This is a genomic window from Bacteroides sp. D22, from assembly GCF_000163675.1.
GTDB lineage: Bacteria > Bacteroidota > Bacteroidia > Bacteroidales > Bacteroidaceae > Bacteroides > Bacteroides xylanisolvens.
The window spans coordinates 27,581-212,219 of sequence record NZ_GG774805.1; the positions used below are offsets into that span (position 1 = coordinate 27,581).

A 184,639-nucleotide genomic window follows, 5' to 3' on the forward strand; every position below is an offset into this window, starting at 1 on the left:
GGAGTTTTTTTATCTCCTTTTCTCCCGAAAAAAACAAATCTTTTTCTTCTTCTTTTTCATCTTCAGAAGAAGAAGTTTTTTTATTTATTTCTTTGTTTATAATGGGGGATGAATTTTTCTGTATATTTTACGTATTTTCTGTGAATTTTTCTGTATATTTTACAGATTCAAATGTTAAAATCACTCATAATAAGCTGACCATAGGACTATTATAAGCACACATATAAAAACGGCAAAAATGCAAAAAGAAAAAAAACAAAAAGGCGTTTCTCCAAAAGCAGAACGCACACAAAAAAGTATGGGTCAATGGAGCAAAAAAAACGATAAACAGCATCTTGAAAATGTATGGAGGAAGCAGGCAAAGTTTATGGATAATCCAGCCAAAAGCTATGGAGGTTTTCAGAAAAATGATCGCAGACAAACGATGATTTTTTATTCTGATTTATATTTCAAAACAATATTAGGATATACCACTCCATCTGCACAGGCAAACTGAACAAAGAGGGTGAAATGACGGAAGAAGTCGGCGTTGCGCAGAAAGAAATCCGGTACAAAACGAACGTGATTTTCTGATTGTTGGAATATGTGGTCGAAATCCGCCATCAGCATAAAATGGTAGGAATCGGACAAATGATCCATGCCTGTCTGATAGACCATCGCTCCATTGAGCACCTCACCTTTATCCAGTTGGCGAATATAATGCGCGAGAGCATCCGCATCAGGAGCGAGCAACAAGCGCCCGCCATAGAAGGCTGCATATACATCCAAAGTTGGTTCCGCAAAACTGGTTAGTTGTTCAAACAATGTTGTTTGAGGTAACCGATAGATAGGATATGCTTTATTTACAGTATAACAAAAAGTTATACGCGGATTTCTTCTTCCTTCGTCCGCCGAAGCGGCATTAACAAGAGCACGAAGCATTCGCTCGGCTTCCGTTACATCTGCCACCGACAGGCTCAAGACTGCCGCTGCACCCTGCAAAGTATCTTCACGCTGAAAGAGACAGGCAACCAAATCCTGCCCGGCATTTTCCATCAGATAGCGTGAAAACTCTTTATCCCTATTTTGCACTTCACTCGTGCGGGCAGGCACGCTCTGTCCCTGGGCATTTCCATAAGAAAGTAGAGACACCCAGTCCGTAATCCCTTGCCTGCTGAAATAGAAAGCAGTAGATGGCAACACTTCTCCCGGAAATCCCTTGACGGATTGCTGCTGGCGAAGCTGGTTTATAAACGCAAAGCAAGTGTCTGCATCGTGAGTGATGCCGGAGAAATAGATGAAATCATCTTTCATTTTCATGTCAAATTCCGTCCATCCCATCATCCCTTGCATACGGGTATAGATGGTAGCGGCCGCCGCACTTTTTTTCGGAGCACGTATTCCTGTAAAGGTAGAATCATCAGCCAATGATTTTCCACTTTTATACGCATCAATAACGTTTTCAATCAGTTTTTTCTGAAAGCTCAATGCCATAAAATCGGATGTCAGATAGCAGGCAAGAAAATCACCGTCCGCCATTGGATAAATAATTATCTCTTCTCCTTTGTAAATAAATGTTTTCGGCGGATAAAGTGAGGATATATATTTGCGTACAAATCTGTTTACCAACTCCTTATCCCCATTTCCCAATCTACAATAGAGCACTTGATTACGTTCGTTATCCGGCTCGTGGAAACTAATCAACATTTGATTCATTTGCCGGCTTAAACCGTGGGGAGTATCTTCTGAAAGGGCGTAAAGACTCTGTTTCAGATAAGAAAAGAGTTTGGATACATAAAGATATTGCTGATTTTTACTGCAAGTCAGCTCATCGACTTCTGCTACAAATTCGAGCACGTCATCAGTAACGAATACTGCTGAAGTTGTGGATGGCACCAGTTCATAAAGATTAAAGTCTTTCTGCCCTTCAGCTGCTGACAGTCTAAAAAAAGAGTACAATGCGAAACCTGAGCACAAAAGTACAACAGAAGATGTGATCGCTATTTTCACTATCGTACGAAGTTTCATAATATTCGCTGTTTATCGGCTAGGTGCAAAAATAATAATTTCTACAAAGAAAACAAAACTTTTGCTAAAAATTTCACCGATAATCAAACATAGATATCCAATCCGTCGAACGCCAGGTGAATATTTTCCGGAAGGTTCTTTTCAACCTCCGCATGCAAGCCCATATCATGACTCATGTGTATAAAGTATGTCTTCTTTGCCTGAATACGTCGGGCCACCGCCAATGCTTCTTCCAAATTTTGGTGAGTAGGATGCGAGGCGATCCGAAGCGCATTCATTACCAAAACATCTATTCCTGCCAATTGTTCATAGGATTCTTCGGGCATGGTCAACATATCAGTGATATACCCCAACTGCCCGATACGATACCCCAGAATCGGCAGTCGGCCATGCATCACACGCAGAGGAAGCACTTCCGTGTGATTTATAGAAAAGGATTGCCCCGCCGAAATTTCCTGTAAAGGAATATCGGGAACACCCGGATAACGATGGTCGACAAAGCAATAGGGCATACGCAAACGCAATCCCTGCGCTACATAATCTTCCGCATAAATAGGCACGGAACCGAACCGGCAAAACGGACGTAAATCATCCAGTCCGCCTACATGGTCATAATGTTCGTGCGTAATGAGCACACCATCTATCCTCTCAAAAGGGAGATGTAATACCTGTGTCCGGAAATCGGGACCACAATCTATCAGAATCCGCGCGTCATCTGTCTCCACAATAGCAGAGGCACGCAATCGATTATCTTTCAGATCGGAAGAAGTACAAACCGGACATGTACAGCCGATTTGAGGTACTCCCGTCGATGTTCCACTTCCTATAATTCTTACTTTCACTTGTTTATTCTCAATTTATAAAGTTGACTTCCGGATGGATATCAATACCGAACTTCTCACGAACAGAAGCCCGAACTGCATCTGAAAGTGCAATAATATCACTACCTTTTGCTCCGCCACGATTCACCAGCACCAGTGCTTGTTTATCATGCACGGCAGCCGGTCCCAAGGCTTTTCCTTTCCAACCGCATTGGTCAATCATCCATCCTGCCGGAATTTTTACGCGGCCGTCGGCCAGCTCATAGTAGGGTATGCGGGGATATTCCTGTTGCAAGGCTTCCAGTTCTTCTTTCGGCACAATGGGGTTCATAAAGAAACTACCGGCATTACCCATCACTTTCGGATCGGGCAGCTTGCTCTCGCGAATAGCAATAATCACTTTCCGAACAACAGAAAGTGTCAACGACGGATATTTTTCAAGCTCCTGACGAATGGTGCCATAGTCTAATGTATAATGCTCTTCTTTACTCAATCGGAAACGAACATAAGTGACAAAGGTCGCTTTGTTTTCCGGACGTTTAAAGATACTGTTGCGATAGGTATATCCACATTCCTCTACTAAATAAACGCGTTCTTCAGCTTGAATGTTCACTGTTTCCACAGCCGTTATCAGATCTTTCACCTCAACGCCATAGGCTCCGATATTCTGCACTGCACTTGCCCCCACCTCACCGGGAATCAGCGACAGGTTCTCTGCTCCATACCATCCATGCTCTACACAATAGGCTACAAAGTCATCCCATACTACCCCTGCTCCCACTCGCACTGATACAAAGCGGTCATCTTCTTCCGTCACTTCGATTCCTTCAATGCGGGAATGCAATATCAACCCGTCGTAATCTTTGGTAAACAACAGGTTACTGCCACCACCAATATGCAAAAAAGGTGTCGTAACGGCACCTTGCACAATCAGCTTCTTCAGTTCTTCAACCGAAGTGTACTCTAAAAAACGAGCGGCACTGACATCAATACCGAATGTATTGTAGGGTAAAAGAGAATACATATATTTTTAATTATAAGTTATATCATTATTCGTTATAAGCCGGCAAATACTGTTATATCATTAACAGCAAGGCTATTTCTTGTAGCGTATTACTACCTGCATCAAATGCTTGTATCTTCAAACTTATACAATTCCCATTCCCCGGCTTTGCGACGGAAATAGAGGATATTGGAAAAACCATTACCGATACCTTTCAACGCCAGAATTTTCGTTGGCGAATCATCGTCATTCCGCTGCCCGTAATTGATATTAGAAAGACGATCGGCAGGAAGTCCCGGTTTAAAAGCGAACCACTGATTAAGATCGAGGGTGGTCTCCAGAATAGAGAAATCATCGTCCGGATCGGTGGTTACAAAAGCCAGAGGCTCACACACACGCTTACTCTGAAAAAGACTATCTGCGGCAAAGTGTCCGAAAAACTCCACGAAATTTTCATTATCATTTTGCTTAATGGGACGCAGATTAATTGCCTCTAGCATCCATGCACCTTTGATACGCTCAAAATAGTATTTCTTTACCATTCGTGTTTTCACAAACACCCATTCTACCTGTACGGAAGTGAGGGAGGTATCTCCTACTAAATCCATATCTTCTTCTCTATCAAACAGAAGCGTATAATAATGCTGTTTGGTAAACAAGTCATCATGCTTCCAGTTATGCTCCTCGATATTCGTTTTTTTATCTCCATTGTAGTAAGGCAACGGAAATTTCACACGCTGACGCTGCAACACGTCATCGGAAGCAAAATTGTAGATAAAATCATCGAAAGATTCATCTGCCTGTATAGGTTGCGGATCTTCCGGCGATTCATCACAGTGAATAGAATCGGCTACCCGCCGGATAGAATCCACTTCTTTTGTGATAGATGCGAAGGGGTCAATGTTTGTTTTCTTGTTTCCACAAGCACCCAGTATACCGAGCAACATGACCCCTACAATTAGTTTTTTCATTATTTTAGTTTCTCTCTTAACTTTTCAAGCATATCTACCGTCATGCTTTCCAAATCGTAGGCCGGCTTCCAGCCCCACTCTTCACGAGCGCAGGTGTCATCCAGACTATCGGGCCAGCTATCGGCAATGCGCTGTTTCAAAGGATCTATATCATAGATCATCTCAAACTGCGGCACATGCTTCCTGATAGCCTGATAAATCGTCTCCGGGTCGAAACTCATCGAGGCGATATTGAAAGCATTTCGGTGTATCAATTTTGTCGGATCAGCTTCCATCAGCGTAATTGCTGCGTTCAGCGCATCCGGCATGTACATCATATCCATCAAAGTGCCTTGCTTAATGGGGCACACAAATTTTTCTCCTTTCACCGCCGAGTAATAAATATCGACAGCATAATCGGTCGTACCTCCTCCCGGAGGGGTCACATTCGAAATAATGCCCGGAAAACGGACAGCACGTGTATCGACACCATATTTATTAAAATAGTAGTCACTTAGCAGCTCGGTCGTTACCTTGGTGACTCCATACATGGTGCGCGGACGCTGAATAGTGTCCTGCGGTGTTTTCGTATGAGGCGTACTAGCGCCAAACGAACCGATAGAACTCGGAGTAAACACTGCACATCCTTGTTCGCGTGCCACTTCCAATACATTCCATAATCCATCGATACCTATTTTCCAGGCCAGCTTGGGCTTCGACTCGGCAACTACGGACAGCAGAGCAGCCAAATTATAAATTGTATCGATGTGATACTCTTTTACCACAGATGCAATCGCCTCTCCATCCGTTACATCAGCAATTGCTGACGGTCCGGACTCCTTTAATTCCCCTTTAGGCTCTGCACCCGGAATATAACCTGCTACTACATTTGCATTTCCGTAACGTTTACGTAGCTCCATCGTTAGCTCCGACCCTATCTGTCCGGTAGCTCCAATAATCAAAATGTGTTCCATTTTTTCTTCTGACTTAGAATATCAAGCTTAAATAGTGCGCAAAGTAAGCACTTTTTTTTCAGATTTTAATCAAAAAGACATTGTTATTCCAAGAAAAATTGTGTCCTTTGCAATATAACTTAATCACCCAAACACTATGTACGGTAAAATGCAAGAATATCTCTGCCAAACATTGGCTGAAATCAAGGAAGCCGGACTTTATAAAGAAGAACGACTGATTGAAAGTGCGCAGCAAGCTGCCATCACTGTAAAAGGTAAGGAAGTGCTGAACTTCTGTGCAAATAATTACTTAGGATTATCCAATCACCCGCGATTGATTAAGGCTTCGCAGGAAATGATGAACAACCGTGGCTACGGAATGTCGTCCGTCCGCTTCATTTGTGGAACGCAAGATATACACAAAGAACTGGAAGCTGCCATCTCGGAGTATTTCCAAACGGAAGACACGATCTTGTATGCTGCTTGTTTCGACGCCAACGGCGGCGTATTCGAACCGCTTTTCTCTGAAGAGGATGCCATCATCTCGGATTCTCTGAACCATGCTTCTATCATTGACGGAGTACGTCTTTGCAAGGCAAAGCGCTACCGTTATGCCAACGCTGACATGAAGGACTTGGAAAGATGTCTGCAAGAAGCGCAGGCACAACGTTTCCGTATTGTTGTGACGGACGGTGTGTTCTCTATGGACGGAAATGTAGCTCCGATGGATCAGATTTGCGATCTTGCCGAGAAATACGATGCGCTGGTAATGGTGGACGAGTCACACTCTGCCGGTGTGGTAGGTGCCACAGGGCATGGAGTAAGCGAGTTGTATAAGACTCATGGACGGGTAGATATTTATACCGGAACATTAGGTAAGGCTTTTGGCGGTGCACTGGGAGGTTTCACCACCGGTCGTAAAGAGATTATCGATTTGCTTCGTCAACGCAGCCGCCCGTATCTGTTCTCGAATTCTTTGGCTCCGGGCATCATTGGTGCCAGCCTTGAAGTTTTCAAAATGCTGAAAGAGAGCAATGCATTACATGATAAACTTGTTGAGAATGTAAACTACTTCCGTGATAAGATGACAGCTGCCGGATTTGATATCAAACCGACACAAAGCGCTATCTGTGCCGTTATGTTGTATGACGCGAAGTTGTCCCAGATTTACGCTGCACGTATGCAGGAGGAAGGCATCTATGTGACAGGTTTCTATTATCCGGTAGTGCCGAAAGATCAGGCACGCATCCGTGTGCAAATCTCTGCAGGGCACGAGAAAGCACATCTTGACAAGTGCATCGCTGCCTTTATCAAGGTAGGCAAAGAGCTTAATGTGCTGAAAGCGGAATAACTCCGGGGCAAGGTTTACTTGCAGCATCCATTTTTAGGCACGGATTACACAGATTACGCTGCTGCTTTATGCAAGCATATTTCTAAAACCGTGAAATCCGTGTAACCCGTGCCAAAAAATTCTCTTTTATAAAATGAATTTTGAACCGCTACTTGACTATAAAAAATAGATTATGGAAGAATTGACTCTCACTACTCCTGCCCTACTTTTCTCGGCAGTTTCATTGATATTGCTGGCTTATACCAACCGTTTCTTATCGTATGCCCAACTTGTGCGCCAACTGCGTGACCGCTACATGGAAAACCCTTCGGATATCACCGAAGCACAAATCGAGAATCTACGGAAACGATTGAACCTGACCCGTAGGATGCAAGGACTAGGTATTGCAAGCCTTTTTTTCTGTGTAGTCAGCATGTTCCTTATTTATATCGGGCTTCAATTATTCTCTGCTTATGTATTCGGATTGGCATTGATTCTGCTGATAGCTTCTTTAGGCGTATCTTTCCGCGAAATACAAATTTCCACCCGTTCACTGGAGATTTACCTGGGAACGATGGAGAAAGGGAAACACAAGAAATAAGATTGTTCGTATTCCCGTTAAAGTCTATCATTATCAAGATACCACCCGGCAAGGAAGAATAACCGTAAAACGGCTTCCCTTGCCTACTTCGGACTTGAGTTCGATCTTTCCACCCAGCTTCTCTATAATCACCTGACAAATAGAAAGTCCCAATCCTGCTCCCTGCGAAAATTCGTTTTGTTTGTAGAAACGGCTGAAAATCATCCGTTGTTCTTCTCGTGGAATCCCTCTTCCGGTATCTTCTACATAAATCTGCACTTTGCCTTCATCCGGCAGATAACTATATCCTAATTTGATATATCCGGTTTCCGTAAACTTACCGGCATTATTCAGAAAGTTTGTCAGGACTTGTATCAAGCGCTCTCTGTCCACATTGATTTCCAAAGGTGTATCATCCACTTCTTTCAGGAATTCCAAATGTGGAGCAATCAGAACCTGATGTGTCATATAGATATCGTCAATCAACTCTCTCACCTTGCATCTCTTGAATGAGAAAGACATATATCCTGATTCGATACGGGAAAGTTCCAAAATATCATTAATCAGTTTGAGCAATAACTCGCTGTTCTTGTTAATAGTACTGATATACTCTTCGCGTTCTACGGAACTCAATCCATCTTCCAATGCCAGTATATTGGCAAAGCCAACGATTGAATTAAGCGGAGTACGTATCTCATGGCTCATATTTGCGAGGAATGATTGTTTCAATTCCGCCTTTTCAGCCAATAAGCGTGCTGCTTCCAATTCTTCTTCACGATCTTTTATATCCTGTATATTAAGCAACAAACCTGCGGTTTTATATTCGCCTCCGGGTAGCTGTTTGGTGGTATAACGGAACTCCCACCACTGATAGCCTTTGCCGTCGAAGTTACAAAGCTCCTGCACAATCTTTTTATGAGCACTTTTCAGATTTCGCCAGTTGAACTTCACTCCTTCCCAATGGTCGGGATGGATAAAGCTCATGAATTCCTTAAACGAAAGTTGTCTGGGATTTAACCCTTGCGACGCCCAGAATGCATCTTCAAAAACAAAACAACCGTTATCCAATCTCCAAGCATACGTCATTCCACCCTCAATGGCTAATGACAATGTTTCTTTTTCATCAGCCAATGCTATAAGAGCCTGCTTTTTCCTCATCTGTTCCCGAAGGTATAGCCACCAAAGAGAAGCGAAAAGAATAATTAGTATAAGAATGAACGATGCGACTGAAATTCCCCACAACAAAGGGTATTTATCACTAAACGGAATATTGATAATACGATATTTAGCAGGAATACTTTCCTTACTCAAACCTATTTGCGTCATTGTATTCCAATCAACAACATATTCTTTCCGGCTTTCAACAATAGGCATGTCCGCCGGACTCGCACCGTGTAATATACGAACGGCTGCTTTCACCTCTTCTTCCACCTGAATAGGCAACGAAGTGATGTATCCACCCAGCAACTTCTCACCAAACCCGAAGGCTTCATTGATGGCTGTCAGACTGGGACTGCCACAGATGCTTCCAATATTAATGGTAGTATAATCCCGTTTCAGCTGAATATAACATTGATCTCGGTAGCTTCTGTTCAACACCCACATAAAGGTGGCGTCCGAATGATTTCTGGCATTACGCAAAGGAATAGCCATGAAACGAGTATAACCTTCTTCCTGCGTCAAACGTATCTGTTCTTCAGGAGAAAGTTCGGGGTTATCGATGAATCCGGTCACTTTATGACCTTTAAACTGTTCCTTTGCATCTCTTCTGATTTGTTTATCGATATAAGTAGTATCGAGCATGGTAAACAACCGGACGTGTTCACCGAAAAGTTCTTTTGCCACACTGACATTTTCATTAAAGGCAATCTTATCATGGAAACCCGTCACATTAGGATGGCGTTTCAGCAATCCCCAATTCGGGTAATTGACACCACCAAAAACCACAGGTACTTCTTTGCCCAACTGAACCCCACATTTCATCAATGAATAGGTAGCCTGATCTTCATTCACCAGAATCACTTCCGGCCGCCAGTCTTTCGAAACGGAATCAACCAGAAAACGCATTCGTTCCAACTCCGGTTCTTCCCAGTAGGACTCGCAATCTAAATAAACGGTACGGATATCAGCATCTATTTTCTCTTTCTCAAATTGCTCCGCTATCATCCGGTTAAATTCCGGATAAGCCGCGTAAGTCTCCTCATAAGAGTGGATAACTAAAATACGCCGTTCCTCTTTTTGAGAACAACTGCTCACCCCCAAAAAGAGCAATAAAAATATAGGGAGCAATCTAAAAATTCCTCTGTTCACACCATTCATTTATAATAATCGGGATTAATTTCTCTCTGACTCTTAATACAAAGGTAGTTTATTTCCAGATACGAGCCAAATAAGTGAAAAAAAAGAAGCTACTTGAAGAAATTTCGAGTAGCTTCTTTCTATATAAAGAACTATTTTTTCAGAGTAGCATCATTAACGCTGTCCCAATTGTGAATCTACAAAGAAAATTCCGGTATCACCGGCTTTCTTGATTTTATCAACAATGCCTTGCGCTGTAGCTTCTTCTTCTACCTGTTCACGAACAAATCCCCACAAGAAATCCTGTGTTGCTTTATCCTTTTCAGCAGCTGCTACGTCTACCAGCTTGTCCACCAATTGAGAAACATGACATTCATGTTTGTAAACGTGTTCGAATACTTCGAGAGGTGTACCCCATCCGTTAGGAACAACATCTATTTTATCCACTTTAGCAGTTCCTCCACGTTTGATGATATAATCTGCCATTGCATAAGCATGTCCCATTTCTTCTTGGGATTGTTTTTTCATCCAATGAGCAAAACCACTGAAACCTTCTTTCTCAAAATAGAAAGACATTGCTAAATACAGGTTAGCAGACCACATTTCAGCAGTAATCTGTTCGTTAATTGCATTCTGTAATTTTTCTGAAATCATAATCGTATTTTTTTATTAAGTTGTTAATGTAGTTTCTTTTTGAACTCATTACAAAAATAACACGCTTTCAGTTAAAATTGTTCCATGCACCCTATATTTTTAAACTACATTCACATTTTGATTATAGCAGTTCATTTTTTACTTACACCAATTCGTCGGAAGTATATCCTTTCGGCAGTTCACGACAGTTATATCCGGAAGCCATTATTTCACCGTACGCACCGGCAGAACGAAGGGCGATCAAGTCACCACGCTTCACTTTGTTCAAGTCAATCGCTTTTCCGAAAACGTCTGACGATTCACAGATCGGTCCTACTACATCGTAGGCTTCCAACGGTTCTTCGGAAGTTATATTTTCCATTTTATGGAATGCCTGATACAAAGCCGGACGGATCAGGTCGGTCATACCTGCATCAAGGATGGCAAATTTCTTCCGTGTTCCTTGTTTTACATAGAGGACTTTGGATATCAAAGAACCACACTGACCTACCACTGCACGTCCCAGTTCAAAATGCAATGTCTGATAAGGACGCAATTTCAATTGTCCGGCATAGGTAGCAAAGTAATCCTTGAAATTCGGGACAGCCTGACGGTTGGGGTGTCCGTAATCAATACCCAAACCACCACCTACGTTGATATGTTCTACCAGGATTCTTCGTGCTTCCAGTTTGTCCTGCAACTCATTGACACGATTGCAGAGGGCTACAAAATCACCCATATCCAGAATCTGCGAGCCAATGTGGAAGTGAAGACCGATAAACTTTACGTTTTTCATCTCTTGTGCTACGTCTATCACCTTGTCCATGTCCTGCATACTGATACCGAATTTGTTTTCTGCCAAACCGGTAGTTATATTGGCATGTGTATGTGCGCCGACATCGGGATTGATACGGAAAGCAACATTAGCAATCTTATTTTGAGCAGCAGCCAATTCATTGATTACTTCCAGTTCGGGGATAGACTCGACATTGAAACAGAAGATGCCATACTCCAGTCCGAGATTGATTTCCCAATCTGCTTTGCCGACTCCTGCGAAAACAACTTTATCGGCAGGGAATCCGGCACGGATAGCGGCACGGATTTCTCCGCCGCTCACACAATCGGCTCCCATTCCGCTCTCACGGATAATGGTAAGTACTTTCGGGTTGGCATTGGCTTTAACAGCGTAATGCACTGAATAATTAGGATATTTGGCAACCTCCTGGTTAATAGCCGACAATGTATCACGCAGCACTTTGGTATCGTAATAATAGAAAGGTGTCTGCAAAGTGCGGAATTTATCGATTGGAAATATTCCCTTCATAATTCGAAAAACTTGTTTAGTTGGTTAAAAAAGAGCGCTTTTATCAGTTCGGTAAAAGCGCTCGTGTTATTTGTGGATTTATTTGTCGTTGAAAAGCATATCACTCAACGACTGTAAAGCTACTTTCTTATCGCACTCCCGAATGAGGAAGGAAATATTGTAGTTACTTCCTCCGAACGAGATCATTCGCACCGGTATATTCCGCATCGCATCAAGAGCTTTCGCTTCAAAACCGACATTTTCCCATTCAAGGTCACCTACAACGCAGATGATACACATCTCTTTATCAACGGTTACTGTTCCGTATTTCTTCAAGTCATCCAGAATCTCGTTAAGATGCTTCGTGTTATCGATTGTTACAGATACACCTACCTCTGAAGTACAGATCATGTCGATAGACGTCTGATAGCTTTCGAAGATTTCGAATACCTTACGCAGGAAACCGTGAGCCAATAACATACGGCTGGATTTGATCTTGATCGCAGTAATGTTTTCTTTTGCGGCTACTGCCTTGATTTTACCTTTTTCCGTGTCGTTGGAAATCAGTGTGCCCGGAGCTTCCGGATCCATTGTGTTCAACAGACGAACAGGGATATTGGCATATTTAGCAGGCTGGATGCAGGTAGGGTGCAGGATTTTTGCACCGAAGTAAGCCAACTCGGCTGCTTCTTCGAAGTGAAGCTGACGAACCGGAGCGGTCTTGTCAACAATACGCGGGTCGTTATTGTGCATACCGTCGATATCTGTCCAAATCTGGATTTCAGAAGCGTTTACTGCGGCTCCAATCAAAGAAGCAGTGTAGTCACTACCACCACGTTGCAGATTGTCTATCTCACCGTAAGCATTGCGGCAGATGAAACCTTGCGTAATGTAGATTTCTGTATCCGGATAGAGATCGAGCTGTGCGCGCAATTTATCCTTAATATATACAGGATCCGGCTCTGCGTTCTTGTCAGTACGCATGAATTCCAAAGCTGGAAGCAACACGGACTTCACGCCACATTCCTGCAGGTAGAAGTTTACCATCGCCGTAGAAATAAGCTCTCCCTGTGCCAAAACCACTTTCTCTTCGAACAAAGTGAAAAGGTCTTTAGTATAGGAGCGGATGTAGTCGAAGTGGGATTTGACAACTTCAAGACCTTTCTGTTTATATTCCTGGGTTGCAAAAAGTTCATCAATGTGCTGTTTATATTTTGCTTCCAGCTTATTGATAATCTCGTTGGCACCCTCCGGATTCTTCTTATACAGATAGTCCGAAATTTCCACCAATGTGTTTGTTGTTCCTGACATAGCAGAGAGAACAACAATCTTTTGTTCACCATCGGTAATCAATTTGGCTACTTCCTTCATGCGCTGAGCAGAACCTACGGAAGTTCCTCCAAACTTTAAAACTTTCATTTTCGTTACTGTTTTAGTTATCTATATTTAAATCTATTTCTATTGTTCTCTGTCTGGGCATGTATTCGGCTGTCACATCTACAATTTGATGGTCGGCGCAACGATATACCCTGCCCGGATACTCTTTCAGCAATTGCAAATTGTGCGTTGTCATCACTACGGATGAACCGGATTCACAGATATTGTGCAACAATTCTACAATAGCCTTACCGGTCTCTACGTCCAGATTTCCGGTCGGTTCATCCGCCAGAATAATAGCCGGAGAATTGAGTACGGCACGTGCAATCACAATGCGCTGTTGCTCGCCACCGGAAAGCTCGTTCGGGAGCTTATAACCTTTGTTGGACATTCCCACCAATTGAAGCACTTCTTCAATGCGGTCTTGGATTTCCTGTTTGTTTTTCCAGCCTGTGGCACGAAGCACAAATTCCAGATTATTATATACAGTACGGTCTGTGAGCAACTGAAAATCCTGAAAGACAATGCCTAATTTCCGACGCAGTTGCGGGATATGCTTACGTTTGATAGAACGCATGTTATAACCCAACACTTCCGCTTCACCGTCAATTACGTCCAGTTCGCCATACAGAGTCTTGAGCAAACTCGTTTTTCCCGAGCCTACTTTTCCGATCAAATAGACGAACTCTCCTTTGTGCAGTTCCAGATTTACATCGCTTAGCACACAGAGTTCCTGTTGATGGATTTCTACGTTCTTATATTGAATCAACGCCTCGTCATCCATGCTGACTCCCGTTTTAATTTTTAATTATTAAATTTTAATTGTTTAATGCTTCTTCCATGTACTGCTGTGTCTTTCCTGCAATTCACGTGCAAGGTCTTCGAGACGATAGCCTTTTGAAGTAAGCAATACAATCATGTGATAAATAAGGTCGGCTCCTTCGTAGATCAAACGTTCGTCAGTACCGTTTGTTGCTTCGATTACTGTTTCTACAGCTTCTTCACCTACTTTTTGAGCTATTTTATTGATTCCCGACTCAAACAGACTGGTAGTATAAGAGCCTTCGGGCATTTCTTCATGACGTTTGTCAATGAAATCTTGCAATGCTTTCAGGAACATAACCGGTTCTTCGTTTTTCTCACCCCAACAAGTATCTGTACCAGTATGACACACGGGACCTACCGGGTTTACCTGAATCAGTAGTGTATCATTGTCGCAATCGGCCTTTATAGATACCACATGAAGGAAGTTACCGCTTTCTTCGCCTTTTGTCCACAAACGATTCTTGGTACGGCTAAAGAATGTAACTTTTCCGGTTTCTACCGTTTTATCATAAGCTTCTTTATTCATGAAGCCTAGCATCAAGACTTTACGTGTCTCGTTGTCCTGTATGATAGCCGGAACGAGTCCGTTCATTTTATCGAAATCCAATTCCATTTTTATATAAGTTCTAATTACTATTCCAATTTACAATTATGATCTATTCGCCTATGGAGTTTTTTTTTGCAAATATCTTATTCTATTTATCTAAATAGATTATTCATCAGCATGGAAACCCGGCCGGGGTGCCTCACCCCCTGATGGTAATTCCTTCGCCGCAGCCTAAAGGCTAATTTTTGCTACGCAGCAATTACCTAGTGGTAATTCCTTCGCCGCAAAGATACGATTTTAATTCGGGAATTTTAATTTCTCCGAAGTGAAAAACGCTGGCAGCCAATGCAGCATCTGCCTTTCCTTGTGAAAAGACATCGCGGAAATGCTCTTTACAGCCCGCACCTCCCGAAGCAATGATAGGAATGGAAAGCTGATCCGCCAAAGCGGCAAGTGCATCATTTGCATAACCGGCCTTTACACCATCGTGATTCATGCTTGTGAAGAGAATCTCTCCTGCTCCGCGTTCCTGGGCCTCTTTTGTCCACTCGAACAGGTCTTTATCTGTTTCGATACGTCCTCCATTCAAGTAACATTTCCAACCATTTTCGGCTTGTTTGGCATCTACTGCCAACACACAAACCTGCGAACCGAAATTCTTTGCAATCTCGTCAATCAATTGAGGATTACGGATAGCGGAAGAATTGATAGAGATCTTATCCGCCCCTGCATTCAACAGGCGGTCCACATCACTTAATTCGTTGATTCCGCCACCTACCGTAAATGGGATATTGATATTAGCAGCAATCCGTTTTACCAATTCCGTAAAAGTCTTACGTCCTTCATGACTTGCAGTAATATCCAGGAAAACAAGTTCATCTGCTCCTTGTTCACTGTAAGCGCGGCCTAACTCTACCGGATCACCGGCTTGGCGCAAATTGACAAAATTCGTTCCTTTCACGGTTTGTCCGTCTTTTATATCCAGACAAGGTACTATTCTTTTTGCTAACACAATTCTACTTTTATTTATTGTTCAACAATTTATAATCTATATCCCTGAAGTTTGATTCTTTGTTTCCTCTTATAATAAGGTAGCCATTTATAATATAAACAGCCATTTCATTCTGGTACGCTAATTATAAAAAGATTCTCAAATCTTTTAAGGTGATATGTCCTTCGTATAATGCCTTACCGAAAATAACTCCGGGAACACCAGCTTCATCCAAAGCAACAATATCATCCACCTTACTCACCCCGCCACTAGCCATCAGATAGAGGTCAGGGAATTTTGCCAGCATCTCCTTATATAAATCAATAGAAGGCCCACTCAACATTCCGTCACAGCTAATATCCGTACAGATTACTTTGCGTATACCTTTATCCATATAATTTTCAAGAAATGGAAAAAGCTCACAGGCACTTTCGTCTTTCCAACCGTTGACGGCTATCTTATGATCTTTTACATCTGCCCCCAAAATGATTTTTTCACTGCCATATATTTCCAGCCAATGACAGAACAATTCCGGGTCTTTCACCGCAATGCTTCCACCTGTAACCATCTGTGCTCCACTCTCAAAAGCAATTTTCAAATCTTCATCACTCTTTACTCCACCACCAAAATCGATAACGAGAGAAGTGTGCGCAGCAATCCGTTCCAACACCCGATAATTGACTACATGATGAGAAGCAGCACCGTCCAGATCTACTACATGAAGCCTGCGAACACCGTTCGCTTCAAACTCCTTGGCAACTTCCACCGGATTTTCGTTATATACTTTCTTACTGTCATAATCTCCCTGGGAAAGACGTACGCACTTTCCGTCAATAATATCAATGGCTGGAATAATTTCTATCATCTATTATTTATTTGCTAAAAGTTTATTATAAATTATGATGGAGTTTATTATAAACGGCAACATAGTTTATTATAGATTCAAAAAGTTCGTCAGAATCTTTTCTCCCGTCTTACCGCTTTTCTCCGGATGGAACTGGGTGGCATAAAAGTTATCTTTATGCAATGCAGCACTAAACGGGTGAATATAATCTGTTGTAGCAGCAGTAAAGTCACAGGTAGGCACATAAAAGCTATGTACAAAATAGACAAACTCTTCTTCGGTGAATCCTTCAAACAATTTGCTATTCGTTTTTCCAATGGTATTCCATCCCATGTGCGGCACTTTATCTTCATGTTTCTGCGGAACAAAACGCTTCACGTCCACATCAAAGATATTCAAACAATCGACCTCTCCTTCTTCGGAATACCGGCACATCAACTGCATACCGAGACAAATTCCAAATACAGGCTGACGGAGATTTTTTATCAGTTTGTCCAGTCCCGTTGCTTTCAAGTGGTTCATGGTAGTTTCTGCCTCTCCCACTCCGGGGAAAATAACTTTATCTGCCGATTGGAGTTCTTCTTTATCAGCAGTAATCACCGCTTCCACACCCAACCGCTTCAAAGCATAATCCACAGAACGAATATTGCCGGCATTGTATTTTACAACTGCTACTTTCATCAGCTAAATATTACTGTTTTATTTTTATAAGCCAAAACTTTACGCTCAATGTGCTTCTGTACTGCACGCGAAAGAACGATTTTTTCCAAATCCTTTCCTTTATTTACAAGGTCTTCAATGGCGTCTTTATGAGTAATACGCACCACGTCCTGCTCAATAATCGGTCCTGCATCCAGTTCAGTCGTTACATAGTGACTGGTTGCACCGATAATCTTCACACCTCTCTGGAATGCCGCATGATAAGGCTTCGCTCCTACAAACGCAGGAAGGAAAGAGTGGTGGATATTGATAATCTTATTCGGATAAGCATTAATCATCTGCTCGGAAATTACCTGCATATAGCGCGCCAATACAATAAATGTAATATTATGCTTGGCAAGCAGTTCCATCTCCTTACGCTCCTGCTCTTCTTTCGTCTCCTTTGTGATAGGAAACAGATAGAAAGGAATTCCGAACCGCTCTGCTACATGCTGCAAATCCGGATGGTTACTTATAATAAGAGGTATTTCTACATTCCATTCTCCGGCTGTATATCGTGCCAATATATCGAAAAGACAATGTGACAGCTTGGAAACGAAAATAGCCATACGTGGTTTTACATCAGAGAAATAAAGGCGAAAATCCATTTCATATTTTTGCCCGTAGAGAGTTCTGAAATAATCTTCAATTTTCTCCTGCGGAACCAGAAAGTCTTTCAGTTCCCATTCAATACGCATAAAGAATATGTTCTCTACATGATCTACATATTGATCCAGATAGATAATATTTCCTTTGTTTACCGTAATAAAGTCTGTCACTTCCGCAAGGATTCCCGGTTTGTCGGGACAGTGCAATAACAGTTTGGCTGTTGTCATCATTCTTTTTACTAATTAACGATTCTAGGCGGATAATTTTCCACCTTTCTTATTTTAGTCCGCAAAAATAACGATTTATTGCAAAATTACGAATTATTCAAGCAGAAAGTTGATATAAAAACGGTGATTTCTTACAGATAGAAAGATATCGGGAGTTATTTTCTATGAATAGAATGACAAACTTCAGGATAGTGACGCTATTGACTTCGGATAGTGACGCTATCCTATCGTGATGGCGTCACTATAACAACCGGATAGCGTCACTATCCGAAGAGAAAAAAAACAATATTTTTTTCATTACAAAAGTACTCAAAATGAGACACTAAGCATTTTTATCGTTTTTTCTTGAAAAAAACTTTTCTCAAAACGCTTGCAGATTTATAAAAAACAACTACCTTTGCACCCGCAATCGAGAGAGATGCAGATTAATAAATTGAAATTCTGGTGCGTTAGTTCAGTTGGTTAGAATACATGCCTGTCACGCATGGGGTCACGGGTTCGAGTCCCGTACGCACCGCTTCTTTCATTAAGAAGTAAAAGAGAATAGAAATGAGTTAATCCAATTAAAATTTGGTGCGTTAGTTCAGTTGGTTAGAATACATGCCTGTCACGCATGGGGTCACGGGTTCGAGTCCCGTACGCACCGCTTCTTAAGAAAGTGAAACAAAGAAAAAGCTCTGTAATTCAATGATTACAGAGTTTTTTTATTTCACTTTTCTACTTTGTACACAGTTGGCTATCTAGCCGGAAATCATATTCTCGAAGCTAACTTCAAGGTTTTCAAATCATAGATTAAGATTTCATCCTTATCTGTTTTGTCATACTTGTTATTATTGTTTGTATCATAATAACCTGCGACGACAAGTTTACCTGTTTGTGTATTGACAGTCCCAGTACGGACAAAAATTTATCTTCCGTTAATTGAGTCATTTCTTTTCCGAGCGTATCGCACTCCCCCATAAGGTATTGTACCTTCCAATTCATTTTTCCTGAATGGAAAAGTTATAGTTTTTACTTCACGCCCTTCATCATTGCTCTTTGAATGATAAAAAGTTTCCTATTGTAAACTGAATAATCATATTTTAATTGTATTATTCGATATTTTACCACAATTACTACTACAAAAGTCAATTAAATATCACACCTTTGTACTCACTAAAAATTAGAATCATATATGAAAGAAGTAATATTTGTAATTTTAGAAGGGTTCGCCGACTGGGAAGGCGCATATATAGCTACCTGTTTGAATCAGGGAGTCAAGCCCGGAAATCCTATTAGTTATAAAGTGAAAACCCTATCAATAACTCAAGAACCCGTAAGTTCAATAGGCGGATTCAGAGTGCTGCCTGATTATAGGCTAAAAGATATGGCGGAAGATTATGCGGGGCTGGTGTTAATTGGCGGTATGAACTGGTTCTCACCTGAAGCTGAATTAATAGTTCCACTTGTAGAAAAAGCTATTAAAGAAAAGAAATTAGTTGCCGGAATATGTAATGCTTCTGTTTTTCTGGGTATGCACGGTTTCCTTAATGAGGTAAAGCATACCAGCAATACGCTCAATTATCTAAAACAGTATGCTGGGGATAAATATACAGGCGATTCGAACTATATCAATGAACAAGCTGTAAGAGACGAGAATATTGTAACTGCCAACGGAACCGGGCAATTGGAATTTTGCAAAGAAATATTATATGCATTAGAAGCTGATACTGCCGATGCGATAGAGGAAAGTTATCTGTTTTATAAAAACGGATTCTGTCCGGGAGCATAAAATGAATGAAAGAATGACCATTCTTAAAAAAGGAATATTTAAGCAATCAGAAAGAGAGACAATAGCATAACGATTTAAGAAAAATAGAAAAAAGCCCGGCATCTGTCGGGAGAAAGTTCTTTATTATTATCATTTGGGACATATATCATCCAAATAGCAGCTATTTTCCATTATTCATTCACCATTCAACATAAAATATTAAGATAACCGTTCTTTTTATTATTCCTATCCTTTCTAACAGTTATGCCAAACTAGAGAAAAACCACCCTCAAAAAGACCAGTTTCAGCTTCCTCACCGATGACAAACAAGTTCCTCGGTGAGGAAGCTAGCGACGCACACCGAGGAACACCCCGCTCCTCACCGAGGAACGAACGCTTTGCCAACAAGAAAAGATGCATTCCGTATGTAGTTTTATGCGAAATAGACCTGTATTTCCGCATATTATTGCACTATTTTATGCCGTTTATTCACTGGTTCATTGTTTTTAAAGTTGCTATTCTTTTATACAATCTTAAAAATAGCACATTGAGACTATAAAAGCGCTGTCTCTTAGTATCTCTTATATACTATGAGTTTTATTCTACGATAAAGCTCTCCGATTTGAAATTACTATAAAACCTACCGGAAGTTGCCGTAAATTTCAATACACAATAGTCGGGATCTGTCACTCCTTCCGGGTAATACATGGTATCACCCTCCTGCCAAATCATTTCTTTGCTGGCACTGTCTGTCAATACTTCCATTGTACCCCGCAGCATCGCACCTCTAAAAAATCTTGTATCACAAAAGTAAATACACGCATGATTGTTTTCCCGGTATTGCGCCACACGCATGGATGAAGTATTCGTTGTCAGATAAATCGTTTTTATCCCTTCCCTTTTTCTTGGCTGCAACATTGCCTTGATATTAGGAAATCCCTCCCTGTCTATAGAACCGATAAAAGCTGTTTTCAACTTATCAATCATGTTCCCTACTGTTTTTTCTGCGTCTCTCATCATTTCATTTTTTATTGTTAGTTATTATCTGATGCGAAAGTAGAGAAATAGAAGAGGAACGGCGTAATAAAAAGAAAGGGGAAAATAGTACTTTTTACGGTTTATGTGTTTTCCGATAAAGTAATGGAGTTTCTCCCGTATGTTGCCGGAAGCTGCGAATAAAATAGGAGACCGTTGAAAAGCAGAGTTCAAAAGCAATATCCGATATAGGGACGTTTGTATAAACGAGCAGTCTTTTAGCCTCATCCATCACTTTATTCTGAATATATTGTTTGGCGCTGAACCCCATTGTCGAGGTTACCATCTCATTCAAATAGTTTGAAGTAATGCAGAGTTTATCCGCATAATACTGAACCGAGTGTTGCTCTTTCGAATGGATATTTACCAAATTCATGAATTTACTTACATGATTATTAGACGCTTCTCTGCTCCTGCCCTCCTCTATCGAAGTCATTTTAAGATAAGCCCGGTCCAATAACATCAGGACTTCATAAAGCAACGCTCTCAATACATGCACATCGTTTTGCTGATACGAGTCGATCTCCATCTTTATATGATGCAAAATTTGGAGTATACGGGCATAAAGCTCATCTGGCAAATGCAGTCTTGATGAAAAGCTTTCCAGCTGAAAAAACGAAAGATGCTGTACAAACAAAGAATCTTTAAAGAGGGAAGACAAGAACTCTTCCTCGAAAATCAGCGCATAACCATTGATGATATGACGCGTATCCCAGTTCCGGATTTCTCCCGGTTTAGAGAATAGAACGTCACATGGGGTTACTTCATAGGTTTGGTTATCGACTGAAAACGTCCCTTTACCTTCTGTTATAAAAGTAACATCATAATAATTCAACGTGTGAATAGCACTTTCAGCCAAGAACTTCTTCACATATTTCAGTTCTACCACATCGACCAAAAGTTCGCTTCCATACTTATTCTTATAAAAAGTATATCGAGGTATTGAGTTTTTCATTTGGAATACAAAAATAATATTCCTTACCAAATAATCCAAAGACTTTTCAAACTCAATTTTGAATAGTCAATGAACCATCTGATAAGGAATACATAGAAAAATAGATGTCCAGGTTATATTTCCTATTTAGAACTTCCAGCCATATATCCCAAACTGGTTACATCGGCACCCAGATAATGAGTAATATACTTCAAAGGTACCCTGTACAGAATATCTGGGATTTCTGCCAATAAAGAAAGATACCTCTCTCTTACCGTCAGTTTACGAACGTTCATATTCTCTTCTTCTTTAAAATAGAACTGATATTCCATCAGTTGACGAACCAAGTTGGCAAACGAAATAGATGTTGCGCACAACTCTTCAATCTCCTCTTCGCTGATGTAATAAGCAGCACATTTCGTCAGCGCCTTTACAGCATATTGACTGGAGTTATAGCACAATACAGCATCCCCTTCAGATAAAAACCGGATGGTTCTATCCTCTCCTTCATGAGTCGTGTATGTATGCAGAATGCCGGAAACAATAATATACAAGCTCTGCTCGGGCATTGTGGCAGATGCAATCGTTTCTCCTTTATCCAGATACACCATTTCCATACGAGCCAACAGCTCTTTCACTTCTTTTTCATCAACCTGATACTCAAAACAGAGTTTCTTCAAATAAGCTTCCATACAAAATAGATTTTAGTTAATATATGTCACCTAAAAACACCTAATTCGACATAGCAGGCATCAATGTGCCTCTCAAGTATAATTTCCTTTGGGTATATCGCAAATACCAGATACAAATCAATAATGAAACCACCGTTGAAATGGGTGGAGCAAATCCCATGATAAACAGCGACGAGCTATCCATCTGACTGAACCAGTATGACAATGGTATACGGAACAGAAACGTGGCTATCAGACTGTGAATCATCGGGAATAACGAGTTCCCTTGTCCGCTGAAATAAGAATTGATGCAGAACACAAAACTGACTACGATACAGTCGATGCTATATCCCCGCAGGTACTCTGCTGCCATTGCCACCACAGCGGCATCTTTCGTAAAAAAAGCGGTAAGAGTCTCCGGCAGGAATTGCGAATACACGCAAACCGACACACCGAAAACAAGAGCAATCCCTATTCCGGAAGCAAGACATTTATTCATTCTCTTGATAAGTCCCGCCCCGTAATTTTGTGCAGTCATGGTTGCCACAGCCGATGATATAGCCATCGGAGGCAACATGGCAAACACTATGATTTTCTCAACAACACCTAAAGAAGCAGACGCAATGACTCCCATCTGATTCACAATGACAGTGATTATCAGAAATGAAACATTGATTAAAGCATCTTGCAAAGCAATAGGCGCTCCCAATACCATGATCTTTTTAGACAGATTCCGGTTCAAACGGATATCCTTCCGTGAGAAATCAAAGTGGAATCCATGCCGGTATAAGAACCAAAGCGCTATTCCAAAGCTAACGCCTTGCGCGGTTACAGTAGCAATAGCCGCTCCTGTAGCTCCCCAATGGAAATAGCCGACCAGTATAAAATCGAGCACTATATTGATTATACATGCCAAGCCTACAAAATAAAGCGGTGTCTTTGAATCACCCAATCCACGCAGGATACCACATACAACGTTATACCCTATTATGAACAGAATACCAGCCGAACATACCAGAATATAGTTTTTAGTATCAGCCATCGCTTCCGCAGGCGTGTGCATCAGTTCGGTTATCTGCCCATGAAATGCCAGCATGACCAAGGTCAGCAAGACTCCTACGATTGAAAATAGCCACACGGAAGAACCGATTGTAAAAGCTACTTTCCGGTCATCTTTTGCTCCGATAGCGATAGCAATCAGCACGGTTGTGCCTGTCGTAATGCCAAGAATAATACCCGTAATCGTCTGCATCACCTGACTGCCGATAGCCACAGCCGCCACACTTGCCGAATCATCATATTGCCCCACAACAAACAAGTCGGCTCCACCATAAAGTGCCTGAAGCACATTGGCAATAAGAAAAGGTACTGCAAATTGCAGCAATACCTTCGGAACACTTCCTTGTGTCAAATTTAACTCTTTCATAGTTTCTCCGCTACTTTACCTCTTATCTTAAATTGTTACAATAAAAAATAGTGCCGGACAAGCGAATGATTTACACCATTCATCTTATCCAGCACTATAATTATCTATTATAGCACCCTCCGATGAGGATTTTTATGCCTGTCCCTATTTTCGGGCTGCAAATATGGGCTTTGTTTTTATAACTACCAAATTATAACTGATTTTTATTTTTGAATGGTACAATCAGGTATCAATGTGAAGCTTTTATTGCAGCCGCTTTTCTACTCCCGGAAGCGGAAGAAAGCAGCCAATCGGTCCGGATTCAGCGTGTAGCGGGCACGTTCTTTTAAAAGTGGTTCGGCGTTCATCACTGCACAAGAATGAGACACCACTGACATCATCTCCCAATCCTTCAGTGAATTTCCGACAACCAATACTTGGTCAAGGGGAAAAGCTAAAGCCTTGCATATATGAAGCACTCCTTTCCGTTTATCAATTTCCTTATGGATAACCGTAATAAGAGGTGGTTTATAAAACACCTGATAAGGTTTCTCTTTTAAGCGAGAAAGAATATTTATTCTCTCTTCCTTATCATAAACCAGCATGCTGTATTTATAGACTTGACCTTCATAGCTATGCGCCGTTATCTTTGTGGATTCTTCGTTTATGTCCAGTAGCAATTCAACCGGCATACACTGGCTCTGCCCGCCATATACCAGTAATCCACCGTCGGCAAACACCCCTCCTTCAAACAGGCTGAAAAGAGTCTTGCCTAACTTTCTCCGTGCCTGTTGCATAGATAAAGAAGTAGCAAGATATAAGGGAACAAATTGCGCTATGTACCGCAAAGCATGGGCATAACTTTCTGAAACCCTTCCCTGTGCATCGGTAAGTGTTCCATCCACATCAAAAAACACGGAAGTAATGAAAGGCTTATCCGGGATCCGCCAAAATGCACCTGCTCCCATTATTCGATGCAAAGGATGATTAGTCAAATTACTGAAAGCAATGTAACAATCACAGACCTTCCGCCGACAAGGAAGCAAGGGGTCCAAGATCTGATTCTGATAAAGATTTCCTATCTTCACCTGACTTCGGGGACAAGCAAAGATATCTCCTTTCCAATCAATAAAACAACTACTTCTCCCTCCCGAACAGATAGTCCATTGAGCCGAAGCGTTTTTTAAATCATACTCAAAAAGGTTATCCAGTTGCGTAAAAAAACGAATATCTTCTACGCTCAACGGAGACTTCAAACCTTGCATAGCATTAATAAACAAATAAATATCCGGCAAAAGAGCATTTCGCAAATCGCTAAGTACACTTTTTGCCATCGGATTGCCTACCGCTCCGGCACAGACCTGTATTCCTGCATTATAAAGCGTATGAAGTCGCCGGACAAAACTTTCTACTGAAGTCATTTCCGGATGAAAGCTGGCCCAAATCTTTATCTTACTTATCAATGCCGGTGTAGCCGGAAATTCGTCCAGCCATTCATCGGCCGAAAAAGAAAGATTAGTCTGACAGGAAATTCCGGCCACTTGTGGCAACGCCGCTAAATGAATGATCCCTTTCCGATAATAACGATGTATCAATGCTTCACCGTAAGGAATAATAAATAACTGCAACGGTCCCCCTTTCCATTGTTCAATAGCCGTAATAAAACGGTTCCACGCCTGTTCATCCTGCGTAGTGGCTGTCAGATGTGACTTTTTGCCGAAAGGACAGTAAGAGCAGGTATAATTGCAGCTATTCAATTTACCGCGATAATAGATACGCTTGATGGAAAGTAAATCCCCCTCGTTTTTCATTTCCATTTCGTTCAATAAGAATAAGTTTCCATCAGCCCTCTTATTTCAGGAGTAATGAACAACTGACCAATATAATCAGAATATCCTATTCCTTCGGAAGTAAGACAAATGCGGTCATCTGTATTTTCTATCCATTGCCGTTCTGCCAGTTGCCGGAATAATGGAATATCATCCGGTGATTCGCCAAAACGACGCTTATATTCGGCTTTATCAAGCCCCATATAATACATCAGATTTTTAATGATGAAACGTTGCCTTCGTTCTTCTTGAGAGAGAATAAATCCATTGCGAGCTACTGTAAAATCAGCAGTGCCCATATAGTCATCTATCTCTCCGGCAATGCAGTGTTGAGAAACAGTATACCGGGTGGCATAATGTAAATTACCCAAGTAACTACGTCCGCCGGAACCACACGAAAGCATCACTTCATCTCCACAGGAAATTTCCGCATCAGTAGACGGATGATGAATAAAACGCCGCATCGAAGTTTGTAGAAAGCCTCTGTCTTTCAACAGATCACGGGCGGTACAATACATCCGGAAACAGACATCATCAGGTTCCCGCTCCGTGATAGCTGTTCCCTGTCGCACATATAACGGATAGATAAAGAGTTCGTTAGGCTGAAACAGAAGAGCCTGCTCCAAGGAATAGAGAAAACTATCCACTGTTTGTCCTTTGATTCCGTAAATCAAGTCGATATTAAAAAAAGGAAATTCCATCTTCCGGATAGTTTCCAACGCCTGATTGATCGTGTCTTGCCGAGGACGTCTTTTCAAAGCGGTTAACTCTTCGTTGAGAAAACTTTGTATACCGATACTTATACGATCCACTCCTGCCTGTTTCAACCATGTCAAACGGGCAGGATCAGCATACTCCGGTGAGGTTTCTATGGAAGTAAAAGCATGTGAGGGATGCACTCCGAACAGGGCAGCCGTCTCCAATAAGTATTCCAGTTGGGAAACGGTGAGAAGCAACGGTGTACCTCCTCCAATGGCGAAACTGTCAAAGATCAGTCCGGTGGTGAGAGGTGACAATTGTTGTGCCTGCTTATGAAGGGTTTCCAAATAAGTTGCGATATAATCCGCACGATTGGTTTGTAGAGAAAACAGGTTACAATATCCACATTTATGACTACAAAAAGGAATATGGAAATAGAGCGATGCCTTCTGCCCTTCCACCTGTTCCAGGTAAGGAAGCAGCGAAACCGGAGATGGAAAAGGACGATAGGCAGTTTTATGTGGATAGCTATACATATAGTCTACATATCGTGGTAGCTGTTGATTCATTGTTTCGTTAAAATAAAGTGTTTGTAAGGGACTGTATAAACCGTTTCGTGAGATATGCAATGGTATTCATACCCATCTTCACCATAACAAGTGCCATGATCGGAAAGGGCAATCACCAGCGTATTGCTCCGTTTCTGAAAAGCCTGAAACAAACAAGGTAACTGACTGTCAATATATTGCAGGGCAGCCGCATGTGATTCTTTATCATCTTTCATTTTACCCTCCACATAATGACAGTTCGGATAATGGATAGCAGAAAAATTGATATACATAAAGATCCGTTTGTCGTCCGGATAATTTTCTAGTTTTTTCAATGCAAAATCAATCTGTTTTTCAGTACTATCGGGTGCTGTGCATCCAAAGGTAGGCAGCCAATAACTTTTAGTAAAGTAACCGGGGAATACACGCCCCAGCTCATTACGCTTGCTAAAGAAGTTTACGCCACCTATACAAATCGTTTCATAGCCTGTATGGGCAAGGCTCTGCACAAAGGTTGCTTCTGTAAATGGATAACTTCCTTTGGGCGGAATACGTCCTGTACCCGCTTGCACGGGGAAAAACAACCAGTTACGACTACGCAGTGAATGAGGTTCTGCCGGAGAAGGCAGAAATCCGGCAAAGATGGCAAAATGAGACGGGTAAGTGAAATTTCCCGGAGCATGTCTTTTCTCCCATTCTCCTCCATGGCTGTTCAGTACAGGCGTTCTTCCGGCCGCTTCTTCCTCTTTGCTGACATCATACCGCAAGGTGTCAAAGCAAAGCATCAATATATCATGAGTACCCACCACCTGATTCATATCCAGATCCGGATGACGGGTCTGTTCGCCAGCCGGCAGTTCATCTATTTGCATGGTTATATTTCTTTTTTATGTTTTTTATTTGTTGAGTATAAATAGAATTATGAGCAAACATATCCTGATAAACATGGTCTCCTTGTCCGTTGACTTCTATTATATAAGGAATATCCGTCCCTCTTTCTATCAATACATCTACTCCTGCATAACGCAAATCCAAGGATTGCACAGCTTCCTGACATTGAAAATAGATTTGTTGCCGTACCTCTTCGGATAGAGACAATTCATTCCACCAATGCGCCTTGTTGTTCAGGTGTAAATTCGTTATGCTTCCTTTACTGCATCTCACAACGATATAATCTATTTCAGACTCCCGGCACACTACCCGAAGGTCGTAATTTTCTCCTTGCAATTGTGCTTTAGGAATCCATTCTTCGAGGATAGCTTCTGTTTGTATCACAGCTTCTGCCAACGGGATTATCTCTTTTTCCACGCTCAAACGATTGATTCGTTTGGTATTATGAATCACTCCGTCCACTTGCCGCAACGTAGTATAGACTACCCACTTATTCCGGTTGGGCTGATAACGAATCGCCATAATGCCTCCCGCACCCGAACCATAACGGGGTTTTAAAAAGCATCCTCTACCACAATCGGCAAGAAGCTGCCGTAACTCATCGAAAGAGTGTGGAGACGGTAACATCGGAGTCACTTTCAGCCCTTTGTCCATCAGGACTTCTTTTGTTTCCTTTTTATCAAGAGCACGCAACAAAGCATCAGGAGTATTTAAAAAGCACACATCATCAGGCAGGCTCATCTCGCTCAAACGTTGCAATGTCTCCTTATATGCCTGATTCAACAGCGCATATTTCAGGAAATCAGTTTCATCACTTACACAGGGTTCCAGTTTGATAACTGCCTGCCGCAATAGCGGCAAGCAGCTAAAAAGTTCCTCATAAGTCATAAAACAAACTTCTGTCTGCAAGTGCTTACCTGCTTCAACAAAGTATTCTATACGTTTGGATAAAGAGTTGCTGACAACGATTATCTGCATCTCCTATTCTGTAATCATCGGGTAATACCACAATTCACCATCATATTCATCCGCCTCTTCGGTTTCGGCAATGTCTATTTTCATAGGAAGGTTCTGCAACTGTTTCTTCATGTCCTTACTCAAATAATTATAGCGCATATTGATAAACTTCAAGTGAGCGATTTTATCCATATTATCCAGCAATAACTGTGCACCTTCATCTTTCAGAGTACCGGCCGAAATATCCATGGTTTCAAGTTGAGGAAGAATATCCGATTCCAGGAACATTTCTACAATACTATCCTGTTCTTCAGAGTTAACAAGCCCCAGATAAGTCAGCTTCGGGAAACGCTCTTTGGAGAAAAGCGGACGGAAGATCTCAATGTCACCTTCAAATCCGTAATCTTCCACACCAACATATAGAATCAGTTTTTCCAGATTGGGAAAATCAGAAGCAAGAATGTCCTCTACCACTTCAGTAGGCAGACCACCACTGATTATTTCCAGCGACCGCAACTCCGGACGTGAAGTTTTTCCCAAGCGCAGATTGTTTGTTCCTTTTATTTTCAGATCCTTCAATTTAGGCATACTATCGAGCAGCGGACTAAGGTCGGCTTGTTCAATCCATGAAATCTCCTGTTCTTCCTGTTCAATATCACCCCAAAACAGGCCTTCTATCTGTGCAAACTTGTCCTTATTTTCAATGAGGCCTTGTAACAAAGCCGAACAGTCATCACCTTCATAATCCCAACAGCCAATCGTTATTTGCTTATATTCAGAGAGATGCTTGTCTTTCAATATCTTATCCAAAAGCTTCACATCGTTTTCATACTCATCATAGCTCAATGTATATTTCTTAGCTTCCACTTTCATTTCACGTGCAGTTTCTTCGGCAGTTTCCACATAACCTTTCTTTGTCTTCTCTGCAATCAGTTTGTTGGCAGCCTTTTCAGCGTCTTCAGTAGTTGCGTAGTTTTTCACTTGTGTTTGTCCGTCAGTCCCCAGCTTACCATAATTTACAGTAACATCTGTTCCGACTACCTCTATACTCCAGAATTTCTGCGATTTAAAATCTTGGAAAACGAATACTCTCTTCATAATACAGTTTTTAATGGTTGATATTTGCACACTCAACACAGAACGCGCATGAACAATACTTGCAAAAATAGCTATTTTATGTAATGTACAAAGAAATCTGTTTACTAATCTTTCAGGCTTATTCAAAAATAAGCCGCTTATCTATAAAACCAGTACATACAACAAAGGCTGCCTTTTGGGCAGCCTTCATTATTCTATTTATGTAATCTATCTGTTTAATCTTCAATCGTACATATACTTACACGGTTCCAATCCGGTTCAGTAAACATGTCGCCTACGCCCTGACCTTCAGCAGTGATGCGGGATGCACTAATCTTGTATTTATTAACAAGGATAGTTTTTACAGCCTCTGCACGTGCAGCAGCGATTCTTGCGTTGACCTCCACACTACCTTCCGGAGAAGCGTATCCTTTAATAACTACTTTTGAGTCAGCATATTTCTTCATGTATGAAGCTACACGTTCCACGTTAGGAAGTTGGGAAGCGTCAACCGATGATTTACCTTGTCTGAAAGTAATGATAGATTCAGGTACACGGGCGGTTTTCACTACTGTCTCTACCGGAACAACTTTTGTACGACAGGCTTCAAGTTCTTCTTGCAGTCCGTTGATGCGCTGGTTGGCGTTGCTGATCTGACCGTCTTTGTTGTTCACTTCCGAACGAAGCGCATTGATGGAAGAGTTCAATCCGTCAATTTCAGCTTGGTTGTACACTCTCACTTTTGCAAAATGATGTGTTCCGTTACTTGTCTTAAAGTGATATGTCAATCCGGCTGTCAATTCGAAACCTGCGTTATTGGCATTGAAACGGCTCTTTGTTTCGGGGTAAGTGCCTTGCATATCATATACAATGGCAGGTTTGATACCCAATGTCCATGCTTTGCTTTCGCCCAAGTTGAAGTTGAAATTCAATCCCAAACGGGTAGACCAAGTGTTCTGATCTCCATCACCATTCACATAATAATGTAACCAGCCCATTCCTGCAACGGCTTCCACTTCAAACAAACGGGGTTCGCCTTTGTAACCTGCAAACAGGTTCATCAGGTTGACTTTACCCAATACGCTGACGTCGGAAGCATCGAAAGATGTTTTACTCGGAGTAGTATTAATGTATCCCATTCCTTGGAATCCCAAACCGAAGATAGGAGTTAATTGCTTGGAAACTCCCACTCCAAAAGCAGGACGCATACTTTTAAAGAAAGCACTGTGAGTAAGGGGAGTGATTGCACCGGCATTGACTTCCACAGACCAATTGTCTGTTACTTTTGTACCTTCTACAACTGATTGGGCATTTGCTGTAACGCCACCCAATATCAAGGCTAATAAAATAATCGATTTTCTCATAATCATAAGTTTTAAAATGTAATGTTTTATCTGCTAAATCATTAGAAATGTTTTATTTGTCCATGTCTAACTTTCTAGTTCATTTTTTAATTCGTTATTCACTTTAAACAACATATCATATCAAAAATTAGTTCGCAAGCCTAGTAGCCAATTAACATCTATTGTGTTTTCGAGCAATCTAAAATATGAAAAATAGAACATCGACCGGGAGTTGTCAAAAGAAACATTAAAATCAACGTCTATATCGCATAGGGAACGGAGTAATGGAAGATATAAGCTATCGTTTCCTTCCTCGTCCTTCCAAAAAGATTTCTAAAAAAAAACGCTCAAACGGATGCTGTTTTACCGTTTGGGCGTTACTTTTGGGGGGTGAAATTATATACTATACTTTTATTATCAATTCCCTACTATCCTTCTTCCTCTACTAACCATCGACTCAAATTGCGTTCTTCCTTACTGAACTCTGCACCTATTTTCACTATACGGCAACCATTAGTAGTATAAGGTATGAGATAGCCGCGATTATTAATCTGTGCCAATGCTTCTTCTGCGGTACCGTTTAGCTTAAATTCGAAGACATAAACAGCATTTGCTGTTTTCACCACAGCGTCAGCACGTCCCAGGGCACTTTGCACTTCGGCGTTAATAAACTGCCCCAGTAGTTTAAAAACAAGATAGAATACCACTTGATAGTGACGCTCTGTCTTATCATTCAGTTCGTAGGGAAAATCGGCAAAGAACGCACGAAGACGGGTGAGGAAAGCCTCAACATCTCCTGCCCTTAGTTCTTTTACAAACTGTCCGATATAGAAGGGGGCTTTCGATTCATCCAACGAGGTATAAAACGGAGTGATAAAATTAAGAAAGCCATACTTCACCTCATCATTGGGGTAACCCAGCTTGTAGAGACGCACTTCTGTATCATATCCTTTAATGGTCAGATAGCCGCTTTGATAAATCATCGGCACAGGGTTGTTCACGTCAGCACGGTCGTCGGTAAGAGAGGCGGCAGTTACTTCCAATCCGTCCAGTTCACGCAAATCATAATGGGTCTTCTTCAGCATTTCGGCAAGGAAAGTGGGTGTTCCACTGGCAAACCAGTAATTCTCAAACATCCCGCTCCTAAGCACATTCAGTATGCTGAACGGGTTGTACATACCTTCCTTACGGACATAGTTGAAATGATATCCGTCATACATACGAGTAAGGTATGCCATACAATCTTCTTTTGTCAAACCGTTCCTTTCTGCCAACCGTTCCAGTTCCGGGACGAAATTGGCTTCAATTTCCGGGCGGGTCATACCACAAAGAGCATTGTATTGCGGGTCGAAGCTGATATCGATCAGTTGGTTGAGAGTGCTGAATATACCCATTTGAGCAAATTTGGTCACTCCGGTGATAAAGACGAAGCGCAACCAGGGGTCTGCTGATTTCAGTACAGTATAAAAAGCGGTGAGCATTTCGCGGAACTTGTCTTGTAATTCCGGATTATGCATGGAGCGAAGCAGCGGTTTGTCGTACTCGTCAATAAGAACAACTACGCCACGACCTGTTTGTCGATAAGCTTCTTTAATGACTTGCATGAAACGACCGGAATAACTCAAACCTTCCTCACTGGTTCCATAGACTTTTTCCCAACTACGAAGCTGCAATTCAAGTCCGTTTCTCAATCCTTCTATTTCAGAGTAATCCTCGGCATTAAGGTCAAGATGCAGTACAGCGTGTTCGTTCCATTCTGTTTCGAGCTGCTCAATGGCAAGTCCTTCAAAAAGCTCTTTCTTTCCACAGAAATACGCTTCCAGTGTAGAAAGCAGCAGACTTTTGCCAAAACGACGCGGACGGCTAAGGAAATACGGATTGCCCGTTGAGGCAAGTTCGTAGACAAATGCTGTTTTGTCAACATACAAATAGCCGTCGCGACGAAGTCTCTCAAAACTTTGTATTCCGATAGGCAGATTGCGCCGGGGTCCTTTCAAACGGTCCATGATATCCATAACTTCTTCTCTTTATAAATGAAACCTTTGCAAAGATAACAAATCTTGCAGTGAATCGATCATCAAATATGAGGTTTTATTATCTCGTCCTGCAAAGTTTCCGACAGATAAAAACAGGTATTCAAAGTGCATTTCAAAACAAAGCTGATAGATAACATAGAGTAACAATAACAAGAATAGTGGAGAAACTATATTTTATAAAATTAAATTACCCAGTCAATATATCAATTATTATTATCACAACCACACAAGTTTCTATCCTTTAGAGAAAGGTTATACAAAAAAGATAACAACCTACCACATAAACATAAAGAGCGTTATTAATAAATACTGTGACCGTTTATTATAAACGTCCCTCCTGTTTATTATAAACTTTAAAACCTGAATTTGCAAAAATATATTCAATAATAGGTTACAAAAAAGGCTGCGAACTCTGTAAAGTTCGCAGCCTTTGGGCTATATCTGTTGCCTTATCCCCTAGTATAAGCTAAGGGAATGAGCTAAGTTCGTTGTAATATTATACTATTTTCCATCCATTTCATATCCATATTCCGTCTGTTTTTTCATTCAGTATTCATTCGTTTCATACTTTCCCGGACTACAAATATATAACATTAAAAAGCGTTTGTCAAGTCCCGGATAGATTTTAATCGTTATCTTTGGGGATGCATCAATGTCTTTATTACTTTTCCGGAATCACTTCGTTCAGACAGGCTATGGCATTGAGTGTGCGCGGATAACCAATAAATGGCAAGAGTTGCGTTACGACTGCCAGCAACGTATCTTTATTATTCCCTACGTTGGCATTTCCCTGTATGTGACTTTTTACCTGCGATTCACAGCCGCCTAAAGAAACAAGTATCGAGAATGTAATCAGTTCGCGGGTCTTTACATTCAGTCCGCTACGTGTCTGATAGTCGCCGAAACAGTTGGCGGAGAGGTAACGTTGGATGTGCTTCTGATTGTCGGGAGCGTTCTTATGCATCTGTTCTATCCGTTCACCAAATATGGATTTCTGCAATTCCAGTCCCTTATTGAAACGTGTTTCGGATGATACAACCGATTGTCCTTCCAAAGGAAGACGCACGCCACGGGCGAGCAATATATCATTGGTGATGCCGATAAAATCTCTGACCTTAGCCATGCCCGCATAGGCTACTGACTGGTAAAGGATTTCTTTTATTTCTATCGGAGCAATGCCTTCATTAAGTGCGCTTTCGAGTGTGATGCGGTATTCGGCCTGCGCTTGTGAAGCAATATTGGATGCCAATGTTACCATAAGACGGGTTTTAATGTCCAGTGCACCGTATTCTTGCACTTCTTTTGTAAAATTACTAAATATATCGTCCAATTCAGGATCGGTAGCTTGCAGTCCGATTGCTACGTTATCTTTCGTTACTTCGGCATACTGTTGGTCATCCACTCGTTCCAACCATGTATTCTGGTTGGTCTGCGGATTGCATCCGATAGCCAAATGTGAGAACCAACTATCGGGAGCGGCGCCATGCCAGTGTTCTATGTTTGGAGCAATTTCAACCACATCACCGGGAAGTAAACGGCGCGCCGCTTTACCACGTTCCTGATAATATCCCACACCGCCGACGGCAATCAGGAGTTGTCCACCCGTATGGCTGTGCCAATTATTTCGGCAGCCAGGCTCAAAAGTAACGTTGGACATGGGTACATTCAAGTCTTTGTTACCAGTCAGCGGTGCCAGCCAAGATCTACCCGTAAAATATTGTTCGAATCCTGTATTCGCTTTTCCTACCGGAAATGCGCTGATGTTTTGAGGTACTTCTTCTTTTTTCATATTCTGTGCATTTATAGATTGCATCGGGATTTGCATCATTCCGATAGCTGTTACAATAATAAAAAACAATTTTCTCATATAACTACGTATGGTTTATTATTTATGAACTCTCTAATAATGCAAAGTTAGCTATTCTGTTCCAACTCTTTATGATACAAATTACGGATATAGAAACCAATATTACTGATTCAATTTACTTAATCTTCAGCCCGGGAATGAGTGGAGTGGTATCTACCAGTTCGAGCGACTGCACCATATCAAGCGTTTCTTTTTTATATTTCTGAAAATGAGGCGTAGCAATATGGCTTTTATAAGCTGCTTCATCAACATAAATTTCAAGAATTGTCACATGGTGGGGACGTTCTTTCTCCGCTACGGCATAGAGTACCAGCACACCTGGTTCTAATCGCATGGAGGCTTCGATTTCTTCCTTCAGATAAGCATTATATTCTTCCAGTCGTGCCGAATCGACTGTTATGCGAGACAACCGTACTTTATTATTTTCGGTGGCAAACCGCTCAACCGGTTTAATGATGCTGGCCGAAATAACGGCAGCAAACAATAGAAAAGCAATCAGTAACTTTTTCATCTTGATAACTTATGATAGTTCGAATTTCAGTATTAAATTACCGATTACAAAGTTACTGGGAATCATCCACCCCGGATGTAGACGATTTACGAATATTTATACCCCAATCATGGATTTTGAAGATGGAGAACTAATTTTATGGATAAAAGAATTATATTTGTAACCTACTAAAAGCAGACAACGCTATGGAAGAGAATTATAAAGACGAAATGATTGTAATAGATAACGTGAATCGTTATAACGAAATATTCGGACTTGAAACCAAACATCCGTTGGTCAGCATCATCGATCTCACCAAGGCCACCACATGGCCTACACGCACATGGTTTCGCTATGAAGTGTATGCGCTATTCTTGAAGAATGTAAAATGCGGTGATATTAAATACGGTCGTCAATATTATGACTATCAAGACGGAACCATTGTCTGTTTTGGCCCCGGGCAAATTACTGATTTGGAATTGATCCAAAATATTCAGCCCAATGCGCACGGCCTCCTATTCCATCCCGACCTCATACGAGGCACTAGCCTCGGACAAGAAATAAAAAACTACTCATTCTTCTCTTACGAAACCAATGAAGCACTCCATCTTTCTGAAGAAGAGCGACAGATAGTAATGGATTGCCTGCAAAAAATAGCAATCGAACTAAACCATGCTATCGACAGACACAGTCGCCGCCTCATCTGTACCAATATCAGATTGCTGCTTGATTATTGTATGCGCTTTTACGAACGGCAGTTTGAAACCCGAAACAAAGTTAACAATGATATTATCGTCCGCTTCGAACATCTGCTCAATGAATATTTTGAAGGAGATGCTCCGCAACATTTAGGATTGCCATCGGTCAAATACTTTGCCGACAAAGTATTTCTTTCTCCCAACTACTTTGGCGATATGATTCGTAAGCAAACTGGTAAAACCGTCTCCGAATATATTCAGGATAAAATGATTGAACTGGCAAAAGAACAACTCTTGTCTTCAGATAAAACAACGAGTCAGATTGCCTACGAAATCGGATTCCAGTATCCACAACATCTTAGCCGAATGTTTAAACGAATTGTCGGGATGACTCCTAATAAATTCCGCACGCAAACCTGACATTTTAAATACAGATAGCGTCATTATTAGATCAACACATTTCTCCCTAATACTCCCCGTTCTGGTATTTTTTACGTTATGAACGGGAAGTGCTTAACATAGCATTACAAGTGACTTTTTTACTGACGAGATAATACGAATATTAAAGAAGCGTCAATCCTCTATCTGTTTAAGGATTCTACACGGATTGCCAACCGCCAGCACATTGGCCGGAATAGACTTTGTGACAACGCTCCCTGCCCCAATAGTTGTATTATCGCCAATAGTTACTCCCGGAAGAATGATGCATCCTCCACCAATCCACACATTATTGCCAATAATCACCGGAGCCGTCTGTGACTTCCAAAAAGTACTGTTTTCAGAGGTTCTTTCCGATGCCTTTGTAGAATGAAAAACAGTATAAATATGTACTCCCGGCCCAATCCCCGAATTATCACCGATAACAATCTTGTTACAATCAAGAAAAACGCAATTCATATTAATCTCTACATTCTTCCCGATATAAATATTCTCACCATAGTCCACAAAGAAAGGAGCACTAATCCAGACATTATCCCCCCTTGAACCGATTAATTCATCTAATAAATCAGAAATTTTACCTGCATCAGTAGTGAGAGTATTATTATACTCCTGTTGAAGCTGCTTTGCTTTATGCCATCTGGTCAGTAACTCATTATCAGCACAATCATAAACTTCTCCCGCCAACATTTTTTCTTTTTCTGTTTTCATTTCTCAAATTATTGGTTTATTCATCCTGATACAAATATAAGGAATTATATTATCGAAATGATATAAGATGTACATCGTTTTCTATTTATTGCGCTTTACGCTTCCGACCTATCAACATCACTCCCAACAGAATAACCAGCAAACCGGAAACCTGAATAAAAGTAACCTGTTCGTTTCCTAAAAAGACTCCTAAAAGAACAGCAATAAAAGGATTGACATAAGCATGTGTCCCTACCTCCGCAGCCGGACGCACTTTCAACAGCCAAACGTATGCCGAATATGCCAGTAAAGAACCGAAAGAGACTAAATAAAGCAGGGAGAGCCAGCTTGTAACCGAGACTTCACGCAAATCGGCCTCCCGAACATCTCCATTGATAACAGCACAAAGCCAAAACATTCCACTGGCAAAAAGCATCTGCCAGGCAGAACCGGCAAAAGCATTCACTTTTTCTTCACGAGAAGAACGATATTTGGCATATAGCGTTCCCAAAGCCCAGGATATGCACCCGAAAATAAGGAGCAGAATACCACGCTCACTATACGAATGTAACCATCTGACATTGAGTTGCTCTGCATAAAGCATCACTACCCCTCCGAAACCAATCAAACCTCCCATTATAGTAAGTGGATTACGGAAATTAGTACGCCACATCGGGACATCCAACAGCAAAATCCAAAGGGCTGTGGAAGAAGCGATAATGGCTACAAGGCTACTGGTCAGATAACGTTGCGCCAACATAACGACAGCCATATCTACAAACAACAATACAATGCCACTAACGGCGGAACGTTTTACCAAGCTTTTCTTTATAATTTGTTCTCCCCGCAAATAACAGATTCCCAGAAGTATAATCCCGGCAGCCGTAAACCGGAGCGCTCCGAGAAGGAAAGGCGAAAAGTCTTTCAAGGCCACACCGATAAAAAAATAGGTGGAGCCCCAGACTACATAAATGAGAAAATAGGCAACAACAATACCTACCGTATTCCCTTTCGAACAATTCAGACTTTCCATATTACTTCTTTTCATTCGTATTTACGGGGAGTGAGAAGGGGGATTTCTCAATAAACTGACAATTATTTTATTATTTCAAAGCCCGCTTCAATCTGTTTAATCCATCTATCAACCGCTGTCGCGGACAGGCAATATTGATACGGATAAATCCTTCACCAGCCTCTCCATACAGGCTGCCTTCGTTCACCCAAAGTTTTTCTTTCTTCAACAAGTCTTTGACTATTTCCGCTGACGCCTGATGCAGAACCGAACAATCTACCCAAACTAAATACGTACCTTCCAACATCATTACAGGAAACTCCGGAAGATAGGTCTCGAAATAACCTTTTAAATAGATGTAATTCGCAAACAAATAGATTTTAAGTTCTTCCAGCCATTCTTCACCCTCATTATAAGCAGCTATCAACGCCTCCACTCCAAAAGGATTCACATCACAGACTTCATTTATATTAATCGCTTTATCTATCCGCCTCCGTACATCTGCATCTGCGGAAATGATATTGGCTATCTGAAGTCCTGCCAAATTAAAGGCTTTGCTAGGCGAAACAAAAGTGACCGAGTTCAGTAGGAATTCTTCTGATATAGAAGCAAAAGGAGTATATTCATGCCCCAGAAATACCAATTCACAATGAATTTCATCCGCAACCACAAACACATTATTTCGAAGACAAATCTCACCTATCCGCCTTAACTCTTGCTTGCTCCACACTCTTCCGGCAGGATTGTGCGGATTGCATAACAACAGAAGTTTTACCTTCGGGTCTGAAGCTTTCCGCTCCAAATCATCAAAGTCAATCTGATAGCCCCTGTTTCTATATACCAAAGGATTGGCAATCATCTCGCATCCGTTATTACGGATAGAGGAGAAAAAACAGTTATATACAGGTGTCTGCACCATTACTTTATCTCCGGGCAGCGTTAATGCTTTAATCACAGCAGATATTGCCGGCACAACACCGGTGGTGTAAATAATCCACTCTTTTTCCATCCGCCAGGCATGCCGTTGAGCAAACCAATTTAGAACTGCCTCGTAGTATGCATCAGGTACACGTACATAACCGAAAATCCCATGTTCCACCCGTTTCTTCAATGCCTCCACGACAGGGGGAGCCGTACGGAAATCCATATCAGCTACCCACATCGGCAATACATCCGCATCTTCAGCCGAATCCCATTTATAAGAATTCGTTCCTCTGCGTGGAATAATTTCATCGAAATTATATTTCATATTTCAATTAAAACAGGTTAGATCGTCCCAAAGTTTCAATTCGCAATTTGCTGGTGATTTAATATTTTCGTCCAAAATGATTGCTCCGAAACTTTCGGCAACAATACTTCCCGTACGAGGATTTTTTACGCTATGAACGGGACTTTTAATCGTTGCCTTCACACTACTGTGTTCAAAAGCAAGGTCAGCATCTTCCGCCATCGTACAATTTTCCATCACCAGATCATGTGCGTAGCAAAGCGGTTGAGTCCCCGAAATCCTGCAATTTACCAGACGTAAGTTTTTAGAATGCCAGCCCAGATATTCTCCGTTCAGCTCGGAATCATAGACTGTTACATTTTCCGTATTCCAGAAAGCATCTTTGGAGTTGATAACTGCATTACGGATTTCTACATTCTTGCAATATTGGAACGAATAGTTCCCGTTTTGGGCATAGTTTTGTATCTTAATATTCTCACTGTGTATAAAAAGGTAATCCGCTTTATCAATCTGTACGTTCTTCAGCTCTATATTACGACAATACCAAAACGTTTCCAAAGCATTAGGCAACTGCACGTTTTCGAGTTTTATTCCGTCCATTTCACGGAACATCTTCGGTGCTTCTACCAAGGTATCTGCCATTTGCAGACTTTGAGAGTACCATAGAGCAGCACGGGCTTCCTCTGTAAAGAGACAGTTTTTCACAATGAATCCGTTGGTATGCCAAAAAGGATATTTTCCTTCAAAGCGACAGTTGATTGCTATAATATTACTACATTCTTTCAATGCAGATTCACCGGCGTGAATTGTTACATCTTCCAGTTGAAGGTCGTGGGTCGCGAACAGAGGACGTTCGCCTCCATATTCTTTATTTCTTATTTGTTCCATTAGTTTATTCTTTAATCTGTTATTTCAAAAGTTACATTTACACTTCCTGTTATCACTATTTCTTCAGATACTCCTTGAAGAAAGATTCCAGCTTGTCAAATGGTATAAGGCTTACACGGTCGTAAAGGTCTACGTGTCCGGCGCCGGGTACTATATACAGTTCTTTAGGTTCGGCGGCCAATCGGTAAGCGTCTTCACTAAATTCACGTGAGTGGGCATTTTCACCGGTGATGAAAAACATAGGGCGGGGTAAAATAGTCTCAATATCTTCGAAAGGATAGAAATTCATAAATTTCACATTACTTGAAAGTGTAGGATGAGTGGTGGTCATAGGAGTTGCTCCGTCGGGGGTAAATTCTCCTCTTTGTGTACGGTAGAACTCATAGAACTCCCGTTCAATCGGACTGGACTTTTCTGTCAGTTGATGTACGGTGCCACCTGTATATTTAGTTTCTCCACCTAAAAATTCAGCATAACGCTGTTCTGCCGCTTCAGCCATTATTTGCTTTCTCTGTTCCAATGTCAATGAGTGTTTTAACCCGTTACGGCTAGCCGTACCCATATTGTACATACTGATTGTCGCAATGGCTTTAAGGCGAGGGTCTATTTTCGCTGCACTGATAGCAAAACTTCCACTGCCGCAAATACCGATTACTCCAATCAGATTCCGGTCAACAAACGGACGGGTACCTAAAAAATCAACTGCGGCACTAAAGTCTTCCGCATAAACTTCCGGCAGAACAGCATTGCGCGGCTCGCCTTCACTCCCACCCCAAAAAGACAGGTCTATGGAGAGTGTTACAAAACCCCGTTCGGCCATTTTCGTTGCGTAAAGGTTCGCGCTCTGTTCCTTGACAGCTCCCATTGGATGTCCGACAATGATTGCAGGGTATTTGTCCCCTTCTTTCATATTCTTAGGCAGAAACAAATTTCCGGCTACCTTCATTTTATACTGGTTGGAAAAAGAAACTTTCTCCACACTTACCAAATCACTTTTATAAAAGTTATCTGCATCTGTCTGTGCAGAAGAAAAACTAGTTCCAAGCATCATCATAAATACAGTTGTTAATAATAAAATCCGTTTCATATCTCTTATTTTTAATTATTAAAGAATTGATTGTCTACTTTCTACATTGTAAAAATACGATGAAAGAAAGAGACTGTATGTAGATGAATTACTGACATTATTACCCGAATTACAGATTCTATTTTTTATCAATCTGCTATAATATCTATTCTAACCTATTTAAGGAAATGAAGTAAGTATCAAAACCAAGGAAGCCAAAGTCAGACTTCCTACTTTAGCGAACGCCAAATTTATTACGAGAAGTAACTAAAGAATCATTAAACAAAATGAGAAAAGTCGAAACTGAAAAAGAATTCTGATGAGTACTTCCAGTTCAAAAGGATAAAGACAGCCCCAAAAGGCCTTTAGGCAACCACGCTACCATACTGATTGCCGACAAATTACATTTTCACTTATTTATTAATAAAATCTCAATACACTAAATCACATTGACAAATAAATATCTGTTTTGCCGAATTATCGTCAAATGCCTCTTCTTCAAATCCGCCATACTTATGATTAATATGAAAACCATTCCATTCCAAATATGAATCTAACTCTTGAGGGAAGAACATTCTCATATCCAGATTTTGAATAGAGTTGAACTTGCCATTGATAAAATAATGCCATTCGATACGGTTAATCTGAGTTTTATTTTCATATCGCATAGTCTGCTTTATCAATACTTCTCTACCGTCATCGGTTGTATATGCAGCAATTTCTTTCTGCTCTTTTCCACCTTCAACTATATATTGGATATTCGGATTAAAACAATCAAACAGAAATAAGCCACCGTCTTTGAGGTGATTCTTAACGACATTAAATACCTTAAATAAATCTTCATTCTTATATAAATGATGAATTGAATTAAACGGAATAAAGATAAAGTCGTATTTTTCCGGCAAATTCAAAGTTCTGATATCTGCCTCGATAAAACTTATTTCTAATCCTGCTTCGGAAGCTTTAATTTTTGCCTGGGCAAGCATTGAAGGGGTATAATCAATCCCAGTAATATCATATCCTTCCTTTGCAATGGGCAGAGTGAGCCTGCCCGTACCACAACAAAGTTCAAGTATCCTGGCATCCTTGTTTTCCGGCAGCCATCGCTTATAAAAGTACCAATCATCTAGATTAGTATTCATCGCATCATAAATATTTGCATCATAAATTAAATCGCCCACTTTATAATCACTATTCATATATGTTGTCCTCCAATATATATTATCTACTATTTTTATGTTTATCGTCAGTCCTATTTTCCAAGGTCGGTAATATAGGTAAAATAATCCGTAATCTATATACAAATCGAATCTAAAATCAGCAGTATCTTTGCAGTGTGATAAAGATAATAGGTATAAACGTAAAAAACAAATTGATATGTATTTAGAAAATATTTACTCTCCCGCAGACGTAAAGAAGTTATCGTTTAAAGAACTCAATGATTTAAGTAATGAAATCCGTGCATCACTCCTGCAAAAGTTGAGTGAACACGGCGGGCATTTCGGCCCTAATTTCGGAATGGTGGAAGCGACTATCGCTTTACATTATGTATTCAATTCACCGGAAGACAAGCTTGTTTTTGATGTATCGCATCAGAGTTATGTACATAAGATGCTGACCGGACGGAAAGATGCTTTTCTCTATCCGGCAGAGTATGACAACGTATCCGGTTATTCCGAACCACAAGAAAGTAAGCATGATTTTTTTGTTATCGGTCATACTTCCACTTCCGTCAGCCTGGCTAGCGGATTGGCGAAAGGACGCGACCTGACCGGTGGCAATGAGAATATCATAGCCGTGATAGGCGACGGTTCCTTAAGTGGCGGCGAAGCATTTGAAGGATTGGATTATGTGGCGGAGCTTGGTACAAACATGATTATTATTGTCAATGACAATCAGATGTCTATTGCCGAAAATCACGGTGGACTATATAAGAACCTGAAAAAATTGCGTGACAGTAACGGTCAGTGCGAATGTAATTTCTTCAAGGCTATGGGATTGGATTATATGTACGTGAACGACGGCAATAATGTGGAAGCATTGGTTAAGGCTTTCTCTAAAGTGAAAGATATTCAGCATCCGGTAGTAGTACATATTAATACTCTGAAAGGGAAAGGTTATAAACCTGCAGAACAAGATAGGGAAACTTTTCACTGGCTCACTCCTTTCAATATAGAAACCGGAAAACCAAAGTTTGCCGAGGATGCGGAAGATTATAGCGAAATGACTGCCCAATATCTGCTGAAAAAGATGAAAGAAGACAAGCGAGTGGTAACAATCACTTCGGGTACTCCTGCCGTTCTCGGATTCACTCCGGACCGCCGCAAGGAAGCTGGCAAACAGTTTGTAGATGTCGGTATTGCAGAAGAACACGCAGTAGCTCTTGCTTCGGGTATCGCAGCCAATGGCGGAAAACCTGTTTACGGAGTGTATAGTACATTTATCCAACGTTCATACGATCAACTTTCGCAAGACCTCTGTATCAATAATAACCCGGCTGTTTTATTGGTATTCTGGGGTACACTGTCCGGAATGAATGATGTAACTCACCTCTGCTTCTTCGATATTCCGCTCATCAGCAATATTCCTAATATGGTTTATCTGGCACCGACTTGCAAAGAGGAATATCTTGCTATGCTAGAATGGAGCATCCGCCAAAATGAACACCCTGTTGCAATCCGTGTACCGGCAACAGATGTAATTACTTGTGGGGAACCGGTGGAGACTGATTATAGTGTTCTCAATCGCTATAAAGTAACGCATCGTGGATCGAAAGTAGCCATTCTTGCTTTAGGTTCGTTCTATGGATTGGGACAGTCGGTTGCATCACTTCTGAAAGAAAAAGCCAATATTGACGCAACACTCATCAATCCACGTTACATCACCGGTGTAGACAACGAACTGATGGATGAACTGAAAGCAGATCACGAATTAGTGATTACGTTGGAAGACGGTGTATTGGATGGCGGTTTCGGTGAAAAGATTGCCCGTTATTATGGTGCTACAAACATGAAAGTTCTGAACTTTGGAGCTAAAAAAGAATTTGTTGACCGATATGATATACAGGAGTTTCTCCGTGCCAATCATCTGACGGATGAACAGATTGTAGAAGATATCACAGCAGTGATCGGTTAAAATCAAACCCATGCACTATATATTCAGGTAGGTTGATGTATACGGTCTTTAAGGACAGTTGCATCAACCTACTTCCATTTTCATTCAAATCAGTCAACTTATTATTTAAATTCATTATATTCACTATTCAGTTCAGTAATTCCCCATTCAGTTCAGCAATCCTTTCCGTTCAAATCAATAATCCTTTCCGATAATTCAACGGAGTCTGTCCCGCATTTCTTTTAAAGAACTTACAAAAACCGGCTGCATCACTAAACCCCAGTTTAGTAGCAATCTCACCAACCGTAAATTTGGTAGAACTCAATAAAGTACGCGCTTCCATTACTAATAATTCATTAATAAGGCTATTGATAGTCTTACCTGTTCCAAGACGTACAATGCGTGCCAGGTACTGTTCACTAATAGCCAGTTTATCCGCATAAAAGCTCACGAAATGTTCTTCCCTGAAATTACGGGTAACGAGTGCATGAAATTCTTGCAGAACGTGGTCTTTACGACTGATCTCTTTTTTGATAACGGTCTTTCGGGAAAGAAAATCTGCTATATCCAAAAACAGAGAATTGCACGCTGCCTGTATACGCCGGAAAAGGAAATGATGTTCAATATTCATCAGATGCATCAATACTTCCAGCTCCTTATGGATGATTTGAGCTTCGTACTCCGTCAACTGAATCGTATATTGCTTATTCCGCCTCATAGTTGCCAGCAGGATTGCCGTGATTTGTGTCAGATATGAATCGTCTGTCCGCATAGATTCGGAAAGGGCGAGAGTGATAAATTTAATATCCCGACTTGAATAAAGATGTTCCGTGAGATAATTTGCTCCATGAATAAGTAACATATTCGGTTCTATCGCAATAAACTCTCCATTCAGTAGAATTTCCGAACGGCCTTCAAGAACGAATATCATATAAAGCCCCCGATTGAAATAACATTCATTTGCCGGATAACTTCTGTCTTTATATTCACTCCGGAAACAGACTACTTCCTCTTTATAATGAGGAAGTTCAGGATGCTCCTTCAACAACTGTGTATTATCAAATATACGAGATTTTACCATTTACACCTTTATTTTATGACGTAAAAATACGATTTGTTTCGGATATGACAAAAACTGTATGGAATTAGATAATCTATTTCAGAGTAAAAAACAGGACCTTTGCATATCCTTTTCAATACATGAGAAGAGAATCAATAGAAAGAGGTTAAAAAGACATGGAAATGAAAGAGATTTTTAAGAGGTATTTAGTGTTTGTTATCGGACTCTATTTTTTAGCGGCAGGTATCGTGTTGATTATACGCTCGGCATTGGGAACTACTCCCATATCGAGCATCAATTATGTGTTAAGCCTGAATAGTCCTTTATCGTTGGGTACTTGCACATTTATCATCAACATGGTACTTATCCTGGGACAATTTTGGTTAATCCGAAAGAATAGAACCCGACAGGATATTATTGAAATTCTTCTTCAACTACCGTTCTCTTTTATCTTTTCGGCATTCATTGATTTCAATATGATGCTGACAAGCGAACTGCATCCCGCTAATTATGGTATGTCGATTGCTTTATTACTTACAGGATGCATGGTGCAGTCTATCGGAGTAGTACTTGAACTGAAACCAAAAGTAGCCATGATGAGCGCAGAAGCATTTGTGAAATATGCATCCCGCCATTATAACAAGGAATTTGGAAAGTTCAAAGTTTATTTTGATATTACTTTGGTTACATTAGCCGTGATTCTCTCGCTCCTGCTGACTCAAGGTATTCAGGGAGTACGCGAAGGATCACTCATTGCCGCTTGTATAACGGGGTATATCGTCAGCTTCCTGAATCAGAAGATAATGACTAGAAAAACCCTCCATAGATTACTGCCGGTCTGGAAGTAAGCCCTATATCTATTTAAAATAAACGCCTTATAAAAGGAGTCATATAAAAAGGTCAATATAAGAAAATCACTATAAAAGAAAGTCGCTTCTCTGTTAGAATCTAATTGATTCTTTCAAAGAAGCGACTCTTTATTTTAGATATAATTACACTCGTATTTACTTCTTCTGACTATCTATCTCTTTCAGAAGTTCATCCACAGCCACCTTTAGTTGGGTATCCTCTCCTTTGACTACTGTTTCCAGATTATTGGCAACCTTTACATCCGGTTCCAATTGGGTATTTTCCAAATAACTGCCGTCAGGCAAACGATAACCGACGATAGGAATACCAAAAACCAGTGAAGGATCTTGTAAAGTTTCCCAGGACACACTTGTCATAGTACCTGGAACAGGCATACCGACAAGTTTGCCAATCTTTTGATGTTTATATACCCACGGAGTTCCGTGTGCATTCGAGTAGTTAGCTTCACATTGCAGCATAATGGAAGGTTTGTTCCAACGACGACTCGGCATATCACAAGCTTCACGTCCGCGTACTACCTGTGTGAAGTATTTCTGACCACTGAACAGTATTTCAATATCTTCATGCAGACGGCCACCACCGTTGAAACGGGTATCAATCACAATGCCTTCGCAGTTGTTATATTTTCCCAGAATGTCCGAGTATACAGTACGGAAGCTGTCATCTCCCATCGACTGAATATGAACATATCCCAAACGTCCTTTCGACCATTTTTCAACATCTGCCGCACGTTGTTTTACCCAACGTTTGTATAATAACCCATTCAGTTGCCCGTTGGTGACCGGTATCACCACTTCTTCCCAACGCTCTTTACTTTGTGGATTGTAGATTGAAATCAATGTTTTCTTCCCTGCTTTATTATTCAGCAAGCAGGTTATGTCATTATCGAGAGTTATCTCTTCTCCATTAATCTTTTCAATGATGCAACCAGCCTTTACTTTGGTACGTGAATGATCGAACGGACCTTTTTCTATTATTTCAGCAATCTGCATTCCTTTTCCCTGATAATTCCAGTCGAACAAGAGTCCGAGATTAGAAGTGACATCTCCTTTTCCTTTGGGAGAATAACGTCCTCCGGTATGTGAAACATTCAGCTCACCCAACCACTCACTCAATAATTCTGCAAAGTCATAATTGTTATCAATATGAGGCAGGAACTTACGATAAGCATTAGTCATAGCATCCCAGTCAACCCCGTGCATATTGACATTGTAGAAGCGTTTTTGATGCTGTTTGTACACATGGTCAAACATCGTTTCACGTTCGGCAGCCAAATCCATTTTCATTTCAGCCTGATAGCTGATGGACTTCAACGCATCCGACTTGGCATCCATCTTTTGCATAATCCGGCTTCCCAACAAAAAGATATCTCCTTTTTTGTCCAACATCAACGATGCCCAACCGGTATTGAGTTTGTGCAGACGCTTCGTATCTTTTTCACGGAGATTCATTTTCCAAAGGTCATATCCACCTTCGAACGCAGAGAAATAGTAAAGATCTTCCCCGTCTTTTGAAAGTATGGCACTACCCAAGTCGGATGAATTGGGAGTCAGACGCACGATACGGTCTTCAATGCCGTTCAGCTCGACAAGTATCTCTTTTTGGTCTGCCTTATCCTTGTCGATCTTGTCTTTGTCAGCATTTCCTTTATCTGCTTTTTCCGCCTTAGACTTCTTTGCGTCTTTCGTCTTCTCATCGTCTTTCTCCTTTGCCTTCTTCTGTTCCTTTTCAAATTCTTTGAGTAATTCGAAATCTTCCTTACTCAAACGGTAACGATCATAAGCATCCTGATTGAGAAACACCAACATCACATCTTGCTGCGATCCCCAGGAAGCATGCGCACGCATACCATAGCGTTCGGTTTGGAAAAGAATAGCATTCCCATCGAGTACCCAACGCGGAGCACCACTGATATATCCACTATTTGTCAGATTAGTAGTTGCCCCTCCCTGTGCGCTGACAATGCCTACATCCGAATAAGGATCGTGGCGGTTGCCTATAAATTCGAGAGTGAACCATTTACCATCAGGCGACCATTCGTAATCGAATCCACCTCCGGTGTTATACCATGTAGAACCATCCGTTACCTGACGTACCTTTTTTGTTTTCAAATTGAGTACCATCAAACGATTACGGTCTTCGATAAAAGCCAATTCTTTACCGTCCGGTGAATATTGCGGATAAGCACGTTCTACCGTTTTGGACGGTAATAATACTTCCTCTTCAATAAGAGTAGCATTAGGGAAATTCGGGTCTTCCTTACGACTTATTTTAGCGGTATAAAGTTGCCAGTTACCGGTTCGCTCACTGGCATAAACCAGTGTCCGATTGTCCGGAGCAAAAGAAACGGCAGCTTCTTTTGCCGGAGTATTTGTGATTTGCTTGGTGGTAGCATAATCAGTTGAAGTCACAAACACATCACCACGTACAATAAAAGCAATTTGCTTACCGTCCGGAGATACAGAAGCGGAAGTTGCTCCCTGTGAGAATTTAAGTGTAGCAAGCTGCTGCCCATCATCACGGACCAGTTCTACTTTTACTTTTTCCGGACGTGCACCAGACTTCTGTGTGTATAACTCACCATCATAGGTATAACATAAGGTACCTTTATCACTGACAGACAAAAAACGTACCGGGTGAGTTTTGAAAGTAGTCACAGCTTTCACTTCCTGTGGAGTACTCAAAGGGAAAGTATACACATTGAAAGAACCTCCATCACGCTCACTTAAAAAATAGACAGCATTACCATCAGGTGCATACACAGGATTACGGTCCTCTCCTCCCCGGTTTGTCAGGTTCGTATGTTTTCCCGTTTGGGTGTTATATAACCAAATATCTCTCGTAATGGAAGAAGTATGATGCTTTCTCCATTCATCCTCAAACCCTTTACGATCCTGATAAAGAAAGTTCTTCCCTGTTTTATCAAAACAGACCAGTTCTGCAGGAGTGCCCAGCACTTGCTCGGTACGTCCGCCGGCAACAGGAACTTTATATAATTCCGTCATTGCTCCTGTAGGAAACAGGGCACTGCTTGCCGGATCCTGTATAGAAGCAGAGAAAAAGACATACTTTCCATCCGGAGTAAAAGTTGACGGTATTTCTGATGCAGAATGGTAGGTCAACCGCCGGGCGGCACCTCCGTCAGCAGGCATGATGAATATGTCAAAATTTCCATTCCGGTCACTGGCAAACGCAATTTGCTTGCCATCGGACGACCAAACCGGATTGGCTTCATAAGAGGTTTGTGTGGTGAGTTGAACAGCTGTTCCTCCTTGTGCAGGGACTTTATAAATGTCACCCTTGTAACAAAAAACAATTTCTGATCCATCCGGTGAAATACGTGCATCACGCATCCACAAAGGAGTAATTGCATAGCTGGATAATGCTGATAGTACCAGCGCTAAAGAAGTTATTAGTTTCTTCATATCAAATTATTATAAATTTATTCCGATAAATCGGTTTGAATTAGTTTTCCCGTGTAATTATAAAATGTGCTGTCACCAAAGTCTTTGTAAAAGAAGGCATATTTATCCACTCCCGTACAATGACAAACGCCAATCTGTCGGGGAAGATATTCCTGTAAATAATCTGCAATGACCTGATATTTTTGTTTTTCCGCATTATGGATATGAAAACCTCCCAGAAGTAACTTACAAGGAGATTCGGGAAAGGCAGCCTGAACCGTACGCAAAATATTGGTTATTCCCCGATGAGAACAGGCACTTAATACAGAAAATCCTTCCGGTTCCACCAATACCATCGCCAATTCATCCTGAAAAGTATCCGGTATTTTGCATCCATCTTCTTGCTGAACCCAAAAACGTTCAAAATGGGTATCTTCCTGATTTATAATATCAATAGAGGGAAAAAGGAAAACTCCGGGAAGCAGCTCGGTCTGCTCTGTAATAAAGCGGAAACGGGAACGATCGAGGTTTTGTGTATGCATCATCCCGTTCTCACGTTCATCCTTGAATTTAGGAGAAAAAACCTCACACTTACAAACAACGGTTGCCTGCGTATTCAATTCCAAAAAATAACGTAGTCCACCCGTATGATCGCTATGACCATGAGATAATATCAAATAATCGACTTTTTGCAAGTCAATATGCAACAAGCGGGCGTTACGGATAAACAAGTCGGATGCTCCCGTATCGAAAAGTAATCTATGTTCTTGAGTCTCGATATATAGAGAAAGACCATGTTCTGCCTGCAATTTACGTCCATAGACACAATTCTCCACAAGAGTCGTTATTTTATAGCCCATGATACTTAGTTAGTTATCAAACGAATTATACAAAATAAAAAGTTCTGCCACAAAATTATAATAATTCTGTGGCAGAACAAGCAATCCAGTCAATTAAGTAATCGTAAAAAGGGGAAAATCTGGAAAACATAACCGTCTTTTCCAGATTTCCCGTCAGGTTTTAAAAGTTAAGTTCGAAACGATATCTCAAATATTCGAACAAATCCATTTATCATATTCTTTATGAATATCTTTAATATGGAAAACAAACAGTTACACCATTTTTCCCATATTATATGCTTCCTGCATGTAGGGAGTATCTTTAATCTCTCCTACTTTCCATGCACCGATTCCATAGACTGTCCCTTTTTCCTGTGGTCCTTCCAAGCAATCGAGGAAGCCACGGAAGCCGTCGATAGTACGCTCCATCATTGCTTTATCGTTTTCTGCTGCCGCAATAATGAAATAAAATTCCTTATTGGTTATTTCCGTATAACGTGCGCAACAACGGTCAATCATAATCTTCATCTGCCCGGACATGGTATAGAAATAAACAGGAGTTGCCATTACAATCACATCGGCAGCAATCATCTTCTCCACGATTTCCGCTGTATCATCCTTCTGCGGACAAGGTTTACCGTACATACTGCAAACACTACATCCCGTACAAGGATGAACCGTTTTGTCTTTCAGAAAAATCTTCTCTACTTCATTGCCCGCCTCGATAGCACCTTTCATAAATTCATCACAAAGCAAATCCGAATTACCACCTTTACGTGGACTGGACGAAATGATCAAAACTTTTTTAGCCATAACTTTCTTTTATTACTTTTTATTTTCAGAATTCTTTTTATCAATAATTCATGTTGCAAAAATAGACAAATAAAGGTATCCTGCATGTAGATAAATTACAGAGAAAGATACCATAATTACAGATTCTATATTTTACATTCGTTTTAACAACTTTCTTGTATATAGTTATTCTACAAATAGTTCTGAAAGTTTCTTTCACTAATATATAATTCATATCTTTGCCCGTGATACAGACAACATGATACAATGAAAAAAATACAACTGACCGACTCACATAAAGAAAAGCTGTTTCAAATCCCCTTATTCAGGGATTTACCTTTAAACATCAAAGAGTCCTTATTGGAAAAGCTGGATTTTGTAATCTATGCGGCTAATAAAAAAGAGATAGTCGTTACACAAGGAACACCCTGCAACAAGTTATTTGTACTTTTGGAAGGAAAACTACGTACAGATATTATTGACGGATTAGGTAATGAGGTGATGATTGAATACATTATCGCTCCACGTACCTTCGCCACTCCTCATCTTTTTAATTCGAACAATACTTTGCCGGCTACTTTCACTGCTCTTGAGGACAGTGTGATACTTATGGCAACCAAAGATTCAACCTTCAAAGTAATTAGTCAGGACCCACAAGTTCTTCATAATTTTCTTTGCATCGCAGGTAATTGTAACATCTGTACCGTATCCCGCCTGAAACCTCTTTCACGCAAAACCGTACGGGAAAGGTTCATTGTCTATCTATACGAACATAAGAAAAAAGACTCGTTAGTAGTAGATATCATGCACACCCAATCCCAGCTCGCCGAATATTTAAATGTGTCACGCCCTGCTCTATCTAAAGAAATCAATAAGATGATGAAAGAAAGACTCGTCATCATGGAAGGAAAACGAATCGAGATTTTAGATAAAACAACTTTGGAAAAGTATCTGTAACGACGTATTTAGAAAAATATCCGTAACAACAGACGTAACAATAAGAGTGTAGCTATCAAGAAGTGCTTAAAACAAAAAATCATCCTCACTTCAGATATACTGTGGTAAGGATGATTTTATAAATTCAAAACCTTTCAAAAACTCTCTCTTTATTTAAATTCTATCTATTCCTTTAGATTTACCATTTCACAAACAATATCTTCGGATTGATATTCAACGATACCCATCCCCAGTCCTGCCAGCTTTTATGATTGCCGGTTTTCACAGCGTCCATCGTCTTCGTACCACGCATAAAAGAATATCCGGCAGAGAGTTTCACATCTTTCATTATCGACCAGTTTATCTGATAATCGACTTCCGAACCTAAATATTTCTTCAAGTCCTGAACCTTTACGGCTGTGCTAAAGTAGTGATAATTAAGTTCCATATCCACTTTGTCAGAAGCACGGAAACGGCCTCCGATACGGGCATCCATCAATCCAAGGGCATAACCGTTCGCAAAGGTAGAAGCATAAAAATAATCCATTGCTCCATAGAATTTATGATGAGTTCCATAAAGAGGATCGAAAGCTTTGTACTTACCGCCATTTCCCTTATCACCACTTAGATAATCAAAGCTAGCCACAGCTCCCCATGTATGGTCAAACGTATAAGCAGCCTGTATGCTTCCCATCAAAGCTGAAACTTTATCAGCTGCTTTATTCTTACCCATCTGATAGTAGAAAGCACCATCCAGATTCCAGTTACTGTTCTTATAAGTGAGGTAGGTTCCCATTGTTTGTAAGTAACGGGTGTGAGAATCATCCGTAGCTTTATCGCCCGTTTCCAATCCCAAGTTCATAAACAATAAAGAAGCCCCGAACGGAACATTGTCCGCCTTATAGTGATACCAAACGGTTTGCATATTCTTATAAGGCTGTCCCGTAGAAGAATCATAGTAAGTGCCTCCGCTTGTTCTACTGTCATTATTTTGATTAAAAGCAAGAATCAAATGCACTTCATTATTTTTGTTGGCATATCCTAGCTTCAACGCATCGTGGTAACGACCCGCTACATTCCAGTCCAATCCTCCCAAAATACGTTCATCATCATAAATCAACGACTGACGTCCCAGTTGGGCAAAGAATCCTTCGCCAAAGTTCATCTTTGCCCAAGCCTCATTCAGCATAAAACGCCCGTTCTTTTCAATCTGCGGATCCTGTCCCCAAACACCTACATGCTGTGCCGACATCTTCAGTTCCAGATCCGAACGTTTATAATCCATCGATAACCGCGCACGGTTATTGATGAAGGACGTAGGAGCCACCCCTTCATCCCGTGGAGTCAAGGCACCGTTCCGATACTCTGCACGAGGTCTGATTTGCATAGACATCGTAAATTCATTCTCTTTCTCCGTGTTTTGTGTGTATGCCATGCTTGGCAATAGCATAAGCAAGAATGACCAATAAAATGTTTTCATTGATAGTGCAGTTTAAATGATTTGATATTTCAATTTAAATTATACGTATGTACACTGACTCCTTGTGCGGACGGAAGATAATTGATTCCATACCAACACATTTGTAATAAGACAAAAGAGACCAATAAAATAACCAATGCCGGACGTGCCTTTAATGGCTTTCCCAATCTGAAATGAATATATGCCAGATAAGCAAACCAAGTCGCTGCCGCCCATGTTTCTTTCGGGTCCCAAGCCCAGTAGTGTCCCCAAGCTTCTTTCGCCCAGATAGCTCCTGTAAGCATACCTAATGTCATAAATGCCAGACCTACATAAGTGAGGTTATCGCACAAATCCATTTCTTTCCGTTCAATCTTTTTCTTCTTGAACCAAAGCAGATAAACAGCCATCACCGTCGCCGCTCCCAACATAGCGTAAGCAAACATATACACAATGACATGAGGAGCAAACCACGGACTTTGCAAAGCAGGCATCAATGTTTTATTGTGAATCTCCGGTTTGAAGATATTGATACAGATAAAGACGAACGAAAGGATGCAACTGAAACTAAGAATCCATTTGTACTTCCAACGTATGTATGTTATCAATCCCGCCAACGGAAGGAAGAAAGAATACCACAGCCGGGTCTCCCCCATGGTTCGCATCGGAGGGCGTTCCAATGAAATCCACATTCCGATAATGAAGCTGAAAAAAATAGCCAACCCTAAGAAAGTAAATCCGTAAGCCCATCCCGGTTTTGTTCCTTTCCAGGCAGCAAAAGCTCCTAAAGCCCAACAAACCAGTGCAGCTATTGCAAATAGTATAAAGTATTCCCAATTCATGCTTTGTCCTCCTCTTTTCTCTTTTGTGCACTGACGAACAAGCTGACAGCTCCTGCCATCATCATTATAATTCCTGCATAAACGACCGGTAGCCACGGATCGCGAACCAGTTCGAAGACACTGACATCGCTCCATCGTCCTTTTGTCTCGTCGTAGCTAAGTTGATAGATTTTCCATCCTTCTATCTCCATCGGACGGTTCACTTCAATGGTACCTTCCGTTATCGTTCCTTCTTGTGTGTAAATTTTCACTTCCGATGCAAATCGCTGCGGTTCCCGTTCCGGCATCACAAGACTGGTTAAAGAATCCAGTCGGATTGCCTTATAAGGAAAAAGAAAACTGCCACAGCTTACCCAGCCTTCTTTTATTGTTTGATTCTTCTGATTGACTGCTTTCAGATAAACAGCATAAGTTGCTCCCATCGAATGAAATTCTGTAAACTTCAAGGTATCTTCAGTAGCCACAGAAGCTGCCATCGGGATAGATTGTTCGATTGTCAATTGCCAGTCCTGCAATGTTCCCTTTATCACTCCCTCTTCCAGCAATACATGTTCAGGAGATTTTTCGGGAAGCGTACGCCCGGTTTCGTTGTCAATCAGCATCAGTTTTGGAGGATATTCGTCGATAGTAAAATCCTTGAGTTCGATAGCCAATGGAAGTTCAATCAGTTGACTTTTATCGTCAGTAGCCCGCCATTCGGCATTGCCCATGCGGGTTGTCATTTTCAACCGTTGCATATCGGCGTTTCCTAAAGTGGCCGCTATCAACGCGACGAATAATCCGATATGATTGAGAAGGAACGAAAGTCGTCTCCACTTAAAAGGAAAGCTGGCACGAAGTATCGTCAGTCCCAATGCAGTGACCATCCAAAAGTAAAGCAGAACGAAAGGCCAGGATGCAATCATCTGTGAGAATCCCAGCAAATCCGTTGAAGCATTTGGAGCATGACCGGAAGGAGCTTGCCGGATAAGTCCCATAACTACCGTCATGCCGACCACCCACAACAAAGCGGAGACGGCAGCGGAATAATGGCTTAACCAGCTGAATAAATACACACGTTTACGAAGAAGGTGCATGACTATCAAGGCAATGATATAAACCACCAGCACAATCACGTTGACCGGACAGGCAAACAAATCCCAGTTGATAGCACCCACTGTCATTTGCAGCAATATGCCTATTATCAGTAATCCTGTGCCAATCGTCAGCCCTTCTTTATAACTCCACGGTTTGCTCCACATATATATCTATGCTTATATTTGTTTTATATCTGCGCCAAACGTCCATTTTCTTTCGCTTTCTCCAACCAGGCGGGAACGGTTATTTTCAGGAATTTCTCTTTCGCTGCTCTTTCAGCGTCCATATCCAAGCCGATGTATTCCTGTGCTTTTGCTTTCGTCGAGATGTCCGGCATCGGAACATCACCAGTGTATCCGTTCTTCGCCAATACTTTGGATACGGCAAGACGGGCTTGCATAGCACGGTCGAGTCCGTGAGAAAGGATCCTCTGAATTTCCTGCGGTGCATGGAAAGAGCCGCCGTGTGAAGCCACTCCGAAATCCCAACGCCATTGTGCCTGACGAATCAATGCGAGAACATCTTTCATTTGAGCTTCTGTCGCTCCATTATCCCAAGCAAATTTAGCTTCGATATGCGCTTTCGCCAATTCCTGTTCCAAGCGGTTACGAATTTCGTTCGCTTTGCGTTGGCGTTCGTAAACGTTATTGCGCAAAGTCTCTTCGCTCTCGCGATGGCAAACCTGACAGGTACGATCAATCATAGCCAATGGGCTCTGAATATGGTGATCGCTGAATTTCACACCACCTTCACTCTTATACGGCATGTGACAATCGGCACAAGAAACACCTCTTTGCCCATGAATACCCATTTGAGCAATCTCATAATCAGGATGCTGTGCTTTCAGAATCGGAGTACGACTCAATTTATGGATATAATCATAGAACCCGGCCTCATCATAATAAGCCTCCATATCTTCTACCGTGAAACCTTTATCCCAAGGGAAAGTCAGGTATTTGCCATCACCTTTGAAGAAATATTCAACGTGACATTGCGCACAGACCAATGAACGCATTTCTTGCGGAGTAGCTTTGGTGATGTCTTTACCTTGGCGTTGGAAAGCTTCAATCAAAGCCGGACGGCTGATATGAAGATTCATTGTTTCCGGGTCGTGGCAATCAGAGCAGCCAATCGGATTTACGATTTCGGCCCCCATAGCTCCCCATTTATTATTATAGAAAGAATCGACACCCAATGCTTCCATCATACGGGGAACATCCGGACTTTTACAAGTCCAGCAAGTAGACGGTTGCGGACCATCCGTCGGGTTCACAGGTGCACCGGTACGTAACGATGCCGTAATATCCTCAATAGCATGCATGTGCCCCCGTGGAGTAGAATAATCTTTAGAGAAAGCGTATCCCGCCCATAGAATCACCATTTCAGGACGTTTTTCCAAGGCATCCACAGCTATATTCCCATTAAATTCGCTTTCAAAGTCAGTCTTTGCAGTTTCCGTCCAAGTTTGATATTCACGGGGGAAATCATCCTTGAATAGTTCATTTCGCGCTTCAATCCCCTTGATGACGTTTTTACGGTTGTTGAAAATGCTGGCAACTTCCGCCCTCCGTTCCATCAACGCAGAAACGCATAATCCCAAAACAAATACAACGACCATTGAACCTCCGAACAACAGCCATCCTTGCCATGATTTTAATTTCTTTTCCATTGTATATCGGTTTTATTATTTTATTACGTATTTCATTTCCTATTTATCTTTCTGATTCACCATCTTCCGGAGCCATTCGGGAACGGGCGATTCCGGAAGAGGAACAATAGCTCCCGGAGTGCCGGACAGAGAGTTTTTTCCACCATGAGGAACATCACGATGGCAATCCCAGCAAGCCTTCCCCTCTCCTACTTGTGACATCATATAATCAATCTTCCCCGTCTTCACAAATTCCGTATTGAGTTGTGTATGACAGCGAATACAATTATTCATTATCACTTCGGAACTGGCTTCATGAGCCTGAATCACCTGCGGCTCGCTTTTGGTAAGAAATGCAGCCACGTGTTTCATACCGTCCCCCCCTTTAAAGGTCCATTTTTTCACAGCATTTTCATGCGGTACATGACAATCATTGCAGGTAGCATTCCGGGCATGTGAGCTATGAAACCAAGTTGCATAGTAAGGAGTCATAATATGACAGTTCACACAGGCAGCCGGGTCATCTCCAAGATAGGTATGCGCCCGGAGCATGTACATAAACAATGCCCCTCCCCCCACAATAACACCGCCAATGATGACAGCCGCTACCTTCCATTTAAAAGAAGGAAAGAGTCGATTTATTATTGGAAACTTCATCATACGAAATAGAATTTTTCACAAAAGTAAAGGATTGGAAACAAAAAAGGTGTAATATCTATTACACCTTTCGAAAGAAAAAATACTCTTTATACAAAAAACAGCCTATCTATCGTCCTGTAGCCAACAGATATTCCAGTTCCTTTATATAGTTGTCTATTCATTATGATGGTGGTCTTCATCTTCCACCTCATTGCTCAATTTAATATTGCGCGCGATATAAGATTCGTTGCCTGCGGCATCTGTGCAATAAACCATCAAATGATAATCCCCTGCAGTCGCATTGGCTGGTATTACAATATCGTGATGATGAATATGTGCTGTTTTCTGTCCTGACACATCATACGATCTGTTAAAACTAAAATCTACTGTTTCCTGCACAGCCCTACTATTACCGCCGTGTGAATGATGGTCGAAATTGCTATGAATTTCGATCTTATAGGATTTCAGCATGACATCATCCGACAAATCCATTTCAAAATGAACTCCATGTTCGTTTCCGATCTCCAATGCCTGACCTTCTTCCGGTTCATGAAGTTCAATCAAAGGTTTGATCGTATCGCTGGAGTCATCATTATCACAAGAGGAAAACATGAAAGTAACTGTTGCCAAAAGGCTAACCATTGGGAGATAAAATTTATTTTTCATTTCAGTAATTTTTTAAATGGAACTTTGATTAATATCTGGAAGTTACGTCCCGGTTCGGGAATCTCAACTTTCCTGTAAAAACTAAGATGATTGTAATATCGGGTATTGAATATATTCCGGGCGGTCAGGGTAATTTCAATTTCATTATTTCCACCTATCGGAATGTTTAAAGATCCGCCCAAATGGAAGAGATTTGCTCCGGCTGTACGGTCTTCGTTACGGTCCACTCTATTTTGCCGAGCAATGCTCTGCCATTCTGCATACAACATATACCGGTTCTTTTGCCAGGTTAATGTATTGCGCATAACAGGTGGCGGCGAGAAACTCAATGGAATATGTTCATCACAATTATAGGTGTAAACGTATTCAGCGGAAATCCGATAATTGAAGTTACGCAGAAAATCAACATCTACGGTAGCTTCAGTTCCTGCGAACAGTGCTTCCGCTCCGGTATAGCGATAGATTTGTCCGGCATGAGGCAATACAGACCACTCTCCGGTAGGACGCAGAAAGATGTAATTGCTGAACCAACTGACAAATGGAGAGACGGAGAAAGAAATTCTCCGGTACTTCAGATGATAAGAAGCGTCCAGTTGCCAGCCCTGTTCCGATTTTAAATTGGCATCTCCCTGTTCATGGCGGAAAGTGCCGTGATGTACTCCGTTGGCAGCCAACTCATTCGCACCGGGCAGGCGGAAACTACGCCCGATATTCACCTTTACCAGATGCTTGTCGGAGGGAGTCCATACCAATCCCAGAGAAAGAGAATAATCACCATAGTGTTTTTTCACCTGGTGACTGTTCCACTTATAAAGGTCTATCTGTTCCTGGGTATATCCCTGTTTTTGAAGATAATCGGCAAGGTAAACATCTTCATGCGAAGAAATATTTATGTATCCGTAGTCATACCGAGCTCCTCCGCTGACGGAGAGCACATTGTTAGGTCTGTACGTTGTAAGCCAGAGCATTCCGGTGGTGGAACGGTGATATTCGGGCAATAAAAACGAATAGCCGGCAATGTCATTCCGTTGATGCTGTCCATCCCACCCCAATGTATGTTCCCATGAAGAAGATCCGATAAAACGAGCTTTCACTGAAGCACTGAAGGTGTTCAGATTAAATGCGAGTTCTTTGTCGGGGTCTTTCTCTGGTGCGGGTTGCGAGCCATAGTGAGTATGGAAAGCACTCCATTCTTCACGGTGATTGTTCTGGAAACCCAAATCACCTGACAAGATCAGTTTCTCCCACGCATATTGCTGATGGATGGTCACCTTCAGGTGATTCACTTTGCTATAAGGCAATTCGATATTACGGCTATCTCCATCATCTTCCACACGGGACGCATCGGGTATGCCATGCGCTCCGGGGAAGAAACCTGTCTTTTGATAGACATTACTCACGGAGAAATTCGCTCTATATGCCCTTCGCTGATATTGGGTAAAGAGTCCGATATTGCGTTCAATGCCTGCTGTATTCTTCAGTTTACGCCCATAGATGGGGATTCTCTGTGTCAGGTAGACAATAGAATCCGTAGGAATATGATAGTCGCCGAAGTGCTGTTCCGAATAACGAATGTGAGAGTACCAGGCATTTTTTTTGATTCCCAGCATCAGTGATCCTCCGACGGTTCCATTGACTGATTTACCAAGCAGTGTGACATCTCCAAACACCCGATTATCCATAGGCACGGCCGGTGGAACGACATCTATCACTCCTCCCATCGCATCACTACCATAAAGCAATGAGGAAGGGCCTTTCAAAACATTGACCGCTCCTATATTGAAGGCATCCAATTCCAAACCGTGATCGGCTCCCCATTGTTGTCCTTCCTGCTTGATTCCGTTTTCCAATACGGCAATCCGGTTGAATCCCATTCCGCGAATCATCGGTTTGGAGAATCCCGAACCGATATCCATTGCTTGCACTCCGGGAATATTCTCCATCGCTTGCATGAAGTTTCCTGTAAAATGTTTGCGCAGAAAATCCTGATCTGCTACATCAACCGTAAGGGCAGACTTTTTAGCTTGACGTTGCTGGTACGTTTCGGTCACCACAACATCAGGTAAAAGCATACTCTTGATTGAATCGGATTTCTGTGCGTGGACGGGTAAGGCTACAATCAGCCCCAGTACGCCCGAAATAATTCCGATACGCATCAATTACAATCTTTATTTAATATGTAAAATGAATGTGAGGACAGGTTACAGTGAATCTGTCTTCTTCGTAAATTTGAGTATGTAATTATGCGACAGGGGGTGCACGCAGTTGATGCGAATAAGTCCGTTTACAAACGACCTTATCCTGGTAAATGATTGGCTCGTAAGGCACGAGCGTTAATGTACAATGAAATTCTACCGGTGGGGGTTCAGTAAAGAAAGAAAGGGAGTATTGACATATCGCACAATCATCGGATGACTTGTGAGAGTGCCCGGCATGAGAACATGACTTTTCATCCTCACTTCCATGATAGTGAAAGGTCTTCACTACAAAGAAAGGAATGAATGTCATAAACAACACCCACGCTATGTATGCTCTTATTTTTCTCTCGTGATACATTCTCCCTCTATTGGTTATATAGAATAGTGGGAACAAATATAGGCGTATGAAAGTGAACGGACAAATTATCAGGCTTAATATGTGTTATTTAAAGAATCTGTAACAAACGAAATCTAAATTTAATTCACTACTTTTGCAGTATTGAACATTTTAAATTTAAAACAATGAATGAAAACGACAAGTTAAATATCCTGTGGACAACGGACAATAAAGATACGATCTTTAATATGTTGTCAATGTACGTAATAAACTCTAAAAACAGAGGTTGGTGGAAACATATAAATGTAATCCTTTGGGGAGCATCGGTAAGATTAGTGGCAAACGATACACAAGTTCAGACAGAAGTATTGGAAATGCTACAATCAGGAATTACAATTGAAGCATGCCAGGATTGTTGCAACAATTTTGGAGTAACTTCAATTATTATCAATTTAGGTATTACCGTTAGATACATGGGAGCTCCACTAACAGAATGTCTGAAAAATGGAGAAAAAATACTATCTATTTAGGAACCTGTTTTTAAACTAGATACTACATCTCTTTCAATGTCCAAGTAAGGATTACAAAACTATAACAATAGAACATTACGCATTGTTTTATTAGGAAAAGTCATGTAATATTTATCTTTTAAAGTTATTACACCCCAATAAAACAAAATGATAGAATAAAATCTTATATCAAAAACGTTCTGTTTATCAAGTTTCTTTGAAAGGTCGGCTACATTATAAGGCAACTCATCATCAATAATCAGTGCATCCAACATCGCTTTCGCGTTATCCAGTGAAAGGGTAAGCCGACGAATCCAATTAATATCGGTACGTAGATTTTCATCTACCAGTTCGTCGGGAATACTACCAGCATTGGCCGCAAACTTCTTGAAGAAATAAGTCAGGATAGTAGCATTGAACAACCGATCACCATTGGGACGGAAACGATAACCATCGTAGTTGCTCACAATTAGCTGCCAGATTTCATCGAAACGTTCCTGTCCTGTGGAGTATTTGTCAAGTACATAACGCAAGTATGTCTCTGTCTCTTCGTATGTAAACCCGAGCATATTCAGAAAATTAGGTTCAAGAGTCAATATCTCTGCTATGTTATATCCACTGGTCAAATCATCCATCGTAGCAGGTAATACACCTGTACAGAAACAGGTACGGATACTCCCCTCACCTATTCCGGCTTTTATCACTTTAAAGAAAGTACGCAAAAAACTGTCATTCGTCGTCACTTCCTCATAAAGCGGATCGTTGTATGCTGTAAGCAACTGATTAGTGAAGTTATCATATTCATCAATCAATAGATAAACTTTTGGAAATTCATGAGAACGGGCATAATTAAGAACTTCTTCCAACATTTTGGAAGCGTCTCCCCGAGTAGTAAACTGAAAATCACCGAACAAATCTCTGTTATGCTCTACCATCACATCTACCGAGCCACAGTTCAAATCATTAAAGTTTTGAGCCAACCCTTCAATAGTATCCGCCATTACCATTTTCGAAAAATCGTAGCGAATAATCATATAACTGTTATGCTCTTTTGTCGGATGGTTACCTATCCAGGTTCCCCCAAGCAGTTCTTCAAACCGATGCGCTTTTGTACGGTCATAATAGCAAGCTAATGTAGAAACCAACAAACTTTTTCCAAAACGACGGGGACGGAGAAATACAGGAGCATTATAATCCTCTAATTTAGGAATATAATCAGTCTTATCAACATAATAAAAACCACGTTCACGCAAATCTATGAAATCCGCTACTGCATAAGGAATAGTTATTCTTGCCATAATCTTACTATTCTCTCTATATACAAACAAAGGTACAAAATTGTTAGCAAAAAGAAGGACAATTACTTATTATAATATTATTCTTCCTGTTTCCATACATAAAACACATTCCTTCCCGCCCCTCTCTTACGCAGTTTTCCCTCCTGAATAAAAGTATTCAAATCATCAACAGCTTTCAGCCGGGCTACTCCTGTCAGTCTGCTGTATTCTATGCGGGTGATTCCTCCATTCTTCTTCAGAAACTCCTGTAACATTTGAAGACGTTGCTCGATAGGTATCTCCGTTTTACTGACAGTCCGTCCCGATTTGGGAACACGTTCAAGTCTCATTTCCCGTCTTACCTTCAATTTAAAATTTTTGGAGGTACGCAGGTGTACATTGTCAAAACAGATAGATTCGGAACGGATTTCTTTTTTAGTCATTACCTTTTGGGTGCATTTCAAAGAGACACTAAGATGTCCCAGCTCTCCAAGCTCCACAATATAGCCACGCGCCAAGAGACTACCAAGTTCATCTATTACAGCCCCCAACACCCCGTCAACCATATTCTGGGGAAAATGTTGATAACGTGACACACGTTCTATAAACTCTTTTTGGGAATAAGTCCCGCTCGGAACTATCCGCGCATGAAGGGGTTGCTTCTCGCCGGTATTCTGAACGTCCGGTGTCTCATACAAATCATAATACGCACTCATAAGCAGCTATATTTTATTGATTATCATTTATCATTTTCTTGCCTGATATTTAATCTCTCTTATACCAATCATTAGTTCTTGACTAGCATATATTTATTCGTCTGACTATAGTATAATTTGCATCTGACTATAGTTATTCTTTCGTCTGACTATAGTTAGACGAAAAAGTAACTATAGTCAGACGATTAGTTTATTGCATACAAAGATATACTTTATCGCAATACAACTTATAAATATTAGGAAGAAAAGATTCAGTTAACCGCTAGAAATTAATCACCCAACAGCAACTTAGTCACAGCAGCCGTATTCAATGCCCATTCACGGGTATATACTTCATCGGCTTCCGGTGTATCAGCCAACTTCAAACCCTGTGCTTGTGCTTTGATTGCCAACAGTTCGCCCACAGTGGTTTTGGCTTCCAGTTTATCCAGATACTTTTCAATAGTCTGTGTATCCAAAGAAAGAACCGTCTGTCCGCCGAAAGGAATTTCCAACCATACCACTTCCCGTTCCTTCACTTTCAGGACTCCGAAAACAAGTCCTTTCTGCACGCTTTGAGAAACTCGCACCTGATGCTGAACACAAGAAGGGTCATAAGCCACTCCGTTTCTCTCCGATATTTTCATCGGGTAAGCGGAGTTCATCCAACCTACCACCAGATTAGGAGAGATAGCCCCATTGCTATACGCATTGCAGGTGAAAGCAACATATTGCGCACCTACACGGCTCAACTCATTCAAATCCAATTCGATATACTCGGCAGTACCTTTCTTGTCGGGGATGCTTCGGATATCTCCGCTATGTTTAGCACCAATAACAGTCAGATTGAAGTAGGAACATACTTCTGTCGTTGAAGGCAAAGTGATATGACAACTCAAGTCCATATCCAAATGCTGTGCCGGAAGTCCTTTTCCCCATTGCATAAACAATCGAACTTTATCTCCTTCCACCGGGAAACGTGTACCCTGCAAGGCACAGGAAGTATCCTGAACCGTTTCGCTACGGTCGCCGATAGACAATGGAATATGAAACAACATAGGATCAATATACATACTTGCGCTTCCACTCCCGACACCCGCATTAGCAAAGCGGGCAGCAACAACCTCTTTACACAAATCCTGTACCTCTTTCACCATCTCTTTAAGCTGGTCTTCCATATAAAGACTCACCAAATAGTGAGGCTCTATCAAAAGCGCATTACCACCTAAAGGCTTCACCATTCTCTTATGTCCTTGCTCAAAGTAACTCTCCGCATACATACCCAAAGTGACCACCAAACGAGCCGGCAACAAATGAACGACTTCTTTAAATGCCGTCAACGTCTCTTCCGGACCGAACCAAAGCATATTGGCAAACAAGGAACGTGCAAACATACCCGGACGTTGCTTCAACAAAGCGAATGTCTGTGTCGCATCTGCTTTCAAACGGCTACGCTCCACTTCTCCCTGCCAAACTGTATATGCCTGACAGTAGAATACGTCCATCAACTCTTTCAAATTTTCGAATCCCGGTTTACGAGCATATTCCGCCAAACGCAATGCACGTATCATACGTACCCACATTTCCCTTTTCGGATGCATCATTTCACAAGACTTCTCCGGTGTCATCGCCAAATTGTTCAACCAAAGAGCCACCATTTTACACTCGCGACGGGTATATTTCAGTTTTAATTCTTCCCGCTTTGCCTGGGCAGCCGAACGGCTTTTATCCAAAGCATTGCACAGATGTGCATTGTTTCTACCCGCTTTACGAATGAGGGTCTTAGGCTCTATGATTTGCAAGAATCCGGTTTTCTTATACCACAAATAACGCAATATATCATTCGGAGCAGAGAAATAAATCTGCGCTTCCTGTGCCCTATCCTGCTCTACCAGTGTGTCGATCACCAGCATCAGAGTTTCTTTCATCTTGATTCCGACTGCCGGCAACGGAAGTTCAGCCAGCAAGATTTTCAAGCTGTCCGCTTGTGTTGCATCAAGGGCCGTACGTGATTCCAGCAAGTCACCAAAGAAAACATTCAGTTCTTTTTCCTGCCAAAGTTCCAACACTTTCAGTTTACTGGCTTGTCCGAAATATTCTGTAGATGCCGTTTCAAACGGAGTTCCGCAGAACGGACAACCGTTGTATCGTTCCAAGGGGAATGTATTATCAGGAATCACGTGTCCGCAAGATAGTTTCACCCCTTTCTTACTATTGAACATGTTAGCAAGCCATGTAATCCAATGATCCAAACGTGTTTCTCCGGTAGGTGTATCCCAGCCTTTCACCAATGGAGCCCAGTTGAGTGACACGCCCAATACTTCTTTCATCACCTGAAGAATCTCCACCTGTTGTGCCGGATACAACTGATTGACAGCATGCAGCAACTCTTCGGATAAGCTATATCCCACTTTTCGAAGTTGAGCAACCAATGTTACAGTAGTCGAAGTCAATGCTTCGCGCTTTTCTGTTCCTTCTATCGCTGGCAAATAAATTGCATGTTGCCTGATAGATACTTTCAACAAATCTTTTTTCATACGTTGTGTTTTTTTAAGTAAGGTAATCGGAAGACTGTGAATCAATGGTGCATTCCTGCGGTTTTGAAGTAAGTCTTCCTTGACCTTAGTTTATAAAAAAGAGGTAGAACAGGCCGGAGTCGAACCGACGACCGTAACTACCCACTGAGCTACTGCCCCTTTGCGAAACTGGAAAAACGGATAATCGTACTGGTATGTTCTACCTAAAAGAGTGTGTTGAAGTAACCCGTACTTGACCTGTTTTCTTGTTTCTTCGACAAAGATAGATGCAGTGATGCGCAGTCTTTTTGCGTAACTCAAACTTTTTTTCGGAAAAGGGGACAATCTCTATATGATTTAAAATATAAAGTATCTTGTTTTATATTTCTTGTTTAATAAACGCTGGCCGATTGAATAACAATCTTTTCCAGCAACTTCTGCATCTTTCCAATCACCGGTTCTTTATCAAGCCCATATTCTGTCGCCATCACTCCCATCTGCGGAAATGTCACCCAAACACTGCCTTTTTCATCTTCCCATACAGAAATTTTCAGAGGTAATTCGATAGAGATACTTGGATTGTCCTGCATCAATTTGGTTCCCACTTTAGGAGAGCCAAAGACAATGACTTGATTCGGACGTAGTTCAAGACCAACATCTTGAGCATTCTTGCCGTGGTCGAATTTCGCAAATACTGGGATTCCCATATTTATCAATGTTTGTTCGATACGTGCCATTGTCTCTACTACACCGAACTGGCTTTCATAAGTATAAAGCAAGTTATCATTTGCCCCCGTCCCCATTTTATCACTATCGAAAGCCGCGGCTATTTTACGTCCCAAGTTCGTTAAATCAACACCTTCTTTATTGGCAAGGAGAGTGACACAGACCAGTTCGGAAGCATCTGTAAAACGGCTCAAGAAAGCAGAATGCCCGGAAACATTTCCTTTGATATCCATCAAACCTTTGTGGTTATAAAACTGCCAACCAGCTATGGCGGGAACTATTTTTCCATTGGCAAGCTTCGTAGGCTTATAAATCAAGTCACGATTCTCCGGTTTGGCAATCAGCACACCTCCGGCAAGAGCGATATCCCAATGACTCACATTCTCTGCGGATGCCCAAATATCCGAAAAACCTTTCATTGCTGTCGGGCTCACAGAAGGAGCCTTTACAAGCTTCCCATCTTTCTCCATGTATCCGGTAGTTGTTTCCGACGGATTGATATAGTCTTTGTTCTTTTTAAAAGTCTGATGCACATTGGCAGTAGTCGTTACATCTTCCTGTTTCACTTTTGCCAAATCCTCACCAAAATAAGTTTGTTGCAGCCCAAGATAGTCAATCTGATACTTTTTCACGAAATCATGATACGGCATTTTGCCTGCTTTTTCAATGATAGAAGCCAGTAACAGGAAGTTTGTCGCACTTTGCTTCACATTAGTACCAGGTTCAAAAGCCAAAGGAAGACTTTCGACTGTCTTAATCAGTTGCAAGGGCTGATAATCTTCCGACACATTGAATCCCGCCTGCGCACGGTAATCCGCAATACCGGAACTGTGCTGCAACAATTGAAGAATACTGATACTTTTCCAATTTTCCGGAATATCCTTAAGATACTTTCCGATAGGATCGTTCAGTTTCAATTTCTCTTTTTCATATAGTTGCATCACCGCTACAGCAGCGTAACCCTGTGAAATTGGTCCTACCGGCCAAAGAGTTTTTGCCGCAGCCAGATTTCCTTTTTCAAAATCTGTCACTCCATAGCCTACAACACGCGGAATGTAAGGAGCCTGAACAATGGCAAGTGTCATACCCGGTATCCCCTGCTCTTCCATAAATTCGTAAATCATCTGATCAATAGCCTTTCCTTGGTAGGCTACATGTACATTTCCTCTCCCTGCCTGTGGCAGTTGATTTTCATACTTCTTCATAATACTTTCTCCTCTCTGAGCTAAAATCATTCCCGACATTAGTAATGCTGTTAGAAATAATAAATTCTTTCTCATAATTCTCCATTTAATAAGTAGTTTATTCTATTGTTTTTCTGATGTTGCAAAGATATGAGGTTGAAAATAGATAAGAAATGACGATATAGCATATATAGTTAGCTATTATTCCCGAAAGAGGATTATTATAGCTTATCTTTGTGGAGAGACTGGGTATAGAGATGCTATACGCTTCTTCTCTCTGCCTGATAACTTGATATAGATGTACGAATGTAAACAGAAAACAGGCAATTACGAATTATACAACATACGATTGTGTTATTGGCTGCCAAAGGATGAAATTGTATAGGATAGAGGAAAAAACTAACAGATTCCTTTGTGAATAATTAGACAAAACCGTATTTTTAGAGGCATAATTATATATAGCAAAACAATATGAATATAATTTACTGATAAACAAAACATTAAAAATCCGTTGGACGATATTTTGAAGAAGAGATTTAATAAAATACTTAGAAAAAATAACAACGAAACATTAAATGATCGCTGTTAGCATAACGTTAGCAACTGATTAAAACAGGTGAAATATGGAAATAAACTTTATAGCAAATGATATAGTATATGAAGTAACAGAAGACAATTCATATTTAGTCGGTTTCGCAGATGATAAGAATGAACCCAAAGAATATGTAATTGTCGAAAGAGCATTAGAGTTTGATGAACAGGATATTAAATTGGGTATGGATTCATACTACTTTGAATATTCAGATCAATCTAATTCTGGTTATGGTTTATGTAGTAAAGTCGTCATACGTCAAAATGAGATTGTCTTTTCAGTAAAACATAAATATGAAGACGATATTACTTCAATAACTGTGTCATATAAGGATAATGCAATTGAAGATATAAAAGAGTATAGAAAAATGCTTTCAAATATCTTTGGAGATATTTTGATTATTGAATAAGTTGCTAACAAACAGCACTACTGCTTAAAGCGGAACGCTGCTGGACATTATCGACAGAGGAAAAAATGAAAGTATTATAGAATAGCAATAAATATGATTAATCAAACCAAGATTTTTAAATTTATAATCCCTATTGTAGTATTTATTCTATTGTATGCTGTCTCAACAATTAGAAACAACAATGTAAGAAAGGATGGCATATATTCTATAGTAACTCTTGTTAAATACAGTTCTGCTTATAGAGGGCAAAGTGCAAAATATGAATTTGTATATAATAAGACTTTATATAAAGGAAGTTTTTTTATATCATTTGCCGAGAGTAAAAACACTCCAATCGGAACCCGTTACTTTGTAACATTCTTAGCAAAAGCCCCCGACCGACATCTAATATTAGACAGCGTACCATCTTGGTTTACTCTAAAAGCACCAGATAAAGGATGGAAAACATTACCTACACAAAAACAACTACGAATAATGATGAAAGATAGCTTGAATTAAAATGCTGACACCGAACTTAATTTGTAAATTAATAAACGAAAAATGAAACAGAATGAGGTTAATTCGTGGGGAGTTGTGCAAATGTATAAGCCCTACCGTTGTAAAGAGGGTATTTATTCTTATATACCTGCCAAGTCATTCAAGCCTTCCCGTAAAATAGAGGAGAATATGATTTTTTCATATAGCCTGTTTTTATCTAATATTCCGCACTATGACGGGAAAAAGAAACATTCCTCCCAACAGATAAAACTATTTTTATCAGTTATCAGAAAGAAGTGTATATTGCATTGGAAAAACATCTGAAAGAAATAAAATACAATGAATAAAAGAATTATTTCATTTATCTGTGCAGGGTTGGTCACAACAAGTTGCGTATCCTCACTCTGTTTCTATGATTATTTTGCCCACGATGGCATTACCAACAATCCCATCTATTGGATTTTCGACTTTTTCCAGTTATCCATACTACTGGGACAAGCCGGAATAGGCGTTTATGCTATCAATGCGCTTCTACGACAGAAAAAAGAAGCAATTTCTTCTCTAGGATATTTTGCGGCTCACGTATTTCTGCAAAATATAACTCCCTTGCTCCAAGCATGGTCTGCGGCTGTCATTACGGAATATCCGCAATGGTTGCTGATAAGTCAGGTCGGTTTTAGCATTGCTCTTTTTACTGCTTTGTTCATCATTCAGTCTGCATCCTTATTCAAGAAGTCTGAATATATTCCCCGGCTGTTGATGGCTGCATTTTATATCAACTGCGTATATACGGCACTTACCGTCATCGGATTAATTATTACCCTGTAATGATTGCATATAAACAGAATCCAGAACAGCACCTTCCCAATGAATAGCAGGCGGGTATTGTTTCCAACCTTTTTCCGGCGGGGACAGCACCCATGTGGGGACAAACTCGTCCCCCAAAGCCTTATTGTATTCAGGGTTGCTGACGGCATACCTCACTATGATACGCAAAGGATTGCTGACACCCAAAAATTTAGGATATGTCGTTGTAGTATTATATTTCACCCCATCCACATAAAAACCGAACTGGCGTACCTTATGTCCCCCTTTAATGACACCCGACACTTTTTCATAAGTGGCTAAAGTGTATCGATTGCCTTCTGCCAACGCACGGGCTTTATGTATGCTATTGTACCATGTCCAGCCGGAACCTGACATTGCGAGAAGATATAAAAGGTAAATGGATAACGAAGTCTTTTTCCCATCCGTAGCCCACTGCTTTTTCAATAGCGAGCCTACTATCATAACAAAAGCCCCCACCCCTAACAGGGAGACACAAACCAAAACCGGAATATTCATGTACTCTATCATACTGTTTTAGAATATTCTTTTCTTCAAATAATATACCCAAAAATCAATAGCTTTGCCGATAACGACACCAAAAACACTAAGTGCCAACGCTATGTAAGCTGCAACAATGAACGGTTGTTCGTCTATCCACTTATTGACAAGTACGGACATCCGGGAAAAGACACCACCCGCAACAGTCAGAACGATGGTCAGGGCAATATGTATCTCCACCAGCTTATCCTGTCTGTTTGAATCTATTTCGTCATCTTTTAAATACCTGACAAGCCACAGGCACGGAACAAACAGAAACAACATGAAAAATGCAATAATCGCCATTTCTTCCCCGGAGATTTCATGCAATCCTCTGCCGAAAAAGCGAAAACCGAATATTATTGCTATACAGGAAGTTATCATTTATGCCACTATTTTTAGTTTGTATTCTTAATCGTACATTCTTTCTCAATAGCCTGACAATTCGTTTCCCGGCTATCTTAATTCTTACCACCGAAAGCGCATCTACGAAGAATAGAATTGTATCGGCTTTGTTACTAATAACTCCTGATTCATATCGGATTCTTTAGTTTACAAAGTTACGGATATGACAGGAAAAAGACAAATTTAAATCAAGAAAAGATAATAAACACGCGGATATACGATATTGATAACAATAACAAACAGCACTTCAATCTGCAAAGCAAGCATCCGGAGATACCTGTATCGTTTCAATAGAGATCAACAATTAGACTGATAGGTACTTTCAACTAATCTTTTTTCATACATTGTGTTTTAAGTAAGGTAATCGGAAGACTGTGAATCAATGGAGCATTCCTGCAGTGTTGAAGTAAGTCTTCCTTGACCTTAAGTTGATAAAAAGAGGTAGAACAGGCCGGATTCGAACCAGCAATATCCACCGTTAAGAAGTAAGCCCCGGTTGACCTCATTTCAGATAATCCCGAAGCTACTGTCCTACCTCTATATTTGTTTTTTTGTGGAGCAGGCTGGAGTCGAACCGACGACCGTCTCTACCCACTGAGCTACTGCCCCTTTACGAAACAGGAAAACAGATAATCGTACTGGTAATGTTCTACCTTAAAGAGTGTGTTGAAGTAACCCGTACTTGACCTGTTTTCTTATTTCTTCGACAAAGATAGGCGTAGTGGTGCGCAACCTTTTTGCGTAACTCAAACTTTTTTGCTGTTTTCTCGAAAAAATAGTAAAAAATGAATAAACAAGACTTATTTTGTAAAAATACAGAAGAAATACGAAGACATATAGGTGATAACTCAACAGTTTTCCTACTTTTGTGTATAGTAGAGACATTACTCTCTCCCAACAATAAACACACAATATTATGAAAAGAGCATTTATTTATAAAGATGAGAAATCTCATAAATTTTGGTGGATTGATTATAGTGGCTGTGATTTTGCTGTAAACTATGGTAAGTTCGACAGTATCGGTAAATTTGAAATCAAAGACTTCGATACAGAAGAAGAATGCCTGAAACAAGCAGAGAAACTTATTCACTCGAAAAAGAAAAAAGGATATGTAGAAGATGCCAACTTCGACTTCATGCACAGATTTTATATTGATTCCGAAGAATATGGTTTGCACCCCAAAACTTCTCATCCCCGATTTACCGAACACTTCACGGAAGAACTCTATTATGATTGCGTAGACGAAGAAGCACCTTTTGGTAGCGATGAGGGAAGTGATACGTTAGATTCTCTTGAAGAAACGATCAGAAAAAATCCCAAACTCAACTTTCTTGATTATCCCAAGTATCTGATAGAACACGACTGGGGCATGGAATATATTCCTGTTGAAAGTCTTGACCCCGAAGTGGTTAAAAAACTAGCTTCAAAGAAAGAAATGGATATGACACAAAGCGACATGGTGACTTACGCTACTGCCTTTGGACAAATAAAAATCACTGGGCGTCTCTCACCCAAATTACAAGAACAGGGAGTTAAAGCTATCAAAAGATTAGCTTTACTTTGGGGAAATGGGGTGACCGAGATTCAAAGCAGAATGATTGATGACTTACTTTCATTTCCTATTGATAAGGACTGATAATATGAAACTAATAGGTAGTAAATATATGAGAATAATAGAGATTAGGAACTACACTATGAGGTGTGGTTATTAACGCATTAGCAACAATCAAATCATTATCGTTATTATGGATATAGAAAGAATACTTAAAACAAGAGAAAATGCAATATACTACGGCATTGGTGAATACCAAAAAGACTGCTTTGGTTGGGTTGGTGGAAATGCTCCAGCTTGTTTTGATGATAAGTATTTATCGGACAAAGATAATCTCTATTTTTATCTAACATTTCAAAACCCTCTAAATCCGAACAAGCAAATATCTATTTTCACTCCGGATTTTGATATTGCATTGGAATATAACACATATCCCGATTGTAAATTGTTGTTGGTTGAACATGAATTAAGTAGCCAAAGTAAAAGTGATAGATATAAACACCCCGAAATAGATGAAATTTATTCAATATACGAAATGAGTACGGAAAAAGATATGCCTGAAAAAAATTGTGCAATCAAGTTTGGGGGTAACGTAATGCCTATTCAATGGGGATTAGATAATGATGGTAAAGTGGTTAAAGATGGAAATAGCTTCATTTTTCAAATCAACGAAATTTGCATGAAAGATATTTCCGTTTTCATGGCTGGCTGTATATATGTTTATGGAAAAATTGAAGGTAATAAAGTCACAAATCCATTTGTGGCATACTGGGAATATTCCTAATAACGATAAAATGATTAATTATTTCAAATAGGTTGCTAACAACGAAAGATAGCATCTGACGATGCTCCTTTCTAACCATTATAAGCAATAGAAAAACGGAAACAATATGATAAAATACATTTCGGGAGATATATTACAGAGTAAAGATGAGTACATAGCACAAGGTGTAGCTGTTGGCTCACAAGAAGGATTAGGAACTGGGCTTGCCTTTAAGCTGTCAAGTCAATTCCCTGAAATCCAAAAACTCTTTAAGAAGTACACACGAAACACTAAGTTCCAGGCTGGCAATGTGTTTATAGGAGAAATCAAAGGTTTCTCTCCGGGTATAATCTACATCGCTACACAACCCGATATGTATCATGCGGAACTCACATATCTGAATAAAGGTTTGAAACGCTTGAAAAAAGTGTGCGAAAGCAGAGGTATCAAAACCGTGTCGCTACCGAAAATAGGTGCAGGGCTGGGTAAGTTAGATTGGAATAGTGAGGTCAAACCTTTGCTTGAAAGTATTTTATCAGATTGTGAAACGGTATTCAATGTATATGAAGATTACAAGATTGAATACGAAATTTAGCTTACAACATACACCTGTCCTGCCTAACGGCGGCAAGCTGCAAACCATTATCAGCATAAAACATTAATACAAAAAAGAATGTTGATAATGAAATAGGAAATAAAAGAATTAATTGATTTTTGGCTGTAATTTATCTATATAGCTATGTCACCTATTATTAATAACAATTGCCACATGATATGGAACAAAAGAAATTAACTGAATTATCATTAGACGAGCTTTGGCAATTATTCCCCATAACCCTGACTGCACACCAAGACTATTGGACAGATTGGTATAAGGAAGAAGCGGAGTTGCTGAAAGAGAGACTTCCCTGTATTGAACGTATTAGCCATATAGGTAGCACAGCAATTAAAGAAATTTGGGCAAAGCCTACCATAGATATACTTGTGGAAATCCCAAGAGAAGAAAAAGTCGTCAATTTGAAAGGTACAATTGAAAGATGCGGCTATATCTGCATGGCAGAGAACGACAGTCGCATTGATTTCAATAAAGGTTATACATTACAAGGATTTGCTGAACGGGTATTTCATCTACACTTATGTTATGAGGGAGATAATGATGAATTGTATTTCAGAGATTATCTTCAAGCAAATACAGCTATTGCGAAAGAATATGAACGGCTTAAACTTGATTTATGGAAACAATATGAACATGACAGAAATATGTACACTTCCCACAAAGGTGATTTCGTAAAACAATATACACAGAAAGGGAAACTGCTTTTTACAGGCAGATACGACAATAAGTAATAAAAAAACTCTTCATAAATGTAAATCCCCAATAGATATAAGCTTAAGTTAGTATAACACGATGCAGGCATCCGGAGATACCTGCATCGTCTCAATAGAGATCAACGATTTGCCTTGCGGTTCTTCACTTCTTCCACGAGTTTGGTAAATGATTTTTCTTTTTTGCGTTTCTCATGTTCGGAAGCAGAAAAGTGCCACGCTTCCCGGCGAAGTTTCAGATAGCTCGCATAAACTTTATAATCTAATACACCACTGTTGACTGCTTCTAAAACAGCACAGCCCGGTTCGTTGATATGTTTGCAATCTTTAAAGCGACACAATTCAGCATAGTCAGAGATTTCCAACACTTCGGCAAGAGAATCGGGATTGTCAATGGCCAAGCCAAATTCACGGACGCCCGGAGTGTCGATTAAAACACCCGAACTGTCCATCAATACCATTTCACGACGGGTCGAAGTATGACGGCCTTTTCCTGTGGACAGGCTTATATCAGATGTGAGCAATACCGGCTTTTCACAAAGAGCATTCACCAAAGAGCTTTTCCCGACACCCGAAGAACCGACAAACACAACCGTTTCGCCTTCCGATATGGACTTCCGTAACCGGACAATTGTTTCGAGCTGATGAATACTCGTGAAAAATACGGGTATCTGACTGGAGATATGTTTTATTTGTTCCTCAACACTCTGTCTGTCAAAATCTAAATCGGCTTTATTAAGAACCAATACAGAGCTGATATTTTCCTCCATTATCTGAACCATAAAGCGTTCTACCCTGCGAACATTGAAATTATCATCAAGGCTCTGCACAATAAATGCCTTATCGACATAAGAAGCAATGGCCTGCTTATCAGCAACCGTGCCACTTTTCTTGCGATACAATGTCCGCTCACGAGGCAAACTATCAACTATAATCCCTTTATGTTCATCGAACGGTTGAAAAATGACCCAATCACCTGTACAAGGTAATTCATCATCCGATTTTCCATACATCATATTTCCCGTGAGTTCACACTGAAACAATCCGTTTCCGGAAATTACCTCGTAGCAAGTACGGTGTACAATGGAAACACGCCCATGAGCAAGGGCACTATATATTGATTCTTGTTTTAGCTGATTGAGTTTCTCATTCCAACCATAAATAGTTAGGTTATCGTCGGATTTGTGAATTGTTTGATTTTCGTTATTCATGATCTTAATATATAGAGCGCACACGTTGAAAAGCATAACAATGCTTTTCACACCATTGTACGCAAGTTAAAAATTGAATTTATAAAAACATAGAAAACACCCTCGAATGGAATCATCCGAGAGCAAACGAAAGGACAACCTGTGTCAGAAACACAGATTGTTTATCAAACCAAATCCGATTTATTATTTTTAGTCATGCCACAAAGATAGGCATTTTTTATTTGATGGCAAAACGGGCAGTCATTTCATATCTCAACTTGATGACACGGTACTGTTCGGTAGCAGCCGTCCCCATGCTGACATTGCTCTGTGCCTGAAAAGGAAGATAACGGCTTATATTATTATCAACAGGTTCTACAATACGGATCACTTCACCCAATTCCTGTCCCATCGCTTCCACCAAGTAAGATGCTTTTTCACGGGCAGCTTTCAATGCTTCAATCTTACCTTGCTTCCGATACATTGGCAAATCCTTATGCTTCAATTCTCCGATGCGCATGGACTCAATTCCCCATGTGTTAACAGAACGGATAATGGAATTAATCTGCTCAAAATCGGTCAACTGGATATCCAATTGCTTACCTATCAGAAATTCCTTTCCTCTCTGGCGCCAATAATCCCCTATTTCCTGTGTACGGATAGCATCATCCGCTATTCCGATTTTGCGCAAACTCCGACGCAAATCCTTTTCAATCATAGCCAATGGCACTTTTGTCCGAAAATCTTCTTCTTTATTAGATTTACCTGTGTACTCTTCCTGCCAATACTCCTTAATCTGAATCAGAAAATGTATTTCATCCGGAACGACTTCAATCTCCGAAGAACCTGTCACTTCAATATATTTCCCATCACTTTCTTGAGCATTGACAACCATACTCCATGCAAACAAAACAAAAGCTAATAAAAATACCTTTTTCATATCTTTAATTTTATAGTACAACCTCATTTACAGCATCCGAATGATTATATCACAAAGCTATTAAAAAAAACTGTAAAATCGACCTTATTCCAAAATATCAATCAAGCTTTTTCGATCTATCAAAATTATATCTCCATTCTTTACCTTACACTTTGGAGACGTCTTACCGGAAAGCAAAGAAATATTTCCTTCTTCAAACAAATGCTTCAACCGGGTAGTGGAAAGAGAAAAACATCTTTTTATCAATGATAATAATTTCAGGTTCAATTCAAAATCACATTCGATCAGAATACTTATTATCGCGTTGTTCATATTCATAATATCTTCGAAGGAGATATTACTTATCACCTCATATTCAGCGCTATCGTAGTCTATTTGAAGCTTGTTCTTACTTGCCATTCCGGCTGAAAAAGCATACTGCCAGGCCACTTCTCTATCATTCATAGAAAAGCTATGAAACAGTTTTTTATCAATCAAGTCCGGTTTGGTACGTGACAGCAAAGTTATATTACAAGTATTATCGCACTTCACGCATCTGTAAATCAGCCAGACATCAATGTTCTTTTTCTGTGCATTCATTCTGAACTTATCACTGCAATAAAAGCGATCACTCTCACAGTGGCTGCATTTCTTAATCAATAAAGGAGTATTCTTCACCTTTATCTCCCATGTAAATGTTGTTTCCATAATTATACAAAAGCTATTATCTTTCTTTGTGAATCAAATCTTTTTCTCCGCAAAGTTGGATATTAGCCATTTGTATAATTCACAAGATGTCACAAGACGACATGAAATTTATTTGTCCAGCTCATCCATCATCTTTATAATTTTATCTTTCAACTTATCAAGAAACTGCGTCCGACTCTTCTTCCGGTTTCTGATTTCCAAGAATATGCGATAAAAGTCTCCAATCTCAATATTGAAAAGAGTCTCGCAGCAAAAGGCTATGTCTTTTAAACTGGTATTTCCATTGTTGAAGCATTTGCCCGCATACAGGGCATAGATAAACTCAACCAAAGCGACCTTGCTGTCCGTCCACTGCAATAGCCGGTTTTCTACCATTGAAGTGAATTTCAAATGAAGTTCCTCTGATAATATCTCTATTTGAGCAGACAGGTATTCCGCTAAACGATTGTTGGCTATGATTTCAGCCACACTTGAATCATGCAGGGTAGTGAAAGAAGAATCCCTGTCCAGCAACCCGAAACGGGTGTCTGCCAGAATATCATAGTTTCTTCTGACAAAATATTGTTCGTCGAGTTCCGTCCTGCCGGTACGGTAATAATCATAGAAAGAATTATTCAGGAAGTGTTTTTTCAAGCTCTCCAGTTCCGACTTCAGATATTTGCATTGGGAAGACGGAGATTCGCCGATACGCTTCTTTTCAATCTGATACAAGCGGACATAAAACATCAACAGCCCGGAAATCTGTGGTTTCCAGGTCTTAAAGAAAAGAATCTCTTCTTTCGGATTCGGGAATTGGTATTCGGCAACGGCGGATTTCAACAGAATAAGAGACATCTGTATGACATCAATAATCTGCTTAATCTTATCTAGTGGGGCAATCGGCTGTCGCTCAATTCTTTCAATCTCTTTTTCTATGTTCTGCTTACTATTTCTTACGAAATTTTCCATTCGTTTTCATATCGCATACGTTTCGAGAAACCATGCAGTAAATAATAAAAATAACAAAATGAAAAACCGGTTCGAGTGGAATTACTCAAACGAAAGAAATTAGCCTGTGGTTCGTGAGGCTAATATTAAGCCAGAACAAATTTAAGAGTTGCGCCCAAAATAGTTGCTTTTTGATTTCAAGGGCAAATATAATCGTTTTTTATGATTATATGACGTTTTGGTGAAATTTAAAGAACAAGGTATCCGAAAAAGCACAAAAATAGTATCTTTGCCTGCGATTTATTACCAAAGATGTGATAAAGCTATTTTTAATCATTTAATAATAAAGACTATGATTAGATTAAATGTTTTCGTCCGCGTAAGCGAGACAAACCGCGAAAAAGCGATTGAGGCAGCTAAAGAACTGACTGCTTGTTCTTTGAAGGAAGAAGGATGCATTGCTTATGATACTTTCGAAAGCAGTACCCGTCACGACGTTTTCATGATTTGTGAAACATGGCAGAATGCTGAAGTATTGGCAGCTCACGAGAAATCTTCTCATTTCAGCAAGTACGTAGGTATCATTCAGGAATTAGCTGAAATGAAACTGGAGAAGTTCGAATTCTAAATGAAACACGAAGAATAGATATACTATCTATCCAACTATCATCAAAAAGAGAGAGACATTCTTCTTCGAAAGGAAAGAATGTTTCTCTCTTCTTATTTCCAGATCTCACGGGAATAGAACTGTATGAAGTGATTAGTCCAGCTTCTTATGAATAAATGTCCCTTCAATCCAATAAGTTGCGTGATTCGATTCAAATTTCAGCAGCACATAGCCCGGATCGGTAGGACCTCCAGGAAAATGTTCGATAAACCAGTCCTGCCAAAGTTCTTGTTTCATCTTCTCGTCGGTTACCACTTCCACAGTTCCCGTTAAGGCTACACTGTCTCCCTTATCCTGAAAACATAATCCGGCTTTCGGGTTTGCCAGAAAGTCAATAGTCTTTAATGAGTCCGCTCCGGTAGACATCCAAATAGTAGAAATTCCGTCTGTTGCAATCTTACTCATCGGCACAGGACGGGGATATCCCTCTTTATTTACAGAAGCAAGCACTACCACTTCACACCTCTGCAACAACTCGGTTGCTTTCTCTTTCATTGTTTTTGTTGACATAATCTTATTGGATTTATATTGTAGGCAAATATAGTGAAAATAAATTCTAATTCACAATACGCCCGTTTGCCTTTGCCTTTTGAAGCCATTCAGGGACAATTTCTTTGAGAAATTTATCTTTGTCCGCCTTTTCAACAGCCATATCCAAACCAATATATTGCTGTGCTTTTTCTTTCGTTGTAATATCCGGAAGTGGTACATTATCTGTATACCCATGCGCTACAAGCACTTTGCTGATAAGCATACGAGCTTGGAATACTTTATTTAAGCCATGCCCCAAAATACGCATGGTTTCCTGCGGGGCATGAAAAGAACCGCCATGAGAAGATACGCCGAAATCCCATCTCCACTGTGCCTGACGAATTAACAGCAAGGCTTCTTGCATTTCATTTTCTGTAGCTCCTATATCCCAAGTAAACTTCGCTTCGATATGTGCTTTTGCCAACTCCTTTTCTAAAAGTGTACGCAACTCATTTGCCTTTTGCTGACGTTCGTATACATTTTTACAGAGCGTCTCTTTATTATCACGATGACAAGTCTGACAAGTACGTTCAGTCACTGCTAACGGATTCTGAATATGGTGATCGCTATATTTTATCCCTCCTTCATCATTGTAAGGCATGTGACAGTCAGCGCACGACACACCACGCTGGGCGTGTATGCCCATCTTGAAAATTTCATAATCAGGATGTTGAGCCTTTAATATAGGGGCACGGCTCAATTTATGAATATAATCAGTAAATCCGATTTCATCATAATACTTTTCTAAATCTTCAACAGTGAAGCCCTTATCCCAAGGAAAAGTAGGATATTTTATATTCCCCTTGAAATAATACTCCGAATGACACTGTGCACAGACCAATGAACGCATTTCCTGTGGAGTAGCATGAGTAATATCTCTACCTTGACGGCTAAAAGCTTCAGTGAGCGACGGACGGCTGATATGCAAATCCATATTTTTAGGTTCATGACAATCGGCACATCCTATAGGGTTTACAATTTCGGCTCCCCATGCAGCCCACTTATTATTATAAAAGGAATCTACCCCAATAGCTTCTATCATACGGGGAACATCAGAACTTTTACACACCCAGCAACTTGCAAATTGAGGACCGTCAGCACCCCCCATAGGCGCACCAGTACGAAGTGAATGAACAATATCCTGTAAAGCGTACATATGCCCGCGCGGTGTTGAATAATCTTTAGAAAAAGCATATCCAGCCCATAATATGACCATTTCAGGACGTTGCGCTAAAACATCGATAGAAGTTCTTCCATTTAATCTACTGTGCAAATCGGTCGATGTCGTATCCACCCACGTCTTATATTCACGTGGATAGTTTTCAGCAAAAATAATGCTGCGTGCTTCTATTCCGTTTATTTTTATCTTTTTCTTATAGTCTACATTTACAACCTCTGCGCTGTGTTCCATCAGGAATGAAATAATTACTCCCGATGCAAAAATAACAGCCATTGCAAGAGCGAATAGTACCCACCTCTGCCAGGGTTTGAACTTATCTTTCATTATTTGCTTTTTTCTTTTAAATACCTTCTGTTTATTGTACTAAATTATATTTGCCAAAGACAAAATAACGGAGAAACAACTTCCTTTTCCTACTTCTGAATGCACTTCTATACGTCCAGCCAGTCGTTCAATAATCACTTTACAAATGGAAAGTCCCAAACCACTCCCCTGCTCAAATTCATCAGTCTTGTAAAAGCGATCAAAAATCATCATTAGTTCTTTATCATCAATCCCTTTGCCAGTATCTTTTACGTAAACGCAAACTTCCTGATGCTCTTTATATATTTTGCACCCCAAAGTAATAGTTCCTTCTTTGGTAAATTTATTTGCATTATTCAGGAAATTAGAGATGACTTGAGTAAAACGGAAGCAGTCGATGTTAACGGGTAAGGAAACTGTTTCATCAAGTTCAAGGATAAAGCATAATGAAGGCTGAATCAATGTTTGGTAAGTGACATAAATCTCCTTTATTATTTTCGTAATGTTATGTTCTTTTATATCAAAGGATAAGTTGCCTGAATCTAAACGAGATATTTCTAATACGTCATTCACCAGTTTCAAAAGCAACTCATTATTATTATTGACTATTTCAATCATGGCAGCTTTCTCTTCCGGTTCTATTTCATCAGCCCCCTCACCTATTAATAAATTTGTGAAACCTACAATAGCATTGAGCGGTGTACGGATTTCATGACTCATATTATTTAGAAACGACTGTTTCAGCTCTGCTTTTTCTGCTATCTGTTTCGCTAGAATCAACTGTTGTTCATGCTCTACCAAGTTTTGAATATTCTGCATAATGCCTGCCAACATAATCTCCCCCTGGGCATCTTTCAAGGTACTGCATCGAAGTTCATACCATTGATAATCTGCCTCTTTCCCTCCAAAACAAAAACGTATTCGTTGTATTTGCATACTGGGAGACTGATATAATGTTTCGTAGAATGAGCTAAGCAATTGTACATCATCAGGATGGGTATATCTCATAATATCCTCTTTTGTAAATCTCCGTTGTTCCATGCCAACCAATCGTACATAATTATCATCAAATTCAAGAACACCTTCCTGAATATTCCAAAGTGAAATTTTGCCGCCATTCATAGAAAGAGTCAATCGTTTGTGCGCTTCTTCCAGCATTTGAAGATTCTTACGCTCCATCAACGAACGGCGATGTGTACGTAACAAACTAATGGTTACCAAAATAAAAGAGAAAACAAACAACCCACCCAACAAATAAAGTTCTTTTCGATAACGATCATAAAAGGGATAGTTAATCATACGAACATTTTGCGGAACATTACTAATATCACCCGCATATTCAGAAAAATATGTCCAGTCCAGTACATACTCTTTTTCTAAATCTCTTATTTTAGGCATTCCTATTTTTTCTTTCTTTAATAAGCGTGCAGCAAGGCTAGCGGAAGCCTTCGCCGTAATACCCTCTGTAGCCATATAACCACCGACAATCTTAGCATTTTCACCGAAACCTTCACGAATACAACTAAAAGAAGGAATATTTAAAGCTGTTACTATCGGAATTGCCAGCATATCTAATTTATCCAGTAAAAACGCTTGATTTTGTTGTCTTCTCTTTGATTGTTTCAACATTACTAACAAAGAAGATCCTTTTATATAACGAAAGGGGCAAAGACTTATTGTCAGACCATTCTTGTTAACATTATCATTTATCAAACCGGGGGTCAGATTAAAATATTCAATCATCTCCGTCAAATGCTTATAATCACACTCTTGCACAAATGCTTTTTGATAGCCCAAAACTCTCACATTCTTCCTGTCAACCACTCGGGAAAGGCTATCGAAAGATTTATGTCCAAGAAAGGTCAGATCTATATTATAAATAATCTCCATATCATTATAGGGATACAATGTTTTTATAAAGTCGATATTACGTTTCAGATCGGGACTATCACGCAATACATAAACTTTCTGCGAATCGTATTCTTCAATCAGTTCTTCATTGGGAAAATGCACATTACAAGCTACCACGGGAATAGAAGATAATAACCGGTGACGGGTAGATAATAAAGAATTAGTTGCCTGATCACCAACGGTCAGAATAAGGTCTGTCGATTTACTTTCTAGAAATTCAAGATATTCCCTTACATGTTCTATCCGCTCTTTCTCATCATATTTGCTACAATCAAAATAAAACTTATCAAACGTTACCTCTATCCCTTGTTTCTGAAACTCCTGATACAACAACTTTTCTATATTTCTGTTGCCAATATCATCTTTAGATATGGAGTAAATCAGGGAAATACGCTTTACCATCAAATTGTCAGTAACATACCAGTGTTTATAATTTAGTCCACCTATAAAAACAATCAATGAAAGAATGAATATTAAAACGTATTTATATTTGAAGTAGGTTTTGTTCATGCTTTTTTGTTTATGTTTGGCAAAAATAGCATAATTTTCACAACAAGAAAGGTATTTCACTGAAAACATCCATTAAAAACATTCATTTTCATTAAAATCAATAAATTTCCTGGTTATCAATCCTATTTCTATATTTTGCATGACCCTTTTTTGTATTATCTTTGTTTCTCTAAAACAAGGAAATAAATGAGGAACTTTGCAGCCATCGACTTTGAAACAGCCAATGGTAAACGTACAAGTGTTTGTAGTGTAGGTGTTGTCATTGTAAAAGACGGTAAGATCGTGAATAAAATCTATCGTCTCATTCGTCCTGCTCCTAATTATTATACGCAATGGACAACGGCTATCCACGGATTAACTTATGACGATACGATGGAAGCCGAAGATTTTCCTGATGTATGGGCTGAAATCAAACCGTTGATAGATGGATTGCCACTTGTTGCACACAATAGTCCTTTTGATGAAGGTTGTCTTCGGGCAGTTCACGAATTGTATGACATGACTTATCCTAATTACAAATTTTATTGTACCTGCCGTACTTCTAGAAAAGTTTTCGGAAAAGATCTGCCCAATCATCAATTGCATACGGTAGCAGAACGGTGCGGATATAACTTAGAGAATCACCACCACGCACTTGCTGACGCAGAAGCTTGTGCACAAATAGCTTTGCTTATTATCCCCGATCCTCCCAAACCGAAGAAAGCAAAAAAAGCCGATAAAGATACGCATGTTGGAGACTTATTCGCCTCACTTATCCCTCAACAAGTGAAAAAGAATAAATAAAAAAAACACCACAACTATTATCACGTTCAATAATAGTCATAGTGTTTTTATAATAAAGTGCTAATTAAAACTTCAACTAAAGAATAGATTTAGCGATACCCATTTCCAAGCCACGAAGTTCTGCCAGTCCGCGAAGACGTCCCAGACAAGAATATCCCGGATTTGTCTTTTTCTTCAAATCATCAATCATCTGATGACCATGGTCGGGACGCATAGCGATAGAGCATTTACGACGTTGTTGCAAAAGAATAAGAGCTTTCATTACGCCGTACATATCTACATTCCCTTCCAGATGATTCGCTTCATAGAAGTTTCCTTCTTCGTCACGTTGTGTGCTGCGCAGGTGAACAAAGTTTACACGATCACCGAAACGTTCCATCATGCCTGCAAGGTCATTGTCGGCACGCACTCCGAAAGAACCTGTACATAAGCAAAGGCCATTGGATTCGTTAGGCACGGCTTCAATCAGTTTTTTGAAATCTTCTTCCGTACTCAAAATACGTGGCAAACCTAAAATAGTGTAAGGAGGATCATCCGGGTGAATCACCAGCTTCACGCCTACTTCATCGGCAACAGGCGCAATTTCTTTTAAGAAGAAAATCAAGTTGGAACGGAGCTTTTCAGCGTCAATATCATTATAACGGTCTAATGCCTGCTGGAATTGTTCTACAGTGAAACTTTCTTCCGAGCCTGGAAGTCCGGCAATCATATTGCGAACCAACAGTTTCTTATCATCTTCGCTCATTTGTTCGAAACGAGCTTTTGCTTTAGCTATTTCTTCAGGAGTGTAATCTTTTTCTGCGTTCGGACGTTTCAGGATGAAAAGGTCAAAGGCTACAAAAGCCGCCTTTTCGAAACGAAGAGCTTTAGAGCCATCAGGCATTGTATAGGCAAGGTCAGTACGTGTCCAGTCCAGTACGGGCATAAAGTTATAAGTAACTACCATTACGCCACACTTCGCCAGATTACGGATACTTTCCTTATAGTTTTCAATGTATTTCATGAAGTCACCAGTCTGTGTCTTGATATGTTCGTGTACAGGTACACTTTCTACCACAGACCATGTCAGACCTACTTCTTCAATCATTTGCTTACGTTTCATGATCTCTTCTACTGTCCACACTTCACCATTCGGAATGTGATGAAGAGCATTTACTATACCGGTAGCGCCTGCCTGCTTAATATCCCACAAGCTAACGGGGTCGTTAGGACCATACCAGCGCCAAGTTTGTTCACATAAATACATATTGTTATTAAATTAAGAATTGAAAATTGAAAATTAAGAAATCAAAGTTGAAAATTAAAAGTTGAGAGTCAGCATACGGATGCTACGCAGCCAATTCTCAATTTTTAATTCTCAATTCCCCATTTATTAAATTGAGAATGCATCAAATCCACCATCGATTACAGCTACTGTACCTGTTACGAAGTTGGAAGCATCGCTAATCAAATAATGGATGGTTCCATAAAGATCTTCCGGCTCGCCGAAACGGTTGAATGGAGTATGAGCGAGAATTGTTTTTGAACGATCAGTCAGAGAGCCATCCGGATTAGTCAATAATGTACGGTTTTGTTCAGTCAGGAAGAAGCCTGGAGCAATTGCATTTACGCGCAAGCCATTACCGAATTTCAATGCCAGTTCTCCAGCCATGTATTTAGTAAAGTTAGCAATAGCTGCTTTAGCTGCACCATAACCAACGACACGAGTCAATGGACGAAGAGCTGATTCAGAGCAGAAGTTTACAATAGAACCTTTCTTCTGTTCTACCATAATTTCAGCAAATACCATTGTAGGCAATACTGTACCGAAAAGGTTCAAATCCACCACTTTCTTAAATGCGTCAATCTGTAAATCAAAGAAAGTTTTATCCGGAGCGATTGTTGCACCTGCCATGTTACCTCCAGCAGCGTTCAACAAAACATCAATACGGCCATAAGCTTTCATAATTTCCACTTTGTTGCCTTCCAGCACTTCCTTATCCATCACATCAGTGTAAAGGAACATTGCTTCATTTCCTTCTGCTTTGATACTGTCTACCAATGCTTTTCCAGCTTCTTCACTTCTGTCGAGTACAACCACTTTTGCACCTTCCTTTGCGAGATACGCAGCAATACCTTTACCTAAAATACCAGCTCCGCCGGTGATAACAACTACTTTGTCTTTTACGTTAAATAATTCATTCATGGTTCTTATAAATTTATATGTTTATAATTTATTGTTCAGATAATATTTCAGATTCTCTTTAAGGAGAATATCGATAGGCATCAAATTCACTTTCTCACTATTCTGCTTGAACAGCAAATGATTACACAATGATTTAACGCCATCGTACCCCTGACGCTCGGGGCGCTGCGCAATCAATGCGGTTATCACACCTTCGGAAAGTAATTGCGTATTTCTGCCGATAAGATCATAACCAACCAGTTTGACAGCCTGCATTCCTCTTGCTTTCAGGTAATTTCCTAAAATATAGCAAGTTGAATTAAAGATAATAGCGCCTTTAATATTCGGATTAGCTTCAAAGATTTCATCCAGTTTCATGAAGTTATACACTGAATCATTTATTTTCAGTTCTACTTCATGCAGATTTCCGTTAAACGCTGTTTCAGTGAGATAATGACAGAAACCTTCGCGCCTGTTCTTTCCCTGGTTAGAATCATTCTTCCCACTATGAATAATCCGTGCCATTAATATATCGGAAGAAGAAGGAAGCCTGTCCATCAATAATCTGGCAGCAATCACTCCGGCATCATAAGATTCCGTTCCAAAATAAGCCAGTTGATGTTGCCCTCCAATGTTGGAGTCAACATACACGTATGGTATTTCATTCCTGTCAAGCTCCTGCGAAAGCCGGATAACAGAATCTGTAAACAAAGTCGCAATCAATACCCCATCCACTTTCTCATTCAGCAGATTTCGGATGATATCATCAAAAGTCTTGTTATTATATTGATCGAAAAAGAGTTTGGTAATGGTGATATTATATGATTCCATTTCCGCCGCAGCTTTATCTATCCCTTCCGAAATAGCTTCCCAATACTCCCCCTGCACAAAAGAAGGAGTTATTGCAAGGATATGATATTGTTTTTTGGAGGCTGCTAATGAACGTGCCATCAGATTTGGTTGGTAATGTACCATTTCCAGGATAGCCTGTACTTTTTTCCTGTTTTCTTCAGATACTCTTCCACGATTATGGATTACACGGTCTACCGTGCCAACAGAGACACCTGCCATCTTAGCAATGTCTACAATCCGAATATTTGAAAACTCTTTATCCATATATTGATAAGCATCTTGTTTTTCATCGGCAAAAGTAAAATGAATTATTGAATTAAGCAATAGTGTGTGCGCACACACATTATATCAAAACAAACATATACAATTAATAATCAAATAATTAACTCCAATAAACAGTAAACATACATGTTGTTAAACATAAGAAAAAGTAAAGATAGTATAGAGAAAAAGACTCTTTTCAAATGAAAAGTTAGAGAAAAAGTAACTCCCAATTCTTGAAGGAAACGAGAATAATAAAGAAGATTAGCCTAAATGTGTTCGCACACACATTGATACGATGACTAAATAAAGCTAGGGATAAAAGATTAAATATACAAAAATAAAACAGGTAACCAATTATATTTAAATCGATTACCCGTTTTGGGATTCTTACTTTTCCCACTTATCTTTTGCTTTTCCGGCCACTTTGTCGGCTTCTGCCGCTACTTTATCAGCAATTTCCGCACCGGTTTCTACTGCTTTAAGTCCAAGATCCATTGCTTTTCTTTCAGCATGAGCAGCTGCTATTTCAGCATCGCGACCTATACGATGGATAGCATTATAAATTTCGCTTTCCAACTGTTTTGCTTTTGCTGTACGTGAAAGACGATAAGCTACTGCGCCGAGGATTGACCCAATTCCGAGTCCAATCCAGAAATTTCCATGTCTACATTCCATAATTAAGTTCTGTTTTTAGGATTAAAAATAAATTATATAAATATCTATTTAGATTTCGAGAATAAGGAAGCAATCCATAATACAAGGATAGCCCCTACAGTGGAAGTTATCAAACTTCCGATCAATCCTGAAGCTGACAGTCCGAAAAGGGCAAATACCCAACCGCCCAGTACACCTCCAAGAATACCAAGTAATAAATTTATAATAAGACCAAAACCTCCGCCGCGCATTACTTTACCTGCGAGGAATCCAGCCACAATACCAATAATGATATACCAAATAAAGCCCATATAATCCTCCTTTTTTATTTAACAACAGCAAGTACGGAGAATAGTTCGGTTAGTCAAAATTGAATTAACGACAATTTAGAATCCTTAGTCTTAGAGAAACGGGAAAGTTTGCGTACCTTTGCAGCCAATTTTTCAGGAACACTTCTAAAGCAATAGGTATCATGGTACAAAATCAGGAACAACCCGTAGGAAAAATTACATTTTCCATCTTAATCGCATTAAGTCTTTCACACTGTCTCAATGACCTTTTACAGTCCGTTGTTTCAGCAGCTTATCCACTATTCAAAGATGATTTAGGATTAAGTTTTGCGCAAATCGGCCTTATCACACTGGTTTATCAGCTTTCGGCTTCGGTCTTTCAACCGATTACCGGAATCATTTTTGATAAATATCCCGTTGCATGGTCGTTGCCTATCGGAATGAGCTTTACACTGATTGGTTTGATAAACTTAGCATTCTCTGATAATCTATACTGGATATTAGCCTCCGTATTCTTAATCGGAATTGGCTCTTCCGTACTGCATCCGGAAGCCTCCCGTATCACATTCCTTGCCTCTGGCGGGAAACGTGGACTAGCACAATCACTCTTTCAGGTAGGTGGTAACTTCGGAGGTTCATTAGGTCCTTTACTGGTTGCTCTGTTGGTGGCTCCTTATGGCAGACAACATCTCATCGTATTTGCATTTGTGGCTTTAGCTGCTATCGGAGTGATGTACCCAATTTGCAAATGGTATAAATCATATCTAAACCGGATGAAAGCACAGACCGTCAGTGTCAGAAAACCTGTTCATCTTCCTTTGCCTATGGATAAGACAGCCCTTTCAATCGCGATATTGCTGATTCTGATTTTCTCCAAATATATCTATATGGCAAGTCTCACGAGTTATTATACTTTCTACTTGATTCATAAATTTAATGTAAGCGTACAAGATTCGCAACTATATTTATTTATCTTTCTGGTAGCTACTGCTATCGGAACATTAATTGGTGGACCTGTCGGTGACCGAATTGGTCGGAAGTATGTGATCTGGGCTTCTATTTTGGGAGCTGCCCCGTTCAGTTTACTAATGCCACATGCTAATTTGATGTGGACTATTATCCTTAGCTTCTGTGTGGGATTGATGCTTTCTTCCGCTTTTCCCGCTATATTGCTTTATGCACAGGAATTGCTTCCTACCAAGCTCGGATTAATATCAGGGTTATTTTTTGGATTTGCATTCGGGGTGGCTGGTGTAGCATCTGCCGTACTCGGTAATTTAGCGGATAAAACGAGTATTGAATATGTATATAATATCTGTGCTTATATGCCGCTACTAGGATTGGTCACATTCTTTTTACCGAATTTGAAGAAGAAAAAAATAGAATAAGATTAGATTAAATAAAATGGGGTGTGTCACATTTTGCGCTCCCTCTTTTCCAAAGAAAACGACCGGTATGCATCGTCACGACGTATACCGGTCTACAAGTTAAGGTCAAAGTCAAAAAATTAAGAGAGCTATTTATATGTTAGGGTTAGCGTTAATTTCTTTCTGTGGAATAGCATACAAATAATAGGTGCTATTTACTGTAAACGGTTTACCGTTCGGGAAGTTGAGGAACCAATGTCCCAGAGGATTTCGTTTTTCAAAGCTACCACCCTCCTGCCAGCAATCGACTTCTGTCTTCTGCATTTCATCCGATAAAGCAGCACGTTCTACTGCCTTTTGTGTACGAAGTATATCGGTAATACCAAATCCTTCCCCCCAAAGTTCACGGCGACGTTCCATCAGAATCTCATTGATTACATCTTCCTGTGATTTTCCTGTCACCTCATAATCCCCTACTCCACGGGCATTACGCAATGTATTCAATGGAGCTACAGCCTGGGCCAACGCTACGCCGTCACGAACTTTCGCCTCCGTTTCTATCAAATACATTTCAGCAGCACGCATCAAGACCAGATCAGCCGTATCATCTGCACGCATGTGAAATTTCTTATATCCCAAATATCCTTCACGCATCCACTGAAACAAAGGTAAACGAATATCACCTTCGGTAAATGTATCTTTCAGATGGGGATCAGCCATAAAGCTGCTATATGCTCCTACGTATGTTGCATCCAAATAATAGAAATTATAGCTGGCATCCGATTGGGAAGGAATTTGAGGAAATCCCCATATCCATTCTTTATTGGAAATGTTATTAAAACCTTCGTACTCGGCTGTAGTTGTCATCAACGTATATCCTGCACGTGCTGCTTCGGCAGCTTTTGCGGCTTCTTCCCATTGTCCGGTCAGCAAGTAAGCGCGAGCCAAAAGACCGTTGACCACTGCAACATTCGGTTTGAACTTTTGATTATCACCGCTGCGGACATAGTTTTTCAAATAGTCCTTCGCCAAAGTGAGATCGTCGAAAATAAGCTGATAAACCTGTGCCACTGTTGATTTTCCTTTCGGTACAGTGGAGCTATTGCTAGGTTCGGTATATATAGGAACACACGGAGCATCTTTATCTTTCAAGTAGGTGAATTGATAATGCTGTACCAAGTGCAAATAACAAAAGGCGCGTAATGCCAATGCTTGTCCCTGTGCCTGACGGAGTTCTTCCGAATCCCCCTTGATAGAAATGGCAGTGTTACAATTATCTATCGTTTTATATATCAGATACCAGGCAAACTCTGTTCTACCATTTGAGGATTGCGCTATATCATTAAACTGATACGAAGAGTTAAAACCATATTTCGGACGGGAAACAATATCACTTGCCATCATATCATCCAGACACTGAAGTGCCCGATAACCGATATTGGCATAGGTACTTGAATAATCAAACAGATTATACCAGGCACCATTCACAAGTGCCTCCGCATTTTCGGGTACAGATACCTTATCCGAACTTACCGCATCTGTGGGGTCCGTATCCAAAAAACTGCTGCTACAACTCGTTGCCAGGAAAAGTCCGGCAACTGCCGCAAGAATGGATTGAATTTTTATTTTTCTCATAATTTAGTCTGAATTTAGAAAGAAACATTGATACCTCCGGAGATGGTTCGCATAGCCGGATAACGGTAATAAGTGATACCGGTAATTCCCTGTTCAGGGTCTAGTCCCTGATTCCGGTGAATGGTAAACAGATTATCTCCTTGTACATATACCTGCACACTGCTCAATGATAACTTACTAATCCATTGTTTGGGTAAGTTATAGGAAAGTGTCAGGTTTTTCAATCGCATATACGAATTATTCTGCAAGAAGCGAGTGGAAGCCGAGTTCCAGTTATTAGAGGTAGTACTCAAAGCAGGGACATCGGTATAGCGATTGTCGGGAGTCCATCTTCTTAGAATCTCCGTCGACCAGTCGCGACCTTCCAAACTTCCATTATGCAGAATCATTGTAACATCACGATTGTAGATATATCCGCCGATACTGTAAGCAAAGATAGCCGAAAGATCAAATCCTTTCCAAGAAAGAGACGTATTGAATCCGCCATACACCTTCGGAAGAGACGATTTGTTGACATAATAATAGTCAGCCGAACCATAATCATTTGTTGTGACACGTTTTCCGGTCGGATTCTTATTTGCATCCACCTCATCCTTATACCACAGCGGATCTCCATTTTCCGGGTCTACTCCCGCCCACTCTATCATATAGAAATCATACACCGAACGACCTACCTGCAACTTGTTCACACCACTTCGCGGCATATCTTTCAATGGAAGATCTGTCACCTTATTCTTATAATGCGTCAAGTTCATACCCAGTTTCCATACCCAACCATTCTGATTGATAATCGTTCCGTTAAGCACCATTTCTATACCTGTATTCTTCAAGGCTCCTACATTTTCGTCAATAGAACCATATCCCAGGGAAGGAGCTATCGGACGTGAATAAAGCAGGTCTTTCGAACGACGTGTAAAGAAATCAAACGAACCGGAAAAACGGTTATTGAACAGGGAGAAGTCAATACCTGCATTAAAGTTGAGGTTTGTTTCCCATTTCAGATTCGGAGTCGCCATACGGTCGGACACTAACGCATTTTCTCCCAAATTGGAAACAATGGTATAAAGTCCTTTACTCGCATAATAAGTACCCAGGTTATCATTTCCCTGCGCACCATAGCTCATTTTCAGAGTCAAGGCAGAAAGCCAGTCGGAAGTACTTGCCATAAACTCTTCCCGGTCGATACGCCAGGAAGTACCCAACGACCAGAAATTTCCCCAGCGGGTCTCCGGCGCAAAACGTGAAGAACCGTCGCGACGATAGGATGCCGAGAAGAAATATTTATTTTGATAGTCGTATAATGCTTGAGTCAGATAACCCACCAACGCATAGTCGATGCGATACCCCGAACCTCCGGTCAACTGTGAACCAACTACTAGTTCCGGCATATCAGGCTGCGCCATTTTGGAACGTGATGCCGTCAGTTCATCGTAGCGGTAGGAATAGGCCTCCACACCGGCAAGAACATTAAAATGATGTTCACCAATTGTCTTGTCATACGTAGCAATATTATTCCATGTCCAAGAGAAAGTACGGGTATTCATTCGGCTGACACCGCCGCCGTTTTCTTTAGCCGGACCTAATTGGGGGTTCGTATAATCCAACGTATTATAATTAATCAAGTCAAAGTTGAAACTAGTCTTGAATTTCAATCCCTCAATAATCGTAGCTTCCAGGAAAGTACGACCGGAGACTTCATCTTTCATTCGTTCTGATTTATCCAAAGGCAAAGTAGCCGGCAGATTCCAGTTTGCCATCGAACCGGAAGGACGATAAGAGCCGAAGTCATAAATGCGGTCTCCATTCTCATCCAATTTGTAGCTACCGTCGGTATTCATTTCATAAATCGGATAAAATCCCGGCATGGTACGTCCTGCAGTAATCACATTACTGGTTTTGGAGTCGGAAGAAACCGGATAGTTCTGCATAGAATGTGCAAAACTCAAATTGACTCCTCCCTTCAACCAGGAAGTCATTTCGCTGGTGATATTGGAACGAAGATTGAAACGCTGATAACCCGATTCAAGCGCAATACCTTTATCATTCAGGTATCCGGCTGAAAAGAAATACTGATTTGCTTTTCCGCCTCCGGAAACACTTAGATTCAACTCTGTGCGAAGTGCCTGTTGTTCCATGGCATCACTCCAGTCTGAATTCCATAATGGACGGGCACCTGCCACCAATTTTCCATCTGTACCGACCGGTTGCGTATATTGGGGACCGTATGGATTGGGGCCACCTCCCATCAATTTCGTAACCAGGTCTTTGGATGCTTGTGCCGCAGCAGTTGCCGGAGTATAATCCGCGCTCTTGGCGTACTGATTACGAAGTGCTTCCCAATACAATTCAAAGTATTGATCGGTACTGACACGATCATAATCACGCACGGCACGATTGGAACCTCCTAAAGAGGCTTTTACCTTTACGGTCGCTTTGGTATTTTGATCTCCTTGCTTGGTTGTGATAATAATCACTCCATTTGCGCCACGTGAACCGTATAAAGCAGCAGAAGCCGCATCTTTCAATACTGTCATCGAAGATATATCATCAGGATTGATAGAGTTCACACTACCGTCGAACGGAACACCGTCCACCACATAAAGCGGAGCACTGGATGCATTGATAGATCCGATACCACGAATACGGATTTCCGCATCCGTACCCGGCTGCCCGCTTGCCGCACTAGCCTGCACTCCGGACACCGTCCCTTCTAATACGCGCGATACGCTCGAAGTCTGTAGCTTTTCAATCTCACCTGCTTTCATCGTCGAAGCTGCTCCGGTAAAACTATACTTCTTAGCGGTAGCATAAGCTACTACCATTACTTCTTCCAGTTCTTTACTTTCCGATTCCAACGTGACATTAATCACACTTCGGTTATTCACCGGTTGTTCTACCGATCTCATTCCTACAAAACGGAACACTAAAGTGCCGGTAGCAGGAACTTCAATTGAATAATTTCCATCAATATCGGTGATGGTGCCGGAGGATGCTCCTTTCAATTGTACGGAGACACCAGGCAAGGGCTCCCCTTCAGAAGTCACCGTACCCGTCACGCGTTTCTCCTGCTGTGCTTCCGCATATACTATATTTCCTGCAAAAAGCAGAAGAGACACGACTAATAAACGTAAATAGATTCTCATAATTTTGTGGCTTAAGATTTATTTGCTTGTTGTAACTAACAGTATATTGAACTTTTTTGTTTAGGAAACGAAACATTTTTTAGAAGATTACTAGCATAAATCAACGAAAGGTAGTACATTCGTGAAACGAAAAATAGCTAAAACAACAAAGAACCACATGGGGAAACGGGTTATTCTATATCTTTTTCTGTTATTTTCACTGTCCTTACAGGCACAAAGTGAAGAGAAAGCCCTTTCTACAAATGATAGTACAAGAATAGATTCCACAACGGTCACCCAGCCCAGTCCTTTCAAAAGAGCAATCAAGAAATTTATGAATTTCAGTGATTTCGATACGCTCTATATCAGCCCGAACCGTTATAATTATGCGTTGATGGCTACTCATTTCAGCAACTTCGAATATTACTCTGTCACCAGCGAACAGCCTCAACCACAAAAACTTAGTTTCTCTCCTAACCCGCATAATAAAATAGGACTGTATTTCGGCTGGCGATGGATTTTCCTGGGATGGTCCGTAGATGTGGATGATATCTATCGGAAAACCAACCGGAAGAATAGAGGTACAGAGTTTGACCTTAGCTTATATAGTTCCAAACTTGGCGTAGATATATTCTACCGTCGTACCGGAAACAATTACAAGATACATAAGATCAGAGGATTTTCTGAAGATATTCCCTCCAACTATTCCGAGGATTTCAGTGGAATAAAGGTGGATATAAAAGGACTGAACTTATATTATATCTTCAATAACAGAAAATTCTCTTATCCGGCCGCCTTCAGCCAGTCCACCAACCAACGACGCAACGCGGGAACATTTATTGCCGGTTTTTCTATTTCAAAGCATCATCTCGACTTCGACTACACAGAACTTCCTGTTTTTCTACAGCAGACAATGAATCCCGGTATGAAAGTCAAGGATATAAAATATACCAATGCCAATATCAGTTTCGGATATGCCTACAACTGGGTCTTTGCCCGCAACTGCCTGGCATGTTTGTCTCTCACCCCTGCCATTGCCTATAAAGCCTCTGATGTAGATGCGGAAACTCACGAAGGAAAAGCATGGTACGGCAAATTTAATCTGGATTTTCTACTTCGTGCAGGGGTTGTTTATAATAACGGAAAATACTTTGTAGGTACTTCTTTCGTTGGGAAAAACTATAATTACCACCGGAATAATTTCTCTGTAGACAATGGTTTCGGCACTCTTCAGATATATGCCGGATTCAATTTCAACTTACGCAAAGAATACAGGAAAAAGAAATAAAAGTACGGATATCAGAAATCGTAAACTTGCTTGCTTATCCAAAGAATCTTTGTACATTTGCCACGTTCTAACGAACAAAAGTAAAAAATCAATGAAGCAACAACGCCACATACAGACCACACGTACCCTTCTTTCCCGCTTCCGTTATTGGGGCAGAAAGAACTATGCCGCTTTTGCGAGTATGGGACGTGAATTCCAAATCGGTCATCTGCACATCAATGTTGTGGACGTTGCCCTTCGCAAGCAGAATGCTAAAATTACTATCCCTTATCATACATTTATGACACTTCAGGAAATAAAAGACCAAGTGTTGGCAGGCATTGATATTTCGCCCGACCAAGCCGCTTGGCTAGCCAACATGGCTGACAGCGAGGCGCTATATGCCGCCGCGCATGAGATTACCGTCGCACGTGCTTCGCACGAATTCGACATGTGTTCCATCATCAACGCCAAGTCCGGCCGATGCCCGGAAAACTGCAAATGGTGTGCACAATCCTCTCACTACAAGACTAAAGCCGATATTTACGATCTCCTTCCCGCTGAAGAATGTCTCCGACAGGCGAAATACAATGAAGCTCAAGACGTCAACCGTTTCTCTCTCGTTACCAGCGGACGAAAACCATCTCCCAAACAGATTACCCAACTTTGCGATACCGTTCGTCAAATGCGACGTCACTCGTCCATTCAGCTCTGTGCTTCTCTGGGGTTACTTAACGAAGAAGAGCTACGTTCCCTATACGAAGCCGGAATCACCCGTTATCACTGTAACCTGGAAACGGCTCCGTCTTATTTTTCCAAACTCTGTACTACGCATACACAAGAACAAAAACGAGCTACTCTTGATGCAGCCCGTCGTGTAGGCATGGATATCTGCTGCGGAGGTATCATCGGTATGGGAGAAACGATGGAGCAACGGATTGAATTTGCTTTCACTTTAAAAGAACTGAATGTTCAGTCCATACCTATCAACCTGCTTAGTCCGATTCCGGGAACTCCACTGGAAAACGAGCGGCCTTTAAGCGAAGAAGAAATACTTAAAACCGTCGCTATCTTTCGTTTTATTAATCCGACAGCTTTTCTAAGATTTGCCGGAGGACGTTCACAACTATCTTCCGAAGCCATGCACAAAGCATTATATATCGGAATCAACTCGGCTATCGTAGGCGACCTGCTGACAACTCTCGGTTCCAAAGTATCGGAAGACAAAAAGATGATTCAGGAAGAAGGTTATCATTTCGCCGGTTCCCAATTTGACCGCGAACATATCTGGCATCCGTACACTTCTACCACCGATCCGCTTCCTGTCTACAAAGTGAAACGGGCAGACGGCGCCACTATTACCCTCGAAGACGGACGGACACTCATTGACGGAATGTCTTCCTGGTGGTGTGCAGTGCATGGATATAATCATCCGGTATTGAATCAGGCGGCAAAAGAACAATTAGATAAAATGTCTCATGTCATGTTCGGGGGACTGACGCATGAACCGGCCATTGAATTGGGGAAACTATTATTGCCTTTGGTTCCTCCCTCCATGCAGAAAATATTCTATGCAGACTCCGGTTCGGTAGCCGTAGAAGTGGCACTGAAAATGGCTGTACAATATTGGTATGCAGCAGGAGAACCGGAAAAGAACAATTTCGTGACTATCCGTTCCGGCTATCACGGTGATACGTGGAATGCCATGTCTGTATGTGATCCGGTGACGGGTATGCACAGTCTTTTCGGTTCGGCATTGCCTGTACGTTATTTTGTCCCGTCCCCCACTTCCCGGTTCGACGGAGAATGGAATCCGGAAGATATACTACCTCTGCAAGAGATGATTGAAAAACATTCAAAAGAGTTGGCGGCGCTTATCCTGGAACCGGTGGTACAAGGAGCAGGTGGAATGTGGTTTTATCATCCGCAGTATCTGCGTGAAGCAGAAAAACTTTGCCGGAAGCACGATATTCTTCTAATCTTCGACGAAATAGCAACGGGATTCGGACGTACCGGCAAACTCTTTGCGTGGGAACACGCCGGAGTAGAACCAGATATCATGTGCATCGGCAAAGCACTGACCGGAGGATATATGACACTTTCTGCCGTATTAGCCAGTAACCGGATAGCAGATACCATCTCCAACCATGCACCGGGAGCTTTTATGCACGGGCCTACATTTATGGGTAATCCACTTGCGTGTGCAGTGGCTTGCGCTTCCGTTCGCCTATTACTCGAATCCGGTTGGCAAGAGAATGTGAAGCGAATCGAAACTCAACTGAAAGAAGAACTGGCACCTGCACGGGAATTTCCGGAAGTAGCTGATGTACGAATACTCGGAGCTATTGGAGTCATTGAGATGAAACGTCCGGTAAATATGGCCTATATGCAACGACGATTTGTGGAAGAAAGAATCTGGGTACGTCCCTTTGGCAAACTCGTATATCTGATGCCGCCTTTCATCATTACTTCGGAACAATTAAGCAAACTGACTTCCAGGTTACTTAAAGTTATTCAAAAAAGATGACAGATAAAAAGAATATTACCGGATTTTCACCCAAAGCTCTGTTCCTCGGTGAGCAAAAGGGTGTTCCTCGGTGAGGAACGGACCTTTCCTCACCGAGGAAGGATACCTTGGTCGGTGAGAAACTGCCGGGATAATTCTTCTGACGATAAACATCTTATAAACAACAGATTACACTTTCAATCATTCATCTATCGAATACAAATTACTTAAAATAACAATTCATGACATTAGAGTATATAAACCAGGAACTCCAGACCTTGAAAGAGAAAAAGAATTACCGTTCTCTCCCACCGCTAATCCATGAGGGGCGAGATGTTCTGCTGAACGGACAACGAATGTTGAACTTATCTTCTAATGATTATCTCGGACTGGCCAATGATATTTCATTGAGGGAGGAATTCTTAAGGACGCTCACTCCCGAAACTTTCCTGCCTACCTCCTCTTCTTCCCGGTTATTAACCGGTAATTTTAGTGACTATCAGAAGTTAGAGCAACAGCTAGCCACCATGTTCGGAACCGAAAGTGCACTCATATTCAATAGTGGTTATCATGCCAATACAGGAATACTTCCTGCCATTTGCAACACTCACACCCTGATTCTTGCTGACAAGCTGGTGCATGCAAGCCTGATAGACGGAATTAAATTATCATCAGCTAAATGTATCCGGTATCGTCACAATGATATTTCCCAGTTGCAGCGACTGATTGCTGAAAATCATAACGCTTATGAGCAGATTATTATTGTTACCGAAAGTATCTTTAGCATGGATGGCGATGAAGCTGATCTTCCCGCTCTCATTCAACTCAAAAAGAGCTATTCCAATATTCTTCTTTATATAGATGAGGCTCATGCTTTTGGTGTACGAGGGAAAAAAGGATTAGGATGTGCTGAAGAACAAGAATGTATCAACGATATAGATTTTCTAGTAGGTACATTTGGGAAAGCCATTGCCTCGGCAGGAGCTTATATCGTCTGCCGACAAGTTATCCGTGAATATCTAATCAATAAAATGCGCACGTTTATATTCACCACTGCACTTCCTCCTATCAATATTCAGTGGACTTCATGGGTGTTAGAACGTCTTCCAGCTTTACAACATAAGAGAACTCACCTGCTACAAATCAGTGAAAAGCTAAAGGAAGCCCTTACAACCAAAGGATACAATTGCCCCTCGGTAAGCCACATTGTCCCTATGATTGTCGGAGCAAGTGAAGATACCATATTGAAAGCAGAAGAACTCCAACGCAAAGGATTTTACGCATTGCCGGTACGTCCGCCTACGGTTCCCGAAGGGACTTCACGCATCCGCTTCTCACTGACAGCGGACATCACTGAACATGAAATCGACCAACTCATTAAACTGATAAACGGATGAAACAGTATTTTATCATAAAGAATAATCAAAAGCATCTATTGCTTTTCTTCGCAGGCTGGGGAATGGATGAAACTCCATTCCTGCAAATTCACCCGACCGATAAGGACTGGATGATTTGCTATGATTATCGTTCATTAGAGTTCGATGCCGACATTTTGCAAGAATATTCCGAAATCACCCTCATTGCCTGGTCAATGGGAGTATGGGCAGCCTCACAGATAATGAAACAATATCCATCCCTACCCCTTTCCCAAAGTATCGCTATCAATGGCACTCTTTATCCCATACATGAAACGAAAGGGATTACTCCTACCATTTTCGAAGGAACCCTGCAAGGACTGAATGAACAATCCCTGCAAAAGTTTCAAAGAAGAATGTGTGGTTCAGCAGCCGATTACAAGGCTTTTCAGACAGTAGCTCCCCAACGTCCCGTTGAAGAGCTCAAAGAAGAGCTTGCTGCCATACAAAAGCAATACTTATCATTGCCACCATCAGATTTTGCATGGCAAAGAGCCATCATAGGAAAAAGCGACCGTATCTTCCTGCCGGACAGCCAATGGCTGGCATGGAGAAACAAAGTGGATTCCCTTGAATATATAGAAGCCGCTCATTATCAACAAGACCTTTTTGATAATGTAATCATGCAAATCAACTAATGATCGATTTATGGATAAACAACTAATCGCCGAACGTTTCTCTAAAGCCATTGCTACTTATCCCCAGGAAGCAAACGTACAAAGGCAGATAGCAGATAAAATGATTCACCTGCTTACAGAACACATCTCTTTTCCCTGTTCAAAAGTGATTGAGTTCGGATGCGGCACAGGTATTTATTCCCGTATGCTACTTCAGGCTCTTCGGCCGGAAGAATTATTGCTAAACGACCTTTGCCCGGAAATGAAGTACTGTTGTGAGGATATATTAAGAAAAGGACAGGTTTCCTTTCTTCCGGGAGATGCAGAAACAGTTCCTTTCCCCGCTGAAAGTACATTAATTACTTCCTGCTCGGCTCTGCAATGGTTCGAATCTCCTGAAAACTTTTTCAAAAGGTGCAACGCCCTGCTTAATAACCAAGGCTATTTCGCTTTCAGCACTTTCGGTAAAGAGAATATGAAAGAGATACGAGAGTTAACAGGAAACGGGCTCCCTTATCGTTCACAGGAAGAGCTTGTTAAAGCCTTGTCATCCCACTTTGACATACTCCATTCGGAAGAAGAACTTATTTCTCTTTCGTTTGATAACCCCATAAAGGTACTTTATCATTTGAAGCAGACAGGAGTAACCGGAATATCCGGCACCTCTTCCCAACAACTGCGAACACGTCGTGACTTGCAGTTATTCAGTGAACGTTACACACAAGAATTCACCCAAGGCACTTCAGTGTCCCTGACCTATCACCCCATTTATATCATCGCAAAAAAGAAAAAAGTATGAAACAGAATGTATATTTCGTAAGCGGTATCGACACCGATGCCGGCAAGAGCTACGCCACCGGATTTCTAGCTCGTGAATGGAACAAGAACGGACAGCGTACCATCACTCAAAAGTTTATCCAAACAGGAAACATTGGTCACTCCGAGGATATTGATTTGCATCGTCGTATCATGGGAATCTCCTTTACAGAAGAAGACAAAAAAGGACTGACTATGCCGGAAATTTTCTCTTATCCCGCCTCTCCGCATCTAGCTTCCCAACTGGATAACCGTCCCATTGACTTCGGCAAAATCAAACGTGCTACGGAAGAGTTGAGCGAACGCTATGATTTTGTTCTGCTCGAAGGCGCAGGTGGCTTAATGGTTCCGCTAACAACAGAGCTTCTGACAATAGACTACATTGCCCAAGAGAATTATCCGCTTATCTTTGTTACTTCCGGTAAATTGGGAAGCATCAATCATACTTTGCTTAGCCTTGAAGCCATACAAAAACACGGTATTGTACTGGATACAGTACTTTATAATATGTATCCTACCGTAAAAGATAAAACGATTCAGAATGATACGATGAACTTCATTCAAAACTGGCTGAAGAAGTATTTCCCGGATACGAAATTTATATTAGTTCCGGAAATAAAAGAATAAAAAGACTTATGACTTCAAAAGACTAGCCTCACTATTTGCCGGGCTAGTTTTTTGTTTCTACAATCCACTTTTCAATATTACGGGTTTCCGCACTGAAATTTACTCCTATTTTAAAGAGTTTACGTCCGTCCATTTCGAAAGGAAGAGCATAATTCTTGTCGTTAATCTGCTGTAAAGCATCTTCTGCCGTACCGTTCAACTTAAATTCCATGATATAAATAAATTTATCGGTCTGCAAGACAAGGTCGATGCGCCCTTCACTCGTATGATACTCTACCTTGGTGTAGAAACCTAGCAGTTTAAAAACGATAAAAAGAACATTTTCGTAATGTAGCTCCTGGTCCCGAATCACTTCGTAAGTAGTGTCTGCAAAGAAACTTTGCAGACGGCGGAAGAAAGAGTTATAATCACCGGAACGCACTTCACGAACAAACTTCTGAATCTCAAAAGGCGACTCGACCTTATTTACGTTCGCATAAAAAGGAAGCAGGAAGCGGATAAAACCTTCTTCCACTTCGCGATTGGGGAAACCCAAGCGATACATTCCAAATTCTTCATCATACCCCTTAATGGTTAGGTATCCACTCTGATAAATTACCGGGATGGGATTGGTGGATTCAGAATCTATACTGTTCAATACTTGGACATCGGTCTCTTCATGTGCCATCCGCTCCAGGTCATAATGATGTTTTTTTAGCAATTTCACCAAATAGGTAGGCGTACCCGTTTCAAACCAATAACTACCAAACTCCTTACGCTTGAAAGCGTTCAGCAGACTGAACGGGTTGTACATGCCGATTGAATTGTGCGTAAAATGATAACCGTCATAACACTCTCTCAAATCTTCACAGAGTTTGTCATACGTTATTCCACGTGCTGCTGCAAATTCATGTAGTTCCGCTTCCAGATTTTCATGGATTTCACGCTCGCTGACACCACAAATTTCGACATACTCATTCCACATTGAAATATCATCCAGATTATTCAAATCACTGAATACACTGACTTTGCCAAACTTTGTCACGCCGGTGAGCAGAGCGAACTTTATATACCCGTCCTTCGTTTTCAAAGCGCCATAAAATGGCTTCAGAGTATTTCGGAATTGCTTTTGCAGTTCCTCATTACCGATAGCTTGCAGCATAGGTTTGTCATACTCATCTACCAGAATAACTACACGTTGTCCGGTCTTCTCACAAGCACGCTGAATGATACCTGCAAAACGCAGGGAAAAAGATGTCTCGGATGGACGGGTGCCGTATTGGCTTTCCCAATATTCCAGATTATCATTCAATATCTTATCCAGACTTTCCGGAGTGTCATACTTCTCGATATTCAGGTCGAGATGCAATATAGGATATTTAATCCAATCCTTTTCCAACTTTTCTACTGCCAAACCGGTAAACAGTTCTTTTTTTCCTTGAAAGTAAGCCTCTAAAGTAGAAATGAGCAGACTCTTTCCGAAACGGCGCGGACGACTCAAAAAGTAATAACGCCCGGTCTTTACCATTTGATACATCAATGCCGTTTTATCAATATAAAAATAACCATCCTGACGAAGGCTTTCAAAATTCTGAATACCGATAGGATAAATTTTATTGCTCATAATCTCTTCTTTTAAAAATCAACAACACATAAGTGAAGCAAGCGGATTCAAAATCCACTGGGACGGTTCACCTTCCTTATATAGATTCCCACTCTTTATCTCTTATTAATTCTTGAATACTATTTATGAAAGTCTCCGCTTGTGGATATAAGTTGTTTACCATTTCTTCGTCACAATATACAAAGTCATCATAATCTCCACTATGCCTTTTTTCAAATAATGTAGAAAAAGTTTTTCCTACTTTTACAGGAAGTTTTCCTGTCGAAATAAAGTGCAGACCAAGCATCGTCTTCACCCCATTATGAGTCTGCGTTTGAATATCATATTTTAAAAGAAGAGCTACAGTTGCATAATAGCATGCATAATACAGCCTGTTAATAGCAGCATTATAGAATGACTCACGTATCATAACCTCAGCCTCTCTCAATGTTTCATAAGCACGTTGTATCCGATAAGCGACCAGTGCTTTCTTACTTTCCTTATCTAGAATTTCTTTCATAAGACAATACCTTCGTTTATCACATTTACATAAAAAGGTGTTTTAAAAGGCCGGTTCTCCCAAAATTTCTTCAAAACAACTATCGGGCTAATACTAACACCTGTTTTCAATTCCAATTCATATAAAGGTAATGTGATAGCTTCTTCTTTAGCCAATGTCATTTTGTCACCTTCCACTAAAATGAGTAAATCAACATCACTATCATGCCTGGCATCCCCACGCGCCTCAGAGCCATATAAAATAGCCTGCGCATTGGGAGCAACACGTTTTAATGTTTCACGAATAGCTTCTATAATCTCTGGTCTCTTCATTTCTTACTCTTTCTAAATGCATGAATGAATCAAACTTACTACATTACAAAGATACATTTTTCTATCTAAACAACATCACATCTTACATGAAAGTTCGCCATAAAATCATTTAAAGTAGGTTTCCGTTCTCTGTTCAATCTGCTCTGTTCAATCGGATTTGCAATCCGATTGCTTGAGTATCAGGATTTGTAATCCACTCCTTAACCTCTTGCCTTCTTAAACTACAATCACCTCTAGCAGTCCTTTATCACCCGCATAACTCACCGCCGAACTATATAAATAATCTTCCTGCCGTGCAACAATCTCCTGCTTCACCGGATTATTATGAATATAATTCAATTTTTGCAGAAAGAAGTCATGCAAATAAATTAATTCGGGATGATTACCTTCTTGCCAAAAACGATACTTAGATATCTTTTTGTCATTAGCTCCGGCAAAGCGAAAACGATCCAGCATCCATTCGCGACGACTTTCTTGAGGATCTGTTTCGAGTTCTGCCATAATACGTTTACTAGTAAACTTTTTAAAATCTCGAAGGATATCCGAAACAGATGCTTCTGTTCCGGAACTGACAATCATGTGCAAATGGTTACTCATTAATACCCAGGCATAAATTCTTAAGCCTTTTTTCTCCTGACAATAGGCTAGTGACTCCAGAATTATATGCTTGTATTTAGGACGGGTAAAGATATCTATCCAATCGACAACGGTAGAAGTAACAAAATATAATTCATCTAAAACTCGATTCGCAGTATCCATTGATATACTAATTTGATTAGAGAGGATAAATGTACGATTAAAATCGAAAGAGACAAAGGATTTTAAACGATCGGATAAGATAAGCGGATTAAAAATCCTGATACCAAAGACCAGCGGATTATAAATCCGCTGGCTCATGCTCATGGCTTCTAATGGTTAAGCATTCTACAATTATTCACCGATTTTGTAGACTTCTCTTCTAAGATAATTGAATATTCTAAGAACAAGAAATAAAAAAGTGACCGGTAGAAAAACAGTCACCAATTAACCCTTTCACTCAACAACAATCGTACTAATTTGAGGATTATGGCTATCGTATGTAACCGTCACAGGATACATAGAGCCATAATCCTTTATTTTTTTAATAAAAGGGATATTCTGTCTGGTATAACCCAAAGAAACTTTGCTAGAATAATGTTCTCCTCCAACCATATATTGATAATAGACTACGAAAGAATAAGAAACACTACCACCCATTCGCCCTTGAGTCATGTCATATTTAAGTTCATGGCGTACGATATTTCCTACTGTTTCTTTATCATAATTTTCTGGAAGTGAAGAATAATACAATAAAAAAGACACAAACACCATAAAAAAGAAGGCGATTATAGCAAATGAATATTCCGACCAAAAAGTTCCCTTATGAGGAGGCTTCTGCACATACTTCTTTTTCGGTATTGTTTTTATGATCTTACGTTTTCTCTTCTGTCGCATCTATTCATTAAACAATAGTCGAATATTTATCCAAAGCCTTTCTCAAAGTTCTTTCCGAAACCGGTTTAGTCACAAAATCATTGCATCCCATCTCCAAAGCCAATTCTTTATCCGTTTCAAAAGCATAAGCCGTCAAAGCAATAATAGGAATATCTTTGGAATAAGAACGAATGATATGCGTTGCTTCCAATCCATCCATGCGTGGCATTTTTATATCCATCAGAATTAAGTCCGGTTGATACTGCTTATACATTTCAATGGCTTCCACCCCATCCTTAGCCCAAAGCAATGTATATTCCCTGCCGATCAGATTCTTCAGCAGGATGAAATTACTTTCTACATCTTCCGCTACCAAAATCTTTTTGATCTGTTGCACACGATTTACAGTATCTCCTTTAGATTCCGTCTTTGACATTTTAAAGATTTCGCCGAGTTCTCCGGCTTCTTCATAAGGAATCGTGAAATAGAACGTAGAGCCTTTACCCAATTCAGAAGTCACTCCTATTTCTCCACCGATCTTTTCGATAATCATCTGACAGATAGATAGCCCTAATCCTGTGCCTTGAGCAAAAGAGTTCAGTTTGACAAAACGCTCGAAGATATGATCTACCTTTTCCGGTTCTATTCCTATTCCTGTATCCTTCACATATACACGAATATTTTTATCCGTCCGCTCAAAACCCAAACGAATCTCTCCTGCATACGTAAATTTACTCGCATTAGTCAGGAAATTCGTTATCACCTGCATGATACGATTCTGATCTCCCTCAATGAATAAATTCTCATCCTCATTATCAAAAACAAGAGTTACCCCTTCTTTCACACGTTCTTTATGAACAGCATAAATTGTCCGGCAAACTTCTCCCAGATTCATTGGACGCTTGATATATTCCAGTGTCCCGGCTTCTATCTTCGATAAATCCAGAATATCATTAATCAGTTGCAACAAAATATCCGAATTCTGATTGATAATACCCGAATAGAGCTTTTTCTCTTCAGCAGTTTCGGCAGCAGGCAATAATTGAGAGAATCCTACAATTGCATTCAGGGGTGTCCGGATCTCATGACTCATATTAGCAAGGAAAGCACTTTTCAATCGGTCGGATTGCTCCGCCTTAATCCTTGCCTTTATCAGTTCCTGCTCAATATTCTGAAGATTAGTAATATCCCAAGAGATACCAATCAGCAACGGTTTGCGTCCTTCCATCGGCACAAGCGCCTTTAACGTCTGTACAATACGCGCTTTCCCGGTGACGGAAAGATACGTTTCCTGCATATCAATACGCTTATGGGTCTGAAGTAATTCCAAATCATCCTTACGGAATTTCTCTGCGTCTCCATGACTCGGAAATACTTCATAGTCCGTATGTCCAATCGCTTTAGACGCCGGGATACCTGAATGGTCGGCAAATGCTTTGTTCCAATACAAATACCTAAAATCATTTTCCGGGTCTTTCACAAACAGATAGACTGGGATATTATTCAAAATACCATCCAGCAATAGATTTAGTTCGCGAAGTTCATCCTGTTTCTTTATAACATCAGTAATATCCTGTGTAAAGAACCAAGTCAGTTCTTCATTATTCTCACGAATCAGAAATGTAGACACCTGATGCATCCGCTCTTTATCTTCACCTTTCCGCATATAGGCAGCACGATAAGCAAAAGTGCCATCATTGTCACGTATTTCCTGAAGACGTCTTTCCCACGCCTCCTTTGTTGTCATAGAGACGGGCAAATCATATATCTTTTGGATACCCATCTGTTGGGTAACTCCGTATTCTTCTATAAATTGCTTATTTGCATAAACCAATGTCCCGTCTTCCGATACGGCAAGAATGCTGTCACTCACTTTATCGAGTACACTCTTGAAAACCTCCAGTTGCCTTTGCGTGGTCACCCGCTCCGTTATATCACGGCACATAATCAATACATACTCCTCATCCAACGGAAAGATACGATTTTCGTAATGATGATGTTCGCCATTAAAATCCAATTCATGATGGGCGGTTGAAACAGCTCCCGTGCTGACAGCCTGACGCATATTGGAGTGAATATTCTGATATGCTTCCGGTGGAACCATTTCCCGCATATACATTCCCTTAAAATCTTTATTTGATATCCCGACATGATTGGTTTCTTCATTGGAAACAACTTCAATGCCTACTTCGTTCTGATTGAAGACAGTCAGCATATCCGGCAAAGAGTCCAGAATCCTGACAGCATATTTTTCTTTGAAACTCACGGGACGATTACTTATATTCTCATTCCTAAGAATAGAAAGCTCCTTTTTGAGCTGCTCATTTTCTTTCTTTAGCGCTTCCAGCTGTTCTAATAGTACTTTTTGGTTTTGTTCGGTGTTCATGATATATCAGAATTAATGCGTACTTATCTGCCAAAAGTAAATCTTTTTTTGAAGATAAGTACGCAAAAACCAGTTTTTTTTTGAGAATCATTCAATTACCATGATCCGGTCGTTCAATCCCACCTTCATGCCATCTTCCACAAATACCTCTTTAACTACTCCATCCGTCACCGAACGTATCTCATTCTCCATCTTCATTGCCACCAATACGCAAAGCGGATCGCCACGTTTCACACTATCTCCTTTCTTTACATACGTCTTCAGTATTACTCCCGGCATCGGTGCCTGTACTACCTGACGTCCTACAGACTCAGCAGCAGTGCGGGCATTATGTATCTTCTCCATTTCTCCCTGCAATTCAATCTGATAAAGCTCCCCTTTATTCATGATTGTATATGAATTATTGGAAGAGGGAGAAATCTGCACTCCATGCGAGTGGTGATCGATGATAATTGAATGGATAGAGTCGCCACCCATGTTATAATCGACCTCATATATCTTACCATTGACTGCAATCTTCTTGATTGGTCCGTCCTCCAGTATTTCCACCTTATATTCACTATCCGGCATGTCCTGGAGCTTGGCGTAATATGTAGCTAATGTTGTACCCATAATCTGTTCTGTTATTTTTTAGTCTTACATCAATAATTATTAGCAGTCATCTGCAACTTACCATAATACTTCCAGAGCGATTCGCCTACCACCGGAAGCGTTGTGGCACGGGAAGCCGCTTCTTTCTCCCGTTCGTAGTGTCTCACTGCGGCAGCAATGACAGCCACTGTCGGATCGGTATTCTGACGGCGTTTCAGATCTTCCTTATCAAAGCGCGTATCAATAAACGTTGTATCATATTCGCCTTTCAGGAAAGCTGCATTCTTCAATACACGTTGATGGAAAGGAATTGTTGTTTTAATTCCCAAAATCTTATACTCGCGCAAAGCACGTGCCATATTGGAAATGGCAGAAGCACGGGTACGTCCCCAACAACATAGCTTGGCAATCATCGGGTCATAATGCAGAGAGACTTCAAATCCGGCATAAGCGGCACTGTCAAGACGCAGGTTACGCCCTTCGGGAGCTTCACGAACAGTAATCACCCCGGGAGAAGGTATGCAGTTATTCTCCGGATCTTCCGCATAAATACGACATTCGATAGCTGCTCCGCTAAACTGAATATCATCCTGTTTATAAGGCAACGGATTTCCGGCGGCAACTGTTATCATATCCCGAACCAGGTCAACTCCCGTACATTCCTCCGTCACAGGATGTTCTACCTGCAAACGGGTATTCATCTCGAGGAAGTAGAAGTTTTGGTCTTTATCCATCATAAACTCCAATGTCCCGGCACTGTAATAACCTATTTTCTTACAGGCTTCCACAGCAACCTTCAACATTTTCTTTCTCGTCTCTTCTTTCACAAAAGGAGAAGGACTTTCCTCTATCACTTTTTGATTACGGCGCTGAATAGAACATTCACGTTCGTAAAGGTGGACCACATTGCCATATTTATCTCCCATGATCTGAACTTCGATATGATGCGGGTTCTCGATGTATTTCTCAATATATACCGCATCATTGCCAAAAGAGGTCCCTGCTTCGGATTGTGACAAACGAAGAGCCGTTTCCACTTCTTCTTCCGTACGTACCAAACGCATTCCTTTTCCTCCACCTCCGGCAAGTGCTTTCAGCATAATGGGATAGCCGACTTCATTAGCCACCTTCTTCACTTCATCAATCCCCTGCACAGGTGTTTCGGTTCCGGGAACAATGGGTAATCCTGCTTCACGCATAATCTTGCGGGCTTCTGTCTTGATTCCCATTTTGGAAATAATGTCCGCACTCGGTCCGATAAAAATCACTCCTTCTTCTTCACAACGGCGGGCAAAATCCGCATTCTCCGACAAGAAACCATATCCCGGATGAATAGCAGCACCGGTCTTTTTAGCAATGGACAAGATCAATTCCGGCTTCAGGTAGGAAGTATCTTCGGGCGATTCGGAGATGCAATAGGCTTCTTCTGCATAACGTACATGCAAAGCTCCGCGGTCTACATGGGTATAAACAGCCACCGTTGCGATATTCATCACCCGACAGGTACGGAAGATTCGCATCGCTATTTCACCGCGGTTGGCTACTAATATTTTCTTTATCATAATCTTTTTATTCTTTTAATGAACACTCTCCATTCTCAACTCTCCACTCTCAACTTATTAAAGCGGAAGATTCGAATGTTTCTTAGGAGGATTAGACTGCCGTTTGTTGGCAAGCATCTCGAAACTTCGAATCAACCGCAAACGGGTTACCGCCGGATCAATCACTTCATCCACATATCCCAATTCCGCCGCCCGGTAAGGATTGGCAAACTTCCCGCGATAATCATCCTGAAGTTCTTTCCGTTTTTCTTCGGGGTTTCCGGCCTTATCTATATCCTTACGGAAAAGAATATTCACAGCTCCATCCGGTCCCATCACAGCTATTTCGGCAGTAGGAAAAGCAAGATTGACATCTCCGCGGATATGCTTGGAGCTCATCACATCATAAGCGCCACCGTATGCTTTGCGGGTGATAACCGTAACTTTCGGCACTGTAGCCTCACAATAAGCATAAAGCAATTTTGCCCCGTTACGAATAATTCCGCCATATTCCTGATCGATTCCCGGAAGGAATCCCGGCACATCTACCAGTGTCAGTAAAGGGATATTGAAAGCATCGCAGAAGCGGACAAAACGGGCAGCTTTGACAGATGCGTTAATATCCAGCGTGCCTGCAAGTACCAATGGCTGATTAGCCACCACTCCCACTGTTTTTCCATTCAGCCGGATATAGCCGGTCACAATATTCGCAGCATACTCTGCCTGAAGTTCGAAGAAACTATTATCATCAGCCACTGCTTCAATCATTTCTTTTATATTATACGGCTGATTCGGATTGGTTGGAATCAAATTAGCCAGTTCCGGAGTCAGACGGGTCGGCGAATCGTTTGTAGCTACAAACGGAGGCTCTTCCATATTATTTCCCGGCAGATAGGAAATCAATTCACGAATATAATTAATACACTCAATATCATTCTCCGCAGAAAGATGAGCTACACCGGACTTTGTCATGTGTACGCCTACTCCGCCGAGTTCCTCTTTAGTGACTTCTTCCTGTGTCACACTTCTCACCACATCCGGTCCTGTAATAAACATATAACCGGAATTTTTCACCATCAGGATAAAATCTGTCAATGCAGGAGAATAAACCGCACCTCCGGCACATGGGCCCATGATCGCGCTAATCTGCGGAATCACTCCGGATGCCATAGAGTTGCGCAGGAATATCTCGGCATATCCGGCCAAAGAACGTACCCCTTCCTGAATTCGTGCACCGCCCGAGTCATTCAATCCGATGATGGGTGCTCCCATTTGCATAGCCATGTCCATCACTTTACAAATTTTCTTAGCGTGCGTTTCCGAAAGAGCTCCACCAAATACGGTGAAATCCTGTGCAAAGACATAGACCAGGCGCTTGCCAATCATACCGTATCCCGTCACTACCCCGTCTCCGGCGAATTTCTGCTTTTCCATACCGAAATCGGTACACCGATGGGTTACCAACTTATCCAGTTCGATAAACGAACCTTTCTCCAATAATAAATCGATGCGTTCACGGGCGGTCAGTTTGCCCACAGAATGTTGTTTTTCAATGCGAGCGTCTCCGCCGCCTTTTTCTGCTTTCCTGTTCAGTTCTTCCAGGTTGCTAATAAGCTCTTTCATAGGCTGTAGTTATTAAAGTTGTATGTGTGTGTAAAAATAAACAGTAATATATGAAATCATTGTCATATTGATTACACAAAGTACTTTTATATAATGAACGCCTCATGTGTGGAAAATGTTAGCATTTATGCCTTAAAACATCTTTATCCATTTATTTAGGGAGCTTTTTTGGCTGGTTGCGACAACAAACTTCCCCGCTTTTCTGTTTATCGCTTATCATTTTTAATAAAACCTATACCGTTGTCAACTTCGATGTTGAACAAGGCCGCATCATTATCCGGGAAAATCCGAAATACCTTAGTCTGAACGAAATGTATCAGGTAGCCAACAACTATCCGAAAGGCAGCAAAGACTTCGTTAATGTATTCGATATCGCCGTGCGGATGTATCCGACTGATGCCGTAGCCAACCTGAATGCAGGAGCTGTCGCTTTATCACAAAAAGACTTGAATGCAGCAGTGAAGTTTATGGAGAAAGCCGACCACAATACTGCCGAGTTCATCAACAATACCGGAGTCTACAATTTCCTTAACGGGGATATTAACCGTGCCATGGCTGCATTTGAGCAGGCAGCAAAGCTAGGTAACGAAGCTGCGCTGGCCAACTTAAAACAATTACAACAAATTCTTAGCGTGAAGATGAAATAAACAGAAAATTTTTTTTATTCACCCGACCAAAGTGGGACGTTTGTTTGTTATATCAATAATAAACGACGTTCCACTTTTTAAATCTGATAATTATGACCTTGATCCTTGCTATTATTCCGGTGTTACTGTTGATTATATTAATGGCATTCTTTAAAATGCCGGGTGACAAAAGTAGTATCATTTCTCTGATCGTGACGATGCTGATTGCTATTTTCGGCTTCGCTTTTTCAGTAGACAATCTGTTTTACTCCTTTTTATATGGGGCGTTAAAAGCCGTCTCTCCTATCTTAATCATTATCCTGATGGCTATTTTCAGTTATAACGTATTGTTGAAAACAAAAAAGATGGAGATTATCAAACAGCAATTCGCTTCTATTTCTACCGATAAAAGTATTCAGGTGTTATTACTGACTTGGGGATTCGGGGGACTACTGGAAGCGATGGCCGGCTTCGGGACAGCAGTTGCCATTCCGGCAGCCATTCTTATCAGTCTGGGATTTAAGCCTATCTTTTCGGCAACCGTAAGTTTGATTGCCAACAGTGTAGCCACAGCTTTCGGAGCGATCGGAACTCCGGTATTGGTACTAGCCAAAGAAACGAATTTGGATGTATTGCATCTTAGCACGAATGTCGTATTGCAGTTATCCGTTTTGATGTTCCTGATTCCGCTAGTTTTGCTTTTCCTTACTGACTCCAAACTTAAATCGCTTCCCAAAAATATATTTCTTGCCTTATTAGTAGGCGGAGTTTCTTTAGTCAACCAATATCTGGCTGCCAAGTACATGGGTGCTGAATCTCCGGCCATTATCGGCAGTATTCTTTCGATTATCGTGATTGTTCTTTATGGAAAACTGACTGCCTCTAAAGAAGAGAAAGCACGGAAAAGCCATCTGAGAACAAAAGATATACTGAATGCATGGAGCATCTATTTGCTGATTCTATTTTTAATCATCCTGACCAGTCCCCTCTTCCCGGAATTGCGTCATACATTAGAGAATAACTGGATAACCCGAATCAGTTTGCCCATCAATGCTTCCACCGTCAATTATACCATTTCCTGGCTAACTCATGCCGGGGTATTGCTTTTCATCGGAACTTTTATCGGTGGATTAATTCAAGGAGCTAAAGTAAAAGACCTGTTCATCGTTCTTTGGAATACAGTGAAGCAATTAAAGAAAACATTCATCACCGTGATCTGCCTTGTGGGATTATCCACAATTATGGATAGTGCCGGAATGATTGCTGTGATTGCCACGGCACTGGCTACGGCTACGGGAAGTTTGTATCCACTGTTTGCTCCGGTCATCGGTTGTCTGGGAACGTTTATCACCGGAAGCGACACCTCTTCCAATATCCTTTTCGGAAAGTTGCAAGCAAGTGTTGCAGGGCAAATTCATGTCAGCCCGGATTGGCTGTCCGCTGCAAATACAGTAGGTGCTACAGGTGGTAAGATTATCTCTCCGCAAAGTATTGCCATTGCTACTTCTGCGGGAAACCAACAGGGAAAAGAAGGTGAAATACTGAAAGCGGCTATTCCTTATGCGTTGGTGTATGTGGCAATTACCGGAATTATTGTTTATATTTTCAGTTGATTACCCCAAAGATATCTCTAATAAGTTTACGATGTCTTTACCCTCACACCCTCTCCCTATTAGCTCAAACCGCTTATTCATCATGGTTACAGGTGGGAGGGTAAACGGTTACTTTCAACCTGCCTCGTAATTACTCATTGGAAAATTTCCGGTTAACAGTAGTTCCACTTTGTTTCATTACTTGGGACAAAGTGTTTCACACCGGGAAACAAAGCGTTTCAAGCATTGAAACAAAGTGTTTCACACCGAGAAACGAACTGTTTCAAGGCTTGAAACATATTTTGAAACTATTCGGTCATTATTTGTATAAGTTCTATAAGTTACTTATACCACATGATATACCACTTCATGCGCTTCCGTCAGTTGAGGAACCTCCAGTTTATCCAACATCTTATCCAATACAGATTCAGGAAGTGCATATTCCCTGCTTTTATTTTGTTGACGCCAAGTGTGATATGGCTGTTCCAGATAGACTATCTTCACTTTTGCACCATAATCAACAAACAGATCAATCAGTTGGGCACGCATCTGACGAGTTATGTTAGTAGCATTCCAAACAAAATCCTGTCCTTTGCGAAGATACGTTCTGGCTTCTTCCTTCGCCATTTGCACTACCCGTCCATTCGCCGACTTATCCGTGGGACTCAATTTGTACTTGCGACGAATGGCATCCAAGCTCACCACCGGCATATCCATGCCAGCAGACTGAATATAATAGTCTTTCCCCATTCCCGGAAGTCCTGACAACATCGTCACTTCACATTTAAACTGTTCGTGAGGGATATAATCAATATAACTGCCTTCTGCATGGAAGTAATGAAAGCGTGCATAATCTGTGGCAAACTCTCTCGGTTTACTCCAACAATCTTGTTCACGGCAGAAAATCTCAAACAGTTCCACAGCTTCCAACAACCCATTCTTATCTTCACAAATACGTCCTCTGACGTCAGCTTCAGCCAACATTTTCAGTAATGAAGTATCTACCCGTAAAGAAGCTTCACAGAGTTTCTTTACAGAATCCGACTTCTCCATCAGCCAAACAGGCAATCCGTGATACCGGACTAAAGACGCAATCTGCTCCCGAATATGGAACGGAGCAGGACAATCCCGGTATAAAATAGTACGGGCAGTGTACTCTCCTTTTCTGGCGTGCCCTTTAGCAGATACCCGCCCCTCTCCTTCATCCACGGAAGTCGAACGTTTTTCAACATCATGTAACAATGCAGATGTCCAAATAATTTCTTTCTCCAAGGTGCAGAGAGTCTGATAAGCAGAAGACTGCTGCAATGCTTCCAACACCATACGGGTATGCTCGGCCACACTTCCCTCCGCATGATAACGAGTATCCTGCGGGACGACATTCATTTCTCGTACCCACTCGAACTGCTGTTCGAGTGAGCACCACGATTTATCTTCTATCAATTTCCAATTCATCATTATTCTCCTTTTCATTACTCAATTCCCAGACAAGCGGGGCACGTTTCCAATTACGCGTCCAATGCTCATCTGTTTTGACGTGTCCTTTTCGCACATACTTAAACACATGATGCGCAAATTCGCTTACCGGATATTCCTCGATATTGCGGCTGACTACTCCTTCACGAGTACAAGCCACTTTCGTCCACGGATCACATGAACCGAAAACAGACGGGTCTTGTGACATATCGATGATTTCCTGTTTTAAAAGCTCCGGCGTTAAACCGGAAACAGGTTCTATCTTCAACTCCAGAACCGTAGGCAAGTCAAATAAAGCTGCATAAAACTTCACTTCTTCCCATGACAACCATTGATCCATGCAACGAACCGCAAAGATATAAAAATGCGTTTCTAACCGTTGATATTCAATAGAATGTATGGCGTATAGATTTTCTCCAAAGATTTCTATATCGCCCAAATCATTCTTTATCAATTCCCAACGTTCCCGCAGTTGCCTCGTCCAGGGTGAAGTGGTGGGAGCCGCATGCGAACGGGCAAAGACACCCCACTGACTCAAACAATTATTCTCTCCATCCAACTTCTCGGTATGCACCAATGTCTTAATCCGTTGGATATCTTCCCAATACGTATGATTAATTCGGTCATCACTAGTCGTTCCGGGAGAGAACGGATAGTGATAGGTACGACCATATTTCTCTGATATCATCTTCTTCTTTTTTTTTAATTAAATACTTATTCTTTTTTGCACAGCTAAACAGCACTAAAGCCACTACCCGGCAACATTCCGCAGGTCCTCTGCCGGAAGTAATTTGTAAATAGACTTTTTCTTTCATCGCATCATTCCTTATTCATTCGTACAATGCGAGGCATAAATTTGCCTTGCACTTCCACTAGTGTCTCCTGCGTATACATCACTCTGTCAATGTCCTTGTATGCCAGCGGCATTTCTTCCACGCTCCCACCAATCAAAGTTACTCCTGCTTGCGACAGTAACTTCTTCAAAGCCGATTGCGTAAAACTATCTTTTGCCTTTTGGCGGGACATTGCCCTGCCGGCTCCATGAGAAGCCGAATTCAACGCATCTTCCACCCCTTTGCCACACACCAGATAACCCGGGGTGGCCATACTTCCGGGAATCAATCCCGCTTGTCCCTTTTGCGCCGGAGTAGCCCCTTTACGATGGACGATCGCCATACGTCCCGGTGTTATTTCCTCTTTCCAAGCGAAGTTATGATGATTATTGACATTAGCGAGAGGCTTCAACCCCAAGGCTTTCGCCAAATTCAAATGAATCCGTTCATGACAGGCACGGGCATAATCACCTGCCAGATTCATACTCATCCAATACTCCTGTCCCTCTTCCGTGTTCAAATCCAACCAGGCAAAATGTTGTGCTTCACGAGGAAGCCTGCACACTTCACGTGCCAGCAGACTGTAATGTTTTGCAATAGCAGCCCCCAATCCTCGTGAACCGGAATGTGACAGCAATGCCAGGTAACTTCCTTCCGGAAGATTCAGCACGTTTTTTTCTTGCAGAGTGATCTCGCCGAACTCTACAAAATGATTGCCACCACCGGAACTCCCCAGTTGACGGACGGCCTTTCCATGCAAGTCCCTCAATAAAGGTGTCAGACGGAATTCCTCCCTATCCAGCACTTCATGTTCCTGCTCAAAACCCAATCCGCCATCCATACCGAAATGGGTGAAGTCTTTCAAGGCTTCCTTCATCTGATAGGCATACCGTTTCAGAAAATCTGCTCCGGCATCGAATACTGTCAGACTCATCCGGCAGCCGATATCAACTCCTACGGCATACGGAATCACCGCATTATCCGTAGCAAGCACTCCACCGATAGGCAACCCGTATCCGGCATGAGCGTCAGGCATCAATGCTCCGGCCACTGTTACAGGCAAGCGCATAGCCAGGTTCATCTGTTGTTTGGCAATCGTCTCGATAAATTTACCTCCATAGGTTTTATACATCAACGGCTCATCCAGTAAATCATAAGCTATAAACTCTTTCGCTATTATAGTCGGCGAAAGGCGTTCGGCCAGCTTATTCCATATTTCATTGTTTTTGTAAGATTCGGGATGCTCGAGTATATCGCTCAATGTCATTTCAATCTGTTCTTTTGTGTCATATTTGCAATGTTTGCTTACAATGTCCACTACCAGACTGCGGGCAACATTATCCTGGTATCCCAGTTTACTTAAATCTTTTAATCGTATTCCCATACTCTTTTTTCATTCGCATACAACATTCCCTGTCAGCCTCACCGACAAACGACGATGCAATACACGTGATACCAATGCTTAGGATACGGATATAAAATACCCTCCCACCGCATTGAAGTGATTAATTAAAAAAATAATAAATGTGATTGCAGGACTAATCAACCATTGCCGCCTGTTAGTAGAATTGCGGTCAATGTAAGAACCATCAGTTCAATATAAAAAATAATAAGTTGCAAAGCCTCATTCTCCCGACGAGACAACTTAGTCCTAATTTGAAAATATTATAACTCCAACATAATTAATACCCTTTCCATCAATTTTAAAGGGTGAATACTCATTTTATCGCGGCAAAAGTAGTGCTTATTTTTATATCTTCCAAAGATTAATAGACAAATTTTAGTGTTCAATAACTATCCGAGGGAAGTTTTGCCAAGAGTTTCTGTCAAATTGCTATTTTATGGTCCCTTTATATCGTCTATCTTTGCATCAGATAAAAACAAAAAGAAAGATAATATATGAAACAGATAAAAAGCTTATTAAGTGTCTTCGTCTTGACACTGGCAGCCACGGCTTGCGCGGGAAACAGCGGAGAAAATAAAAAAAGCAATGAACCAACAAAGGAGGACAATAAAATGGAAGTAGTAGCATTAAATAAAGCAGATTTTTTAAAGAAGATATATAACTATGAAGCCAATCCGAACGATTGGAAATTTGAAGGCAGCCGTCCTGCCATCGTAGATTTCTATGCTACCTGGTGCGGTCCCTGCAAAGTGATACACCCGATTCTGGAAGAACTTAGCAAAGAATATAGCGGCAAAGTAGATATCTACCAGATTGATGTGGACAAAGAACAAGATCTGGCAGCAGCATTCGGTATCCGCAGCATCCCTACCCTATTGATGATTCCGATGAAAGAGGAACCGAGAATCATGCAGGGAGCTATGCCTAAAGACCAGCTTAAAAAAGCAATTGATGAATTTCTTCTGAAACAAAATAACGAAGCAAAGCAATAGACTTCGACTTTTTTCTCGTCATGGCAACTGCCCTCTATTCGTCTTTAGAAGATGGATAGAGGGCTGTTTATATATGCCAAATGATAAGAACAAACATATTTGCATATATTCGCACTTCACTTTATCTTCTTATTTATATTTCAAATTGAAAAAATGCAGAAACATTGAATAATACTACATCACGATCTCACACTCTTTGTTTCATCACAAACCCCTCAAAGAAATCGTCGCGGTAACTATTACCGATAGCTATTTCATACGATTTTATGAATATATCATTATTGTCAAATGATTCGATGTGACCGGTATTGACAATATATGACTTATTCACCCGCAGAAAAGTTGATTTGGGTAACAAATCGAATATGGCTTTCAAACTCATACGGGTGATAATACGTTGATCGCTAAGTTGGATTATAACGTAATCTTTCAATCCTTCAATGAAGAGAATATCGGAGAAGTTGACTTTGAAATACCGGCGTTCTGCTTTCACAAAAAAATAGTCGGCAGTAACCACCGTTTCTATGGCTTCTTTCTCTTCTTTCAGTAACAAAGAATGGTAAGACAAAGCCTTATCCACAGCTTTTTGAAAACGCTCCGCTTCAACAGGCTTAATCAAATAATCTATCGCATCCACTTCGTAACTGTCCAGTGCATACTCTGTATAGGCTGTAGTGAAAATAACCAGTGTTTTCTTTGAAATCGTACGTGCAAACTCAATTCCTGTAATCCCTGGCATCTGAATGTCAAGAAAAACCAAATCAGTCACATGTTGCTCCATGAAATCGGAAGCAGTGGACGCACTATTAAAACTCCCGATTAATTGAAGGTTACTCGATTCTTCTATCAATAGCTTCATGGCTTCACGTGCCAATGGTTCATCGTCTACAATAATACAATTCATAATGTTATACTTAAAATTACAGTATACTTATTTTCATTCTCTATCTGCTTCAGCTCATACCGACCGGGATACAACAGCCCCAATCTGCGTTGAATATTCACAAGTCCTATCCCTCCGACTTTACCTTTACTAACGGCAACTTCCGGTGTGGAATTCTCGCATCGAAACTCTAATCTATCATTATCAACTTTAAACGAAACGTGCACATACGAAGGATGCTCGCTGTCAAAACTATGCTTTACCGCATTCTCCACAAAAGGAATAAACAATAACGGCTGAATCCAAATGGAATCTGTCTCTCCATGTTCCTCCATCGTAAACTGAAAATTATCACGGCGGATCTTTTCCAGATTCAGATAATCATTTAAGAAACGGATATCCGATGCTAACGAGACTCTTTCTCGCGAACTGTCATTTATCTGATAGCGCAATAAATCCTCTAATTTGAAAAGTACTTTGGATGCTTCTTCCGGATTTCTCTTTATCAGGACATTGGCATTATTCAGCATATTAAAAAGAAAATGCGGATTAATCTGATTTTTAAGAAACTTCAGTTCCGACTGTAAAGTCGTGGATTCCAGTTCATCAATACGCAGGTTGTAGCGTAGCCAATGCATGAACAATGAAATAGCCGCAGAGCCTGCCATGACAAAGCCAATGGTCAGTATGCCCGAAAAAGCATTGATAAAAGTAGCAAAACCATTGGGATCTTTTCCGGGCAGAATCACTTCAAAAAGCAAACCTTGGGTAACTGAAAGAAAAGTAATGACTGCTATATTTGTAATGACTGCCATCAACACATAACTACCCCAACGATTCTTCAACAAGAAATAAGGAACCAATACATACAGGTTTATATATATCACCATATTCATAGAAACAAAATATGCCAGACATCCGCCTAGTCGCCTCCCAAAGGAGACTGTTTGTAAAGGCTCATACCAAAGGACGTTGATTGTTATCAAAACAACAACCAATTGCAGCAGCAAATGCCTGTATATCCGATAACGGGGACTCAATAGAAATGCAGTGACACTTTTATCATTCATGTTTCTGTCAGTGGTATTTTTATTGAAGTCATTACCATGATTGGTATCCATACTCATGACTCACCTCCTTTCAGTTCCAGCCATATACTGCCGACAGCCAATGACAATCTGTAACGGCTTCCATACAAAATATCCAATCTTTGTCTGATTCTTTCCAGCCCTTTATCGGACGACAAGAGATTTACTTCAGGACAAGCGCAAGCGAAAATAATCGTACCCTTTTCCGCTTTCAAATGAGTTTTCAATGAAACAGGAGGCTGTATCTGTTGCTCGTCTATTGCTTTGACTATATATTGTACAAAAGGGATGAAAAGCAAAGGTGGTACCAACATTCTGTTCACTTCGCCTTCGGAAGTAAATTCATAGTAAAATTGTGGTCGGGAGGTCTGTTCCAATGTCAGGTAATTAGTAAGAAATGTAATTTCGCTACTAAGCAAAACTTTGGCCCTATTGCAGTCATACAACTGATAGCGGAGAAGTTGGCTTAACTTCATCAACATCTTTGAGGCTGTTTCCGGCTCACTCAACGTTAATTCTCCCGATTGGTGCAATGTTTTAAAAAGAAGTTCAGGGCTGATCTGTTCTTTTAACCGTTCCACTTCAGAAACGACATGGGCTTTCTCCATTTGTGAAACACGCCGGTTATTAATCATCCACTCCTTCAGGAGAACTGTCATCGTACCTCCTATCATACACAGCGTAGATAACATAAAAGAAGAAATATAGTCCACTACCATGTGCATCGAAAAATAAGAACCTCGCGCATGGAGTTCCGGCCAATAGGAATATGCCATGTATTCTATTGACATCTGTATCAACAGAGCTACGATCATCGCAGCAGAAAGCAATGACAAATAGGTCAAATAATGTCTCTTCAACAAATATTTCGGAAAGAGTTGGAAAAGATTCAAGTAGATAACCGCTACATAAGTGAGCAGGTAAAGAAAGGTAAATGTGTAAATCCATCCGCCCAATATATCCTTATAATCCAAAAAGATAATAAAGACCTGATTGAAAGAGATCGTCCCCAGCACCAGGATAAGTACCAAATACCGCATCCATCGTAAGTCCGGACTAACGAGAAATCGATATAAAAAGGTAGATTCACTACCTGTTGCAAGTGTTTCAGTTGTCATACGCTTTATTGGGGACGAAGATAAAACATTTTTCCGGTTAGACTCTATACCGTATCTCTAAAATTCAAGTTTATAACTCACATTCGTCAATATCGTAGAATTGTCGCTGACATCTATTTTTCCAGTTTTCACATTATATTCATGACCGTAATGTTCTTTAGCACCCGTAAAGTTAAGTCCTTTCACTGCAAATTCATGTGATACTTTTCTCTTGTTGATACGATAACTGACAGTATAATTACCAATCAACATAGGAGAATATTGTTTTGAGAAAGCTTTCGTTTCGTCATATTGCACTTCTTTATCCGGATGATTCATCGTTGCCTCCAAGTCAATCGGAGAATATCGATCACCACCTTGCAAGGTTAGTTTCAGGTTGACACTAAGTATATTCTGTTTATTTCTTCCCAACATCCATTCTTTACCGATGAGTCCGTTTATCACATAATTACGGTTAAACTTCGTGTTATACCACACACCGTCCCCACCCCGGTAACGGGAATCAAACCAGGAACCCGAAATCATATAATAAAGTCCTTTCTCCAAAAAACGTTCGAAGGTAATGTCTATTCCCACATTGCGTCCTCTTCCTTTATTGACCAACGCATCTTCCACATAAAAATCAGAACGGTTAAGTACGGAGTAAGAACTATCCGCCATTACTGGGACATCATGCAAAAACTGGATATATGGTTCTATCTTCAGATTCATGCGATCAGAAATCTTGTAACCGAATGATAACATAATGTGCTGTGCTTTTGTAAAATCAAGATCTTTATTGACGGATTGATCGCCTGTACTTTTCGTTTTAACAAAATATACATCCATCTTTTCCATGCGACTGTACATTCCATAAGCCAACGCAAAGGTTGCTTTTGGAGTAGCTTGCCACTTCAGGCCAACCCGTGGTTCTACAGACCATTTATTGTTCAGAGTCAGAAGCTGTCCATAGATTCCGGCATTAAGGGTCCAACGCTCTGTTAATCCCACCGATGAACTATTGTAGGCTGAAATCAGACTTGTATTACCTTTTCCTTGAGATACAATTTCCAGTGGTTCGGCTTCATAAGGAGCAATGGAAAGATCCATTTTGTAGAACATATTGGTATAAGTGAATCCTGTCTTGTTCGTAAAACGGTTACTGAATTTACGATTAAAGGTAGTGGTAAATATCAGGTTAGTATATTTTGAATCAAGATCCATATAAGGAGTAGACTCCATCGAATGATTGAACAAGGTTGCTCCTCCGTCGAGTTACGAATAGGTAGCGGCTATCGTGGTCTTCAATGATGCGTCATTATTAAAGAAATAACGATGGCTGACACCTCCGGCTGCCATATATTGCTTGTCTCTTGATTCACTGCGGTCGCCCCAATAATCCCATTTCTCTGTGTTCTTCTCAAAATCACTGGTGAACTTATCAATCAGGCTCGTTCCCCAGACAGAGAATGTTCCGGCTTTCCGTGTTGGAAAGTTAAGTTTGAGGTTCAGGTCCTGATAATCCATCGTTCCTCCTTCAAGATTCAGAAGTCCGGTTGTAGAATAACGGTAATTGAAAATATACGATGCTTTATGTTTCTTGCTCAAAGGGCCTTCGGAAGCGACGTCGATTCCCATAATTCCCACCTGAATGGTATTTTCGTTCTTTTGGTTGTTGCCGTTACGCAATTTCATGTCAAAGACTCCGGATACGGCATTTCCATATTCGGCAGGAAATGCTCCGGTGAAAAAATCAGAGTTTCCAAGCACTTGTGAACTTAGAGAGGAAAGGATTCCTCCACCCAATGTAGCGATGTCCGCAAAGTGATTCGGATTAGGAATTTCGACATCCTCCAGTCTCCATTGCAACAGATGTGGGGCATTGCCATGAATAGAAATTCCATTGGAAGAAACGCTGGGAGCCACTCCGGCAAAAGCAGAAACCAAACGTGCGGGATCATCAAATCCACCGGCATAACGGCTCGCTTCTTCTACACTCAACATGCGTGCTCCGGTAGTAGCCATCTTATTCATTGCTTCTTCCTTGTTCGTCCGCGCACGAATTACCACTTCGTTCAATTCGTTCACGCTTTCTTTCAAAGGTATTTCCAAATATATTTCCTTGGCGGAGGTCACCAGTATTTCTCTGAAAATGCCCGGTTCATATCCCATAAACGCAGCTTCTACGGTATGTCGGCCGACAGGAACCTGCGGTATACTGAAACGACCAAGACTGTCTGTTATCGTACCCGCCCCCTCTTTTTCAGATAGCTTTACTGTTGCATACGGTATCGGAAACTTCGAGTCTCCATCTATAACAATTCCACGGATGGTCTGCATCGGACGTCCTTTCCGTCCTGTTGTCTGGCTAAATACTGTTACAGACACAAATAAAGCGGTCAATAATAGGATCCATCCGCCATAACGATACATTTTACGGGAAAGTTCTTCACTTAGAACTTTTTCAAAAGTTTTGAGCACTGTCCCACACTCATCTAAAGAGACGCCCGACTGAATAGATATTTTCTCTAATAACCTAGTTTTATTCATCTTCATGATTTTATTCCGTTTTAATTTCTTCACGAAGATAAGGCATAGATCAGCACTAATTTTTCAAATGAGACGAACGCGTCCCATTTGTAGACTAAATGCAAAATTAGCAAGATGAAAAATAAAAGAAAAGAAGAATATCGCTTTTAAAGGATATATAACCCATTCTAAAGGTGGTGTGACTTTCATTAAAGTCCTTTGGTAATTACAGGCAACCCAAATAAGCCCTTTTGCAAAGTCAGAATCTTCGGCCGACCTGTCTTTATCTTATTATAAGTAGAAGGAGATACATGCAATGTTTCTACATTCCCATTTTCAAAAGCTACCTGCAAATAATATTCTTTACGAACGCCATCCGACACATAACGATGTCTGCCGACCCTACGAGTTTTCTTATGTGTTTCTATATATTTTTTCTGTGCCATGACTTCCTCTTCATGCGTGGAAGCAGAATCGGCGAACCAGTAATTCCCCCCAAGAAACAATACACAACTGATAGCACCGACACAAACCAAATGGCAACAACAATTAATTACTTTATTATCCATTGTTGTCAGCCAAATCCATCCTTTATAGAAAGGAATTGTTGCTATCACTATTATAAGTGCCACTCCAATAGGTATCCACCAGGCAGCCAATGTATCTTCGTATACTACACAGGCAACTCCACATGAAATAATAATCACGAGAATCATCAGGATACGAAGTGTATTAATGAACAGAGTTTTCATAATATTACCATTTTATATGCAAATATAAAAATAAGCAACCAAAAACAGGTATAATATCATTCATAAAAAATAATGCTGACACAAGTCGTTGGCTATTTGAACATAATAAATTAACTTTGCCTATATAACAATGAAAACTCCACTCATATAGATTTAGTAATACTTGAAGATATTCTAAAATTGTTATTACCGGAGATCAATCATAAAGATTTCACTATTGTAGAATTATAGAAAGATAGCAAAAAAGACTCCAGCCTTTCCGACTGGAGTCTAAAAACGTTATTTATTCCATATCCCAAGAAAATTTCTTTGGTCTTTTCATCATCGTTTTATAAACATTGCCAAACCGGTCAGTAATGCGGATACTTATAGAACTTTTGGCATCAGCAGCTTTCACTTTAAACATATGAGAATTGTAATTAGCCAAGAAAGCAGTGGGTCTACCGGGCAACGCATCTTCATCACTTCTAATTAAACGATATAGAGGGTCACGGGTCCAACAATGAGAAACATCTAAAGAACGCCCGTTCTCTGTAACCTCTATTTTCCAGTCAGGATCCCAATTATAAATGTTTATCAATATTTCGTTAGAGTCCTTGCATCCACCAAATTGTTCAGGAACACAATTCAAATCATATACAAAGAATTGGCTCTTCTCTAAATCTCTTTCAGCAGCCTTAAACTGCCATTGGAGATTATCATCTTTTACTTTTATAATCCAATATCCGGCAGGAGAACCGTCTTCACTAATTAATCGACTAGTCTCTCCATTTATTTTCCAAGAAACAGCAGATGCGGAAGGTAAACTATGAAGAGTGATATTATCACTATAAACATAATTACTACTTCTATGCGTATGTCCTGCGAAAATCTGAACCTGATTAAATTCAGCAAAACAACCCAAAAATTCTTTTGCATTCTCAAAGTCATAGTCAGTTTCCAGTACTCCATCTTTCATACCTGTGTATTTTAATGGAGGCACATGCATACCTACCATAATGGGAGTATTCTTCGGCATAAAAGACAAATCCTTTTTTATCCATTCCATTTGTCGTTCATCTATACGATAGGTAAACTGATAATTCAGCTTCCCGTCTTTTTTCACCGGGCCACCTGTTATGATATTATCCAGTATCATAACATGCCACGCACCAATATTAAAAGAATAGTAGTTAGGACCTATTACATCTTTGTAAACTGATTCACCATAAAAATCCCAATCAGATATATTCTCAATCACCTTACGTTCATTATCATGATTACCCATAGTATGATATACAGGAATAGGAAAATCTTTCATTGTTTCCAAATATTCAGGTAATGCATAATGATTGATATGCCATTTCACATCAGTAGTCATATCACCCAGACATATTGCATAAACAGGTTTGTTTGTACGAGCCTTTATTTGTGATACAATATCGGGATAAAAGGTTTTTCCAAACTGTGGTAAGTCATTGTCAACACGGTCATTTGTCAGATGTATATCCGTAAACATAAAAATCTCACAATCTTTATTATCTCTTTTAGTCAGATGAAAGTTCACAGTATCCACCTCATTATATCCCTTCTTCAAACGAACAAAATGATTCGGAATAATACCAGTATGATCTACTTCATAGTTAGCCGGAACAGAAATAAATACATATCCGTCCTCTTTCTTCGAATTGAAACGAAAATCTCCTTCGGCATTTGTTTTCACGACTTCTACTCCATCAGAAACAAGAACATTGGAAACAGGTTTCTGACCACAAGTAACTTTTCCTACGACATTGTCAAATGCTACGGCATAACTGCCGTAAGCACTCAATAGATATATTATAAATAATAATGTAAATGTTTTCATAAACATCGATTCTAATAGTTTTTAATACAACGAACTGTTTGGGCAAAAGACCTGGCCTGTGCTATACAATAAATTCTAGTATTTCCATCTAAAGGATCAAAATAAATACCTGAAGAACTTACATCCCAGCAAGTAGCGGCCCAACTATACAGATTTATTCCTTGATTCACTAGTTCACCTGTTTTATTATTACGTCTACCGGCTGCCGGAAAATAAATGGTTTCCATACCTGTTGTTGCAGAGTTAAAGATAGCTGAAGCAGACGATAGTTTAGCATCGGCACTTTCACCAGCAAAGTCACTCTGCGCATTACCGGACAATTTGTCAATGCGGAGATAAATACCGGAGTCCGTCTTGATACGACGTAACCTCAAATAATACGCACCATCAGTCTGATATTTCTTTATAGCATAAATAGTAGCCTCATCTTTAGCGGATGTCACATATAGTGCATCATAAAGTGTCCCGGTATCATCCAATACTTCAGCCGAATTTATTTTAAAATCAACCTTACTAAAATTACCAATACCTGCAGAGTTTTTATATGGTAAAATCGTCTGATATTCTCTGTAACTTGGCACATGATAACCTTCCGGACAGGGGTTTCCCAAACTTCCTGTCCTATCTTCCCATGTTGTAGTTTTGTCTGCAACAGAAACGGCTGTATACCAGTCCGTCGAAGATGAAGACGAAACTATAAATTCTTTCATGCCATGTGCCTGCTGTATCGTTATCCCCGGATCACTAACTGCAATACCAACTGTTCCAAAAGTTGGGAATGGAACATTCCTTCCCCATTGATAATAATAACCATACGTATCTGAATGAGTTATATTTTCTTCTGTTAAAGGTAAAACAGCTCCCAAATTCCGGTCTAACCATTCCATACCATTAAACGTAATGGTAGAAGGCATCGATTGCTGAACTATTTCCACCGTTTCTTTCTTCTTTCCAAGACCGATTGTAAATGAAGCTGTTCGTTCCCTACCGGAAGTATTATCTTCCAAACAACAAACCCTCACAAGATTTTCCTCCACAGTAATACTATACCAAGATTCATTTCCCTGTTTCTCCACACTCACGGCTCCCGCCATATTAGTAGCCCAGAAAATCTCATATCCCCAGAATTTATCAGCAGTGAATGGGAAAGTCATTTTATTATTTTTCAGATGCACACCGCTAATAGAGAAATTACCATCAGACCAGTTAGGTACAAACTCCGCTTCCACTTCATTCCCGGATAATGACAAAATCATGTTAAAGAGGTAGCCCGGATACATCGGATTGGAGCAAGGAAACTCTTTCTCGAAATCAACTCCGTTCTTTTTCCCTTTTATCTGTACAGTCACTCTATAGTCAGCTGCTGCACTGCTGGTACCCGGAGTATATAAAAGATATAACTTATCGGGAATCATTTCCTCCAATGCTCCGTTATCCACCATATTCACCTCATAGTTGACAAAACGCGATGTCTTCTTACTATAATCATTAATAAAAGGATAAGCACTTTCCGGTACATTCTTCAATTGCACAGAAGAAATAAAAAGTCCGTTTGTTTCAGAACCTGCCGCTTTATTCTTTATATTTATCTTCGCATATTGCGGAGCTAAAGTTATACCGATATTCTCCATATCCGCGTTAGCAACCAAGGCGTTTCCCATCATGATAAATGGAGAGGTCTGCTGTTTATCCGCTTTTATAGAAAAATCATTGATAAATTTATCATATACGGTCACATCAGAGAAATCAGATTTTGTACTCTCTGCCAACGAACACAAAACAGGATAACTAGCTTTATCATTAGCATTGGCTATTACCACTACCCGTTTCGTCCCACCTGTAGGCAAAACAATATTTCTATTCCCAATCTTAATACTCTGATTATGCGGTACCATTTCAGAAGCATCCGGTGTAATATTCATTTCTTTATATTCCAAATAGTTTCCGTCAGATGATACCTTGAAAATAAAGAGATCATACTTTTCCACTTTCAATTCTCCAGCACTAGCGGCAACTTGGTCAGGAGTCCAACTACCGGCCACAAATAAATCCAGATTGATACTTACCTCGGAAGCACCGCTATCTGCCTTGCCTAATGTGTCTATATCCTTATAGTCCACTTCACATCCTATAAACAACACAGAAAGAAGTGCCACCAAGCATGTGATATTTATTTTTATTATCTTCATAATTACTACTCGATTATAAATTAAAGATTCAACTTATCCCCTAAAAGAGAAGGAGGCACTCTGTAAAAGCTTATTTGCTCATTAGGATTTGCCTTTCCAAATTTACCGGAACCATTTTCATAAATGACACATACCGAACCATCTTGCAGGGTAATAATATCCGAATAAGCAGCCCGTCCGCTCCAAATGACCAGCGGAGTAGTCCAGGAGATACCGCTGTCAACACTTTTAGATATACAAAGATTAGAACGGGAAGATGAATGATGAGCATTACTCAATAATAGAGTATTACTAAGGCTCTTATTTATAGGATAATTGACTATAGCCCCTTGGCATCCGGGATCAATCAAGTCCTGATTGACAACAGACTTTCCCCATGTAATACCGCCATCCTTACTAATAGCCGAAGTTCTATATTCAGAAGGCAAATCATTTCCATTTGTATCTTTCACCACTCGACGCATATTAATCAATAAACTTCCGTCCGCAAGCTCGGTCAGACTCGATTCATTTCCTCCTATCTCCGTTCTTCCCCCCAATTGCCAAGTAGAACCGTTATCATCAGAATAGATAATATGAGAATAATTATCTTTATTGCCATTATCCCGATGATTGGCTGAAATAATGATTCGTCCCTTTTGAGGAGCAAGCTGTTTCTGAATACCATGACAAGGTCCGGTGGCATACCAGCTCCAATCGCCTTTTTTCAACCTACTTGTCAAGTCATATTGAGTACTCCATGTTTGACCGTCATCATCCGAATAACAATAGAATACACGTCTGGTATGACCGTCAGAAGTGGACGAAACGAACTTACTTTCCAGTTGATTGGGATAACGTCCCCAGCACCAGAACAGATATATTCTTCCAGTAGACTCAACGACAACAGGTGCCGGATTTCCACAGGTATTATTATAATCATCAACAACAGTTATCATATTGTCCCATGTCTTTCCACCATCCGTAGAACGTTTGACAGCCAGATCAATATCACCCAAATCCTTAGTACTTCCTACCGGAACAACAGGGAATTTTTCCTCATTGCCTTCATAGAAATCAGCCTTAGTATTACGAGCTTCACAAAATGCAAGTATCGTTCCTTTCTTAGTTACAGTAAGTGCCGGTATCCGAAAATAAATATGACTATCTTTACCAGCTTCATATACAATACTTTCCACTATTTCACGATTATCCGGATAACTTATTTCCAGATCGTCGTCTTCTTTCGGATCATCTTCTGCCGGTTCTTCCGGAATCACGAATCCCGGATTTGGACCAAATTTCAAATCATCTCCACAAGCCGCACACAAAATAGAGAAGATCAATAATATGTATAATAATCTATGTTTCATCTGATTCTATATTAATTATTAGTTGTAACCAATCGTTTGACGAATATTCGGATTATTTTCAAAACAATCTGAAGAGATAGGCCATAACAGGATATTAGTTTCATTCTGCCTTCCCAACAAGGAGGGTATCTTAGTAAATACATATCCCATACGGATATAATCCCACCAGCTTTTACCTTCAGCCGCAAACTCCTTAAGTCGTTCATTAAATATGGTTTCATTTATCTCTTCTTTGGTAAGAGTAGACGGATAGTAGTTTTCCTTTCCGTAAGCTCGTTGAGCGATCTGGTTCAGATAAAAAAGCGGATCCCCATTCAACTCATTTTCTATTTCAGCTTTGAAAAGAAGAGCTTCAGCATAACGATATATAGGAATGTCTGATGTGAAGTAACGCGTATTATCTGTCCATTCACCTGTAAACTTGTTAATCCAGGAATAACTGTTACCAGTTTCAGGAATAGTGAAAACTGCAAAAATAGTTGTCGCACGAGTATCGTTACTAACTTCATTTATCAACGTCTGAATTGTATTGCTTAAAGAATACCACTGGTCCTGACTTCCTGTTTTTACGTCATTAGCATCCCGGTATTTCTTATCATCCGTATATTTACTATCCGGAATCAAATAACTCGCCGGATAACCACCTTCAGCCTCATCCCTTTCAAAATGCATAGTAAAGATGATTTCCGCACTGTTCTTGCTTTTTATATCGAATATTTTAGCATACTCGGGAAGCAATGAATAGGTTTTATTCCCCAATACATTATCCACTGCTTCTGATGCCTTAGCCAATGCCTCTTTTCCTGCATTCCTGCATTTATACATCCATAGGTAATAGTCGGCAGCTAACATATTGATAGCAGTTTGCGAACCTGTGGTGCGGTCTGTAACAGAAGCAGGCATAGTGCCCAAAGCTGCTTCTATATCACTTTTCACCTGTTCATAGAGGAGTGTTGCATCCGTTCTTGCCGGCATCATATCACCTTGGTCCGATTCAATACCTTCGAGCATCAATGGAGCATCTCCCCATACCCTGGCAATCGTAAAATACATATAAGCTCTCAAAAAGTAAGCATTCGCTTTAATCTGATTACGCAAATTCTCATCCTGAAAAGTTACTTCATCCACGTACTTGAGAATCATGTTACAGTCGTTGATACTCTTATACAAAAGTTCCCAGCTAGTTCCCTTTGTTTCAGAGGAAGTTAGTTTGTTGCTGACTAATGCAGTTCCGTTAAAACTACCAAGCCCCGGACCTATTAATCCCGAACGGAAATCACCCCAATAACTTAAATTTGTCTTATACGCATTCCGGAAAGAATAAAAAGACCCATACATGGCAGCTTTCATATCACCTTCATTTTGCCACATATTTTCAGAGTTTATGGTGCTCTTCTGTATTACGTCTAAATCTCCGATACAGGAAAACAATCCCAATGGCAACAGAAATAATAGAAATTTTATTGTGTTGGTTTTCATTTTTCTTGTTTTTTTAAGTGATTAAAAAGTAACCTTTGCTGCTACAGAAAGACGCCTCACTGGAGGATAATTACTATATGAACTATTATAAGTAGAAGCAGTTCCTATTTCAGGAGAGATTCCTTTCACAGCTGTAAAATAATAGAGATTGCTACCAGACAGAGTTAATTGCAAATTTTCAATACTAATCTTCTGCATCCATTTTTTCGGGAACCTATAACTTAAAGAAACATCTCGAATACATAGATAATCACCTTTATATGTAAATACATTAGAAACCCTGTTGAAATTGCCTTGTCCGGTTCCCGAATCATTTGCCCAGAACTTGGCATACCGAGTAACGTCCCCCGGTTGCTTCCAACATTTCTCTACATCTTTAGCTAATGCGTAGTTCGTAGAGAAAGTTGCATAAAAATATCTGCTAAAACTTTCATCATAAATTGAATGTCCTAACGCATAATCCAAATAGATATTCAAAGACCAATTTTTATAAGTAAAGGTATTGCCAATACTTCCGGTCACAGTAGGTTCAGTGGTTCCCAAACAAAACAAATCCTGATTTTTTGTTATCACTCCATCCTTATTTCTATCAGCCCAAATATAGTCACCAGCAAATTTCCGACCAGCAACGGTCGTTCCGTCTTTATAATTAAATCCTCTTGCCATCTGATCATATTCTGCTTTGGCAGCTTCCTCATCTGTTTGATAAATTCCAATAGCTTTATATCCGTAGAAACGATATAACGGTTCTCCTTCTGCCAATCCGCCAAAAAAGGTTCCATTTCCGTTAGAATATATCGGATAATCGCTTGTCCCCGTACGATTCTTTGCCATTCCATTATTAGGGAGTTCCAGTACTTTATTCTTATTTTGTGAGAAAACAAACTTAGATTCCCATTTGAAATCTTTAGAATCAATATTTTGTGTTGTCAACTCCAATTCATATCCCCAAAAACGTACAGAGCCAAGATTAGTCTTTATGGATGAATAACCAGTAGTATTTGGTAAGCTCATATCATACAGCAAGTTCTTGGTCTTTTTATTATAAAAGTCGAATGAAAAATAAACACGATTATTCAATACACCCAGTTCAAGTCCCAAGTCCATTTGAGTAGTGGTTTCCCACGTCAGGTTCTGGTTAGGCAGAATTGTTCCTCTTACGGCTGCATTGCCGTTGTACTTATAAGTAGCCGTATATTTTCCAAGAGCATCATTCACACCGATTCCGTTGTTACCGGTAGTACCATAACTGAATCTCGCTTTCAAATAATCCAGCCAATGCATATCCTTCATAAATTCTTCCTCACTAATAATCCATCCAGCAGACATGCCCGGGAAGAATCCCCAACGATTGTCTTTTACAAACTTAGAAGAAGCGTCGTAACGTCCGGTCAAAGTGAGTAGATACTTCTCTTTGAAGTTATAATTAAATCTTCCAAAGAATCCTACCTCCACATCTTTATTCATTGTAGAGGACCCTAAAGTTTCGGCCGATGCATCAATCGTGGTTATCTTATCACTACTACCTCCAGTGCCGTAAGCATACAGTTTCTCATAATCTCTCTTCTGATAAGCATAACCTACCATGACATCCACATTATGTTTTTGCTGTATACTGAAATTATAACGAGTATATAATTCTGTTTTCAACCGGTTTGTTTCGGTCCATGTAGAAGTCGCTTCACGAGCTTGTGAATAATAGTTAGACTTCATAAACGTACTCTGTTTGTTCGTCGTGTCATAGTAAGAACCCGATAAGTTGACAGACCATTGTGGCAGAATCTGCCATTTCAGATTTCCTGCCAAAGAAAGATATTTAGTTATATCGGAGTCATCATTATAATAATTATAAAAAATAGGAGTCTGTGAAGTTGCATTATAACCTTGCGCCGGAGTACCGTCCTCCATGTAAACTATTTGTGTAGGAGTAGCCGATAATCCGCGGGAAATAGCATCTCTTTGGTTAGCATAAGCTTCGGATGAAGTCCGTTGAAAGTTGACATTAATATTGGCAGTCAGATTGTCTGAAATCTTCGCTTCTGCATTGCTCTTTAAATTAAACCGCTTATAGCCAGTTGCCAGCCCGACACCGCCATCGTCCGTGTATCCTACACTGGCATTATAACGAATAATATTGCTTCCTCCGTCAATACTTAAATGGTAGTTCTGCCAAAGGGCCGAACCGAACATCAAACCTTGCCAGTCAGTATCACAGAACATCAATGTTTTTGACGGATCCAAAGGGTCGGGCATTGTCTTCCAACCATTAGGAACAACATCTCCATCATTATAATAACGGGTAGAATAAATACTGCTTCCTGTGTTGGCAGATGAAACAGAATAACCGGAACTTTGATTCCATTGTGGAGACGGACTAATAGCAATAGCCGGTCTTAACACATTTATATATTCTTCCGCATTTAGGAAATCACGTAAAGTTTCCGGTTCTTGATGGGCTACACTTGCTTCAAATGTGATTCGGGGAGCACTATTAAATTTTCCTTTCCTTGTAGAAATTAAAATAACCCCATTAGATCCCCGCGCACCATATATAGCTGTAGAAGCAGCATCTTTCAACACATCTATGGAGGCAATATCCTCTGGAGTGATGTCATTCATACTTCGTTCTACCCCATCGACTAATACCAAAGGTTCATTGCTTTGGGTGATGGAGGAACCGCCTCTTACCTTAATAGAGAATCCGCCACCGGGAGTATTATTTGTTTGTACCACCCGAACTCCGGAAATTCGTCCTTTTAACCCCTCTACCGGAGAAGAGATAGACATATCACTCAACACATCTCCTTTTACTTTGGAGATTGAAGAAGTTATCGTCCGCCTGGAAGCCTCTCCATAACCTATTACTACAACATCAGAGAGAGCAACTACCCCGCTTCTCATTGTTACAATAATATCCTGCCGACCTTTGACATCGACCTCTTGCGTATCCATACCAATGTACGAGAATATCAATACCCCGTTAGCGGGTGCCTCAATGGTGAATTTACCATCCACATTTGTTATTGTTCCTCCATCAATGCCTTTAACAAGAACCGAAACCCCTATTAACGGTTCTTTTGCATCATCCAGAACTGTACCTTTCACTGTTATCTTTTTAGGACTTGTACCCGACTGGTCAGGCGAGGCCTGTGCCGAAGGATACCATAGACAGAGAAACATCAACAAGACCCCTACAATATGAGTTGTCCTGCTATTAAAAAATTGTGCATTTAACATAACTAAAAAATTAAAGATTAATCTTTCATATCAATTGTTTTAGGTCGCAGACAAGTGACCAGAATAACCAGCATAGCCAGTACCAATATAGCAAGCAGTGCAAAATCACGTCCCAAGTGTCCGGCATCCATTGATTCGCCTAAAAGGCTTGTAATAGTAGCTCCGGCAAATACACCACACATATTCATGATACCATAAGCGGTTGCCCTGTAACGTGCAGATACAAACTGACAAAGAATAGGCATATTATTTGCGTCAAACATGCCAAAACCTATTCCGAATAACACCGCTCCCATGACCAATGCAAAAATAGAATGACCATATCCGATAAACAGCAGGGAAGGTATGATAAGCCCCAAACCCAACGCACCGGTATAAACTCTTCCACGTACATTTTTTAATACCCATCGATCCGAGATGTATCCACCTGCCAATACTCCGAAGAGTGAAGATAAGGCTATAGAAATGGTAGACATAGGACCTGCTACTGAAATATCAATAGACAAGCTATCAGAAAAAAGAGTTGGTAACCAATTCTTTGCCGCCCATCCCGGAGTACCCGGCACACAGAAATAAAATAAGATAACCCAGAAGAAGACATTAGAGAATAACATTCCCAAGCTCTTCAATACCGGAATCTTTTTCATCTTCTGATTCTCCGAGACATTTCCTCTCTCTTTATCACGTAGGAAAAATGCCAGAATAATACCATAACCTACACCTATAATGCCAAACCAATGAAACGTGGTATGCCAGGAATAGATTGCTGCAAAAGTAGCTCCGAACCCACCGATAGCCTGTCCTACATATAATCCCGTCATATGTATTCCCACAGCCAGCGAACGAGTTTTATCTTTGTGAAAATCAGCAATCAGAGACAAAGCAGCAGGTAAATACAGTGCTTCACTAACTCCCATAATCCCACGCAACCAATAGAGTTGATTGAAAGTGGTGGCATAGCCCATCAGATAAGTAACTCCCGACCATACACACAGACTACCTACAATCAACCATTTACGGTTCACACGGTCACCGATAATACCCGACAAAGGACTCATCAGTCCGTATACCCACAGAAAGACAGCCATCAGACGACCAAAATTGGCAGCCGATTCCAATTCCCGGACATCCTCCATCATCGGAATTCGCATAGTGGAAAGCATTTGCCTGTCCATATAATTCAGCAAAGCAACACCCCACAATAGTCCGACTACTACCCAGGGATATATATTTGAAGTTTTATTATTCATGCCTGTTTACTTTAAAATCTCCGTTAAATCGATTTTTATAAAAGCTAAATCCGACTGACTGCTCTCATATAATATGCCTATTGAATTTTCATCTATGGACGTAATGCAGGAATATCCGGCACTGCGATATTGGTCGAAAAGAATCCAATGTTCCTCCGGCCAGGTCATTCCATCATCAAAACTCACTTTCAAAGTCAGTTTATCCCTTTTCCCATAATCATTCGGATTTACAAAGAGAAGCATGCTTTTCTTTTTTCCTTCTTCTATATATTCATGTCGGTGCAGGCTTGCCATACAGGTAGGTTCCACCAGTGCCTTTCTTGAAGTAGGATGTTCCTTCCAACTCGCTCCCAAATCGGTAGTCGTACAAATTCTCCGACCGTTCACCTCTTTATGTCCTCTGTTCCGGTTGTCACGCATGTTCAACATCAGGACGCCATCATTCAATTGTACGACACTACATTCCGTTACATCCTGATATGCAGAGTTGCTGGTCACCCACGTCTTTCCGTGATCTTTACTATACGTAATATTTGAGAAAGGAAGTCCTTTTTCATCACGTCCCTGTGTGGGAAATACCAACGTGCCATCCTTCAACGTAATCCCTTGTCCCGGTGCCGGTGCAAACAGCCACCATTCAGGGTGTTTCGTCTTTGCGGTTATATTATCCGGAAAACTCCAGCTAAGACCGTCATCCGTACTTTTCGCTATCATAAACTGGCAGGTTTCTTTTAGTCCTGTTCCGGGTTGGGAGCCTTTTCCTTTCCATTGGTGTGTCCAGACCGTGCTACTTTCATTCAATCCTTCTATCCACTTGCCATCTTTATCCAGCAGGCCATGCATCCACAATCCGGCTACATAAATGTCACCTGTATTTTTATCGACTAGAATACAAGCATCGCTCACTCCATTGTATTTCTGCGGCAAGCCGCCCCATTCTCCCATATCTAATACAGTCTGAACAGGTTGCCAGGTCAATCCCTGATCCGTACTCCGATGAAGAGCAATGTCTATATTTCCTTGCAAATCACGAGAATAGTCATAACGGGCATCAAAAATGGCTAACAAAGTTCCTTGATTGCTGGTAGCCAATCCCGGAATACGTGACGAAACACACCCATCCTGTCCTTTCTGCCGTACCGCTACTCCTACCCGCAAAGGTTTACTTCCTTTTTCCGAGATTTTCAGATTGCCTTTAGTCGTTTTAATCCGGTTACAGTTAAGTTGAATACGGTGATCCAATGAAACCGTATCTTTCAACGTCACGGCTACCCAAAAAGACAAAGAATCCTGATTTACCTGCACTTTATCAGTAAATGATATTTTACGTGCAGCGGGAAGTGATTTATATAGCAAACGGGATGTATCTATCAGTCCATTTTCTTGTGTACCATATATAGCAACAGAAACAACATCTGCCACATCTGTACTCCCTAATAAATCTAAATCTATTTGCTGAATGGCGTAAGGTTGATTGTCTGCCCTGATTAGAGTAACCTTTAATACAGGACTTGCCGATTTCTTCACCAACACAGGAATTACCGGTCGTTCCAGCACCCATTTTATTTCTTTACCCAAAGACGTGGCTGGCAATACCAATAATAAAATCATTGAAAATATGATTAATATTTCCCTTCTTACTTTCATAGTATTTTTATTTTAGGTAATTTTGAACGCATTTAACTAGATTTGAGGGGAATGACAGAAAGTAAAATAGCTAAACCCCAGCAATATACTTTTACTGTCATCTCCTCTTTTTATATCTAAAAATCGAAGAAATTTATTGCATCTAAATCACCTTTTAATTTGTCATACTCCTCAACTGAAAAAGGTTTTATCGGTAAACGACAACTGCCACAATCAATACCTATTAATTTCATGATAGCTTTACCTCCACGTACGCCTCCACCATATTTAATGATAACTTCCACTGTACGTATAGATTTCATTTGCCAGACACGTGCTGTTTCCACATCATTTTGCTTCATTGATTCAAAAATGGCATGGTAAACATTGGGAATATAATTATATGTACTTCCTACGCCTGCCACAGCTCCCATTGATAAACCTGCAATCAGAATCTCGTCAAAGCCATGCAGAACTTCAAACTTATGCTGCTCCAAATCGATGCAAGCCCCCATCTCCATCAGGTTATTATGAGTAAATTTAGTACCTACCAAGTTTGGTATTTTCTTCTTACCCTCTACCAAAAATCTATCTACCGGCAAATTAACCCCTGTGATCGACGGCATATTATAGTAATAGAAAGGCAGTCCACTGGCAGACCTGCAAACCGGAGCAAAAAAATCGATCAACTCATCTACCGTTCCCGGCTTGAAAAAAGACGGAGCTATTGAAGCAATGGCATCGGCTCCTGCTTTTTCCGCATGACATGCCAATTCCATAGCACTCCGTTGACAGTTTGAACCTACATGGGCAATCACTTTGAACCGCTTACCAGCCGAAGCAACCCATTTTTCAAGAATTAATTTACGTTCATCAATCGTCAGCGAAGAGAATTCACCGGTCGTACCGCACACAAACACCCCTTTAATAGGAGTTGATGCGATCCAATCAGCATATTTTTCAATAACAGATAAATTTACATCCCCATTTTCATCCATTGGGGTGAAGGTGGCCGCAACCATCCCTTCCAGTCTTTCATAATTGTTCATAATGCATTTAATTAGATTTGATATTTCATTTTATTTCTAGAAACTTCCTTTTAGAATAAATGGCGTCCGTATTCCCGGCTGTACCTCACCACTTACGATGAATACCTGATTTCCGACAGAAACAACATTTGTAGTAACCGGAATGCGATAAGGACATTCGAGCGCATCTACCAGAGAATTCGTACTTGCACTGACTACTCGTAACTTGCGGCTGAATCCCGGATGCTCGGAAGATGTAGGAAGAATCTCTTCCACTCCCCCAAATAGCAGAATCTTATCCTCCCCGTATGGTATACCAGTCCCCGCCATTACAGGAAAAGAACCGATCATTTTACTCCATTTTCCAATGCCTGGCTCAAATACGTACCCCTCCGTATGTTCTACCATCGCCTCATCCGGAGCATAACTTCTTCCGCTGAAAAGATAAAATCGTTCCCCTTGAGCCACGCCTACTGCATAGGAAAGAGAAGGACCATTCCAATCCGGCATTTCTTGCCATCCTCTTTCTTTATGCATCAAATCGAGCATGTAAAAATGATGAGTCGACTGTTCATTTACCATAGTCTCTTGCCCCCCAGCAATATAAATACAGTTATCACCCATTGCTCCCGTTGCATTCGCCAACGGAACTGGCAAAGATGGATAACTGACAGAGTCTATCACAAATGAATCTTCTTCTTTCTTTATCAGGAAAACGTTATCACTACACTGCGTACGATCACACCCTCCAATACACAACAATCCTTCCGGCAAACTTATTGAAACTCCATAAGCAAGCGGGCGATCGAGAAAATCATCATAAACAGTCCATTTTCCCGTTTGTAAATCATAGCTATATAAAGTAGACCACCAAGTTTTCGTACCTCCTTCCCAAGGATACTTATCCGGGAAATTAGCTCCGCCCAGCACAAGCAACTTTCCTTCCACTATCCCGGAATATGCACCTGCTAATCCGACGTTCTCCGGCATGCCGGCGCATCCTGGAAGCAGCAATGAGTTTTCCCATTGCACCTCTATCCTCTTTTCCTTTTTTCTCAAACAAGATGTATTCATAAACAATATTATTAAGGATAAACATAAAATGATGAAATGTAGTCTTTTCATATCCCTTCTACCTTTTCACTACTTTCTTTTTCTGCCATCAACTCCTGACTCCGATTGACCTTGAAAATCTTATAAACCTCAAAATGTCTTTCGATGGCATCCCGGTATCCTTTTTCATCCCCTTTTTTTATAAAATCCAGCAAATCAGCATGAGTAGCTATTTTACCACTTTTACTCATTTCTATATTTATAGGTTTCAAATAATCTTTGAATTTTTCTTTCACATAGACAAGTATAGGGTGAATGATTTCCTGAAATTCGGATATTATTTTATTTCCAGTGATTTTATATAGTTTCGTATGAAAAGCCGATTCACTGATTAATGCGTATTCATTATTCTCAAAAACAATTCCCATTTTCACTATCTCGCTTAATTCTTCGATGTCTTTAGGAGTTATCTTACGGAAAATATCGCTTGATATTCCTATTTCAAGTGCAATTCTGAAATCTAACAGATCTAAAATAGTTTCTTCACTCAAAACACGAGGATCTATCACTCTTTTCATCCCTCCTAAAATAGAAGGTTCGGTCAGAACCATTCCTTTGCGAGGACGTGCATGAATCAGCCTCATCATTTTCAAACGACTCAATGCTTCTCTGACAACACTCCTTGCAACTCCTAATTCTGCAGCCAGATTATTCTCATTGGGAATTGAATCTCCACGCCTTAAGTCATTCTTTTTAAAGTAAGTAAGCAGACTGTCTTCCACCTGATCGATTAATGTTGTTTGATTAATTTCTATCTTCATATTATTAGAATTTTATGATTTGTATTATTTGTCTGACAAATAATACAAATGCAATATTAAGGGATTTTTTTAGAATACAATAATATTAGTATAGAAAAACACTCACTTATGCTGAAAAACATAATTTTCGGCACAGGACAAGAAACGTTTACTTGTTCAACACATTAGAAGATTATTCCCAAACATTGCATCAATTACTTGTCCGCCTCACATAAAACAAATACCTTTACTGCATAATTTTCATTATCCCTTTACAACAAAACAATTATTTTCAATGCTTAAAACAAATAGTTTTTTATAACAGGACAATAGACACCCTATAACAGGACGAGCAAAATTATACTAAGCAGTTTCATAAAAGCTACAGTAAAAAACAATAAAGAATACAGAGAATATATTTAATTATCAGAATAATGGCATATTACGACTTTAAGAAGAAACCGGCTCTCACTACAAAAGAGGGAGAAAAGGATGTGTTGTACCCCAGCATTGTATTTAACGGCACTATCAACACCAAACAACTATTGAAACAACTCGTTGCCCGCACCGGATACAAGCCGGGAGTGGTAGAAGGTACACTGATGGAACTTGTAGACCTCGTGGGAGAATACATAGGACAAGGCTACCGGGTAGAAGTAGGTGAGTTCGGTTATTTTTCCGGAAAGATAAAATCCCGACTGGTGAAAGATAAAAAAGACCTGCGTTCACCTTCCATTCAATTCAACGGAGTGAATTTCCTTGCTTCCAAAACATTCAAGAAGAAAGCAACGGGTAAACTGGAACGGGCTCAAAAACTATTTTTCCAAGCTTCAAGCCAACTGGATGACGAAGAACTGAAAAGAAGACTACTTGAACACGTCAACCGATATGGATTCATCACACGCACCACATATACCGAACTGACCGGACGACTGAAAAATAAAGCATTAGAGGATTTAAAGCGGTTTGCCAAAGAAGGCATAATCTGTAAAGTGGGACGTGGGAATCAAATGCTTTTTGTGAAAAACCAAGAGGATAGTCAAACAGAGCAGAATATATAACATAAAAAAAGGCTATCTATCCCAGACAGCCAATCTTTGTTAACCTTAAATCTAATACTATGAAAAACACATTACAAAGATACGAGCTTTTCGGTTATCTCCAAATTTTCAGGTCAAAGCAGCGTATCTTATAACATGGTTTAATAGAAACAACCAATCCGTTAACATTTAACATAAATCAATTGGATATTAACGAATATCCGCTCAATGAAACCAAACTGTTTTCATTTCGTTATCTCACCATAAAACAAACCTTTCCTATACCTTAATTGTTCATTATATAAACGAATTTCACATGATATGAGCACCAAAGAACAATACTGGAAATATTCCCTCATCGTCATCATCCTATTTATGGGGATCATCATCTTCCGACAAATCACTCCATTCCTGGGAGGATTATTGGGAGCACTCACTATTTATATTCTTGTACGCGGACAGATGAGATATCTGGTAGAAAAACGAAAGCTAAAACGTAGCCTAAGTGCTTTACTGATTACCGCAGAAACTATTTTTGTCTTCCTTATTCCTTTGGGACTGACCGTCTGGATGGTAGTAAATAAACTACAAGATATCAATCTGGACCCACAAACGTATATCGCACCGATCCAACAAGTAGCCGAATTTATCAAAGAGAAAACAGGATATGATGTATTAGGAAAAGATACATTGACATTCATTGTCTCCATACTTCCCCGTATCGGACAAATCATAATGGAGAGTATCAGCAGTCTCGCCATCAACCTGTTCGTCATGATCTTTGTACTTTATTTCATGTTGATCGGAGGGAAAAAAATGGAAGCATACGTCAACGATATTCTGCCATTTAACGAGACCAATACTCAAGAAGTGATCCACGAAATCAATATGATTGTTCGTTCCAATGCCATCGGTATTCCCTTGCTGGCTATCATTCAGGGAGGAGTAGCCATGATCGGTTATCTCCTTTTCGGAGCACCCAACATATTGATGCTGGGATTTCTGACCTGCTTTGCAACCATTATTCCGATGGTAGGCACCGCACTGGTATGGTTTCCCGTAGCCGCTTACCTTGCCATAAGCGGAGACTGGTTTAATGCCATCGGAATTGCTGCTTATGGAGCCATCGTCGTATCACAGTCAGATAACCTGATCCGGTTTATTCTCCAAAAGAAAATGGCAGATACACATCCGCTTATCACCATTTTCGGAGTAGTCATCGGTCTGCCGTTATTTGGGTTTATGGGAGTGATCTTCGGTCCGTTGTTGCTTGCGTTATTCTTCCTTTTTGTAGATATGTTTAAAAAAGAATATCTGGACTTACGAAATAACCTCCCGTCGAGATGACGGAACTACCGAAAAATTGTGTACTTTTGCCGTTGTAAAAACGACACTAAAATTTGATGGAAACATTTACATTCAATACTGTCGAACTGATTCTTTTATCAGCGGCAGGTATTCTTTTTATCATTCAGCTCATCTATTATTTTGGCCTGTACAATCGGATACATGCCCATAATAAGGCTGTACGCAAAGAAGAGGTACATTTTTCACGAGAACTGCCTCCACTTTCCGTAATTCTCTGCGCACGCAATGAGGCTGAAAACCTGCGTAAAATCCTGCCAGCCATTCTGGAACAGGATTATCCGCAATTCGAGGTGATTGTCATCAACGATGCTTCCACAGATGAAACCGAGGATATACTGGGAATGATGGAAGAAAAATATCCTCATCTTTACCATAGTTTTACCCCTGAAAGCGCACGCTATATCAGTCATAAAAAACTGGCCCTGACATTAGGCATTAAAGCCAGTAAACATGATTGGCTGGTATTTACAGAAACAAACTGTATGCCGGCAAGTAACCAATGGTTAAAGTTAATGGCACGCAACTTTACTCCGCAGACTCAAATCGTATTGGGATATAGCGGCTATGACCGTACAAAAGGATGGTTGCACAAACGTACCGCATTTGATACCCTCTTCCAATCCTTGCGTTATCTGGGATTCGCTTTAGCCGGAAAACCATATATGGGTATCGGACGTAACTTAGCTTACCGGAAAGAGTTGTTTTTCCAACAGAAAGGATTCTCCAAATACCTGAACCTGCAACGTGGAGAGGATGACCTATTCATCAACCAGTTGGCAACTCCTTCAAATACCCGCGTCGAAACAGACATCAACGCCACCACACGGATAAATCCTGTGTACCGATACAAAGAATGGAAAGAGGAAAAAATAAGCTATATAGCGACCGCAAGATATTATCAGGGAATACAACGATACCTTTTGGGATTTGAGACTTTCTCCCGTCTGTTATTCTATGTTTCCTGTATAGCAGGCATCGCATCCGGCGTCCTCAATTCTCATTGGTTAGTCGCAGGCATCGCACTGTTAATCTGGTTACTACGCTTCATCATGCAAATTGTCGTTATTAACCAAACAGCCAAAGAAATGGGAGGAAATCGGAAATACTATTTCTCATTACCGGTATTCGACCTTCTCCAACCTATACAGTCGCTGAATTTCAAGATTTGCCAATTCTTTCGAGGAAAAGGAGATTTCATGAGAAGATGAATTCATGGAATCAACCGTTGCATATAAATAGCATCCGAACCATCATGATAATAGCATGGCTTTATTCCAGCAGGAATAAAGCCATTTTTCATATATAGCGCAATAGCGGCAGCATTCGTCACCTTCACTTCCAAAGTAATTTTAGCAGCCTTACATTCGTCTGCTGTCCGAATCGTTTGGTCCATCAATGCCTGTCCCAATCCTTTCCCTCTGAAATCCGGATGGACAGCTATCGAATAGATCCTTAGATAACGAGTTCCACCATGGAATAATAAGGAGACATAAGCGATTACCCTATCCCCTTCCATCATTACATAGAAAGTTCCTTTCGAGCGGCTTATCAGATAAGCAAACTGTTCTTTCGAAAAGCTATCTTCCCGAAAACATTCCCATTCTATTTCCAAAATAGCAGGAATATCAATCTGCTGTGCTTTACGAACAAATAAACCCGTCTCCATCATCAATAATGTTTCGCCTCCAAGGCCTGTTCAAAATGATTCAGTAACCGGTAATACATTTCATCACCGATAATGGCATCTTCCAGCCCATGGTCGATACTCGGATTATCATTGATCTCAATAACATAGGCTTTATCATCTACCATTTTCAGGTCGACTCCATACAATCCCTTTCCGATCAGATTCGCAGCTTTAACGGCTGTATCCAACACTACCCGAGGTACCTGATAAATAGGAATCGTATCTACCAGTCCGCAACGACTTCTGCCCGAATCATAGTGGCAGTAAATTTGCCAATGTCCTTTTGCCATATAATATTTGCAGGCATACAGCGGTACCCCATTCAACAGGCCGACACGCCAGTCAAACTCCGTAGGAGTAAATGCCTGCGCCAGTAAGATAGCCGACTTCTCAAACAGCATCTTCAGACTTGCTTGCAGTTCTTCCTCATTCGAAACCTTTTTCATGCCAATAGAATAAGCCCCATCCGGTATCTTCAGAATAAAAGGAGCCCCCACCTGTTCGCTGATTTGCTCAAACGAATGATCGTTTGACTGAAAAATCAGCGTTGACTTAGGAGCAGAAATTTTTTCCTTTTCAAAAAGTTCTTTCAGGTATACTTTGTTCGTACACCGGATGATGGAAAGCGGATCGTCAATAACGGCCATTCCGTTTTGTGCAGCCAATTGCGACAAATGGAATGTATAATGATTCAATGATGTTGTAGTACGAATGAACAAGGCATCAAATTCGAGCAAACGGATGGCGTCATCTTCCGTAATCATTTCCACATGAATATTCATCTTCTTGGCAACTTCTGCCAATTTATGCAAGGCACCTTTGTTGCTGGGCGGAAATTTTTCCTGTGGATCAACCAATACAGCTAAACTATAACGGGAAGCTTTCGCCGACTTAGGCGCACGCCATATTTTCTTATTAAAGTTATCCAATGTGTTGGCAAAGAAATCCTGCTCTTCATCATTGAGCCGATTCAGAGGAAGAAATTGAATACTTTCGATCTGATTTCTGGGATGAGTATTCAAAGCCACCCTCAATAATGGGCAAGGGTAATTCTCAAAAATAAATCGTGCAATCCGCTCCAGACCTTTCTCTCTACATTTGCCAAAGTAAATGTTCAGATACCAAATGTCGTCTTTGACATTGTTCTTCTGTATCCACTGGTAACAGAGGGCTTGCAGACTACGATCCATCCGAACACCCGTCCCGGTCTCCAACTTGTTGATTATATCAACATCCGGAATGACTTTCTGTCCTCTCGTTTGGGCTAACAATGAACAGTAATACCCTTCAGAGTTATAACTGTAATCATCGCTAAGATTAATAACTAACTTCCGGTCTTTTTCTACCGGCTTGTTTTTCAGATAGTCGGAAACAGTCAGGACACTACTTGTCTCGTAATACGGTTTCCAGTCATCCAGATTATCCAACAGGATTAACACATTATTCATAATGGTTAAAAATTAAACCTACAAGAGGATATTAAGTAAATTGGGCGCAAATATAGACATATTATTCACTCCACATCACGCAACAGACTAAATTATTTATGCAGTAGAAAACGGGTAGATAAAAAGAGGATTATTCGTATCTCATGGAGCTTGCCGGATTGATCTTGGTAATCAAAAATGAAGGACCAATCAACATCAATACAGAAGCAAACAAAGTACCCAAATTAATCAAGATAAAAAGTAAAACATTAAAAGATACCGGGACAGTATCTACATAATAAGTCTCCGGATCAAGTTTGAAAAGTCCGAATTGAGATTGAAGAATACAGAATGCCAAACCAATGGCATTGCCCCAGAGCATGCCTTTGCCAATCAGAAAGACTGCAAACCAAAGAAAGGTTCTGCGAATCGTGAAATTATTGGCTCCTAATGCTTTTAAAATCCCAATCATATTGGTGCGTTCGATGATAATAATCAGTAAACCGGAAATCATGGTGAAGCCGGCAACTCCTATCATCAAAATCAGAATCACCCATACGTTCAAATCCAATAAATCAAGCCAGGCAAAGATTTGAGGATTCAGTTGTTCGATGTTACGCACATAATACACACCTCCCAGTTCATCTTGCCTGTTGTCAATATCAGTTGCGATCTCATAGGTTATATCTTCCAGTTTATCATAATCTTTCACCTGTAATTCCACACCGGTCACCTGTTCCGGTTGCCAACCGTTCAAGCGATTCACCAGATTGAGATCCGTCAGTAAAAAGAGGTTGTCGTATTCGGAGAAGTTCGTCTGATAAATTCCGGCAATCGTCAGGCGACGAGCACGAATATCATCCTGTATATAATAGGTATATATCTTATCTCCCAGTTTCAACTTCATTTTAGTTGCCAACGCTTTCGAGATAAGCACTTGATTGGTAGATACTGAATCACTGAAAACAGGAATCTCCCCTTCTACCAAATACTCTTTTATAAAATGGGGGTCGAACTCCGGACCTACCCCTTTTAACACCATTCCTTGAAAAGCGTCATCGGTCTTAATCATACCCGGTTTGGTAGAGAAACGCTGCACATGGCTTATCTCCGGATAATCAGCAAGAGCAGTCATCATACTGTCTCCTACCACAATCGGATGAGTTTCGTAAGAACTGACGGCATCCAGATTAGTTATCTGAATATGTGACCCGAATCCTATGACTTTATTTCTCACCTCACTTTTAAACCCGATAACTACCGCCACCGCAATAATCATCACAGCCAAACCAATAGCAATACCCGCCATGGCAATGAGGACCGCAGGACGTGACACCTGCTTTCCGCCATCGCTTTCACGATAGATACGCCGAGCTATGAAAAGTGATAGAGACATTGGGTTAAGTATTAAGTATTAAGTATTAAGTATTAGACATAAAGTATTAGACAATTATACACACGAGCAAACACACAAGAAGCTACGGTTAATACTTAATACCTAATACTTAATACTTAAATTTCATTCTGTTCTTCCCGGATATGCTTCCAAAGCCTTCTGCAAGACAAAAAGCGCACGGGTTAAATCTTCTTTCTTCAATACGTAAGCAATACGAACTTCATTAATGCCGGAACCCGGAGTGGTATAGAAACCGGAAGCCGGAGCCATGAATACCGTCTGACCTTCATATTCAAAATCAGAGAGGCACCATGCACAGAACTTGTCGGAATCATCTACCGGGAGTTTCGCTACTGTATAGAAAGCGCCCATCGGGATGGGTGAATAGACACCGGGAATACGGTTCAAACCGTCAATCAAGCATTTACGACGTTCTACATATTCATCATACGTTTCACGAGAATACTCTTCCGGAGCATCCAAAGAGGCCTCTGCAGCAATCTGTCCGATCAATGGAGGACTCAAACGAGCCTGGCAGAACTTCATGACAGCATCGCGTATCTCCTTGTTTTTGGTTATCAACGCACCAATACGAATACCACATTCTGAATAACGTTTGGATACGGAGTCAATTAATACCACATTATTCTCAATACCTTCCAAATGGCAGGCAGAGATATAAGGAGAACCGGTATATATAAATTCACGATATACTTCATCGGAGAAAAGGAACAAATCGTACTTCTTTACCAGGTCACGAATCTGATTCATTTCACGACGGGTATACAAATAACCGGTAGGATTGTTGGGATTACAAATAAGAATCGCTTTGGTACGCTCATTAATCAGTTCTTCAAACTTCTCTACTTTCGGAAGAGAAAAGCCCTCTTCAATGGTCGTAGCAATGGTGCGGATCTTTGCTCCGGCAGAGATTGCAAATGCCATATAGTTAGCATAAGCCGGTTCCGGAACGATTATTTCATCTCCCGGATTCAGGCAGGAAAGGAAGGAAAAAAGTACGGCTTCCGAACCTCCTGATGTAATGATTATATCGTCTGCTGTAAGGTTGATATTGAATTTCGCATAATATCCTACTAATTTCTCGCGATAGCTACGATAACCGGCACTTGGACTATACTCCAATACCTTCCGGTCAATATTGCGTATCGCGTCAATCGCGGCCTGAGGAGTGGGCAGATCAGGCTGTCCGATGTTCAGGTGAAACACATGGACTCCACGTTGCTTGGCAGCGTCTGCCAAAGGAGCCAGCTTTCTGATAGGAGATGCAGGCATCTCGTTTCCGCGAATGGATATGGTTGGCATAATTTTAACTACAAATTACTTAATTACTATTTACTTTTTCTACTTGGAGCTGCAAATGTACGCAATAATTTGAATACAGAGACATAAAAACTTTAAAAACCTTAGCAAGGTTAAAATCGTTATGGTAATTTGAAAAGAAAGCTATACATTTGTCATACGGAAAACTTAAAACAATATCATAATGACCATACACCTTATCTCATTTGCATCAATCCTTCACAAACAAGTCTCGCTACGTAGCTCACACGAAGCTATTTTAAGCGAAATTGAAAAATATTATACCGTAAAGCTCGTCGATTATCAAGATATGGACAAGCTTAGTAGTGATGATTTCAAAATCATTTTTATCGCTACCGGTGGGGTGGAAAGACTGGTCATACAGCAATTCGAAAACCTCCCCCGCCCTGCCATTTTACTGGCAGACGGCATGCAGAACTCTCTTGCTGCCGCATTGGAAATCTCCACATGGTTACGGGGACGTGGAATGAAGAGCGAAATACTACATGGCGAATTACCTGCTATCATCCTGCGTATTCATACACTTTATAATAATTTCCGTGCACAACGTTCCTTATTCGGCAAACGTATCGGAGTCATCGGAACTCCTTCTTCCTGGTTAGTTGCCAGTAACGTAGACTACCTGTTGGCAAAACGTCGTTGGGGAATTGAATATGTAGATATTCCATTGGAACGGATTTACGAACAATTTCAACAAATAACGGATGATCAAGTCGGAGCATCATGTGCAGCTGTAGCATCGCAAGCTCTTGCCTGTCGCGAAGGAACTCCCGAAGATTTAATCAAATCCATGCGGCTGTACCGGGCGATAAAAAAGGTATGTCAGGAAGAAAATCTGGAAGCACTGACATTGAGCTGCTTCAAATTGATTGAACAAATCGACACTACCGGATGCGTGGCATTATCTTTATTGAATGATGACGGGATAATAGCAGGTTGTGAAGGCGATCTTCAATCTGTATTTACGCTATTAGCAGTGAAAGCGCTTACGGGCAAGGACGGATTTATGGCAAATCCTTCCATGATTAATTCCCGTACGAACGAGCTGATATTAGCACACTGCACCATAGGACTCAAACAAACGGAGAGATACATTATCCGCAATCATTTTGAAACAGAAAAAGGAATTGCCATACAAGGGTTACTTCCAACAGGAGACGTAACGATTATAAAATGCGGCGGTGAATGTCTGGACGAATATTACTTATCTACTGGAACATTGACTGAAAATACCAATTATATTAATATGTGCCGCACGCAAGTACGCATCCGCATGAATACTCCAGCCGAGTATTTTCTGAAGAATCCATTGGGAAATCATCATATTATGCTTCATGGTAACTATGAAGATACATTGAACGAGTTTTTCCAGGCAAATGCTTGCAAAAGAACTGAATAACATCTCAAAACATCCTTAAAGAAAGCGCCTCCTTAATAAACAAAATAAATTATCAGTTTATTAAGGAGGCACTTTGGAGATTGACTAAATTCTATTTCTTTATTCAATTTCTCTTTCTTCCCATTTTCCATTATGCCACTCTGCAACTGAAGTAAAACCTGCCTTCTTCAAAGCAGCCAATGCCTCGGCACGTCCATTATTAATCCGTTCCGGATAATGCGCATCACTGTTCACCTGTACTCTGATACCTAGTTCTTTCAGGAATGAAAAATATCGTTTATTGGGATAGAACGTTCCTAAATCGTGATAAGATTTAGTATTTATTTCAACGATATAACCATATTCGGCAATGGCGGTGAAATATTTGCGAACCAATGCATCATACCACGGTTCATCCAATAATCCCGGACGATAACAGGAAGCATTATAATGCATCTTGTCAGCATGACCGACAATATCAAATCCTCCCAATTCTACCATACGAAGCAGGTTCTTATAGTAAAGGTGGACAACAGAATCCAAGTCACCATCGAAGTGCTTGTCTACCAATTGACGGAAAAGATCTGCCGGAGTATCAATATCTACGATTTTTCCTTCCGGAGAGTACAACATATGTACGGAACCTATCCGGTAGTCAAGTGGTAGTTTTTGAAAACAGGGTAAAGAAGGGTTGCTTTCTTCGTTCAGGTAATCTATTTCAAGACCAATGGCAAGCTCTATTTTATCTGCATATTTCTTCTTCAGACGGGAAAATTCGGAAAGGTAATCATCCATTCTATCCCACTCCATCGTCCATGCAGTAGAAAACGGCAGTGGAGCATGGGAAGAAATGCCATAGGAAGTAAATCCTTCACTGATAGCAAAACGAATAAAATCTTCCATATTGGCGCGTCCGTCACAATACAGACAGTGGCTATGATAATTGGTTAGGTTTGTCATACAAGGTTATATGTTGTCCGGGATATATTATCAAAGTTATTATCATTATCAGACTATTCTAGTGATACAATGGCACAAATCAGCCTTCTATTTCACTAAGTTCCAGCCATCGCATTGTTTTCTCATCAATCAGGTCATTGACTTCAGGCAAACGTTTCGATTTCTCTGTCAATTCGTCAACAGAAAGGGTACCGCTACATAAGAGTTCTTCAATCTGCACTTTTTCTGTTTCTAATTCTGCTATCTCCTTTTCCAATTGCTCGAACTCTCGTTTTTCCTTGAAACTCATCTTCCGTTTGTCGTTCAAACGAACACGGGCAGTCTTTTCTTCCTGCGGCTTTTCAGCTTCTTTCTCCTTTTGAGCTTTCGCGTCTTTCCAGTCACGATAGTCGCTATAGTTTCCGGGGAAGTCGCGAATATCTCCCTGTCCATTGAATACCATCAAATGGTCTACTACCTTATCCATAAAGTAGCGGTCGTGAGAAACAACAATCACACAACCTTTGAAATTTTGAAGATATTCTTCAAGCACGTTCAGAGTGATAATATCGAGGTCGTTGGTAGGTTCGTCAAGCACCAGGAAGTTAGGGTTACGCATCAGGATGGTACACAGATAAAGACGACGACGCTCGCCCCCGCTCAACTTATAGACATAGCTATGTTGCGTTTCGGGAGTAAACAGAAAATGCTGTAAGAATTGCGAAGCAGTCAGTTTCTTTCCATTACCCAGTTCAATCACTTCGGCAATATCCTGCACTACATCAATAACCTTCATTTGTTCATCGAACTGAAGGCCATCCTGCGAGTAATAGCCGAAACGAACAGTTTCACCAACATCCACCGTTCCACTGTCGGGCGCAACCTGCCCCATTAATATCTTGATGAAAGTAGATTTACCTGTTCCGTTATTTCCCACAATGCCCATCTTTTCATAGCGGGCAAAGATATAAGAAAAATCATCCAGTATCTTCAAGTCACCGAAGCTCTTAAACAAGTGATCGGCCTCGAATATCTTACTACCGATATAGGATGCTTTCACCTCCAGCTTCACATTATCATTGTTGAAACGTTGCTTTGCCACCTTTTCCAATTCATAAAAAGCATCTTCCCGGTAACGGGCTTTATGCCCGCGTGCCTGCGGCATCCGGCGCATCCAGTCGAGTTCCGTACGGTAAAGGTTGTTGGCACGTTCTATTTCTACACTTTTAGCTTCGATACGTTCCTGACGTTTCTCGAGATAATAACTGTAGTTACCTTTATATTGGTAGATTTGTTGATTGTCTATTTCGATAATCTCCGAACAAACACGATCAAGGAAATAACGGTCGTGCGTCACCATCAGCAAACTAAGATTGGTACGACGCAGGTAATCTTCCAGCCATTCGGTCATATCCAAGTCCAGGTGATTGGTTGGCTCATCAAGGATAAGCAGATCCGGCTCGGTAATCAACGCATTGGCTAAAGCAACGCGCTTCAACTGTCCACCGGACAGTTGCTTCACTTTTTGGTCGAAGTTGCGGATTTTGAGTTGCGAAAGAATTTGTTTGGCTTTCTGTTCATATTCCCAGGCTTTTTCCTGATCCATACGCGCCAGAAGATTTTCCAATCCCGGATGACCTTCAGTCTCCATGCAACGTTCATACTCTTTTATCAGTTCCACGGTACTGTTACCGTGATGGAAACAGGCTTCAAGCACGGTCAACTCTTCGGGATACTGTGGATCTTGTTCCAGATAATCCACCCGAAGGTCACGACGGAAAACAATGTTACCGCTATCATAACCTTCTTTTCCGGCGATTATATTCAATAAAGTAGTTTTTCCGCTGCCGTTCTTCGCTATCAATCCTACACGCTGGCCTTCAGCAATGCCAAAAGATATATTTTCAAAAAGAACCAAGTCACCGAAGGACTTGGTCAGGTTATCTATCTGTAAATAAGGTACAGCCACGTAATTTAGTAATTAGTTGGTTAGTGATTAGTGATTAATAATCACGGATTTATACTCTTCAATAATGTCGCAAGGTTCTCCTGCCTTTACTTTACTCCATGCCAGTTTCAGCGGGTCGATGATACGGTCTTTATATTGTAATACAGGAGCTTCCCGGTTACCGTCAATCAACGTTTTCCATTCCATACCTTCCACTTCATTCGTCAGAATTATGCAAACTGTGATGCCGATTGCCAACCATTCCTCTTTCTTTTTCGAGCCAATCTTACCGCTATTAATCACCTGCTGAAGTTTCTCCAGGTCTTCTTCTATTCCCTGAAAATCTTTTTTCAATTCCTGCTTCACGGTAGATACCACCCATTCGTACGCTTCATTAATCAGATAGATTTCAGAAAGACGGGCCGGGATCAGTTCAGCAGGATACTTCTGCCCTTCTTTGCGTACCTCCAAAGTAGCGATTACATCTTCCGCCTCCTTCACAACTCCGCCTTTAAGTACAGTAAAAGAACATTCGAAAGCAATATCGTCAACTCCTGTAATCCACAAATGGGAAGTATAATACGTCCCCTCTTCCTGAAACATTTCTTTGCTATACGCACATTCCCACGTTCCGACTTTCACCAACGAAGCCGAATCATTCTCTTTCAGTTCCTGCCGGATGACATCTTTACCATAACCGGCTTTTCCTTTAAATGCGGATATACGAAAATTTCCCGTCCATACATCGGGATTATAGAAAAGAAAAGAGCCTTCGCCATCTTCAAACTCATTCCAGTCTGATGGATAGTTCATAGAAAACCATGCTCCGGGAGAGATAAATTTCTTGCCTTGCATCCTTTTATATTAAAAATGATTACTTGGGCAAAAATACGAATTAATAATGAAGAATGAAGAACGAAGAATGAAGAATTTTGCTGCGCTATGCAAGTATACCGCAAGGATATTCTTCATTCTTCATTTTTAATTCTTCATTTTCCTATCGGCTGTATTTTCCTCCGCACTTCTTTAGAAATCTCCAAAAACATATAATTCAATTTCCCGGAATGAATACCTTCTTCGTTCTCCTTATACTTCTTATTAGCATATTGCTTCGATTTCTCGAAAGTCAATAGCGACATTTCATTCTGCGACTTGCCTACCATTGTGGAGTCCAGCTGTTCATCCGGGAAAAAGTCATCCAGATCGACATCACCAATCATTGTTGTTTCCAGGAAGTTCTTATCAGTATGTGAATTATCGGTATAATACCCCACAAACATGTGTCCCGGCGTACGTACCAGAATAGGATCGATATTTATAGCCCGAAGCAGTGATGCAAACAGTACGCTACCGTCCACACAATTAATCTGCGAAGATTCCAGTGCATCATCAAACGTACGAACCCGCTGCGAGAAAACAACATTGCTCGAAAGGCTGGTGTTGGAAACAGAACTGTAACGGAATTTGCGTTTCTGCAATATATTCCAGAGAGCATACACCTGCTTGTCCACCGCCCCTTTAGCCTTACTCTGATAGCCTAAGAAGCGATTGACAATACGAGTATTCAGTGCTTCGCGAAGCAACTGGTCAATCATCGGATTCTCTTCATTGACATAGGCAGCAAAGAAAATACTTGTATCATGGAATTTGGTTCCATTCGATACATACCCCAACAGACATTCATTGATACTGCGCACAGAGAATGTACGCACCCGTTGCCCCAAATCTTTTCCATTCATCTCGACAGTAATAGCCACACTTACCGGTTCTGCCTGCACCTCATTTTTCAGAGCTTCATAGTTCCAGATGATATCAGGATAAATCGTATATTCCGTTCGAGGCTTGTTTAGTACAAATTCCGACACCGAACGGGAGAAAAAAGGCGTTTCAGCCACTTCAATCCGTACCCGGCTATAGGCTGTCTTCGACTTCACCCGAACAGCAATACACGATTTCGGATTCCCCAAATAATTAGAATCCGACGGAACAATCACCTGCGCATCAGTAGTGGCAACAGACAAAATCGCTGACGGAAATATATTCCCGCCCAGATCATCCACAATCTCAAAACCGGAATTGAATGAAGTATATTTAAACACAGACATACCGCCAAGGAGAATTAACAGTACCACCACAGATCCTATTATTTCCTTCCGATGCCGTTTTAAGTCAATTTTTATCATTATTTGTAGTTTCTATAATCAAACGTTTCTATTGTATCTCGCTAACAAAGATAACAAATAGTGAGCGGTTTTTCCTCTTACAATCAACAAAAACTTCCATATTCCTCATCAATTCTCGGAATTCCCGGAATGTAACACGATTGTAACGTCTGTTTCATCTGCCCGTAACAAAGTCTCCTCATCTTTGCAAAGGATAAAATAAAAACGTAACTTTGTCATATCACATTAATACATACATCTTATGAACGATTACCGTATTCTAGTTGTCGACGATGAAGAAGACCTCTGTGAGATTCTGAAATTCAATCTTGAAAACGAAGGTTATGAAGTTGATACTGCAAACTCTGCTGAAGAAGCAATGAAGATGGACATCAGCAGCTATCACTTGATTCTCCTCGATGTGATGATGGGAGAAATCTCCGGATTCAAAATGGCGAACATCCTGAAAAAAGACAAGAAAACAGCTAAAGTGCCTATTATCTTTATCACAGCAAAAGATACCGAAAACGATACTGTGACCGGATTCAACCTGGGAGCAGACGATTATATTTCAAAACCTTTCTCGCTGCGTGAAGTCATCGCCCGTGTGAAAGCCGTATTAAGACGCACAGTGACAACGGAAACGGAAAGAGTCCCCGAACGTCTTACTTATCAGTCGCTCGTTATTGACATCACAAAGAAAAAAGTAAGTATCGACGATGAAGAAGTGCCATTGACCAAAAAAGAATTTGAGATCTTGCTTCTGCTGGTACAGAATAAAGGACGTGTATTTTCCCGTGAAGACATCCTGGCCCGCATCTGGAGTGACGAAGTGTACGTGCTCGACCGTACTATCGACGTAAACATCACCCGTCTACGTAAAAAGATTGGGGTATACGGCAAACGTATTGTCACCCGTCTCGGATACGGATACTGTTTTGAAGCTGAATAAGTAATAATACCGAATTAAGCAATTATTATGAACCTGCCTGTAACTCAAAAACATTTTCTTTCTTTCAGCCGGAAGCTGTTCCTTTCGGTTATTTCACTCTTTCTGGTATTTGCCATTTGTTTTATTGCGTACCAGTATCAACGTGAACGGGAATATAAAATAGAACTGCTGAATACAAAACTGCAAGATTACAACAGCAGACTCTACGAACAATTGGAAGAGCAACCTCTTGATAGCGAAATAATCAGCGGTTATATCAACAAACATATTCTGGAAGACTTGCGTGTGACCCTTATTGATGCAGAAGGAAATGTTGTTTACGACAGTTATCCAAATCATAATAACCAAATAGAAAACCATCTGAATCGTCCGGAAGTACAGAAAGCAATAAAGCATGGCAACGGATATGACGTACGCCGTACTTCCGAAACAACCGGAGTTCCCTATTTTTATTCGGCCACTCGTTATAAAGATTATATTGTCCGTTCGGCTTTGCCTTATAACGTCAGCCTCATCAACAACCTGCAAGCAGACCCGCACTATCTATGGTTTACCATCATCGTAACCTTATTATTAATGATTATCTTCTATAAATTCACCAACAAACTGGGCACTTCCATCAGCCAGCTCCGTGAATTTGCCATGCGTGCCGACCGAAACGAGCCTATCGAAATGGCTATGCAATCCGCTTTTCCACATAATGAACTGGGAGAAATCTCACAACACATCATCCAAATCTACAAACGATTGCACGAAACCAAAGAAGCTCTCTACATCGAACGTGAAAAGCTAATCACTCATCTCCAAATCTCGCACGAAGGATTAGGAGTATTTACAAAAGACAAGAAAGAGATTCTTGTCAACAATCTTTTCACCCAATACAGTAACCTGATTTCGGACTCCAATCTGGAAACAACAGAAGAAGTCTTTGCCATCAGCGAACTAAAAGAGATTATTCATTTTATCAATAAGAACCAGCAAGAACGATCGAGAGGAAAAGGTGAAAAGCGAATGTCAGTTACCATCAACAAGAACGGGCGGACATTTATCGTAGAATGTATCATCTTCCAGGATGCCAGCTTTGAAATTTCCATCAACGACGTCACCCAGGAAGAAGAACAAGTAAGACTCAAACGCCAACTGACTCAAAATATAGCCCATGAGTTGAAGACTCCTGTCAGCAGTATTCAAGGATATCTGGAAACCATTGTCAGCAACGAGAATATTCCACGTGAAAAGATAAACGTATTCCTCGAACGTTGTTATGCACAAAGCAATCGTTTGAGCCGGCTGCTACGCGACATTTCCGTACTCACCCGCATGGATGAAGCCGCTAGCATGATTGATATGGAACGAGTGGATATTAGTGTACTTGTCGGAAATATTATCAATGAAGTATCTCTGGAACTCGACGAAAAGCATATCACAGTAATCAACTCTCTGAAAAAGAGCATACAAGTCAAAGGTAATTATTCATTGCTATATTCCATCTTCCGCAACCTGATGGACAATGCCATCGCATACGCCGGAAGCAATATTCAGATAAATATCAACTGTTTCCGTGAAGATGAGAATTTCTACTATTTCAGCTTCGCCGACACTGGTATAGGTGTATCACCCGAACATCTGAACCGTCTCTTCGAACGCTTCTACCGGGTAGACAAAGGTCGCTCACGCAAACTAGGCGGAACAGGATTGGGACTGGCTATTGTTAAGAACGCCGTTATTATCCACGGCGGCAACATCTCCGCCAAGAACAATCAGGGAGGTGGACTTGAGTTTGTATTTACACTGGCAAAGGAGAAATAGAGGGGTAGCTACATTTTAAAACATTTCCCGAATCATTACTTCGGCTTCCTTCATCCAAGATTTCTCTCATAACACGACACCTTCATTGGTGACGTTAATATAAAAAAGGGGGGGGGGTAAATGGGCGGTTCTCCCAAAGTTTTTTGAGCGTGACTATCGGGCTGATAGAGACTCCGGTTTTCAGTTCCAGTTCGTAAAGTGGCAGTGTGATAGATTCTTCGTCCTTCAATGTCATTTTCTCGCCGTCAAGCAGGATAAGCAGGTCAATATCACTGTCGCTACGCGCTTCGTTCCTTGCTTGCGAACCATATAAAATAGTTTTTGCCATAGGAGCCACGCGACGTATAATCTCTCTTATTTGTTTCGTTTCATAAATTTTCCATTTATTATAATCAATGCTACGGGCAAAGATAACAATTCCGGTGCAGATTGTTCTGTCAAGAACCGATTATTTCCCCCGGCACACAAAGAAAGATTCGTTTCTCTCATCCGGCAGCAGGCTACAGCAGCGGCGAGTGAAAACGAATCTTTCATCTTAAAGGGTCGTGCGGCAATGCCGGAAGGAGCCTTTGGCAATACAGAAAAGTCCTTTTGCGGTGCAGGAACCCGTCCTTTTTATAGCACCGAAAAAGCATCCGGCTTTATGCTGCCGGATCGGGAGCCTCTCCTCCCCCTTCACCACCACCGCCACCTTCGCTGGGAGTAGTGGATTTTCCGCCCCATTCTTCCCAGAAGATATTGGAATCGACGAGGGAACGGGTGGTAACCTGGTTGTTGGATGAACGGCTCGTTTCAGGGATGAAGCGGACACGGACGCCGGTGATTTGCTTGGCAGTCACTTTGTCGGAGGAGTCCACTCCATTGCCCGAAGCAACGGCTGTGTAGTAGAATGTGCCCACGCCGTCGAGTTTGACGGTGCGGCCGTCTGCCATGTAGCTACCTAATACGCTGCCAAGGGACTTGAGCACGGCAAAGGTGTCGGCAGGGCTTACGGTGGATTCAATGGCAAGACGTTTTGCCACTTCGTCCGTCGTGACAGGTTTGCCAACGGTGATGGATTGCGGATACCACATTCCATTGATTTTCTGTTTTACTTTCTTGAAGAATCCCATAAGTTGATGTTTTTTACCTCTTCCCTGCCGCATCCCGATAGGACTAATACTCGGTGACGGACTTTGCTTATCTCGGTGACGACCTTTGCCTACCTCGGTGTCGGACTTAGCCTACCTCAGTGACGACCTTTGTCTGTCCGTGTCTGCAAGCATTTCCTGATGGGATGCTGCAAGAAGGAAGCGTGATTAATAAATGTTGCGAATTATCTCAATTATCATATTTGCCGTTCCCCTCCGTATTCCGCCAGCGCGCAGAGCAGTTCGCCCAGTGCAAGGCCGCCGTTGAAGGCTGACACGTAGTTCTGCGTGTCGGTCACGTCCTCGTTGAAATGGTTGAGACGATCGGTGATGGGGGAAAGAAAGAGGATAGGTTCGCCTGAAGTGCTGATCTTTACCACGCCGTGGGTGGTTTCGATGGAGTTTGCCGTATACCCTTTGGGGGCTGCAGCGGCAAATTCTTTAAGGGCTTGGGCGTCTATCGTGTCGTATGAACCGTAGTCGGTGATGTTGACGGAGCCTACTGCCGTGAAGGTGGACGCTCCTTCACACACGAGTTGCGGTGCGGGGAAGTTGGGCGGCGGGACAAGTTTGCATGCGCCGCCGGGGTAACAGTGCAGGCGGGCGTTGACGGTTTCGGCCAGACTGAACACGGCAGGGGCTACGTTGGAAGCGATGAAGGTGCCTACGCGGTCGTCGATAAGGTTGTGTTCCGGATCGGCATGGCTGTCGGGGTTTCCGTCGTGGATAAAGAAGTTGCCGCCGAGGACAACGGTTCCGTTATGGGTCACTGCCGGGTCGGGATAGTTGGCGGTGCTGACGCTGATGATGAGGTCGGCGGCATCGGCAGCAATGGCTTGCGGGAGCACTTTGTATTTTTCGAGGGAACTCGAAGTGTTGACTCCCGTTGCCATAAGGTCTTCGATGCAGCGGACTACGACTTGCAACGGTTCTTCTCCTTCTCGGGGAAGGGAGAAGACAGCACGGGGTTGGCTCATGCGGTTGTCTCCGTCGCACGGAGTGTTTATCACTTCAGGGAATGGTAAGGCGGCGGGACGCAGTTTGGGGTTGGTCAGGGCGTTGAGCACGGGTTCCGTTTCCCAGTTTTTGTTGATGATGACGAGTATCTTTTTCATAAGTGTGATGTTTTTTATGGTTGTTACCTTGATCAGTTGCGTCGCTTCCGGCAATTGCTCCTATCGAGGAAGGTATCCTATAAAGAGAAGTGATGTTCGCTTCTCAAGTCGGCGACAAGGGAAAAAGGACAAGGTTCATGATATTGCCGCCGACTGCATCCCCCAGCGGCTTGGGACGTATATGATGTAGGGGGACGGGATGGAGTGACCTGGATACCCCGTCCCCGTGTGTCATTCTTAAAAAGCGAGGATGGGGCGCACGGCGGAATCGGAGTTGTACCTGACATTATGCCAGCATTGCACAACGTTCGCCTGCTTACCCACAAACCACGTCCATATACCCGAATCGGAGTACGTCGAGGAAGAGAAGAATTTCTGATAGCTCCCATTCGGGATTGCGTCATAGTTCCCAGTGCCCAACGGTTCGAAATAGGCATTTATCTTACTTACGAGTTCTGTCTGATTACTCCATCTATACAGGTTGGGGGTTAGGTCGTTGCCTTCGTTTATGGCGTCATCCCAGCTTGGGAGACCGCCCAGATTGGCGGTAAAGTCATACCATTGACCTATGGAGGGCAAGTACCACCCCGTCGTCTTTTCGGGAGCCTGTACAACATAATCCTTCACGGCCTTGAAAGCGGGATAAAAATTTTCGAGTTCTTTGTTGTTTGCGGCCGCATAGTCGATTACCGTGGTGTAATTAAGTAGTCCGTTGATGTCTGCGTTGCAGGCAACTTTATCCGTGCATTTCGTCAGCTCGGAGAAATCGTGATCTTCCCCCCAACTCATAAGGCTTTTGGTTACGGTCTTCAATGACATGACCAGACCATGCGGCGTGGCAACGCCTTTTGCTGCCAACACCTGTTTTTCTTTGTCGCCGATGCGCGAGGGGTCGGTCTGGAAAACGATGCCGATGCAGGTCTTGTTCGCATCGAGGGCGGTAGACCATGTGCCGTCTGCATAATAGAAGTCACCCACCTTAACGATATCCGAAATATCCGTTGCATCCTGACTTACCCAGTCAGTGGTCATATCTACAGACAAAGTTACCACCGGATCGTTTCCGACTGTAATCAGGTTTCCGGCAGCCCGTACCCAGTCGTTGCGTTTCAGGGGGATGTTGGCAGGAATGTCTCTATCGTTCATCGTTATGCTACCTGTCCCGGTAAACGTAAGTTTTATTCCGCCCAACGTGGCGTCGGCAGTGGTAAAGACATAATCGGAGAAGAGGATTTTGCAGTTGTTTCCATTGATAGTAATATCCGTGCCGTCCATTGAGGTTGTGATGTAGGTGGCATCGTAGGTAGCTGTCGGGCTTACCTCCTCGCTAAAAGCATTGAATTCTGACGGAACGGTGTATGTTGCCGTCATGTCTTTACATTTGCCTATCATCTCGGTGTTCTTTTCTGCAATCGTCACTTTCGTAAGCGGACGGACAAGCGTGGCGGTAAGGTCGTTCTTAGCCGTAGCGCCTTTGGTGAACGGTACTACTGCCGCAAATGCCTCACGTAGTTGGTCGGCGTATGTATAAGCAGCGGTGATGATAGTCACTTTCTTCAAGCCATCGGCATTATCAGTCTTGTAATACTTATCGGGATAGTGGTCGCCTGACGCCGTTGCACCCGAAACGATGTAATCCGCCCAAAGCACGGCTTTGTAGTCACCTTGGTCTGCCAATTCAAAACTAAATGTAATGTTAGCGGCACCAGCCGTTACCAACTGCTCCTGGCGTACTCTTCGTGTAGAGCCATCTTTCGTCCACACTTCGAGGATGCAGCGCAGCGTATGGCCGGCGGGAAACGTAGCGGGGGCGGAAGCCCGTGTTTTTACAAAATCGGCAGGCATTCCGATGCTCATGCTTACTTGGTTGCTGTCCGCAGTCGGGGAAGCGTCGGTGTCGTCCTGACTGCACGAGGTGAATAGCCCTGCCAGAGCCATTAACCCGAAGAAAAGGTTCTTTTTCATACTTCTGTTCATCGTTTACTGTGATTAAATTTGTTTTATTATATTGACCTGTCATTTCAGAAAGAATCGAGGTCGATGTCTATCTCGTCGTCATATCCGGTGTCGATGTTGATGCCTCCCTGCATTTCGTTGGTGAGGAAGTTGCCTCGCAGGGTGGTGAGGTGTCCCCGCCGGTAGGGCACTTCCAGTCCCCGGGTACGCGACACTACCTTTCCGTTGGCGTCCGCCAATTCAATATTCAGGGGCACAAAGGATTCCGTGCCGTTCACGAAGATAAAGTCCGAACCTAGCGGACATTTCTCCGTGCCGTCGTCGGGGATGGTGAGAGGGGTGGAGAACGTCACGCCCTGCACGGAGTTCATCGGCTTGCCCGTGGCGGTGTTGAATCCTAACGGGAAATAGAACCCGTAGGAAAAGGTGACGGTGTAGGTGTTGTTGCCGCCTTCGGCATCGCGTTGCCGCTGTGTTTTTGCCAGAAACTCCTGCACGTCGGTGGCGATAATACGGTATTTTGCCAACGGGCGCACCATGTCGACTTTGGCTTGTACGCGGACGTTCCATTCGTCCCGGTAGGGGCGCAGGTCAAGGGTGGTGCTGCCGTAGAGGCAATCGCGGTAGCCAGTGCTTCCGGTGTAGGGCGTGGTGCAAGTTACTTGCTGCAAGTTCTCCGTATTATAATAGAGGTCGGTGGTCGTGCCTGCCACAACGTAGTCCGTCCATACGGCGAGGGTGTATTCTACGGCGTACAGCTTCAAATGGACAGGGAGCGTGATTTTCCCGTTGCCGGCTTCGTCGGCATTGTCCATGACGGTCACTTGCCGGGCTGCCGGTTTGCCGTCGCGCCATGCTTCGATGATGAAGCGGCGGCGGTAATCCGTTTGTTCTCCGGCACGGGCTTTTGTGATTCCGCGGTGTGCCTTGTTGGTGATGATTTCCAGTGGTAGGAGTTCGAGGTCGAGGGTCACTTCGGTACTGACCTCTACAAGCGTGGGGTCGATGCCTTCCTCACCGTCCGGTGTCATCGCGGGATAGTCGTGTACACAAGCGGCAAGGACGGTTGCCAACATGAAGGTGATAAATCCTATAGCATATTTCTGTTTCATAAGCCGTTACTTTTTAAGGTTGAAGCGATAGACGATAGAAAGCCCCATGCGGGTGATGCCCCAGTAGTTCTTCGTCCGTGTGTCTATCCGTGCGCCGTTGTCTATATTATAATAGGTGTCGTACTTCATGTTGGCATAGCCTGCACCGAGGGTAAATTCTCCCGCCCAATGTCCGCCGAGCGGCAACAGATAACCATAGCTGACGCCCGCGCCCAGCAACGGACGGTCGGCGTCTTGATAACGGTCGCGATTCCACTTCACATTGAACCAGCCTACGTGGGCATGAAGACCGAAGAAATGTCCCGAGCCGGGCTTCGAGAGCCAGTAACGGGCTTCGGGTTGCAGGGTGAAGGTCTTCACGGCATGTTTGCCGCTGATGTGCCACGGACACCACAATATCGGCAACTCTACGGAAAGATGCTTGCCGACCTGCACTTCCGCCGCCACGTTCATAATCGTGCCCGCCCAAGCGGCAAGGTTGGTTTTCACGCCAAGGTAACGACCGTTGGCGGGAAGTGAAGGCGAGGTAGCTGTAGAGGTGGAAGCGGTGGAAGAAGAAGGAGTAACTGAAGCAGAAGAAGCAACCGAAGTAGAAAGAGCAGTAGCTGCATCGGGTGCAACAGGTGCAGTAGCTGCATCCGGCACAACAGCCGTGGCAGCCACGGCGGAAGAGTCAACAGGCTCTTTGTCTCCCTGCAAGGCAACCGGAAGGGCTTCCTGTTGTTCCTGTCGCCTCGCCGCACTTGCAGGCTCTTGCCGGTTTTGCGGAATCTCGCTTTGGCAATCTTGGAAACCTCGGCAACCTACCACGACGACTTCTCCCCACAAGGGATGAGCCAACGGGTGGTTGAGTGTCCGGAAATGCCGCTCGCGCAGTCCGTAGTGGTCGATAAGATAGCCTTTCAGATTGTTGGCACGCCAGTAGGCGGCGCGCAGATTCGACTTTTCATCGTCCCAACTGCCGGAATAGCTCTGCACGTAGAGGGTGTCCTGACGTTTACGAAAGGTGCGCAGCCGTTTCTTCAACTTCCGCAACGACAGTCGGTTGTCCGCATATTCCGTCTTGAACATCCGGATACGTGAAGGATAGCTGAAAATAATCAGGCTGTCTGCCGAAGGTGAGGAAAGGACGGCAGCATCCGGCTGACCGCGCAAGGGAACAACCGATAGACATAGCAAAAATGCCAGTACGAAGTAACGGAATGTACTCCACGCTACGTTTTGTTTGTTTTTCATTCTCATACCTGTAACATAAGATTACAAAAATTTATATACAAGAAAGGCGTAAGTGTCCGTATGCTTATCCGTCAATCGGGGCCTTCGCACTGCCCATACCGTAGATAAGCAACAGAACACTCACGCCATTGGCGTATATAAAGCTTGTGTATCGTCCCCCTCCCCTCTCCGGACGGAGGGGGAAGCGGGGGCGCAAACAGGCATCCATATAAACAATGGAACGTGAGCATTTGTTGCATTCATCTTCACGGTGACAAGTCAAAGGTGCGAAGTTTGATTGACGAAGATGATATTCTTCAAACGCTTTCCGTTATCTAAAAATCACGCCCTCTCTCACAAGGGCAGTGACAAAGATAAAGAAAAGCCGAAAAACAGCAAACAATATAGGCTAAACTTTTATTCGCCGGGGCAAAAATAATTATTTCAGCCCGACGAAGGACAAAATGGGAATGGACAGATTCATGGACAAAATAGAGAAGAGGCTGTCAGGAAAAGGCTTGGCGCATACAAACAGTAAGGGCGACCCGTTTTTTAACGAGCCGCCCTTACTGTTTGTTATCTATCTTTTCACAATGCCTCAATTTCTTCAGCAGTGAGTCCCGTACATTCTGAAATTAAATCGATAGCCAAACCTTTGGATTTCATCATACGGGCGGACGATTCTTTTCCTCTCAACATACCTTTCTGTTCGGCAAAATCCAACGTATTGAAATAATCGTTATAAACTTTCCATTCCTTCTCATATTGAGCTCTTTCCTCCGGAGTCATATTCGCTTTGGAGGCCATCTTCTCAAGTCGTTCAAAAACGGCTTTACGTGCCTTGAAAGGCATTCTATCAAGTGTATCCATATGCTTTAATACATAAATCCATCGTTCAAAATCGTTACTACACTCATCCTCTTCTTTGTCAAAGTTAGGCAGTTCGATAAAAATCTGCCGAAACTTGTTATTGAAAAGCTGTCCTGTATCCCGGTCGGAAAGGATTACATCAGTCCTTATCTTCGCAGGCATGTCCTTGTCAATCACAAAGTTCATAAAAAACACTCCGTATACAGCATCCAACCGGAAGTCCCAAGGACCGCTTTTAGCTTGTTGCGTAATCGCACGAGAGAGGTAGAAGAGAGCACGATCTTTAAAGTAAGGTTGCTCACGATTCTGCATTTCTACGATTATCCGTTCACCTGTGTCAGTCATACAGTAGATATCGTAGATAATCCCCCGTTCTGTTTTTACTTCCGGCTGCTGTTCGTTGTTAAGGAACTGGATGTCGGTAATCACGTGCTCTCCAGAGAGCAAATCGTTCAAGAAGTCGATTAATAACTCCTTTTCTACCTCTCTGCCGAATAAAAACTTAAAGCCATAGTCGGTAAAGGGATTAATAAATCTTCCCATTATTAATGTATTGGTTGTGTATATTGACAACAAAGATAGACATTTTTTGTTTAATGATGAAAGTTCCGGGTTAATATTACTGAATGACTGAAAGAACCGATTCTATAAATCTTCCCCTGCCATAATGTGACGGATTTCCGCATCAGTGTCCGAACCTTCGGGCAGACCAAGCTTCACACGGATGCGGTATCGGGTTTTGGACACACTTGCCACGCTGATGCCGAGCGTCCGCGCCAGTTCTTCGTTGGATTGCTTGAGCAGAACCAACATACAAAACAGTTCCTCGCTACGTGTCACCGCCGGACAGGCTTCACGAAGATGTAGCAGCGCCGACGGGTAGACGGACAAAAAGGCGTTACGGAAATCCTCTTCTTCCTTACGGGTGAGCAAGTGGGATTGAAGGCTTTCCATCACGCTGTCAAGTTCGCACGTGTTGCGGTGGCGCGCCTGGATATCAGAAAGCTGGCGGATAAGGGAGCGGTTGCGTTCGTACAAGTCCTGACGGGCGGCTATCAGTTCGTGAAGCCTACTTTCCTGGTCACGCAACCGTTCGTCAGCCCGCTCATGTTCCTGCGCCTCGAGCTGCCACCGGAGCCGCAGATTGCGGTGGCGCATCACCATCCAGCCGGCTATAAAAAAGACGAGTAGCAATGCACACACTCCGGCTATGGAATATACATGCAACAGGGTATCCTGAAGACGGACTTCGGCAGTCAGCAGACGATTCTCCTGTTCTTTCTTCTGTGTTTCGAAACGGATATTTGCCGATGCCAACTGGTGTATCTTGTCTTCGCGGGTCACCGAATCTCTCATCATCCGATATTCGGGAAAGACAGTAAGCATATCCACCGCCCGCCTCGTGTGGCGATAGCCTTCCATTAACAATTCCGCCGCTTCCGAAGCAGGGTGAAGCTCGGATATATCTTTCAACTCGCCAATAGATTTCCGAAGCAGGGGGATTGCCTCCAACCATTTACCGACGCGGGCAAGAGTGCCACCGTAATAATAGTCATAATATGGCAGGCGGTGACGGGGAACTTTACCTTCAAGTGCGGCAAAGCCTCTCAAAGCCACATTCACAGAGTCGGGAAAGGCGGCAAGATAATACATCCGGTCTATCTGCACCATCAAATGATAGTAGTCGTTCTTCGTCCGGTCAAAGCAACTGTCGGCCTGCGCAAGAACCAGGAGTGCGGAATCGGGGCGATTCAGATTGTTGTGTATCTCCGCCTTCGCAATGAAGAAACGACCTATCAAGTTATTGTCAACTTCGGCACGTGCCGGCTCACCCATTCCTACGGCACAATAGCGAAACGCTTCATCATAGAGCCCGAGCAGGCGGTAGGCTTCCGTCAGAATCTCCGCCGCCACCAGCTTGCCGTGATAGCTGCCCGACTTCTCACATAGACGGATAGCTTCACGACAGAGGGAGATACTTTCTTCATACTTCCCCTGCTGAAGGTATATATCGGCAAGCCGCCCGATAGCTTGCGGATAAAGCCAATAGTTACTTAAACCCGAGCGTTCTGCCACTCGGCAGGCTCTACGGAAAGCGGACTCGGCACGAGTGCTGATAGTGTCGACACCCATATAGGTGATGCCTGCCGTAGCTGTACAAAATATCTCGCTCAACGGGTCGTTATTCTCATCTTTCAGCGCCATCGCCCGGTTGAGATAGTCCACCGCCTCCGCATGGCGGTCGAGCGCCATAAGCATCTGCGCCTTTACCACCCACAGTTCCCTGCGGCAATAACGGGAGACAACAGGGTGTTTCGCCCGCTCCAACGAATCAAAATACTGATAGCCGGACTCAAAGTTCATCATCAGATTGAAGTATATCATTAACCGGCGGAGAGATTCGGAAGATAAACGGCGCAATTCTTCGGTAGTGAGCACATCGTCCACCGGAAGCCGGAACACGGAATCAAGCGGCGGGAAAGCCAGACTTTCCTTCTCCTCCTTAATCAAGCGGATACCACGCCCCAATGTACGAAGACTGTCGGCATAGAATGTGGGAGAAACGGCAGGATGTTCCCGCTGCATGTCAGAAGGTCGGTTGCAACTCCACACAGCCGTCAGCATAAAAAAAACGAAGAATATGTAGGTGGATTTAATCATAGATATGCATTGTATGTTTGTTTGCCGACACAAATATAGCATTTTCATTAAAACAGTGCATTTTCACACATAGTTTTTTTATCTTTGCTCACCAATAGTAAATTGAAAACAATTCAGCAAGTTATGAGAACAAATATAAATCTTATCCCAGTCTTCTGTATTCTACTGCTTTGCGCTTGCAAAAGCGGGAATGCATCCAGCCAAAACTCCAAAGAAGCTCCCAAAGATACCATCACCTCCTTTACGCTACCTGCCATCCCGCCAATGCTGACAGCACCCGAGCTACGGGCAGATTTCCTAGTAAAGCACTATTGGGATAACGTAAACTTTGCCGATACCAATTATGTCCATCATCCCGAAGTGACCGAACAAGCTTGGGCGGACTATTGTGATATACTGAACCATGTTCCATTGGAAACTGCACAGCAAGCTATGCAGAAAACAATCGAACGGACAAACGTGGATAAGAAAGTATTCACTTACATCACTGATTTGGCAGACAAATATCTATACGACCCTAACTCCCCGATGCGTAACGAAGAATTCTACATTCCCGTATTAGACGCCATGTTAGATTCCCCCCTGTTAGAAGAAATAGAAAAAGTACGTCCCAAAGCCCGCCGGGAATTAGCCCAGAAAAACCGTATCGGAACCAAAGCACTGAATTTTAACTATACATTAGCTTCCGGCGCACAGGGTTCTCTTTATCAACAAAAATCGGACTATACCTTATTATTTATCAATAACCCGGGATGCCATGCCTGCACGGAAACAATCGAAGCATTAAAAAACGCCCCTATCATCAATCAACTTCTGGAACAAAAGAGACTAACAGTCCTCTCCATTTATCCCGACGAAGAGTTGGACGAATGGCGAAAACACCTAAATGAATTCCCCAAAGAATGGGTTAACGGATATGATAAAACCTTCGCTATCAAGGAACAACAACTGTATGACCTGAAAGCCATCCCTACCCTCTACCTCCTAAACAAGGATAAGACAGTACTTCTGAAAGATGCTCCCGCGCAAACCATCGAAGAATACCTGCTAATGAAAGGCGAACAATAAGCCCCCACGCCGCCCACACACGTGCCACGCCACACCGCCCACCCCGCATGGTCTCCCGGCCTCGTTTTTTCAGCGTCAAGCGCAGGTGTTTTCTTCGGCGTCAAAAAGGGCAGACTGTTTGAGCGTAGCGAGTTTCTGCCCTTTAGCCGAAGGAAGCACCGGAGTAGCTGAAAAAACGCAGCCTTGATCCTTTCTTTTTGGTTCTTTCTCTTTCGTATCAAGACGAAAGAAAAAGAACATCCCTTTGGAAAAAACAAATAAACTCCCTATCTTTGTCGCGCATTGGTTTGCGACTCCCATGCGGGGGAAGCAATTAAAAGGGAATCAGGTGCAAGTCCTGAACAGTCCCGCTGCTGTAAGTTCCATATAAGTTACAAGCAATTCACTCATTGCCACTGGAGACCAATCCGGGAAGGCGTTTGTAACAGGAATAAGTCAGAAGACCTACCATGCAAATAAGTTTCACTGCTTTCGAGGAAAAAGCGTTGAGTCTAATGAACCGGACAAGTCGTCTATCATTTCATTCATCACTCTGATTCAGAGAAAGTGTGTTAAAACAGATAAACTCTGCCAAGTTTATTTATGCGTGTCCGGTCGAAGGGATTTCGCCCGGACACTTTTAAACAGTAACAGACTGAAAAAGGAATAAATGAAGAAAAGAACATTTAATAAAGTGATCTTTGCAGCATTCAGCTGCCAATTCTTATCCATACCACTTTTTGCACAACAGCAAAAGGTAGATACGACACATACATATTCTATTCCCGAAATAACAGTATCAGATATCTATCAGACCCGCGAAGTACGCTCAACCGCTCCCCTGCAAGTCTTCTCCAAAGACGCCCTGAAAAACCTGCACGCCCTGCAAGTCTCCGACGCGGTGAAACACTTTGCCGGAGTGACCGTAAAAGATTACGGAGGTATCGGCGGACTGAAAACAGTATCCATACGAAGCCTGGGAGCCCAACATACCGCTGTCGGTTATGACGGAATCACCCTGACCGACTGCCAAACCGGACAAATAGATATCGGGCGTTTCTCGCTCGACAACGTAGACCGCCTTTCTCTAAACAACGGACAAAGCGATAACATCTTCCAACCTGCCCGCTTCTTCGCGTCAGCAGGCATATTGAATATACAGACACTCACGCCGCTATTCACCAAAGGCAAAAAGACCAATATAGCCGGAGCTTTCAAAACCGGCTCCTGGGGATTAATCAATCCCTCCCTGCTACTGGAACAACAATTCAATAAGACATGGAGCATGTCAGCCAATGGCGAATGGATGTCCTCCGACGGACATTATCCGTACACACTACATTATGGAAATGCGGCAGAAGACCTGTCCTCACGTGAAAAACGAAAGAATACAGACGTACAGACATTCCGTGCCGAAGCCGGACTTTACGGCAACTTCTCCGATAAAGAACAATGGCGGTTGAAAGCCTACTACTTTCAGTCCTCCCGGGGACTACCCAAAGCTACAACCTTCTATAACGACCATTCCACACAACACTTGTGGGATAAAAACACATTCATACAAAGTCAATACAAGAAAGAATTCAGCCGGCAATGGGTGTTCCAAACCTCTGCCAAGTGGAATTGGAGCTATCAACGTTATCTGGACCCCGATACCAAGAACTCTTTAAAGAAAACAGAAAACAGCTATTACCAGCAGGAATATTACCTTTCCGCTTCTGTACTATACAGACTGTTGAGCAACCTCTCTTTCTCACTTTCCACAGACGGAAGCATCAACACCATGAACGCCGATCTAGCCAACTTTGTACACCCCACACGTTACTCATGGCTGACAGCATTCGCCGGAAAATACGTAAATGACTGGTTAACAATCTCCGCATCCGCATTGGCAACCGTTATCAATGAAGATGTGAAGAAAGGTGGTAGTGCCGGCAATCACCGTAAGCTAACCCCTTATGTAAGTGCCGCTTTCAAACCTTTCCAGCATGAAGAATTCCGCATCCGCTTCTTCTATAAAGACATTTTCCGTCTGGCAAGTTTCAACGACTTATATTACGAAGAAGTAGGCAACACCCAACTAAAGCCGGAAAAGGCCAAACAATACAACATCGGACTGACATACAATAAAAATGTATGCCCGTTCCTACCCTATCTGTCAGTAACCGTTGACGCCTATTATAACAAAGTGACAGATAAAATTATCGCCTACCCTACCAAGAACCTTGCCGTATGGAGCATGAAGAATCTGGGTGAAGTTGACATCAAAGGCATTGATGCCACAGGAAGCCTGTCCCTCCAACCTTGGGATAAAATACGCATCAACCTCTCGGGTAACTACACATACCAACGAGCTTTAGATGTCACCCCGCCCGATCCGAACACGTATGAATCGACATACAAACATCAAATAGCCTACACTCCCCGCGTCTCCGCTTCGGGACAGGCAGGCGTCGAAACACCGTGGATCAATCTGTCTTATTCATTCCTTTTTTCCGGAAAACGCTATGCATTAGGACAAAACATTGCCGAAAACCGATTGGATAGTTATAGCGACCACAGCATTTCTGCAAACCGCGACTTTCAGATCAGAAAAATCACGACCTCTTTCAGCATGGAAGTATTGAACCTGATGGATAAGAATTACGAAATTGTGAAATATTTCCCAATGCCCGGACGATCCGTAAGGGCGACAATAAAAATAAGATATTAACTATTATAAAGTAAGATATTGACGTGAAAAGGAAACTAATATATATATTCTCGTGCTGGCTGTCATCCATAATCTTATTCGTGGCATGTGATGATATGGAGGACAAACCCTTCACATCAGGCATTATAGGCGATCCGACAGAAACGGGTACCGCCGAACTATATGTATTATGCGAAGGACTGTTCAATCAGAACAATAGCTCGCTGGCACGTTTTTCTTTCGGCAACCAGCAAATGGTTCGTGACTATTTCAAAGCAGTCAACCGCCGGGGATTAGGAGACACTGCCAATGACATGGCCATCTACGGAAGCAAGATATATGTGATAGTCAATATCTCCAGTACGGTAGAAGTGATAGACTTTCGTACGGGAAGCTCATTGAAACAGATTCAAATGCTGGCAGAAAACGGAAGTTCCCGTCAACCACGCTACATCGCTTTTCACAAAGAAAAGGCATACGTATGTTCATACGATGGAACCGTTGCACGTATAGACACAACCTCCCTATCCATAGAAGCTATCACATCAGTGGGACGCAACCCCGACGGTATTTGTGTACAAAACGAAAAGTTGTATATTTCCAATTCCGGCGGATTGGACTATTCATCAGGACTGGGGGTAGACAACACGGTATCTGTTGTCGATATTGCCACATTTAAAGAAAGTAGCAAACTAACAGTAGGCCCGAATCCCGGTAAGATAGTAGCAGGTCCGGACGAAACCGTTTATGTAGCCACCCGTGGCGAAGATGTAGAAGCCGGCGATTATAACTTCGTCAAGATAGACTGCCGGACAAACAAAGTTACTCAATCTAACGAGAAAGTACAAAACTTTGCCATCGATGGAGAGATTGCCTATCTATATAATTACAATTATAACACGCAGACCTCTTCTATCAAGATGTTCAATCTGAAAACAGAAGAGACAATCCGTGAGAATTTCATAACTGACGGAACAGTGATAAAGACACCATACGGCATCAACATCAATCCTTACAGCAACAATGTATATATCACCGAAGCCCGTGATTACACCACCTATGGAGACTTACTTTGTTTCAACCAACAAGGACAACTCATATTCCGTCTGAACAACATCGGACTTAATCCGAATACTATTGCATTCAGTGACAAAGCCTCACAAAGCGATATTGATGACAACGATGATGATAAGGAAAATCCTCTGGCTTTCGCCAATAAAGTATGGGAATATCGCCCTGCTCCCGGACAGTTTATCAACACTACCACTTCAGCATATAAGGAGGGCTTTACTTATGATGATATACTAGAAGAAGCAACCCGCAGAATCCAGCAGAAATCACTCCTTACATTGGGAGGATTCGGCGGTTACATTGTTTTAGGATTCCCACAATCCATTCCGAATGTAACAGGAGAATATGACTTCAAGATAAAAGGCAATGCTTACTATAACTCCAAAACCGGAACAGGAGCATTGGGAGGAAGTGCAGAACCGGGAATCGTATTTGTATCTAAAGATGTAAATGGCAATGGAAAGCCTGACGATGAGTGGTATGAATTGAAAGGAAGCGAATACGGGAAAGACACAGAAACACGCGGATATGAAATAACCTATCACCGTCCGAATCCAGCCAACCTAAAAGTTTTTTGGAAAGACAATCAAGGCAACGAAGGATATATCTTCCGCAACAGCTTCCATAACCAGGAATCATATTATCCACTTTGGATAGAAAGTGATGAAATCACATTCCAGGGAACACGTCTAAAAGATAATGCCGTCCCAGAAAACGGATTATGGGTAGGATATTGCTATCCGTGGGGATATGCAGACAACCATCCTAACAGCAAGGAAGGAAGTAATTTCAAGATAGATTGGGCTGTGGATAGTAATGGCAGTCCGGTAGACTTGGATCAAATCGACTTCGTGAAGATTATGACCGCAGTCAATCAGGATGCAGGACAAATGGGTGAAATATCAACCGAAGTTACCACCATTGAGAACTTACATTTCAAGAAATAATCAATAATTAATTAATAACTAAAATCAGAAAAGAACATGAAGAAATTATCTTTATTATTACTGTTATCAGTATTTGTATTTTGTGGCTGTAGCGATGATGACGATACAAAAACATACGTGCTTAGCCTGCCCAATTACGAAACTCATACACTTGATATGGGCGATCAAGAAAATCCGGATGATTCATGGTCTGTTAGTAGCGACTGGGGGACAACTAACTACAAATATAATCTATTAACTGACGCTAGTGGTATCTTTGAATTTGACTGTGTATCTTCAACATACGGTTTCTATTCAGATAGTTTTGCATTTACAAATTGTACAGAAAAAGATTGCCCAGACTTCGCAACTTATGATTATCGCGCTATCACTAAAAAAGGAGTAATCAATAATACATACGTTATCGTGGGAGCTGCCGGATATAAAATTGGAAAGAATTCTGATAAAGAAGCTGCAATCCGTTTCAGAGACCACGACAATTCAAACAAATTGGAATCCTATAGAGTAAAAGGACTATATTTAACAAACTGTGTCTATGCTTACAATAGTATGAAGGAAGGTAGTTCTATATTCGAAGGAAAAGATAAATTTGGAAATACAGATTCTTTCAAAATCATCATCTATAATATGGATAAAACTCAAAGTGTAGAGTGCACTTTAGGTGAAGGAACCCAATTTGTAACTACATGGAAATGGGTAGACCTAACTTCATTAGGCGAAACAGAGGGATTGAAATTCAATATCAAGACCACCAAAGAAGACCAATGGGGTGCAATGACCCCAACCTATTTCTGTCTTGACGGTATCACTATTGAAGACTAAATAACCAACTTGTTTGATTGGTTGAGATTAAACATCAATCGACCGCATAATTTTAAAGGGCCGGATATTCTTTTAAGAAATCCGGCTCTCTTTCTATCGACTCACTACATTTTGATATATTACCAGCCCATAGAGAAGTAAATCCAATAACTCTCACTAACAAAAAGACACTATATATTTGCTAATCACACAAATTTTATCTACATTCGTCGTTCAAAACTATTAAATCTACGACAATGGAATTACCTTTTGCTGAATCATGGAAAATAAAGATGGTAGAACCCATCCGGAAAAGCACACGTGAAGAACGCGAGCAATGGATTAAAGAAGCACATTATAATGTCTTTCAACTCAAATCAGAACAAGTTTATATCGATCTCATCACCGATTCCGGAACCGGAGCGATGAGCGACCGTCAATGGGCGGGAATGATGCTAGGCGATGAAAGCTACGCCGGAGCAACCTCTTTCTTTAAGTTGAAAGAGATGATTACGAAACTGACAGGATTTGAATATATCATACCTACCCATCAAGGACGTGCCGCAGAAAATGTGCTTTTCTCTTATCTCGTGCATGAAGGAGACATTGTACCCGGCAACTCACATTTTGACACCACCAAAGGACACATCGAAGGACGCCATGCCACCGCATTAGACTGCACTATCGATGCAGCAAAACATACCCAACTGGAAATCCCGTTCAAAGGAAATGTAGACCCTGATAAATTGCAGAAAGCCCTGACAGAATATGCAGAACGAATTCCTTTTATCATCGTAACCATCACCAACAATACAGCCGGAGGACAACCCGTATCCATGCAAAACCTGCATGAAGTACGTGCCATTGCTGACAAATACGGCAAACCCGTACTTTTCGACTCTGCACGCTTTGCTGAAAACGCCTATTTTATCAAAATGCGCGAAGAAGGCTATCAAGACAAAACCGTCAAAGAAATCACACGGGAAATGTTCTCTCTAGCCGATGGCATGACAATGAGTGCCAAGAAAGACGGAATCGTCAATATGGGTGGATTTATCGCCACACGACGTTCAGACTGGTATGAAGGCGCAAAAGGTTTCTGCGTACAATACGAAGGCTATCTCACCTATGGAGGAATGAACGGACGGGATATGAACGCTCTTGCCATCGGCTTGGATGAAAACACCGAATTCGACAATCTCGAAACACGTATCAAGCAAGTGGAATACCTGGCAAAGAAACTGGATGAATACGGAATTCCTTACCAACGACCGGCCGGAGGCCACGCCATCTTCATTGATGCACCTAAAGTGCTGACGCACGTTCCCAAAGAAGAATTCCCGGCACAGACGCTGACCATAGAACTTTATTTGGAAGCCGGTATCCGCGGATGTGAGATCGGTTATATCCTCGCCGACCGTGATCCGGTGACTCATGAAAATCGTTTTAACGGTCTTGATTTACTCCGCCTCGCCATTCCCCGCAGAGTATATACAGACAATCATATGAATGTAATAGCCGCCGCTCTCAAAAATGTATATGAACGTAGAGAAAGCATCACTCACGGAGTGCGTATCGCCTGGGAAGCGCCTTTAATGAGACATTTCACAGTTCAATTGGAAAGATTATAAACTTAGAAAAAATAACAAATATCAGTTGAAGAAGTAATAGAAAGGGATCGAAAAGACCAGTGCCAGTATGAACGGGCAATACTTTCTCCATTAACAAGAATAATTGTTTGCATAAAACAAAAGTGTTTCCCAAGTGTTTATATTATAATCGAACTTAATACGTAAAATTATGGCAGAAGATTATAAATTAATAGACAACGAAGAAAAACATCGGTATGAATTTCAGATCGATGGCAAAATAGCCGAAATAGACTATATCAAATCAAATAATGGAGAAATATACCTTGTACATACAGAAGTACCCGCCTCATTAGGCGGCAAGGGAGTAGGCTCACAACTAGCAGAAAAAGCACTGACAGACATTGAACGACAAGGTTTACGCTTGGTACCGCTTTGCCCGTTTGTAGCCGGATATATTCACAAACATCCGGAATGGAAGCGCATTGTAATGCGTGGTATTCATATTAAATAAATACAGATATGGAAAAGAAAATAGAATACACCAATGGTGAACTGACCATTATATGGAAACCGGAATTATGCCAGCATCCGGAATATGTGTAAAGATGCTACCCAATGTCTATCATCCTAAAGAAAGACCCTGGGTGCAAATAGAAAATGCGACAACGGAAGAATTAATTGCACAAATCAGTAAATGTCCGTCAGGAGCATTGAGCTACCGACTTAACAAAAAAGAGAAGTAAACCAACTATAAAAGAACCCGTCTGAAAAGCCGTGAGTTCATAAAATCATGAGGGCGTTCGAATATAAAGTGAACCCCGAAAGTCATACAAAAACTTTCGGGGTTTATTTTATTATGTCAAGACATCACACATTACAAAGAAAAGAAAAACAGGTAGAAGCACTCCATCTCTTCTCCTATTCAACTCAATGTCCACGTCAATACAAAGTCCGGACAAATACGATAACCGACAGAGTAAAGTTCCTGCTGCTCCGTCGCCAACTCCTGAACCTGAAACGTTCCTTGCTCTTGAGGAATAAAATGCGTCAAACGGAGTTTACGAAGATCAGCGTCCGCGTTTTCCATCCGCTTAAAAACAGCTTCCTTTGCCGACCAATGCAATAACAGTCCCCAAGTCATATCGTCCTGATAAGGTTCCGTTTGTTCGTCAGAACGGATATACCGATCAGATACCTTGTGAACGCGTTGAGCATATTGCTCAATATCAATACCTGCCGGAGTGAAAGAAGCAAGCATCACAGCTACATAACCTTTCGTATGAGAAATACTGATGAAAAAAGAATGATCCGTCAGATAAGGTTTTCCCTCGGGAGAATAACCGATTTCCTTATCCTCCTGCAACATGGCATACAACAAAACACGAACGGACAACCATTCCATCTTACGCCGTTCGGAGACAAAACGATTCAATTCCTGTTCACAGAACACTCTTCGCGCATCCGGCAAAAGAGCCAACAGAGCATCCAAAGACTCTTCCATCTTCCAGACAGCCCACTGTATATCATCCGTCTTATGTTGCAGAAATAACGCCATCTTACGTTTGCTTGATTATGCTTTCAAAATTATGATTCCAAGATTATTCCTTCTCTACCGAGCCTTCCATATCCTTCGGCAGAATTGTAAACTTCACTTTCAGGATACGACGACTATCCATTTCGAGCACTTCAAACTCATAATGGTGATAAGTCACTTTCTCATGCAATGCCGGGAATTCACCTTTAATTTCGAGCAGCATACCCGCCAATGTATCCGCATCTCCCACCACCTTTTCAAACTCGTCTTCGTCTACTTTCGCAATCTTATAGAAATCCGTCAACTGCGTCTTCGCTTCAAATATCCAAGTATGGTCATTCAAGACAACGTATGTACGTTCTTCATCATCATATTCATCATGAATCTCACCTACAATCTCTTCGATAATATCCTCCATCGTCACCAGTCCGGAAGTTCCTCCAAACTCATCCACAACAATGGCAATATGAATTTTATTCGCCTGAAAGTCACGTAACAGATCATCAATCATCTTTGTTTCCGGCACAAAATAAGCCGGACGGATCAATGACTGCCAACGGAAATTATCCCCCTTGTTGACATGAGGCAGCAAGTCTTTAATATACAATACCCCCTTGATATTATCCCGCGAACCGGAATAGATAGGAATACGCGAATAAGCATTTTCAATGATACATTGCATCACCTCCTTGAAAGAGGTACGGATATCCAGATCGACCATATCCAGACGTGATGTCATCACCTCCTTCACAGTTTCACCGCCGAAACGGATAATACCCTCCAAGATATTATTCTCTTCAGAGAGTTCCGCTTTATCTGTCAGCTCCAATGCGTGCGACAATTCATCGACAGAAATATTGTGGCTCTTCTTTACAAAATGTTTATTCAGAAAAGTGGTTGAACGTACAAGCACAGTAGCTATCGGACGGAACAGTTTTTCCAGGAAGTAAATCCCCGGTGCCGAAAAACGGCAAAAAGCCAAAGTCTTCTGTGCTGAATAGATTTTCGGCATGATTTCACCGAACAACAACAATAGGAAAGTCAGGATGACGGTCAGTATCAAGAACTCTGCCAATGGAGAATGAAAAACAAATACATTCATAAAGAAGAAGTTGCAGAGCATGATAATGGTTACATTCACAAAGTTGTTCGTAATCAATATCGTTGCCAGGAGGCGTTCTGAATCCCCCAACAGGGCACTTATTTTTTCGTCGGAAGGATGATTCTGTTCATCAATATCATTCCGATCGGAAGGAGTAAGTGAGAAAAAAGCTATTTCGGAAGCCGAAGCAAAGCCGGAAGCAAGCAGGAGTACACCTGCCAATACTATGGCAATAATAGCAGAGATAGAAGGAGTGTTTACGGTAATACCGTTGAAAATGTCAGCCAATTGGCTTAAATAACCATCTGAGTCCAAAGAGTCTATATTTTAATTAAACAAAAGATAATGTGCCAAGAAGCTCGCGAAAACCTATTGGCACACTATCACATTATCTAGAACGGCAAATCATCTGCCGGATTATCTTGTGCGGGTTGTGCCTGCGACTGCTGCGCTTGTTGCGGCTGGCCGGCAACCGATTGTTGCTGTTGCCCCGTAGTCGGTTGTCCGGAAGCAGAAGCTCCTGCACCCGGATTAGCTCCTTTCGGAGACAGCATTTCCATATTATCCACATAAATTTCGGTGATATAACGCATAGCACCCGACTGGTCGCTATAAGAACGTGTTCTTATCTTTCCTTCCAGATACAGTTTGTCACCTTTGTGCACATACTTATCCACAATCTCCGCCAAACGGTTGGATGCAACGATATTATGCCACTCTGTTCTTTCGGGAATCTGGGTTCCATTAGCCAACGTATATCCACGATCCGTTGTAGCCAACGGGAAAGTTGCTACTGCCGAACCTGTATCGAAGTATTTTACCCGAGGATCTTGTCCTACGTTTCCTATCAATATCACTCTATTTACTGACATATCTGTATCAAGTTTATGATTCTTAAAATTAAATCTGCTGCCAAAATTAAACAGAATAACAATAGGATGCAAGATTTTAAGTATAAAATCAAGTATTAAGTTTTAAGTATTAAGTATTAGGCTGCGCCATAAACTGCATGGGTAATACTCAATACTTATTACTTAATACTTATTCTAATGCTTATTCTAATGCTTGTAGCAAGTCTTGTACTAATTTAGAAACAGCGTATTGCTCCAGTTCGTCCACCCTTATTTTCAGGAAATCACTGAAAGAAGTCAAATTTTCAGACAAGGTCACTTCATATAGATTAGCATAGATAACCCGGTGAGACAATACATGCTTCACCTCCCTGCAAACCGAACGTACCACCGGTACTTCCCCCGGCGCAAAGAGTGCACGAAATTCCGGTAAAGTCAAAAAATCTTCTTCCGAAAGAGCCGTCGGAGTTTCTATCAAGGGCAGTTCGAACAGATTTTTCCAAATATCATTGCCCGTCCGTTTATTTATAAAGGTATACGCGCCCGCACGTACATAAATATAATTAAAGTAACGGTTCGTTGTCTTTGTTTTGTGTTGCTTCACCGGAAGTTTTGCCACCAAGCCTTTCGAAAGTGCCGAGCAACTGCCCACCAACGGACAGAACAAACAATCAGGCGACTGCGGAGTGCACTGAATCGCCCCGAAATCCATTATTCCCTGATTGTAAACAGCCGGATGCTTCTTATCCAGCATCTCATCCGCCAATGCTGCAAAGAGCTTTTTTCCTTCTGTCGAATCAATCGGAGTATCGATGCCGAAATAACGGGAAAGCACCCGGTACACATTACCGTCCACTACCGCATAAGGCATACCGTAAGCAAACGAACAGATCGCTGCCGCTGTATACTCCCCCACTCCTTTCAGAGCCAGCACTTCCGGATACGTTTCCGGGAAAACCCCATTCATGCTTTTGGCGGCGGCATGAAGATTGCGGGCACGTGAGTAATACCCCAGTCCTTGCCAGTATTTCATCACTTCATCCTCCTCCGCAGCGGCTAAAGTCCGCACATCGGGAAAACGTTTGATAAAACGAAGAAAATAATCATACCCCTGCGCCACCCGCGTCTGTTGAAGAATGATCTCCGAAATCCAGATCAGATACGGATCGGCAGACTCCCTCCAGGGCAGTTCACGTTTATTCTCTTTATACCACTCTACAATCGTTTTAGTAAACTCGTTCATATCCTCGTTCCTAGTGTATTATCTAACATTTATCTTGCCTATCCTATCCAAAAGACACACAAAAGTAACTCTTTTGGTTCTAAGAAAACCCTATGCCACTATTTTTTTAGAAAAATGTGCAGAATATATTTTTTTAGGAGCTTAAAAAGCTATATATTTGCAGTCCAAAAAATTAGCAATAACATAGTAATAATATTTTTTTTAAGGAAAAATGACTAAAGCAGATATTGTAAACGAGATTACAAAGAAAACTGGAATTGATAAGCAGACAGTTCTTACAACAGTTGAGGCATTTATGGATGCAGTAAAGGATTCATTGTCTAACGATGAGAACGTATACTTGCGTGGGTTTGGTAGTTTCGTAGTAAAGAAAAGAGCACAAAAGACTGCTCGTAACATTTCTAAAAATACTACGATCATTATTCCGGAGCACAACATTCCGGCTTTCAAACCGGCTAAGACATTTACAATTTCAGTAAAGAAATAATAAACAAGAGTATTAACCCATAAAATGTGAAGCTATGCCAAGCGGAAAAAAGAAAAAAAGACATAAAATGTCTACGCACAAGCGTAAAAAAAGACTAAGAAAGAACAGACATAAAAGCAAAAAATAATTTTTAAGTCTGGATCACACAGAAATAAAGAACAAACTTGCGAAGCTAATGTCTTTCAAGTTTGTTCTTTGTTTAAGTAGCTAACCCAAAATGAACAATTTGTCAAAAAAGTTGTTCATATAAATGAGATTCAATCAATAATAAGGAAACAAAACAGTGACAAGTGAACTAGTAGTTGACGTACAGCCCAAAGAGGTCTCCATCGCCCTTCTCGAAGATAAGAGCCTGGTGGAACTTCAAAGCGAAGGAAGAAATATTTCTTTCTCTGTGGGCAATATGTATTTGGGACGTATCAAGAAATTGATGCCCGGACTGAATGCATGCTTTGTAGACGTTGGTTACGAGAAAGACGCTTTCCTTCATTATCTGGACTTGGGTCCTCAATTTAACTCACTCGAAAAGTTTGTAAAGCAGACTTTAAGCGACAAAAAGAAGCTGACCTCCATCAGCAAAGCAACCCTGCTTCCCGATCTTGACAAGGATGGAACAGTATCCAACACCCTCAAGGTAGGACAAGAAGTAGTGGTGCAAATCGTTAAGGAACCGATCTCCACTAAGGGACCGCGACTGACGTCCGAAATTTCGTTTGCCGGACGCTATCTCGTACTGATCCCTTTTAATGACAAGGTTTCTGTTTCACAAAAAATTAAATCGAGCGAAGAACGCGCCCGCCTGAAACAATTGCTGATGAGCATCAAGCCGAAAAACTTCGGTGTCATCGTCCGCACGGTAGCCGAAGGCAAACGCGTAGCCGAACTCGACGGAGAGCTTAAAGTCCTGGTTAAGCATTGGGAAGATGCGATGGTAAAAGTACAAAAAGCCACCAAGTATCCGACGTTGATTTATGAAGAAACCAGCCGCGCCGTAGGTTTGTTGCGCGACCTCTTCAACCCTTCTTTTGAGAATATTCACGTCAACGACGAGGCTGTGTACAATGAAATTAAAGACTATGTATCACTGATTGCGCCCGACCGGGCTAATATCGTGAAACTGTACAAAGGTCAACTTCCCATTTACGACAATTTCGGTATCACCAAGCAGATTAAATCATCGTTTGGTAAAACAATCTCTTACAAGAGTGGTGCCTATCTGATTATTGAGCACACTGAGGCGCTTCACGTAGTAGACGTGAACAGCGGTAACCGCACCAAGAATGCCAACGGGCAGGAAGGTAACGCACTCGAAGTAAACCTGGGAGCCGCCGACGAGCTGGCCCGCCAATTGCGATTAAGAGATATGGGTGGTATCATTGTCGTGGACTTCATCGATATGAATGAAGCCGAAAACCGTCAGAAGCTTTATGAACGAATGTGTGCCAATATGCAGAAAGACAGGGCACGGCATAATATTCTGCCGCTTAGCAAATTCGGGCTAATGCAGATTACACGCCAACGTGTGCGTCCGGCAATGGACGTCAACACGACCGAAACCTGCCCCACTTGCTTCGGCAAAGGCACTATCAAGTCATCCATTCTTTTTACGGACACTTTGGAGAGTAAAATTGATTACCTGGTCAATAAACTGAAGGTTAAGAAATTCTCGTTACACGTCCATCCGTATGTTGCCGCTTATATCAATCAGGGACTCGTTTCCCTGAAACGGAAGTGGCAAATGAAATACGGATTCGGTATCAAGATTATTCCAAGTCAAAAACTCGCATTTCTGCAATATGTGTTCTATGATACACATGGAGAGGAAATCGATATGAAGGAAGAAATCGAAATCAAATAGGGATATTCAGTAAATGTTCCTCTTTCTAAAAAATCAAGAGAAAAGCTTTGCTTTACGTGAGCTTTTCTCTTGATTTTTTCGTTCAACTCTCCCAGTCTTCTATCTTTTTTGTAGAATATTGTTTACATATTCTTATTTTTTCCTTCCCACCCATGCATTATGTACATGTCTTTTTTAGGGGAAGTTAAAACCTCTCCTGTTTTTCCTGTTATTTTAGTTAGATTATGCTGCCTTTCTTTTTTTCTTTTCGACCTTTTCTATCATACATACCGCATTGGCTGTATGTATCCCAAAGAAAATCCAAAGTACTTCCGTTTT

General features: G+C 41.4%; 153 protein-coding genes, 2 tRNA genes, 5 pseudogenes and 1 riboswitch. Of the genes and pseudogenes, 47 read left to right on the forward strand and 113 right to left on the reverse strand.

Annotated features, from left to right (window positions below):
- Together HMPREF0106_RS27810 and HMPREF0106_RS0124570 are read left to right on the forward strand one after the other, a co-directional pair.
- A partial coding sequence (locus tag HMPREF0106_RS27810; RefSeq protein ID WP_232286772.1) for a hypothetical protein occupies nucleotides 1-215 on the forward strand: 215 nt, incomplete at its 5' end.
- Nucleotides 216-238: 23 nt separating this feature from the next.
- Complete coding sequence (locus tag HMPREF0106_RS0124570) at nucleotides 239-496, forward strand: hypothetical protein (RefSeq protein WP_008643409.1); 258 nt, start codon at nucleotides 239-241, stop codon at nucleotides 494-496.
- On the opposite strand, the gene HMPREF0106_RS13545 is transcribed toward HMPREF0106_RS0124570, so the two are convergent.
- From HMPREF0106_RS13545 to HMPREF0106_RS13525, 5 genes are all read right to left on the reverse strand, one after another.
- Complete coding sequence (locus HMPREF0106_RS13545; protein WP_008643411.1) at nucleotides 433-2,007, reverse strand: DUF3352 domain-containing protein; 1,575 nt, start codon at nucleotides 2,005-2,007, stop codon at nucleotides 433-435. The genes HMPREF0106_RS0124570 and HMPREF0106_RS13545 overlap by 64 nt on opposite strands.
- 83 nt (nucleotides 2,008-2,090) lie before the next feature.
- A complete protein-coding gene (locus tag HMPREF0106_RS13540) occupies nucleotides 2,091-2,849 on the reverse strand; it encodes an MBL fold metallo-hydrolase (protein WP_008643420.1) in 759 nt (252 codons plus the stop codon).
- A 10-nt stretch (nucleotides 2,850-2,859) separates the two neighbouring features.
- Nucleotides 2,860-3,852, reverse strand: coding sequence for a UDP-N-acetylmuramate dehydrogenase (murB, locus tag HMPREF0106_RS13535; protein WP_008643422.1), 993 nt, complete (start codon nucleotides 3,850-3,852; stop codon nucleotides 2,860-2,862).
- Between the two features lie 101 nt (nucleotides 3,853-3,953).
- Nucleotides 3,954-4,802 (reverse strand): DUF4348 domain-containing protein, encoded by an 849-nt coding sequence (locus HMPREF0106_RS13530; RefSeq protein ID WP_004313653.1) that lies wholly within the window; start codon nucleotides 4,800-4,802, stop codon nucleotides 3,954-3,956.
- A complete protein-coding gene (locus HMPREF0106_RS13525) occupies nucleotides 4,802-5,755 on the reverse strand; it encodes an NAD-dependent epimerase/dehydratase family protein (RefSeq protein ID WP_004313654.1) in 954 nt (317 codons plus the stop codon). The genes HMPREF0106_RS13530 and HMPREF0106_RS13525 overlap by 1 nt, the downstream gene beginning before the upstream one ends.
- A gap of 136 nt (nucleotides 5,756-5,891) precedes the next feature.
- Between HMPREF0106_RS13525 and kbl the strand changes: the two genes are divergently transcribed.
- Together kbl and HMPREF0106_RS13515 are read left to right on the forward strand one after the other, a co-directional pair.
- A complete protein-coding gene (gene kbl / locus HMPREF0106_RS13520) occupies nucleotides 5,892-7,085 on the forward strand; it encodes a glycine C-acetyltransferase (RefSeq protein ID WP_004313655.1) in 1,194 nt (397 codons plus the stop codon).
- Nucleotides 7,086-7,257: 172 nt separating this feature from the next.
- Nucleotides 7,258-7,665, forward strand: coding sequence for a DUF2721 domain-containing protein (locus HMPREF0106_RS13515; protein ID WP_008025474.1), 408 nt, complete (start codon nucleotides 7,258-7,260; stop codon nucleotides 7,663-7,665).
- Nucleotides 7,666-7,698: 33 nt separating this feature from the next.
- Here HMPREF0106_RS13515 and HMPREF0106_RS13510 read toward each other — a convergent pair whose 3' ends face one another.
- The 10 genes from HMPREF0106_RS13510 to purU all read right to left on the reverse strand — a co-directional run bounded on the left by HMPREF0106_RS13510 (nucleotide 7,699) and on the right by purU (nucleotide 18,000).
- Nucleotides 7,699-9,963: an ATP-binding protein gene (locus HMPREF0106_RS13510; protein ID WP_009039842.1), complete on the reverse strand. Its 2,265-nt coding sequence runs from the start codon at nucleotides 9,961-9,963 to the stop codon at nucleotides 7,699-7,701.
- 153 nt (nucleotides 9,964-10,116) lie between these two features.
- The gene (locus tag HMPREF0106_RS13505) at nucleotides 10,117-10,596 is read right to left on the reverse strand and encodes a ferritin (protein WP_004304025.1); all 480 of its coding nucleotides are present in this window, start codon (nucleotides 10,594-10,596) and stop codon (nucleotides 10,117-10,119) included.
- Between the two features lie 142 nt (nucleotides 10,597-10,738).
- Nucleotides 10,739-11,899, reverse strand: coding sequence for a diaminopimelate decarboxylase (gene lysA, locus HMPREF0106_RS13500; RefSeq protein ID WP_008643429.1), 1,161 nt, complete (start codon nucleotides 11,897-11,899; stop codon nucleotides 10,739-10,741).
- A 78-nt stretch (nucleotides 11,900-11,977) separates the two neighbouring features.
- Nucleotides 11,978-13,297, reverse strand: a complete 1,320-nt coding sequence (locus HMPREF0106_RS13495) for an aspartate kinase (protein ID WP_004313659.1) — start codon at nucleotides 13,295-13,297, stop codon at nucleotides 11,978-11,980.
- A 13-nt stretch (nucleotides 13,298-13,310) separates the two neighbouring features.
- The gene (locus HMPREF0106_RS13490) at nucleotides 13,311-14,039 is read right to left on the reverse strand and encodes a cell division ATP-binding protein FtsE (RefSeq protein ID WP_004313660.1); all 729 of its coding nucleotides are present in this window, start codon (nucleotides 14,037-14,039) and stop codon (nucleotides 13,311-13,313) included.
- A gap of 42 nt (nucleotides 14,040-14,081) precedes the next feature.
- Nucleotides 14,082-14,693, reverse strand: coding sequence for a bifunctional phosphoribosyl-AMP cyclohydrolase/phosphoribosyl-ATP diphosphatase HisIE (gene hisIE / locus HMPREF0106_RS13485; protein WP_004313661.1), 612 nt, complete (start codon nucleotides 14,691-14,693; stop codon nucleotides 14,082-14,084).
- A gap of 193 nt (nucleotides 14,694-14,886) precedes the next feature.
- Nucleotides 14,887-15,639 (reverse strand): imidazole glycerol phosphate synthase subunit HisF, encoded by a 753-nt coding sequence (gene hisF / locus HMPREF0106_RS13480; RefSeq protein WP_008643433.1) that lies wholly within the window; start codon nucleotides 15,637-15,639, stop codon nucleotides 14,887-14,889.
- 124 nt (nucleotides 15,640-15,763) lie between these two features.
- Nucleotides 15,764-16,483 carry a 1-(5-phosphoribosyl)-5-[(5-phosphoribosylamino)methylideneamino]imidazole-4-carboxamide isomerase gene (gene hisA, locus HMPREF0106_RS13475; protein ID WP_004313663.1) on the reverse strand — a complete coding sequence of 240 codons (720 nt, stop codon included), beginning with the start codon at nucleotides 16,481-16,483 and terminating at the stop codon, nucleotides 15,764-15,766.
- 69 nt (nucleotides 16,484-16,552) lie between these two features.
- Nucleotides 16,553-17,143 carry an imidazole glycerol phosphate synthase subunit HisH gene (hisH, locus tag HMPREF0106_RS13470; protein WP_009039843.1) on the reverse strand — a complete coding sequence of 197 codons (591 nt, stop codon included), beginning with the start codon at nucleotides 17,141-17,143 and terminating at the stop codon, nucleotides 16,553-16,555.
- Nucleotides 17,143-18,000, reverse strand: coding sequence for a formyltetrahydrofolate deformylase (gene purU, locus HMPREF0106_RS13465; RefSeq protein WP_008771204.1), 858 nt, complete (start codon nucleotides 17,998-18,000; stop codon nucleotides 17,143-17,145). The genes hisH and purU overlap by 1 nt, the downstream gene beginning before the upstream one ends.
- A 440-nt stretch (nucleotides 18,001-18,440) precedes the next feature.
- Between purU and HMPREF0106_RS13460 the strand changes: the two genes are divergently transcribed.
- The 3 genes from HMPREF0106_RS13460 (at nucleotide 18,441) to HMPREF0106_RS13450 (ending at nucleotide 19,768) form a co-directional block, all read left to right on the forward strand.
- Nucleotides 18,441-18,514 (forward strand) — tRNA-Asp (locus HMPREF0106_RS13460).
- Between the two features lie 55 nt (nucleotides 18,515-18,569).
- A tRNA-Asp gene (locus HMPREF0106_RS13455) sits at nucleotides 18,570-18,643 on the forward strand.
- 528 nt (nucleotides 18,644-19,171) lie between these two features.
- Nucleotides 19,172-19,768, forward strand: a complete 597-nt coding sequence (locus HMPREF0106_RS13450) for a type 1 glutamine amidotransferase family protein (RefSeq protein WP_009039844.1) — start codon at nucleotides 19,172-19,174, stop codon at nucleotides 19,766-19,768.
- Between the two features lie 576 nt (nucleotides 19,769-20,344).
- On the opposite strand, the gene HMPREF0106_RS13445 is transcribed toward HMPREF0106_RS13450, so the two are convergent.
- From HMPREF0106_RS13445 to HMPREF0106_RS13385, 13 genes are all read right to left on the reverse strand, one after another.
- Nucleotides 20,345-20,767, reverse strand: coding sequence for a pyridoxamine 5'-phosphate oxidase family protein (locus tag HMPREF0106_RS13445; RefSeq protein ID WP_004317738.1), 423 nt, complete (start codon nucleotides 20,765-20,767; stop codon nucleotides 20,345-20,347).
- A gap of 91 nt (nucleotides 20,768-20,858) precedes the next feature.
- Nucleotides 20,859-21,737, reverse strand: coding sequence for an AraC family transcriptional regulator (locus HMPREF0106_RS13440; protein WP_008771206.1), 879 nt, complete (start codon nucleotides 21,735-21,737; stop codon nucleotides 20,859-20,861).
- A gap of 122 nt (nucleotides 21,738-21,859) precedes the next feature.
- Nucleotides 21,860-22,408, reverse strand: coding sequence for a Crp/Fnr family transcriptional regulator (locus HMPREF0106_RS13435; RefSeq protein WP_009039845.1), 549 nt, complete (start codon nucleotides 22,406-22,408; stop codon nucleotides 21,860-21,862).
- A gap of 40 nt (nucleotides 22,409-22,448) precedes the next feature.
- Complete coding sequence (locus HMPREF0106_RS13430) at nucleotides 22,449-23,813, reverse strand: MATE family efflux transporter (protein WP_009039846.1); 1,365 nt, start codon at nucleotides 23,811-23,813, stop codon at nucleotides 22,449-22,451.
- A 260-nt stretch (nucleotides 23,814-24,073) separates the two neighbouring features.
- On the reverse strand, nucleotides 24,074-25,603 hold the full coding sequence (locus tag HMPREF0106_RS13425) for an STM4011 family radical SAM protein (RefSeq protein WP_032851311.1): 1,530 nt from the start codon (nucleotides 25,601-25,603) through the stop codon (nucleotides 24,074-24,076).
- 11 nt (nucleotides 25,604-25,614) lie between these two features.
- Complete coding sequence (locus HMPREF0106_RS13420) at nucleotides 25,615-26,889, reverse strand: STM4012 family radical SAM protein (RefSeq protein WP_009039848.1); 1,275 nt, start codon at nucleotides 26,887-26,889, stop codon at nucleotides 25,615-25,617.
- Nucleotides 26,886-27,740, reverse strand: coding sequence for an STM4013/SEN3800 family hydrolase (locus HMPREF0106_RS13415; RefSeq protein ID WP_009039849.1), 855 nt, complete (start codon nucleotides 27,738-27,740; stop codon nucleotides 26,886-26,888). Before HMPREF0106_RS13415 ends, HMPREF0106_RS13420 begins: the two co-directional genes overlap by 4 nt.
- Nucleotides 27,727-28,737: an STM4014 family protein gene (locus HMPREF0106_RS13410; protein ID WP_009039850.1), complete on the reverse strand. Its 1,011-nt coding sequence runs from the start codon at nucleotides 28,735-28,737 to the stop codon at nucleotides 27,727-27,729. The genes HMPREF0106_RS13415 and HMPREF0106_RS13410 overlap by 14 nt, the downstream gene beginning before the upstream one ends.
- Before the next feature lie 3 nt (nucleotides 28,738-28,740).
- Nucleotides 28,741-29,814, reverse strand: a complete 1,074-nt coding sequence (locus tag HMPREF0106_RS13405; protein ID WP_032851299.1) for an STM4015 family protein — start codon at nucleotides 29,812-29,814, stop codon at nucleotides 28,741-28,743.
- Between the two features lie 215 nt (nucleotides 29,815-30,029).
- A complete protein-coding gene (locus tag HMPREF0106_RS13400; protein WP_004317719.1) occupies nucleotides 30,030-31,163 on the reverse strand; it encodes an OmpA family protein in 1,134 nt (377 codons plus the stop codon).
- A 401-nt stretch (nucleotides 31,164-31,564) separates the two neighbouring features.
- Nucleotides 31,565-33,151, reverse strand: coding sequence for an ATP-binding protein (locus HMPREF0106_RS13395; RefSeq protein ID WP_009039852.1), 1,587 nt, complete (start codon nucleotides 33,149-33,151; stop codon nucleotides 31,565-31,567).
- 682 nt (nucleotides 33,152-33,833) lie between these two features.
- Nucleotides 33,834-35,039, reverse strand: coding sequence for a cupin domain-containing carboxymuconolactone decarboxylase family protein (locus tag HMPREF0106_RS13390; RefSeq protein ID WP_008643451.1), 1,206 nt, complete (start codon nucleotides 35,037-35,039; stop codon nucleotides 33,834-33,836).
- A 115-nt stretch (nucleotides 35,040-35,154) separates the two neighbouring features.
- Nucleotides 35,155-35,550 (reverse strand): putative quinol monooxygenase, encoded by a 396-nt coding sequence (locus HMPREF0106_RS13385; protein WP_008643453.1) that lies wholly within the window; start codon nucleotides 35,548-35,550, stop codon nucleotides 35,155-35,157.
- Between the two features lie 185 nt (nucleotides 35,551-35,735).
- Between HMPREF0106_RS13385 and HMPREF0106_RS13380 the strand changes: the two genes are divergently transcribed.
- On the forward strand, nucleotides 35,736-36,647 hold the full coding sequence (locus HMPREF0106_RS13380) for a helix-turn-helix domain-containing protein (protein ID WP_009039853.1): 912 nt from the start codon (nucleotides 35,736-35,738) through the stop codon (nucleotides 36,645-36,647).
- Nucleotides 36,648-36,800: 153 nt separating this feature from the next.
- Here HMPREF0106_RS13380 and HMPREF0106_RS13375 read toward each other — a convergent pair whose 3' ends face one another.
- The 6 genes from HMPREF0106_RS13375 to HMPREF0106_RS13350 all read right to left on the reverse strand — a co-directional run bounded on the left by HMPREF0106_RS13375 (nucleotide 36,801) and on the right by HMPREF0106_RS13350 (nucleotide 42,748).
- A complete protein-coding gene (locus tag HMPREF0106_RS13375) occupies nucleotides 36,801-37,376 on the reverse strand; it encodes a sugar O-acetyltransferase (protein WP_009039854.1) in 576 nt (191 codons plus the stop codon).
- An 85-nt stretch (nucleotides 37,377-37,461) separates the two neighbouring features.
- Nucleotides 37,462-38,388 (reverse strand): EamA family transporter, encoded by a 927-nt coding sequence (locus HMPREF0106_RS13370; protein WP_009039855.1) that lies wholly within the window; start codon nucleotides 38,386-38,388, stop codon nucleotides 37,462-37,464.
- 70 nt (nucleotides 38,389-38,458) lie between these two features.
- Nucleotides 38,459-39,616: a MalY/PatB family protein gene (locus HMPREF0106_RS13365; protein ID WP_009039856.1), complete on the reverse strand. Its 1,158-nt coding sequence runs from the start codon at nucleotides 39,614-39,616 to the stop codon at nucleotides 38,459-38,461.
- Between the two features lie 3 nt (nucleotides 39,617-39,619).
- Nucleotides 39,620-40,483 (reverse strand): DUF3737 family protein, encoded by an 864-nt coding sequence (locus HMPREF0106_RS13360; protein ID WP_009039857.1) that lies wholly within the window; start codon nucleotides 40,481-40,483, stop codon nucleotides 39,620-39,622.
- 55 nt (nucleotides 40,484-40,538) lie between these two features.
- Entirely contained in the window at nucleotides 40,539-41,570 is a 1,032-nt protein-coding gene (locus HMPREF0106_RS13355; protein WP_009039858.1) for an alpha/beta hydrolase, read from the reverse strand.
- Between the two features lie 410 nt (nucleotides 41,571-41,980).
- Nucleotides 41,981-42,748 (reverse strand): class I SAM-dependent methyltransferase, encoded by a 768-nt coding sequence (locus HMPREF0106_RS13350; RefSeq protein ID WP_004317699.1) that lies wholly within the window; start codon nucleotides 42,746-42,748, stop codon nucleotides 41,981-41,983.
- Between the two features lie 178 nt (nucleotides 42,749-42,926).
- Between HMPREF0106_RS13350 and HMPREF0106_RS13345 the strand changes: the two genes are divergently transcribed.
- Nucleotides 42,927-44,684: a 1-deoxy-D-xylulose-5-phosphate synthase gene (locus HMPREF0106_RS13345; RefSeq protein WP_009039859.1), complete on the forward strand. Its 1,758-nt coding sequence runs from the start codon at nucleotides 42,927-42,929 to the stop codon at nucleotides 44,682-44,684.
- Nucleotides 44,685-44,853: 169 nt separating this feature from the next.
- Here the strand turns inward: HMPREF0106_RS13345 and HMPREF0106_RS13340 are convergent, their stop codons facing one another.
- Nucleotides 44,854-45,744, reverse strand: coding sequence for a helix-turn-helix domain-containing protein (locus tag HMPREF0106_RS13340; RefSeq protein WP_009039860.1), 891 nt, complete (start codon nucleotides 45,742-45,744; stop codon nucleotides 44,854-44,856).
- Nucleotides 45,745-45,899: 155 nt separating this feature from the next.
- Between HMPREF0106_RS13340 and HMPREF0106_RS13335 the strand changes: the two genes are divergently transcribed.
- Entirely contained in the window at nucleotides 45,900-46,571 is a 672-nt protein-coding gene (locus HMPREF0106_RS13335) for a YczE/YyaS/YitT family protein (RefSeq protein ID WP_004297076.1), read from the forward strand.
- Nucleotides 46,572-46,727: 156 nt separating this feature from the next.
- Here HMPREF0106_RS13335 and HMPREF0106_RS13330 read toward each other — a convergent pair whose 3' ends face one another.
- The 3 genes from HMPREF0106_RS13330 to HMPREF0106_RS13320 all read right to left on the reverse strand — a co-directional run bounded on the left by HMPREF0106_RS13330 (nucleotide 46,728) and on the right by HMPREF0106_RS13320 (nucleotide 51,649).
- Nucleotides 46,728-50,018 (reverse strand): S41 family peptidase, encoded by a 3,291-nt coding sequence (locus tag HMPREF0106_RS13330; protein WP_009039861.1) that lies wholly within the window; start codon nucleotides 50,016-50,018, stop codon nucleotides 46,728-46,730.
- A gap of 17 nt (nucleotides 50,019-50,035) precedes the next feature.
- Complete coding sequence (locus tag HMPREF0106_RS13325) at nucleotides 50,036-50,857, reverse strand: MBL fold metallo-hydrolase (RefSeq protein WP_004317690.1); 822 nt, start codon at nucleotides 50,855-50,857, stop codon at nucleotides 50,036-50,038.
- Between the two features lie 252 nt (nucleotides 50,858-51,109).
- Nucleotides 51,110-51,649, reverse strand: a complete 540-nt coding sequence (locus HMPREF0106_RS13320; protein WP_009039862.1) for a flavodoxin family protein — start codon at nucleotides 51,647-51,649, stop codon at nucleotides 51,110-51,112.
- A 246-nt stretch (nucleotides 51,650-51,895) separates the two neighbouring features.
- Here HMPREF0106_RS13320 and HMPREF0106_RS13315 point away from each other — a divergent pair, with 246 nt between their 5' ends.
- A complete protein-coding gene (locus tag HMPREF0106_RS13315; protein ID WP_009039863.1) occupies nucleotides 51,896-52,585 on the forward strand; it encodes a Crp/Fnr family transcriptional regulator in 690 nt (229 codons plus the stop codon).
- 178 nt (nucleotides 52,586-52,763) lie between these two features.
- Here the strand turns inward: HMPREF0106_RS13315 and HMPREF0106_RS13310 are convergent, their stop codons facing one another.
- The 8 genes from HMPREF0106_RS13310 to HMPREF0106_RS28265 all read right to left on the reverse strand — a co-directional run bounded on the left by HMPREF0106_RS13310 (nucleotide 52,764) and on the right by HMPREF0106_RS28265 (nucleotide 61,451).
- Nucleotides 52,764-54,044, reverse strand: a complete 1,281-nt coding sequence (locus HMPREF0106_RS13310; protein WP_009039864.1) for an alginate export family protein — start codon at nucleotides 54,042-54,044, stop codon at nucleotides 52,764-52,766.
- 29 nt (nucleotides 54,045-54,073) lie between these two features.
- The gene (locus tag HMPREF0106_RS13305; RefSeq protein WP_009039865.1) at nucleotides 54,074-54,865 is read right to left on the reverse strand and encodes a cytochrome c biogenesis protein; all 792 of its coding nucleotides are present in this window, start codon (nucleotides 54,863-54,865) and stop codon (nucleotides 54,074-54,076) included.
- Entirely contained in the window at nucleotides 54,862-56,106 is a 1,245-nt protein-coding gene (locus HMPREF0106_RS13300) for a cytochrome c biogenesis protein ResB (protein ID WP_009039866.1), read from the reverse strand. Before HMPREF0106_RS13300 ends, HMPREF0106_RS13305 begins: the two co-directional genes overlap by 4 nt.
- A 23-nt stretch (nucleotides 56,107-56,129) precedes the next feature.
- Nucleotides 56,130-57,611 carry an ammonia-forming cytochrome c nitrite reductase gene (gene nrfA, locus HMPREF0106_RS13295; RefSeq protein WP_009039867.1) on the reverse strand — a complete coding sequence of 494 codons (1,482 nt, stop codon included), beginning with the start codon at nucleotides 57,609-57,611 and terminating at the stop codon, nucleotides 56,130-56,132.
- 39 nt (nucleotides 57,612-57,650) lie between these two features.
- A complete protein-coding gene (nrfH, locus tag HMPREF0106_RS13290) occupies nucleotides 57,651-58,250 on the reverse strand; it encodes a cytochrome c nitrite reductase small subunit (RefSeq protein ID WP_009039868.1) in 600 nt (199 codons plus the stop codon).
- Nucleotides 58,251-58,403: 153 nt separating this feature from the next.
- Complete coding sequence (locus HMPREF0106_RS13285; RefSeq protein ID WP_004313310.1) at nucleotides 58,404-58,895, reverse strand: DUF4625 domain-containing protein; 492 nt, start codon at nucleotides 58,893-58,895, stop codon at nucleotides 58,404-58,406.
- Complete coding sequence (locus HMPREF0106_RS13280) at nucleotides 58,892-61,051, reverse strand: TonB-dependent receptor (RefSeq protein WP_009039869.1); 2,160 nt, start codon at nucleotides 61,049-61,051, stop codon at nucleotides 58,892-58,894. Before HMPREF0106_RS13280 ends, HMPREF0106_RS13285 begins: the two co-directional genes overlap by 4 nt.
- 85 nt (nucleotides 61,052-61,136) lie before the next feature.
- Nucleotides 61,137-61,451, reverse strand: a complete 315-nt coding sequence (locus HMPREF0106_RS28265; protein ID WP_009039870.1) for a hypothetical protein — start codon at nucleotides 61,449-61,451, stop codon at nucleotides 61,137-61,139.
- Nucleotides 61,452-61,615: 164 nt separating this feature from the next.
- Here HMPREF0106_RS28265 and HMPREF0106_RS13270 point away from each other — a divergent pair, with 164 nt between their 5' ends.
- Nucleotides 61,616-61,960 carry a hypothetical protein gene (locus HMPREF0106_RS13270; protein WP_008025548.1) on the forward strand — a complete coding sequence of 115 codons (345 nt, stop codon included), beginning with the start codon at nucleotides 61,616-61,618 and terminating at the stop codon, nucleotides 61,958-61,960.
- Between the two features lie 65 nt (nucleotides 61,961-62,025).
- Here HMPREF0106_RS13270 and HMPREF0106_RS13265 read toward each other — a convergent pair.
- The 4 genes and pseudogenes from HMPREF0106_RS13265 to HMPREF0106_RS13250 form a co-directional block, all read right to left on the reverse strand.
- A pseudogene (locus tag HMPREF0106_RS13265) lies at nucleotides 62,026-63,237 on the reverse strand (AAA family ATPase); the annotation flags it as partial.
- A gap of 77 nt (nucleotides 63,238-63,314) precedes the next feature.
- Entirely contained in the window at nucleotides 63,315-63,932 is a 618-nt protein-coding gene (locus HMPREF0106_RS13260) for a DsbA family protein (protein WP_004313318.1), read from the reverse strand.
- A gap of 269 nt (nucleotides 63,933-64,201) precedes the next feature.
- Entirely contained in the window at nucleotides 64,202-66,448 is a 2,247-nt protein-coding gene (locus HMPREF0106_RS13255; RefSeq protein WP_009039872.1) for a hypothetical protein, read from the reverse strand.
- Between the two features lie 371 nt (nucleotides 66,449-66,819).
- Complete coding sequence (locus HMPREF0106_RS13250; RefSeq protein ID WP_032851302.1) at nucleotides 66,820-68,433, reverse strand: serine hydrolase; 1,614 nt, start codon at nucleotides 68,431-68,433, stop codon at nucleotides 66,820-66,822.
- Nucleotides 68,434-68,960: 527 nt separating this feature from the next.
- Between HMPREF0106_RS13250 and HMPREF0106_RS13245 the strand changes: the two genes are divergently transcribed.
- From HMPREF0106_RS13245 to HMPREF0106_RS13235, 4 genes are all read left to right on the forward strand, one after another.
- Nucleotides 68,961-69,338 (forward strand): Imm10 family immunity protein, encoded by a 378-nt coding sequence (locus tag HMPREF0106_RS13245; protein WP_008025582.1) that lies wholly within the window; start codon nucleotides 68,961-68,963, stop codon nucleotides 69,336-69,338.
- Nucleotides 69,339-69,431: 93 nt separating this feature from the next.
- Nucleotides 69,432-69,836, forward strand: coding sequence for a hypothetical protein (locus HMPREF0106_RS13240; protein WP_008025584.1), 405 nt, complete (start codon nucleotides 69,432-69,434; stop codon nucleotides 69,834-69,836).
- A gap of 42 nt (nucleotides 69,837-69,878) precedes the next feature.
- Nucleotides 69,879-70,139, forward strand: a complete 261-nt coding sequence (locus tag HMPREF0106_RS0124580) for a hypothetical protein (RefSeq protein ID WP_232286773.1) — start codon at nucleotides 69,879-69,881, stop codon at nucleotides 70,137-70,139.
- A gap of 15 nt (nucleotides 70,140-70,154) precedes the next feature.
- A complete protein-coding gene (locus tag HMPREF0106_RS13235; RefSeq protein ID WP_009039874.1) occupies nucleotides 70,155-70,643 on the forward strand; it encodes a hypothetical protein in 489 nt (162 codons plus the stop codon).
- Here HMPREF0106_RS13235 and HMPREF0106_RS13230 read toward each other — a convergent pair.
- Together HMPREF0106_RS13230 and HMPREF0106_RS13225 are read right to left on the reverse strand one after the other, a co-directional pair.
- Complete coding sequence (locus HMPREF0106_RS13230; protein ID WP_009039875.1) at nucleotides 70,626-71,171, reverse strand: hypothetical protein; 546 nt, start codon at nucleotides 71,169-71,171, stop codon at nucleotides 70,626-70,628. The genes HMPREF0106_RS13235 and HMPREF0106_RS13230 overlap by 18 nt on opposite strands.
- 6 nt (nucleotides 71,172-71,177) lie before the next feature.
- Nucleotides 71,178-71,564: a hypothetical protein gene (locus HMPREF0106_RS13225; protein WP_009039876.1), complete on the reverse strand. Its 387-nt coding sequence runs from the start codon at nucleotides 71,562-71,564 to the stop codon at nucleotides 71,178-71,180.
- A 937-nt stretch (nucleotides 71,565-72,501) separates the two neighbouring features.
- Here HMPREF0106_RS13225 and HMPREF0106_RS13220 point away from each other — a divergent pair.
- The 4 genes from HMPREF0106_RS13220 (at nucleotide 72,502) to HMPREF0106_RS13205 (ending at nucleotide 75,247) form a co-directional block, all read left to right on the forward strand.
- Entirely contained in the window at nucleotides 72,502-73,221 is a 720-nt protein-coding gene (locus HMPREF0106_RS13220) for a WGR domain-containing protein (RefSeq protein ID WP_008643530.1), read from the forward strand.
- A 109-nt stretch (nucleotides 73,222-73,330) separates the two neighbouring features.
- The gene (locus tag HMPREF0106_RS13215) at nucleotides 73,331-73,921 is read left to right on the forward strand and encodes a hypothetical protein (RefSeq protein WP_004320634.1); all 591 of its coding nucleotides are present in this window, start codon (nucleotides 73,331-73,333) and stop codon (nucleotides 73,919-73,921) included.
- Nucleotides 73,922-74,027: 106 nt separating this feature from the next.
- A complete protein-coding gene (locus HMPREF0106_RS13210) occupies nucleotides 74,028-74,495 on the forward strand; it encodes a macro domain-containing protein (RefSeq protein WP_008025599.1) in 468 nt (155 codons plus the stop codon).
- Nucleotides 74,496-74,674: 179 nt separating this feature from the next.
- Nucleotides 74,675-75,247 (forward strand): GrpB family protein, encoded by a 573-nt coding sequence (locus tag HMPREF0106_RS13205; RefSeq protein ID WP_009039877.1) that lies wholly within the window; start codon nucleotides 74,675-74,677, stop codon nucleotides 75,245-75,247.
- Between the two features lie 101 nt (nucleotides 75,248-75,348).
- On the opposite strand, the gene rsgA is transcribed toward HMPREF0106_RS13205, so the two are convergent.
- The 4 genes from rsgA to HMPREF0106_RS13185 all read right to left on the reverse strand — a co-directional run bounded on the left by rsgA (nucleotide 75,349) and on the right by HMPREF0106_RS13185 (nucleotide 78,991).
- The gene (rsgA, locus tag HMPREF0106_RS13200; protein ID WP_009039878.1) at nucleotides 75,349-76,437 is read right to left on the reverse strand and encodes a ribosome small subunit-dependent GTPase A; all 1,089 of its coding nucleotides are present in this window, start codon (nucleotides 76,435-76,437) and stop codon (nucleotides 75,349-75,351) included.
- Nucleotides 76,438-76,654: 217 nt separating this feature from the next.
- A complete protein-coding gene (locus HMPREF0106_RS13195) occupies nucleotides 76,655-77,356 on the reverse strand; it encodes an SIMPL domain-containing protein (RefSeq protein ID WP_008025605.1) in 702 nt (233 codons plus the stop codon).
- A gap of 84 nt (nucleotides 77,357-77,440) precedes the next feature.
- Complete coding sequence (locus HMPREF0106_RS13190) at nucleotides 77,441-78,043, reverse strand: DUF1062 domain-containing protein (RefSeq protein ID WP_009039880.1); 603 nt, start codon at nucleotides 78,041-78,043, stop codon at nucleotides 77,441-77,443.
- 108 nt (nucleotides 78,044-78,151) lie between these two features.
- A complete protein-coding gene (locus HMPREF0106_RS13185; protein WP_008025610.1) occupies nucleotides 78,152-78,991 on the reverse strand; it encodes an RteC domain-containing protein in 840 nt (279 codons plus the stop codon).
- A 331-nt stretch (nucleotides 78,992-79,322) separates the two neighbouring features.
- Here HMPREF0106_RS13185 and HMPREF0106_RS0124585 point away from each other — a divergent pair, with 331 nt between their 5' ends.
- A complete protein-coding gene (locus tag HMPREF0106_RS0124585) occupies nucleotides 79,323-79,598 on the forward strand; it encodes a putative quinol monooxygenase (RefSeq protein WP_004313343.1) in 276 nt (91 codons plus the stop codon).
- Between the two features lie 132 nt (nucleotides 79,599-79,730).
- On the opposite strand, the gene HMPREF0106_RS13180 is transcribed toward HMPREF0106_RS0124585, so the two are convergent.
- The 3 genes from HMPREF0106_RS13180 to HMPREF0106_RS13170 are packed head-to-tail and all read right to left on the reverse strand — an operon-like array spanning nucleotide 79,731 to nucleotide 84,141.
- Nucleotides 79,731-80,147 carry a pyridoxamine 5'-phosphate oxidase family protein gene (locus HMPREF0106_RS13180; RefSeq protein ID WP_009039881.1) on the reverse strand — a complete coding sequence of 139 codons (417 nt, stop codon included), beginning with the start codon at nucleotides 80,145-80,147 and terminating at the stop codon, nucleotides 79,731-79,733.
- Nucleotides 80,148-80,193: 46 nt separating this feature from the next.
- Nucleotides 80,194-81,672 (reverse strand): ammonia-forming cytochrome c nitrite reductase, encoded by a 1,479-nt coding sequence (nrfA, locus tag HMPREF0106_RS13175; RefSeq protein ID WP_009039882.1) that lies wholly within the window; start codon nucleotides 81,670-81,672, stop codon nucleotides 80,194-80,196.
- Nucleotides 81,673-81,711: 39 nt separating this feature from the next.
- Nucleotides 81,712-84,141 (reverse strand): sensor histidine kinase, encoded by a 2,430-nt coding sequence (locus tag HMPREF0106_RS13170; protein WP_009039883.1) that lies wholly within the window; start codon nucleotides 84,139-84,141, stop codon nucleotides 81,712-81,714.
- A 117-nt stretch (nucleotides 84,142-84,258) separates the two neighbouring features.
- Between HMPREF0106_RS13170 and HMPREF0106_RS13165 the strand changes: the two genes are divergently transcribed.
- Nucleotides 84,259-84,855: a 3'-5' exonuclease gene (locus tag HMPREF0106_RS13165; RefSeq protein WP_004313349.1), complete on the forward strand. Its 597-nt coding sequence runs from the start codon at nucleotides 84,259-84,261 to the stop codon at nucleotides 84,853-84,855.
- A 76-nt stretch (nucleotides 84,856-84,931) separates the two neighbouring features.
- Here the strand turns inward: HMPREF0106_RS13165 and uxuA are convergent, their stop codons facing one another.
- From uxuA to HMPREF0106_RS13140, 5 genes are all read right to left on the reverse strand, one after another.
- Nucleotides 84,932-86,101, reverse strand: coding sequence for a mannonate dehydratase (uxuA, locus tag HMPREF0106_RS13160; RefSeq protein WP_004313350.1), 1,170 nt, complete (start codon nucleotides 86,099-86,101; stop codon nucleotides 84,932-84,934).
- A 126-nt stretch (nucleotides 86,102-86,227) separates the two neighbouring features.
- Nucleotides 86,228-87,040: an SDR family oxidoreductase gene (locus HMPREF0106_RS13155; RefSeq protein WP_005678019.1), complete on the reverse strand. Its 813-nt coding sequence runs from the start codon at nucleotides 87,038-87,040 to the stop codon at nucleotides 86,228-86,230.
- Between the two features lie 21 nt (nucleotides 87,041-87,061).
- Nucleotides 87,062-88,135 carry a substrate-binding domain-containing protein gene (locus HMPREF0106_RS13150; RefSeq protein ID WP_008025616.1) on the reverse strand — a complete coding sequence of 358 codons (1,074 nt, stop codon included), beginning with the start codon at nucleotides 88,133-88,135 and terminating at the stop codon, nucleotides 87,062-87,064.
- A 387-nt stretch (nucleotides 88,136-88,522) separates the two neighbouring features.
- Nucleotides 88,523-88,810 carry a YtxH domain-containing protein gene (locus tag HMPREF0106_RS13145; RefSeq protein ID WP_004313352.1) on the reverse strand — a complete coding sequence of 96 codons (288 nt, stop codon included), beginning with the start codon at nucleotides 88,808-88,810 and terminating at the stop codon, nucleotides 88,523-88,525.
- Nucleotides 88,811-88,854: 44 nt separating this feature from the next.
- Nucleotides 88,855-89,100 carry a GlsB/YeaQ/YmgE family stress response membrane protein gene (locus HMPREF0106_RS13140; protein ID WP_004313353.1) on the reverse strand — a complete coding sequence of 82 codons (246 nt, stop codon included), beginning with the start codon at nucleotides 89,098-89,100 and terminating at the stop codon, nucleotides 88,855-88,857.
- Between the two features lie 161 nt (nucleotides 89,101-89,261).
- On the opposite strand from HMPREF0106_RS13140, the gene HMPREF0106_RS13135 reads away from it, so the two are divergent.
- Nucleotides 89,262-90,467, forward strand: coding sequence for an MFS transporter (locus tag HMPREF0106_RS13135; protein ID WP_009039884.1), 1,206 nt, complete (start codon nucleotides 89,262-89,264; stop codon nucleotides 90,465-90,467).
- A 132-nt stretch (nucleotides 90,468-90,599) separates the two neighbouring features.
- On the opposite strand, the gene HMPREF0106_RS13130 is transcribed toward HMPREF0106_RS13135, so the two are convergent.
- Both HMPREF0106_RS13130 and HMPREF0106_RS13125 read right to left on the reverse strand, forming a co-directional pair.
- Nucleotides 90,600-92,081 (reverse strand): RagB/SusD family nutrient uptake outer membrane protein, encoded by a 1,482-nt coding sequence (locus tag HMPREF0106_RS13130; protein ID WP_009039885.1) that lies wholly within the window; start codon nucleotides 92,079-92,081, stop codon nucleotides 90,600-90,602.
- A gap of 14 nt (nucleotides 92,082-92,095) precedes the next feature.
- Nucleotides 92,096-95,224, reverse strand: coding sequence for a SusC/RagA family TonB-linked outer membrane protein (locus tag HMPREF0106_RS13125; RefSeq protein WP_009039886.1), 3,129 nt, complete (start codon nucleotides 95,222-95,224; stop codon nucleotides 92,096-92,098).
- Nucleotides 95,225-95,381: 157 nt separating this feature from the next.
- Here HMPREF0106_RS13125 and HMPREF0106_RS13120 point away from each other — a divergent pair, with 157 nt between their 5' ends.
- The 6 genes from HMPREF0106_RS13120 to bioD all read left to right on the forward strand — a co-directional run bounded on the left by HMPREF0106_RS13120 (nucleotide 95,382) and on the right by bioD (nucleotide 102,451).
- Nucleotides 95,382-96,491: a DUF4421 domain-containing protein gene (locus HMPREF0106_RS13120; protein WP_032851305.1), complete on the forward strand. Its 1,110-nt coding sequence runs from the start codon at nucleotides 95,382-95,384 to the stop codon at nucleotides 96,489-96,491.
- Nucleotides 96,492-96,582: 91 nt separating this feature from the next.
- The gene (bioA, locus tag HMPREF0106_RS13115) at nucleotides 96,583-98,997 is read left to right on the forward strand and encodes an adenosylmethionine--8-amino-7-oxononanoate transaminase (RefSeq protein ID WP_009039888.1); all 2,415 of its coding nucleotides are present in this window, start codon (nucleotides 96,583-96,585) and stop codon (nucleotides 98,995-98,997) included.
- A 221-nt stretch (nucleotides 98,998-99,218) separates the two neighbouring features.
- Nucleotides 99,219-100,373 carry an 8-amino-7-oxononanoate synthase gene (locus HMPREF0106_RS13110; protein ID WP_009039889.1) on the forward strand — a complete coding sequence of 385 codons (1,155 nt, stop codon included), beginning with the start codon at nucleotides 99,219-99,221 and terminating at the stop codon, nucleotides 100,371-100,373.
- A complete protein-coding gene (locus HMPREF0106_RS13105; protein ID WP_009039890.1) occupies nucleotides 100,370-101,029 on the forward strand; it encodes a DUF452 family protein in 660 nt (219 codons plus the stop codon). Before HMPREF0106_RS13110 ends, HMPREF0106_RS13105 begins: the two co-directional genes overlap by 4 nt.
- Nucleotides 101,030-101,039: 10 nt before the next feature.
- Nucleotides 101,040-101,807 carry a malonyl-ACP O-methyltransferase BioC gene (gene bioC, locus HMPREF0106_RS13100; protein ID WP_009039891.1) on the forward strand — a complete coding sequence of 256 codons (768 nt, stop codon included), beginning with the start codon at nucleotides 101,040-101,042 and terminating at the stop codon, nucleotides 101,805-101,807.
- Nucleotides 101,804-102,451: a dethiobiotin synthase gene (gene bioD, locus HMPREF0106_RS13095; protein WP_004316902.1), complete on the forward strand. Its 648-nt coding sequence runs from the start codon at nucleotides 101,804-101,806 to the stop codon at nucleotides 102,449-102,451. The genes bioC and bioD overlap by 4 nt, the downstream gene beginning before the upstream one ends.
- A gap of 43 nt (nucleotides 102,452-102,494) precedes the next feature.
- Here bioD and HMPREF0106_RS13090 read toward each other — a convergent pair whose 3' ends face one another.
- From HMPREF0106_RS13090 to HMPREF0106_RS13055, 9 genes are all read right to left on the reverse strand, one after another.
- On the reverse strand, nucleotides 102,495-104,054 hold the full coding sequence (locus HMPREF0106_RS13090) for an ATP-binding protein (RefSeq protein ID WP_008019626.1): 1,560 nt from the start codon (nucleotides 104,052-104,054) through the stop codon (nucleotides 102,495-102,497).
- A 76-nt stretch (nucleotides 104,055-104,130) separates the two neighbouring features.
- A complete protein-coding gene (locus HMPREF0106_RS13085) occupies nucleotides 104,131-104,553 on the reverse strand; it encodes a HEPN domain-containing protein (RefSeq protein WP_004316065.1) in 423 nt (140 codons plus the stop codon).
- Nucleotides 104,550-104,864, reverse strand: a complete 315-nt coding sequence (locus HMPREF0106_RS13080; protein WP_004316066.1) for a nucleotidyltransferase domain-containing protein — start codon at nucleotides 104,862-104,864, stop codon at nucleotides 104,550-104,552. The genes HMPREF0106_RS13085 and HMPREF0106_RS13080 overlap by 4 nt, the downstream gene beginning before the upstream one ends.
- A 216-nt stretch (nucleotides 104,865-105,080) precedes the next feature.
- Complete coding sequence (locus HMPREF0106_RS13075; RefSeq protein ID WP_009039892.1) at nucleotides 105,081-105,761, reverse strand: REP-associated tyrosine transposase; 681 nt, start codon at nucleotides 105,759-105,761, stop codon at nucleotides 105,081-105,083.
- A gap of 135 nt (nucleotides 105,762-105,896) precedes the next feature.
- Nucleotides 105,897-106,337 carry a DUF3592 domain-containing protein gene (locus tag HMPREF0106_RS0124590; protein WP_008643557.1) on the reverse strand — a complete coding sequence of 147 codons (441 nt, stop codon included), beginning with the start codon at nucleotides 106,335-106,337 and terminating at the stop codon, nucleotides 105,897-105,899.
- Nucleotides 106,338-106,344: 7 nt separating this feature from the next.
- Nucleotides 106,345-108,702, reverse strand: a complete 2,358-nt coding sequence (locus tag HMPREF0106_RS13070; RefSeq protein WP_008643560.1) for a PAS domain-containing protein — start codon at nucleotides 108,700-108,702, stop codon at nucleotides 106,345-106,347.
- Nucleotides 108,703-108,789: 87 nt separating this feature from the next.
- Entirely contained in the window at nucleotides 108,790-109,314 is a 525-nt protein-coding gene (locus tag HMPREF0106_RS13065; protein WP_004314803.1) for a biotin/lipoyl-containing protein, read from the reverse strand.
- A gap of 29 nt (nucleotides 109,315-109,343) precedes the next feature.
- Nucleotides 109,344-110,855: an acetyl-CoA carboxylase biotin carboxylase subunit gene (gene accC, locus HMPREF0106_RS13060; RefSeq protein WP_009039893.1), complete on the reverse strand. Its 1,512-nt coding sequence runs from the start codon at nucleotides 110,853-110,855 to the stop codon at nucleotides 109,344-109,346.
- Nucleotides 110,856-110,912: 57 nt separating this feature from the next.
- Entirely contained in the window at nucleotides 110,913-112,457 is a 1,545-nt protein-coding gene (locus HMPREF0106_RS13055) for an acyl-CoA carboxylase subunit beta (protein WP_008643569.1), read from the reverse strand.
- Nucleotides 112,458-112,690: 233 nt separating this feature from the next.
- Here HMPREF0106_RS13055 and HMPREF0106_RS0124595 point away from each other — a divergent pair.
- Nucleotides 112,691-113,104 (forward strand): annotated as a pseudogene (locus HMPREF0106_RS0124595) (tetratricopeptide repeat protein); the annotation flags it as partial.
- Between the two features lie 92 nt (nucleotides 113,105-113,196).
- A complete protein-coding gene (locus tag HMPREF0106_RS13050) occupies nucleotides 113,197-114,696 on the forward strand; it encodes an L-lactate permease (RefSeq protein ID WP_009039894.1) in 1,500 nt (499 codons plus the stop codon).
- 324 nt (nucleotides 114,697-115,020) lie between these two features.
- Here the strand turns inward: HMPREF0106_RS13050 and HMPREF0106_RS13045 are convergent, their stop codons facing one another.
- The 3 genes from HMPREF0106_RS13045 to HMPREF0106_RS13035 all read right to left on the reverse strand — a co-directional run bounded on the left by HMPREF0106_RS13045 (nucleotide 115,021) and on the right by HMPREF0106_RS13035 (nucleotide 118,368).
- A complete protein-coding gene (locus HMPREF0106_RS13045; RefSeq protein WP_009039895.1) occupies nucleotides 115,021-116,130 on the reverse strand; it encodes an AAA family ATPase in 1,110 nt (369 codons plus the stop codon).
- On the reverse strand, nucleotides 116,105-116,839 hold the full coding sequence (locus HMPREF0106_RS13040) for an RNA ligase family protein (RefSeq protein ID WP_009039896.1): 735 nt from the start codon (nucleotides 116,837-116,839) through the stop codon (nucleotides 116,105-116,107). Before HMPREF0106_RS13040 ends, HMPREF0106_RS13045 begins: the two co-directional genes overlap by 26 nt.
- 131 nt (nucleotides 116,840-116,970) lie before the next feature.
- Entirely contained in the window at nucleotides 116,971-118,368 is a 1,398-nt protein-coding gene (locus HMPREF0106_RS13035) for an RtcB family protein (RefSeq protein WP_009039897.1), read from the reverse strand.
- 515 nt (nucleotides 118,369-118,883) lie between these two features.
- Between HMPREF0106_RS13035 and trxA the strand changes: the two genes are divergently transcribed.
- Entirely contained in the window at nucleotides 118,884-119,381 is a 498-nt protein-coding gene (trxA, locus tag HMPREF0106_RS13030) for a thioredoxin (RefSeq protein WP_009039898.1), read from the forward strand.
- 187 nt (nucleotides 119,382-119,568) lie between these two features.
- Here the strand turns inward: trxA and HMPREF0106_RS13025 are convergent, their stop codons facing one another.
- The 15 genes and pseudogenes from HMPREF0106_RS13025 to HMPREF0106_RS12955 form a co-directional block, all read right to left on the reverse strand.
- Nucleotides 119,569-120,285, reverse strand: coding sequence for a LytR/AlgR family response regulator transcription factor (locus HMPREF0106_RS13025; protein WP_009039899.1), 717 nt, complete (start codon nucleotides 120,283-120,285; stop codon nucleotides 119,569-119,571).
- The gene (locus tag HMPREF0106_RS13020; RefSeq protein WP_009039900.1) at nucleotides 120,282-121,391 is read right to left on the reverse strand and encodes a sensor histidine kinase; all 1,110 of its coding nucleotides are present in this window, start codon (nucleotides 121,389-121,391) and stop codon (nucleotides 120,282-120,284) included. Before HMPREF0106_RS13020 ends, HMPREF0106_RS13025 begins: the two co-directional genes overlap by 4 nt.
- The gene (locus tag HMPREF0106_RS13015; RefSeq protein WP_009039901.1) at nucleotides 121,388-122,470 is read right to left on the reverse strand and encodes a sensor histidine kinase; all 1,083 of its coding nucleotides are present in this window, start codon (nucleotides 122,468-122,470) and stop codon (nucleotides 121,388-121,390) included. The genes HMPREF0106_RS13020 and HMPREF0106_RS13015 overlap by 4 nt, the downstream gene beginning before the upstream one ends.
- A gap of 57 nt (nucleotides 122,471-122,527) precedes the next feature.
- Nucleotides 122,528-125,005, reverse strand: a pseudogene (locus tag HMPREF0106_RS13010) (TonB-dependent receptor).
- 182 nt (nucleotides 125,006-125,187) lie between these two features.
- The gene (locus HMPREF0106_RS13005; protein WP_009039902.1) at nucleotides 125,188-125,730 is read right to left on the reverse strand and encodes a DUF2500 family protein; all 543 of its coding nucleotides are present in this window, start codon (nucleotides 125,728-125,730) and stop codon (nucleotides 125,188-125,190) included.
- A gap of 283 nt (nucleotides 125,731-126,013) precedes the next feature.
- Nucleotides 126,014-127,576 (reverse strand): calcineurin-like phosphoesterase C-terminal domain-containing protein, encoded by a 1,563-nt coding sequence (locus HMPREF0106_RS13000; RefSeq protein WP_032851316.1) that lies wholly within the window; start codon nucleotides 127,574-127,576, stop codon nucleotides 126,014-126,016.
- An 11-nt stretch (nucleotides 127,577-127,587) separates the two neighbouring features.
- Nucleotides 127,588-129,765, reverse strand: a complete 2,178-nt coding sequence (locus tag HMPREF0106_RS12995; protein ID WP_009039904.1) for a fimbrial protein — start codon at nucleotides 129,763-129,765, stop codon at nucleotides 127,588-127,590.
- Between the two features lie 20 nt (nucleotides 129,766-129,785).
- A complete protein-coding gene (locus HMPREF0106_RS12990; protein ID WP_009039905.1) occupies nucleotides 129,786-131,117 on the reverse strand; it encodes a sialidase family protein in 1,332 nt (443 codons plus the stop codon).
- 18 nt (nucleotides 131,118-131,135) lie between these two features.
- Complete coding sequence (locus HMPREF0106_RS12985; protein WP_009039906.1) at nucleotides 131,136-132,596, reverse strand: RagB/SusD family nutrient uptake outer membrane protein; 1,461 nt, start codon at nucleotides 132,594-132,596, stop codon at nucleotides 131,136-131,138.
- 21 nt (nucleotides 132,597-132,617) lie between these two features.
- Entirely contained in the window at nucleotides 132,618-135,776 is a 3,159-nt protein-coding gene (locus HMPREF0106_RS12980; RefSeq protein WP_232286774.1) for a SusC/RagA family TonB-linked outer membrane protein, read from the reverse strand.
- Nucleotides 135,777-135,850: 74 nt separating this feature from the next.
- Nucleotides 135,851-137,083: an MFS transporter gene (locus HMPREF0106_RS12975; RefSeq protein WP_009039908.1), complete on the reverse strand. Its 1,233-nt coding sequence runs from the start codon at nucleotides 137,081-137,083 to the stop codon at nucleotides 135,851-135,853.
- Nucleotides 137,084-137,089: 6 nt separating this feature from the next.
- Nucleotides 137,090-138,730, reverse strand: coding sequence for a sialidase family protein (locus HMPREF0106_RS12970; protein ID WP_008644729.1), 1,641 nt, complete (start codon nucleotides 138,728-138,730; stop codon nucleotides 137,090-137,092).
- Nucleotides 138,731-138,846: 116 nt separating this feature from the next.
- A complete protein-coding gene (locus tag HMPREF0106_RS12965; protein WP_008644728.1) occupies nucleotides 138,847-139,758 on the reverse strand; it encodes a dihydrodipicolinate synthase family protein in 912 nt (303 codons plus the stop codon).
- Nucleotides 139,759-139,794: 36 nt separating this feature from the next.
- The gene (locus HMPREF0106_RS12960) at nucleotides 139,795-140,811 is read right to left on the reverse strand and encodes a hypothetical protein (protein WP_032851307.1); all 1,017 of its coding nucleotides are present in this window, start codon (nucleotides 140,809-140,811) and stop codon (nucleotides 139,795-139,797) included.
- Nucleotides 140,812-140,858: 47 nt separating this feature from the next.
- Nucleotides 140,859-141,611 carry a FadR/GntR family transcriptional regulator gene (locus HMPREF0106_RS12955; protein WP_009039910.1) on the reverse strand — a complete coding sequence of 251 codons (753 nt, stop codon included), beginning with the start codon at nucleotides 141,609-141,611 and terminating at the stop codon, nucleotides 140,859-140,861.
- A 413-nt stretch (nucleotides 141,612-142,024) separates the two neighbouring features.
- Between HMPREF0106_RS12955 and HMPREF0106_RS12950 the strand changes: the two genes are divergently transcribed.
- The 3 genes from HMPREF0106_RS12950 (at nucleotide 142,025) to HMPREF0106_RS12940 (ending at nucleotide 145,206) form a co-directional block, all read left to right on the forward strand.
- The gene (locus tag HMPREF0106_RS12950; protein ID WP_004314827.1) at nucleotides 142,025-142,651 is read left to right on the forward strand and encodes a hypothetical protein; all 627 of its coding nucleotides are present in this window, start codon (nucleotides 142,025-142,027) and stop codon (nucleotides 142,649-142,651) included.
- Between the two features lie 300 nt (nucleotides 142,652-142,951).
- Nucleotides 142,952-143,977, forward strand: coding sequence for an AI-2E family transporter (locus HMPREF0106_RS12945; protein ID WP_009039911.1), 1,026 nt, complete (start codon nucleotides 142,952-142,954; stop codon nucleotides 143,975-143,977).
- A gap of 56 nt (nucleotides 143,978-144,033) precedes the next feature.
- Nucleotides 144,034-145,206 (forward strand): glycosyltransferase, encoded by a 1,173-nt coding sequence (locus HMPREF0106_RS12940; protein ID WP_009039912.1) that lies wholly within the window; start codon nucleotides 144,034-144,036, stop codon nucleotides 145,204-145,206.
- Nucleotides 145,207-145,208: 2 nt separating this feature from the next.
- Here the strand turns inward: HMPREF0106_RS12940 and rimI are convergent, their stop codons facing one another.
- The 4 genes from rimI to HMPREF0106_RS12920 all read right to left on the reverse strand — a co-directional run bounded on the left by rimI (nucleotide 145,209) and on the right by HMPREF0106_RS12920 (nucleotide 149,831).
- Nucleotides 145,209-145,667, reverse strand: coding sequence for a ribosomal protein S18-alanine N-acetyltransferase (gene rimI / locus HMPREF0106_RS12935; RefSeq protein ID WP_008025691.1), 459 nt, complete (start codon nucleotides 145,665-145,667; stop codon nucleotides 145,209-145,211).
- Nucleotides 145,667-147,133 carry a RimK family protein gene (locus HMPREF0106_RS12930; protein ID WP_009039913.1) on the reverse strand — a complete coding sequence of 489 codons (1,467 nt, stop codon included), beginning with the start codon at nucleotides 147,131-147,133 and terminating at the stop codon, nucleotides 145,667-145,669. Before HMPREF0106_RS12930 ends, rimI begins: the two co-directional genes overlap by 1 nt.
- A gap of 130 nt (nucleotides 147,134-147,263) precedes the next feature.
- Nucleotides 147,264-148,508, reverse strand: a complete 1,245-nt coding sequence (locus HMPREF0106_RS12925; RefSeq protein ID WP_004314833.1) for an ABC transporter permease — start codon at nucleotides 148,506-148,508, stop codon at nucleotides 147,264-147,266.
- A gap of 123 nt (nucleotides 148,509-148,631) precedes the next feature.
- Nucleotides 148,632-149,831, reverse strand: a complete 1,200-nt coding sequence (locus tag HMPREF0106_RS12920) for a pyridoxal phosphate-dependent aminotransferase (RefSeq protein ID WP_007757808.1) — start codon at nucleotides 149,829-149,831, stop codon at nucleotides 148,632-148,634.
- Nucleotides 149,832-150,012: 181 nt separating this feature from the next.
- Between HMPREF0106_RS12920 and HMPREF0106_RS12915 the strand changes: the two genes are divergently transcribed.
- A complete protein-coding gene (locus HMPREF0106_RS12915) occupies nucleotides 150,013-151,248 on the forward strand; it encodes a fucose isomerase (protein WP_009039914.1) in 1,236 nt (411 codons plus the stop codon).
- A gap of 99 nt (nucleotides 151,249-151,347) precedes the next feature.
- Here HMPREF0106_RS12915 and HMPREF0106_RS12910 read toward each other — a convergent pair whose 3' ends face one another.
- The 4 genes from HMPREF0106_RS12910 to HMPREF0106_RS12895 all read right to left on the reverse strand — a co-directional run bounded on the left by HMPREF0106_RS12910 (nucleotide 151,348) and on the right by HMPREF0106_RS12895 (nucleotide 156,297).
- The gene (locus tag HMPREF0106_RS12910; protein ID WP_004314836.1) at nucleotides 151,348-152,187 is read right to left on the reverse strand and encodes a histidinol-phosphatase; all 840 of its coding nucleotides are present in this window, start codon (nucleotides 152,185-152,187) and stop codon (nucleotides 151,348-151,350) included.
- 79 nt (nucleotides 152,188-152,266) lie between these two features.
- Nucleotides 152,267-154,135, reverse strand: a complete 1,869-nt coding sequence (locus HMPREF0106_RS12905) for an ABC-F family ATP-binding cassette domain-containing protein (RefSeq protein WP_004314837.1) — start codon at nucleotides 154,133-154,135, stop codon at nucleotides 152,267-152,269.
- A gap of 27 nt (nucleotides 154,136-154,162) precedes the next feature.
- The gene (locus tag HMPREF0106_RS12900) at nucleotides 154,163-154,969 is read right to left on the reverse strand and encodes a DUF3805 domain-containing protein (RefSeq protein WP_009039915.1); all 807 of its coding nucleotides are present in this window, start codon (nucleotides 154,967-154,969) and stop codon (nucleotides 154,163-154,165) included.
- Nucleotides 154,970-155,103: 134 nt separating this feature from the next.
- Nucleotides 155,104-156,297, reverse strand: a complete 1,194-nt coding sequence (locus tag HMPREF0106_RS12895; RefSeq protein WP_009039916.1) for a hypothetical protein — start codon at nucleotides 156,295-156,297, stop codon at nucleotides 155,104-155,106.
- A gap of 241 nt (nucleotides 156,298-156,538) precedes the next feature.
- On the opposite strand from HMPREF0106_RS12895, the gene HMPREF0106_RS12890 reads away from it, so the two are divergent.
- Both HMPREF0106_RS12890 and HMPREF0106_RS12885 read left to right on the forward strand, forming a co-directional pair.
- Complete coding sequence (locus tag HMPREF0106_RS12890; protein ID WP_009039917.1) at nucleotides 156,539-157,228, forward strand: response regulator transcription factor; 690 nt, start codon at nucleotides 156,539-156,541, stop codon at nucleotides 157,226-157,228.
- A 27-nt stretch (nucleotides 157,229-157,255) separates the two neighbouring features.
- Nucleotides 157,256-159,037 carry a sensor histidine kinase gene (locus HMPREF0106_RS12885; RefSeq protein ID WP_008644720.1) on the forward strand — a complete coding sequence of 594 codons (1,782 nt, stop codon included), beginning with the start codon at nucleotides 157,256-157,258 and terminating at the stop codon, nucleotides 159,035-159,037.
- Between the two features lie 66 nt (nucleotides 159,038-159,103).
- Here the strand turns inward: HMPREF0106_RS12885 and HMPREF0106_RS0124600 are convergent.
- The 8 genes and pseudogenes from HMPREF0106_RS0124600 to HMPREF0106_RS12845 form a co-directional block, all read right to left on the reverse strand.
- Nucleotides 159,104-159,365 (reverse strand): annotated as a pseudogene (locus tag HMPREF0106_RS0124600) (nucleotidyltransferase family protein).
- Between the two features lie 313 nt (nucleotides 159,366-159,678).
- Entirely contained in the window at nucleotides 159,679-160,149 is a 471-nt protein-coding gene (locus HMPREF0106_RS12875; RefSeq protein WP_009039919.1) for an HU family DNA-binding protein, read from the reverse strand.
- Nucleotides 160,150-160,364: 215 nt separating this feature from the next.
- Nucleotides 160,365-161,282: a hypothetical protein gene (locus tag HMPREF0106_RS12870; RefSeq protein WP_032851308.1), complete on the reverse strand. Its 918-nt coding sequence runs from the start codon at nucleotides 161,280-161,282 to the stop codon at nucleotides 160,365-160,367.
- A gap of 237 nt (nucleotides 161,283-161,519) precedes the next feature.
- Nucleotides 161,520-163,247, reverse strand: a complete 1,728-nt coding sequence (locus HMPREF0106_RS12865; protein WP_232286776.1) for a DUF6562 domain-containing protein — start codon at nucleotides 163,245-163,247, stop codon at nucleotides 161,520-161,522.
- Nucleotides 163,248-163,303: 56 nt separating this feature from the next.
- Nucleotides 163,304-164,350 carry a DUF6562 domain-containing protein gene (locus tag HMPREF0106_RS12860; RefSeq protein ID WP_004314847.1) on the reverse strand — a complete coding sequence of 349 codons (1,047 nt, stop codon included), beginning with the start codon at nucleotides 164,348-164,350 and terminating at the stop codon, nucleotides 163,304-163,306.
- A gap of 6 nt (nucleotides 164,351-164,356) precedes the next feature.
- Nucleotides 164,357-165,586, reverse strand: a complete 1,230-nt coding sequence (locus HMPREF0106_RS12855) for a DUF3575 domain-containing protein (RefSeq protein WP_008016239.1) — start codon at nucleotides 165,584-165,586, stop codon at nucleotides 164,357-164,359.
- 567 nt (nucleotides 165,587-166,153) lie between these two features.
- Nucleotides 166,154-166,978 (reverse strand): Rpn family recombination-promoting nuclease/putative transposase, encoded by an 825-nt coding sequence (locus tag HMPREF0106_RS12850; protein ID WP_004314849.1) that lies wholly within the window; start codon nucleotides 166,976-166,978, stop codon nucleotides 166,154-166,156.
- Between the two features lie 102 nt (nucleotides 166,979-167,080).
- The gene (locus HMPREF0106_RS12845) at nucleotides 167,081-169,144 is read right to left on the reverse strand and encodes a tetratricopeptide repeat protein (RefSeq protein WP_009039922.1); all 2,064 of its coding nucleotides are present in this window, start codon (nucleotides 169,142-169,144) and stop codon (nucleotides 167,081-167,083) included.
- 75 nt (nucleotides 169,145-169,219) lie between these two features.
- Here HMPREF0106_RS12845 and HMPREF0106_RS12840 point away from each other — a divergent pair, with 75 nt between their 5' ends.
- From HMPREF0106_RS12840 to HMPREF0106_RS12810, 7 genes and pseudogenes are all read left to right on the forward strand, one after another.
- Complete coding sequence (locus HMPREF0106_RS12840; RefSeq protein WP_009039923.1) at nucleotides 169,220-170,164, forward strand: DUF5106 domain-containing protein; 945 nt, start codon at nucleotides 169,220-169,222, stop codon at nucleotides 170,162-170,164.
- Nucleotides 170,165-170,430: 266 nt separating this feature from the next.
- Nucleotides 170,431-170,631: riboswitch (cobalamin riboswitch) on the forward strand.
- Nucleotides 170,632-170,813: 182 nt separating this feature from the next.
- Complete coding sequence (locus HMPREF0106_RS12835; protein ID WP_009039925.1) at nucleotides 170,814-172,856, forward strand: TonB-dependent receptor plug domain-containing protein; 2,043 nt, start codon at nucleotides 170,814-170,816, stop codon at nucleotides 172,854-172,856.
- A 23-nt stretch (nucleotides 172,857-172,879) separates the two neighbouring features.
- Nucleotides 172,880-174,853, forward strand: coding sequence for a YncE family protein (locus tag HMPREF0106_RS12830; RefSeq protein ID WP_009039926.1), 1,974 nt, complete (start codon nucleotides 172,880-172,882; stop codon nucleotides 174,851-174,853).
- Between the two features lie 36 nt (nucleotides 174,854-174,889).
- Nucleotides 174,890-175,675 (forward strand): DUF4465 domain-containing protein, encoded by a 786-nt coding sequence (locus HMPREF0106_RS12825; protein WP_004316212.1) that lies wholly within the window; start codon nucleotides 174,890-174,892, stop codon nucleotides 175,673-175,675.
- Nucleotides 175,676-175,911: 236 nt separating this feature from the next.
- Nucleotides 175,912-177,285, forward strand: coding sequence for a tryptophanase (locus tag HMPREF0106_RS12820; RefSeq protein WP_009039927.1), 1,374 nt, complete (start codon nucleotides 175,912-175,914; stop codon nucleotides 177,283-177,285).
- A gap of 169 nt (nucleotides 177,286-177,454) precedes the next feature.
- Nucleotides 177,455-177,757: a GNAT family N-acetyltransferase gene (locus HMPREF0106_RS12815; RefSeq protein WP_004316210.1), complete on the forward strand. Its 303-nt coding sequence runs from the start codon at nucleotides 177,455-177,457 to the stop codon at nucleotides 177,755-177,757.
- Nucleotides 177,758-177,765: 8 nt separating this feature from the next.
- A pseudogene (locus tag HMPREF0106_RS12810) lies at nucleotides 177,766-177,989 on the forward strand ((4Fe-4S)-binding protein).
- Between the two features lie 179 nt (nucleotides 177,990-178,168).
- Here the strand turns inward: HMPREF0106_RS12810 and HMPREF0106_RS12805 are convergent.
- From HMPREF0106_RS12805 to mutY, 4 genes are all read right to left on the reverse strand, one after another.
- Nucleotides 178,169-178,801, reverse strand: coding sequence for a 4'-phosphopantetheinyl transferase superfamily protein (locus tag HMPREF0106_RS12805; protein WP_008644694.1), 633 nt, complete (start codon nucleotides 178,799-178,801; stop codon nucleotides 178,169-178,171).
- 43 nt (nucleotides 178,802-178,844) lie between these two features.
- A complete protein-coding gene (locus tag HMPREF0106_RS12800; RefSeq protein ID WP_008644692.1) occupies nucleotides 178,845-180,197 on the reverse strand; it encodes a gliding motility-associated protein GldE in 1,353 nt (450 codons plus the stop codon).
- A gap of 77 nt (nucleotides 180,198-180,274) precedes the next feature.
- Nucleotides 180,275-180,754, reverse strand: coding sequence for a single-stranded DNA-binding protein (locus HMPREF0106_RS12795; protein WP_009039928.1), 480 nt, complete (start codon nucleotides 180,752-180,754; stop codon nucleotides 180,275-180,277).
- A gap of 181 nt (nucleotides 180,755-180,935) precedes the next feature.
- Nucleotides 180,936-181,976: an A/G-specific adenine glycosylase gene (gene mutY / locus HMPREF0106_RS12790; protein ID WP_008644690.1), complete on the reverse strand. Its 1,041-nt coding sequence runs from the start codon at nucleotides 181,974-181,976 to the stop codon at nucleotides 180,936-180,938.
- 211 nt (nucleotides 181,977-182,187) lie between these two features.
- Between mutY and HMPREF0106_RS12785 the strand changes: the two genes are divergently transcribed.
- Both HMPREF0106_RS12785 and HMPREF0106_RS12780 read left to right on the forward strand, forming a co-directional pair.
- A complete protein-coding gene (locus tag HMPREF0106_RS12785) occupies nucleotides 182,188-182,463 on the forward strand; it encodes an HU family DNA-binding protein (RefSeq protein ID WP_004300646.1) in 276 nt (91 codons plus the stop codon).
- A gap of 283 nt (nucleotides 182,464-182,746) precedes the next feature.
- A complete protein-coding gene (locus HMPREF0106_RS12780; protein WP_004316204.1) occupies nucleotides 182,747-184,321 on the forward strand; it encodes a ribonuclease E/G in 1,575 nt (524 codons plus the stop codon).
- Nucleotides 184,322-184,639: the final 318 nt, after the last annotated feature.

Bases quoted from the DNA above. Each gene is read 5' to 3' on its own strand.
- HMPREF0106_RS0124570 (WP_008643409.1), top strand. From the start codon at position 239: ATGCAAAAAGAAAAAAAACAAAAAGGCGTTTCTCCAAAAGCAGAACGC.
- HMPREF0106_RS13545 (WP_008643411.1), bottom strand. From the start codon at position 2,007: ATGAAACTTCGTACGATAGTGAAAATAGCGATCACATCTTCTGTTGTA.
- murB (WP_008643422.1), bottom strand. From the start codon at position 3,852: ATGTATTCTCTTTTACCCTACAATACATTCGGTATTGATGTCAGTGCC.
- HMPREF0106_RS13530 (WP_004313653.1), bottom strand. From the start codon at position 4,802: ATGAAAAAACTAATTGTAGGGGTCATGTTGCTCGGTATACTGGGTGCT.
- HMPREF0106_RS13525 (WP_004313654.1), bottom strand. From the start codon at position 5,755: ATGGAACACATTTTGATTATTGGAGCTACCGGACAGATAGGGTCGGAG.
- kbl (WP_004313655.1), top strand. From the start codon at position 5,892: ATGTACGGTAAAATGCAAGAATATCTCTGCCAAACATTGGCTGAAATC.
- HMPREF0106_RS13515 (WP_008025474.1), top strand. From the start codon at position 7,258: ATGGAAGAATTGACTCTCACTACTCCTGCCCTACTTTTCTCGGCAGTT.
- HMPREF0106_RS13510 (WP_009039842.1), bottom strand. From the start codon at position 9,963: ATGAATGGTGTGAACAGAGGAATTTTTAGATTGCTCCCTATATTTTTA.
- HMPREF0106_RS13505 (WP_004304025.1), bottom strand. From the start codon at position 10,596: ATGATTTCAGAAAAATTACAGAATGCAATTAACGAACAGATTACTGCT.
- lysA (WP_008643429.1), bottom strand. From the start codon at position 11,899: ATGAAGGGAATATTTCCAATCGATAAATTCCGCACTTTGCAGACACCT.
- HMPREF0106_RS13495 (WP_004313659.1), bottom strand. From the start codon at position 13,297: ATGAAAGTTTTAAAGTTTGGAGGAACTTCCGTAGGTTCTGCTCAGCGC.
- HMPREF0106_RS13490 (WP_004313660.1), bottom strand. From the start codon at position 14,039: ATGGATGACGAGGCGTTGATTCAATATAAGAACGTAGAAATCCATCAA.
- hisIE (WP_004313661.1), bottom strand. From the start codon at position 14,693: ATGGAATTGGATTTCGATAAAATGAACGGACTCGTTCCGGCTATCATA.
- hisA (WP_004313663.1), bottom strand. From the start codon at position 16,483: ATGATAGAAATTATTCCAGCCATTGATATTATTGACGGAAAGTGCGTA.
- hisH (WP_009039843.1), bottom strand. From the start codon at position 17,143: ATGAAAGTAGCAGTTGTAAAATACAATGCCGGCAATATTCGTTCTGTG.
- purU (WP_008771204.1), bottom strand. From the start codon at position 18,000: ATGATGACAACAGCCAAACTGTTATTGCACTGTCCCGACAAACCGGGA.
- HMPREF0106_RS13450 (WP_009039844.1), top strand. From the start codon at position 19,172: ATGAAAGAAGTAATATTTGTAATTTTAGAAGGGTTCGCCGACTGGGAA.
- HMPREF0106_RS13445 (WP_004317738.1), bottom strand. From the start codon at position 20,767: ATGATGAGAGACGCAGAAAAAACAGTAGGGAACATGATTGATAAGTTG.
- HMPREF0106_RS13440 (WP_008771206.1), bottom strand. From the start codon at position 21,737: ATGAAAAACTCAATACCTCGATATACTTTTTATAAGAATAAGTATGGA.
- HMPREF0106_RS13435 (WP_009039845.1), bottom strand. From the start codon at position 22,408: ATGGAAGCTTATTTGAAGAAACTCTGTTTTGAGTATCAGGTTGATGAA.
- HMPREF0106_RS13430 (WP_009039846.1), bottom strand. From the start codon at position 23,813: ATGAAAGAGTTAAATTTGACACAAGGAAGTGTTCCGAAGGTATTGCTG.
- HMPREF0106_RS13425 (WP_032851311.1), bottom strand. From the start codon at position 25,603: ATGAAAAACGAGGGGGATTTACTTTCCATCAAGCGTATCTATTATCGC.
- HMPREF0106_RS13420 (WP_009039848.1), bottom strand. From the start codon at position 26,889: ATGAATCAACAGCTACCACGATATGTAGACTATATGTATAGCTATCCA.
- HMPREF0106_RS13415 (WP_009039849.1), bottom strand. From the start codon at position 27,740: ATGCAAATAGATGAACTGCCGGCTGGCGAACAGACCCGTCATCCGGAT.
- HMPREF0106_RS13410 (WP_009039850.1), bottom strand. From the start codon at position 28,737: ATGCAGATAATCGTTGTCAGCAACTCTTTATCCAAACGTATAGAATAC.
- HMPREF0106_RS13405 (WP_032851299.1), bottom strand. From the start codon at position 29,814: ATGAAGAGAGTATTCGTTTTCCAAGATTTTAAATCGCAGAAATTCTGG.
- HMPREF0106_RS13400 (WP_004317719.1), bottom strand. From the start codon at position 31,163: ATGATTATGAGAAAATCGATTATTTTATTAGCCTTGATATTGGGTGGC.
- HMPREF0106_RS13395 (WP_009039852.1), bottom strand. From the start codon at position 33,151: ATGGATATCATGGACCGTTTGAAAGGACCCCGGCGCAATCTGCCTATC.
- HMPREF0106_RS13390 (WP_008643451.1), bottom strand. From the start codon at position 35,039: ATGAGAAAATTGTTTTTTATTATTGTAACAGCTATCGGAATGATGCAA.
- HMPREF0106_RS13385 (WP_008643453.1), bottom strand. From the start codon at position 35,550: ATGAAAAAGTTACTGATTGCTTTTCTATTGTTTGCTGCCGTTATTTCG.
- HMPREF0106_RS13380 (WP_009039853.1), top strand. From the start codon at position 35,736: ATGGAAGAGAATTATAAAGACGAAATGATTGTAATAGATAACGTGAAT.
- HMPREF0106_RS13375 (WP_009039854.1), bottom strand. From the start codon at position 37,376: ATGAAAACAGAAAAAGAAAAAATGTTGGCGGGAGAAGTTTATGATTGT.
- HMPREF0106_RS13370 (WP_009039855.1), bottom strand. From the start codon at position 38,388: ATGGAAAGTCTGAATTGTTCGAAAGGGAATACGGTAGGTATTGTTGTT.
- HMPREF0106_RS13365 (WP_009039856.1), bottom strand. From the start codon at position 39,616: ATGAAATATAATTTCGATGAAATTATTCCACGCAGAGGAACGAATTCT.
- HMPREF0106_RS13360 (WP_009039857.1), bottom strand. From the start codon at position 40,483: ATGGAACAAATAAGAAATAAAGAATATGGAGGCGAACGTCCTCTGTTC.
- HMPREF0106_RS13355 (WP_009039858.1), bottom strand. From the start codon at position 41,570: ATGAAACGGATTTTATTATTAACAACTGTATTTATGATGATGCTTGGA.
- HMPREF0106_RS13350 (WP_004317699.1), bottom strand. From the start codon at position 42,748: ATGAATAGTGATTATAAAGTGGGCGATTTAATTTATGATGCAAATATT.
- HMPREF0106_RS13345 (WP_009039859.1), top strand. From the start codon at position 42,927: ATGTATTTAGAAAATATTTACTCTCCCGCAGACGTAAAGAAGTTATCG.
- HMPREF0106_RS13340 (WP_009039860.1), bottom strand. From the start codon at position 45,744: ATGGTAAAATCTCGTATATTTGATAATACACAGTTGTTGAAGGAGCAT.
- HMPREF0106_RS13335 (WP_004297076.1), top strand. From the start codon at position 45,900: ATGGAAATGAAAGAGATTTTTAAGAGGTATTTAGTGTTTGTTATCGGA.
- HMPREF0106_RS13330 (WP_009039861.1), bottom strand. From the start codon at position 50,018: ATGAAGAAACTAATAACTTCTTTAGCGCTGGTACTATCAGCATTATCC.
- HMPREF0106_RS13325 (WP_004317690.1), bottom strand. From the start codon at position 50,857: ATGGGCTATAAAATAACGACTCTTGTGGAGAATTGTGTCTATGGACGT.
- HMPREF0106_RS13320 (WP_009039862.1), bottom strand. From the start codon at position 51,649: ATGGCTAAAAAAGTTTTGATCATTTCGTCCAGTCCACGTAAAGGTGGT.
- HMPREF0106_RS13315 (WP_009039863.1), top strand. From the start codon at position 51,896: ATGAAAAAAATACAACTGACCGACTCACATAAAGAAAAGCTGTTTCAA.
- HMPREF0106_RS13310 (WP_009039864.1), bottom strand. From the start codon at position 54,044: ATGAAAACATTTTATTGGTCATTCTTGCTTATGCTATTGCCAAGCATG.
- HMPREF0106_RS13305 (WP_009039865.1), bottom strand. From the start codon at position 54,865: ATGAATTGGGAATACTTTATACTATTTGCAATAGCTGCACTGGTTTGT.
- HMPREF0106_RS13300 (WP_009039866.1), bottom strand. From the start codon at position 56,106: ATGTGGAGCAAACCGTGGAGTTATAAAGAAGGGCTGACGATTGGCACA.
- nrfA (WP_009039867.1), bottom strand. From the start codon at position 57,611: ATGGAAAAGAAATTAAAATCATGGCAAGGATGGCTGTTGTTCGGAGGT.
- nrfH (WP_009039868.1), bottom strand. From the start codon at position 58,250: ATGATGAAGTTTCCAATAATAAATCGACTCTTTCCTTCTTTTAAATGG.
- HMPREF0106_RS13285 (WP_004313310.1), bottom strand. From the start codon at position 58,895: ATGAAAAATAAATTTTATCTCCCAATGGTTAGCCTTTTGGCAACAGTT.
- HMPREF0106_RS13280 (WP_009039869.1), bottom strand. From the start codon at position 61,051: ATGCGTATCGGAATTATTTCGGGCGTACTGGGGCTGATTGTAGCCTTA.
- HMPREF0106_RS28265 (WP_009039870.1), bottom strand. From the start codon at position 61,451: ATGTATCACGAGAGAAAAATAAGAGCATACATAGCGTGGGTGTTGTTT.
- HMPREF0106_RS13270 (WP_008025548.1), top strand. From the start codon at position 61,616: ATGAATGAAAACGACAAGTTAAATATCCTGTGGACAACGGACAATAAA.
- HMPREF0106_RS13260 (WP_004313318.1), bottom strand. From the start codon at position 63,932: ATGAGTGCGTATTATGATTTGTATGAGACACCGGACGTTCAGAATACC.
- HMPREF0106_RS13255 (WP_009039872.1), bottom strand. From the start codon at position 66,448: ATGAAAAAAGATTTGTTGAAAGTATCTATCAGGCAACATGCAATTTAT.
- HMPREF0106_RS13250 (WP_032851302.1), bottom strand. From the start codon at position 68,433: ATGAGAAAGAATTTATTATTTCTAACAGCATTACTAATGTCGGGAATG.
- HMPREF0106_RS13245 (WP_008025582.1), top strand. From the start codon at position 68,961: ATGGAAATAAACTTTATAGCAAATGATATAGTATATGAAGTAACAGAA.
- HMPREF0106_RS13240 (WP_008025584.1), top strand. From the start codon at position 69,432: ATGATTAATCAAACCAAGATTTTTAAATTTATAATCCCTATTGTAGTA.
- HMPREF0106_RS0124580 (WP_232286773.1), top strand. From the start codon at position 69,879: ATGAAACAGAATGAGGTTAATTCGTGGGGAGTTGTGCAAATGTATAAG.
- HMPREF0106_RS13235 (WP_009039874.1), top strand. From the start codon at position 70,155: ATGAATAAAAGAATTATTTCATTTATCTGTGCAGGGTTGGTCACAACA.
- HMPREF0106_RS13230 (WP_009039875.1), bottom strand. From the start codon at position 71,171: ATGATAGAGTACATGAATATTCCGGTTTTGGTTTGTGTCTCCCTGTTA.
- HMPREF0106_RS13225 (WP_009039876.1), bottom strand. From the start codon at position 71,564: ATGATAACTTCCTGTATAGCAATAATATTCGGTTTTCGCTTTTTCGGC.
- HMPREF0106_RS13220 (WP_008643530.1), top strand. From the start codon at position 72,502: ATGAAAAGAGCATTTATTTATAAAGATGAGAAATCTCATAAATTTTGG.
- HMPREF0106_RS13215 (WP_004320634.1), top strand. From the start codon at position 73,331: ATGGATATAGAAAGAATACTTAAAACAAGAGAAAATGCAATATACTAC.
- HMPREF0106_RS13210 (WP_008025599.1), top strand. From the start codon at position 74,028: ATGATAAAATACATTTCGGGAGATATATTACAGAGTAAAGATGAGTAC.
- HMPREF0106_RS13205 (WP_009039877.1), top strand. From the start codon at position 74,675: ATGGAACAAAAGAAATTAACTGAATTATCATTAGACGAGCTTTGGCAA.
- rsgA (WP_009039878.1), bottom strand. From the start codon at position 76,437: ATGAATAACGAAAATCAAACAATTCACAAATCCGACGATAACCTAACT.
- HMPREF0106_RS13195 (WP_008025605.1), bottom strand. From the start codon at position 77,356: ATGAAAAAGGTATTTTTATTAGCTTTTGTTTTGTTTGCATGGAGTATG.
- HMPREF0106_RS13190 (WP_009039880.1), bottom strand. From the start codon at position 78,043: ATGGAAACAACATTTACATGGGAGATAAAGGTGAAGAATACTCCTTTA.
- HMPREF0106_RS13185 (WP_008025610.1), bottom strand. From the start codon at position 78,991: ATGGAAAATTTCGTAAGAAATAGTAAGCAGAACATAGAAAAAGAGATT.
- HMPREF0106_RS0124585 (WP_004313343.1), top strand. From the start codon at position 79,323: ATGATTAGATTAAATGTTTTCGTCCGCGTAAGCGAGACAAACCGCGAA.
- HMPREF0106_RS13180 (WP_009039881.1), bottom strand. From the start codon at position 80,147: ATGTCAACAAAAACAATGAAAGAGAAAGCAACCGAGTTGTTGCAGAGG.
- nrfA (WP_009039882.1), bottom strand. From the start codon at position 81,672: ATGAAAGATAAGTTCAAACCCTGGCAGAGGTGGGTACTATTCGCTCTT.
- HMPREF0106_RS13170 (WP_009039883.1), bottom strand. From the start codon at position 84,141: ATGTTTTCAGTGAAATACCTTTCTTGTTGTGAAAATTATGCTATTTTT.
- HMPREF0106_RS13165 (WP_004313349.1), top strand. From the start codon at position 84,259: ATGAGGAACTTTGCAGCCATCGACTTTGAAACAGCCAATGGTAAACGT.
- uxuA (WP_004313350.1), bottom strand. From the start codon at position 86,101: ATGTATTTATGTGAACAAACTTGGCGCTGGTATGGTCCTAACGACCCC.
- HMPREF0106_RS13155 (WP_005678019.1), bottom strand. From the start codon at position 87,040: ATGAATGAATTATTTAACGTAAAAGACAAAGTAGTTGTTATCACCGGC.
- HMPREF0106_RS13150 (WP_008025616.1), bottom strand. From the start codon at position 88,135: ATGGATAAAGAGTTTTCAAATATTCGGATTGTAGACATTGCTAAGATG.
- HMPREF0106_RS13145 (WP_004313352.1), bottom strand. From the start codon at position 88,810: ATGGAATGTAGACATGGAAATTTCTGGATTGGACTCGGAATTGGGTCA.
- HMPREF0106_RS13140 (WP_004313353.1), bottom strand. From the start codon at position 89,100: ATGGGCTTTATTTGGTATATCATTATTGGTATTGTGGCTGGATTCCTC.
- HMPREF0106_RS13135 (WP_009039884.1), top strand. From the start codon at position 89,262: ATGGTACAAAATCAGGAACAACCCGTAGGAAAAATTACATTTTCCATC.
- HMPREF0106_RS13130 (WP_009039885.1), bottom strand. From the start codon at position 92,081: ATGAGAAAAATAAAAATTCAATCCATTCTTGCGGCAGTTGCCGGACTT.
- HMPREF0106_RS13125 (WP_009039886.1), bottom strand. From the start codon at position 95,224: ATGAGAATCTATTTACGTTTATTAGTCGTGTCTCTTCTGCTTTTTGCA.
- HMPREF0106_RS13120 (WP_032851305.1), top strand. From the start codon at position 95,382: ATGGGGAAACGGGTTATTCTATATCTTTTTCTGTTATTTTCACTGTCC.
- bioA (WP_009039888.1), top strand. From the start codon at position 96,583: ATGAAGCAACAACGCCACATACAGACCACACGTACCCTTCTTTCCCGC.
- HMPREF0106_RS13110 (WP_009039889.1), top strand. From the start codon at position 99,219: ATGACATTAGAGTATATAAACCAGGAACTCCAGACCTTGAAAGAGAAA.
- HMPREF0106_RS13105 (WP_009039890.1), top strand. From the start codon at position 100,370: ATGAAACAGTATTTTATCATAAAGAATAATCAAAAGCATCTATTGCTT.
- bioC (WP_009039891.1), top strand. From the start codon at position 101,040: ATGGATAAACAACTAATCGCCGAACGTTTCTCTAAAGCCATTGCTACT.
- bioD (WP_004316902.1), top strand. From the start codon at position 101,804: ATGAAACAGAATGTATATTTCGTAAGCGGTATCGACACCGATGCCGGC.
- HMPREF0106_RS13090 (WP_008019626.1), bottom strand. From the start codon at position 104,054: ATGAGCAATAAAATTTATCCTATCGGTATTCAGAATTTTGAAAGCCTT.
- HMPREF0106_RS13085 (WP_004316065.1), bottom strand. From the start codon at position 104,553: ATGAAAGAAATTCTAGATAAGGAAAGTAAGAAAGCACTGGTCGCTTAT.
- HMPREF0106_RS13080 (WP_004316066.1), bottom strand. From the start codon at position 104,864: ATGAAGAGACCAGAGATTATAGAAGCTATTCGTGAAACATTAAAACGT.
- HMPREF0106_RS13075 (WP_009039892.1), bottom strand. From the start codon at position 105,761: ATGAGCCAGCGGATTTATAATCCGCTGGTCTTTGGTATCAGGATTTTT.
- HMPREF0106_RS0124590 (WP_008643557.1), bottom strand. From the start codon at position 106,337: ATGCGACAGAAGAGAAAACGTAAGATCATAAAAACAATACCGAAAAAG.
- HMPREF0106_RS13070 (WP_008643560.1), bottom strand. From the start codon at position 108,702: ATGAACACCGAACAAAACCAAAAAGTACTATTAGAACAGCTGGAAGCG.
- HMPREF0106_RS13065 (WP_004314803.1), bottom strand. From the start codon at position 109,314: ATGGGTACAACATTAGCTACATATTACGCCAAGCTCCAGGACATGCCG.
- accC (WP_009039893.1), bottom strand. From the start codon at position 110,855: ATGATAAAGAAAATATTAGTAGCCAACCGCGGTGAAATAGCGATGCGA.
- HMPREF0106_RS13055 (WP_008643569.1), bottom strand. From the start codon at position 112,457: ATGAAAGAGCTTATTAGCAACCTGGAAGAACTGAACAGGAAAGCAGAA.
- HMPREF0106_RS13050 (WP_009039894.1), top strand. From the start codon at position 113,197: ATGACCTTGATCCTTGCTATTATTCCGGTGTTACTGTTGATTATATTA.
- HMPREF0106_RS13045 (WP_009039895.1), bottom strand. From the start codon at position 116,130: ATGAATTGGAAATTGATAGAAGATAAATCGTGGTGCTCACTCGAACAG.
- HMPREF0106_RS13040 (WP_009039896.1), bottom strand. From the start codon at position 116,839: ATGATATCAGAGAAATATGGTCGTACCTATCACTATCCGTTCTCTCCC.
- HMPREF0106_RS13035 (WP_009039897.1), bottom strand. From the start codon at position 118,368: ATGGGAATACGATTAAAAGATTTAAGTAAACTGGGATACCAGGATAAT.
- trxA (WP_009039898.1), top strand. From the start codon at position 118,884: ATGAAACAGATAAAAAGCTTATTAAGTGTCTTCGTCTTGACACTGGCA.
- HMPREF0106_RS13025 (WP_009039899.1), bottom strand. From the start codon at position 120,285: ATGAATTGTATTATTGTAGACGATGAACCATTGGCACGTGAAGCCATG.
- HMPREF0106_RS13020 (WP_009039900.1), bottom strand. From the start codon at position 121,391: ATGAGTATGGATACCAATCATGGTAATGACTTCAATAAAAATACCACT.
- HMPREF0106_RS13015 (WP_009039901.1), bottom strand. From the start codon at position 122,470: ATGACAACTGAAACACTTGCAACAGGTAGTGAATCTACCTTTTTATAT.
- HMPREF0106_RS13005 (WP_009039902.1), bottom strand. From the start codon at position 125,730: ATGAAAACTCTGTTCATTAATACACTTCGTATCCTGATGATTCTCGTG.
- HMPREF0106_RS13000 (WP_032851316.1), bottom strand. From the start codon at position 127,576: ATGAAAACATTTACATTATTATTTATAATATATCTATTGAGTGCTTAC.
- HMPREF0106_RS12995 (WP_009039904.1), bottom strand. From the start codon at position 129,765: ATGAAGATAATAAAAATAAATATCACATGCTTGGTGGCACTTCTTTCT.
- HMPREF0106_RS12990 (WP_009039905.1), bottom strand. From the start codon at position 131,117: ATGAAACATAGATTATTATACATATTATTGATCTTCTCTATTTTGTGT.
- HMPREF0106_RS12985 (WP_009039906.1), bottom strand. From the start codon at position 132,596: ATGAAAACCAACACAATAAAATTTCTATTATTTCTGTTGCCATTGGGA.
- HMPREF0106_RS12980 (WP_232286774.1), bottom strand. From the start codon at position 135,776: ATGTTTCTCTGTCTATGGTATCCTTCGGCACAGGCCTCGCCTGACCAG.
- HMPREF0106_RS12975 (WP_009039908.1), bottom strand. From the start codon at position 137,083: ATGAATAATAAAACTTCAAATATATATCCCTGGGTAGTAGTCGGACTA.
- HMPREF0106_RS12970 (WP_008644729.1), bottom strand. From the start codon at position 138,730: ATGAAAGTAAGAAGGGAAATATTAATCATATTTTCAATGATTTTATTA.
- HMPREF0106_RS12965 (WP_008644728.1), bottom strand. From the start codon at position 139,758: ATGAACAATTATGAAAGACTGGAAGGGATGGTTGCGGCCACCTTCACC.
- HMPREF0106_RS12960 (WP_032851307.1), bottom strand. From the start codon at position 140,811: ATGAATACATCTTGTTTGAGAAAAAAGGAAAAGAGGATAGAGGTGCAA.
- HMPREF0106_RS12955 (WP_009039910.1), bottom strand. From the start codon at position 141,611: ATGAAGATAGAAATTAATCAAACAACATTAATCGATCAGGTGGAAGAC.
- HMPREF0106_RS12950 (WP_004314827.1), top strand. From the start codon at position 142,025: ATGGCATATTACGACTTTAAGAAGAAACCGGCTCTCACTACAAAAGAG.
- HMPREF0106_RS12945 (WP_009039911.1), top strand. From the start codon at position 142,952: ATGAGCACCAAAGAACAATACTGGAAATATTCCCTCATCGTCATCATC.
- HMPREF0106_RS12940 (WP_009039912.1), top strand. From the start codon at position 144,034: ATGGAAACATTTACATTCAATACTGTCGAACTGATTCTTTTATCAGCG.
- rimI (WP_008025691.1), bottom strand. From the start codon at position 145,667: ATGATGGAGACGGGTTTATTTGTTCGTAAAGCACAGCAGATTGATATT.
- HMPREF0106_RS12930 (WP_009039913.1), bottom strand. From the start codon at position 147,133: ATGAATAATGTGTTAATCCTGTTGGATAATCTGGATGACTGGAAACCG.
- HMPREF0106_RS12925 (WP_004314833.1), bottom strand. From the start codon at position 148,508: ATGTCTCTATCACTTTTCATAGCTCGGCGTATCTATCGTGAAAGCGAT.
- HMPREF0106_RS12920 (WP_007757808.1), bottom strand. From the start codon at position 149,831: ATGCCAACCATATCCATTCGCGGAAACGAGATGCCTGCATCTCCTATC.
- HMPREF0106_RS12915 (WP_009039914.1), top strand. From the start codon at position 150,013: ATGACCATACACCTTATCTCATTTGCATCAATCCTTCACAAACAAGTC.
- HMPREF0106_RS12910 (WP_004314836.1), bottom strand. From the start codon at position 152,187: ATGACAAACCTAACCAATTATCATAGCCACTGTCTGTATTGTGACGGA.
- HMPREF0106_RS12900 (WP_009039915.1), bottom strand. From the start codon at position 154,969: ATGCAAGGCAAGAAATTTATCTCTCCCGGAGCATGGTTTTCTATGAAC.
- HMPREF0106_RS12895 (WP_009039916.1), bottom strand. From the start codon at position 156,297: ATGATAAAAATTGACTTAAAACGGCATCGGAAGGAAATAATAGGATCT.
- HMPREF0106_RS12890 (WP_009039917.1), top strand. From the start codon at position 156,539: ATGAACGATTACCGTATTCTAGTTGTCGACGATGAAGAAGACCTCTGT.
- HMPREF0106_RS12885 (WP_008644720.1), top strand. From the start codon at position 157,256: ATGAACCTGCCTGTAACTCAAAAACATTTTCTTTCTTTCAGCCGGAAG.
- HMPREF0106_RS12875 (WP_009039919.1), bottom strand. From the start codon at position 160,149: ATGGGATTCTTCAAGAAAGTAAAACAGAAAATCAATGGAATGTGGTAT.
- HMPREF0106_RS12870 (WP_032851308.1), bottom strand. From the start codon at position 161,282: ATGAAAAAGATACTCGTCATCATCAACAAAAACTGGGAAACGGAACCC.
- HMPREF0106_RS12865 (WP_232286776.1), bottom strand. From the start codon at position 163,247: ATGAAAAAGAACCTTTTCTTCGGGTTAATGGCTCTGGCAGGGCTATTC.
- HMPREF0106_RS12860 (WP_004314847.1), bottom strand. From the start codon at position 164,350: ATGAAACAGAAATATGCTATAGGATTTATCACCTTCATGTTGGCAACC.
- HMPREF0106_RS12855 (WP_008016239.1), bottom strand. From the start codon at position 165,586: ATGAAAAACAAACAAAACGTAGCGTGGAGTACATTCCGTTACTTCGTA.
- HMPREF0106_RS12850 (WP_004314849.1), bottom strand. From the start codon at position 166,978: ATGGGAAGATTTATTAATCCCTTTACCGACTATGGCTTTAAGTTTTTA.
- HMPREF0106_RS12845 (WP_009039922.1), bottom strand. From the start codon at position 169,144: ATGAAAATGCTATATTTGTGTCGGCAAACAAACATACAATGCATATCT.
- HMPREF0106_RS12840 (WP_009039923.1), top strand. From the start codon at position 169,220: ATGAGAACAAATATAAATCTTATCCCAGTCTTCTGTATTCTACTGCTT.
- HMPREF0106_RS12835 (WP_009039925.1), top strand. From the start codon at position 170,814: ATGAAGAAAAGAACATTTAATAAAGTGATCTTTGCAGCATTCAGCTGC.
- HMPREF0106_RS12825 (WP_004316212.1), top strand. From the start codon at position 174,890: ATGAAGAAATTATCTTTATTATTACTGTTATCAGTATTTGTATTTTGT.
- HMPREF0106_RS12820 (WP_009039927.1), top strand. From the start codon at position 175,912: ATGGAATTACCTTTTGCTGAATCATGGAAAATAAAGATGGTAGAACCC.
- HMPREF0106_RS12815 (WP_004316210.1), top strand. From the start codon at position 177,455: ATGGCAGAAGATTATAAATTAATAGACAACGAAGAAAAACATCGGTAT.
- HMPREF0106_RS12805 (WP_008644694.1), bottom strand. From the start codon at position 178,801: ATGGCGTTATTTCTGCAACATAAGACGGATGATATACAGTGGGCTGTC.
- HMPREF0106_RS12795 (WP_009039928.1), bottom strand. From the start codon at position 180,754: ATGTCAGTAAATAGAGTGATATTGATAGGAAACGTAGGACAAGATCCT.
- mutY (WP_008644690.1), bottom strand. From the start codon at position 181,976: ATGAACGAGTTTACTAAAACGATTGTAGAGTGGTATAAAGAGAATAAA.
- HMPREF0106_RS12785 (WP_004300646.1), top strand. From the start codon at position 182,188: ATGACTAAAGCAGATATTGTAAACGAGATTACAAAGAAAACTGGAATT.